Here is a 204,172-nt window from a genome sequence, read left to right on the forward strand (position 1 = left end):
AAGGGCGATTATATAGCTGCAACAAGGTAGATAAGCCCAAACGCCATCATGTCTTTAAGAGAGTTTGCTAAGGAGGCCCTTAAGTTGACGCCGTTGGCTGAACGGATACGTTATTTTGGCTAAAATAACAGAGTATGTCTCTCCATCATGCAACAGCAATTACAGTATATTCCCTCTACTTCATGCCGCCACGGTATCTTAGCGTAGATTCTGTTGACGCATAGCAGAATGGCAATTTATCAGATCGTTTAGCGATAATATAACGGCTTGTAATGCCATCTTGTATCGAAAAGATCTTATTGAAGCAGTACACATGTTAAAAAAAACTTTTCATGAGGAGTGATAGGTGATAAGTTATTAATAATAGATTATTGTTAGTAAGATTATGAGTTTTAATTTACCTAATATAAACAAAGAAGGTTATCTATTTATAATAGTTTCTTTCATAGTAACATGTATAGCATTCTCTATATCTTGGGGGTTTGGTGTTACGTGCTTGTTTCCAACGCTATTATGCACTTATTTCTTTCGTGATCCAGCAAGGGTTGTGCCAGGCAATAAGTATCTTATACTGAGCCCTGCTGATGGTGTGATTTCAAAAATTGAAGAAGTGAGTTACCCTTTATCAGCAGAAAACGAAGAAGAGAAGAAGTTCACACTTGTTAGCATATTCCTAAGTGTTTTGAGTGTGCATGTGAATCGTGTACCGATATCTGGTACAGTAAAGGAAATGCACTATAAAAAAGGCAAATTTGTGTCTGCAATGAGCGATCGGTCTAGCAATCAAAATGAAAAGCAAGTTATTGTGGTTGAATATGAAAAGGGAAAGGAGATTGTTGTAGAGCAAATTGCTGGATTAATTGCACGTCGTATCGTTTGTAATTTAAGAGTATCTCAGAATGTAAAAGCAGGTGAAAGGTTTGGAATTATAAGGTTTGGCAGTAGGGTAAATATTTACGTTCCTGCTGATATAGAAATAAGAGTTTCAGAAGGGCAAACTGTTGTTGGTGGTGAGACAATTATAGCAAATTTGAATAAGGAAAATGCTCAAGAAAAGCTTATTTTTGATGTTATATGAACAATAATGGCAGTAACAGTAGGTCTCTACCTGTTGCTAAATTATTCCCAAATTTTATAACTTTATTGGGTTTATGTGCTGGCCTCACTTCACTTAAATTTACATTTAATGAACAGTGGGAATTTGCGGTGAGTTTTATTATTATTGCGGCAATTATAGATGGAATGGATGGAAGAATAGCCAGGATTCTAAAGTCAACTAGCGATTTTGGAGCGCAGCTTGATTCTTTTGCTGATTTTCTGAATTTTGGTGCAGCACCTGCATTTCTTTTATATTTTTGGAAATTAAAGGAGATTAAAGTTGTAGGGTGGATATTGGTAATGATATATGTAATCTGCATCTCGATAAGGCTTGCGAGATTTAATGTATCGTTGAGTGTAGAACAACTTGACTGGGAAAAATTTTTCTTTTCTGGAGTTCCAGCGCCAATATGTGCTTTGCTTTCTTTATTACCAATAATTGCTACTTTTCATTCTCAAGAAAGTGAGTACTTACTTTTTATGGAACAATTTTTTAACGTAAGAAATACAGCTTGTTACTTTTTGGCTATTTCATTTTTTTCGGTCAGTCATATTCCGACTTTCTCTGCAAAGCACGTTTATATTCCTAGGAGCCTATCCTATATATTTGTGTCACTCTTTGGAGTATTTATCGTATTCTTCGTCAGTAAGCCTTGGATTACTTTACCAGTTTTAAGTGTAGTGTATGTGTTCACTATTCCGATAAGCATCGGTCTTTACACATATTACACGTATAAAACTCGTTAGCTATAAATCGTAATAAAAAGTAGTGAGCAGCATAATTGTGAAAATAAGTGAACTGTTAAATTCATTTCTATACATAAAAATATTTAACATTCCGTTTATAATCATTTGGGTAATTGCAACTGGGGTTTTTTGTACTGTCCAATTCAAATTTTCTAACTTTAGATTATTCAAGCATGGAATACAAACGCTATTCAAGCTAAAATGTAATCACAACGACGGTATAATCACTCATATTCAGGCGTTTGCAACAGTAATTTCAGGGACGGTTGGTCTTGGAACAATATCAGGAGTTGCAATTGCTGTAACAATAGGGGGCCCAGGTGCAATTTTTTGGATGATAATTACCGGAATACTTGGTATGTCGATAAAATTTGCTGAGGTGGTGCTTGCATTCAATTATCGCTCTGAAAACACAACTGGTGGGGCTTTTTATTACATGAAGCACGGGCTTGCAAAGATTGGATTTATAAAAACTGGCAAATCCCTTGCATTCATTTATGCAATTATGTTGCTTGTTGCAATGATTTTGGGTGGCATACCATTTCAGGCGAATCAAATTGCAGCGTTGTCAAACAACCTCTTTGAATATGACGCATCTGTTATTATATTGCTACTTGTTTTGGTTGTAATACTAGGAGGAATAAAACGAATTGCTTTTGTTTCAACAGGTTTAGCGCCAATCATGATAATGTTGTATATAGGCATGTGTGTGTATTTAATCTGTATAAATGGAAGTAATCTGTTGAATGCTTTATCTATGATATTCCAGGATATCTTTAACAAATCAGCTATAGGAGGTGGAGTATTGAGTGGGTTAATAGCCGGAGTAAGAAGATCGGTGTTTGCTAATGAAGCAGGTACTGGAACAGCAGCTATAGCACACTCAGCTGTAAAAGAAAAAGATCCAATTAAAGTTGGGAGTGTTGCAATGATCGTGCCACTTGTAGACACGATATTAGTCTCATTTTTGACTGGTGTTGTGATAATTATTACTGGTATGTACAGTACTGATAGCGTGGGTGATATTACATTGGTTAGCTCAGCGTTTTCAACGACTTTGCCTTTGTTTAGTAAGCTGGTTCTTCCGCTAATAATGTTTTCCTTTGCATTTTCCACAATAATAGCTTATTGTTACTACTGTGAAGTTGCCTTGTTATACTTGTTTGGTAACAAAAAAGTATTAATATTGTTCCAAATTCTTATAGTGGTTTCAGTGTATATCAGTAGTATGTCAAAAAATATAGAACTTATATCTTGCCTAGGTGACAGTTTGTTTATGTGCCTTATGATTCCAAATGCTATTGCGATGTATCTACTGAGAAAGGAAGTTTTGAACACAATGGATTCTTATTGTAATTCTAAGAGGTATTAAACATGATTTATAGATTGCTGTGTGTAGTATTATTTTGCCTATTGTTTAATGATGCGTACGCTACTTCAGGTTTTTACGCAAGCTATGATGCTCTGTTGAAGGGAATAAATAACTTTATGAATGAAGTATTGTTTTTCAAAATTTTCTACGTGCCATTTATAATTCTTCTAGTGGCTTTTGGTTATATATTTCTAACGTTGCGTTTTAAATTTCTTAACATAAGGATGTTTAAACATGCGTTCGCCATTTTATGTGGAAAATATGACACAGATCATCACGATGGCCACATTACACATTTTCAGGCATTTATAACTGCGCTTTCAAGTACGGTAGGCCTTGGAACTGTTGCTGGTGTTGCAATTGCAGTTTCAATGGGAGGGCCAGGAGCGGTGCCTTGGATGATGATTACAGGCTTTTTTGGTATGTCAGCAAAGTTTGCTGAAGTGACTTTAGCATTCAGGCACAGAACAGAGGGTCAAGAGCAGTTATTTAGTGGTCCATTTCAATACATAAGGAATGGACTAGAAGAATTTGGATTTAAGAAACTTGGTATTGTGTTGGCTGCAGTATATGCAGTATTTCTTGTGTTATCAGGTCTTGGTGGTAGTGTAGCATTTCAAACCAACCAAATGGTTTCAATATTGTCTGGTTATTCGAATTGGGTAGATGGTCATCCTTGGTTTCTCTCTTCCATAATTTCTGTGCTGCTTGCTCTAGTAATTATCGGTGGAATTAGAAGGATAGCCAGAGTGTCTTCTGCACTAGTGCCTGTTATGTCACTCATATATGTTTTGAGTTGTATTACGATCATTGTATTTAATGTTCACAACTTTGGCAATGCATTTAAAATATTATTTTCCAATATGATAAACTTTAATGCCGTTGGTGGAGGATTAGTAGGAACGTTTGTTGCCGGAATTCAAAGGGCGATTTTTGCCAGTGAAGCAGGTGTTGGCTCTGCTTCAATTACTCACGCGGTAGCTAAAGATGAGGAACCAGTTAGAACTGGATTAGTTGCGATGATAGAACCATGCTTTGATACAATGTTAATTTGTTGTTTAACAGGAATAACAATAGTAATAACAGGTGCGTACCAGACCGGTGTTGGCGAGGGAATATTGATCACCCACAAAGCATTTGAAACAGTTTCTTCTTGGTTTCCTATACTTTTAACTGTAGCTGCGCCTTTGTTTGCGTTTTCTTCGGTAATAGCATTTGTATATTGTTGTGAAATGGGGTGGCTATATTTATTTGGCGCGAAAAGTGTTGTAGTATATCGCTTAGCAGTAGTAGTAGTTGCATTTTTTTCAGGTTTATCTAAAGATATAGTGGCTATTGCTAATATCGGCGGAACTTTATTCTCTTGTTTAGCCCTCGTCAATATGACAGCGCTTATACTGTTCAGCGGCCAAATTAATGATGAAGTTCAGTGTTACCTAAAAAGGCTGAGAGGTAACAAGATTAATTAGATTTTTTAGTGTACAGCTATATAAATAAATGTAAACTACTGTCATCCCAGTGACACGCAGTGGAGTCTATGTCTGTTTTTTCTGGATTTCAGCGCTACGCACTGGAATGGTGATGAAAGTGAGGATATAATGGGGAAATATATAGTTTTTATATTATTCTACATATTAGGTTCAATACCATTTAGTTTAATTATTACAAGGATAAAAGGAGTAAATTTAAGAGAAGTAGGTTCAGGAAATATTGGTGCTACAAATGTCGCAAGAACAGGAAATAAACTTCTTGCTGCCCTGGCTTTATTGTTGGATTCATTTAAAGGGCTTATTGCAGTTTATATAGCACAACAATTTTTCTATAGTGATGGTTTTTACATATTTGCATCTGCAATTTTAGCAGTTCTAGGGCATATGTTTCCTGTTTGGCTGAAATTCAACGGAGGAAAGGGAGTTGCAACAACTTTAGGAGTTTTAATAGTACTTAATATTCATGTGGCATTAATGTTTATGTTTGTTTGGCTAGCAGTGTTTTTTACCTTTAGATATTCTTCTCTTGCTTCTTTAGCTTCTATTACAGTGGTTGTTGTATCATCTTTTTTTCTTCAAAAAGACTTATTTTCTACACTATTGATTGTGGCAATATTAATTTTTTTCAAGCACTACAAAAATATTGCAAATCTTCTGCAAGGCAAGGAACATAAGTTTTTATAAGCTATGTACTGGCCCTGCTTTTTCTATACTATTAACATTTAGGCTAGATCCTACTTTATCCCTGTCAGTTAATTTATCAGGGTTAATGTATTCAAGATTCTCTATTGTATCTATTACATTCTGTTCACTTCAATTCAAGCTAAATAATCTTCTCATTAAAGGTATCTTGACCTCTTGAATAAAATGAGTAATTATTCGGTTACTGTTGTCATCTGACTTGTCCCAAGCATTGATGATTTCTTGATAATTCTTCTTTTTTTTCAGCTCTTTCTTGATAAACTTTACATGCCTCATCTTCTGCATACGAATTCTATCTTCCATAAGGTATTCTACTCTAATACCAAGGTGTATTCCTTCTAATGACTTTATCGCAGCACTGACAATACCGTTAAAGCAAGTTTCAGGAATAAACCTCCCTTGAGCGTAATCTATGGCATACATTAAAGATCTTGTTAATTCTTGCCTTTTTATTGCAACTGATTCACTATCTCAACTATTACAGGCCTTTAGAACCAAACATAAAATTTGCCTCCCTGTAAGCCCGGAAACATTAACTTGTTTATCATCATTACACCATTCATTAAGAAAGTTAATCAATTCTTTTTTATTATTATTCCTAAACTCTTTTTCTCCTTCTATATACTTGATAGACTCAACTAATTCATCATTATGTATAACGCCCTTAGGTTCTGGTATCTTTTTACCATATTTACCTTTGAGTGTATTAATACTGTCAATAATACTATCATTTGCCATATGAGACATAATATGTTCTTTCGCAGTATTCATTACATTCTTTGAACCAATTAAATTCTCCTATAAACCATTAGAAAGTAATTTTAATGAAACTTAAGTAAGGCTATAGGGTTAAGCTTTGCTGGCCTTGTTTCAGGCTGCAATAGGATTATTCCAACTGCTAGTGGCATCGATGCTAATAGTCAAGCTAATATTAAAGGCTTAGAGAAAAAATAATAAATTGTTAGTCTCGCAATACATGGAACTAAGATTAACTTGATTATGTTACTTTGTCCAAATATTTTCCAATATCCTTTTTTACTTATTTTCTCACACCTTTTATTTTTTTATATCCAAGAAATGTTTTAATTTCAACATCATATAGAATAGATACTAAATTAACTATTATTGAAGTAGTAATGGTTGCTACAGTTAATGCATAATAAAAAGAGGAGTAAAAGAGCGGTTTTAACTTTACTGGAATCGTTACAAGGAATTTGTATTTGAGAGAAACCTATCATAGCTAACCTTCTAATATTATTTTGTATCCTAGTAATAATAAATAGTTTATAAACGTCAATGTTTAAGTACCTTATCATCCGCGCACTGATCGTATTCAATCTCAATCGTGGAATGCGCAATTTCGAACCTATTTAGTAGTATTTTTTTTATCTCATACAAAATGTCAGTGTGTTGTGCATCTTGCTTTACCTTGGCATGCATGGTAATTATAAAATAATTATCAGATAGTGACCATGTATGTATATGGTGTACATCTATAACTTCAGGTAGCTCAGATACAATCTCGTTTTTTATCTCCTCAGCAGAGATACCTTTGGGTGTACCTTCAAGGAGTATATGGCAAGAATTCTTTAGAATTTTATAGCCACTGTTTAGAATTATTACGCTAACAAATACTGACAAAATAGGATCTACTATTAGCCATCCGGTAAGCATGATAATTATGGATGCGAGTATAGCGGCTATAGAGCCTAAAATATCTCCTATAACGTGCAGTACGGCACTTTTTATGTTTATATTGCTTTCACATTTACTGTGTAATATAAAAAAAACTACGACATTAGCAATCAGCCCAAGTGTGGCGATCATTAACATTATTTTCCACTCGACATTAACTGGAAAAATGAACCTTTTTACTGACTCAATTATGATGATTATCGCGATGAGGAATAGAGTTAACCCATTAACAAATGCTGCAATTATCTGCAATCTGTGATATCCGTATGATCTTTGCAGATCAGATTTCTTGGCTGAAAATTTGTGTGCTACCCAACTTAAAACTAAGACAAAAAGGTCAGTAAGCATATGCCCTGCATCTGATAACAGAGCAAGCGAGTATGAAATTATTCCACCTCCTATCTCCATAAACATTGTTATTGCGACTATTATTATGGAATAGATTAAGCGCTTGGACTCTGCCGCTGAATATTTACCGTTGTGCACTGCTGTCATATAAAACCTTTTTATGGGCAAAAATGGGTAACACTGGGCTCGAACCAGTGGCCTCTTGCACGTCAAGCAAGTGCTCTACCAACTGAGCTAGCTACCCATTGTGGCTTTAGTATAGTGCTTCAGCAGAATGAAAGTCAATTTGCTTTTAAATTATTAGACTTCTTGGATAACCATATAACAAACTTTTGGCAGTGCGTTGAGGTTATCCAATAGAAGCGAAAGAACCGCTTGACAAATTCTACCAGCCCCCTTAATAATGAAGCTAATTATTTAGCTTCTCTGTACAGATTAAATGACAAAAAAACTTAGTGTATCTGGCCTGTCGTGTTTAATTTTTTGTATTATGTCCACCTCATGTTTTTATGTATTGTTGTCTACATTATCAGCTAGTACTGTAAATCGCGTTTATTAAGCGTATAAAAACATTAAAAAACGCCAACATTCTAAGATAGGTAATGAGTAACTAGCTAACGAGGTTTCTTTTGCCTTTTTTCTGCTTAGTAAATTTCTTAATATTTATGGCTAAAGTGATTTAAAAGCGCGCAACTTTACAAAAGACGCCAAAAATAATTGCCTTTTAGTTTAGATTTGCAGGAATTCTTGTTCTTCTATCCAATATAGCTCCTAGCTGTATAGAGTTTTAGCTATGCCCTGTGTTTTACATATCAAGTTAACAACTTATACTTCTTTGCTAAGATATAAATTATATCAGTGTGAGAATTTACATTTCTTTCAGAAAGATCGCGTTAAGATTGAAACATGTGTTTAAAAATTAAATATGAAATGGAAGACAAAGTGTCTAATTATATATCAAAACAAAATAGTGGAGCTAGAGTCATAAGAGACGAATTACGAGCAACAGGTAGAGCTAAAGCAAGTGACGGTCAACCTGTTGAAGATGTAAAGATCACAAATGACCATGCTTTTTACAAACTGATTTGCAAAAAGCGAGCTCACGGTGATTTTTCAGTGGGGCAGTTTTATTCACTATACTACGACATCTCTGAAAAGATGATAAAAAAACCTTTTACTATTAAGGAAATGAACGAATTTTGTGAGAAAGATGGTATTCCTTCGTTTACGGTAGATGAGTTACTTACTCTTGTACCAAAAGACGAAACAAAATGTTATGTAAATTACGAAACAAATTCAGTGAGAAACCATGATCATGGATGTATAGCTGGTAAAATTAACATTGAAGCTTCATATACAAAGGCAGATTCGGTCGATCGTCAGAGTTACCAAAATTGTATTGTGGATTCCGATGTATATTATAAGTTCATACATGACAAAGTTAATGTAGGAACTTTAAGAAGCTGGGTTTTTGAAAGTCTTGACGTATCGCAATCAAGTGAAAAGAGTATGAGAGAATATTTGAAGGACAATCCAAGTGTTTACGATCAAGAACTTAAGGACTGGTTAAGAGCTAATCCAGAGGGAAATTTTAAGAAATGGCTTAGCGACCCGTTAAATAAAGGATATACAGATGTGGAATATAATGTGTTATATGAGAAAATCTCTGAAGAACTTGTGCATACTAGTATGAGCATCGACCAAATTAAGGAGATATATAGTAAATATGGTATAACACTTCCAGCAGAAAGTGAATTCGAAGGGCTGAAAAAAGTACAGGAAGAAACAAAATCCAGCAAAATATTATGAACAAAAGACAGGTTTAACGTTCCAAGGTAGAATAAATCTAAAAGTTACTGAGGATAGTGCTGATGATGAGTTTAATCTAAACATTGATTTATTTCAGAACAAAAGCTTTAAATGTTTCACTGATCAAAACAATGATGGTGTTATCAATAATGAAGGTGCCCTAAAATCATTAGAGGACACTGTAAAAACATTCAATGAAGTCTTTGGAATAAAAAAGGATAACAATCCACTTCTGGTACATGGGAGTGTTGTTAACTTTAGGCTGTTCTTGTTTGAAAATAAGAAAAGTTATGAAGATTTTTTAAGTAGTGAATATTCTGGTAAGATACCAGGTAGTGGTGCAGCAGAATCTTCTGACAATAACTATATCAGTAATATGTATTCTCATGATGAAAACGCTAGGAATAATGGCGATTTTACCAATGATGGAAAAGTCGATCATAATGATTATAATTATGTTATCAAACATGAGCTTGTCCATGCGTTAACGTTCTATTTAAATTCTAAGTTGGATCTTGGCAAAGTTTTAATGGAAGGCTTAGCAGAGTACGTAACGTACTTAACAGAAGGAGAAAAACCTGCTGATTTTGCAAAACTTGTTGGCGAGGAATGCAAGGGACCTCCTTTAGAGGAAATAATCAAAGGAACCATCGATCCTTATAAAACAGGGGCAGCAATTATTACATATATCGAAGAAACTTATCCAAATTTTATTGATAATTTGCTTTATGCAGCAACAGAGGATAGGAAAACTCTGAATGGTCGTTTTTATTTCAAGGAGATGATGAAAAAGATCTACCAAAGCGAAACAAATAAAGTCAAAAAAGGAGAAGGGTTTTCTAATCGGGTAAAAACTCACTCAACTGTGGAAGATAGCACTATTGAGTCTAGCAATACTCAATCTGAGCAACAAACAGTAGGTAACGGAGAAGACAAAGTACAGTCTGACAGTTTAAAAGGACAAGTGAGTGAAGATAGAGCTGCTACTGGCTCATTCCATGGTCTGGAAGCACCTAAAAACCAGTAATAAGTGAACAAAATGAAGAGCAGAAGCAGGTAGTATTGAAAGACACAATCTTGAAAATAGAAAAGAGCTGTGATCGAGGTTTAGAAGGAAAGCACAAGGCAAATGTAAACATAGATTATGATGACATAAAAGTCTTGTATGATAGAGCGGAAGGAGCAGAAAAGCAATCTGTGTTGAAGTTTTGGCACAAACTGCATTCATCAGGATATAAGGTTGGTACTTTACCAGAAGGCAAATATTATTTTGAAAAGGGCAAATTTGTAGTTCATGATGGTGATACAAAGAAGCTTATAGTGTTACCTGAAGATAAGGTATCCATTAAGATAATGAAGGTTGGTGATAATTATAGTTTGGCTATATCTAATAATAATGGCAGAGTAATAAGCAGCATTAATAAAATAGATAATACGAATTACGAATTGCTGTCAGATTCAAATCACTTCAACTTAGAAACGTTAGATAACGTTGAATTATTAGATCAACACCATGAATATAATCTTTATCTAGAGAATGGTTTGGTAAAAATGTTTGATTGCGCGAGCGACCACATCTATCACGATCATAACTTGATCTAGCAAACACATAAGGAGTTTCTGTTTTAATGCAGCAGCTCTCATGTGTGTGAGGTTGCTATACTAAACTAAGTATAAGGTGTTGCAAAATTACACACTTTTTTGATATTAGCAAGAAATACAATAATGTAGCACTGCTTTGCGTATTGCCAATCCAAATTTTACCTGCTGTAAAATAACACAATCTGCTACATTGCTGTCAATCTCAATCCCTCTATTTATTGGCCCTGGATGCATAACAATTGCATTTGGTTTTGCGTATGATAACTTTTGTGAGTCAAGCCCATATAAATGAAAATATTCTCTCTCTGAAGGAGCAAAACAACTATTATTCATGCGCTCTTTCTGTAACCTGAGGAGCATAATTACATCGGCATCTTTTATGCCTTCAACTAGTGAATAATGTATTAAATCTACCTCAGGAAAATGTCTACAAATCAGAGTTGGTGGTGCAACCAAACATATTTTTGCTCCAAACATCTTTAGTAATCTTATATTTGATCTTGCAACCCTGCTGTGCAAAATATCTCCACATATCGCAATTTTAAGGTTCTTTATTTGTTTTTTATGACTGGTGATTACAAAATAATCGGCAAGGGCTTGGGTTGGGTGTTCACTGCTCCCATCACCTGCATTAATTAGTGAACAGTTAATATGCTGGCTCAGCATATTAACAATACCACTATTTTTTTGCCTGATTATTATATAGTCAGGATTCATTGCATTTAACGTTCTTATCATATCTTTTAAACCTTCTCCCTTGTTAATAGAAGAAGATTTTATTGGCAGGGTTACAACATTTGCTCCAAGGCTTTTTGCTGCTATTTCAAAAGATGCAAGCGTACGCGTTGAGTCTTCAAAGAATAAATTTATTACTGTCTTGTTTTCTAAGATATGACCATTTGCGGTTTCATTTTTCAGGTATTGACTAGCTAACTTAATTATATTTTCTACATCGTTAATTGTGAGGTCCGAAATGCTTAGCAGCCTCTTTCCATTGCCCATAGTTTTTTTTATTAATGCACAACTGCCATTCAACTTATTCTACTTTCTTATTACCTTTTTTCAATAAACCTGTTGCACAACAATTATTTTGGCTAAACTTATGTAGACATTGTAATAAAATAAAAACGGGTATTGATTGATAATTAGTATTCTGGCTTTATTAAGGTTAATATATAATAGTAAGTAAGGTTGAAAATGGTTGCAAAAACTGAAGAAAAAGATGAGAAAGCTGGTTTAGGAAGTAAAATACTGGATTATGTACCATAGAGGACAGTGTTAACAGTTGCTGCCTTTGCCCTTCCAGTTGTTGGTCTTGTTGCTGGTACAGCTGTTGGAGCTTTGGCATATGGTAGTTATAGGAAGAATAATAACAGCTGAAAATGAAGAAAGCAGCAAAGAAAGTGCTAAATCAGGTCGTTTAGAGAACCTCTTATCTGAAACTAGCACTATTGCGATGAGAATCGGTGTTATTGCAATTGGCTTTTTGCTTGGAGGCCCAATAAGTGGTGTAATTGCTATAGATCTTATGGTTGTTGATGATGTATTAGGTAGTAAGCTTATTCAAGGAGCGGAAAAAGTACTAGATGCAGGTTACGATATGCTAAATTAGGCAAAAGGTAAAACACTAGATGCAGGGAAATGGGCAGTAGATAAGATGAAAGGCTCTGAGAAAGGATTTGAAAAGGAAGGCAAACAAATTACTTGAAAACCCTGCCTACTCTCCTGAGACAGAGCTGAAGGGTGATGAAAAGAAAGTTGGTAGTGCAGAACAGGCAGTTAAGGGTGGTAAAGCCGAGCCTGAGTTGAGAAGAAGGAAAGGAAACTCAGCAAGCCAAGAGCGAGCACTATAAAAGATGACTTGCATTAATATAAGCCTTGTGTCCAGTGCTGCCAAACTGCGGGAATGTTCAATATGACCTTACCCTAGTTTCCAGACAACCTATACACCTTAGCTATATTGATAACTGACAGCTACATTTTTACGCATCTCGTCCAATAGCAAGTTACTTTGCAACATAATCTTTTGTTGGTATATCTGCTGTTTAATTGCTTCTGTATCTGCTGCGTTGCTTTTTATATCACATAACATCATTAACCTTGCCGTGCTATTTTCTCTGAATTCTACTATTTCGTTTACACCTGTTTTGATAAATAAGGCCTGTAAATCAGGATTTAAATCCCGCATTTTTACTTCAAATTCTTTTGCATTTGACAGCTTAAAATTGTCTGCCAATTTATCAAAATTTAAACAGTTGACATTTTGCTTCTTGAGGTTATCTAATAAACTTTCTGAGCTTTTGACCAAAATCTGCTTGAATTTTAAAATACTTTCCAGTAATGCATGATCAAGTTGTACTTTATCTATTACTTTTATAATAGAGTAGCCTTTGCTAAGACTTACTGGGCCTGCTATGTCGTTAGTTTCTAGTCCTTCTAAAACGTTCTTGAGGGTGCCTTTTAGTTGATTTAAATTAACTGTTGCTTTGTGCGCCTTTATTGGAGGTCCTGGGATGAAGTTGTTGTTACTATTGCGTAATTTTTCTACTAAATCTTTAGCTGTACTATAAACACTTTCGTCTTTCTGGCTGGGGATTATAAATTCTTGAAACGTGATAAGATAATCCGGTCTTTCCATTTGCCCTTTTACATCGTTTACTTCCTTGTCACTTATATTGATGGATGGCACAACTCTTGCTTCAATAATTTTGCCCCACAATAGCTGGCATTTTATTTGTTTTTTTAGAAGATTAAGATCTATATTGTGCTTCTCTATGTATTGATCAATTTCATCATCCTTAAGTTTAAAGCTTTGGGTTAAAGATGACAGGACGGCATTATTTAACTCTTCATCACTCAATTTTATATTCAATTTTTGTGCTTCATTGATGATGATAATGTCGTCTATTAGCTGTCTAAGAATTTGAAGCTTTAGTTCCTTGCCACTTTGGGTGCCAAACAACGAATTTATCAAGTTAATGCGTTTTTCAATATCTAAATTTGAAATTGGTTCACCATTTACATCTGCAACGATTTCAATCTTGACTGCAAGCAACTTAATTGGCAATATTATCAATAATAAAATTAGTATTTTACGCATAAGCAAGATTATTTAGTTAATAATCAATTCTATAATAAATATTGAACTGATACTAGTAATAGGTAACCTTCAAAGATTTTTTTGTAGGATGGGTATTTTGTGTTTGCTAACATGACGATATTATATTAATAAAAATTAATAAAATAAATAAAAATTTGAGTACTTTTAAATTAGATATTTTGATCTCTTAAGTGTAATCTTGCTAAGAAATAAACTAGTTTATATATGATAAACACAGATGAAACTATTTTTGCTTTATCAACTGTATTTGGGAAATCAGGAGTTGCAGTAATCAGAATTTCAGGTAATCAAGCACTTAAAGCTTTAAATCATTTTCATGTTAAAAAAGACATTAAACCGAGGTCTACTACTTTAGTTGATCTATATGATGATTCAGGTCAATTGATAGATAATGGAATAATCATTTATTTTCCTGCTCCAAACAGCTTCACTGGTGAAGATGTTATAGAGTTGCAAGTGCATGGAAGTAAGGCGGTTATAAAAATCCTCTTGGAGGAATTATCAAAAATCTTTGTTATGGCTAAGCCTGGGGAATTCTCGCTTAGGGCTTTTCTAAATGGTAAATTTGACTTAACGCGGATAGAGGGGATTGCAGATTTGATTAACGCTGAGACAAAAATGCAAGCTAGACAAGCGATTAAGCAGATGTCGGGAGAGTTGGAGAAGCTGTACAGCAATTGGAGGCAGAGATTAATAACAGTGCAGTCCAAAATCGAGGCTTATATAGACTTTCCAGAGGACGTTGCGACAGAAGGAAATGAGTTGGAAAAAATCAATAGTGAGGTGCAGGCTCTTATGCAATCAATACAAGGGCATTTGAATGATAATAGGCGGGGTGAAAGGTTGCGTGATGGTTTACATATTGTAATAATTGGTGAAACAAATGTTGGTAAATCAACGCTATTTAACTTTTTAGCCAAACGTGATATCGCTATTGTTTCTGAATATGCGGGTACAACAAGGGACATACTTGAGGCTCATATTGACATTGGCGGATACCCGATCATTCTTTCTGATACTGCTGGAATTCGTGAAGGTTCAGGTCCAATAGAATCAGAAGGTATAAGTCGAGCAAGAAAAAGGTCTTGTGAGGCTGATCTAAGAATAGAATTATTTCCCTTTGAACAGCGTTCTACTATCGATAGTAGAATTGTAAGTAGTGATACTATTTACGTGCTAAGCAAAGCTGACGATGTTGTAAATGATCACAATATAAAAATTAATGGCATAGATTTTTTGCCTGTTTCTGTCTTGAAAGGGACAGGCACAGAAAGGCTAATCTCTGTGATTAAAGAAAAAGTAGAGGAAAAGTTTGGCTACGATGGAGACGCTCCTGTAATTACTCGACAAAGACATAGGAATTGTATGCAGAGAGCTATAGAACATTTAAGACATTTTAATATAGACAATCCAATTGAGTTAATATCCGAAGACTTAAGGCTTGCTGCGTCTGAACTTGGTGCGGTGACAGGAGTTATTAATGTTGAAGAAATATTGGCTAATATATTTAGCAGCTTTTGCGTGGGCAAGTAAGATTTTTATAGATTGCTTGAAGTCAAATGTTGTGGTAGAAAAGGGGTGGACGGATGGCCGAGCGGTTTAAGGCACCAGTCTTGAAAACTGACGTACGCGAGAGCGTACCATGGGTTCGAATCCCATTCCGTCCGTATGCTATGCTAATATAACCTAACCCGCCATACTGGCTAGCTTTTAACCTGTTTAGGTATGTGTGCTTAATTTTGTTGCAATAACTTAAAGACCTTCGCGGAATATCTGATCTATTTCATTTATTGGCACATGTTTAACTTTTGCATGTGAACCATTCTGTTGACATGTATAGATTAAATGCCCCCTTAGCTGTTTGGGAAAATTCACAGAAATATTGTACATTTTTGATAAAATCACTCTGAAACGTGGAACCAATCTTAATTTCAATAGCATGAGTGTTACCGCCCCACTCTGCTAGTAAATCTACCTAATGTTCCGTTCAATTAAGCCAAGATATAGATTAGGGGGTAATCCCTGATTGAGACGCCTCTTGAAGATCTCCAAGACGATCAAGTTTTCAAACAGAGCTCCTTTAGGATAGTGTGTTTCTAATTGAATCTCCTTTTCAAGGCCAAGGAGTATACAAGCAAGACCAGTGTCATGAAAGTATAACATTGGGATCTTGATTAGACGCTTGTTGAAACTTTGATGAAATAGCTGAAGAAAAAATATTAGGTAACTGGCTTCCAAAATATTCAGCCACTGCCGTACGGTTGTATGAGAAATGCCACAGTCTTGAGCAAGAGATGATAGGTTAAGAGTCTGAACTACTCAACCTGCACACAATTTAAGGAAGGCTTAGAATCTACCAATATTTTCAATATTTTTAAGTTGTCGAGCATCTCACTCAATGTAGGTTTGAATATAGCTGGGATAGAAGTATAATGGATGTATGTTAAGACTATGTACTCCAGGGTATCCTCCCTTAAAAATAGCTGAATTAATATTTATAGGCATGCCAAGTTCAGATAAACTCAGAGGTAAAGGTGTTATCATACCTATGCGCCCTGCAAGAGGTTGGGAAGTATGATGACTAAGAGCAAAGTTTTGAGATCCTCTTAGTACATATCGACCTTTTACAGGAGACTCATCAACTATTTCTTGAAGATATGATAATAACTTAGGCACATGCTGTACTTCATCAAAAATGGCACCCTGCTGATAGTTAGCTAGAAACGCTCTAGGATCATTTTGTGCCTGAAACGGGTATCAATATTTTTTAAAGACACATACGGCAAGTGCCTAAACAACGTTTTTGCAATGGTTGTTTTACCAGATTGCCTTGGTTCTGTAATACCTACAATAGGATAAAGCTTGGAAAATTTTCTAAGGCTGGAGTTATAGAGCGTAAGTACATAAATTGAATTTTGTAGTTTCGATATGCGAGTGTACTATGAAAGGTTAAAAATGGCAACACTTGCACAACTGCACGAACATTATGATTTTGAAAACAGCGAAACAGAACTAAAATTACTTGACAAGCGTTATCAGCCCCCTTATTATGACACTGGGGGTACTCAGTTATCTTCAATCTGTGCAGGTTAAATGATGAAAGTATAACGTAGTTAGCGTCTTATACTTAATTTTTTGCATTATATGCGCCTCATGTCTTTATGTCTTTATAAATTTTACCTAGACTTCTCAGGTTTTTCCTTATGTAAGCTGAAACGTGCTTATAAAGCGTTTAAGGCAGTATAGAACGCCAATTTAAAGAATTAGAGAGTGAAAATTAGCTACCCAGGGTTTCTTTTGCCTTGTTTACTGTTTGGTAAATTTCTTAATGCATGTAGCTTAGGTTAGTTGCAGTTTAAGAGTTTAAGAAAGGTATTATCACAGTGCCCAGAAACTAGGATATAGCTGATTTCGGCCTCGTGTCTGATATAGGTTCCAGCGTCGCGCACTGGGGTGACATCATAGGAGCACTGGGATAACATCCTCCTGTTAGGCTCAAATCACAATGTTCGTACAGTTGTGGAATACCACTGTGGTATGACATGAGGAAATCTTACTTAAGATTCAGAAATTAGAGTATTGCCTTGAGATTAGTGAGTTAAATGATTATATACAGTTTATATTAATAGAAGGAGGACTGACATGGGTGATATTATTCGTTCAAACAAAAGCGGCAATCGTGAGGATTTCAGCTTGAGAGGGTTACAAAAAGCTGTTGACGACATGTTCAATAATTTTTTTACGGGTTGGGGTCCAGAGTTTGCTAGAAGAGATAATATACTGCCAGCTTGCGACTTCTACGAAGCTGATGAAAATTACTTTCTGTCTATGGAGTTACCAGGTATTTCTAAAGAGGATGTGGATATTAGTATGTCTGGTGATAATTTAATAGTGAAAGGTGAAAAAAAGTACGATAATGATTCGAAAGAGAAACAATACTACTATAGAGAAAGGTATTATGGTTCTTTTTACAGGTCAATCCAATTTCCACCTAACACAGATGTAGATAAAATATCTGCCAAATTTTCAGATGGGGTATTGCATGTAAGCATACCTAAATCTGAAAAACATACTAAAAAAATTGATATAAAGTAGTTAAAGAGATAGCAGGCTTCTAGTTTAAGCCTGCTATAGTGAAATTGATTTTTGTAGGTTGTTATGCTTACAATTTTGTATCCTCTCTGAGGAGAATTTAGTATACCATAAAACTCCTATGTTAGCCTGTTTTGCTCAATTTAGGTATACAGCACCTTTTTGCAGTTTTGAGAAAAGTGAAAGGTGAAAGTTGAATTTTTTGTAATGCTACGGAGCCCAGTATTTTGTACAAATTTTCACGTAATTTGTTAACGAAATCGGCAATTACTGCAATGCCGGCTAAAGTGTTTATACAACAGTGTTGAGTGAGGAAAAATGTATTTTAATCAACATGTTAAAGATAATGTTCCTTCAGTTAAGTAATCTACTATAAATATAAGTGGATTGGTCGGTTTTTTAAGACACGATAGGCACATTACAAAATTTAGCTTGTATGGATGTAATATTGACGATAAAGATACAAAAGAATTCACTAGGCTTACAAGCATTTCCTCGCTTGACTTACATGGAACCAAAATCAGTATTGAGGCTGTAGAAGCTTTAGCTAAACTTACAAATCTTACCTCGCTTGATTTACACTCAAATAAAATCAGTGACAAAGGCATAGAAGCTTTAGCTAAATCTTATTATCTAAAGTTTAAAGCTTACAATAGGGATTGTGAGTACTGTGGAGATAAGTCTGATATTTACAGATTTCTAATAAAATTTTACTCTCAAAATAAATCTGTTGATAATTTAAGTCCAGACAGTATAAAAAAGGCAGTTTTTAATACTGCGCGGTTGGACTCTCGAGGAGAGACAATTGAATATGTGCTGGAAAGATCTGACAAATGCCTTTGCTTAATTAACTCAAAAGACGAGCAAGTACATACGTTATTTCACTTCTACAGTTACAACCCTAGAGTGCAACAGCTTTTGCTTGATCGTGGCTTGATTCCTGAGAAAGAGCTAGAAAGAGACATGTTACAGAATACTTCACAAGACAGGTAAATCTGTACACGCAAGGCCAGCAGTTGAGCAAACAAACTTTATCACTAAAAAACTAGCAGAATCTATAAGATCTAGTAAGAATGAGTTGGATCAGCAGTAACTTCTTATGTAAACAATATACCTAAACTACTTGAACAATATCAAAACAATCAGGTAAAAATGAGGTTACTTAGTCTTACAGAGAATGAAAAAAGAAGTGTAACGGAGGAACACTAAACGGTGGTTCTGTACCAAGCAATAAGGCGTTTATTAAAGTTGTCACTGACGCAGCTAAGCAAGAGTTAGAAGAGAAGTATTTGAGAAGAAATCAAGATGGTCAGCATAATGAGAGATTGCCTACAGAGAGATTACAATATGGTTACACAAGTGGTAGTGGAATGTTTATTACTATACCAGAGTCTGTAGGTTATATAAAACTGCTTATTGATAATTTTTCTATTCCACTGAACGAAAAGAGAGAGTTGCTTGTTACTCTTATAGAACAAAATCCAGAGTTGGTAAGAGGAAAATTGTCTATAATGAGAAAGGAGCTTGGAAATAGCGGAATCTTCGATAGAGTACAACTTAGTAAAACAGAACTACATGTATTATTAAGTGGTATAGATGATGATGGAAAAGTAGATAAGTTGTTTAAAGAAATCAGTAATTTAGATACAGAAAGGATCTGGAGGGAGCAAAAAAATTTGTTCTCCTAAAACAAATATATATAGCAGCGACAACGTATGGTGAAAATAACAATCTTGTATTCCAGGCACATGGAGCCAGATCATTAATAGTATAACTGAAGTTAGTGTAGAAATTATGGAACAGTATGATCGCTACTTAGAAGAAGAACAAAGGCGAGAAGTACAAAAAGATGTTATTACATTAAAGAGAACATTACACCATTTATAGAAAATTTAACTAAGAAATTAATTCAACATATTAGAAATAGTCTAAAGTTCAGAGAAGATTTGGTAGACAATTTTGTGTGGGTGTGCCACCGGATTTAGATAGACCTGAAAAGACTACATTTGAGCAGCAAAGGGTCTTTGTAAAGATCAATCAAGAGTTTAGAGCAAATATCAAGAATTTATTGCCCAATTACTGTAGAAGTATACCAAAAGAAGACGAGTATGAAATTATCATTGAAGGATTACTTAAAATTTAGATAATGAAAGATTTTGCTCCAGAGGAAGATGACCAACCACAAATACTTATACAGTCTAATATAAAAGGTTTAAATCAATCAGTAAAGCAATCTCAAAGTGTTTATGGCAAAATAGGGTATTGGGTTGGTATGGTTATTGGAATAGCCGGAGTTGCTTTAGGAATAACTATTGCAGTTCACCTAGAGATGTTAGCGGTGGGGATAGCGATAGGAGCTTGTTGTCTGGTTGTTACTGCTGCACTCATATATTGTTGTATGAGCCTTCAAAGTCGCTTGCAATTAGCAATATCCAAGAGTTTTCTGGAGAACTACATCCATAACCAGGTTCGTAAAATTCACAAGACCCATTAAAATATTTTTTTACTTTTCACCGTATATTTCTCAACATATTATCTCTAAGTACTAATACAATAATTAACAATTATGGCTTTATTGATAGTTGAGTCACCTGCGAAAGCGAAAACAATAGGTAAATATTTAAATAAAGAGTTCAAAGTAGCAGCATCTTTTGGACATGTAAGAGATCTTCCTGTAAAAAACGGTTCTGTTGATCCAGATAACGGCTTTGCCATAAAATATGAGATTATTGAAAAAGCAGAAAAGTATGTAAAAGAGTTAGCAAGGGAAGCGAGTAAAACATCAGATATATACCTTGCAACAGATCCAGATAGGGAGGGGGAAGCAATAGCTTGGAATGTGATAGAGGCACTAAAGGAAAGGAAAGCAATCAATGATAAAAACAAAATTTACAGAGTAGTCTTTAATGAGATAACGAAAAAAGCAGTGCAAGAAGCAATAAAGAATCCACGTGAAATAAATATGGACTTAGTGCACGCGCAGCAAGCACGCAGAGCTTTGGATTATCTGGTTGGATTTAACTTGTCACCACTACTGTGGACAAAATTGTCAGGAAGTAAATCTGCAGGGCGAGTGCAATCTGTTGCATTAAAGCTTATATGCGAGCGGGAAGATGAAATTAGTAAATTTATAACACAGGAGTATTGGAGCATAAAGGCGGAGATGCAAAACAGCAAAGATGAGGCTTTTTTTGCTATGTTAAGCCACTATGACAATAAGAAGCTAGAAAAATTTGATATTAAGAACGAAGAAGAAGCAAAGGACTTAGTCAGGGAGATTGAATCAAGGCAGTATGCTATAAGCACAGTAGAACGCAAGCAAGTTAAGAGGAATCCGCTTCCTCCATTTATTACTTCAAGTCTTCAGCAAGATGCAGTGAATAAACTGTATTTTAATGTGAGGAATGTTATGCGCATAGCGCAAAACTTGTATGAAGGTATTGATATTGGTGGTGAAACTGTAGGGTTGATAACTTACATGCGTACAGATGGGCTTTATATTGCAGGTGAAGCTCTAAACTCAATTAGAGAGTCGATTAAGTCGTTGTATGGCAATAAATATTTACCAAAGTCTCCTCGTCAATATGTAAAAAAGGTCAAAAATGCTCAGGAAGCGCATGAAGCAATTCGTCCAACTGATATAGATAGAACGCCAGATAGTATTAAGAACTATTTAACGCCAGAACAGTTTAAATTGTATGATTTGATCTGGAAAAGAACCATTGCAAGTCAGATGGAATCAGCGATCCTTGATCGAGTGGTAGTTGAAGTTAGTTCTACTGATCAGAAGGTAATTCTGCTAGCAAATGGATCGAGCATATTTTTTGACGGTTTCTATAAAGTTTATAAAGATAGTGCAGATAGTGGAGATGAAGGCCTGCTGCCTGTAATGAGAGAAGGTGAAGCGTGCAAGCTGATTTCTGTTGATCCAAAACAACATTTTACTCAACCTCCACCACGTTATAGTGAAGCAAGTATCGTAAAAAAAATGGAGGAAATTGGCATAGGACGTCCATCAACTTATGCAACAATTATTTCGGTATTGCAGGACCGTGAGTACGTTACACTGGATAATAAAAGATTTATTCCAAGCAGTCGTGGTAAGATTGTTACCATATTTTTAGAAACTTTTTTTCAGCGTTGTGTGGAGTATGACTTCACAGCACAAATGGAAGAAAAGCTTGATTTAATCTCAAATGGGCGTGCAGATTGGAAAAAGGAGTTAGGCTATTTTTGGGTACCATTTTTTAACCATGTAAACTCTGTCAAGCAAATGACGCATGATGAGATTTTTAGCGGTATTAATGACTTGGTAATTGATTGGTTTTGTTCAGAGGAAGGAAAGAAAGAGATAGGTAAGAAATGTCCTGATTGCTCCGATGGAATATTAAAATTGAACTTTGGGCGAGCAGGGGTGTTTCTTGGATGTTCTAACTATCCCGCATGCAACCATATAAAAGAAATTACGGGTAGTAGCAACAACTCAGAATATCCAAAAAGTTTGGGTATAGAAGATTTAACAGAACAAGAGGTGGTAATCAAGAAAGGTCCTTTTGGGCTTTACCTGCAGTTTAATAATGAGTCAGAAAAGAAAAAAGCGGTTTCTATACCCAAAGATATAAATGTTAATGATATTGATCTTAGCACCGCTATCAAATTGCTTTCCTTGCCAAAAGTAATCGGAGTACATCCCGAAACTGGAAAGGAAATAAAAATAGGCCTTGGACGATTTGGGTACTATATTTTTTATGATGGTAGATACTTTTCTCTTAAGAAGAGTTCCAAGGAGGTATTGGAAACACGGTTGAATGAAGCTGTGCAAATTATTACAAGCAGCCCACGCAAAGAGCTAAAATCTCTTGGGTTTAATGAAAAGGGAAAAGAGGTTTTCATTTGCAATGGTAGATATGGATTCTATATAAAATGCGGTAAAGCAAATGTTGCTTTGGGTAAGAATGCAGATATTGAGAGCATAGATTTGAAAAAAGCTTTAGAATTAATTAAAAATAAAAAGTAAGTACTTAAAAGATATCTGCAGTTTTTTTGTAAATGTAATGTGTTGAGCTTTATAAAATACTTGTCAATCATTAGCGTATATAGAGATAAAATTATGTTAAATAGTGTAGAGCATCATGATTTGTATGAAGTTTTAAGAAGATATTATGAAAATAAGAATAAGTGGGCAGACTATGAGCGTCTAATAGGCAAGCATGCAGACATTAATGCCAAAGACAGTAAAGAAAGAACTGCTTTACATTATGCTGTTTTTTCTAATAAGACTAATATGGTTGAGCTTCTTCTCGAAGCAGGAGCTAAAACTAATATAAAAGATAATGTTGGTAAAGAACCACTTTCTCTTACTAAGAGTAAAGAGATAATTGCTTTATTTGAAAGCCTACCTGCTAGGTGCCTTTCTAGTGTTATGGTCAGCTGTCTTCTAGCTCCCTTTTCTCTTTGTTTGTGTAGGATGATTTAACATGAATTGAGGCCTTGGTGTGCTTCAGTTTACTAGGTGAATGGTATAGGTATGGTATAGGTGAAGAAATTCTACTTTTTTTGAAGTACAACTTAACTTCAACTTGAGGTTTACCAAAGAGAAGATGTAGGAAGTAGAGGTACCCTAGCACGGAAATTTTTTTGTGATTATGAGGATTTACAATCAGAGCAAACTACCTGACCACGTGAAACTGATTTCATCTCATCTGTTGAAACTTGATTTGAGCAGAATATACATTTTATTTTATCACTTGGGGCAAGTGAGTTATCAACAGCAATTCTGTCATCAAAAACAAAACACTCGCCTTCCCAATTACCATTTTTATTATGAGTTCTTTTGAGGTAAGAAAGAATACCACCTTTAAGGTGGTACACGTCGTTAAATCCAAGGCTTTTCATATACGCTGTGGATTTCTCGCATCTGATTCCACCAGTGCAGTACATAGCTACTTTCAGATTTTTGCTCTGAGAAAATGACTCAGCCCACTGAGGAAACTCACGAAAACATTGAGTATGTGGATTGATTGCATTCTTAAACTTGCCTAGCTTCACTTCATACTCATTTCGTGTGTCTATTACTAAAACTTCAGGTTGAGAGATAAAATCATCCCAATGTTCTGGGTCTACATATTGACCTCTAAGGGAAATATCAAGATTGCTTACACCGAGATTTACAATTTCTCTTTTTAACTTCACTTTCATCTTACTAAATGGTTGAAATTCTGCTGTGCTTTCTTTCCACGTGAGGTCTTTCAACCTGCAATCGGAACGTAGAAAATCAAATATTGTATTAACTGCGTTTCTTTTTCCGGATATAGTTGCATTGATACCCTCTTCTGCAAGAAGTATAGTGCCCTTTAACTCAACGTTGTCGCACGCAGCTTTTATTTCGTCTTTCATGTCATAATAGTTAGAGAGCTCTACAAATTGGTAGAAAGTTGCTAAGACAAAGCTCATAATTATTAACTTATCAACTTAAAGCATAATATATAAAACTACAAAGATATTCAATAGATCAGCTGTTAATTACTGGATATCTTCAGCTTTTGCATATAACATTTTTATATTTAATACAGATTCAAGTTAGTGTTTTTAAGAATATTTAAAAATATATTCTTATTTCTAGTAAGTATATTATTTATCTGCCCTATACTATCGTTAATATCGATTCTATTTACAGAATCAGCAAGTTCTGGGTGGGTAATCGGTACACTTTTTCCTGAATACATACTAAATACATTAATTTTGATGATAGGGGTTGGAAGTATATCTTTTATATTTGGGATGATACCAGCTTGGCTAATTACGTTTTTTTCATTTCCTGGGAGTAGGATTTTTGAGGTTGCTTTGTTTTTTCCGATATCAATTCCTGGATATATAGTATCGTTTGTTTACGTCAACGCACTAGAGTTTTCAGGTCCAACACAAAGTTTGTTAAGAGAACTTTTTCACTGGAACAAAGGTGATTATTGGTTTCCTGAGATAAAATCTCTAGGTGGTGGAATATTAGTAATGGGATTCAGTTTATATCCGTATGTTTACATATTAGTCCGCTCAAGTCTAAAGAATGTTGGTAACTCGGTTACTATTGCGTCAACACTTGGGTTTTCCTCATTACAGAGCTTGTTTTCTGTCGTAATACCTTCTATACGCCCATCAATTATAGCTGGGTTATCCTTGGTACTAATGGAAATAATTACAGATTTTGGCACACCACAGTTTCTTGCAATTGACACTTTTACTACAGGGATATATCGCACCTGGTTTTTACTGCGTGATAAATATTTAGCAGTTATTTTAGCAGTTGCAGAATTGGTTTTCATTGCAGCACTAATAACTATTGAAAAGATTCTGCAGAAAAAGGGAATATCCTATTCTGCAATCAATACTAATTCAGACTATCACAACAAGCGGAATATAAGTGGTACTGTGCAATTGATCTTTGCTTATGCCATGTGTATACTGCCAATATTAATAGGTTTTGCTTTGCCAATTGTTCCACTCATATATTGGAGTATAGAGGAGGGGTTTTTTATATACGAAGCAAGATTCTACAACATAGTAGCAAATAGCTTTAGTTTATCATTTATTACCGCACTAATCTCAATTAGCATTGCAATAGTGATTGGGTATACGGCACGTAAAAATAAGATAATCAATAATATAACGCGTCTCATTTCTTTAGGCTATGCAATTCCAAATGCAATTATTGCGATTAGTTTAATAATATTTTTAAGCAAGATATCCTCTTTTGTTACTCAATATATTGTAGAAATTAGCTTGGTAGGAACTATTGGCGCTTTGATTTACTCATATTTATTTCGTTTTTTTGCTATATCTTTCAAGGCAATAGAATCTGGACTTAAAAAAACACCAAGTGAAATTGAGTGGACCGCATATACTATGGGTCATGGACCTATTTCCACGTGTCTAAATGTTCATATTCCTCTAATTAGGAAAAGTATACTGTCAGGATTTTTGCTTGTGTTTATGGATACTATCAAGGAGCTTACTGCAACGCTCATTGTAAGGCCATTTAATTTTGAAACTATATCAACTAGAATATATGAGCTTGTAAGCGATGAGCGCTATAGAGAGGCTGCGCCATTTTCGTTAGTGATAGTTATAATCGGCTTAGTTTCTACAATAGTCTTGTTTAAGCTTGGTGATGAAAATAAAGAGTAAGTTTTTTGTGAAAATTTGGTAGGTCTAATGTGGCTTAATGTTTATATATGGGCTATCCAAAGAGAAAGGCGGTATCATGACCTCAAAAGTTTTTGTGCTTGCTTCGTTTAGAAATTCGTACTTACCTTGCATTATTCCTGACGGTGCATTCAAATATGTCCCGCTTGTGTATCTAAATACCTCTCCAGGTTTTATCACAGGCTGCTTTCCAATAACACCAACACCTGTAATTTCATTTACCTTCCCTTTATAATCTATTATTTGCCAATGGCGGCTTAATAATTGAATAGTTGATGGACTTTTATTTTTTATCTTGACGCTGTACACCCATACATAGCAATTTTCATAAGGGATAGATTGCTCCTCAATATAGACAGGCAAAACTGTAACTTCAACAGAGTTAGTAGTAAGTATGTATTCTAGGGCCATTATCATGGTAAGAAAGCGACATCTAGTTATACACTATTTTCATAGATTCTTCAAGTGTATTGTCGTATTCTAATCAGGAATTATTCATCAAATAATATGAATAGATTAGGTACACTCAGCAAAAGAGTAATAGGGATAATAGGTAGTGGACAATTAGGTAAAATGACCGCTATTGCTGCAATAAAACTTGGACAAAAAGCACATATTTTTGCCAATGCTAAAGATGATCCAGCTTGCTCTGTTGCTGATAGTTTAACAGTAGCAGATTTTTCTGATAGAAAGGCACTTGAATTTTTTGCACGAAGTGTAGATTTGATTACTATTGAATCTGAAAATGTTCCATGTAACGCAATTGACATTGTATCACAGAATGTAGATTTTTATCCGGGTAAAAAAGCATTACATATTTCTCAAAATAGACTTAGAGAGAAAGATTTTATTAGAAATTTGGGCATAAGAACCGCCAGTTACAAAAGTATACGAAATTATAATGAGCTGTTAGAAAGCAGTAAAGCTTTTGGCTATCCGACAAGGCTGAAAACAACAGAAATGGGTTACGATGGAAAAGGACAATATGTAATCGAGAATGATTCTGAAGCGAAGCAATTTGCTTCCTTTAATTGGAATACACAGTATATTCTTGAGGCAGGTGTTGACTTACTAAAAGAGATTTCAATAGTTATTGCAAGGGACAGAAACGGTAAAGTAACTTTTTTTCCCATAGCAGAAAACCACCATGTTGATGGAATACTTGATACTTCAACAGTGCCAGCTAGAATAGATAGCAAATTAACTCAAGAGGTACAACAAACCGCAGAGAAAATAGCAGATGCACTTGATGTAATAGGAATTCTAGCTATTGAATTTTTCGTTACTGAAAGTAATGAGCTGCTAGTTAATGAACTAGCTCCAAGACCTCATAATTCTTGCCACTGGAGCTTGGATGCATGTAATGTTAGTCAATTTGAACAACTGGTTAGGGTAATATGCAGGTTACCTGTGCAAGAGGTGATATTGCGCTTTCCTTGCATGACGAAAAACATAATAGGTAGTGATATATACGATTCTTACAGGTATTTGAGCAACAAAAAAGCTAGTTTAACTTTATATGGGAAAAAAGAGGTAAGGGATAAACGTAAAATGGGACATGTAAATATAGATTTAAGTTATTAAATTATAAGTGCTCCCTCATCAAAATCTCCAGAATCTGCACTATATTGAGTGCTGCACCTTTACGCAGATTGTCAGCCACTATCCACATATTTAATCCATGTTCAATGGTATTATCTTTTCTAATACGCGATACGTATACGGCATCTTCCTGTACAACATCAATTTGAGTTGTATATTCACCGTCTTCGCGCCTATCGTACACTAAAATTCCATTATCTTCGGCTTCACTTAGCACTTTGCGAGCTTGTTCTTCAGTTATACGGTGGTAAAACTCAACATTTACTGCTATGGCATGACCAATGAAAACAGGTACCCTTACGCAAGTTGCAGTAACTTTTATATCCTCTCCTAAAATTTTTTTTGTCTCCTCTTGCATTTTCCATTCCTCTTTTGTAGAGCCATCTTTCATGAATTTTCCTATATGAGGAATGCAATTGAATGCTATTTGCTTAGGGAATATTTTAGGTTTTTTAGTTTCGTTCATAAAGATTTTTTTTGTTTGGTTGTAGAGTTCATCCATTGCTGCTTTTCCTGCACCGGAAGTTGATTGATAAGTTGAAGCAACAATTCTATTTATTTTTGCCTTTTGGTGTAATAAATGTAGTACTAGCAGCATCTGTATTATAGTACAGTTTGGATTGGATATTATGTTGTGGTTTTTGTATTCCGTGATTTTTTCTTTATTAATCTCTGGAATAACTAGTGGCACACCTTCTTTCATCCTAAAATGGGAGCTATTATCTATCACAATGCATCCTGCCTCAGTTGCAATTGGTACGTATTTTTCAGAAACATAAGATCTGGCACAGAAAATAGCTATGCTAATTCCAGCAAAATCATAATCTTCAAGACATGAGACGTTTAATTCTTTATTGCCAAAACTCACCTTTTTCCCCTTTGATTTTTTTGATGCGAGTGTAATAACAAAATCTATTGAAATTTTTTTCTCGTCTTGAAACTCAGCAAGTATGCTCAGCACCTCGCGCCCCACTCTTCCGGTTGCTCCAACAACAGCAATTTTATGTTCCATATAGATAAACCTCTAACTTTAAAGGTATATTATATTTTTACTGATAAAATGTACAATTATTTTAATATTTTTACCTTGAAATTAATTGTAACTTAGTTGTTATTATACAATATAGATTGTATTACATAATAAAGTGAGAGATGAGTAAAGAATATGATGAAACCAAGGTAAAGCCTGCAATATCTGCACCTCACGAGCCTAAGAAAACTGATGGGTTGAAGGTTCAAAATGTTCTCTTGAGAAGAGAGTTTAAGATAAATTTCGATGATGCAAAGTATGCTGTAAAAGTTATTAAAACACAGCCTGCAAAAACAGGACAACGACCTTCGAAGCTAAGGAATTTCTTGAAATCAATACCGGTTATAGGAGGGTTTTTAGTAAGGGTTTTCACACCTAAAAGAGAAGCATATAAAAAGTTGCAATCACAAGCAGGTTACTCTAGTGAAGCGAAAAATAAGGCTCACATAAATAATAAACATACAGAGGAAATAGACAGCAGACTTAAAAAAGTAATGTTGAACAAGTAGACAACAAGAAAAGTCGTGGTCCATAAATATCAATCGTTTAAAGATTATCTCTAATTATAACCTTTGTTGTGCAGAAACCCTGCGGTACCAAAATAAATAGATGGGTATACCACTTGCGGTAAATAGGCTTGCTATTAGCAGGATGTTTATAGGAGTTTCGATTATTACCCAACAACAAAAGATTGTTGCTATAATGCCAATTAAAGGTTTATAATAACTTCTCTCCTTTATAATAACCTTTAGGAAAGCAAGACTGCATGCAAGGTAGATAAATAAAAATGAAACTACAGAAAAGTCGATAATCGATGTAATTTGTTTAGCAAAGTTGTTGCTTGAAGTAAGAATTAGTAAAATTGCAGTTCCAGTCGAGCTGATTATTATTCCCCAAAAGGGGGAGCCATGCTTGTTCCTTTTAGCAAAGAATTGTGGCATAAGTCTATCTTCTGCAAGACCAAAAGCAACCTGTCCGCTAGATAAGACCCAAGCGTTTAGGCTGCCAACACAAAAAATGAATGCAATTATAGAAACAATCAAATGCCAATTACCAGAGAACATAATTTTTATTGCATCAACATATGGCGCCCTTGAACATGCTAAATCATTGCCATGTATTAACCCCATGATTGCAAAATTGTTGATAAAGTATATCACAGCAACACAGATTGTTCCAAGTACCACAGCTCTTGGTATAGTTTTAGCTGGATTGTTGACGGACCCTGCGGGTGCTGTTGCCAATTCAACCCCAACAAAACACCATAAAGTCAGGAGTGTAGAACGGGCAAGAATCTGCGATATTGTAAGACTTGAGATTTCTTCGCTTATGATAAAATTCTTTCCATCGAAAAAGAACAACGCTACTATAGATAGTATAAGCAATACAGAAATTTTTATAACCGTCAATAGAAACTCAACGTGTCCAGCAGTAGCTATTCCTCTTAAATTTATTAATGTAATAATTGTAAATAATAACAGCTCTAAGAGCAAACGTATGTTTTGGATATCGTCATGAAAAAATGGTGTAAGATAGCCAACACCCGCAACTATTAGAGCTGTTGTGCTAACCCATGAGATTACCCAATACGTCCAACCAACAAAAAAAGCTGCTGTATGGCCAAAAGCATGTTTCGCGTAAACGTGAGGACCTCCAGTCTCTGGAAACTTTGCACATAGTGTAGCAAAGACTAAAGCAAGAGACACAGCACCAAATCCTGATATTACCCAACTTATGAGGCTATAAGTGCCGTATGGTGCAAGGCTAATTGGAAGCATAAAAACCCCAGAGCCAATTTGACTACTAATCACTAAAGCAAGAACGGTCAAAAAACCTATCTTATTTGACACAATACCTCTATTCTATTAACATAGGCCAGTAGTATAACTTAATCCCGGAATTTTAATAAATAAAAAGTTATGTTTTTAAGTTAATCTTTTAGGAAGATTGCTTTGTAGAATTGCGGTACCAAAGTAGATAGATAAGTGTGCCGCTTAAAGGGAATAGACTTGATATTAACAATGTACTTATAGGGGTCTCATATGTTATCCAGCAGCAAAAAAGTACGGCTACACTTCCAATTAAGGATTTGTAGTGGTTTTTCTCTTGCATGGTCACCTTAATAAAAGCAAGACTACATACTAAGTAGATAAATAAAAATGAAACTACAGAGGCTTCAATTATTGAAGTTGCTTGCTCAGCAAAATTTGTGTTTGATGTTAGAACAAGTAAAACTAGCACTCCTAAAGTACTGAGTATTATTCCACAAAAAGGAGCATCATACTTATTTTTTTTAGCAAAAAATTGTGGCATTAACTTATCTTTTGCAAGACCTAAGGTAACTTGTCCATCAGCCAAGAACCAAGCGTTTAAATTACTTACGGAAACAATAAAGGCAACAACAGAAGTGATCAAGTGCCAATTACCTGGAAACATAATTTTTACTGCGTCAACATATGGTGCTCTTGAATTGGCTAAGTCGTTACCATTGATTAGCCCCATAATTGAAAAACTATTGATAAAATATATAACAGCAACACAGCTTGTACCAAGCACTATGGCCCTTGATATTGTCTTAGCTGGATTATTAACTGACTCTGCAGGTACTGTTGCTGATTCAACTCCAATAAAACACCATAAAGTCAGGAGTGTAGAACGGGCAAGGGTTTGGGATATTGTTAGGTTTGATACTTCTTTGCTTACAATGAAATTGTTTTTATCAAAGAAAGACAGCGCTACTATAGGTATTGCAAGCAGTGCAATGATTTTAATGATGGTGAATAGAAGTTCAACATATCCGGCAGTGGTTACGCCTCTTAAGTTTATTAGCATAATAGCTAAAATTAATGCTATCTCTAAAAGCAAGCGTATATTTTGCATGTCATTATAGAAGAGTGGAGTTAAATAACCGATACTTGCAATCGTTACAGCTGTTGAACTGACCCATGAACTCACCCAATATGTCCAGCCAACAAAAAAGGCTGCTGTAGAGCCAAAGGCATGTTTCACATAAATGTGAGGACCACCAGTTTCTGGAAATTTTGCGCAGAGTAAGGCAAAAACAAAAGCAAGAGATATAGCACAAAATCCTGATATTACCCAGCTTATAGAACTATACATGCCATATGGTGCAAGACTGATTGGAAGCATAAAAATTCCAGAGCCAATTTCGCTACTAATCACCAAGGCAAAAATAGCCAGAAAACCTATTTTATTTGACACAATAGCTTTTAATTTTTTCTGAATGAATTAACAATATAACTGACTTCCTGGATGAGGTCACTTGATTTTTATGTCATGTGATGCTAGTGTGTACTATTTGAGTGAGGGTGTATATATGGCTAATAATTAGGGGGGCATTTTACTCTGCAAGGTTCCAGCTTTAAATAAGGTGATTTTGTATGAATTTTAAATCAATCGTTTTATGTATACTAGATGGTTGGGGAAATGGAATAGAAGGTAGTAAATACAATGCCATTAGCAATGCTGGCTCACCCTGTTGGCAATATATTAGCTCTAATTATCCAAAGTGCAGTTTATCTGCCTGTGGAACTGATGTTGGATTACCAGATGGTCAGATAGGCAATTCAGAAGTTGGCCATATGAATATTGGCAGTGGTAGAGTAGTGACGCAAAGCCTACAGCGTATTAATCAAGAAATCGGAACAATAGAAAGCAATGCGAATCTACAAAGCTTTATTGGCAATTTAAAAAGCAATAACGGCATATGCCACATAATGGGGTTGGTGTCAGATGGTGGTGTTCATTCACATCAAAAGCACATTTCAACTTTAGCAAGTAAAATATCACAACACGGAATCAAAGTTGTGATACATGCATTTTTAGATGGTAGGGACACACCGCCAAATTCAGGAAAAAAGTGTATTCAAAAATTTGAAGAGAGTATAAAGAATAATGACATAAGAATTGCTACTGTCTCTGGGCGTTATTATGCTATGGACCGTGATAATAGATGGGAGAGGACAATTGAGGCTTATGAAGCTATTGCGTTTGCAAGGGCACCGTGTCACGATAGAGTGATATCATTGATTGATGATAGTTATCAAAACAATATAACTGACGAGTTTATTAGGCCTGCAGTAATAGGTGACTACCAAGGTATAAAACCAGAAGATGGAGTATTATTAGCTAACTTCCGTGCTGATCGAATGATACAGTTGGCAAGTATTTTGCTTGGTAAAACAGAAGATTTGGATGTCGTTTCAGCACGTTATGCTGGAAACTATGGTCAAATTACACAAATGACAGAGGGCTATGAACGAAACCCATTTTCTTCAATTTTAAGCATGATGAAGTATAAGGAAGACCTTAAGATTCCTTGTCTTTTTCCTCCTGAATCTTTCACTGACACTTTAGGATGGATAATAGCAGATAATAAATTACGACAATTACGCATTGCTGAAACTGAGAAATATGCTCATGTGACTTTCTTTTTCAATTGTGGAAAAGAAGAACCCTTCCCTGGTGAAGAAAGAATACTCATTCCTTCACCAAAAGTTAAAACTTATGATTTGCAGCCCAAAATGTCAGCCTTTGAGCTTACAAAAAAGCTTGTAGAAAAAATTCACTCTCAAGAATTTGCACTAATAGTTGTAAATTACGCTAACCTTGATATGGTGGGGCATACAGGCAATATAAGAGCAGCTGAAAAAGCTGTGCTAGCCATAGATAATTGTCTTGCAAGGGTGTTGAATGCTGTTAGAGAGGTGGACAACACCGCGTTGATTGTTACTGCAGACCATGGTAATGTGGAGTGTATGTTTGATGAAGAAAACAATATACCTCACACGGCACACACTCTAAATAAAGTTCCGTTTGTTGTATGCTCTGATTCTTGCAACAACCTAAAGCTGAAAGATGGAAAGTTATCTGATATTGCTCCTACTATTTTACAGTTACTTGGAATTAAAAAACCAGATGCAATGACAGGTAGTTCATTAATTGTGTAATAAATAGGCTTTTTGCATTGCAAGGAAATAGTACATCAAATAGACTTGCTTTAACTTAACCTAGCTTTTAAATTTTCCGCTGTTAACACTAATGATCCATTAAAAAAGCTATCAATGTCACCAATACTATCTATATTTTTTGTACTGATGGATTGATTAGTTCTTTTAACTAGATTAGATAAGACTTTACTAGGCCCAACTTCAATGAGTTCGTTAATACCGCAATTTACCATATGTAAAACCATTTCTCTCCATCTCACTCTGCTTATAATTTGCTTAGCAAGCAAAGTTTTTATAATTTTGGGATCACTTTCCTCTTTAGCTGTAACATTTGATATCAAAGGAACTATAGGACGGGTTATTTTAATACTCTCCAAAAATTCCAAAATTTTTTCATCAGCAGGTTTCATAAGAGATGAATGAAAAGGCCCACTGACCTGTAATTTGATTAATTTCTTTACACTTGAATTTTTGAACAAATCAGGCAACATTTCAAGGGCTTCTGCAGCACCACTCACCACTACCTGTCCACCACCATTATCGTTTGCAATTTCACAAACCCCGTCAATTTGGACTGATTTCAATATATCTTCTACTTCGTTTATTTCTGCTCCAAGCAACGCGACCATTCCGCCTTTACATCTCAATGAAGCTTCATGCATAGCTTCACTGCGAACTTTTAGCAGCTTGACTACAGACTCGAGTGTCAAAGCTCCCGCAGCACATAACGCTGTATATTCGCCAACTGAGTGCCCGCAAACATATCTAACGTTGTGGTCAAAAAAAAGAGATTTGCCAAACACATGCTCCATAACACGTAGCGTTGCAATTGACACTGCCATTATAGCCGTTTGAGCGTTTTCTGTGATTGTTAATTCTTCAATAGGGCCATTGAAAATTAAATGAGATAACTTTCTATTTAGTATATTATCTACTTCATTAAATACTTGTCTTGCAACGGAAAACTCGCTATATAAGCTCCTTCCCATTCCTACAAATTGAGAACCCTGACCAGGGAAAGTAAAAATCATAATAATCATTATTTATTCTTCATCAGGTATACTACTTTATTTATTTTTTGTCAATATTTTAGAATAATGATTGACTTAGTGAATCAAATTTATTAGAGTATTAACTGACTAAAAGTTTATAGGTAGCAATGGCAGAAGTTAATTATCATAAAGTTACTGTAATCATGACAGATGGTCAAGAGTTTGAAACTCGCTCCACTTATGGAAAGGAAGGCGATAAGATAAAACTTGATAGAGACCCTCTTACTCATCCTGCATGGACTGGAAGTTTGACAAGTGGATCAGCAAGCAAAACTAGCAAGGTAGCTAAGTTTAACTATAAATATGGGGATATTTTCTAGTTTTTTGCTTCTTTTTCAGAGTCAAGCATGCATAAATACAAAAATATAGGCTATATCGCTTCTGAGTCACCAAAATCATTGGAAGTATCTAAACTGTTACAGAAACTTAATTTTATCAATATAACGGAAGAAAATAAGTCTGAAATTGATTTACTGATAGTTGTTGGCGGTGATGGTTTTATGCTGCGCACACTGCATAATTACGTTATAGAAAATAAAAACGTGCATGTGTATGGAGTAAATACCGGTAATGTTGGGTTTTTGATGAACAAGTGCTTTAGCTGCGGTGAAGATGTAATTGATCATATAGAGCGTACAATTTCAACACAACTAACTTTGCTAAAAATGGAAGCTGCAGACATAAGTGGCAAAAAATATCACTATATAGCGGTAAACGAAGTGTATGTCTTTAGAAAAGCGAATCAAATAGTGGAGATGAATATTACTATAAATGATAAGCTAAAAGTAGAAAAATTTAGAGGTGATGGAATAATATTGTCTACCCCAACGGGTAGCGCTGCGTATAATTTCTCTGCCGGTGGACCAATTTTGCCTCTAAATTCAAACTTACTTGCACTAACCTCTATCAATAGCTATTACCCAAGGCATTGGAATGGAGCGTTAATCTCAAACGACACGATAGTGCAAATTGACATTAACGAAGTAGAAAATCGTCCAGCACTTGTAGTATCAGATTACAAGGAGTTTCATAACATATCGCAGATAAAAATACAGAAAGACCACGATAATACAATCACTCTGCTTTTCGACAAGGATTGCTCATTAGACGAAAGGATTTTTGATAGGCAGTTCTTATACTAGATTTTTCATATTTATTCTTAAATTAATATTTACTACATCTTAATAACTATAGCGTAATTAATACGGCATGTTAATTAATTTTGGAGAGTAGTATGTCAAGAGGATCAACAACGTCTATACCAACATCTAGAACAATAGTTCCAGAAAAGAACAATAACCGAGGGGATGTAGAAATGGTGTTAGATACTGTAATAGACAAAAGATTTCAAGAGAGAAAGAATGGTTCTATATTAATATTTAATTTTGATCAAACTATTGTCAATAGCCCCATGTGCAATCTCTTTACATCCAAAAGTTATAATGATTATGGTTCTGGCCAAAACAATGAAGTAACTAAAGAAAAGATAGAAGAATTTTTACAAAATTCAGGGATCAAAAATAAAGAAAAGCTAAGGTCTGTATTACAATCTGCACTTTTAAGTGGAACAGAAGTTGTTATTGTATCACCTGCATATCCCAAATCAGTAGAATATATAGTGAAAAATCATTTAGGTTTAACAGAAGAGCAGGCGCAAAGTATAAAAGTATTTGAAGAAGCAACTAAGCGTCAAACTCCACGAATTGAGGGTCCAACAACAGCTGAAAAAATGACTATGCCTCAAGATCCACAAATCGGAAAATATCTATGTGTTTTATATCTTTTAAAAGCACATAAAAAAGACAAAGGTATGTTCCCACAAGAAGTAATGTTAGTTGATAGTAATATGCGGAACGTTAATCCTGTTGTTGACTTTCATAGAAACATAAATGAATTATTAGAAAAGGATATGAAGAGTCTCTTAGAAAATGTAGATCAAGAAATAGCGGAAGTTAATATTAGTGAAGAAGAATTAAAAAATATCACATTTAAGGGAATTAATATATCTAGTGAGCCGGCAACAGAAGCAAACAGAGCAGCAGATGATGGTTATTTAGACGAAGTAGAAAGATGGATTGAAGAATCTACACAGAATCTTCAAGATACTAAGAATGAATCTGGTTTAGAAACGCCTTTAACTCCTCCTCCATCGTATAGGAGCGAAGATGGATCTGAAAAGTCTTTGCTCTCAGATGGTAAAAGAACAAACAGAACCTGGCCAAGAGTAAAATATGCCATGCAACAGAAGGGTTTTATAATTTCTAGTGCAGGTGCTATTATATTGCTCACGTCTGCGACTTTAGTATATTTGCAAGATAAAGAAAAATTTGTTGCGTTTTTTACAAACAGTCTGATCGGTATCACTATACCGGTCATTGCGTTAGCTACGCTGCTTGCAGTTAGTCCAATATTTTGTGCAATGAAACAATTTAGAAATACTAAAGAATGTCAAACTCAAGGAAGAAATGCAGATGAAATTCTAGATAAAATATTGGGATACCAGCCAAAAGACAAAGTGATAAAATCTGTAAGACTGGAATATAGCAACGGCACTCATTCAAATTTTACATTTAATGCTTGGGAATCTAAAAATGACCTTATTAACATTGACGAAAAAGTAATTAGTAGAACTGATAAAATAGAATCAGTGATTAACAATAGGCCACTGTTTACTGTGTTACTAACCGGTGTGGTTGCTGCAAATATAACGCTTCCTTTAGGGTTACTTGCAATAGATGGTGTTAATGGCGTGCAAAAATTTTATCGAAACCCTTTGGCTAGTGACGTAGGATTATCGTTGCTTGTAAGTTCAGGTATGCTTGCATTATTAATCGTATGTCTTGGTACACATTACTATAACAAAACAAATTGTACTAACCTGGTATATTCCAAAAAAAAGATTAACACTGAAAGAATTAATGAAAAATTCATTAAGGAAATAAAACGAGAAAGAACAAACGTTCTTGGGGAGAATCACAGTAAGGATGCTAAACGCAGCAGCTTAACGCTTGAGCAAGTTGTAGTTCAGTCTCACAATTATCTAGATGTTATTTACGGTGTTGGTGGATGAAGTACGCAGTAGAATTTCCTAAGCAATTTCAATGCCCCTTAACTGGGGCAAACTAGAACAAATCGTTTTGACTGTACAAATACACTGATCCAAGTAGCTAATACTTGAATAACACCATCATAAAGTGAACCAGTGTCACTCGTGGTATCTCTCTTGGACTCTTAAACTGCAATTAATCTAAACATCAAGAAATTTACTAAATGAAAAAAAAGGCAAAGAAACCCTGAGTAGCGAGTTTTGACTCTCTAATACTTTAAAATTGGTGCTGTGATAATGTGCTGACGCTTAATTTAAGCGCGATTTGGCTGAATGTAGAAAAAACTTAAAAGACACGCAGCCCTAATAACTTAATGCAACCCGCTAAAAAACGCCTTCAGTTTTTTACTGAATTTTGTCATTGAACCCGCGCGGGTCAAAAACAAACATTGAGAAATACCCTTAGCTCTCTTCTAAAGAGGCTGAGGAAGTTTGTCAAGTAATTTTTGCATTCAGTTTTTAGTTCCGTTTCTATGGGTAAAAAAATCTGAATGCCAGTGAGCTACTTGGATGATATTCTTCTCATAGGCCTAAATCATAATGTTCATACAATTTTCCGTAATAGTTGAAAAATCAGTGGAAAGTTACTGTAAATTCGCGTATTTTGAGGCTATAATGATTAAAAATAAGTGATGTATGGATGACTTTATAAAGGTTAAGGGTGCAAGGGAACATAATCTGCAAAGTGTAGACGTCAATATACCAAAAAATAAGCTGGTTGTTGTAACTGGGCTGAGTGGTTCTGGTAAATCTAGCCTCGCATTTGATACAGTTTATGCGGAAGGCCAACGCCGGTACGTTGAAAGCCTATCAGCCTACGCGCGTCAATTCCTCAACATTCAGGATAAACCTGATGTTGAATCGATTACAGGCCTCTCTCCTGCAATATCCATTAATCAGAAATCGATCTCAAAAAATCCAAGATCAACAGTTGGAACCGTTACTGAAATTTATGACTATCTACGTTTAATATATGCACGAGTAGGAATTCCTTATTCACCTACAACTGGGCTGCCAATAACCAAGCAAACTGTATCTCAAATTGTAGATACTATAATGGCGTTACCTTTAGAAACTAAAATATATATACTTGCTCCTGTTGTGCGCGGCAGAAAGGGGGAACACCTCAAGGAGATATTGGAAATTAAGAAGCAAGGTTACGTAAGACTAAAAATAGACGGTAAAATACATAATATAGATGATCTACCTAAGCTTGATAAAAACAAGAAACACGATATTTTTGTGGTTGTGGACAGAGTATCAATATCAGACGATATTGGAAATCGACTACCAAGTAGTATAGAGTCAGCATTAAGACTTGGTAATGGCTTAATGTATGCGGAAATAATGAACTTGCCTGATAATCACAATTCTGAGTATAAAGATGGTAAAATTTTAACTTTCTCAGAGAGTTTTGCATGTCCTGAGTCCGGCTTCACTCTTGAGGAAATAGAGCCAAGATTGTTTTCCTTTAACAGCCCTTACGGGGCATGTGGTTCATGTAGTGGGCTTGGTAAAAAGCTGGCTGTTGATGTAAAGCTAATAGTGCCAGATGAAACGCTTTCAATATCTGAGGGCGCTTTAAAGCCAGTGGGGTCAATGTTCCATCAAGTGCATAAAAGTTATGGATTTCTAAAAAATGCAATCCTATCGCTAGCTGAAAATTGCAAATTTAACCTCGATGTTCCATGGAAGAACATAGATCAAGAAGCGAAAGATGTAATACTCTTCGGTTCTAGAGAAATGAAATTTCAAGGTTTAGTCAGTATCCTAGAACGCCAGATGGATTATGATGAAACACTTACTGAGCTATATTGCTCTGTTACTCATTGTAAGGAATGTACTGGCTATAGATTGAAGAAAGAAGCGCTTACAGTGAAAATTGACGGAAAACATGTAGGTGAAATATCTAGGCTCAGCATCGATGAATCTCTTAAATGGTTTGAAAATTTGCCAGACAAGCTTACAGAGCAACAAAAGCAAATCTCAGATAGAATATTGAATGAAATAATCAAGAGGCTGACATTTTTAAAGAATGTAGGGTTGAATTATCTGACACTTGACCGTGAGTCTAGTACTCTCTCTGGCGGTGAGAGTCAAAGAATCAGGCTTGCTTCGCAAATTGGCTCAGGTTTAACAGGAGTGTTGTACGTGCTTGACGAACCCTCGATAGGCCTTCATCAATGTGATAATGATAGATTAATTGCCACACTTAAAAATTTGAGGGATATGGGTAATACCTTAATCGTTGTTGAACATGATGAAGATACAATAATGGTTGCTGATTATGTAATTGATATTGGGCCTGGAGCTGGTGTAAATGGAGGAAAAATTGTTACAGCAGGAACACCAGATCAGGTGCAAAGAAATTCAGAGAGCATAACAGGGCAATATTTGAGTGGAAAGAAAGAAATTTCAATTCCAGAAAGAAGAAAACAAGCAACTCGGTTCATAAAGGTAATTAATGCGTGTGGGAATAACTTAAAAAACATAAGCGTTGAATTCCCTATAGGGAACTTTATTTGTGTTACTGGAATATCAGGAGGAGGAAAATCAAGTCTAGTTATAGAAACATTATATAAATACTCGGCACATAGAATGTATCATTCATCTGTAAAGTATGGCCAATGTGATAAAATAGAAGGCCTTGAATACGTAGATAAAATTATAGAAGTTGATCAATTGCCAATTGGTAGAACTCCTGCATCAAATCCAGCAACATACGTTGGTATCTTTACTCACATAAGAAATTGGTTTGCAGGTCTTCCAGAGTCAAAGACACGAGGTTACAACATAGGCCGATTTTCATTTAACACTAAAGGGGGAAGATGTGAAGCGTGCAAAGGTGATGGACATTTAAAGATAGAAATGCATTTTTTACCGGACGTTTATGTGAAGTGTGAGCAGTGTAAAGGTCAACGATATAATCGAGAAACACTAGAGGTTACTTACAAAGGAAAGTCAATTTCTGATGTGCTTGATATGACAATAGATCAAGCTTGCGGCTTTTTTGAAAACCTTCCAATAGTAAAAGAAAAGTTGGTTTCTTTGCAGGAAGTAGGGCTTGGCTATATAAAACTCGGACAGCCTTCAACAACGTTATCTGGAGGTGAAGCACAACGAATAAAGCTGTCTAAGGAACTATCAAAGCGATTTACTGGGAGAACACTATATATTCTCGATGAGCCAACAACTGGGTTGCATTTTGAAGATGTAAACAACCTACTAAAAATACTTCATAAATTAGTTGATTTGGGAAACACTGTTATAGTTATCGAGCACAATTTACACGTTATAAAAACTGCAGATTATATAATAGATATCGGACCAGAAGGTGGAATGAAAGGTGGAGAAGTGATTGCTAAAGGCACTCCAGAAGAAGTTGCAAAAAATCCAGAAAGTGTCACCGGTAAATATCTTAAACCATACCTGTCGAAATTAATTAAAGTATAAGATTGTTATAACAGTCAGAGGTGTACAGGGCAGGCAAAATGGGTGCTAATGTTGAAGAAATGTAAGCTCAACTTTTTTGTTGACTGACTGCAAATTACGGTAAACACTCAGAAGTTAGTGAGTAATGGTTATGAAATATTTTAGATAAGGTAAAACTAAGCGAACAACCTGTAAGTTCGAATAGATTAGGAGCTAATCAGAAAACCAGCTTGCAAAGCTCGAAATTGTTAAACCCTAGTGGGTGCCTAAATAAAAGTCATGGTCAAGAAACTCCTGGCAGTACTTATTCAGAATGGCCAGAAGTCAGTGTTTGAGGAGATGAAAACAAGACAGGAAGAGTATTGAAAAAAATGTAGCTGATGATTTTGAGGGTTGTGACTCGCTGTCAGATGCTGACTCAGTCAATGGCTGGTCAAACGAAGATAACACTAATACCTATTTAAGTGATTCTGGCTCAGAGAGAGACTCGAGCGATAGTTCAAGTTATTCTTTCCTTTTAGAAGAAGACCCACACTTAGCAGAAATACCATTAACTACAGATGAAGAGAAGCTGATTAATGAGTTCTATGGAAAGATGGATAAGGTAGCTGAAGATAACTCTGAAGAAAACCGAAAGCCTTATACGAATTTTAATTTTACTAAGAGTTCTTTAGAGTGTGTGAGGAATTTATTAGAAGAATATTTGCCACAAGGAGTAAGGTGAAATTCATCCTATAATAATAAACTTGCTTTGTCGAATTTAGTACTTGAGGAAATACTAAATATTTTGAATCGTGCTACTGTCATAACATCTTCAGTACGTAGGAATCTCTCATGTGCTGATATTCCATGTAAAAGTGAATTGGATGATCAAAGTAATCAACGCACTATAGTTGATATTGTTCGTAAGTTAATTATAAATGGTGGGAGGGTAAAGATGTATAACGCGAATGACTCTGAAGTTAGATACGAGAGATTATCTATAATAGTATGATGTTATGAGCTAAAGTTTGTTTCAAAGTACAAACAAATCTGTAATAAGCTTAAAGATACAGCATATTAAGGTATAACAAATAAGAGTCAAGTTCAAAAAGACATTAGTGGTAGATATAGACAACTGCTGTTTTTATATGAAATATCCACAAGATAGCACTATTGAGGTTGCAAAAGGTTGTAAGTAATTCAAAAGTAAAAGGACTAGGTTTGAGATATCGCATATTTCATGTTGGGGAGGGTATAGTAAGAGTTGAAAGAGATGAAAATGGAGAAAGAAATTACACAGACGTTTTACAGGGTAGCATTGAAATGTCTTTTGTTACTAAGGTAGGAAAAATTATTATCCGTTTACACCCTAACAGCACGGAAATAAAAGATGGTAAAAAAGAAAACAAGGGAATGGAAGTAGAGATTAATGAAGAGAGTAAAACAAGATTCTCCAAGTTACGAGGTGAAGAGAAAAAAAGTTTAGGAAAAATTTGGTCTCCTCGGAGGGCAAAGTGCTTCGGAAGTCATGGTCAAGAGTCTTAAGAAAGATGACAATGTACCTGCAATGTTCACAAAAACATTAGCCGACCCTTTGACTTCCATGAAGCAAGCTTTTCTAGGTCACCCGCCAGAAACAGATGCAAGGTCTATATAATGCCGGCGTTTATTTTAGCTTATAAACAATATATACCACAAGTAGTATCACACCATAAAATCTTTTAGTTAAGAATATATCCATCCGCCGCCGATAACTTGCTCATCTTTGTATGCTACGCAGGCCTGGCCGGGACTTATGCCAAAGTAATCATCATTTAAAATGACACAAGCTTTGTTTTGTTCTTCAGTTTGATATATCGTTGCTAAACTTCCTGCATGCGACGATCTGAGCTTCACAGTTACCTCCATACCTTCGCTTGGTTGCTCTAACCAATTTAAATCCTTGATCAATACTTTCCTTTGCTTTAGTGCGTTGATCGGGCCTACTGTGACTTCATTATTTTCTATACTCATTTTTATTACATAAAGAGGTTCACTGTGTGAGACACCCAAACCTTTTCTTTGTCCCACTGTGAAATTTACTATACCGTTGTGCTCGCCCAGAACTTTTCCGTTTACATCTACGATTTTGCCTTTTCTTATAGATTGTGGAGCTAGCTTAGCTATTGTTTTGCTATAGCTTTCAGAAACGAAACATATATCCTGACTATCTGGTTTTTCAGAAATTTGCAAACCAAAATGCCTTGCTAATCTTCTCACATCGCATTTATAAAAACTACCAAGTGGAAATCTCAAAAGCTTCAGCTGTTCTTTTGTTGTAGTAAATAGAAAATAACTTTGATCTTTATTCCTATCGATACTTTTGCATAACTTCATATTGCCATTTTCTTCTAGTCTTCTCACGTAATGTCCTGTAACTAGCACATCTGCACTAAGATTTTTTGCAACTTGTAATAGATCGCGAAATTTCACTGTTTGATTACATTTTACGCATGGTATAGGGGTTTCCCCACGCATATAGGTATCTGCAAAATCTTCTATTACTTCCTTTTTGAATATTTCTTCATAATTTAAGATATAATGAGGAAATCCAGTACTTTCAGCTACGCGTTTGGCGTCATAAATATCTTGTCCGGTACAGCATGCACCTTTTCTCGCATTAACATTACCGTCACTACCATATAGCTGAAGAGTCACGCCTATTACTTGGTATCCAAGGTGATGTAGCAGCACTGCAGTAATAGAGCTGTCAACTCCACCAGACATCGCAACCATAGCTTTGGTTTTGTGTGGGACTTTATCTTTTAACAAAGGTTCAATTTTAAATTCTTTTAGCATATAACTTTATAAACAAATGTGATAAATAAGTGAGATTTACCACCCATTTCATCCTATGATGAGGTCCAGTGTAAAAAACCTGGGTTCCACAATGTTAACTACCTGGATAACACGTCTTATGGATGCTGCAACCTTCTCTTGCCATTTCAGTGCTTGACACTGAAATCTAATGTATATTACAAATTCCATCAAAATTATTCGATAGACTACCTTCAAAAGTAATTATTATACTTAATCTTGCTTAAATAAAACATGGCTAAAGTAATCCATGTTTTCGAGCACTTTGCCACTGCCCAAAGCAACACAACAAAGTGGGTCGTCTGCAACACGTACTGGTAATTTTGTTTTTTCACTAATAACTTTACCTAAATTGCGTAATAATCCACCACCACCAGATAAGACTATCCCCTTATCAACTATATCAGAAGAAAGTTCAGGAGGAGTGCTCTCTAGTGCTGTTTTAATAGCAAAAACTATTTGATGTACAGGCTCTATTAAACTTTCTGCAACTTGATATTCTGATAAAAGCATTTCTTTTGGCATACCACTTACCAAGTCCCTACCTTTCACCATAATTCCCTCTTTATTATTTTCACCTGGCAGACTAGCCGAACCTACGCTTTTCTTAATTTTTTCAGCTGTTGTTTCTCCAATTAACAATTTGTGATTTTCACGAATGTATGATCTTATTGCTTCATCCATAATGTAGCCACCCACTCTAGCAGAACGTGAATAAACAATCCCGCCTAAAGAAATAATTGCAACTTCAGTTGTACCGCCCCCTATATCAACAACCATGGAACCTTCAGGTTCGGTAACTGGAAGCCCAGCTCCAATTGCTGCGGCCATTGGTTCTTCAATTAAAAATACTTCGTTTGCACCAGCACTTTCTGCTGCATCTTGTATAGCACGTCTTTCAACTGGGGTGGATCCAGATGGAACACATATGATAATATTAGGTTTATTAACAGTAAGTTTTGTATTTGCACTGCGTATGAAATATTTTAGCATCTCTTCCGCGCTTTTAAAATCAGCAATTACACCGTCTTTTAATGGCCTGATCGCCTCTATTTCTCCAGGTGTTTTCCCGAGCATCATTTTAGCTTTTTTACCAAAAGCATAAGGAACATAGCTTCCTTTTTCCTTTATTCTTGCTACAACTGAAGGCTCATCAAGCACTATTCCCTGATTTTTTTGATAGACTAAAGTGTTTGCAGTGCCAAGGTCTATAGCAATGTCGCTAGCAAATAAAACTTTGAAAGTGAGGAGGTTACAAAACTTTCTGGTTAATTTTTGAAAAAAACTCATACACAATCCAAGAAAACCATTTTATCGAAACAAACCATACTTTTCAGACAAGTAGCTAGTACAGCATTCAACATCTAAGCTTTTGCCTGTTACTTTTTTCAGCAGATCCAAAAAACCACACTGTGCACTGTTTATATTTTCGGATAACCAACCAATAAGTAAACCAAAATCTCCTTTCATGATAGCGCCTAAAAATTCGTAATGATTTTTTTTTATGAAAGAAAAAAGCTGTACAGCAGTAATTAAAGCCATAATTTTAATGGGAAAATAGCCTATAACTCCGCTTGCCCAATATTCGTCTTGAAGATAAGTGCCGAGTTCATTTTTAGCTTTTACCGGAATTTTATAATGCTTCATACCTTCCAGCCATGCATCGTGCAAATCTTTGATTTCTAGCGTACCATTTATTACATCCTGTTCTAACTTAGTTCTCAACATGATATGGGCTAACAGACTAAATTCATCTGCATTCTTTAAAGGGGAGGAAAGATTTATTTTATTGAAAATCAAGTACAAATTTTCAACGCTGCTAACTTTCGCATTAGTCTTACCTTTTACAGTAAACTTCTCTTGTATGTATGGTTGAATAAACTCAATAAATTCTTTGGATGCTCCAATCATCCTCTCCATAAATAATCCTTGGGTTTCATATATAATGGGTTTTGTAATTGAGCTGCTTATAGAATTTTGCGTCAAACATTTTCGATAAATTTCATAGCCACTGTATCGCAAAAGTAAAAATAAACCGCAACAAAAGTCAGACTCGTTATAATCTATAGAGTGGTAGTAAAAAGTACGGTGTAATGTAATACCTATTTTCTGTAAAAATAATGAGCTGAGTTCAATTTGCTTTTGAGTAGCAACCCTCTGTATATTAGTGACTTTGTCTTTCTTCTGTCTTCTAATTATTTTTTCTATATTTTCGCTAAAAAATTTGCCTACCTTAGGAAATATTTCTTTTATACTTTTTTCTGTGATATCAGAGTCATATTCAGCAAGCAGCGAATCGTACATTGAGCATTCTAACTGCTGTGATTTTATAGAAACCACTTCGCGAATGAGTTTGATCAAATCGGCAAAACGTTCTTTTAGTTTTTCTAAGTTATTGGGTTCAGACTGAGATAGCCTCCATAAATTTTGGCACTCAATCTTAGTTTTGGACAAAGATTTTACTAAATCAATGGGAATAACACTGTTGCTTTTATGCATCCTTTCTATTAACTTTAGCTGCCAACCATCAGCTTTCTTTTTGTTGTTACAAGCACCTACTTCTGCTAGTGATTCCTTTATTATGTTATGAGAAATAATTTCAAGCCTAATTTCTTCTAAAAGCCCCATTTGCTCAATTTTATCCTCTACACTTAGTTGGCTTTGACTTAGTACCTTTAGCGTATTTTCAATATTTTTTACCCTATATAATACTTCCTCTAAAAACTTATAAGATTTCATATTTGTTTATTTTTTTAGAAAACATGTATTTAATATTGTAATAGGCTAACAATAAAGTTAAAAGTATATTTACTTAAAACACAATAAAAAATTGTGTATTCTATTCCTTTACTAGATTTTTCTACCAAAAGTCCAGCATCTTATGAGAAAATTGATTGTAAGGCTGTAGAAAAGTGTTTAGTATTTTATTTTTCTTGACTATACTGCTATAGGGAGATTATTAAATACTAAAATTAAAGTTACGCACTATAGTTTAAAATTTATGGAGGTTTAGTAATGTGGAGTAGATTGGTTGTAACGTGCTGTTTTTGTTTACTGCTTGCCGGTATAAGCTCTTGCCCAAAAAAAGGGATAACTACAACAAGTAAAATGAACTCTGTCGTTAAACAGATGAAAGAAAAAAGAGTTTTCTTTGATTATGATAAGTCTAATATCAGTGAAGTAGGTGCAGGTGTGTTGCTGGATGTAGTGGAGGCGTTACAAAATAACCCTGATATGAAGGTCACTATAACTGGTCATACTGACAATCGTGGTTCTTATGAATACAATGTTGCACTAGGTGAGAGAAGGGCAGATGCAGCCAAAAAATTCATAGTTAGTTGTAAACCTTATCTAGAAAATAGAATAAAAACTGCTTCTAGAGGTGAAACTGAGCCTTTAGTTTACGTACAAGATGATTCTAAGAATTCTAAATATGAAAAACAGCATGCTAAAAACCGTAGGGTGGAGTTTTCATTTTCTGAAACAAAGAAATAGTTTCTTACATTAAAGCCCGGGTCCCAGTGATCAAGCACTGGGATGACACAGAGAAAGACCGCTGAGGCCATAAGAGAGGGAGAGATAGCACAGCTGTATCCAGTAAGTCTTACTTATTATATAATTGACTTAAGAAAGTAAATTATGTAAGAAGCATAATGGGGTTAGAGTCATTATTTCAAAATATAATCAAGGGTTTTACTACCTATAGTAATAAAGTTGCAGTTGCAGTGTCAGGTGGTGTAGACAGTATAACTTTATTGCATTTAATGACTAATTGGGCAAAAAAAAGACACCTCTCATTTCCTATCACATTAACAGTAAATCATGGATTGCGTCCAGAGTCTCAGGGAGAAGCTGAATTTGTTGTAAATTATGCAAAAGAACTTGGAGTAAAGGAATCATTCATATTAAACTGGGAGAAGCAAAATGTCAAGGGTAATGTTCAATCACAAGCACGAAAAGCACGGTATAAGCTGCTAACAGAATGGTGCAAAGATAACGATGTTGAGCATCTACTTATTGCTCATCACAAAGACGATCAAGCAGAAACGTTCCTATTAAGGCTTGAACGCGGTAGTGGTATAGATGGGTTATCATCAATGGACTACAGATCCATTTTTAATGGTGTTTATGTATTTAGGCCATTGTTAAATTTGAGTCGTAGTGAAATAGAGAAATATGCAAACTTTCATCAGCTAAAGTGGATTGAAGACAGAAGCAATCAAGATTTGAAATACAGGCGTACGTTATACCGCAACTTGCTTAAAGCAAGTGATAACCAAGAAATTTTAACAGAGCGAATATGTCTTACAGCCCTTCATATGAAAAGAGCTGCGAAAGCGTTGACGCACTACACAAAACTTGCGTTCAATGACTGTGTTAATGTTCATGATTTTGGTTACATTGAAATCAAACTAAGTGAATTTTATAAATTGCCAGAGGAAATAGCCTTGAGGCTTCTTCTTTACTCTATAATGGTGATCAGCAGTAAACACTATAAACCAAGATACAATAGTCTTATTGCAATATTTAATAAAATATTACGAAAAGATGACAATGTTCATTGCACGCTTTCTGAATGTGAGATAAGGAAATATAGAGAAAGTATATTGGTAATCAGAGAACCGTCAAAGATACAAAAGGTACTTGTAAGTTTGCCATTAAACGGCCCTATTGAATGGGATAACAGATTTAGTTGCACAATACTTGGAAATCAGAAGTGTCCAGTAACTGTTGCCCCGCTAAAGAAAGTTCAAAAAATCCCTAGGTTTTTAAAAGATCATGACTGCTGCCCTGAAGTTTTTTATTCTTTACCTGTGGTACTAAAAGATGAAAAGATACTTGCTTATCCTTATATAAGTAATAATGGAAAAAATGTCAATGATAATAAGATTCAATTCATTACTAATAGCATAGTAAAACGAAATTTGGTAAACTTAATTGATATCTAGTTAAAAGTAACAATGAAAAAATTTTTAGAAGGCTTATTGATTTGGTTAGTAATTGTTGTGCTTATTTCGGTTGCTTATATTCAGTTTAGTGGGAATGTAGGTAAAAGTAAAATTACCATACCTTTTTCGGAATTTTTAACTAGATTGGAAGATAATGACATAGAAAATGTTGTCATAAGAAACCAGAGCATTGAAGGCAAATTTAGAGATGGATCAAGCTTTAATTCAAGTGGTATTATATACAGTGACTTAATAAAAAGCTTGCATGACAGAAAAGTGAAATTCTCCTTTTCAATTGGAGACTCTGCAATGAGTATCATTGGTGGATTACTTATTCAATGGATCCCAACATTTATCTTTATCGGTTTATTGCTCTTTCTTTTAAAACAAACACAAGCAGGAGGCAACAGAACCATAAGCTTCGGCAAATCAAAGGCTAGGCTCATGACTAGTGGAAAGAAAGTGACATTCGATGATGTTGCTGGAATTGATGAAGCAAAAGAAGAGTTAGTAGAAATCGTTGATTTTCTTAAGCAAAGGCAAAAATTTCAAGTATTGGGTGGAAAAATACCAAAAGGGTGTCTTTTAATCGGTTCTCCTGGAACTGGTAAAACTCTACTTGCACGTGCAATTGCAGGTGAAGCCAATGTGCCATTCTTTAGCATTTCCGGATCTGATTTTGTTGAAATGTTTGTTGGCGTTGGCGCAAGCCGTGTTCGTGACATGTTTGATCAAGGCAAGAAAAATGCCCCCTGCATAATCTTTATAGACGAGATAGATGCAGTAGGTAGACATCGTGGCATTGGCCTTGGTGGTGGCAATGACGAGAGAGAACAAACATTAAATCAGTTACTAGTTGAAATGGATGGCTTCGAGTCTAATGAAGGTGTAATAATAGTTGCTGCAACCAATCGTCCGGATGTTTTAGATCCAGCACTGCTTAGACCTGGTCGTTTTGACCGGCAGATTACTATTTCTTTACCCGATATAAGTGGGCGTGAAAGGATATTAAATACGCATATAAAGAAAATATCGATAGCGCCAGATGTAAACGTGAAAACAGTTGCAAGAGGAACGCCGGGTTTTTCAGGAGCTGATCTAGCAAATTTGGTGAATGAATCTGCGCTTATTGCCGCAAGAAGAAACAAGAAGATTGTTACTATGGATGATTTTGAATACGCACGCGATAAAGTGATGATGGGTGTGGAAAGAAGGTCCCTAATTATAACAGAAGAGGAAAGAAAGCTCACTGCGTACCATGAAGCTGGTCACGCAATAGTTGCTGTTAACATGCCTGCCTCTGACCCGATACACAAAGCAACTATTATCCCAAGAGGTAGAGCACTAGGTTTAGTCATGAGATTGCCAGAAACAGACAGGGTATCTCATACAAGGGAAAAGATGATAGCAGATATAACTGTGGCCATGGGTGGAAGAGTAGCAGAAGAACTAATTTTTGGCTATGATAAGATCACAAGCGGCGCATCTTCAGATATAAAACAAGCATCTGATTTATCACGTGCTATGGTAACAAAATGGGGAATGAGTGATAAAATAGGGCCAATATATCACAATCGTGAACAAAATGTGCATGGTTCTGATATAATTTCCGAAGACACTCTAAAGCTCATAGATGAAGAAGTAAAGCGAGTTGTATCTTCATGTTATGAAAAGGCAAAAGATATTTTGACCAAGCGTCACAAAGATCTGGAACTGATCGCTGAATATCTGTTGGAGTTTGAGACTTTAACGGGGGATGAGATCAAGGATATACTAAGTGGGAAAAAAATTGTTAGAAACGAAAACGAAAACAAAGAAAAAGTAAGAAAATCTTCTCTCTAATTAGATTTGGCTTTACTAAGCTGCTAGGGTGAAAGTTTTTAGTTGAGCAATGTAGGTCTAACCTGAATTAGAAAAATATAGTTAAGTCTCTGTGTTAGTGATTTTGTCAATAGACTTCTTACATAACAATTTGGCAACGCGTTGGATGAAACAAAGAAATTACTTGACAAATCTCACCAGCCTTGTCACTCCAACAATAAGGGTATTTCTGACTTAAAACTTGTTTCTGATCTGCACAGGTTCAATGATAAAATTCAGTAAAAAACTGAAGATGTTTTTTGGCAGATTACACCAAATTATTGGGGCTGCATATCTTTTAAATTTTTTCACATTTTGCCAAAATAGCGCTTAAACTAAGAGTCAGCGCATTATTACAGCGCCAAATTACAGCATTAGGGAGTCAAAACTCTCTACCTGAGGTTTCTTTGCCTTTTTTCGTTTAGTAAATTTATTAATACTTAGATTAATTGCAGTTTAAGAGTCAAGAGAGATGCCACGAGTGACACTGGTTCACTTTATGATGGCGTCATTCTACCGCTTGACGCTGGAATCTAGCAAAATTGATCGTAAACAAATACACTACACAACATTTTCGATGAAATTACCGAAAAACTGAATTCCAGTGTGCTTTGTTGCATGGCTAGCATTCCAGGTCAAGTACTGGAATGGACCCTTCTTTGGTGGACTTGAATAATAATGTCTGTATAACTGTGCGTCAGCTACTCGGATGCCAGGTGATAACATAAGAAGTATAATGAAGGTTTTTAGTTGAGTAGAGTTGCAGTCACCGAGCTTGGCTTCTCATTAGACTTAACCTGAGTTAGAAAAATATAGTTAAATCCCTGCGCTAGTGATTTTGTTGATAACTTCACTATATACTTGGTTATTGTCTTTAGCTTCAACTTCAGTGATAACATTGCATCTATCAGGCTCTTTTATAGCTATTTCTTGAAATCCCTTTCGAACTTTATTGTAAAAATTAATGTTCATCTCTTCATATTTATTTTTATCCTTTGCTCTGCTTAGCCCAACTTTAACGTCAATATCCAGGATAAACGTGGTATCTGGACGTATAATTTTTACTAACTTGTGTAGGTCTCTTATTAACTCCAAGTCAACTTCAAGCCCATACCCTTGATATGCAATAGTTGAATCGATAAACCGGTCGCAAATCACTGTCTTTCCTTCCTTAAGGGCTGGCAATATTAATTTCTTCACATGCTCGTATCTCATTGAGACAAGTAGCAACAATTCAGAAACGGGATCAACATCGTCCTTAAGCAGTATTCCTCTTGCCTTCTCTGCAAAGTCAGTGCCACCTGGTTCTCGTGTCAATATCATATTATTTTCACCGCGAATTTGCTTAAAATGATTTGCAAGCAATTCAGACTGCGTTGTTTTACCAGAGCCGTCTATTCCTTCGAAGGTTATAAACATAAGTTCTACAATTGTAATGCTAAAAAAGGATATGCAAACAGTATACATAGGAACCATTTGACATTTAAGTAATAAGATTATAAATTATATGTAGTACACAATTCTCTATAAGCTATGGTTGCACTGAATACTCCTAAGGTAGATTTTGACTTTACTGCAAAAGATTTCAATCTTTTAGGAGTAGATAACAAACACTATACACTAAGTGACTGTTGTGGAAAAAACGGCCTGATTGTAATGTTTATATGCAACCACTGTCCTTATGTTCAATCAATTATTAGCAGTCTAGTAAGTGATGTTGATTTGCTAAAAAAAGATTATCAGGTAAGTACTGTTGCAATAATGCCAAATGATGTAAATGAATATCCAGAAGATTCTTTTGAAAATATGATTAATTTTGCCAAGAAAAATAAGTTTACATTTCCATATCTGATTGATAGTAAACAGGAAGTAGCTAAAGAGTATGGTGCTGTTTGCACTCCTGATTTTTTTGGCTTTAACTCTAATTTAAATCTCCGCTATCGTGGACGTTTTAACGATGCAAAAAAAGAAAAAGTTCAAAACTACAAAATAGGAAGTAGTGATTTATTTCAAGCTATGAAATTTATTGCAGAAACCGGTAATTCTCCAGCTGACCAAGAATCGAGTATTGGTTGCTCAATTAAATGGTCTAATCCTACAGGTTAAATATCATGCACGGCAGCTCTCAGCATTTGTTTGATATTATAATTTTACTTTCCGCTGCTGTGTTTATAGTCATAGCATTTTGGCAAATGAATATTAGCCCAGTCCTTGGTTACTTCGTTGCAGGTGCACTGATTGGTTCTCATGGATTTAATCTGATACATTCAGCTGAAGCAATGGATAATTTTGCAGAATTCGGCGTAGTTTTTCTACTATTCATTATAGGCCTTGAATTGACATTTGAACGCCTTATTGCCATGCGTATTCATGTATTTGGGTTTGGCTCTCTTCAAGTTATAGTTACTATGGTAGCAATATGGTGCATTGCTCTTATTTTTGGGGTGAATACGAATATTGCGGCAGTCATTGGAGGTGGGCTTGCATTATCTTCAACAGCAATAGTGTTGCAGGTTCTGCAGGAAAAAGGTTCTCAAGCAAGCCAAGTTGGTAGATTGTCAATAGCAGTATTATTAATGCAAGATTTTGCAGTGGTCCCGTTAATAGTATTAGTGCCCCTACTTACTGGCAATTCTGAGCACAGCTTAATAAGCTCACTGGCAGATTCATTGATGCAAGCAGCTATTGCATTAGTGTTGATATTTATAACTGGTAGGTTGTTACTTAGACCTTTGTTTTCGGTTATTGCTAAAATGGAAAGTAATGAGGTCTTTATATCGACAACACTCTTAATAATATTAGGGGCGGCATTTATTACTGAACAATTTCATTTATCGATGGCATTAGGTGCATTTGTTGCCGGATTATTAGTTGCGGAGACAGAGCATAGACATTCAGTGGAACATGCGGTATTACCATTTAAAGACTTGCTTCTCGGCTTATTTTTCATGACTGTTGGTATGTCTATCGATATTGATCTTTTACTCAATAAGTTACCACTAATCACTTTATTGTCGATTATCCTTATCGTTTTAAAAACATCCATCATATATGTACTGTGTAGGTTTTTTGGGTTTAAAAGTGCACCTGCCATACAAGCTGGGTTATTGCTTGCACAAGGTGGTGAGTTTGCATTTATCCTGTTTCGCTTAGCGGATGAGCTGGATGTACTACCAAGTGAAATTGCTCAGGTGCTTATGATGGTAACCACAGTAACAATGGCTTTCACTCCTCTTTTATCAGGACTTGGAGAGTGGATAGTAAGCTCATTTAGCACTGAGAAAGTAATTCTAGACGATAAAGCAATTGAAACGAGCACACAAGATCTTTATAACCATGTAATAGTTGCCGGATTTGGCAGGGTGGGATACATGGTAACAAAAATGCTCACCGCAGAACATATGAGTTACGTTATTGTTGATATTCAATCAAAAATAGTTAAAGAAGGAAAAAATGATAGTTTTCCTATATATCTTGGAGATGCTACAAGGTATGAAATTTTAAAATCAGTAGGAATAGAGAGAGCACAAGCTCTTGTGGTCTCAATAAAGAATGAAGTTACTATAAGGAAGATTGTTTCTCTAGTTGCAACAAATTTTCCATATGTAAATATTATAATACGCATACCAGATCTAAGCAATGCAGAGGTCTATAAAGATTTAGGGGCTAGTAAAATTATTCCGGAGACATCTGAGATGGGATTGCAATTAGGTGGAGCAGCACTGAGCTTAAGTGGAATTAGTGAAAGTGGAGTTGAGTCTTTAAAGAGTAGGTTTAGGAAAGGCAATTATAGCATGATAAAGGATATTAACAGCAGTATGGATGAATGATTACTTCATCAACTATCCTCTGTGGCCCCAATTTATAACTGGACAAATCTTGATGTTAGCCACTTGAGTGACATTTGTTTTGTCTATAATAAATTATACATATAATTAACCAAATCAAAGAAAGTGCAAACCAAGTTATCGCATACTCCAAGTGTTTCATTGGCTGTATAGTTAATTTATCACTTAAACCTTTCTGCCATAATATACACTTCTCTAGTTCAATACCTAATTCATTGGAGATTTCTTCTGTACTCAGGGTAAACCACATGTTCAAAGCGGTATCATTCTTGATCAACCAGCTTTTGCTTTTATTGCTATCGCAATATAAAACTCCATTAGCAACCACTTTTTCAACTTTTGCTTTTTCTTCTTTTTTTTCTCTAACTATTCCCTTGTTCACCAACATGTAGTGCCCAGTAGTGAGCAGCATAGGAGACAACACATGATAGCCCCGCTGTCCTGCAAAAACGTATAGTTCTATGTCACTTAAAATCCCATCAATCTTGACATGTCTGTAGTTAAATTTCGCAAGATCATCATTGGGTAGTAGATGAACAACCGGAAAGCTCATATTTTTAATAATGTTATTCTTCCAATTCAACCTAAATAATTGCCACAACCCTAATAAAAAAAGAAGCAAGCAAGGTGTAACTAAAATAAATACAGCTTTTTTTAACACTTTATATTTGCATTTTTAGATAATTTTCAGTACCTATAAGCTCAATAAGGCCAATCTGCTCTTCAATCCAATGTAAGTGCTCTTCCTCATTTTTCAATAGTTCTTCTAATAATATTATGCTAACAAAATCCTTTTCTTCTTCAGCAACAGAAATTGCTTCCCTATAGTCTTTTAAACCTTCTTCTTCTAATTTCAAATTATCTCCTAGAATTTTCAGTACTGTATCTTTTGTAAACTTCCCGTTATACTTTGAAATTTCATTTGTATCTTGAAAGTTTGGCACACCTTTAAGCAATAAAATTCTTTCTGCCAACTTACTTGCATGTTCAAGTTCCTCTTTAAGCTCGTTTCTCATCTTTTTTGCAAGTTTATTGATCCCATTGTCTTTGAGAACTGTAGAATGTAAAAAATACTGGCGCACAGAAGTCAACTCACTGGTCAATGATTTATTCAAATGCCTTACTACCTCTTTACTCATAACTTTCCTTTATTTAATCTACTGATACAATCTACATGACAATAAAAATTATATCAATTCATTTGGTAGCTCCTTTCACAACAGTCGTACCAAATAGCATATCATGATATGTCTGTTTCTTTTGAGAGAAGCAAGCAACCAAATACCAGCAAAGGGTGAATAGTATAATAATTACTTTTAATGTATTTAAAGCATTTACTAATGCATCTTGTTCTTGGAAAAGCTCGATGAGGATAATTACTACGCTATTTAATAGAGAAAGAAAAAACTGGGAAATGCTTCTATCAAACGCTAATCTCAAGTCTATTTTAGAACCGTCTAGGCTTATGGTATGTATGTTCATTAACTGCTGACCGGGAGTTGCCTGAGCTGCTGAAGATATAAAATATGTGAAGTAACTACAATTTACGCACATGTATGATAGGTGTAAAATTAATGGAAAATCTTCTAATAACAGTACAATTAGTAAGGTTGGAATTAATAAAATTGCTACATCTATTAAATATGCACAAAAGCGCCTCTTTATACTGGCAATCTCTGTAACAGCGGTCATTACCTATTTTTCAAATACTTTATTATGAAATCTGTAAGTTTATCAAAATGTTGAAAACATAACAAATCTTCGTAGCCGCTTATTGATTGGCCGTATATAATAGGTAAACAATTGGCGTTTTGTGCACACAAAATATCCGTGACACTATCACCAACGAAAAACACATTTTCTCTATTTATAGGCAACGTACTCTCTTCTAATGAAAATAGCAGTGGAATCACAGATGGTTTATCTTCTGCAGTATCACATGAACCAACTACTCTCTCAAAGTAAGAATCTAGCCTAAAATAGGCAACTTCTTTACGTAAATTAGTATTTTTCTTGTTGCTCACTATTGCTAGATAAACATTGTGGCCTTTCAACGTCTGCAACATTTTCTCCACTCCTTGATTTAGAGCAATGTTTTGCAACAATGCATTATCTAAGTATTGTTGGTATATCTGATTCGCTTTTTCCCATTGATCACCAAATAAATTGACCATATAGCTCTTTCTCGATTCATGGGAATTTCTATCAGCAGCTTTATTACTACACCCCATTAAGTCTAAGGTATATTTAATAGCATTAGAAATATTATCTTGAGTGTCAACTAAGGTATTATCCCAATCGAATAATACTGCTAATGGGCTATTTTTCATTTCTATATTGTCGCACATTTTAAGTTAATAAGTAAATAGCATTTTAATGAAAAAAATATAAATAGTATGCTCTTGATGATTGAAAAAAATAGCTTTTATTGTAAGTTGTGTTAACTATCTCTGCATAATTAGCTAATACACTGGTTATATGATATGCTTTAATAGATGACAGGCATGGCTCGGGTTAAAAATACATCTCAAGGAAGTGTTGAAAAAAATTTAAAGATGTTTTTGAACGTTTTCCAGGTGCTTTCCAAAAGGAGCTTCATTAGGGGGAAGGTTAATTATATTGTAAAGGAACAGAGGCTCTTAAGGCTCTAAAAAATAAGAAGTTTGAGAACAAAATGAAAAGCGTTGCTGAACTGAATCAGTAGCTTGAATGTTAAAAAAGACATGTAGCTAAAGAAGCACGTCAAAATTTTGAAAGGCTTGCCCGACAACTAAAAGAGGATGGCTATCCTTTTACGGATAAAGGGCTTAAAAAGTTACGTGATAATAAAGAATTTCAAGAAGTAGTTAACACTCCAAGAAAAACTACAGCAAAAGGTAAAGGCTTTGAACATAAAAAACAAAAAAAGACTTCCGAAATTTCTGTACAAACAGATACACAGCGACCGGTAAATGTGGAGATTCAAACTCCATCAAAACCTAAGTCACAAGCCTTTAGTTTTCCGGCAAGCAAAGATTCCACAAAAGAGAAATCTAATAACAAAAAGCCTGAAAAAGCTAAGGTCCCGTTGAAACAAGCCATTAGTCCCTCAGTGAATAAGAGTTCTATAGAAGAGAAATCTAGTGATAAAAAGCCTCAATCGGATAAAAAGGAAGATGCGGTTCAATTACAAGAAAATAAAAAAGAAGAGGGGCTTTTAAGTCTTCTAAAGCGCTTTGTTAAGAAGATGCTATAAAAACTTTAGGTGAAGATGAAAAAAGTTTAAAAAATGCTCATGACCCGAAAGGAGCTGCTAGAAGGAGTACATCAAGTAATGATGGACAGTTGCAAAGCATTGGTCAAGCTTCTTCCATAAATATAAATGGAAGAGAATTCAATTTAAAACCAGGGAAAGCTTTTAACTACAAAGATAAAGCTCTTAACATTGATATTGCGTACAATAGTCTTGAAACAAAGCAAAATTTGCAGCAGGGTGGAAATTCTCTCAATATTGATAATACAATCAACTTAAATATTAATGATAAGAAACATAATATCTACCCTGGTGAGTTCTTCGATTATAAAGGCCCAGGCTTAGAAATCAGCGTAGTAAATGGTCATCAACAAAGTAGGGATTTTGATAAAGTTTTGAGTCAAGATCAAAACATAAGTAAGGGTTTAAAACAAGTAACAAAACTCCAGAACATTGTGATAACGCCTGTTAATGCTCCTAAAGTGAGTGAAGTAAATGCGGGTCGTGAGAGATAATTTACTTTTGTAGTTTTAAAAAGTGTTTTATTATACAATAATCTTGTGAATTGGGTGTCATAATAACCACAACTGCGTTAATTTTAGTGTGCGTGACCTTGAAAGATTGTTATTTGATACTTAAATCACTAGGGTAGTAGGCTAGTCATGGAGCTTGAAATGCACAACGTACAAGAAACTGAAAATTTAAAATTTGATGCTGAAGTAGGGAAAGTACTGAATATAGTAATTCATTCACTTTATACCAATAAGGATATTTTTCTGCGTGAGTTAATATCAAATGCATCTGATGCATGCAACAAATTACGCTACGAATCTCAACTGAATCCTAATTTGCTAGATTCGAATGATGAATTGAAAATTACTATCAGTTCCAATAAAGATAAGCATAAGTTGTATATAGCTGACAATGGAATCGGAATGAACAGACAGGATTTTATAGATAACCTTGGCACAATTGCCAGCTCTGGTACACAAAAATTTTTGGATGCGATTAAGAATAGTAAAGATTCAAGCCAAACTGTAGATTTGATCGGGAAATTTGGTGTTGGTTTTTACTCGAGTTTCATAGTTGCTTCAGAAGTGATAGTTGAGTCTCGAAAGGCGGGGGAAGAGGAATCTTGGATTTGGAGATCAAAAGGAGATGGAGAATATTCAATCAGCAAATTGGATGATCAGATTCCCCGTGGAACCAAAATTACCTTGTTTATGCGTCCTGAAGAGAATGAGTTTTTAGACAAGTTTCGTATCGAAAGTATTGTTACTACTTATTCGGACCACATAAATTTTCCCGTTGAGTTTATAGATGGAGAAGGAAAAAGTGAAAAGTTAAACAGCAGGGCTGCAATTTGGACTAAGCCGAAAAATGATGTTACTCAAGAAGAGCACAATGATTTTTTCCGCAGTGTTGCACATGTTGGCGGAGAGCCTTGGATGATATTACACAATAAAAATGAAGGTACAATAGAATATACAAACTTGCTTTATATTCCTTCTATAAAACCCTTTGATTTGTTTCATCCGGATAGACGTTGCTCTGTTAAGTTATATGTAAATAAAGTATTTATCACTGAAGATAACGTACAGATCATACCGCAGTATTTACGTTTCCTAAAAGGTATTGTTGATTCACCAGATTTGCCTCTCAACATCAGTAGAGAAACGCTACAGAACAATCGCGTTGTTGAGCAAATTAGAAAATCCCTCACTAAGCGAGTGATATCAGAGCTTGGTAAAAAGGCAAAAGAGAATTTAGAGGAATACACAAAATTTTGGACCAATTTTGGTGCAGTATTAAAAGAGGGCCTTTGTGAAGCTATGCCAACCGATAAAAGAGAAGCACTGCTTTCAATTTGCAGATTCCATAGCACTGGTGATAATAAACTAGTCAGCATTGATGACTATATAAGTAGAATGAAGCCTGAGCAGGAACACATCTATTATCTTACAGGGGATAGCTTGGATTCGGTAAGACGCAGTCCACAACTTGAAGGGTTTGCCAGTAAAGGATTAGAGGTTCTTCTATTTGTTGATTCAGTGGATGATTTTTGGACTAGTGTAGTTCATGAATATAAAGATCAAAAATTTAAGTCCGTAACTCGTGCAGATGTTGATTTGGAAAAATTCTTTTCAGAAAAAAAAGATGAAGAAAATAAATCAGATGACGAAAAGACCGAAGAAAACGTAGATTCTATATTGCAATATTTCACCAAGGTCCTTGACAATTCGGTAAAAAGCGTAAAAATCTCCAAAAAGCTGACTGATAGCCCCGTATGTTTGGCGGTTGATGAAGGGGCTATGGATCTTAGAATGGAGCGTTTTTTACGCGAACAAAAGCAGCTAAATTACCGCACATCGAAGGTACTCGAAATCAACATTAAGCATCCTGTAATAAAAAGCATAATAAAATCCCACACCGAAAGTGGTGAAAACTCAACACTGGAGGACATGATTTACTTATTGTTCTATCAAGCTTGCATAGTTGAAGGTGAAGAGGTGGATGACATAAGCCTGTTTGCTAAAAAATTAAACAATTTGCTTGGCAAAGTTGTTATTTAGTGTTATACTAAATTAAGCTAATTTATAGTGAGCGATAGATATGTTTTTGGGGAAGAAAATTGTTGGTAGTGAAAATTAACATATTGATATTAATACCTCTTATACTGTGAAGAATTAAAAGGTTCTTTCTCTGAGGGAGTAGAACGGGGAAGAAAATCGAAATCTGACGAAAGAGTTCAAGTCCAGGGTATTTCACTCATAGGAAAAAAGGAGTGACACAACTTCTTAAAGTTAAGAATGGGAAATTACGTAATACACGCGCGGGAGCAAACACAAATGCTAGAAGTTAAACATGAACTAAAGGTTGTTCAATCTATCTATCAAAGTTCGAATGGTTATGAAGATTGAGTTATTGTAAACGATGAAAATCAGCTTAATCAAAACTCTAGCACAGCAACTACATTAGAATTTCAGTTAACACAATTTTTGTTCAGTAAGGTAAAGGCAAATGAGCATAATAAGAGATGCATGTTCTGGTAAGCAAACTTGTAAAGACCTACCTAGGATGAGTTTTGTAATCAATGGTCGAACTATAGACAAGAGTTTCGTTAGTCAGCTGTGTGGTGAATATGATCAAAATGATAAACACCAGACTGCAAAACATGTTTTTACAAAAATGTTCGGACATGCTAAGGCAGAAATTCCAAATGACCTTATACTGGAGAATTAACTACTAATATTGTATCAAGCGGGGTGTGAGTTTGCGATGTACGGGCAAATTTAGCCTATACTTGATCAATATAATTTAACACCAACAATTTCGGGAAAAACAATAAATATTAGTTGTAATAGTGCAGATACTGCAAGTGTTGGGTATAGTGGTGTTATAGTTGTAAAAAATCCAGGTCCAGACCAATTCTAACAATATAAATCTGGTAGTAAGTTAGAATTCACACTTAAATTTCAAAATGGTGAAGTAGAGTATGAAAACGGTAAGATAACACTTACCATTCCTGAGCAGTTGAAGGATTACAAAGCCAATAGCAAAAGTTTACTAGATGATATTAAGGAATATTTCACAGATGCTGATAATGCAGTTATTGAGCCTCTCATTGCAAGTATTGGTGAAGGTCCTAAGTCATTTGTCGTAGATCGAGAAAGTTTGAATAGTGATAAAGGGGCATCGTTTGTTACGATTCCTGAAAATTCAGTCTTTAATCTAGGTAAAATGGTAAAATTAGTGAAAGAAGCAGTAGTGCTAAAGATGTTTGTGCCTTGAATACTTACATAGACGTTGTTCAAGCTGGTGTTACTCATGTGTTGCCTGAAGAAGGTTTATCAGTAGTAGAAAAAATATTAGAAATAGTAAGTGACTTTACTAAGGAGCAAGGTAAGGCATGGAGTACTTATCCTACTATGCCTATTGTGTAAAATATTTATGCTTCTGGAAGATATTTTGAAGGTTATACTTCTCAAGTAGATTATTAAAAGGTTATAAGCCTTAGAACACTTTGCACAATACCAAATCTATTTTGTCTAGTAATAAGAATGGAAAAAATAACAACCAACCAAGTAGTCAAAAAACCCAAAATCTAAAAGTACTGGCAGTTAACAGCTGGAAAAAAATGTTGTGGACAATGGAAAAATATTATGGCCAATGGAGAGGCATCAACACAAAAGCCTATTAGCAGTAGTTATGAGAGGGGTAAAATGGGTAATAAAAGCATAAAAGAAAGATTGTCTCGCGCCATATGGGATATTTATTCGAGGAAGTGAAGTGTTTAGTAGAACAAGGTGGTGATGATATAACACAACCCGTTTTAAGTGAAGCCTTAAAGGAAGCTAATAATACAGAAGCTGAAAAGAAAGATATAAGATCTAAGCTCATAGAAATTAGAAAATTTCTTAAAGAGAGGCTCGATAACATTGCTGGTTGCTGCATCATCATTTGATGGCAGTGTAGGAGATATTAGCACTACTACAAGTGATAACGCAACTTCTGCCAATATTGATGATGAGAAGGAACAAGCTTCTGATCAATCGGCAGAGCCTGAAAGTAAAGATGGTCAACAAAATTCACCTTTATCACAGATTTTTGAAAGTAACAGTTCTTTAAGCCTCGTCAATGTACCTACGAAAGGTAAAGTTGATACTGACAGTAGTAATGGTGAATATGTTAAAGTTTCTCTGGTTCTTAGCAACGGCTCTTCAGTTGAGGACATAGATAAAAGTGGGATCGTCCCTACTTCTGAAAGTAGTAGTCTGCAAGATACAAAACCAAAAATTTTAGAACAAACAAGTGATACTCAAACCAACTGCATGCAGCCTGATAATCAAAGTAACATGGATGATTATATTGACGATTATGGTCTATTAAGGTTCTTTTTAAAGAGGGATGACCGAGATTCACATCCAGAAAACACTTTCAGTAGTTAAAAAAGAAGCTGAACAAGGGAATTATACTAATGGCAACAGTAAACAACAGAGTGATTCAAAAAACACAAAAGGCAGTATGTGGTCTGTTATAGCTGCTTCTGCGTTGGCAATAGCTGGAATTGCTCTAACAGTAGATTGCAGTTCACTTGGAAATGTTAGCAGTAGAAATAGCAGTTGGAGATTGTTTGTTTGGTTGCTGCGGCAGTTGTACACTGCTGTACGCCTCAAAGCTCAGTTGAGAACAGCGAAGTCAAAAAAGTTGCATCTAAGAAAGGACTGTGGTTGCGTCTGTGTAATAAATAAATATGGTAGTCTGCCGTTGAATAATTTATTATAGTTATATTAGTTATTAATAGATAAAAGCGTGGTAGACTACGAAGAAATATTCTTAAACAAAATCAAAGATATAAAAAAAGAAGGGCGCTACCGCGAATTTACACGTTTTGCGTTGTTGCCTGGCAAGCTTCCCTATATTATGGACTACGAAAAAAATAGGGAAGTAATTATCTGGTGTAGTAATAATTATCTGGGAATGTCACAAAATAAGAGTGTCATTGCCGCTGTTCAGAATTCATCAATTGGAGCGGGAGGAACGAGAAATATATCCGGTACAACAAAAGAGGTTGTTGAACTCGAGCAATCTTTGGCTTGTTTGCATAACAAGGAAGCTGCTTTAACTTTTGCTTGTGGCTACCTTGCCAACCAGACTACTCTTAGCACTTTATCGTCTGTTATTCCTGATGTAGTAATTTTTTCAGATGAGAAAAACCATTCTTCGATGATAGAAGGTATAAAGTCAGGAAAAAGACCAAAACACATATTTGAGCACAATGACGTTGATCATTTAGAAAAGTTGTTAAAGTCCGTAGACAGAAAAATACCGAAGATCATAGCATTTGAATCCGTATATTCAATGGATGGTAGTATAGCTCCACTTAAGGAAATATGTGACCTGGCAGATCAATATAATGCAATTACCTATCTGGACGAGGTGCATGCAGTTGGCATGTATGGCCCGCGCGGTGGTGGAATTGCAGAAAGAGAAGGCCTGATGGACAGAGTAACCGTTATTCAAGGTACATTATCAAAGGCCTTTGGAGTAATGGGCGGATATATAGCGTCTTCAAAGAGCTTGGTAGACGTAATAAGGAGTTCCGCTCCAGGGTTTATTTTCACCACCGCTATGTCGCCTGTTTTAGCAGCAGCAGCAAAGGCAAGCGTTGAACATCTAAGATCAAGTAATATTGAAAGAGAGCAGCAAAAGCAAGTTGTTAAGAAAGTAAAAAATTCACTGAGAAATGCGGGAATTAACTTCATTCTAACAGAAACTCATATAATTCCAATAATAATTGGCAATCCAGAGCTATCCAAAAGAGCATCAAAATTATTATTTGATGAGCATGGAATATATGTTCAGCATATAAATTACCCGACAGTTCCAAGAGGAACCGAGCGTTTCCGTATTACTCCTACACCTTATCATACCGATGAAATGATACAACATTTAACAGAGTCTCTCGTGAAAGTTTTCGAGAAGTTGTCTATTCCTGTAGCTTGCTTATGTTAGTTTAATATTGCCAGCAATAATCAATCCACTATGTTCTATTAATCTTCCACCGCTTTCTTGCAGAAAAAGTCTACCGAGTAAGGCTTTGTATTTGTTAACTCCAGAGTAAACTATTCCGCTGTACCTTCCTGTAGCAAGGTATGTAAAACCTAAAACTGTTGAGCCGATTGAGCGTGCATTACTGTTGCCAGACAGTAATTTATTTAACAAATTACCACTTACATCTATTAACCCCCCTTCACGACTTTTTACTCGCATTTTTATATAACGAGATCTAAAGTCTTCAAGAAAAGCACCCTTCTTCTCTTCTGCCCAAAAAGTCTCCCTAAGAGCGGGAGCGTCAATTACAGCTGCTACAACCTTATCTTTATGAATGAGACAGACTGATACTGCGAAATAAACCATGCAGCTGGAAAAATTCTCCCTGCTTTCTATAGGCATAATGAACCAGGTATAAGTGTCATCTTTTACTTCTTGATCAGTATCATCTTCAAAAATAAAACCATAGTCTTGTTTGTAGTTGTGCAAGCAATCATATATGGTTTGCTTGGATCTTGAGTAAGTTTTGTTGACAAAGTCTGCTGACTTAACGTTGGAAATTTGCAGTTCATTAAAATCACGCATAAGTTGCTTGGATGCACTGCGTACAGAATCAAGCATCACATTAATTCGTGGTGATGAGATGGACATTCTTCCTTTTACTCTTTTACTCTTTCGTAATAGCTGTCATTAGGAGTATATACTACGATTTTATCTTCTTGTTTTATAAATTGAGGCACGTTAACACGCATTCCGTTTTCCAAAGTTGCAGGCTTATAAGAGGCAGTAGCAGTTTGTCCTTTAATAACAGACTCTGTTTCTTTAACAGTCAACGTGACATAATCAGGTACATGTGCAGAGATTATTTTATCATGATAAAATACCACTTTTACTTTCGTGTTATCTTGTAGATAAATCTTTTTTTCTCCTAATAAGTCTAAGTTTATAGTAACCTGTTCGTAATTGTTTGGATGCATAAGATTCACAATGTTTCCTTCAGTAAAGAGATAAATATATTCCTCTTCATCTAAAATTGCCCTTCTGATTGCTGCATCAGAGCGGAATCTTTCATAGTGCTTTGCTCCGGTTTTGATGTTTTTCATCTCGACTTGTATATATGCTCCACCTTTACCAGGTTGAGTATGCATAATACTTACAACCAAGAACAATCCACCATTATGTTCCAACACTTGACCTGGCCTAATATCATTAGCTCTTTCTGCCATAATTACGTTTTCAGTTCGATCCCACAATTATATGTGGCTTTTGTGTAAATATCAAAGTCTTTGTTACCCAGTAAACTCTGGCATATTAAGCACTATATACTTTTTCTTTATGTTTATATGAGGAAATATTTCTTCAGTAAAAGACAGCATAATATTCTTTTTTGTACTGATAACTGAAATTTCTAATATGTCTCCTGAACCGAAATTATATATAGATTTTACGTGACCATATAACTCGTTATTCTCCAGCCTTACTGCCATGTCTACAAGGTCACTTTGATAGAATTCGTTCTCATCACTTAACTTTGGCAGCTTGCATCTTTCTATATATAATTTCTTTTTTCTTAAAAGCTCTGCTTCATTATGAGAATTTACTCCGCTTATCTTAGCTATTACTAAATTATCACCTATGACGGACACTGAGTCTATTTTATAACTCTCATCACCACTTATTAGCCTACCATACAAAGAGATATTTTCAGATTTTTCAGTGAAAGTTTTGACTTTAACAGCCCCTTTAATTCCGTGAGGAGAAGTAATAATTCCGAGACATACTAAATTGTTGTTCATGTCAATATAGACTACCTAATCAGAAGATTTCTCAGATAAATATTGAGTTAGAATCTCAATTCCTTCATCAATTTCCTTTTCAGTGATAATTAGTGGAGGCAAAATCCTTACAACGTTATCTGATGTTACTCCAACAGTAAGCAAGCCACGATGACTTAGCTCTTCTGCAAATTTTTGGGTTTCTGCTTTCACTTTTATTCCAAGCATTAACCCCTTTCCTCTTACTTCTTCTATCATTGGAAATTTACTTGCCAGGCTTTCTAATTTATTTTTTAAGTACTTACCTCTAATTTCAACATTTTCTAAAAAGCCAGGGCTTAGCAATTCTTTAAGCATAGCATTGCCTACTGAGGTTGCAAGTGGATTGCCACCAAAAGTAGAACCATGCATGCCTACCGCCATGTACTTGGCAGCCTTTTCAGTTGCAAGACAAGCTCCTAGAGGAAAACCTCCTCCTATTCCTTTTGCAAGAGCGCATATATCAGGCTTCACTCCTATATGTTCGTATGCAAATAATTTCCCTGTTCTACCAGCGCCACATTGTACACAATCAAAAAATAGTAATATGTCGTTTTCATCACATAGATTTCTTAGTTCCTTCATAAAGGCTTCATTCATTACTTTAATACCTCCTTGCCCTTGTATTGGTTCTATTAATATAACGCCTATACCACTCGAAATTGCTTTCTTTACGCTCTCAATATTGGGCTCGATGTTATCACACCATTCAATGTATGGATTCAGTAATTCAGAAAATTTCTGTTTATCGTTTGTAGCACAAGTTAAAAAAGTTCTCCCATGAAATGCACCATGGAATGTTAAAATTCTATAACGGTTTTTATTGCCTTTCCCGTTTTGGTAGACCCTAGCAATCTTAAGTCCACACTCTACTGCCTCTGATCCAGAGTTTGTGAAAAATACAGTATCAGCGAAACTATTGTTTATTAATTTTTCTGCAAAGTTGTTAGCAGCAGGTATATTATAGGTATTTGTTATATGCCATAACTTTTCTCCTTGCAGTTTAAGAGCGCTAGTTAATTGCGAATTGGTGTGGCCTAAGTTACTCACAGCTATTCCAGAGTGAAAATCTATGTAGCGCTTACCGTCGATATCATACAAGTAAATACCTTTGCCATAAGAAAAATTTATATTAATAGAAGAATAAACTGGCAAGATAGGAGAGATTGTCATAAAAATATGATATGCTTAATTTTAATTAATAACATAAAAGCCGTTATTTCACAATGAAAAGGACATGTACAAACTAGGTAAATTAATACTTTCTGCACTAAAGAAAAATAAATACTTAAAAGTTATTGCACTATTCCCATCAATTTTTGTGATTTTATTTAGCGTGATATATTGTAATTATTCACTAAGGAATAATTTCCTTTCTTCTTACCGCGACTTAAGTATAGGCTTAAAAAGTGTACTGGAAAATAGCGTAATAAAAAAATACCATTATTTGCTAATAGAAAAGCATCACATTAAATACAAGAATTTCGATTATATAAACCAACTGGTAAAACTGCGTGCTGAATTATTACAATCAGTTAGCGAAGTTAAGAACCTGAGCTTAATACTATATGATCAAAATAGCAGGATAATATTCAGTCGTTTTAACACTCAAGATCATGATTATGAACAGTTACTTACAAGCGATGAAATTGATAAACTACTAAGTAATCAAGAGATATTTTATACTATAGGAAATACACTAATTTCTATTTTCCCTATATTTCATGAAAGCGACATTAAGCCGTCATTCTTTTTGAAGATTATTCAAAACCACAATAACTCTTATGTTATGGTATATAGCCTGTTTTTAACGTTTGTAGGCATATTATTAATAGTTTTAATACTAATAATGCTTTATTTGCACTTTTCTAATACTCAAATGTTAGTCAGACAACATAAAACTAATATTGAATTGCAACAGATGAAAGAGGCATTAGAACAAGAAAATGCAAACAAACTAAAGTTTTTTGCAAGTGTTACACATGAGCTGCGTACACCTCTTAATGCTATTATTGGGTTCGCAGAGTTGATCAAAAATGAAACTTTAGGTTCGATGGATCATTTTCAATACAAGGAGTATGCGGATGATATATATAATGCAGGAACACATTTACTCGCTTTAATTAACGATGTGCTGGACTTTTCAAAAGCTGAATCAAGTAGTCTAACAGTAGAAAAAGTGAAGTTTAACCTAAACAAAATAATAGATTCGTGCTTAAATATGCTGTCACCTAAATTAAAAGAAACCGGAATTAGTTTAAAAAAAGAGATACCTAACAAGCAATTGCTAGTTATCGCAGATCCTAAGAGAATGAAACAAGTGATAATAAATTTATTATCAAATTCGATCAAATTTACCCCCAAAGACGGCTTAATAAGGATGGTGATTAGAGAAAATATAGAAAAAAACTTATTAACTATTGAGTTTCATGACAATGGAATAGGAATAATGCAGCAGGATATATATAAAGTTATGTCTGTCTTTGGCCAAGCAGATTCGGGATATAGAAACGAAGGTACAGGCATTGGATTACCACTTAGCAAAAAATTAGTAGAGTTAATGGGTGGAACTTTTGATATTAAAAGTGAAACGAAACTTGGTACCACGGTAACGTTAAACTTCTTTTATGAAGAACAAACATGTGATAACCTGATTGATTTTTAACTAGAGTTCCTGAAAATTCTAACTACAATATACGTACCATTATAAGCATTATTAAGGGAACGAGGTATGGAATTAGCAGTAGGAAGTAATGCTCTTGATTTTAGCTTACCAACAGATTCTGGTGAAAATTTATCATTGAGTGATTTTTTTGACAAAAAAAAAGTAGTTCTTTATTTTTATCCCAAAGACGACACTCCGGGTTGTACGATAGAGGCAAAAGGTTTTAGAGACAAAATAAGTGATTTTTCTTTCCTTGATACAGTAATAATTGGTGTATCAAGGGATAGTATTAAGTGCCATGCTAACTTCAAAGCAAAATATTCTCTGCCATTTTATTTGGTTTCTGATGAAAATGCTGAAATTTTGGAAAAGTATGGTGTTTTGGTAGAAAGGAGTATGTTTGGCAAAAAGTATATGGGAATAGAACGCACTACTTTTTTAATAGACAAAAAGGGTAAAATAATGAAGATCTGGAAAAATGTAAAAGTTAATGGACATGTTGACGATGTCCTGGAGGAAATAAGAAGAATATAAATTAAAAAAACTATTTAGGTTAATGGTTACCCACTGTTACATAAAAAAGTTAAAATTACATAATTTTCGTAACCACTTAAGTTTTGAATTAGACTCAAGCGACAATTCGGTTGTGATAACTGGCAAAAATGGTATTGGCAAAACTAATATACTTGAAGCAATCTCGTTGCTTGCCAAAAGCAATGGAATGAGAAAAGCAAAAGCTGGTGAAATGCAAAATAGGTTCAGCAATGAAGACTGGGCAGTACACTATGGGTTTTTTAATGGAGCGGATTTCAACTCAATTGGTATTGCAAAGAATTTTAATAAGAAACTGATACAAATTGATGGAAAAACACAATCAAGTTATTCATCTCTTTACAGAATATCCAATGTGATATGGCTAATTCCACAAATGGATTATATTTTTCTTAATTCTTCAAGTGATAGGTTAAAACTTTTAGACCGCATAGTTTCATTGTTTGAAGAAAATTACACTTGCTGTTACATGAAATATAGAAAAGCTAAACACGAGCGAAGCAAACTGCTCAGGGAAGACATTTTGGATGAAAATTGGCTATCTAGCCTTGAAAATGTTATGGCCGTTAATGCAGTCAATATATTACGCATGCGATTATCTGTTTTAAAAACACTGCAAGACACAATCGATAACCACTCCACTGAGTTTTTTCCAAAAGCGAGCTTAAAATTCAGCAGCCAGTTAACTTTAAACGATACTGCAGAGTATTTTCAAAGTCGTCTAAAAGGAAATAGAGAAAAAGACTTATTGACTGGTAGAACAACCTTTTGTGTGAATAACGATAAATTTTTGGTCGTGTGCCAAAGAAGAGATGTGCCAATAAATCTTTGCTCTACTGGAGAACAAAAGTTATTGCTGCTTTCTATTATTTTATCTAGTGTGAAAGCAAGGTGTATTTATCACAATAAGGCACCACTTCTTCTGCTTGACGATATAATGTCTCACCTAGATAAGCATTACAGAAAGGTGTTAATAGAAGAAATATTAAGTATTCAATGTCAAACCTGGACAACTGATGTAGATAGAAATAATTTTAATAATTATATTGATTCTTTCAAATTTATTGAATTGTAGGTGAATACAATTATTTCAAACTAAAGATACAAAAATTCCTTGGCAAGTTTTAACAACCTCCTTATTATAACGGCAAGGGTTCTTGTAACTCTAAAATTTGTTTTTGATCTGCAGATTCAATTATAAAACTCAGTAAAAAACTTAGGGTATTTTTTTGCGGATTACATCAAATTATTGGAACTGCATATCTTGTAAATTTTTTCTACATTCAGCTAAATCGCGCTTAAATTAAGCATCAGCACATTATTACAGCGCTAAGTTACAGTATTAGAGGGTTCAAAAGCTCGTTACCCGTGGTTTCTTTTGCCTTTTTTTCGTTTGGTAAATTTCTTAATATTTATAGCTAAAGCAGTTTAAGAGCTTGTGAATTTTAGAACTAGAACCTATAGAAAAGGGCTAGGCAGTATACGAATTGCTGACAAAATTGGTACGCCAAAGATAAATTCTAAGAGTGAAAGTCATAAATTATTTATTGCTTATGGTCCTTATCATAATCCGCGCTACGCAATCTCTGTGTGCATAGACATGGTAAAGCGCCAAGTCAAGATGCTGCTATGGCTGGTGAGATATTTAATATACACTTGAAAAGTGATCCTGTGAAATGTTATATAACAAATTGTACATAAATTGTTGACAAGTATGATAATTTAACTATTATCGTCAATATTGTATAAGCTAGCGCGGTAAAAATGCATACATCCAATCTTGGGTTTTTAATTGCTGTTCTATAACTACCTAATATTGAGTTTAACTAGCTGGTCACTATCATTCTTATGTTATTGCAGCAGTTTCTGGCTCTGGTGTAATTGCAATAGTTCCTTTAGTAACTTTTGCTGTTTCCACGGTTGTTGTGCTAATTTCAGTAGCATATCTTATAAAACTAGCTGTTTCTAGAGCTGATAATAAGAAAGAAGCAAGGTTCTGGTAAAGAAGAACCTGATCGGTAAGCTAACCCAACAAAAGAGCTAGCAGAAGAACTTAGTCGACTTCTCAGCCAGTCATGTTCTGTGTCTCAAGAATCAACAGAATGATTTGTGCATAATACTAATCTGAAAAATAGGCTAAGTAAGCCTATTCCTACACCGACTCAAGTAGCGCTTGGTGCACAACCAAGCAAGTGTACCACTCCCATTGCTACAAGGTGCTGCGCTACCTCCGCTGCCACTACCTCTACAGCATGCGAAGCGGACCGGTCCGCTTACAGGGATGAAAAATACAAAAGAACGTAAAACTGATGATTCCAGTAAACCTAAGGTTGAAAATAACATAGATGCTTTATTTGCAAATGTAAAGAAAAGCTAATGGAAAATCGCTGAAACAATGAAGTGGAAAAGCTTCTGGTAAAGAGCAGTCAAGCAATAACGGGAGTAAGCAAGGTGGGATTTTAAGGGGCCTGTCCAGGACCTTTAAGGAGAGGAGAAAGGCAATTGGATTTTCAGATAGTGAAGATGAGTGTGATTAATGGGCTTGCTAGCGATGATGATTGGGGTGATAACGAAAATAGATATACAACATCTATAGATCTCCAACTATGGAAAAAGAAGCAGGAGTCTTGGAAGTGGTTATAAATCTGGTGATGATGTAAAATCTAAACCCACACCTCTGCCACATTTTGCACCACAGGCAGAGAAACTGCCGCTATTGTCCAAGCCTGCTGATTTACAAACAAGGGTTAAGGCTCCCTCTGAAGCACAAGTGAATAATGTGGACCAAGTGAAAAATGAGGTGCGAGGCTCATCTCCTTCTTCTGTTAAGGATTGTTGTAAAATATTTGGGGAAAGGGCTGCTAAATATGAAAAGCAATTGGTATTAGTACGTTAATTACAATTAAATTGCTGTAGAACATTGAGTGAAGACACTCTTACCTTCTTTTTTAAAATAGTTTACCTACAGATCTGATTGTATTAAAATTGCTTAATATAATTAGATCTATCAAATGCGCCTGTCTAAATATTATCTGCCAACTTTAAAAGAGACTCCTGCTGGTGCCGAAATCGTTTCCCATAAATATTTGTTACGTGCAGGTTTAATCAAGCAGACAGCGTCTGGCATTTATTCTTGGTTACCGCTTGGTCTTTCAGTGCTTAAAAATATTGAAAACATTATCAGGGATGAAATGAATAAATCTGGTGCAATTGAAGCATTAATGCCTTGTATACAACCAGCAACTCTTTGGCAAGAATCAGGGCGTTACGATGACTATGGCAAAGAGATGCTGCGTATTAAGGATAGGCATGAAAGTGATATGCTTTTCGGGCCGACGCATGAGGAGGTGGTAACTGATTTGATTAGAGATGCGGTCAAAAGTTACAAGAACCTGCCACTTTGTTTATATCAAATTCAGTGGAAGTTTCGTGATGAGGTTAGGCCTCGCTATGGTGTGATGAGAGGTAGGGAATTTTTGATGAAGGATGCGTATAGTTTCGATGTGAGTTACGAAAGTGCAATGGATTCATACAATTTGATGTATAAAACCTACATAAAGATCTTCAAACGCATGGGACTCACTCCAATTGTATTGAGAGCAGACACTGGACCGATTGGAGGAAATTTAAGCCACGAGTTTCACATACTGGCAAACACTGGCGAGAGCACTTTATATTATGACAATAAAATTTTTAAGTTACTAGAAAGTGAAGATATTGAAAGTTTAAAGAATATATACGCAGTTGCAGATGATATGCATGATCTTAAACTTTGTTTTATACCGCAAAAACAGTTAAATATTAGTAAGGGTATTGAAATAGGGCACATTTTTTATTTTGGTGATAAGTACTCAAAGCCAATGAATGTAAAAGTCACCTTACAAGATGGGAAAAATGTCAATATACATATGGGCTCGTATGGCATTGGAGTTTCAAGGCTTGTTGGTGTAATAATAGAAGCTTTTCATGATGATAAAGGAATTATCTGGCCAGAAGCGGTGGCTCCTTTTAGAATTGGTTTAATCAATTTGCAAACGAAAGCGACAGGGGCTGCAGATAGGATATACGAAGCTTTGAAAAGCGATAAAGTATTTTACGATGATACGGAAGAAAATGTAGGAGTGAAGTTTGCTAGAATGGATCTTATAGGTTTACCATGGCAAATAATTGTTGGAAAGAAAGCAGTAAGTGAAAATATAGTTGAAATAAAAAATAGAGCAACTGGGGAAGTAGAGGAAATGCGGATTGAGGAAGCAATAAATCGCTTTAGCACGAAATGATACGCGGTATCGGTATTGACATAGTATATATACCAAGAATATTAAAAATACTACAAAAGTATGGAGAAAAATTCCTCAATAAGATCTACACTAGGCAAGAGATAGAGATAAGCAGGGAATACGAAAGCCAAGAAATGCAAGCGAGATATTTTGCTAAACGCTTTGCAGCAAAAGAGGCTTTTGTTAAAGCGCTAGGCAGTGGATTCAGTTTGGGCATTACAATGAAAGATATAGAAATATACAGCGATGTAAGAGGAAAGCCACATCTTACTGTCAGCAAGGATTTTATTTCCAAAGATTACATGTTACATCTTTCTCTAAGTGACGACGGCGATTACGCTACTGCGTTTGTTATAATTTGCGGCTAGCTTTAAAAGACTCTTTTTTGTATCCTGTTTTCTTGTATAACGAAAGCAATTTGGGTTAACTTTAAACTTGTCATTTTGCCTATTGGAAGATTTATGGCTATGTTTGCCTTTTGCTATTGATTTACTATACTTGTTCAGTAAGATCTCTAACTTAATTAAATGCATAAAATACTAGTAAAGAGTACTAATAGACCTTTGATTGGAAAAATCAGGATTAATGGTTCAAAGAATGCTATTTTGCCAATAATGGCTGCAAGTCTATTGAGCAGTTCTTTAGTAACTTTACATAATGTACCTGACCTTATTGATGTGCATCTAATGTCTGAGTTGCTCGAAAACCTTGGAGCAAGGGTAAACTTTGTACACAATAAAAATTGCAAAGCAAATCATACTTTGGAGATTAATTGCAGCAATATCAACAATCATGCGATATCACATGAAACTGCAAATAAGCTGCGAGCATCTTTTTTAATGCTAGGTCCGATGCTTAGCAGATTCGGCAAAGCGAGAACGGTATTTCCTGGAGGCTGTAACATAGGGAAGCGTCCTGTTGATATGCACATCAGAGCATTAGAAGCAATGGGAGCCAGAATTGAGATGGATGGTTGTAATATAATTGCAACGACAAAGGGAAAGTTGCAAGGAAGAGAAATAACATTTAAAAAAATAAGCGTTGGCGCGACAGAAAACGTGATAATGGCTGCAACACTTGCAGAAGGAATGACAATAATAAACAATGCTGCAACGGAGCCGGAAGTTCTGAGTTTAATAGAGTTCTTAAGAAAAATGGGAGCGGATATTAATATTCATGATAATAAAATAGATCTCTCTGATATCATTTCAGCGCGTGACGCTAAAATCTATAATAAATCCCAATGTCAAAGCACTTGGATGACAGAGAATTTTGCAAGAGGTCTAATAACAATAAAAGGAGTTAAGGCATTGAACGGGTGTGTCCACAAAATAATATCAGATCGCATAGAAGCCGGTACGTATGCACTTGCTGCTGTGGTAACTGGTGGTGAACTGATGTTAGAGGAAATAAATCTATTTGATATAAGATGCATTGCAAATGAATTAGAGGCTATGGGAGCTAGGGTCGAATTACATGACAAAGGCATTATTGTTTCCAGAAGAAATTGCTCTATTAAATCTATCAACGTTGCAACAGATTCATACCCTAACTTCCCCAGTGATATGCAACCACAACTTATGTCTGCAATATGCATTGCTGATGGGATATCAATCATTGAAGAAAACATTTTTGAAAATAGGTTTACACATGCAAGTGAATTGAGAAAGTTAGGCGCTAAGATTAGCATAGAGAAAAATAAAGCTATTATAAGTGGGATAAAAAGCTTGTCTGGGGCTAATCTATATGCTACTGACCTGAGGTCAACAGCAGCTTTGGTACTAGCTTCTTTGGTAGCTAGTGGAGAAACTGAGATAAGCAACTCACATCATTTGTGGAGAGGATATGAAGCAATGCACGAAAAACTCAATTCGTGTGGAGCTGATATCTCCATTTCATCTTGAGGATATGTTATGAATGAGGAACGTTATTCAACTAAACGGATCACAGTAAAAGAAATAGATGAAATTTTATACGAGGAACATAGAGTATTAGATCATGGATTTATTCGAGTAGTCGATTATATGGGTTCTGATGGTGCTATAGTTCAAGCTGCTCGTGTTTCCTATGGAAAGGGAACAAAACAGATAAATCAAGATGAAGCACTTATAAAGTATTTAATGAGACATCACCACACAACTCCATTTGAAATGTGCGAGATTAAGTTTCACGTGAAACTTCCAATTTTTGTTGCAAGGCAATGGATAAGACATAGAACTGCAAATGTGAATGAGCATTCAGCAAGGTATTCAATACTTGACAATGAGTTTTATATACCAAACCTAGAACAGGTTGCAAAACAATCTGATAATAATAAACAAGGTAGTGGTGAAACTTTTGACTTAGACACCTCAAAGGAAATAATAGATTCTTTGATAAATGACTCTAATTTAGTGTATTCTCATTACAACAAATTTATTGAACAGGGTCTCGCGAGAGAAATCGCCCGGGCTAACCTAACACTTAATTACTACACACAATTTTATTGGAAGATAGATCTGCATAACCTTCTTCACTTTTTGAAGCTCAGGGCTGATAAGCATGCCCAGTATGAAATCAGAGCATATGCGAAAGTTATGTTGGATATAATAAAAAAGTGGGTCCCACTGGCTCACAGTGCTTTCATAGAATATTGCTTGGAATCAGCTTGCATTTCAAGAACTGGTCTGGGGGTAATTCGCAAATTAATTAAAGGGGAAAATGTTACTAGAGAAGAAAGTAATATTGGTAAAAGAGAATGGGACGAACTGATGTTTCTACTTGATAGAAAATCTTAAAGATAAAGATATACGCGTCAATTTCTTCTATCAGTTAATTCTCATTTGCCAAATTGAATCTAGTCTTTTACATCACATTAACTCATTACTTTTATAGAACATTTCATTGAAATCATCCAAAGTTCCAAAATCCTGATTTTTAATGAATAGATGATTATTTGTAACATAAGCTTCAGAAAGAATTATCGGCTTTCCATCAAGCTTAGAATTTTGTATATAAATGTTATTGTACAGATCAATCATTTGATCATAATTGTATTTTCCAGCGGTATACTGACTGCTTAAGTTTTGATAAAAATTATCCATGTCTTGATCTTGAGCCTCCAGCACTGCCTTATACTTTCCCATTTCGAGAGGTTCGCCTGTTTTTATTTTCAGGGGATGTTGTGCATTTGCAATGCTGTTAGGATCTTCTACTTTATTATCGAAATTGTTATCCATATTTTCTATCACACTTGTCATAACAGTTTCTTGTTTATCTTTATCAATTATCGCTCTCTTTTGCTTCGATTGTTCTTGCTGTTCACCATGTTGATCCTCATTACTTAAATCAATAGTTGGTTGGTTAACTTTCATGTCCTTGTGTTGTGAATACTCTTCACTGCTTAACTGCACCTTAACCCATTCCTTAAACTCCTGATCACAGCTTTTCAGTTCAGCCAGAAAATCCTCAACTAATTTATTACCTTGAGATCTATCGTGATATCCATAATTAGAAAGGCTCTTTAGTAGATTATCAATCAAATCCGGATGCTTATATTCAAGAAACTTTACTACTTGTTCTGCTTCTGAATAATAATGTTTACCTTGATAATCATCACGTAGTATTTCATCTGGTTTAAGATCTTTATTTATTATTTCAACCAAAGCCTCTTTATCTCCGTGATCATTAATATGTCTGCCACTTTCTAAACCAGCAACATAGTTAGCAATAGCTTCGTGCATTGCTTTTGGTAAAATATAACTTAAACCAAGATTTGCAAAGTGCATTGCATGTCCTATCTCATGCTCCAATGTATGCTGATTTAAATTTCCTTCACTATCTAGGTAGACATAAACGTCAACAGCATTTCCTTTGCTCAAATCAATCATTTTTGTATAACCATTAACGCCATTACCGGCATCTAATCCAATTTTCTTCAAGTACTCCTTAAAATCATTTTGAGTATTAAATATATAAGCGTTAATCTTTATATCGTGGCCAGAGATGTTAAAAGCACTCTTAAAGTTCTGTACAGCATCTTTAATACTTTTTTCTACCATATTCAGCTTGTTACTAGCCAGATCATATTTAATATTTATATTAATTGTATCAAGAGATATAGTTTTATTACGTGAAAGGTTTGACATTACACTATCCATGTAATTTACTATTTCTACCTGTCCTTGCTGTTTAGCGTAAGCAAGAGGTGTACCATCGCACGCTCTTTTAATATAAAGGTCAGCACCATTATCTATTAAACATTTTACCATGTCTAAATTTCCACGTGTAATAGCTAGGTGTATTGGAGTATAGTTATGAGTAAGATTTATGTTTGCGCCGTTTTTAATTAAATAATCTGCTATCTCTATATGACCTTTATTGACTTTCACATTCGCAGCTACGTGAAGAGGGGTATTATTCCATGTATCTAAAACGTCAAGCCTAGCACCATGGTCTATTAAAAATTTTACTGCAGCTAAATTTCCATCTTCTGCAGCTTTGTGAAGAAGGGTTCTACCTATACTATCTTGTTGGTCTAAATTTGCACCTTTGTTTATCAAATATTCTGCTGATTTTATATATCCGCGTGTAATAGCTATACCAAGAGGATTATTATATTTGCCTAAGTTAACGTTAGCATTACCTGTTTCCACTAGAAGTTTTATCATTTTTTCATCATTATTCATAACAGAATAAAAAAGCGGAGTGAGCCCATGTTTATCTTGCACATCCACTCTGGCGCCTTTATCTATTAAAAGCTTTACCTCATCGAAACGCTTACTAAAAACAGCTTTATGTAGAGCAGTATAACCCATAGAGTCTTTAGCATTTAAATCATCATTTGAAAATAGTTTTTGAATTAGCGCTTCCGATGCAGAGCTTTCCTCGAGCTCCACAACCGTTATTTTCTTGCCCTCACTTTTTGCTTGAGTGCTTACTGAATTACTGACTTTTTCTTCTTCGTCGTTTTCTTCACCTGCTCTTTTCCCCCTAAACTTGGCTTCACTTGCTACCACAACTTCTTCGTCTACTTGCTCATCATTAATTGTAAATTTAGTGTCTACCTGGTTGCTATCTTCCTCCAATTCATAAGATACTTTTTCAAGTAGTTGATTATCGCTAAAAAGCTGATTCTTAGTATCGAGGTATTTAGCATAGCTATCGGAATTAAATTCGTTTATTGAATAAAAACCGCTTTCAAGTTCAGGATAGGAGCTTCTATTGAGAACAAAAAATAAATCGTTGTGATCAAGCAGTATATCATAACTGGAGCTATCACAATGCAAGAATTCACTATCTTCATATTCTGCTATATAGTATTTACTTGAATCAAGGATTACCTCCTGCCCATCACGTTGTAAAATTACTGCTGAACGTCCATCACCTATATCATGACCTTTCACCACTTTAAACAAAGTAATTTCACCTTTTTTTATGAGCCCTTCTAATTTTTCATTCTTTTTATCCAGTTCTTTCTCTGCTTGTCTCTTCTCTCTTATCAATTTCTCCCCTTTTTCAGCAGCTTCATTTTGCAACTGTAAAAATATCTCTTGTGTGGTTAAGTTATTTGTGTTGCTTAGGAAATTATCCAAAACGCTTGATGCAATTGGTGACAATTCACCATGATCATCAAATACTTTTTCCTTTGCCTTATCATAATGATGTGGGTTATAAATTACAGCTAAAGGATAAAAGCCATAATCTATAATTGATGTTCCGTCGGATGATAGTTCAATTGAGAATCTATAGTAATTAAGTGGAAGATTGGAAGTTAAAAATCTGCCATCATTACTCTTAACGTATAGCTCACTTCTACCGTAGTACCCACCATATTTATTGTAATAAATGTAAAAATTCTCATGATTAAGATCTAAGTAGTTATCTAGGTTATCAAATTGAATTGTACTGCTAAGTTTTTCACGTAAAAGATTTTTGCTTTCATCTCCAAGCTTTATACGTGCAGAAAAATAATGTCGATCTATAGGTTCACCTTTTTCTATTTTAAAAATCAAAGTAATTGTATCATTAACCATTAGTGTCCTCCATATATTATGTAAATTTATAATATCTATTTCTATGTTTGTTAATTGTAAGGGCTGTACTATAAAAAATGTATTAAACATTAAGATTTTTTCTATATATGTTTTTTTTCTGATTTGTCCGTGTTGTTAAAAGTTACAAGCTTCCGAAAATAATGCTAAGCTTAAGTTGCCATGACAAGAATAGTTGACGTATTATTACCACTTCCAATTGATCAGTTATTTTCATATGCAGTTGAGGAAAATACTGAAATTTCAATTGGAGATTATGTAGTGGTGCCATTTGGCAAAAAACGTTTAATTGGGATAGTTTGGAAATGCAGTAACAAGAGTGATAGAAAACTAAAGTTTATTGAACAAAAGATCAATTTATCGAGCATTAGGCCAAAATTAATCACATTTGCAGAGTGGGTTGCGCAATACAATTTAATACCTATTGGTATGCTTGCAAAAGTGATAATGGGAGGAGTGCTAAAAGTCAATCTCATAGATAAATTGGTTTGTGTTGAGAAAAAACAGGAAACAAGTGAAATAAATTACCAATTAAATCCTGAGCAACAAGTAGCTTTCGATAAAATAGTAAGCAACTTGAATGAATATTCTGTGACTTTGCTTGATGGTGAAACAGGATCCGGTAAGACGGAAGTTTATTTGTCTGTGACTGCAAAGTTAGTTGAAACTGTAAACAATGCACAAACTTTAATCCTCCTGCCTGAAATTGTTTTAACTTCGCAATTAGTAAATCGTATTCGTGGTCAGACATCAAGAAACTTAGTTGAATGGCATTCTGGGCTTACCCAAAAAACTCGCAGGAATAATTGGCTCAATATAGCAAACGGAAATATGCAGATAATTATTGGTGCACGATCAGCACTTTTTTTGCCTTATAGAAACCTGAAATTAATTATTGTTGATGAAGAGCATGATTCATCCTTTAAACAAGAACAGGGAATTATATATAATGCTCGAGATATGGCAATAATCCTGGCCAAAATTGAAAACATTCCAATAATTTTATCGTCAGCAACCCCATTACTTGAAACTGTTTATCATATTAAAAGCGGAAATTACAATCACGTGAAATTAAACAAGCGATTTGGTGGTGCGGAATTGCCACTCATTAAAGTAGTGGATATGAGAAACAACAAGCAATGGATTTCCAATGAACTTTTTAAAGGCATTAAACAAACCGTTGAGAAAAAACAACAGGTTATGCTTTTTTTAAACCGTCGAGGGTATGCACAACTTGTAGTTTGTAAAAAGTGTGGATACAAAATTACCTGCTCAAATTGTGCCGTTTGGCTCGTATATCACAAGAAGAAAAATGCTCTTTTGTGCCATCATTGCTCTTATCAATTAAAACTCTCAGAAAAATGCTCTAATTGCCAAGGTGAACAGTCATTGTCCCTTTATGGCGTGGGAATTGAAAGGTTACTTGAAGAAGCAGTAAAATTAATACCAAACACAAAAACTGCTATTATAAGCAGCGATCAGAAGTCGGTTGATAGAATCATTGACTTAGTGTTGAAAGAAGAGGTGAACATTATAATCGGTACGCAAATAATTGCTAAAGGGCATAATTTCCCCAAATTAACTTTGGTCGGGGTAATAAATGCAGATTTGAGCCTAAAAAATGCTGATCTGAGGGCAGCAGAAAAGACTTATCAGTTATTGCATCAAGTTGCAGGAAGATCTGGAAGGTTCAATGAAAAAGGAATGGTTATAGTGCAGACCGATAACCCTGAAAGTTCAATAATAAAGGCATTGCAGCGTCAAAGAAGGGATTCATTTTATGAAATCGAACTTGAGTCAAGACTCGAAGCCAAAATGCCACCATTTACTAGGTTGATAGCGCTTATAATTTGTGGTAAAAATCAGGTTGCGACACAAAAAGCAGCGAATGAAATAGTGAAAAACATATCATCTCTTCTTTGTGATCCAAATAGCAGACACTGGGATCCAGAACAAAATGTGTGGATTCCAGAGTCATGCACTGGAATGACACTATACAGGAAGGAAATAGAAATTCTTGGTCCATCGCCAGCGGCTATAAATTTCTTAAATAATAAATACAGATATAGGGTATTGCTAAAAATACACAATAAACGTAGTCTATCTGTACAAAAAGAGCTGAAATGTTGGATCAAAAATTGTAACTTAAATTCCAATATAACAGTGACAATAGATGTGGATCCTGTGAGTTTTTTTTAATGGATTTGTTGCAGTATATTAATACAAAATTGGGCTTTTATAAAAACCGTAGGCGCCAGATGGTTTTTAGCTAAAGTCAAGTATCTGGAATTTTAGGCACAGAATCTCTTATATGAAAAAGATTCAGAAAAAATGCAATATAAATGGGGTGGAAATGCATATGCACTTGCATACTACTTGCAAAGATACTCTAATACTTCTACTGTCGTTATAATGAGGTTTTAACTATATGGAAGTAATTTTTTTCGTTAGAGTAAAAAATTTTTCTATAGCTAATCACAGTGAGATTAAGTAAAATTTACCCCTTTCTTTGTAAAGGGTTTGATGTTACCATTTGATGGCCTATTCTAAATTTATTGAATGAATATTAACATAAAAAATTTAGTTCATGCCTTTTCTAAATTGCCAAGTTTAGGGCCATCATCATCACGCAGGTTGGTTATACATTTATTCCAAAATAAAGAGAAAGTTATGCTACCGCTTGCATCTTTAATTAAGGAGCTAGCAGATCTTATAATAGGGTGTGAGCTTTGCGGAAATCTAGATACTAAATCACCTTGTTCAATTTGTACTGATCCAAAGCGGGACACTAAGTTAATATGCGTAGTAGAAGAATTAGGCGATCTATGGGCGTTTGAAAAGGGGAGCATATATTCAGGTATGTACCATGTTTTGGGTGGTAGGTTGTCTGCAATTAATGGTATAGGTCCAAAAGAACTTAACCTTGATACTATCCTGGAAAGAGTGACAAAATCTAAAGTTGAAGAGATAATTATCGCAATTAATCCAACATTAGAGGGCCAAGTTACCGTACAGTATATAATTGAATTGCTGAAGAACTTGGATGTGAAAATATCGCGCCTTGCTTGCGGCATACCAATGGGTGGAGAAATTGATTACCTAGATGAAGGAACACTAAAAGCAGCTCTCGCTTCAAGGCAAGAATATGAGTGAAATATAAAATGGGATATGTGCTTAAGAAAACTTGTATCGTTAATAACATTCAAAAAGAAAGAAGTAGTGCAACCACTTGAAGTGATGGCTTGAGAAAATGACTGCCTAAACCATAAGCAATTTTCAAGCAAATTCAACACTATAATTAAAACAATTAATAAGTCTTTTACAATGATATCTTTTGGAGGATATGATGGGTGGGGTAAGACATTTTTTCTGAAAGAGTAGGTAAAAGAGTTAAAACAGCAAAATGAAATTGCGGCTTATTATAGCGCATTGGACATCAATGCATTGGACCAACCACTTCCTTCTTTTTTAAATTTCTTGTTTGAGGATTTATTTGCGTCATATGAAGTAAAAAGAAGCGTTATACAGCAGTTCAAGAAAATAACATCAGGAGCTATTTTCTTTAAACACACTAGGAAAGCTAATCAGTAAATTTCCACTTGCTATGTTTCCTGTATTGCTTGAAGCCACAAAATAGGCCGATAGGAAAGATATTAATTCTGTACTGAGAGAGTTGAATGTTCTTCAAAGAAGAAAAGAAAATATCAAGGCTTTTAAAGCACAATTAATGAAGGTAGTTAATAGAATCAGAGGAAACTAAAATATCTATATAATGGTGGATGACCTTGATATATGTAGTCCTAAATTTATTGTTGATTTTTTAGAGTCCATAAAATACATGCTTAACATAGATGTACTGGTCTTCATTGTTTCTATCAGTAGAGGTAAGAGTAATGTGCATGAGGCTATTAGCACGATACTTGGACAAAATTTTGATTTAAGATCTTTTACTAGTCTATCTTTACATTTGCTAAAACAACCGGTAGGAAGATTTACGCAAAAACTATTTCAAGATGTCAAATTTCCGAAAAAATCAAAAAGCTTAATTATAGATAGTTTTCTATTCTATGTAAAAAGTTTATCATTGTCATTGAAAACAATAGAATATTGTGTAAAGAAAATAAAGCTGTGTTTTTTAAATTATACAAAAGCAGGATTACTTGCTCTAAATTTGCTTGTATTTTTGGTGGTACTACGATCGATAAACATTGACTTATATGAGAAGCTAGGTTTTTCATATCAAACAGCATTGGAAAAAATTGAAGATGAGTATAAGCCCATAATTTTTAACCATATGAATGGTCAAGAAAAATGGGAAAAGCTTAAAATTTTTTTTGAGGCTACTTTTAGAGAGAAAGGATCAGAGTCAAGTAAGACTGTAAAGCAAGTGAGAAATATCCTGCTTTGAAAACACCCCTGCTTTTGATGCGCAAAAGCAGGGGAAACACTTAGCAACTACGGCTACCTTGCTCAATTTGTTTAATCAGCTCCTTAACTTTCGCTCCATAAACTTCTGATGAAGGTTCTTGTTTATATGAAATATCAGGTCTGATATCTTTTTTATCATTACTATTAGTAATAGAGCACACTGCAGTATCAAACTTTATATGCTTAACACTTGGATCCGATTGAAATCCGTGCTTTCTCTCGATCTTAGGCACACTACATAAGAGTGGGCGAATTTTAAACCTATCTGGACTAACACGCTTTTTATCTTGATAGATCGGATTCCAATTAAGTGGATTGTAAGTTTTTTTGCTAATCTCAAACTTTTGGTTATTTTGCTGCTTGGGAGAAAAATCAAGATTTTTTCTTTCTTCCTTGCTTAGTGTTTTGGGGAATTTTGTGTTTTCTAATTCGTCCCCTGCAGCTGATGATACTTCACTCCTTTGTGGTGCGAGGCATGGAATAGAATCATCAGTTGCTTGTGCTTGGTGCAAATCAGAGCTTTTTTGATGGTTATCCTGCTCAAATGAGTCATCAAATGCATTGACATTTTTGTACATTAGCATGGTTTCCCTCAGTGTCTTAAAAGGGTTTAGCTTTTGTACCTCTTTTTCTTTTTTCATCATGTATTCAGAAAGAGTAGGCTGATGTTCAGTGACATTATCCGGAATAATATAGTACTCTGGATTTGCAAAGGTAGCTTCCTTTTTCTTCTTAACATTAGGCTCTAAAGCAGCAGAACTAGCTTTTTTCTTTAGATTTGATTTGTTGAGGCCGTTACCAACATGGTTTTTTCTTACTGTAGTGTGAATAATGCCTGGAAGTTTTACTTCATACTTAAATTGTTTATTGAGACTCTCATTAGTTTTTGCTTGAGTATCTGTTTCATAAAGTATGCCTTGCAAAGATTTTGATTGCGCAACTGCTATTTTTGCCTTATGAAGTTTTGGAGGCACAGGTGGAGATATCATGCCTTTTGAATTGACTTTTCCTTCATTAGGATTAGAAGCAAGTTTAGGTTTTGTTACGTCCTGTAATCCGTTCTGCGACGATAACTTAGTTTTTGATGTTTTTGGAGGCACAGGTGGAGGTGTCATGCCTTTTAAATTAATTTTCCATTTATTAGGGTTAGGAAAATTTTTTGAATTATTGTGTATTATATTAGTCATATTTTTACCTCTAAAACTATTAACTAATGCGATTATAAACTTAAGGACATTAATTTTATAATAACAATGCTAACAGGCTAAATGTCTATGCAGGCTCAATAAGCATCACAAAAGGATTCTCTATATAATACTTAAAGGCGTTTACAAATCTTGCTCCTAATGCTCCATCAACTGTTCTATGGTCAACAGAGAGGGTTACTGTCATTACTTCTGCTATCTCTATTTTTTCATTTGTAACAACCGGTTGCTTTCTAGATGCACCAACAGCCATTATGCAAGATTGCGGCGGATTGATTATGGCGCTGAAAGCCTTTATACCAAACATACCTAAGTTGGAAATAGTAAACCCTCCTCCTTGAAATTCTTCGGGCCTTAATTTTCCAGATCTTGCTCTGCTTACTAAAGCTTTCACTTCTTTTGAGATAGATAAAATGCCTTTTTTATCAGCACTTTTCACCATAGGAGTGATTAGCCCATCTTCAAGTGCTACAGCGATTGAAATATCTACATTTGCATACCTCAGTATCTTATTATCTACCCACGAAGAATTTATATCAGGAAATTTTTTCATGCTAAAAGCAGCTGCTTTTATGATTAAATCATTGATTGTCACTTTGTTATTTTCGTCTGCTGAGTTAATCTCATTTTTGAGCGATATTAGCTTATCAACTTGGCAATCTACAGTTAAATAAAAATGTGGGACACTCTGTTTAGATTCAATAAGGCGCTGCGCTATTACCCGGCGAATGTTGCTTACTTCAATTATAGTATCTTCACTTGACTTTTCACGATTTTCAATTTGTATATTACCATCTAGAAACTCTAATACGTCAGCTTTAATGATACGACAATATGGACCTGTACCTTTTAATCGCCTTATATCAACACCTTCATTTTGAGCTATTTTCCTAGCTAATGGGCTTATTTTTGTTCTACCTTCTTTATAGCCCTCTGTCACCCAAGTTGCTTGACTACTTGAATCCATACTTTCTTTTTTCCTGGATTCCAACGTCACGCGCTGGAATGACACCGAAGAGTGGCCAGCTGGCTTTTCTTTTAAACTTTTGTGTTCTGATTTTTGATTATCAACAATACCTTTTGTTGCTTCCTTCATTTCCTTTTTAGTTTCATTCTTGATAGAAGATGAAGCATACTTATCAAGTATATTCCTGTCTTCTCCTTCTTTCAGCATTAGAGCTATTGGTTGATTTACAGGCACACCGCTTGTGCCTTCTGTCACTAAAATTTTTGCCAAAACCCCTTCATCCACTGACTCAAACTCCATTATGGCTTTATCAGTCTCTATTTCAGCGATTACGTCGCCCACTTCAACTCTATCTTGCTCTTTTTTACACCACTTCACAATTTTCCCGCCAGTTTTACTCATTGTTGGAGAAAGAGCAGGCATTAATATTTCTATAGGCATCTATTGTAAGTTAAAAATCTATTCAATTTTTAATTTACTCTTTATCTTAATCTTATGTCAATCTAATCGTGAATTACTATGAACAAGTCTATAATAATATTATTGTTTTCATTGTTTAGTCTTAGCTTGTTTGCTAAAGACTTTGTTTCAACAAAATCAAATAAAGTCAACATGAGAACAGGGCCAGGATTTCACTATCCTGTAAAATGGATATACATGTGCAGAAGTCTGCCCCTAAAAGTTATAGAAGAGTTTGAAGATTGGAAAAAGGTCTGTGATATAAATGAAGACTGCGGATGGATAAAAAGTAATCTGCTTAGTGATCAACGCTATGCGATGATGAAAGAAGACGCTTATGGATATCAAAAACGGAGTGTAGATAGTAAGATTACTATGAAAATAGACAAGTTTGTTATGATGAGGATAGAAAAATGCAACAAAGAATGGTGTTTTCTTTCTACCCCAAAACGCAAAGCTTGGGTACAAAGAAAACACTTATATGGAGTTGATTAGTGTTAACCTAATAGACCATCATTGGTAGCCATATTCTCTTTAGAAGTCTGTGCAGCTAAATCAATAGTGCTTCCTCCTTCGGTTTTATGTTCTGGAAAACCTTCTTTCTCTGCAGTGTAATAAAATTGCCCACAAAAACTTTTTAACATCTCTTCAGCAGATGAGTTTAAAATTTGTACAATAGACTTTTCACTTTGCTCCTTTAGCAATTGATCCACCCTAGAAATCAACTCAGAAAACTCACTACCTGATTTTTCAGCTTCGCTTTTTATTTTATTTTCTATACTTACAATATCGCCTTGGTCGATTTCCTCTCTTGTTATACTGAATGAATTTGCAATATCTTGATACTTAACCTTGCAGTTACCACTGCCAGTTATACAAAGAGTAATGGAATCAGATATTTCACTTGCAGCCCATTTTTGTATAGCGTAAGCCAAATAATTATTATGGTATTGAACACTAAATTGTTGTTCTATTAACTCAGAAATTTTATTCTTTAGAGACATAAAACACCCTCCCCTTATATCGGCTATACCTTCTTATTAAAGTGCAGAATTAGACCTCAATAGTAAATACATACGTGATTTACTTTAATTAATTATTAAAGTAAGAAGTAGAATCTGCGATTTTTAGAGCTATGATTTAGAATTCTTTAGCTACAGCCCTAGCAATTCCCTTGTGATCTCATCCTTTATTTTCTGAGTTATGCCGGGATGAAGTTTTTCAATTAAGTCGCTAACACTAGGAGTGCTACCTGGATTTTCTACCAGGGCATCAATTATTTTTTTTACTTCTTCATCGTCAATTTGTACAGACCTAATTATTACATAACCAGGAGAACCTCTACCGTAGGTTTTACTACTTCTATTGATACAGCCACCCGCACCATGTTTATTGCTGCTGCTTGCACTGCTACACTGCACTGCTTCGTACTTGATTTTACCATTTTCTATGTATGCTATTTGATTGTTTTGTATAGATGCTTTACCTGTTACTATTGTTGGCTCCTCTAGCCTTAAATTGTTTACATGGATCTTTGTTTTCCTGTACTCCCGATTACCATATTTCTTATATACACCTCCACCTGCAACTGTAATTAGTGGCCGGCAATTTTGCCTGTGCGAATCACACATTGCTATCCAAGTTGGTCCACCATCTTTATTGGATATACTATGTGTTTGTCTGCCACCTCCCTCTGTAGCTTGAGCTTTAATTATGGGATAATCAGGGTCAATTTTCAATTGAGCTTTAATATAATCTCCTGGCATTCCTGGCCTACTTTTCGTAGAATGAGCTTTGCCTTTTATATGACCTGCTTCACCACCTCCCCATGCTTCTATTTCAATATAACCGTATTTAGACAAATTACCTGTATAATTATTACCACCTGAAAACTTGTAAGGTTTTGATAGGCTTTTGTTTTTTAGCTGCTCCCTTATTATATCTAGCACTCTCTTTTTTATATTCTTTAAGTTAAACATACACAATTTATCAGCATAAAAAACCTCCGTTCTATTTGCTTTAATTGATTGATCTTTTAATTGTATGCAGTTTTGTGCTTCACCTTTTTTGTTTTTTAATTCTTCACCCTTCTCGTTTTTACAAATCACCTCCTCATACCTTAAGTAAAATGGCTTATCATCTTTTTTATTCAAATATTGTGTTGAACGGCTACACTTTCCATTAAAACAAATGCAACCATCTTGGCCTTGATCACATCTTTCTCCATGCTTTGCATCCATCAATTTATATACTACTTTCAGTCCTGTACCAGATTGAAACGCTGCATCTATTTCATCATTTTTATTTACACAATAACTGCATTTTCCCTTCTCCTGCATATTTTTCTCGGGGAAGAAAACATATCCTTGTCTATTGAATATTATTTCATCCAACTTTTCTTGAGGTCTTTGTAAAAGGTCGTCTTCTTTGTTGTCCTTACTTGGAAGATAATAGAATTGATTTGATTCCTTTGAATAGACAGCATCGTATTTAATATACTTTGTCCCCATTGATTTTAGTGGTATTATCTCATTTTCTCTTTTAATAACAAACTCTTTTGGTCTTGGCTTCCAACCAGAAAGACAGAGCATTTTGCTTTTAGAATTTTCTTTATATTTTATTTCTACTTCTGGTCGTCCCAAGCTGTCTAGTTTACATTTGTTCCCCTGAAACTCTTTACATTCTGTTTCAATATCAGGAACATAGCCATATTCTTTCAGAACTTTAAATTGCGAGTCGTTTTTCTTTAATATACCTTCAATAATATTGTCAATATTACTTTTACTGTTATTACCATCAGTTGTTTTTGCTACTATTGCTGGATTTACTACTTTTAAGGATAGAGGGCCAATGTTTGTAAGACGATTGGAATAAACATTAAAAGTACAAAAACCGTCACTATAAGCTCTATCATCTAGTGAATCACAAACGTTTCTACTCATCTTCATTCTTATCTTTAACGTGTTACTCTGTCTTCCCGACATGTTACTTTGTACTATCTCTAATACTTTAGGCTCTGGAGCAGGTGGTGCCGGGAAACAGCGAGCAGGAAATTGTAATCTTCTTTTAGATTTTTCTCTTTCAGTACCATGGTATTCAGTACATAGCTTGTCTTTTTCTCTATATGTTTTGAAATAATATATAGTGCTATTTTGATCTGGAACATAACGCTCATTATTCTTAATATAATTCTGAACATGATGATCATTAGAGTTATCTTTTCCATCTTTTTTGGGAAAGTCTAATTTTTGTCCAACTTTTCCATCTCCTCCTCTTAGATCACCAATTATTACCTTAACCTTAGGATTGAAGTAATCATTGTCTTTATTTGTTATAGGGACAATTCTAACCTGCGGAGGTGACATTGCAAGTTGTTCACAGAACGGAGGTGGGCCAGGTGCAAGTGGCACAGGAGCGCATTTTACTTTTTTTTGGTAACAGGTATCGCAGGTATTTGTCATATCTCCAGGACGGAAAATATTTGCTCCTTCACCTATTCTAGCAAAATATGAGAAAAAATCTCCCATACAGGCTGCTTTTTGGCCACAAGCACATATCTTAGGGGATTTAGCAAATTTTTCTTGCTCTTCTTTAGTTACATTATCTGCCCATTCCCATCCAAGACCTTTTGCAATTCCTTCCTTAATTTTTCCACCATCTAATATTGTATCTCCTTCCCAGTCGATAAAAACTGCTGCAGAAATTCCAGCCCCACTCGCCTGTGTTCCGTATATCTGGCGGCATGATGTTCCATCAGTTAATATATAACAATTATCTCCTTCATAATCACATACTTTAATCCTTGGATTAAAGAAACCATCAGCTCTTTGATCTTTTAATGCAGTTACTTTTATTTCCTTTAATAAATGAGGATCAAATCTTAAATCACCCCACTTGCCAGTAATGAAATTCCAAAAACCTTTTCCTATTGAGCTCCCTACAGCTTCAGCGTCAGTACGAAAATATATATCTTGGCAAGTATCAGAATATACATTACTTGCAATTAGCAAAATTAACACTAGAAAAAAAAATTTAGCTTTAAGCTTTACACTTTTCATAAAACACCGGCAACCACTTATTGACTTCCTCTCCTTTTTCCTTTATTGCTTCATGCATATACTTTATAGTCTTTTTATTAGCTGAGAGTACATATGTTTCTTGCATGTCTTTCAGATCTAGGTTTAAGGTTACTAACCCTTTGTATTGTTTTATTAAGAATAAACCTTCCTGTGTTGGTGTTTGTAGAATTATATTCAGCTCTTCTTTCGATAAAGAAAATGCTTTCATGTATAATCTATTTGCATTGATGTTTGGCATCAAAATTCTTGTATCAACATGTTTATCTAAATATTGAGTAAATTTGCTAGCAAATGCTAGATCTAGGTTTTCAGTACTTAGAATTACTACAACGTTTAATTTTGTCATCCTTCTCATCCAATTATCAAACTCTTCCTCTGTAGGAAAAATGTTACTTATCTCCCATGCTTCATCCAAAACAAGTATTGCGGGCGAGCCATCACATTTTGCTTCAAAAGAGTATAAAAAATAGTAAAGTATCACGGACATACATTCTTTTTGTTTTGTGAGGTTTGCAGTATTGAGAGATATAGTTTTCGTTTCCCAGTCAATGTCCGATTCATTGCCATCCTGAAATAAGTAAGCAAACTCACCGCTACCACACCATTTACTTATCTTACCTCCCAATAGCAAGAGCACCTCAGAAATTTGTGAAATGGAACGCGATTCCTTTGGTATAGCAAATATAGAATCCACAATTTTTTTTATCTTTTCTTCTACGTCCACTAAGCCCGTATCGGCTACCATTCTTTTGAACATCTCAACTAGCATACTACGATTGGAAACACTATCTTCAATGTTTAGTGGGTTAAATTTCAGGCTTTTATCTTTATGTTTTTGGTCAATTATGTAATATTTACCACTTATTGCTTTAGTAAAAATTATTGATTTTCCAGTGTTATCCAATATAATAATCCTAGGGTTAAATTTTCTTGACTCCGACAACAAGAAATTAATCAGTAAAGTTCTACCCGAGTTTGGAGCTCCAAGTATTGTAGTGTGGCCATTGTTTTTCTTTCCATGAAAATTGAAGAAGTAAGGACTTCCTTTTTTTGAAAAAAAGACCGTTACTGCTTCTTTCCACCTTCCTCCTTTTAATGTACCTGACGTGAAATCATGCAGCATAGCAAAACTACAAGCGTGTTTTGCTAATATACTTTTCGGTTGTGTAATAAAAGCAAAGTTGCCCGGAAGTTGTGCCCAAAAATGATCTTCCATATGCAGGTCAGTTCTGAACATCATCAAACCAATTAAAGACATTATGGAGGATAGATTGCTGATATTTTTAGCTAGTCTATTCTTATTGTCTGCAAAGACCGTAAAAATAATTTTTTGTTGACAAAAGTTAATAGCAGCAGCCTTTTCAAGTTCTATTATTTCTTTTATTTCTGAATTTTGAAGTAAGATATTATCCTCACTGATTTGCAGCATATTAATTTGTTTTTTGAATTCTTTTACTGCTTTGTTATTACTAGTGAATATTATTACTTCTGTAATAATAAACTCAGAGTCAAGTTGCAAACACCTGTCTGTATTTTCCAAGGGGATTTCCCGATATTCCTTTATGCAAAAAATAGCACCAAACTTCTGTTGATTTTCAAATATTGTTTGAAATGTATTAAAACCAAAAGCTACCTTTAAATTTTTAACATATTGCGATAGGTCCCTTTCACATATTGGGTAATCTCTATGCGTTAACGTAACAATGTAATGGAGAAATTCCATCATTTCAGAATATATTTTACCCTCACTAAAACTAAGGCCCAGTTTTTTAGCTCCGAAAGGTTCTAAGTCACTTTGAATTAAATCAGTTATCTTTTGTAATTCGTGATGATTTTCTTGTAAGGACGGCTTATGCTTATTCTTTATTCTACTCAGAAAAAACGAATTATTAGTATGCTTGCCAAAATCGCTAAACAGCACTACAATGTATAGCTCGTTTATATATTGTAGTTTGCTATCAGTGAGTTTGTTAAGCCGCGTTAAATGTAGCTTATCAGAAAAGTCTTCAGTTTTATTCCATTTTAGGCTAAGTTTATTGCGCTTCCTAACAGTGTGAATCCAAACGGTAAAATATAAGCTGTTAATATTTTTTGATATGCTTTTTCTAATTTCAGTTCTAAGGTCGCTGTAGTTATCAGCAGAAGAGTAATCTTCTAACTTGATTATTTTTAATAATTCTCCCTGTTTTGTTAGTATGGTTTCCTCATCATAATGGCAAGCATAAGGGATGAAATCTAAATCAATGCTTTCTAGTAATGCTAAGTTGTGCTTTTTTTCAAGCTTAAGATTAACTGCTGGTATTTTTGCCTCCATACAACATCATGTGTGTTCAATAAAGGTAACTCTACAAGTGATACTTAGTTTTTATCTTTTTTTTTGCTGTCGAGTTGCAAATTTGTGTCTTTTGCAAAGTTAAATTTTTCTTTCAAGTAATCCATTGCTTTTTCTGTGCTTCCGAACATCATAACCAGTATACTGAACATTATCATGAAAAAGATTATGCCCCTGAAAGCTATTGCAAATATCACTGCAGCTATACATAATCCTATAATTGTTGAAGGGCTCATATTTTCTATAGTATCTTTGACTGAAAATGAAGAGATAAAATTTTTTACCGTTTCTTGTATATCTTTTAACTCATCACCTACTGAACTTGCTTCGCTAGAGTATGATGCAAAGATAAAAACCAATAGGGCTACAAAAACTAAAATTCTATTCAATTGAATGTGCATCAACTAAATACCTTTTAAACATCCTTTGATTATAACAACTTTTACATCAGTAGACAAGAGCTGAATTCACTTGTTTGCTAGAGGTAATACATATTTAATGTTTACCGCTGTTTGACACCAATAAGAGGGCTCGAATTGGTGGATGACAATTCACTTGAAGGAGGGGTTAAACATAGTGTAACTACTGCTGCTATAGCAAACATTGCAGCCATACCAAACAATACTGCTCCTATCACCCAGAATGATATTACTCTTGCAACAAGATACCCTACTGCTAGACCAGTACAACCTGTTGATAGTGCCTTGCAAAGACCTCTATTATTGGGTTGTTTTTTAGGTGACGTACCTTCACTATTATTTCTGTTCACAGGAGATTTCTGTACGGTTATAGTGGCGTTTTTTCTGTCCCCTTCTTTTTCAGATTTAAGTCCTTCTTCCCCAGGTAACACTGGCTTAAATTCTTCACCATTTAACTTTAGCTCTTCTTCAACTTGACCTGGATCTGCTTGACCAACTAGGTTGCCACTTTTTTGTGCCTGTGGCTCTTCTAATAAAGTCTGTTCTGATTGCACTCGATCTTTGATCCATTTAAAAGGAAGTCTTTGTTGACTTGGCCCTTTTGTTCTTGTTTTGGTTGGGTGTTCTAATCTTGGTTTTTCTTCATTATCTATTTGTGGATCATTATCTCCTTCAATAGAGCTTAATGCTGATTCTAAACTTTCATTAGATGAAATACTTGCTATTGATGTTGCACTGCTGCTTTTACTATTTACTAGTGATTCCAGACTTTTATAACTCAGACCGGGTAAACTGACTACACTATTTGAATAACTACTGAGCTTAGGGGTATTTACATTATCTTGTCTATCTATTTGACCATTTTCATGATTGCTTTGATTTTGAATAGTGCTACTAGAGTAATTTTTATCTCTGCTCTTATTAGTAATCCATAAAATTATTTCTAATATTTTCACTCTTATTGTTTGTAGTTTTTGTGGTTGTTTTATTTTTTTGTTAATGATTGAAGGTACGGCTAGTTCTTCTGATTTTATTATTTCTGTTTTTAAGGCAGAAAGGAAGTTCTCGATATAATAGTTATAATATTTTTGATATTTCTCTTTGCTTTTTGGTGATTTCGCCGATTCGATCTGTTTACTCAACGATTTTTCCAATACACTTAATATATTAGGATCAGCTCCTTCAATGAGCAACTCTATACTCTTTTTGAGAGACCTATCTTGCGTTGGGTTTTCACGTTTATGCTTTTCTTTTATTACCTTTGTGTATATAGTCTTGTACAATGATAAGTTAATATCCTCATAATATTGAGTTTTTTTAAAAGGACTGTGCATAGCGCTTCTCCATACATAACAAAATATATAGATACCTCTATGACGTTAATTTTACATTAAAACTGGGCAATTATACCATATTATAGAGAATTACGGTAACTTGCTAACCATTTGCTTTGCTAATTATTGGGCTTTCTGCTTCCACAGATTTGCTTTCAATATAACTATTTGCCTGTTGCACTAACATATCTATTACTTCTTTTACAGGCTTTTCCTTATCAACCATGCCAACACTTTGACCGGCCATTAAAGATCCTGTTTCGACATCTCCTTCAATCACTGCTCTCCTTAAAGCTCCAGCCCAGAACTTTTCTATCTCAAGCTGTCCATCTTCTTTTGAGATCTGTCCATTTTTGTACTTATCAATAACTTTTCTTTGGTGCTTTATAAAGTCATCACTTGCTTTGTTAGCTATGGCTCTTACTGGAATTACAGGAAAATCAGTACTTATTTGTACAGAAGACACTGCATTACGTGCAGTTGATTTAATAAACACTTCTTTAAAGTTTTTGTGGGCAATTGACTCATTCGTGCATACAAACAATGTGCCTATTTGACAGCCACTTGCTCCCATTTCTAGGTCATTAACTATCATTTCACCTCTTCCTATTCCACCTGCAACAAATACTGGTATTTGCTCATTTTTAAAATAAGGCAAGATCTCTTGTGCGAGAACAGAAGTGCTAACTGGGCCTATATGTCCACCTGCCTCCATTCCTTCTATTATTAGCCCATCTACTCCCATCTTCACCAACCTTTTTCCAAGGCTCAGTGATGGTGCAAAACACATTACTTTGATGCCCACATTCTTGATTTTTTCTATACTAGGCTTTGTGGGTAATCCACCTGCAAGAACTATATGGCTTACTTTCGTTTCAATACACACATCTATCAACTCACTCAAATTTGGGTGCATAGTGATTAGATTTACACCAAATGGCTTGTTAGTTAATTTCTGTGTCTCTATGATCTCTTTTTTCAATAAGTCTGGAGACATGGCACCGCATGCGATTACACCAAATCCACCAGCATTTGAGATTGCCGAAACTAAATTTCTCTCTGAAACCCAGCTCATAGCACCACCCATTATCGCAAACTCACTACCGAGAAAATTCGTCCCTTTTTTCCAGAGGCTACCCAACATACAACCTATATCATGCGTTTAAAAATGTTTTGTTTATCTATGAATGTGTGTTTCAAAGCGCCAAGTATATGTAAAATTATAAAGAATATTGTAAAGTATGCAAATGTCGAATGTAGCCCGTTGGCTGTATTAGCTAGCTCTTTGTTTTTATTGATTAACAAGGGAATATGAAAAAGATACTTGATCTTTATGCCAGAGGCAGAGGACATGACATAACCAGATAATGGCATCATTATCATTAGAAAATATAAACTAAAGTGCGCTGTTTTGCTTATATTGACCTCAAATCGAGAGAAATGTGCTGGAGGTGGTGGAACATAAGTAAAGACGTACAAAAATATATGCACTATGGCTAATCCAAAAACAGTAATCCCGCAAGCCTTATGGATAGCGTATATGCTGAATTTAATTTCATTGCTAGCCGGTAAGCTTTTCATGTAAAACCCAGCACAAAGCATACCGATAATAAAAGCAGCCATTAACCAATGGATAATTCTTAAACCTAAGCTGTATTTATTGTTTTCCATTTTGATTACCCAACTTGATTATCTCAAAGTAGCATTTATATAGTAGAAAAACTATTTTTCAATCAGAATTATCTATATATAACCTTGTTACCTTGATAAATGTTCGTGCAATTGTTACGCGTGACATACAACTGGGTCTAGCTCTCATCAAAAATATTCATTTTAATATAAGACTATTTATTTCAGAAAATATTGTATAAAAAGCTGCTTGTCAATTTTTGACAACCTCCTTATCTTGGGAATAAGTGTGTTTCTAACTCAAAGCTTGTTTTTGACCTGCAGGCTCAATGACAAAATTCAGTAAAAAACTCAAGGTATTTTTTGGCGGGCTACATCAAATTATTGAGGCTGTATGTCTTTTAAATTTTTTCTACATTCAGCTAAATCGTGCTTAAACTGAGCATCAGCAAATTGTTACAGCGCCAATTTAGGGTATTAGAGGGTTAAAGCTCGCTACTTGGGAGTTTTTTTGCCTTTTTTTTAGTAAATTTCATAGTATTTAGATTAGTTTCAGTTTAAGAGTTCAAGAGAGTGTCATTCCAGCTCGTGATGCTTGAATCTAAAAAAAAGAAAATGGATCCCAGTGCCCAGACACTGGGATAACATCATAGAAGCTACTTAGGTGACAGAAAAGGAGTATTGGGATCTAGGAAAGAGCTCTGGGGCGACAAAAGGGAGTGGACTACTGGCTTCTCATATGGTTATGCAAGAAATTTACTGAAATTTCGAAAAATGCAACCTACTTCTGTATTCGAATATATCAAGTAGTAATTCAAAAGATTCACTCTCAGCAATGACACTTTTTGCATTATTGTATGCGAGGTTGAGCAGCTCTCTGTCCTTATATAAATCAGCAAATTTAAACTCCATACATCCTGATTGTTTTATGCCTAAGATATCTCCACTGCCTCTTAGCATCATATCCTTTTCAGCAATGTAAAATCCATCTTGTGACTCACACATGGTCTTTAGTTTTGAGGATGAGCTTTTACTTAGATTATCGTATAATAATACACAGAAAGACGGTTTATTTCCTCGCCCTACTCTGCCTCTTAACTGATGTAATTGCGATAACCCAAATTGCTCTGCATTTTCTATAATCATAATGGTTGCATCTGGTACATCTATACCAACTTCTATAACAGTAGTTGCAACGAGCAGAGAAAATTCCTTCCTTTTAAAGGAAAACATAACTTGGTCTTTCTGATCTTGAGTTAATTTTCCGTGTATTATGCTAACTTTATCAAAAAATGTTTTTTGTAATTCCCGAAAACGCATCTCTGCTGTAGCAATATTGAACTCTTCACCTCCTTCTATGTAAGGGCAAATCCAATATACTTTCTCGCCCCTACTGATAGCACTCTTCAGTTTCTCAATAATATCTGGTATTCTCTTAATGTTCATAGTAACAGTTTTTATTGGCAATCTAGATTTTGGTTTTTCTTTCAAAATTGAACATTCAACGTCACTATACATAGCTTGCTGCAAGGTTCTTGGGATTGGAGTTGCGGTGACAAAAAGTATATCGGTATTTTCTCCCTTTCCCACCAAACAGTTTCTCTGCATCACTCCAAATCGCTGTTGTTCGTCTATAACTGCAAGCCCTAAATTTTTAAATGTAACGTTAGCTTGAAATAGTGCGTGAGTGCCAATCACTATGTTTAAAATACCACTCGTGAGTTCGTTCATGATAATCTTTCTTTCCTTATGCGTAGTTTTACCAGTTAGCAGAGCAACTTTTATATCAGTACATGACAAAGCCTCTTCGATCCAATTATAATGTTGCTCTGCCAAGATAGTAGTTGGTGCCATCAGAGCTGCCTGCATGTTGTTTTCTACCACACTCAGCATTGCAAAAAGTGCAACTACTGTCTTGCCACTACCAACATCACCTTGTAGCAAGCTCACCATGCGGTACTTGGATTTTTGTCTCTCTGAAATTTCATCTATTGCACGAATTTGATCATTTGTTAATTGGAATGACAGCCCATTTAGAACTTGCTCTCTATATTTATTGGATATTGCAAATTCTCTTCCCCTTTTTTTTACATGATTTTTTCTTGCAAGTTTTAGTGCCAACTGATACGCAAACAATTCATCGTAAGCAAGCCTTTTCCTACAAACCTCCGCTTCTGTCAATGAGCTTGGTCTGTGTAATTTTATGATGCTTTCTCTCCAACTTAGCCATTTTTTTTGCTTAATTAACGTGCCATCTATCCACTCCGGCAAATCAGGTAATCCTTTTAAATTAGAGCTTATTATATTTCTAAGGCTCTTATTAGTAATGCCACGACATAATGGATAAATTGGTTCTATGCAAGCTATTTCATCAAATTGGCTAGTGTTAAGCGATACATAATCTGGGTGAGTAATTTGCCAGTGTTTGGCAAACTTTTCGAGCTTTCCACTAATAATTATATTAGCTCCGACTGGAAACGACTTATATAAATACTTAATTGAGTAATTAAAAAAGGCTATAAATATATACTGATTTTCACCTTCGACGATTATTTTATATGGTCTACCTTTAAAAGTGGGACGCTGATGCTCATAAACCTTTGCCATGAAAGTTGTAAATTCTCCAACTTGAGCATCAGACAGTGACTTGCTTCTATCTACATAACTGAGTGGCCTATAAAACAGCAAGTCTATTACTTTGTCTCCACCGCAAAGCTTAGGCACTATTACAGAGTGAAATTTAGATATGCCCTCCAGCTTGCCATTGAGAAAAGTCAGTATATCTGATTGTTCATTGAGATTCATACATATGTAAAACTGCTTATCAATAATAGAGCCTTCTTAAAATTTTGTCACCTTATGGTCAAATTATGCACGATTTATCATCGTAAGGCTTATATTAAACATTTTTATTAACTTATTTATCATCTTTATGTATTATTATACTGCTAGTGGTCAATAGCTAAAGTATTAATAATGAGCAGCTCTACACCAGAAGAAAAGAAAAATCTAGTAGCTACACTTAAAGCTCAAGCAAAAAACTTTAATTTCAGTATGTTAAGAGTTAGTAAAGATAATGCTGAAGCGAATTCTGGGTATCAGGCGTATAAAGACATTGATAGAATGAATTTTGTTATTGACGGCAAGAGCGTGGATAAAATTTTAATTAAAGCACTGATAAACAGAGATAAAAAAGAATTTGACAAAATTTGGGAAGAATATTGCCAAGACTCAAAAATTCCTAAAAAAACTGATCAAGAGGAGGTTAAGAGATTTTACAATTTGGGCAAAGAGCACGCTCATCTATTATTGAAAAAAGGAGATAAAAATTATTACCCATTTGCAAAGCAAGTTTTTATAGAACTGTTTAAGTATGCTAAAGCAAAAGCAGAAGTTCCAAGTGATTTTATCTTAGAGGAGCTAATTACTAATTGTAACCAAGCAGGGTATGAAGCTGCTTCATTGGTACAAGTTCAACTTGCACTAGGACATTTATTTGTAGTAGCCTCTTCCAAAAGAGTAATGAATATTAGTTATATTGGCAAAAACCAAAATAATGTGAGTATTAGATCTGATATGAAACTACCAATATTCCTCCAAAACAGTGAAGGTGAACTTGGTGACGAGGTATGTGATCTATCCAGCTCATTAGAATTCACACTTGAATCTCAAAATGAGAAAGATGGTGTGACATATACAAATGGTACATTGTCACTTGTTGTTCCTCGAAAGTTGAGAGATTACAAAATGGACGGCAGAAGTTTATTTGATCTTATTAAAGAGTATTTTTACAAATTCTGCGAGAAGTTAGGATTTAAGCTTGAAACAAAAATAGAGCATAGTTTTGGTGAGCTGAGAGCAGATAGCTACCTGAAAGGTGTGCAGCTGCCTCTCTATTGTAATGAACATGGAAATACACCTTGAAACTAATAATTAAAATATTTCAAGCGCCGTTAGCTTGTTTACACAGTCAACCACTTCAGAATCCGGAAATTGGTTTTTAAACCAAGTGTACTGACGTTTTGCATAACGTCTTGTATTTGTTTGAGCAATTTGTATTGCTTCATCTAAATTGAGTTCCCCTTGTAAGTACTTTATAATTTCCGGTACTCCATGTGCTTTCATAGCTGGCAAATTCGAGGATAGGTTCATGCTAAGTAGCTTTTTTACTTCATCAATTGCTCTGTTTTCGATCATTGTAACAAAACGTGAATTTATTTTTCGGTATACATCTTCACGTTTGGGCAAAATTGTGTATATCTTGAAATTATTGAACAAGGGGGGCTGTCTATGTTCTTGCCATAAGAAAATTGACTTGCCAGTTTCAACGATGACTTCAAGTGCCCTTGAAAGGCGGTGCGAGTCATTCATGAATATTTTACCTTGAATTTTTGAATCCTTGCTTAGCACCAATTTGTAGAACTCTTCTTTACTTAAATTTTCCCTTAATTCACTTACATTTTTTCTCACTTCCTGATTTATTTGAGGAATTGATGATAAGCCTTTGATTAAACTGCTGATGTAAAGCCCACTTCCTCCAGTGAGGATGGGCATTTGTGAGTTTTCTAGAGCGCTATTGACTTCCTTCTTCAAATCTTCTAGCCACAGACCCACGGAATAATTTTCTTTTGCCGAAACATAACCATATAGTCTGTAAAATTCTTCTTGCCTTGGTGGTTGAGCTGAGATTATGGGAATTTCTTTATATACTTGCTTCGAATCACAATTTATTATACTGATATTCCTATATTTTTCTACCAGTTTACCGCATAATTCTGATTTACCTGAAGCTGTAATTCCTGTAATAATTACTATATTATCTTTCATTTATATTAATTTAATTAACATATGATAGGGTGTAATAAAAATTTGGATCCTACAATCTAAAGTTTGGAGATTTTTATGACAGGAAACAACGATAATAATTCATTCATTAAGCGTTTTGCGAACAGGACTCCTAGTAGCACAGAAGGAGGTTTTTCTAGCAAATATTCATCTCAAAACACAAAAGAACGTGCATTAGGAGAAAAAGGGAAAATCATTGAGTTAGCAAGCAAAAAAATTGAGCCTAAAGAAGCTTTTTCTGAAAGCGGCAGCATAAAAAGTAAAAGCAGGACTGTCAACAAAGGATCTTTTGCTGATGCAGCAAGAAGAAGCAGATCAGATCTCATATATTTAGTTCGTGGTAAAGATCGTGGAAGGTCAGCATGGCATTATGTATTAGTTGATAAGGATAAGAGAGAAATGTTTCTTGCAAAAAGCAGAACTGGCTCTATGGATGTTGCAGATTACGGAGAAATTTTATATTCAGGATGGGGAGAAGATCCGCCACAAGAAATAGTTGATAAAATCAATGAAGAGTTTGGGCTGTAGCAAATCTATTGTGAACTAGACTTCTTGCATAACACAAACTAAGCAGAAAAAGGCAATTTGCTATCTATTAAAATATTACTTTTTGTAACACTGCGTGCCTAAAATTGCTTTAGCTGTAGATACTTAAAAAATTTACTAAATAAAAAAAAGGCAAAAGAACCCGGTTAATATCTATTTTCAGTATCGGCATTTTTAAGTCTTAAACACTGCAATCTAGCTGCTTTTAAACTGCAACTACCCTTAGCTTTAATGCTTAGAAATTTATCAGGTTGAAAAAAAAGACAAAAAAGCCTTTGGTAGCTAGTTGTTCTACTCTTTGTTTTAAAATTTGACGTTGGGTGATGTCTTGAACGCTTTATAAGCGCGGATTGGCTTACGTTAGGTAAAAACTAGAAATTTTATAAAGGCATAAGATGCACATAGTGCAAAAAATTACATACAATACCACAAATACGGTATATTTTTTGTTATTTAATCTGCTCAGACTGAAGATAAATAAATAACTTCAATACCCTTGATAAGGGGACTGGAGGAATTTGTCAAGTAGTTTCTGTTGAATCCAACACGCTACCAAAAACTATGTAAGAAGTCTAATACAATAAGGCACCACTCAGCGTTTTGGTAAATCGAACGTTTCTTCTATAGCTAGCGCAGGTTCAGTCTTCCTATACTAACTGCCGTGGTATCACAGTACAAATTCCTCTAGCAAGTAGCGGAATAACGAATTTGTCGTCTTTCAAATCGTCAGTAAACTTCAGTTACTTTAGCTATAACTACACAGTTGGCAAAAATTCTCTAATGGTCTGAAACAAAATTTCCAATGAACGACTATCAGACATGCTATGCTCTGCTGACTTTGTCAAGTGTACTTCAATATCAGTTGACTTGATTTTTTCAGCTAAATTTAATGAGGTTTGATAAGGAACATCTTTATCGTTAATGCTGTGCAATAAACGCACAGGAGAGTTTATATCTATTGTCTCTTTATTTAAAAGGAGGTTCTGCCTGCCATCTTCTATCAAATTCTTAGTTATTTTGTATGCACAATGCCCTAAAGTAAAATCTATCACACCTTTAGAGTCTAGTTCTTCTTTTTGCTTACCTGATAACTGCTTGAATATTAAATCTTCAGTGAAATCAGGAGCTGATGATAATCCAACGAGTGCTGCAATTCTTTCTGGAAATTGAATAGCAGTGAGCAACATCAGCCATCCTCCCATACTTGACCCTATAATTATTTGTTTGCTGTTAGTTAATTCACTGATTACTTTAGCACAATTTTTTTGCCAATCACTTATTGTGTAATCAATGAAATCACCACTTGAATGCCCGTGGCCAAAGTAATCAAATAGCACAAGTGCTATGTCGTTTTCTTGGCAAAATTTGTAAACAGCAGTCGCTTTAGTTCCATTCATACTGGATGCAAATCCACCGAAAAAAACTATAGAAGCTTTTCTTCCTTGTAGATTGCGATATGCTATATACTTACCACTTTCACCGAATAGTTTACAGTAATCCATATTACTTTGGTAAAGCAACTGGATTATCACTTAATTGACGCAAGTAACTAACTAAATCTGCAACTTCCTGCGGATTAGAAATACCTGCAAATGCCATACGCGTACCTTTTATATAGGCTTTTGGATTTCTTAAAAAGGCAAATAGCTCTTCATATCCCCACTTTCCACCCTTTTCAAGCACCGCTTTCGAGTAATTGAATGAGTTGCCAAGGTGTGCTTTTTTGTTTCCAACTATGTTCCACAAGTTTGGTCCTACTTTATTTGCTCCACCTTTTTCAAAACTATGGCAGGCTATGCATTTCTTTGCTGCAAACTTGCCTTTCTCAAAACTAGCGTTCTGCATGAGCGCTCCAATATCGAGCGCTACTTGTTCGATTTTTTGTTGAGGTTCATTACTACCAACGGCTACTATTGTTTGGTGTTCAATCTTATATTCCTCTGGACTGTAAAGCATATCAACTACATTGCTGACTATCATAATTAGTAGCCCGGAAAATAGAATCGATGCTGCAATCTTATTAAGCTCCATAGTTGATTTTACCAATCAATGTTACTTAAATTATATAGATATTTTTGCAAACAGTAAATAGTTACCTTAAAAAGTAAGTTTAGCTATATAATTATTCTAAAGAGATTGACGAATGCAATTGTAGAACAAGCTTGAAAGTTCTGGTAAGGTAGTTTTATTTACAAGCAATATGCTACTTGGTGTTGAAAAACGCAGTATAACAAATGCGTTGTGGAAGTTACAAGAAGTAGATCAAAGGGAAATCTTAACCCTTACTCAGAGATTTGAGTTACCAGAAATTTTAGCGAGGACACTTGTTATTCGCGGTGTTAATGTAGAGAGTGCGGTCAACTTCTTATATCCACTAATCAGGTCGCTATTACCAGATCCCTTTCATCTTCTTGGTATGGATAAAGCTATTTTACGCATAATACGGGCAATAAACAATGGTGAAAAAATAGCAATATTTGGTGATTATGATGTTGACGGTGCAACATCATCAGCATTGATTAACAGGTACCTAAAAGCGGTTGGTATACACTCTATAATCTATATCCCAGATCGTGTTAATGAAGGATATGGATTAAACGTAGATGCTTTATTACAACTTAAAAAGAATGGAGTTAATCTATGTATTTCCGTTGATTGCGGTACACTTGCATATCAACCGATAGAAGATGCCAAAAACTTTGATCTTGATATTATAGTTGTTGACCATCACCTTGGTACAGAAAAACTACCAAACGCTGTGGCGGTTGTTAACCCAAATCGCATTGATGAGAGCTCCCCTTATAATAATCTTGCAGCAGTTGGTGTGTCATTTTTACTGATTGTTGCTCTTAATAAGAGCCTACGTGAGCAAGGGTTTTTTATTAGCAAAAAAGAACCAGATTTATTTGATTTACTGGATCTTGTTGCTCTTGGAACTGTTTGCGATGTTATGCAGATTACTGGCCTTAATAGAGCATTTGTCTTGCAAGGGTTAAAAGTTATGTCAGCGAGAAAAAATGTTGGCTTGCGCATTTTATTTGATGCTTTGGGAATTCTTGAAAAGCCGAGTGTTTCTCGGCTGGTTTTTAATATTGGGCCATGCATAAATGCTGGAGGAAGAATCGGGGAAGCATCACTTGGTGCAAGGCTGCTTTCTACAGATGACGAAGAGGAGGCGCATTCCATCGCGCTAAAATTAATAAGTTTTAATAATGCAAGGAAGATGATGGAAAATGAGGCTCTTTTGGAGGCTACAATACAAGTGGAAAGTTCTATGCAATCAGGTGCAAGTTTTATAATGGTGAGAGGCGATTGGCACCAGGGGATAATTGGCATAATTGCATCAAGGCTGAAGGAGCAGTTTCACTTGCCAACAATAGTGATATCTTTAAACAATGGAATAGGAAAAGCAAGTTGTAGGTCAATTCCTGGAGTCGACATTGGTGCTGCAGTCCTTTCCGCAAAATTTACAAATCTAATTATTGAAGGCGGCGGCCACAGTATGGCAGCCGGGTTTTCGATTAAGGAAGATAAAATAAATGATCTACATAGCTTTTTTACTAAAAGGTTTACAAACTTCATAAATGACAAAGTTTTAAAAGCTGATGGTATAGTAACTGTTAAGGCAATAAACTTGTCCCTGTGGAATCAACTACAACGCCTGGAGCCATTTGGTGTAGGCAATCCTGAGCCGAGGTTCATCATCCAAGGAGCAAAGATCAAGAAACCTGAAGTTGTAGGGGTTGACCATATAAAATGTTTCATTGCTGATAATGATGTCATGGTCAGAGCTATTGCGTTTCGTTCTGTAAATACTCGTCTTGGTTCTGCTATCATGCAGGGTAATGTTGAAGCTGTTTTAGGTAAAATCTCCGTGAATTACTGGAATGGCAATGAATTTGTACAGTTTTTAATAGAGGATATATTGACCATTAGGTGAATTACCCATCAATCTCACCAAGAACTAAATCTAAGTCTTTTGGCTTTAAGCAATCAAGTAGCTACTTATAATAGACTTCTTGCATAACCATATAAAGAACTTTTGACAGAGTGTTGGGGTTATCCAATAGAAACGAAAAAGTTGCTTGACTAATTTTATTAGTCTCCTTATTTTGATAATAATGGTATTTCTGACTCAAGGCTTGTTTTTGACCTACTCAGGTTCAATAACAAAATTTAGTAGGAAACTTAAGATATTTTTTAGTGGATTACATCAAATTATTGCGGCTGCGTGTCTTTTAAATTTTTTCTACATTTAGTCAAATTGTGCTTAAACTAAGCATCACAGCATTATTACAGCGCTAATTTAAAGTGTTAGAAGGTCAAAGCTCGCTACTTGGGGTTTCTTTTGCCTTTTTTCTCATTTAGTTAATTTCTTAATGTTTGTAGCTAAAGCAATTTAAGAGCACGTGACGTTACAGAAAACGCTAGTATTTAAAGTAATAACTATTTGCCTTTTTCTAAGTTATGCAAGAAGCCCACTTTATATTTGACTAAAGTTTTAACTTTTATTAACATGATATTAATAAAAACTTAATAATAATCCTTAATAATGTATAAATTGACATGTTCGTAATTTCGTATGACAGGAGAAGTAGAAGAGTATTCTCTTAGAATAGGAACACAAAAAATAAAGCTAAGTTTAGGAAAACTTAGGGATTCTTATTGAATGTCGAATTTGCTCTCTGATATCAGAGAAGAAAAGGAAGAATAGGTAAAACTAGATAAAACTGCTCAATTAGAGATAATTGAAGGATTAATTAAAAATTTGGTTGATGTAAAAACAAACCTTGATGCACATAATGAGAATGGACATACCCTTTATATGTTGTAATTTGCAAGGGTAATATCCAAGTTGTAGAACTGCTAATAAAGTACGGTGCAAACGCCAATTATAATTATGAGCGCAATCGCACACCGTTGCATATTGCCATCGGACGTAAATAGTTAGAAATAGCAAAATTGCTGATAAAAAGTGGAGCAAATGTTAATGCAAAAACTAAAAATCACGGCAAAGATGATTTAACACCAATGCACCTTGCAGTTTTTGCAAGTACGCCGGAGTTTATAGAACTATTAGCTATCCATGGTGTGTTGATTAATGAAAGAGAAAGTACTAAGGACATACCCCTATTCTCTTTGTTGCTTTGTATGGTAATAAAAATATAATACAAACCTTAATTGGTAAGAGGCAAAATATTTAAGATACAGATAGTGATGAGCGAACAGCTTTATTTTTAGCTTCTAGACAGTGCACTGAAGCAGAAAATGACAGCAGAATAGAGGTTATCAAGTATTTGATAGACGAATTTAAAGCAGACGCAAAAAAGAAAGACAATAATAACAATACAGTACTTTTTTCTGCTGCCAATAATTGCTCTGGGAAAGTAGTGAAACTCATCATTGAACAATGTATAGAAAGCTTTGGTAGAGATAAGTTAGAAGGCTTTATCAACCACAAAAATAAAGATGGAATGGACGCTTTGGATATTGCGCTCAATAGTCGAAATGAAAAAGCCATTGAAGTATTAAGATCATATTAAGTAGGTATTGAGAGTAAGATAGATGGTGAAAGCCGCCTACTTCATGCAGTAAAAGGAGGTGATATAGAAAAAACGAAGCTTCTTTTAAAACAAGGAGCAAACGTTCATATAAAAAATGAAAAAGGACTTACTCCTTTAGATCTTGCTACGCAGCAAAACAATAAAAGTATTGCTCAGTTTCTAAAAGAGAACAAAGCAAAAACAAGTTTAGAGATAAAAGTACAATTGGCAGTGTTAGTTACGCTAATTGTTATAACCATTGGTCTAGCACTAGTAGTATATTTTATTATGGAAGGGTATTCGAGAAATTGCTGCAAAAAAAATAGGTCACACTTTCAATTAAGTAAAAAGTACAGAGGTGATACCTTCGATGCAAAAAGCATAAGGTTTTTTATAAAACAGCTACAAATACAGTAAATTACAGAGAGGTATAGTAGTTCGCAAATTTCTTATTGTAATATTTTTTATGACATAATATGCCAATATTAAAATGGTGTGTGTAATATGTTAGGCGAAAATAATGATCAACAAAAAAATAGCGTGGATAGAGCACATGCTATGATAGAAAGAACACAAAATGCTTATAACAGTACTGGTAAAATTAAAGAATTTATTGACACAATTTTACTAACAAGTATGACCTTCCCACTTTTTCTTCTTATAGAATTCGTTTTGTATTCACGGTTAGTAGATTATTTTTTTAAACTAGGAGAAAATTAAACAAAATTATCGGCCTGGCTAAAAAATATCGTTAAGGTAATACTAAAAGCTGTTTTAAGCGTATGCATTATTATTTCCTGTGTACTTTTAACATTGCCTGCATTATTCTTATGGCTGCAAACCGGGAACTCATTGGAGAAATATGGCAGCTTTTTAACTTAATGCGAGAAGCTCCAGAGGAAGAAATGCAGCCTTTCATTTACGGTTTAGTTGATGTTCTCCCTTTTATTGCACAAACTACTCACGATCCAAGTGCAGTTTTTAGTATAAATTTAAGTGTTGATAACCTCATAGAGAAATGTAAGGGGGAACTAAGTAAAGGGGCATTCTGTACACAGCTAAATGTAGGCAATACAGCTGACATTGAAGGGTGCATTAAACAGTCAAGTGAATTTAAAGAAGATGAAAAATCTCAAGCACTTGAATGTTAGAAGTTTATCAATAGGGCAATAGGAGATAGTTTTAAAGACAGTTATAGTAAATTAACGCTAAAGCAAGCAGCCATTTTATGTTGGAAGGCTTGCAATGATTAAAATACGGGAACAGAAAACCAAACAGTTCCTTTAAGTGATAAGAATATAAAAAACAGAAAAGATATGTTTATAAGAAGTTTTATAGATGCAGCATCAACTTATGATAACAAAAGTCAAAGGTTGTACTGGTGGAACATATAATAAACTGTTTGAGTCTTTATCTGGTTTGCATCCATTAGTGGTTATCACACTAGATGAAAAGGAAGCCAGTAAAATGATAAAGGAAACAATCACTCAAAGATTTCCCGAAATGGCTAAGGAAAACTTCAACAATTTCTCTAGGAAAGAGCAAGAAAGAGTTTGTAATAAGTTACCGGAGCCATCACCTACAACAATAAAGTATATTGTATCTGTATAACCTAGCTCTTGAGAAAAAGTGTCAGGAATTCAGCAGCAGGTTGGACGGTGATAAGAAGAAAGAAGTATTAGAAGAATATATGAGCAACCTATCCTATGTTGAATTGGGAAACTCAAATGAAATGACTAGATAAACTACATTTCATTGTAGTCATTTATCCTGAAATAAAAAGCAGGGTTTTGTATAATTGTTTCAATTTAGGCATATGTATAGAAATAATACGTGAAAGTGGGTATTATCATTATATAGAATAGATAAGTTGGCGCATTTTATACCTATATACCACGACCAAAGATTCTCCTTTCAATTTAGAAATGTTGCTAATCAGCATATACTAATGTAATATTGGTAAACATTTATAAATAAAGCAATCCATGAAAAGTAACTATAACGCTGAAGCAATAAAAATCTTACGAGGTCTTGACGCTGTAAGAAAACGTCCAGGTATGTACATTGGTGATACTGATGATGGGTCTGGCTTGCACCATATGGTGTATGAAGTTGTTGACAATGCGATAGATGAGTCTTTAGCTGGATATTGTGATAAAATTGAAATTAGCATAAATGAAGATGGCTCAGTATCTGTAGCTGACAATGGCCGTGGTATTCCAACTGATATCCATAAAGAAGAAGGAATATCAGCAGCAGAGGTGATAATGACCCAACTACATGCAGGAGGTAAATTTGACAGCAATACCTATAAGGTTTCCGGTGGATTACATGGTGTTGGAGTCTCAGTTGTGAATGCATTATCAAGTTGGTTAGAACTGACTATTTGGCGCAATAAGAAGGAATACTTTATGCGCTTTGAAGATGGTCAATCCATTGAATCCTTAAAGGTAGTAAATGAAAACACTAACAAGAGAGGAACTAGAGTAACGTTCATGCCATCAACAAAGACTTTTAGTAGAATTGATTTTAGTTACTCGACTCTTGAGAGTCGCATCAGAGAATTAGCATTTTTAAATTCAAATATCAAGATCACTTTGCGTGATTTACGTAACAAACCACATGTAGAGTCTCATTTTAACGATAGCAAACAGTCTGAAGATAATTTTGGCACAGCAAATTTTGTACGGTACTTAGATAAAAATAAGATAAATGTTACCAAAATTGCCAGCATGAGAGGTGAGGTAAAAGATCTTGGCATCAGCTTAGAAATATCAATGGAATGGAATGATTCCTACTACGAGAATATGTTTTGCTTTACAAATAATATAAGACAACGGGATGGTGGTACACACTTGGCAGGATTTAGATCTGCTTTAACAAGGTGTATCAATAACTATGCAACCAACGAAGGGTTTTTAAAAAAAGCAAAAGTGAATTTGATTGGAGAAGATGTCAGAGAAGGTTTGACTTGTGTTTTATCTCTTAATATGCCTGATCCTAAGTTTTCTTCACAAACAAAAGACAAGCTAGTCAGTTCTGAAGCGCGCACAGCTGTAGAGAGTATCGTTTCTGATAAATTAAGTACAATACTTGAAACCGATCCTAAATTGGCAGCAAGCATAGTGGAAAGAGTAATCAGGTCAGCTAAAGGAAGAGAAGCTGCGAGAAAAGCGCGCGAGTTAGTTAAAAGTAAAAATAGCATTGGTATTGCAATTCTACCTGGAAAACTTGCTGATTGTCAGGAGAAGGTTCCTGAGTTATCGGAATTGTTCATAGTAGAGGGTAATTCTGCAGGTGGTTCTGCAAAACAGGGCCGTAACCGAAAGATACAAGCAGTGCTTGCCTTGAAGGGAAAGATTTTGAACGTAGAACGTGCAGGACTGGATCGTATTTTTTCATCTGCAGAGATTGGCTCCTTGGTTACGGCAATCGGTGCTGGAATAGGAAATGGACATTTTGATATTGATAAAACTAGATATCATAAAATCATTATTATGACAGATGCTGATGTTGATGGTTCACACATCAGAACCCTGCTCTTAACATTTTTCTTTCGGTATATGCGTGAGGTAGTTGAAAGAGGATATTTATATATAGCACAACCGCCTCTTTATAAAGTTACAAAGAATGCTAAAGATACATATATTAAAGATGATGAAACTCTTGAAGAGTATATAGTAGACTCAGCAGTAAAAAAACTAACATTAAGTAGTACAGCTGTAGAATCGAGTGATCTACGCCTTATCTTGAGTAAATGTGTCAGCATTTCCAATATTAGCAAAAATTATGACAGAGAAATACCACAAAATCTTTTAGAGTCACTGCTAATTTTAAGTAAAAAGAATGTCCTATTGTCTGCTGATGAAATATTGAAATATTTAAAGTTAATGTATAGCGAATATAACTGGGAAGTAGAAATAAAAGATGAAGAAAGAGAAGTTCATATCTCCAAGCTATTTCAAGGATTAGCAGACAAATATATATTTCCGCTTAGCATGCTTGAAAGCAAAGAAATACGAAATATATTGAGTTCTCTTGATGATATAATCGACCTATTTAATGGTGATTCATTTTTAAAGTCACAAGAAACTGCAATAAAAATAAAATCTCCAAGTGCTCTTGCAAAAATAGTAATGGACTATGGTAAAAAAGGTTTAACTCTACAAAGATTTAAGGGTCTTGGCGAAATGAATGCTGATCAGCTTTGGGAAACTACGCTCAATCCAGAAACTAGGACTTTGCTAAAAGTTGAAATAGAAGATTGTGAGGAAGCAGATAGCATATTTTCTGTACTAATGGGTGATATAGTTGAGCCACGACGTGATTTTATCGATAACAATGCACTCAATGTGCATGATGTTGATATTTAACTTGTGGTTAAATGTTGCAGAATTCAGTACTGTTAACACAACCGTATGAATTTGTATCTTCCTAATACTTAATGTTATAGCGAGGTTTGTTGCATGGTATTGCTTAGCAGGACCGGTTATACTTAACTCACGAAGGGAGAGATAAGGATGCAGTAATGTCATCTGTTCCCTCACTTTTGGTCTTTTTTATTTTGCTATATCTCTACACCTTTGTCTTCACTCTTGTGAACTGAGTTATAGTCTATAATTTTTTCATTGCTCATTAAGCCAGAAATAAATCCTTTTGGTGGATCTCTGGTAGGCTAGGCAGGTTAATGTGTGTGGTAATACTCTGTCTCAAAGTGTCTTGTTTGCTTTTCTCGTTCTTGCTTATATAGCTCAATCTATGAAGGTGAAGTATAAGGTCAGTGCCAACAAAAAGGTCTTACTACCTAAAAAGTATGCTATTTAATATAGTCTAAATTGCTAAATAAATTTATGTGGCATACAGCCTTGTTCTTTATATTGTCAACAATACTGATAAGCTGTGGTCTGCAAAGATCTGCACCTGTGCTACTTAAAGGTGAAGAATTTTACGGAAAAAGAGACCTAGAGTATATGAGGGAATACCATTTAATTAGAGAAGATGTTGATCCTTTAGTGCGAAAAGAAAGTAGAAAAGCCACTATAGGTAAGGTATATAACAACAATATTCAAGATGCAGAAACTAATAAGGTAAATTGTAAATTCATAATGCCAATAAAAGGTACTGTTATTTCAACTACCTCTTCTGATGAAGAATGTAAAGATGGAGTAAAAATCGCTGCTCAAGGCGGAACAAATGTGGTTGCTTCTGCATCTGGTAAAGTTATATACGTAGGTAAGGGGCTTAGATGGTATGGGAATTTGATTATAGTGGAACATAAAGATAATTATATGACTGTATACTCCTATTTAAAGAACATACACGTTGAAATTGGTGATAAAGTAAGGCAAGGTCAAGTAATTGGATCCGCGGGTAAGTCAAGCATACAAGATAAAGACCCGCAGATGTGCTTCACAATACGACATAATGGCCAAGTAGTCGATCCTTTGGTGCATATGAACTGTGATTAAATTTGAATTTATATGAAATATAATTTTAAAAATGTTGAAAAATTCCACCAAGACAAGTGGGATTTTTCTATAAAAAAAGATGGTGAACAAGAAAAATGTTACGTGTTAGAAATGTTTCCATATCCATCTGGCAGGATTCATATGGGGCATCTGCGCAATTATGTAATAGGAGATGTGATAGCACGTTACAAGAGAGCTCGTGGATTTGAGGTTTTGCATCCTATTGGTTGGGACGCGTTTGGATTACCGGCTGAAAATGCAGCAAGAGATAACAATATTAACCCTGCAACGTGGACAAAAAGGAATATAGATAATATGCGTGCGCAGCTGAAATCTATAGGTCTTTCTTATAACTGGGAGCGTGAACTCTCTACATGTGATCCTGAATATTACAAATACGAGCAAAAATTTTTCCTGGATTTTTTTAAGCATGGGCTTGCCTATCGAAAAGAGTCGTGGGTTAACTGGGATCCAGTAGACCAAACAGTGCTTGCAAATGAACAAGTAGTTGATGGAAAAGGATGGCGGTCCGGTGCAGTTGTTGAAAAACGTAAGTTATCGCAATGGTTTTTAAAGATTACTGATTTCACTGAAGATTTACTCAAGTCTTTGCAAGATTTAAAAAATTGGCCAGAAAAAGTCAAAATAATGCAAGAGCGTTGGATAGGAAAATCCGAAGGGGTCACCATAGAGTTTGAAATAGTTGGTCTAAATAAGAAATTAAAGGTTTTTACAACTTATCCCCATACTTTGTTTGGAGCTTCTTTTTGTGCAGTAGCAGCAGAACACCCTATTGTATGTGACCTCAAGAGCAAAGAAACACAGAGCTTTATCAATGGCATAAAGACGAAGGGGGAGAATGATGAAAAAATTGGAATTTATACCGGATTGAAAGTCAAACACCCATTTCTTGGTAAAGAATTGCCGCTTTATGTAGCAAATTTTATATTGATGGAATACGGAGAAGGTGCAATTTTTGGGTGCCCTGCACATGATCAGCGCGATTTTGAGTTTGCGCAGAAGTATGGCTTGCCGATTATTCCTGTGGTTTGCAAAGAAGTCGCACAAACCATAGAGTATTTAAATGAAGCCTACACTGGCGACGGAGTAATGTTTAACTCTGAATTCTTAAACGGGTTAACAGTTAGTGAAGCAAAGGAAGTAATTATTAAAAAGCTTGAAGAAAGAGGAATAGGTAAAAGAACGATAAATTATCGTTTGCACGATTGGGGGGTTTCAAGACAACGTTACTGGGGATGTCCTATACCTATCACATATTGTAAAGATTGTGGTACTGTTCCAGTGCCAGAGAAAGACCTTCCCGTAGTTCTACCAACAGATGTGGAATTTACAAGCGGTGGCAATCCGCTTGATAAACATCCAACTTGGAAATTTGTTGATTGCCCAAAATGCGGAAAGCAAGCAGAGCGTGAAACTGATACATTCGATACCTTTTTTGAGTCTTCATGGTATTTTGCTGCATTTTGTAGTGAGAATAAATCTATCAATAAAGATGCATGTAATCGTTTTATGCCTGTGGATTATTATATAGGTGGAATAGAACATGCAGTCTTGCACCTGCTTTACTCACGATTTTTCTGTCGTGCTTTGACCAAATGTGGCTATTTTGGTATTCAAGAACCTTTCTCTACTTTAGTCACTCAAGGAATGGTCTGCCATGTGACTTACAAAGATGAGAATGGAAAATGGCTGTTTCCTGAAGAAGCAAGAGGATTAATAGAACAAGGTGCTACTGTCCAAATTGGGAAAGTCGAGAAAATGAGCAAATCGAAAAAGAATACAGTTGATCCAGACTTTATCATAGAAAAGTACGGCGCTGATACTGCTCGTTTATTAGTTCTGTCTGACACTCCTCCGGAGAAGGATATGGAGTGGTCTGATGATGGTGTGGAGGGCTGTTTTCGCTATATAAATAAATTGTGGCGTATGGTAATGCAGCTTAAGCCTGTGAATGTGCATTATGATAACGAGGGTGTTACGGGTGAATTTTTAGAGTACAGAAAAAAAATACATAAACTCTTACATGGGCTTACAGATGACTTGGAAAGCTGCAGGTTAAACTGTACAGTGGCAAAATTCCGCGAAATGACGAATTTAATAGCTGAAATAGATGTAAAAAGTGGAAAATCTCTTATTGGTGAAGGTATATGTATACTGATCAGAGTAATCGAACCATTCATACCACATCTGGCTGAAAGCCTATGGCAAGAAATTGGGGGTGAAGGTATGTTATATCTGCAGCCTTGGCCAAGAGCTATCGATTCATTATTAGTTAATGATATGGTGACTGTAGCAGTACAGATCAATGGGAAATTGCGTACAACGGTTGAAGTGGAAATTAATTTATCTCAAGAAAAATTGAAGAAAATAGCAATGGACTCTGTATCCAGTAAGATCGATCAAAGTAAGATTCGCACTATATATGCTGTGCCAAATAAGATAGTAAATATAGTTATATAAAAAATCTGAGTAGCACATCTTTGACTTTGTGGTCATGCTTTTTTTGAGATATAATTATATTCTTTTTAATATAAAGGATATATACTTATGCATTATATATATTTTTTTGTATGAGGAGTTATATGAAAATGGAGAGATTGTGCTCTTTAGATGTGTTGATCACTTCATCTCTAGCAGGCGCAGCTGGTAACGTAGTTGCTGATTTAGGAGATATGGACTATGCAGGTTTAAACTTCGGGTGCTGGATGGGGTGGTGGCTTTATAATAAAACCTAGTACTGTTTTTGGTTATCATCATGACAAAAACTCTAAATTTGAACTTGAGGTTCTCAGTAATATTAGTAACATCGCTAGTGCAGGTAGGGTAATAAGAGCAAGCTTATTGGCAAACTATCGTTTTTATCCTGACCTCGATATCGGTCTTGTTAAACTATATGTAAATGAAGGTTTAGGTGGGTATGTCCAAATACTGCCTTCTTTTGACTTTGGCGGAGGTGATACAGGCGGGGCTATAAGTGAAACTTCAGGTATTCATGGTGCAGATACTTCTGGTTTAGTGGAAAAAATACTAGGTTCTATTTCCTATAAACTGAAGGTAGGTGTTGATTATGAGATTACTCCCAGATAGTTGGTGCAGTTGGTGTTACCATGGGTGGGCAACTGAGTAGCTTTAAACCACCGATAAAAATACCAGATGCAGTTCTAAAAGTAGGAGTGCGTTATAATTTTTAATGTAGGCTAATTTATAAATTATGCATGAATAATTTTTAATGTTTATAGTAGCATTTAGAGATTAAAAACAACAGCCCAAACATAGGAAGAATAAAAGAATTCGTCCAAGGGAAACAATTCAGTAAGTGAGTTTGGCTGTTCACATGTGATCCTCAATTTGTTAGCTGTAATTATCTTCACAATACATAATCTTTATTTCATCACTTCATTAATATATTCTATAAATTATTTTATAGAATATATTATGATTGCAAACATAAATACTGCTGCACTTCAGGGAGTTAACATAGTAAATGCTAATGCACAAATTCACATGGCAAATGGTGTTCCTGCTTTTAATATTGTTGAATTGCCAGATAAAACTGTTGCGGAATCGAAGGAACGCATCAGAGCAGCTTTAAATTCAATTAATTTTACTACTACTTCCTAAAAGAATCACTGTTAATCTTTCCCCTGCGGACTTGCTGAAAGAAGACAGTATTATAATTTGGCTATTATTATGGGACAGCTTGCTGTAATGAATATTATACCAATTGACAAAGTTGAGTCTTATATAATTATAGGTGAGCTTGCCCTTGATAGCAGGATTATATCAGTTTCAGGAGTTTTGCCAGCAGTAATTGATATAAAACGGAAGAACAAAGGAGTTATTTCTCAAAGGTGAAATGGAGTAGAGGTTCCATGGGTAAAAATGTTTCGGTTCTGGCTATAAAAAAATTAACCGATATCATCGGATATTTTAAAGACTAGCAGTAAATTGAGCTGGTAATTTTTAATAAACCAAAGGAGAAAAGATCAGTTCTGGATATAAAGGACATCAAAGGCCAAGTTGTTGTGAAAAGAGCAGCTGAAATTGCAGCAGCAAGTGAACACAATATACTTCTTAATTGGCTTTCCCGGCACTAGAAAGTCGATGTTTGTTAAACGATTTATAGGGCTACTGCTTGATTTAACTGAACAATAGATAATTGATGTAAATATTATTTCCAACATAACACGGGCTGGTAATAAGATATTCAAAGTAACTTGTCCCTTGCGTGAACCTCATCATTCATGCTCTATGCAAGCAATAATAGGATGAGGGAAAAATGCAAACTGGAGACATCACTATGGCTCATAATTGAGTGTTATTCCTTGACAAATTGCCAGAATTTTCAAGACTCGTGCTTGATTCTCTATGCCAACCACTTAAAGATAGAAAAGTTATTATTTTAAGGGCTAAAGCCTACATTACTTACCCAGCACATTTTCAACTAATTGCTGCAATGAACCCCTGCAGGTGTGATTACTTGGGAGAAGCGAGTAGATCATGCAAAAAACCACGATGTGGTACAGATTATATGAACAAAATATCAGGGCCATTGCTCGATAGAATAGATATATGCATTAAGGTGCTAACCGTCAACGTACTTTTTCCTAAAATCCATTCAGAAGGAGAAAGCACTAGCAGTATAAGAGAAAGAGTAATAGCAGCAAGAAAAATTCAAGCTGAGCGTTACAGCGAATTAAGTATTAGTTGTAATTCAGATGTAAGTGGTGAAGCATTGAATAAATTCACTAAGCCAGATTAAGCAGGCTTAGAATTGCTAAAGTATGGCTAAAGGAAAATTACATTTCTAATCAAGGTTACACACACATATTAAGGATTATAAGAACCATTGCAAGTCTTGTAAAAGTGAAGAGATAAAAAGAGCACACATTGTTGAAACACTCAATTACAGAATAAGAGCATATTAATAGATTATTTGCTTGACAGGTGATTTCTCTTTACCGTATTCTACAACCACAATACAATTCAATATTTTTTTCTAAATTTCTATTTAGAAATAGAATTATGGCGGTAAGTTTTTTAAAAAACGATTCATTGATGAAAGCTTGGGGAAGGGGATACAATGACTCTGATGAAGGATTGAGGAACACAACTAAGGGAATTGTTAATGCAAACTGTCAATATGTATGTAACCATCCGTACAAAACAACCGCTGCTTTTATAGCAATTGCAGCAGTAACTTTGCCTACAGCTGCTTATTTTCTAGATCGAGCTTATGCAGTTTTGTTAATAAGACAGCAGAATCAGCTCATGCCGGCATGATAGAGGGAGGTAAGGAGCTATATGCACCTGCGATTACTAGCCCGGTATTTACTGATCTGCTAGCTGCTGCGATAGTGGGAACTATTGTAGCTCTTGCGTATATGAACTATAGTAAAGCAAGCCAAGTTGATAAGGTAAAGCAGAAGGTGCTCGAGGTTTGTGAAAAAGATGATCAAGGTGAGCCTGAAATTAAAACGGATAAAGATCCATCAACGATCTTGGGTAAAATTGCAAAAGTGATTGGGTTGGTGTCAGAACAACAGGCAAAAGCATAGTAAAGCAATTTCAACAGAGTAAAGGGGTAGGCTTCTACCCCTTTTCATTAAGCTTTCTATCTTTTGTATCGATCAAATAATATTATCTAAGAGTCTAGTAATGACCGGTGCTCATTAGTATAAATGTTAAGAATAAGTAAATCTTATTTACTATTTATTTCTATAAAAATGAAAAATATTTGCATATTGCTAAAAAAGCAGTAACTTATTATCAAGTGAATTCGCTAAATTTAAGTAATTTAAATGTCCATTGATCTTAGTCTGCCAGAGCTACCTATATTACACCCAAGGATTACAGTTGTGGGGGTGGGAGGTGCTGGTGGAAATGCTGTGAACAATATGATCCAATCCAATTTGCAAGGAGTGAATTTTGTTGTAGCAAATACCGATGCTCAAGCACTAGAAAAGTCGTTATGTGATAAAAAAATTCAGCTAGGTATTAATTTAACTAAGGGGCTTGGTGCAGGTGCTTTGCCTGATATTGGTAAAGGTGCAGCAGAAGAATCAATTGATGAAATTATGGAGCATATAAAAGATAGTCATATGCTTTTCATCACAGCAGGAATGGGTGGTGGGACTGGGACAGGGGCAGCGCCAGTAGTTGCAAAAGCAGCTAGAGAAGCAAGAGCAGGAGTTAAAGATAAAGGGTCAAAAGAAAAAAAGATATTAACTGTTGGAGTTGTAACCAAACCATTTGGCTTTGAAGGTGTGCGCCGTATGCGCATCGCAGAGCTTGGGCTTGAAGAACTGCAAAAATACGTAGACACTCTTATTGTCATCCCAAACCAAAACTTATTTAGAATTGCCAATGAAAAAACTACATTCTCTGATGCGTTTAAGCTTGCTGATAATGTCCTGCATATTGGTATTAGAGGGGTGACTGACTTAATGGTCATGCCAGGGCTCATTAATCTTGATTTTGCTGATATAGAAACAGTAATGAGCGAAATGGGTAAAGCAATGATTGGTACTGGAGAGGCAGAGGGAGAAGATAGGGCAATTAGTGCTGCAGAAGCTGCAATATCCAATCCATTGCTTGATAACGTGTCAATGAAAGGCGCGCAAGGAATATTGATCAACATCACAGGTGGTGGAGATATGACTCTGTTTGAAGTTGATGCTGCAGCAAATAGAGTGCGTGAAGAAGTAGATGAAAATGCTAATATAATATTTGGTGCTACCTTTGATCAAGCGATGGAAGGAAGAGTTAGAGTTTCTGTTCTTGCAACTGGTATTGATGGTAGCGTTAGCCATGACAATAAATTAGAAACTTCGTCTGCAAATCAAAGCGAGACTTCAGAGGAAGAAAAATTCAAGTGGTCTTACAGCCAAATCCCACTTCCAGAAACAAAACCAGCTGAACAAGTAAATGAAGGGGTTAAATGGAACAGCAATATTTATGATATACCAGCTTATTTAAGAAGAAAAAAATAATGCAATTTTGGCTGCTTAAGTCAGAGCCAGGTGAATATTCATGGCAAGAAATAAGAAAGGACAAGATAGTTAAGTGGGATGGTGTGTGTAACTATCAAGCTCAAAATTATATGAAAGCTATGAAATTAGGTGATTTTGCGTTTTTTTATCATACAGGTAAAGAAAAAGCGGTATTTGGAATAGTTGAGGTCTTTAAAGAATATTATCACGTTAGCGATCACAAATTTGGATTGGTAGATGTGAGGTTTTTCAAACCTTTAAATAATCAAGTGATGTTAAATGATATAAAGCAAAATCCACTTTTAAAAAATATGGCCATACTAAAACAACCACGTTTATCAATTTCTCCAGTCTCAGAGGCCGAATGGAATGAAATAATAAGAATGAGCGATGTGTAACACTTGCCATTTCAATTGGCTAATGATGTCTGTAGTTCTTCTTTTTTGGATTCCAGTAACAAGAACTGAAACGACACTAAACTGTATAACTCATATGAATTGTTGCTTATGTTAGAAGTAAATATTCTTGATGAGAGGTGGTACTGTATTACAGAGGATCCAGAGGCCTTTGTATTAAATATTATAAATGCTTCTCTGAATGAATTAAAAATAGACCACTATAAACTAAGCATCTCAGTGGCTCTGGCTGATGATAATTTGCTACATCAACTTAACTTAAAATTTAGAAAAATGAATAGACCAACTAATGTACTATCATTTCAGTGTGAGCAATTGTCTAATGAATGCGACTTAGGAGACATAGCGATTTCAATAGACACAATACAAAAAGAGTCGATTGAGTACCATGTACCCATTCCAGCTCACGTTGCACATATGTTAGTACATGGATTGCTGCATTTACTTGGTTATGATCACCAAAAAGGAGATGAGGAAATTATAATGAAAAATCTAGAAAGAAAGATTTTAGCTTTGCTTAGCTACAATATGTGCGCAATTTAAAAGGAATTTAACAAAAGTATAGTAGAGGATACCAAAATATGTTATCTACAAAGTAGAAAGGTTTCAGCTATAGACGATACAAGATAAGCGATATGTTTCAGTTTTTTCTGCCAAAGAATTCTAAAATTAATAAAAAGGGCAAAGTTTATCCTGCTCCTGCTAAGGCAAAAAATATTAAAAGATTTCAAATTTACCGTTGGTCTGCTGATGACAAGAAAAGTCCTAGAATAGACATATTTTCCATTGATATGGATAATTGTGGTTCCATGGTGCTCGACGCATTGATAAAAATAAAGGATGAAATAGATTCGACCTTAACTTTCAGACGTTCCTGCAGAGAAGGAATATGTGGATCTTGTGCTATGAATATTGATGGGACTAACACCCTTGCATGTACTAAATCTATACACGATGTGAAAGGTGACGTAAAAATATATCCATTACCTCATATGTATGTAATAAAAGACTTAGTTCCAGACCTGAGTCAATTTTATGAGCAATATAGATCAATTAATCCTTGGTTACAAGCAGATAAGCCTGATCTGCCGGATAAAGAATATTCACAATCTCCTGAAGATAGAAAAAAACTGGATGGTCTTTCTGATTGTATATTATGTGCTTGCTGTTCAACTGGCTGCCCAAACTATTGGTGGAACAGTGATAAATTTTTAGGGCCGGCAATACTGTTACAGGCTTACAGGTGGATCGTTGATAGCCGTGATAATAAAACGAGTGAAAGACTTGGAGCACTAAATGACCCATTTAAGTTATATCGTTGCCATACAATAATGAACTGTACAAAAACCTGTCCTAAAGGGCTTAATCCAGCAAGAGCAATAGTAAAAATAAAGCAGCTCATGGTAGAGAGAGAAGGAGTTTGAGTGTTACCTTTTGCATTCCTCGTAGGAAAAGAGTAAGCCTTCCGAAGCATAGGGTATTGTCAATATTCTGAATACTTTTCCATTTGAGAGATGGATCGTGTCATTATATGGCCCAAGTAGTTTTTTAAATAGTTCATGCCTTTGATTATTAATCGTTTGAAAATCCTTTTCTTCTAAAAGCTTTTTGGATTCGAACAGGTAAAGCATGACTTCGTAATAAGTTGGATTAGATGCTAGAAACTTTGTGTCACATTGAAAGGTTTTTACGAAAGCATTATTATAAAACTTTAGTTTTTGATTCTTACTGTATATCGTAATAGCAATTGGTAACTCCTCAAGTAAGTTTTTCTGTGCAGCTAAATAACTAGCTAACCTAGCACGTAACTCCTCTGCATCACTAACATCTTTTCCATACACTACCGTGCCACCAGAGTTTTGTATTGGGATTTTAATAAAATCAAAAACTTTGCGTTCGTTTTTGTAAGTTATCATATGTTTTCCTGATTTTGCGCTGTAGGGACTACTAGCGGCAGCTAACCTCTGGGAGCTATTTATATATTTATCATAAAACAAGTTACAAAACTTTACCTTTTTATTTTCATTATATTTAAGTATTGGAAATGGCAGAGAATTGAAAGTATTCCTGTAGTTCTCTATTTTTTGTTTAAGCTTATTATTTTCTAACTCAAGTTCGTTAGCTTTTATCTTATAGTCTGAGATGTTTCTTACCCATAACAGCACACCAATCACTTTATTAGAGTCGTCTATTATGCTTCTACCATAGCATGTACAGTAAACTTCACAGTCTTTTGACTTTAAATCCAGAGTAAAAGATTTATTTATCTTTTTTGCCTCAGTAAAATTTTTAATTAAGCTTTCTGATTGCTCAAAAAAATTTACAAACTCATTAAATGAGTAAAAAACAGTATTGAGCAAAATCAGTAAGTTGGGGGAAAATTTTTCTATACGTTTTGTTGCGTCCCAAATATAAAACCCATCGTCCACAGTATCAATTAAATTATTTATTATGATATTTTGATGTTGTAAACTTTTAATTTTATTATCTACTTTCAACTTAAAATAAGAGAGAAAGAATAATATTAAAATTAATAATAAAACTACTTCGTACAAAAAAAACATAACACTTTTAAAACAGATATAAAAATTTGTAACTGCTCAGTAAGGGTATGTATAAAGTCACGCTGAAGAAGTATACAAGTAAAGATTGCCTAATATCTGAAAACCCAATCTTTTATAAAGATTGACGGAAGGTTCCATACAATGTGCTACTACATATTTGCACTTAAGCTGCTGAACTATTTTGACCCTTTCTAAAACCATTTGGGTACCTATTCCACGATTTCTATGAGTTGGTAAAACTCCATCACTATAAAAACCAGCTATGCCGTCTTGAGTATAAAAGCCGCATGTTCCGATGATTTCATTGTTTAGTGTTACAAGAAAGAATCTTAATCCTGAGTTTTTATCATCACAACTTGGTAATCCGCGAAAAAATGTGCTGACAATTCCAACGTTATGATGAAAAATCTTAGAAGTACATAGATCTAACTGTTTTAAGAGATTGCTGCTATTTACAGCATTCAACCTTAAATTTGGAACAGTATCAGCAGGTAAAAAGTAATTTTTCATGTTAAATAAAGCTTTTTTTGGTGTGCTAACGTGTTTTATCCCGCATTTTTCTAAAATATCCTTTGTCTTCGTATACGAATTCATTACCCATGTTGCTTCTATGTTCCTTTTTCTTAGGTAATTTAGAGTGTTTTGCACAGAAAGTTCGGTACATCGATCTTCACAAAACACAAAATTGAATAATGACTCTCTGGTACCATTTATTGTGAATGTGATGTTATCAAATTCATCGTGAACTTCCCACTGAGATAAATTCGCTGTGTAAAGTATGTAATCCTTTAAATTTTGAGTAATCAAGCTTGAATAACAAATTTTCTTATCCTGCATAGACAGATAATGAACAATAAAAGGCCCCTATAAAAACACAGGCTAAAACTGCAGCTATAATATCATCTAGCATAACGCCTAGAGGACCTTTGATATTTTTGTCGATCAGATTTATAGGCCACGTTTTTATTATATCAAAGAACCTAAAAGAAAAAAAGCATAACAGCAGTAAAGGGCAATTCATTTTTTGGCTTAGCAATACCGAAATTAAAAATATTGTCAGTAATTGGCCAACTACTTCATCAATCACTACCTCTTTTGGATCATGTGAGGTCTGGTAATGTTTTATGTAATTACCTATGGACCATAACCCAATCAAGAATAAGAGTAGAATAATTGCTACACCTAAAATTCTATTACTTAATATTACAGGAACAATTGGATAAGAAGCTAAACTGCCTACATTACCCGGCATTTTTTTTACTGTGCCAGACAGCCACCATGTTGATATTAATTTATATAAAAATTTCACAATACACCAAAGTACAAGATTAGTTCATAAAAACAGAAATAGTATCCTCTATGCAGGCACTTTCATACAATAACTTATAGACCGCTTCGCATATAGACATTTTTATTTTTAGCTTTTCTGCTAAATAAAATGCAGATTGAGTAGTACTAAAGCCTTCAATTGCCGACTTACCTTCTAACAAAATTTGCTGAACATTAACACTGTTATTACTACTACCTATTTTAAACCCAAAGGACAGATTTCTCGACTTCAAGGATGTGCATGTCATAACTAGATCACCCAGACATGCCGGTCCAAGTAACGTACCCATATCTATATTACTGTTGTCGATTTTTGCTAGATACAAAACCTTTATTTCATTCATACTCTTTGTTATCAATGCTGCGTGAGCATTACATCCGAGTTTTTTACCCAAAATAATTCCACATGCTATAGCAAAAACATTCTTTAATGCTGCACAAATCTGTATTCCTATAACATCGCTACTATAGTACAATTTAATATTTTCCTGCTGTAGTTCTGATATTAGCTTTGAACCTAGTGTGTCATCTTTACATGCAAGAACCATTGAATATGGTAATTTTTTTGCGACTTCCATGGCAAAACTGGGACCTGAAAAAATAGCAACAGGGTTGTTAGGCAAAATTTCATTTACTACTTCGCTGGGTAGTTTTAATGTAGACTTTTCTATTCCTTTACAGGCTAAAATTATCGCTGCATCTTTTTTCAAATTACAATCATATAATTGCTGACATACCTGCCTCAAAGACTGGGTGGGAACAGCGAGGATCATTGCTGAAGCGTTAATTGTTTCTTCGATAGTAGACTTTATTGACACATTGTCAGAAATGTAACAACCCGGTAATTTGTCACTTTCTTTTGTTCTATTAATTGACTCAAATGTATCTTTATTGCGGGTCCATAGAATTACATCTTGCTTATCACTTAGTGAAGTTGCAATTGCTGTACCCCATGCGCCAGCACCTAAAATTGATATTGTCACACAATGTCCCTAAAAAGTATTACTTCTACTTTAGAATGGTAGGATAAGTAAATTAAAAATATAACATATATATAAGGCAGTTAAATATTTATTAACTTAAGTATTTTTTAGTAGTAACAGCTTTAATTCAACATTTACTAAAAGTAGTGTTATTCTTATGATATATAGTATATCTGTTATGTTTTAGATCTATTTATGTAATTTTGGGATGGTATGTCTACTATTAGTAGTTTTGACCATTTGTTAATAAAAGTTTGATTTGTTACTTTCCTTAGTTATATATATTACTAAAATTATAAATTACTTACGGGGTGTAAAATATGCGTATATTACTAATTGAAGATGATCAAGTAAGTGCAAAAACTGTAGTTAATGCTTTAACTTCTGATGGGCACTTTTGTGATGTTGTGACTTCTGCACAAGACTACAACAATAATATGGTTTCCTCAAATGGGGATCACTATGACCTAGTTATTCTAGATATACACTTGCCCGGTGATATTGATGGATATGATATATTGTTAAGATTGAGAAGTGCAAAGATTAAAGTTCCTGTCTTGATACTTTCATGTATATCTGCTGTTAATCAAAAAGCTAAAGGACTTGGATACGGTGCTGATGATTACTTAACGAAACCATTCCATAAAAGTGAGCTACTCGCTCGAATAAAAGCAATAGTACGTCGTACTAAAGGCCATCCTGAATCGGTGATAAAGATTGGTAACATAAATATCAATTTTGATCATAGAATTGTTGAAGTAAAGGGCAAAACGGTTCACCTTACTAATAAAGAATACTCTATGATAGAGTTGCTAGCGTTACGCAAAGGAACAGTACTAACAAAAGAAATGTTCTTAAACCATCTTTATAATGGCTTGGATGAACCTTCGGATAATAAGATAGTTGATGTCTTTATGTGCAAATTACGTAAGAAACTTGAAAGTGCAAATGACGGAAAAAGCCACATAGAAACCGTTTGGGGCAGGGGATATGTACTGAAAGAGTATATTGATGATGAAGAATATTCTAATGTTAATGTAGGCGAAAGTAGTGGTGGCTATTAAGAGGAACAAGTGAAGGACAATGTATAGCTTATATGTTTTTGAGTATAGCAAAGTCTATATTTATGCGAATGCCTAGGTGAAATATAAGCCGAGTTCTGTTTATGTAGCTATTTATCTAGAGTAAACGTTACCATTTACTGCATGCGATTTACCTGAGTAGGTATGAGGAAAACATAAAGTCTACTCTTATTTAATCTTGCTCCTAGTGTTGGTTACTCAACTACCAATGTTGCCATTGTTATGGTGTGCTCTTACCACACCTTTTCACCCTTACCTAAAAATATTTTAGGCGGTAATTTTCTGTAGCCCTATAACTGGAGTTACCCCCGGCAGGCGTTACCCGTCACTATTTTTCCTTGGAGCCCGGACTTTCCTCTGCTATGTTCAACGCACAGCAGTAGCTACTCACTTCACCTAGAAACTATACTTTAACATGAAAATCATAAAAGTAAAATAATTTCCTTGCTAGTCAATGATCTGCATACCAAACATTAGATTAAAACTATAGGCGATATTCTAGTACATCATTGCTATTCCAAGACAAGTCACTTTAACTCTTAGAATCTGAACTCCTACTGCCTCTGGGTGACGGACTACTCGATCTGCTACCGCTTTACACTAATACGCTGTCTGACATTATTTCAAGACTGCTTGTTCTGCTCTTATTGACAAAAAAGTTCTTCACTGTTATTTAAATGTGATTGATTTTCGTAATCCAGATTAGCTAGCTCTAGCACAGGAGCAGCATCATAAAGGTGATACTTTCTAATATATCTGTATACTATAAACCCTATAATTCCAATAATACCCATTACTACAAGTAAAAATCCCACTATTATTCCTGCGTTAGGCTCCATTATAGCACGTTGAATTGGATATGGAGAAGATATTAGTAAGTTGAGGAAGTGAAATTGTGGTAAACACAGAAGTTGCTGACTTCCTTACTCTAGTACTTAGTATAATAAATACTGTTTGTGTAGTTTTTCTTAAGTTTGTTGTTGGCATATTGGGCAGTGTTACCGTTGTTTCAGCTACTATTGTTGGTTCTGCTGACATAGATGTCGTGCTTATTTGAGTTGTTAACTTCATTGAAGGCTTACTCATTGTAGTACTGCTTGCTGTAGAAGTAGGTGAAACGGTAGCTGTTATAGGTTTTGTAGTGCTTATCTTAGTAGCACCTAAAGTTGCTATTGGCACATTAGTTGACACTGTAGTATCTATGGTCATTTTCGAAGTAACAGTTGTTTCAGCTACTGTTGTTGATTCCACTGTTGTAGGATCCAAAGCGCTTGTTTGAGTTATTGGCTCTGTTGAGTGTTGAGTAGTACTACTCACTGTATAAGTTGGTGAAACAGTGGTTGTTGTAGGTTTTTCAGTACTTGTTCCAGCATCCGTTGTCCACCCGCGGTAGTTTATGGAGTGATAGCTGTTGTTGGCTTTACAGTGCTCGTTTGAGTTATTGGCTTTGTTGGAAGTTGAGTAGTCTTTATAACTTCAGTTTTTGTTGTATCAGTAATTGCAGCAGTCGACATTTTCTTAAAAGTCACAACTGTTTTTGTAACAGCTATAAGAGCCACAGTACTACTAGAAATAATGCCTGGTGTCAATCAATCGTTAAAATATTAATAAAATCACTAATAGCTTTGACACTGTTTGTTGGTACTATCATTACCTTATGAGGTTTTTTAAAGCTTTTATGATTAAAAGTTATGATATTTTCTGTCATTTATTGCAGTTACAATAAAACTGTCTTAATCATTTTCCTTAAAGTATAATTGCTTTGTTGAATCTTCACACTCACAAACAGTAAAGTTTGATTTTGATCAATTCTTAATAAAACTTGTTAAATGTGACATTTGTTTATTAGACGACTGGCCTTCTGCAAGAAAAGCTACTAGATCATTCCCTTTCGTTTGCTTTACATATTGTAGAAAATTTATTTCATCTGAATCAAAAATAAAAGATGATGTTTTATTTACTTGACCATTTCTATTACCAAGGAAAAAGTCATCAGTTCCCTTTCCTACTTTCAAATTCTCAACTACTTCAGCCACATCAAACTTAAAAATATGTGTTTTTCTCACCTCTTGGTTCTCATCAGTAATTCTTTTTCTCACTTGCGTATAAAGCATCGTATTTCCATCTAATACCAATTGTCCAGGTTACCAAACTTGAATAATCTTTTTTCTATAACGCCTTTTTTTCCAAACGAAGTTTTAAAATTTCCACTTTTGTTTGACTTCAAGTACCAAAAAGCTAAGATTTGATCCTTTAAGTTGAGAGCAATTACTATTACATCACCATTACAAACTTTTACTGCTCTTGGTTGAAAGTAACTATTATCTCTGTTTGCAGGGTTGTTATTATTAGCATTTTTTTATAATTTAGTTTTACCTAAATATTCAACTAAAGGAGTATTGATTAACTGTTTAATTCCGTAAGTGTTGAATGTTAGGCCTTTAAAGTATTTTTTTCCTTCTTCGTTAGTTCCTTCTTCTGGAAAGATGACTCCAATTTTATCTACTTCAGTTGAGCTTTCTATTAGTGTAAGAGACTGTTGATCCTTGAATTCATTTGTTATGTTGATGCCCATATCCTGCTCGTATGTTTTTGATTGATACAACGGGCTAATGAGTAATTTCACTTTACTGCTTCTATTACCATCATCTTGATAGCTAAGTCCGTAGGCAACTTCATTTCCCTCAATGAATACTATGTTTGTTGGATTGAAACCTGTTGTTTCTTTAGCTCTTGGTGTATTTGAGTTAACTTCTAACAATTTGTTTAATATAAACATTATTTTATATAAAAATTTCATAAGGTCATTGTAAACACTTCAATATGCTAAAGTCGATAAAAATCTTAATTAAGATTGAAAAATTAATTTTTCTTAGTACTCTGGTATTATGCACTAATGAAACCAGAACCACTTGCAGTTTCTGTAAGCGGTTGTATGGCTTGAGCTAGCTATACTTCTTGACGGAAATTGTCCATTATAATAGGCGTGTTAACAGCGTAAAACTGTATGAGCCTTTTTAGCAGCATTAAAGGACTTTTTGGTTCTAATGAGTTAAATTATGAACCTAGAGATAAACTTGAAGCTAAGGTAAGTAAAACTTCTTAATAAGCATGTTTATAACGTCGAAGGAAGCAATTTGACAGTAGAGGTATTTCATAAGAATCTTGGTAGTGAGGAATTAAAAGATATTGAAAACACTACCAATGGTACTTTAAAGAGGTGCTGCAGATTTTTTAATGTTCAGGTTAACGACTATGCAAATTTCCGTGGTAAGTTGATCTTTACTCTATTTTTATGCTGGAGATTAAAGATTGACTTACCGAAGTTTTGAAAAAAGTACATAACTTTGAGCCACCGGAAACTTGGACTAGGTTGACGGTTAACAACAACCACCCTAAGTACATAGAGTTTTCGGGATTCTCAGCTTCAGATATATTTCTCTTTCTTAATAAAAGAGATGGATGGTTTCTTGATTCACTCTTTTCTGACAATGCTATTGAATAGCACATTTCTCATGAATTTACTCATTGTGTTCAGTTTCTCAAGTTTTACCAACCAGTAATTGAAGGTTTATCACCGAAACTTCAATTGCCAGTTTTTGAGGGAAGTGCGGACTTTATAGTGTGTGAGAAAACATGCGATGGACTTAAAAAAAATTCTATATGTAAATCTCGTTTCAAGCAGGGGATTGACAAGGTTAAGTCTGAAAATTTAAGTTTATACAATATGTATTATGGTTATTATGATCAAACAAATAATAATACTTATAAGACGGGAGTTGTAGTATCAAAATTTTTGAATGATCAGCATACGAAGATGATCGTTAAACAATTTGACTGTACTGGATAAGGAGATTATAAGTGTCACCATGGTTTGCAAGTCGAAATATGGGAAATAAGTAGCAGTGAAGAATTCACATACAGGGTGGATAACCAATACTACTCTAGAGATAATATGATACTATAGAGCGCTATTTCTCGAAAAACCAACAATAGATTTTGCATAGTTTTGGCAGTATGCCTGGGTATCCAGCCATCATTTAGGTGGCGGTAGAAACAAAAAAGTTGCTTGACAAATTTTGACAGCCTTTTGTTCTTATAAGAACAAGGATTTTTGTGACTCTAAAATTTGTTTTTGATCTGCACATTTAATGACAAAATTCAGTAAAAAACTGAAGGTATTTTTTGGCGGATTACGTCAAATTATTGGGGCTGTATGTCTTTTAAATTTTTTCTACATTCAGCCAAATCGCGCTTAAACTGAGCGCTAGCAAATTATTACAGCGCCAATTTAAGGTATTAGAGACCAAAACTCGCTGCTCTGGGTTTCTTTTGCCTTTTATTTAGTAAATTTCTTAATGTTTGTAGCTAGAGCAATTTAAGAGCATGCAGCATTACAAAGAATGTCAATATTTTAAATAATTACTTTTTTTCTAGGTTATGCAAGAAGTCTAATTGCAATTGTTAGCTCTTTAAGTATAATCTGTTGAGATTTACGTAAGCTTTAAGAATGATAGAAAAAGAGGAGCAGTTTAACTTTACATCAGATAATCTCAAGAAAGCAAAAAAGTTTATGGATATGTACCCAAAAGGTAGAGAGGGTAGTGCTGTTATGCCTCTACTATATCTGGTTCAAGAGCAATGTGGATGGGTTTCTGAATCTGCCATGCGCTACGTTGCTGACATGCTGCATATTCCACATATTCGTGTCTATGAAGTGGCAAATTTTTACACCATGTACAATTTAAAACCGGTGGGTAAATATCTGATACAAATTTGTAGAACAACTCCTTGCTGGTTATGCAGTAGCGAAGAAGTTCTGGGTGCCTTTAAAGAGAAACTCAGAATCAATATCGGTGAGACCACTAAGGACGATCTGTTTACTTTAAAAGAGGTTGAATGTCTTGGTGCATGCGTTAATGCTCCAGTTGTGCAGATCAATAACGATTTTTATGAAAATCTTACCCCTGAAAAAGTGGAAAATATCATAGCAGAACTTTCAAGTAAATAGATGGATGAAAAGTTCTCATTTAAGATAACCAAGCAATCTAGCTCTGCAAGAGTTGGCACGATTGAAACTCCCAATGGAAACATAGAAACACCTGCATTTATATTTTGTGCAACAAAAGCTGCAGTTAAGGCTGCAGATATCGAGAGAATCAGTGAGGCAGGTACCCAGATAATACTTTCCAACACCTATCACCTAATGCTCCAACCGGGAGAGGATACTGTTGCAAAACTCGGTGGTCTGCACAAAATGATGGGATGGAATGGGCCAATGTTGACTGACTCTGGTGGATATCAGATATTTAGCTTGGGGCACGGATCAGTTTCGGAAGAGATAAAGGGAATAAGAAAGAAAAAAAAAACTCTAATCAAAATCAATGAAGATGGGGCAATGTTTCGTTCTTATATCAATGGTAAAACTTATTGTCTAACTCCTGAAAAATCTATACAAATTCAACAAAAATTAGGTGCAGATTTAATCTTAGTTTTAGATGAATGCACTCCATTTCATGTAAACAAAGAATACTCAGAAAAATCAATGCTTATGAGCCACAGATGGGCTGAGCGTTCTTTAAGTGAATTTGAAAAAAATAATGATGGCAGGCAAGTGCTGTATGGAATTAGCCAAGGCGGAGTATATCAAGATCTGCGCAGAGAAAGTTGTAGCTTTATCAGTAGTTTGCCATTTTTCGGTCAAGCAATAGGTGGGTCACTTGGTCAGAGTAAAGAGCAGATGTATGATGTAATTTCCTTTACTATGGAGTATTTAAAAAAAGATAGGCCTACTCATTTGCTTGGTATTGGTGGAATTGTGGATATCTTTCACGCAGTAAAACTTGGAATTGACACGTTTGACTGCGTGCATCCAACTCGTTTAGCAAGGCATGGCAGTGCGCTTATTAAAGTAAAAAATAGAGATTCTATTTCTTCGAAATGCAAAGAACATATTAATTTGCGAAATCAACAATTTGGGCTGGACGATAACCCAATTGAAAGTGACTGTTTGTGTTTTACCTGCAGAAAACATTCGAGAGCTTATATACACCATTTATTGAGAGCGAAAGAACTACTAGCCTACACTCTCATTACCATTCATAATGTTTTCTTTATGAATAAGCTAATGGAATCGATAAGGCAAGCAATATTAGATGATAGGCTAGATCAAGAAAAAAATGACTGGGTTGGTGAAATACAGTTAGTTAACTGTGAAGTATAAAAACATAGCGATTTTTTGTGATTTGAGTATAATCCTAGTTTTACCTAAGCAGAAAAATGAATCATTTAATGGACTATATCTTAGCTTTTCTTTCCTTACCATTTTTTGTTACTGAAAATTATTTGTTGATTACTGCACTGATTCCGCTGCTTGGCACAGTAATGATTTTTCTTACTGGCAAATGGCCAAGAGTAAGCAATGGTATCACTGTTGCTTCTTCTATGCTTCTCCTTATATATGTATGCCTATGTACCTCATATTGGGTACTTAATGATACTTCCCACTTTATCCTCATGGATTTTGGCAACAATTTGCATATTAGTTTAAAACTAGAGTCCACTGGGGTAGTATTTAGTTTACTAATATCATTTTTATGGATATTAACCAGCATGTATGCAATATGCTACATGAAAAATAACTATCCCGATCGTAATCACTCAAGCTTCTTGTGTTTTTTTTCGTTATCAATCAGCTGTACAATGTTTATTGCTTTTTCCGGTGATTTGCTTACTACGTTCGTTTTTTATGAACTCTTGACTATCAGTACTTATCCTCTCATCACTTATAATACAACAAATGAATCAATGATAGCTGGACGTTATTATTTTGGTGTGCTGTTTTTTTCCTCCTTAGTGCTGTTTTTACCAGTTCTCGGCCTCTTATATAATGAATTTCGTACTTTAGACTTTGTAAGCGGTGGAATATTAAAATTTGACACCTCATTTGTCACTTTCGCTGCAACGTGTTTTGCCATGCAGATTTATGGGATAGGTAAAGCTGCATTAATGCCAATGCATTTTTGGTTACCAAAAGTAATGGTTGCACCAACGCCTGTTAGTGCATTGTTGCACGCTGTTGCTGTTGTGAAATCCGGAGTTTTCATCATCATAAAAGTTATATTGTACACTTTCGGCATCGATAATCTTCAACGCTTTGCACAACAAAATTGGTTTGCTGGAGGATGGTTGCCATACGTTGCAGGATTCGCCATCATTGCAGCCTCACTCATTGCGCTAAAGCAGAAAGAATTGAAAAAATTGCTTGCCTACTCTACCATCTCTCAATTATCATATATTATACTATTCGCTTCAGTTTTTAGCGATTTTAGTGCAAAAGTTGCAATTTTTCAGTTAGTTTGTCATGCATTTGCAAAAATCACTTTATTTTTTGTTGTAGGCAGCATAATAACGAAAACAGGTGAGAAATATGTAGATAGAGTTCACGGCATAGGACGAAGTATGCCAATTACCATGACAGCATTTACTATAGGTGCATTATCTATGATAGGAGTGCCGCCCGCTCCAACTTTTTGGGGTAAGTTTCTCATTTTTCAAGCTGTTTTTAACTTTGGCAATGTAGCACTTGCTGTATTTATCACTCTGGTGTTAATTGTAAGCACTATACTCAATGCTATGTACTTTTTACCAATAATTTATAATGCGTTTTTCTTAAAATCTTCCCAGAATTTTTTCGTTAAAAAGGCACCTGTTTTTCTGGTTTTACCACCAGTTATCACTGCTATATGTACTTTTGTTATTTTTTTTAGTTACCAAGTAATGTTTTAAAGTATCCATGCCTTCTTACTTTTGAGTTTTCATTTTATTGTAGCTTAATCTAAGCTTAAATTGATTATTGAGACATTCTCTTCATCAAAGTCTATGTCTTCAATTAACATACCATCAGTAATGTTCAAAAGTTCCGGTGGAGAAATGATAGCTCTATTGTTATCAGCTCTCATTCCTACAACTCCAAGCTCTATAGCAAGCGGTACTTTTTTATCACCAACCTTGAATTGCATTGTTTGATTTTTGATCTTATATTCGCCATTATGCCTCATTACACTATATCTAACAGATATTTCGTCACCACACTTCACCTGTTTTCCAGTCTTGTTAATTAAGTCATTAAAAATCATCAGATTATTTACTAAGTCGGGATATTTATCTTTTACTTCGATTAGTTTGATGTAATAAGAGTCAAAATTCATTTTGTTATTATTAGCAATACTGTTTACAGTAACTACACGTTCTCCTCCTTCTTTCATACCAATTATTCCTAAACCCACCTCTTTCCAGCTTTCTTGACCTATTTTCAAGGTAACATCAGAGACTTGACCCGGAAGTGATGTTACTAGCCTATTAGGCATTTTATACATTTGTAACAGGACTTCTTGACCACATAGAGCTTTACTGCCATTGCCTTCTGTGATTTCATAAAAGTTTATCAAATTTTCTTCTCTTTCCTGCTGTGCTATTTCTTTTAAATACTCCGTCAACCCATGCTTTTCAATATAGCGGTCAAGTGCTGATTCAAGTATTGGCTTCACTAAGTAATATGCTAACGTCTGCACTAAACCATTATGAGTAGTATTTATCTCATAAAGCTTATCCTTTTTTTCTGGTTTACCTTTGTTTATATGGATGATGGTAAACACAAAAGCGTAAGTTAAAATGAAAATTATTACCACGGAAACAAGCAATTGTAATACAACTTTTCTAACCATCTTTTCTTACTTGATTTAATAAATCATATAAATAATCAGTATCTCCCGAAAGTTTGCTCAGATTATCCGAAGCTTGTTTAAAGAGGCTGTCTATATAGTTTCCTATTTCACTTTTATCAAGCACAGACATGAAATTGTTTATCTCTTCTTGTTTGTAGTCTTCAACATCATCTTTAGCTTGAAAGATAAGCCCCAAATTTATCCCGTAGTCATATAACACTCTACGTTGCTTATCTGTAGCATCTCCTATTATAGCACCTATTTCACATGAAACTGCAAATAGTTTCGCAGTTTTCATTAAATGAATTTCTTTTATTTTATCAAAATCTGTATCAATATCTAGAGTTTGTCCTCTTACCATTCCCTTAGCTCCCATCGCTTGAGAGAGTACTTTTATGATTTCACAGCGTTTGTTGCTGTTCTCATTTAGCGAGGATAGTACCTCAAAAGCTAGAGTAAGTAGTGCATCTCCAGCAAGCACAGCTGTTGCTTCGTTAAATTTTTTATGGCAACTTAGCTGCCCCCTGCGAGTGTCACTATTGTCCATACACGGCAAATCATCATGAATCAGAGAGTAGGTGTGAACAAATTCAACTGCCGCAGCAATTGGTATTGCTTTCTTAACTTCCACATTAAATACTCGTGATGAAGCTATTACTAGAGATGGACGTATGTACTTTGCAGGAGCAAGAAGCACATATCGCATAGCCGATATAAGTTTGTTTTGGCTATCTTCAGGTAAAAATTTATTTATTTCTGCAATAAGCAGATTTTTTGTTGCTTCATCTAACATTTTTGAGCTTGTTAACTCTCCAGCGTATGATGTTAAAGTTTACCTTAGCTAGAGTAGTAGAAAACTTTATAATAGTTTATCAATAATAAAAGGTATTGCAAATATGAAAATTTTCTATAACATTAAAGAACAGGTTATTTTTTGGTAGAGAATGAATAGCGAATTAGCAAAAAGCACTAGAGAAGACATAGAGGAGAAGGTACAAAAGATTGTGCTGGGGCACATTAGTAAGGATGTGGAGAAATTTAACAACTCTTCAAAGCTTTTAGAGCATGGCGCAGACAGTTTGGATGCAGTTGAGATAATCATGGCAGCAGAAGAAGAGTTTGGGATAGAAATTCCTGATGAAGATGCACAAAAAATGGAAACGGTGGGACAAATAGTTGAGTATATAATAAAAAAAACCAATAATTAGAATTAAATGGGCAGGAGAGTAGTAGTTACTGGTATTGGCCTAATTACTCCACTGGCAGCAGATGTTAAAAATACTTGGCTTAAGTTAATAGATGGTAAATCTGGGATAAAGGAAATTAGTAGATTTGATGTTCATGGCCTTACTTGCAAAATTGCAGGGCAAGTTCCCCTACAGCACGACAACATTGAGCATTTTTTTAACCCACTAGATTATATTCCTGAGAAAGACCTAAAAAGGACAGATCGCTTTATTCACTACGGTATTGCAGCAGCTATTCAGGCAGTAGACGATTCACTAATTTTGGAAAATCAAAATATCAATCGAGAACGCGTTGGTGTGTCTGTTGGCTCTGGTATAGGTGGTCTTCCATCAATTCAGGAAAATGTAATTAACATGCAGGAAAAGGGGCCAAGACGTGTTAGCCCATTTTTTGTTCCTGGAAGTCTAATAAATTTGATATCTGGCCATATCTCTATTAAATACGAATTTACAGGCCCAAACGATTCAGCGGTAACCGCATGTGCAACAGGTGCGCATGCAATAATAAACTCAGCAAGAACTATAAAATTTGGCGAAACAGATGTGATGATTGCAGGTGGATCAGAAAGTGCACTGTGTAGGGTTGGAATTGCAGGTTTTGCGTCTATGAAGGCACTATCAACTAAATTTAACGATAAACCCGAAGAAGCTTCAAGGCCATGGGATGAAGAACGTGATGGATTTGTCATGGGTGAAGGAGCAGGTATATTGGTGCTGGAAGAATATGAGCATGCAAAAAGAAGAGGGGCAAAAATATATGCAGAACTTACTGGATACGGACTAACAGGTGATGCTTACCATATCACAGCACCACATTCAGAAGGAAGAGGTGCATTTAAAGCAATGCAAATTGCCTTAAAGAGTGCGCAGATTAGTCCAGATCAAATTGGGTATATCAATGCACATGGAACTTCAACACCGCTTGGAGATAAAATCGAGGTAATAGCAGTAAAACAGTTATTTGGTGACTATGCTTATAAAATACCAGTGTCTTCAACAAAATCTTCTATAGGACATTTACTTGGCGCTGCAGGGAGCGTTGAAGCAATATTTAGTATTCTTGCATTAAATAATGGAATTACTCCACCAACTTTAAATCTACATAAGACTTCAGAGGGATGTGATTTGAATTTTGTACCATTTAAAGCTCAAGAGCATAAAATCCAATATGTGCTTTCTAATTCGTTTGGTTTCGGTGGTACTAACGCATCGCTCATTTTTGGGCAAGTATGATTGGTTCTACTGCTGATTGTTTATAGCTAAAATGTACAAACATGAAGTGCTTACTTTATAACAAAGGTAATGCCATTTTTTAGATTTTCTATCTTATACCGCTAGAGGTGTACAACGAAGCCAGGTGGAACTAAACTTTGATTTTTAGCAAATCTATTACTACTAAAGGATACAAGAAGCTTTATAAAAACTTAACATAATTTTATCGTAAAAATATCATTTTTAGATCTTGTTTAAAAGCAAGTTTTTAGTATCAAGCAAATCTTTCATAATTAACTGTGAGTTGGGTAAATTGGAAAATAAATTTTATTTACTTTTACAATATCTTAAGATCTAATGTCACTGTGTTAGTCAGCAATATTAAGAAGGATTACAACCTAGGCTAGTATGTTTTTTACCCTTTTTCTCAAAATATTACCTATTTACATTACAACATTTATTGGTTATTTGGCTGGAAAATATCTTAAGATTGACAGAAATACTATACCTCAAATACTCTTTTATATAGCTAATCCAATAGTAATTTTGTATGGAGTATCTCATACAGAGGTCAATTTAAAAGTAATTTCTCTGCCGATTTTGATATGGTTTATAGGTAGCACTATGTCCTTGTCAGTGTATTATCTTTCTTCTTTTTTATTTAAGGACAACACGAGAAACATATTGGCATTTAGCTCGGGCAGCACAAGTATGGGTTATTTTGGCCTGCCGATTGCTATGACTTTATTTGATGAAGATTCAGTGTCTGTATATGTTGTCTGTTATATAGGAATGGCATTGTTTGAAAATAGCTTAGGATTTTATATAGCCGCAAATGGTATCTATACCGCAAAAGAATGCATGTTAAGGTTGTTCAGACTTCCTTTGCCTTATGCAATGGTTCTGGGCTTTTTTTTGAGTATATACAATATACAAATACCCACCTTTTTGACAGATGTTATGATAAATATTAGAAGTACATTTATTACATTAGGAATGATATTACTTGGAGTGAGTATTGCACAAATTACAAATTTTAAAATAGATTGGAAGCTCGCTTTAACAACTATTACAGCAAAATACGTACTCTGGCCATTATTTGTTTTCGGAATTGTCCTTCTAGACAAACATATTACAGGTATATACGATGAGAGTATATATAAAGCACTAATGTTACTAGCTATTATTCCAGTTTCTGGATCCAGTGTAATACTTGCTAATATTTTAAATTATCAACCAGATAGAGCTACTTTGCTACTTCTAATCAGTACTGCAGTAGGACTATTTTACGTTCCACTAATAATATCATTATTTTTCACTAAACTTGTTCCTCTTTGATCAAAAACTTAAGTGATGTAACATTGAACATACTTGCTATTCGTTGAAGGACCTCATGCCGAAAATTAGTTATTTAGTTCAATTATTCTGCCGCAACTTTGCTCTATCACACTTGCTACATTTAATATACCAGCTTCATCATAATAGTTTCCGATTACTTGTAAAGCAAGTGGTAAACCCTCATTGGAAAGTCCAACAGGAATGGAGATAGCAGGCAGACCAGCTAAACTTGCTGGTACAGTGAAGACATCATTGATACACATAATTAGCGGATCTGGTTTTTCATTCAAGCCAAAAGCTTCTGTTGGGGCAGACGGAACAAGTATATAATCTATTTTTTCAAATGCTTTTATGAAGTCATTTCTGATTAATGCCCTAATACACTGTGCTTTTTCGTAATATTCATTGTAGTGACCTGAAGAGAGTGCGTAAGCACCAATTAAGATTCTTCTCTTTACCTCTTTTCCAAAACCCTTTGCTCTTGTTAATGAATACATTTCTTCGAGGGTATCAGCATCAGCCCTAAATCCATAACGCACACCATCATAACGAGCAAGATTAGATGAAGCTTCGGCAGAACAAACTAGATAATAGACAGGTATTGCATATTTAGTGTGTGGCAAGGTGACATCAACAACTTCAGCACCGTTTTCTTTTAAATCAAAAGAGACTTTTTCCCAACGATGGACAATTTCTTCTGAAATCCCATCCATTCTATATTCTTTTGGTATACCAATGAGCTTACCCTTGATATCACCATTTATAAAATTAGAAAATTTAGGCACCGGCCTTTCGCTCGATGTTGAATCTTTGCTATCATAGCCACAGATCGTTTCAAGCATTAATGCTGAGTCAGAAACGGAACGAGTGATGACCCCTGCTTGGTCAAGAGAACTTGCAAATGCAATCATACCAAAACGCGAGCACCTTCCATAAGTTGGTTTTGCTCCCACTACTCCACAATAAGCTGCTGGTTGGCGTACAGATCCACCAGTGTCACTTCCGAGCGCTCCGGCGCATAAAAATCCAGCAACTGATGCTGCAGATCCACCAGATGATCCACCAGGTACAACTTTTTCCCCGTCGCTTTTTCTAGTCCACACATTTTCAACAGGACCAAAATAGCTGTTTGTGTTTGCAGAACCCATGGCAAATTCATCCATGTTAAGTTTACCAAGCATGGCTGCCCCGCTTTTTAAAAGCAAGTCGGATACTGTAGATTCGTAAGTAGGAACGAAATTTTCCAGCATTTTTGAGCATGCTGTTGTTTTTATTCCTTTCGTACAGAATAAATCTTTAACACCAACTGGTATACCCATGAGTGGTGGGATTACATCGTCCTTTTGTTTTGAAAAATATTTGTCTGCTACTTTAGCAGCTTTTATTGCTATTTCTGGAGTTTTTGTTACAAATGCATTTAATTTCTCATTTTCGACTGCGCAGATGTGTGCCTCTACAAGCTCAGCAGCAGAAAAATCTTTCCGTTTAAGACCATCATGCATCTCTGTAATGCTTAGCTTTCTTAACTCATTCATTGATATACAATTTTCAGCAATACATTAATTATAACAACAATAAGCAAAAGATCTATACATTTGTAATTTCAGTTAGAAATATAGCTAAAGATTTACCGAAGTTGTTCTCATGCCAACACATAACCATCGTAAGTGATCTCCACTGGCGGTAGTATCTGAGCATTGGAACGAATCGGACCTAAAATTCATTAGACTTCTTGCATAAAAAAAGAAAAAAGCCAATTATTTTTGGCGTTTTTTATAACGCCGCGTGCTCTTAAATTGCTTTAGTCATAAATGTTAAGAAATTTCTTAAATAAGAAAAAAGGCAAAAGAAGCCCTGTGGTTGGCTAGTTATTTATATTTACTTTTAAATATGGTGTTTTTTTATTCTAAACGTTTAATAATCTCGACTTAGGCTCCTTTTAAGCTGTAGCTAATCTAAATTATAAACGTTAAGAAATTTACTAAGCAGAAAAAAAGGCAAACAAACCCCGTTAGCTAGTTATTCACTATCTATTTTATAATATTAGCGTTTTTTGATGTTTTTATACGTTTAATAAGCGCGACTCACAGCACTAGCTGATAATGAGACAACAATGTAAAAAACATGTGGTGCATGTAGTGCAAAAATTAAACATGTTACGCCAAGTAAGGTAAGTTTTTGTCACTTAATCTGCACAGACTGTAGCTAAGTAAATAGCTTCGATACCCTGATAAGGGGACTGGAGGAATTTATCAAGTAGTTTTTTCGTTTCTATTGGTGGTGGCTGGGGTTGTTATATGCCCGACATACTGCCAAAAACTGGTTTGTTAAGCAAGAAGTCTATTCTATTGCAATACATTTCTTCAAACTTTCTCTATGTTCGCATTAAATTTCAAATTTAACGCACTCAAATATATGATTATTCCCAGCAAAACCATAGGTATAGAAAGCAATTGCCCCATAGTTAAATCAAGCCATAAATAGCCAACTTGGTAGTCTGGTTCACGGAAAAATTCGACTACAAAACGCACTATTCCATACCATATGACTGCAATGCCAGTTAATGCACCATGATATGGTCTTATTCTAGTCAAGAAAAACAGCAAATTTATAACTGCGAAAAGTAGTAGTCCTTCAAAAAATGCTTCATAAAGCTGGCTTGGATGGCGCAGCAAGCTATCACCACTCTCTGGAAATACCATGCCCCATGGCATGGTTGTAACCCTGCCGAATAGCTCTTTGTTTATAAAATTGCCTATGCGGCCTAAAAATAATCCTATGGGGACCCCGCAGGAAATTAGGTCTAATGTGTAAAATATAGGAATATTATGTTTTTTACACGAAATTATTACCGCGAGCAAAACTCCTATAGCGCCGCCATGGAATGACATCCCACCTTCCCAGGTTTTCAATATCTCGATAGGGTTGCTTACATAAGAAGCTGGATCATATATCAACACGTAGCCAAGCCTGCCTCCAAGGATAATGCCTATAATAGTGGCTGTTAACAATGAATCATAAAAACTCTTAGTGAATATTTTTTGGTTATCCAGCTTACATAAATACCAATATGCAAACACTATACCCAAAACATATGCTAAAGAATACCAATATATAGAAACAGGGCCAATGTTGAAAATTACTGGATTCAAAGACATGTTTTGCTAAAAATTATTCTTAGACAATCTATTTTTTTCACGATCCCACTCTCTCTGTTTTATAGTTGCCCTCTTATCGTAAAGTTTTTTTCCTTTTACAATGGCAATTTTAGTTTTTGCTAATCCTTTGTCATTAAAATAAATTGAAAGTGGCACAACAGTTATCCCAGCAGTTTTGATATGACCAATTAATTTATTTACCTCTTTTTTATGCAGAAGTAATTTACGCTCCCTTTTTGGCTTATGATTTTTTAGGTTTGCAGCTTTATATTCTGAAATATGCATGTTGTGTAGCCATATTTCACAATTTTTTTCAATAACGTAAGCATCAGAAATATTTGCTTTTCTTTCCCTCAGTGATTTAACCTCACTGCTTAATAGGACTATACCTGCTTCAAATTCTTCTAAGATGAAATATTCGAACCTTGCTTTTCTATTTTCTGCAACAACTTCCATATTTAAAGTCATTCCTTCGAGCTTTAGTATACTACAGGATTTTTAACTTTTGCAGCAATGTTAAAAAATAGTGTTGTAGAACTCAAAAAAACTTCATGGATTAATGCTCTAATTGATATTTATACGTTGTTAACATAATTAATTTATAAAAGCAACAATGTTGTAATGGAAGAAATGTTATGGGAATGAAAAATACTAAAGATACTAGTGAAAAACATGTACCTTATAAGTCAGTATGTAAAGAGAGTTGGTTTGCAAAGGGAAAAAGAAAAAAGTTTTTCGACATATTGAAGAAAATAAAAAATCCTTTTAATCGACCCAAGAAATATGATTCAGCAAGTGATGATAAGAGTGAGTCAACAGATTAAGAAAGGGTTCTGAAGCTAGTGAAAGAAATAGTAGAAGGGAAAAGTATTGCCAATGCATTAAAAGAATCTAGTGACAACGCAAAGAAGATTTTAACAGCTATGATATCCTCCAATTGTTCAGGAATATATCAGGAGCTTGCACTAATGCACTTTGTCATATATCATAAAAATGATAAGCTGTCGATGATCTTTTAAAAGATGCTAAAGAACAAGGACTTTTAACGGAAGTGATTAGTAATAAAATGACAATAAAACATTCAGATGACTGGTAGAAACTTACATTCCACTTAATTGTGCCAAAAGATGCGAAAATGGTAATGCTCAAGATAAAATTTTGATAGTGGCTAGGGAAGAAAATATTACGTTAGATATCCTTGATGCAAAACCAACCGTAGGACAACAAATCATTCCCACTGTTATAACAGAAGCTGCTACAAATACTGAGCTGCTACAACTAATAACCCAGCTTCGTACGAAAACGATAAAAATGGCCTCGTTAAAATAACTATAGAACATAAAGGCATTTCGACCACTTCTGTAATTAATAATACCGAAGCTACTTATACACAAGTCGGCGTAAAACTGTGTAAAAATTTTAATAAAAAAGTGAAGATCTTGATAATGCCAAGATTAATAACGAAAAAGTGAAAAAGATAGTATAATTGCTTCAACAGAAACTTCTACGCAAGAACTAAGTGCTTTTAACAGTACAGATAAAGGCAATACTCTGCATTCTATTGAAACAAAACGACACTCCTATAGTGCACCTAGAAAAGAACATGCTGTAAACGAAAAGGAAAGGTCATTAACAAAAGTGTTGCAACAAAGACAGGCGATCATGGTTGGTGGTGCTGGTACAGAGTTGTTTGTAAGTAGTGCTGCACTTATGCCTCGAAAATGCATGTCATAGAGGTGATTGGGGGAATTGTTGGATCTGCTTGCATGAGTTTTACGTTATATAACATGATAAAGCCTGGTACAAAACTTAAGGAGGTAGAGGGTATAAAACATTTCTAGGAGTCACCAATTATCACTTCATCAACATGGGTATTACTCTTCTTTTCTATTATCTTCAGGCTTTTCTTGATCAGTTATTTCTTCGCCAATCTCTTTTATTTTTAGTATCAACGACTCTGGTACATACATATCAATTATGTTTTCTACTGTCGCAAACAAAGCCTGATAAGAGTGTGAATTTATTATCCAATTAGGTAGTACGTCTTCTACTTCTATTTTAGACTGTTTTTCTTTTTTGTCATATGCTGTGTAGCAATATAAGTGCACAGCAAAGAATAGTGCATAAGAAAGTAATATTCCTCTAAGCGCTCCGATAAAGATTCCAGTGACTTTATCCATTAATCCTAATCTTATGGATGCTAATATGAACATTAGCCAGTTATTTATTATCATAAATATAAGGTTGAGTATAATAAACACGGAAATTGTAGAAAGTATGTTCTGCGTAACTTTAGAGTCGAAATATTTACTATAATTTATAGTGAAGAAATCATAATGATTAGCTGTTAGAAAAACTGACAAAAACAGAAACATTAGAGCGCATAGTTCTTTTATAAAGCCTCTAGTTACTGAAATTATTATGCATAAAACAATAATAAAGATAATTAGACAATCAAAAAGCATATTGTACATTTATGATTTTCAAGATATAATAGTTACAAATAACAAAATTGTAAAACTAATTGTATTTATACTGCATCAGCTGGTCTAAATAACGAATAATCATGTCAACTTCTAAATTCAAGTTATCGTTCACTTTGTTATATTGAAAAGTTGTATTTTCCCATGTGTAAGGAATGACATTCACTGTAAATTCTTGGTCAGTGACTGAATTTACTGTAAGGGAAACTCCGTCTAGCGTCACAGATCCTTTTCTTGCAACAAATTTAATTAATTCTTTTGGGCACGATAGTTTAATTTCATGAGAACTCAAATTTTGATTGATTGCTAAGATTTGTACTGTCTTATCCACATGACCTTGAACCAAGTGGCCATCGATCCTATAACTCAGTCTCATCGCTTGTTCTAGGTTTATTTTTTTTCCTATACCCCACGCATTCAAGTTAGAAACTCTCATAGTTTCTTGAGACACTTGAACTGTGAATATACCATTGATTATGTTAACAACAGTTAAACACACACCAGAGCAGGCTATTGAATCTCCATCATGTATGGGGGATAAATTTTGTGCCTTGATATGGAAGATTTGATCAGAGTTGGAGTGAGTGGTAATATCAATCACAGTTCCGACATCTGTAATAATCCCTTTAAACATATAGTAAAAATAAATAATTTTACCACGAAAAATCTTTTAAAACAGCTTATTCCCATTTTTAGTAAGTTTAATTGCAAGAAGGAAACTTGTTTTCACCTACCTGTTCAGTAGATTTTAACGAATGTTCAGAGTATATAAAGTGAGCCAAACCCAAAACACATAATGCAATTAATATTGGTAGCCCTATGTTCAATGTTAACCCAATACTTTCACTTCCTTCTGGTGGCACTAACCCCTTTAAAACTGACGCTTTTCCTAACGGTAAATGCCATAGGCAGAGTATTGATATAGAAGCTGCTAACAAAAATAGACAAAAGTAAGTCTCTTTTGAGGAAAATACGTCTTTTAATAATGACTTGAGAGAAGCATTAGTAGCTGGTGGAGCTTTATTTGTCACTGATGAGGGATTTGTGTTTTTATTTTGTAAGGGATTTCTACTTTCATGAGAAATGCTTTCAGGTTGTGGAAAAGATTGTTATGTACGAATACCTGAAACTAATTTAAGTAATTGCTCTTTTTCTCTACATACTTGCCCTTGCAAATATTCTCTTGGAAAAGAAGACTTGACAGCTGGCTGTGGTATTTCCAGTATTTCTAATACTTTTGATATCTCATGTGAGTCTAGTACTTCATGTAATTGCTTGCCTTGAAAATAAACAATACTAAATAAAGAATTGAAAGCATCAAGAAAAGTTTCTGGATCTTGATTTTTATATTCACTCATCACTTCAACAAATATTTTATCAAGTTTCTTTCCTTTATGCTCACCCCGATTATCTATTATAGCTACTCTGACATAATTTTGAACTTGTTTTATGATAAATTGTCTTTCTTCTTCTGATAGTTCCTTGGTCTGCTTTTTTGATTTTTTTCTATTAGCTTTAAAATACTCTGTGTGCAGTCTGGTTGCACCCATTTCTTGATCTTTTTTTGCACATTCTTGATCTGAGGTACTGAATGACAAGTCAAAGGCATTTGTTGAAAAAAGAGCTGTATTTTACTGAAAAAGTTTGGTGGGCGGAAAAAAAACTAGGCCAAGAAGCATTTTTATGCATTGCAGCAACTGCTATTGAAACTTGTTTTCTTTTACTTGCTACATTATAGTCAAACGAACTTGACACAACTTGTTTGTTTTGCGCTTTTTCTTGCTGAACTGCACTTTGTCTTTTTTTGTCTTCACTTTCAGTTCCTTCTACTTGTAGCGTATCTAGACTTTGCTCCTCATTTTCAGTTCTTTCTGCATATTTTAGCTTCTCATTCAAAAGCGACTCAGTTTAGGTGCAAGCTATACAAGTTGATGTTGTTAACTTCTGTTTGTAGCATTATCGTTATTCCTTGAAGGAGGATTTCAATTGGAGCGTTACTTATGGATTCTTCTACAGTTTTATAATTATTAGCTTTACAGTGGTTATTATGTAATTCGCTGCTTTCTTTCGGTACTTTTATGTTAACCATGAAACTTTCTTCTTGAAAAAGGTGGATCTTAAAAAACCAACCAAATGTTTCGCTTGAGGTAATATTGTATCAGAAATATCTTCACCTGTTAATGTCAAAAGTTTTAGCTTAAATGAAAATACTTGTATATCATTTGTAACTCTTTTTGGGCGAATGGTACTGAGTTACACTATTTCATTAGAAAATACTTTACTTATGTCTTTAGACCTCTTTTCTTAGAGAACCTGGGTGAGTTCTCCACTGTATACTTTCTCTTAGCTTTAACGTTACTACTTTGCACAGTTGATAAGGTGAGTTTCTTAATATAAAGTTAAATAAAAGATATAATTAGTTAATAAATTAATGTTAGAGATAGACAGTCTTTCAGATTGTTGATGCTATGTAAGATTTCACTATAATGAAAGTTTAAACTAGCATTTCTAAGATGAGTAAAGAGCTACTAAGGGAAATACCTTCACTTGAGAATAAAGCAGTTTCCGAAATTGAGAGTGCCTCATCTTTGCAAGATTTAGAAAAAGTCAGGTTGTCATACTTGGGAAAAAAGGGGGTAATTAAAGCTTATTTTGACAACTTAAAAAAAATAGAAGATGTAGAAAAAAAGCGTGATTTAGGTGCAGTTGTCAACGTTTTACGTAAGAAGTTAGATCAGCTTATAACGGATAAGGAAAATATACTAAAAGCCGAAGAAGTGAACTTAAAATTGCAAAACGAAGCGGTTGATATCACGTTGCCTGTCAGGCCAGAAAAAATTGGCAAGGTCCATCCATTGAGTAAGGTTATGAATGAAGTAAAGCTCATTTTTGCGCATATGGGTTTCAAAGCGGTTGATGGTCCTGACATTGAAGATGAGTTTCATGTGTTTGATGCACTAAATACTCCAATTCATCATCCTGCACGAGAAGAGCAAGATACCTTCTACTTAAAAAATAAAATAAACGATAAAAGAATGTTGCTACGCACTCATACCTCATCTATACAGATTAGAACTATGGAAAAAGCGAAAACTTTCCCAATTAAAATAGTAGCTGCCGGTAGGGTATACAGAAATGACTTTGATGCAACTCACACTCCTATGTTTCACCAGATAGAGGGATTATATGTCAATGAAAATGTAAATATGGGCCAGTTAAAATTTACTATTCATCACTTCCTTAGTAAGTTTTTTGGAGATAAGGGGTTAAAGGTACGTTTTCGTAATAGTTTTTTCCCTTTTACTGAGCCTTCTGCAGAAGTGGATATAAGTTACAAAAATAGTAGATGGATTGAAGTACTTGGATGCGGTATGGTGCATCCAAACGTCTTTCAAAGTGTTGGCATAGACCATACTAAATACAATGGTTTTGCGTTCGGAATCGGCATAGAAAGGCTTGCTATGCTAAAATACCAAATTAGTGACCTAAGAAGCTTTTATGACAACAAAATCAGCTGGCTTAACCACTATGGTTTCCATTTTTCATCTTTAAGATAAGTGAAAAATAAAGCTTACACATTTATTATACTTGCTGCTGGGCATGGCAAGCGAATGAATTCGGGCTTACCTAAAGTTTTGCACAAAATAGGCAATTTTTCCATGCTTCAGCATGTCATTTACAATGCGAAACAGCTAAATCCTGACAATATAGCTGTTGTAGTTGATTTGCCTTTGATAGAAAGGCTGGAGTGCTTTGAGGATATACAATTAATTACACAGGAATCAACGCTTGGTACAGGAGATGCGGTCAAAACTGCGGTGAGAAACCTGAAAGAGTTGCCAGATACGGACATAGTTGTTGTGCAGTATGGAGATACTCCACTTATAAAAAGCAGCACAATAAATAAAATGGTTAGTTGCTTAGAAGGCAAGGCTTTAGTTTGTCTTGGTTTTCAGACTAGCAATAAGGAATATGGTAGGTTAATTATTGAAGATGGTTCCTTAAGAGAAATCATAGAGGCACAAAATGGTGAAAATAGTGATAAAGAATTTCTTGCTAATGCTGGAATAATGGTTGCTTATGCAAAGAATTTACGCGAATTAGTGGGAAAAATAGAGTGTAATAAGTTAATTCACGAATATTATTTAACTGACATAGTCTCCATTGCAGTGAAGAGTAATTTAAATGTTGGCTACGTTATTACTGAAGAAGAAGAGGCAATTGGTATAAATAATAGAAATGACCTTGCAAAAGCTGAGTTTTACTTTCAAGAAAACAAAAGAAAATTTTTTACCAATATTGGAGTAACGCTTGCTGCTCCAGAAACTGTTTTTTTCTCCCTTGATACACAAATTGGTGTAGATTCAACTATTTATCCATATGTTTTTTTTGGTCCTGGAGTAAAGATAGGATCTGGTGCTAGAGTTGGTCCATTTACCAAATGTGAAGATACAACTATTGGTGATAGTGCAGTTGTGGGAAACTTTGTTGAAGTAAAAGCAAGTTATATAGGTATGGATACTAAAATAAAGCACTTAAGTTATATTGGAAATACTAAAGTAGGGCTGGAAAGTAATATAGGTGCAGGTACTGTTGTTTGCAATTACGACGGAAAGAGGAAACATAAAACAAATATAGGGAGCAATTGTTTTGTTGGCGCCAATAGCTCATTGATTGCGCCGCTTAATGTTCATGATGACTCTGTAATTGCAGCAGGTAGCGTTATAGTGGAAGATGTACCAGAAAGAAGTCTTGCGATAGCAAGAGAAAGACAAGTGATTAAGAAAATAAAGTAGTCCTCTCTACATTAAAGTCACAAAACATTGCGATTTGAAAGCAATTCCAGCCAGGAAGCGGCATCCAAGTAGCTAACTGGCATTAAGATTTTTTTACCCATAGAAACGGAGCTAAAAGCTGAATGAGAAAATTATTTGACAAATTTCGTCAGCCTCATTGTCTTCGCATCAAGGGTATTTCTGACTCAAAACTTGTTTTTAAACTGCAGGTTCAATGACAAAATTCAGTAAAAAGCTCAGGTATTTTTTGGCGGATTACATCAAATTATTGGGGTTGCATGTCTTTTAAATTTTTTCTAAATTCAGCCAAATCGCGCTTAAATTAAGCGTCAGCAAATTATTACAGCGCCAATTTAAAGTATTAGATGGTCAAAATTCGCTACTCGTGGTTTCTTTGCCTTTTTTCTCCATTTAGTAAATTTCATAATATTTATATTAGCTGCAGTTTGAGAGTCCAAGAGAGGTATCACGCGTGACACTGGTTCACTTTCTGATGATGTCATTTCAGTATCAGCTACTTGGATGACGTTGTTTACTATAGCTAAGACGTCATACCGCTGCGGCACTAACGAGTAATGGTATGACGATTTTTTTAATCGTCAGTAAGCCTAAGTCAGTTTAGCTAAATGTAACATCGTACCATGTTACAATATCCATACACTTGACACTGGGACCCAGTGTGATTTAATTAACCAAGTGAACAAATTATGTAGTGAAACTGGATACCAGTTTGCATTAAACCGAAAAGGAAAATATGGATAAAAAAACTAGAATAGAGACAGACAGTTTAGGAGAAGTAAAAGTACCAAACGAACATTATTGGGGGGCACAAACGCAACGTTCTTTGGAAAATTTCAAAATTGGCACGGAAAAAATGCCAGAACCTATGATTGAAGCATTGGCAATAGTGAAACTTGCAGCAGCACGTGTGAATATGAGGCATGGTGATATAGATGAAAAAGTGGGTAATGCGATCTGCACAGCCGCACAGGAGGTAATAGATGGTAAATTCAATGACGAATTTCCGCTCGTTGTGTGGCAAACTGGGTCTGGAACTCAAACTAACATGAACATGAATGAAGTGATCAGTAATCGTGCAATAGAAATTTTGGGCGGCAATTTGGGCAGTAAATCTCCAGTGCACCCAAACGATAATGTGAATTGTGGTCAGTCATCAAATGACACTTTTCCAACAGCAATGCATATAGCAGCAGCAAAATGGATAAATCATTCTCTCATTCCAAATCTTGAAGTGCTATATAATGCCTTGAATGATAAGGTTAGGGAATTTAAAAATATAATAAAAGCAGGACGTACTCATTTGCAAGATGCAACGCCTCTAACACTTGGACAGGAGTTTTCTGGCTATGCAGTTCAGATTAAAAAAGGAATAGAGAGAATAAAATTAACTCTAGGCAATGTGTATGAGCTTGCACAAGGTGGCACTGCAGTCGGTACAGGGTTGAACACTAAACAAGGCTTTGCCGAGAATTTTGCTAAAGAAGTGGTAGAAATCACCAATCTTCCGTTTACCTCAGCGAAAAATAAATTTGAAGCATTAGCAGCAAATGATGCTTTAGTTGAATTGAGTGGTGCACTCAATACAGTAGCAGTTAGTTTGATGAAAATTGCAAACGATATAAGGTTACTTGGTTCTGGCCCGAAGTGCGGAATTGGAGAAATAACATTACCAGAAAATGAGCCCGGCTCTTCAATTATGCCAGGTAAGGTAAACCCAACTCAGTGTGAGGCGTTAACTATGGTGTGCGCTCAAGTTATGGGAAATCATGTTGCTGTGACTATCAGTGGTTCAAATGGTCATTTTGAATTGAATGTGTTTAAGCCAGTAATAATTTACAATGTTTTACAGTCTATAAAACTTTTGGCTGACGCAAGTTTAAATTTTACAGAAAAATGTGTTATCGGTATTAAGGCAAATGAAAAGAGAATAAAAGATCTACTGAATCAGTCATTAATGTTGGTAACTATATTAAATAAGCATATAGGGTATGACAATGCAGCAAAAATAGCGAAACTTGCTTATAAAGAGAATATTACTCTAAAAGAAGCGGCAGTGAAGCTTGAGCTACTTACTGAGAAAGAGTTTGAAGAAATAGTAAAACCAGAAGAAATGGTGAATTTATGAATCTTTAGTTTTATTATTGGTGCTTAAAGCAGCTTCCCTTATCTCTTTTATCCTCTTATCTGCTAGTATTTTCAATTTTTCACCGTATCTGTAATAATTTTGCTTTATAGTACACAGCTCATCCGCTAAGTTATGATCCAATTTAGGGTAATATTCGTAATCACAGTTTTTTTCTATACCCTCAGCGCTTACAGGCGATGTTAAAAGTGGAAATAGAATTAATAGTAAAGTTAGCAGGATCCTTGTACAAATATTGTTTGAGCGGCAGCACGTCCTAGGTGTCATTCCAACGTTATGTGCTGGAATGACAAGAAAGGAGAACTGGGATGATAAGGGATGGTATAAGAAATTTCGTAAGAAGCTTTTCATGTTGAATATTTAATCTCAATTGCGTTATAAATCTATTAATAACAGAAGATATGAGTGTATTTTCGTATCAGAAAACATCCTATCAGCAGAACTGCTAGTGGAATAACCCATAAAATGTAAGTGCTAGATTTTACAGGTGGGATGATTATGATTGAGTTGCCGTAAGAATTTTTTAACTCTGAAATTATTTGTTCATCAGTATATCCATCACCGATTTTTTTACGAATTGCCTTGCGCATATCATATGCAATTTGGGATTCGGATTCAGATAATGACTCGCCAGAACATATTGGGCACTTTATTATTTCAAATAAATTAGTTGCTCGCTTTTCCATACTTTTGTCTCTGAGCTTATCATCCAAAGTAAAAGCTTTTATGCTTGAGTGGAATATTAATATGAAAAGTAAACTAATTACTGTTTTCATTCTTAGTGAGTTGAGTGATTTTATCTAGTTGGCTCATAAAATCAGTAGTAGATAACTTTCCAATAAAACTTGACCCTAAATTATCGTCGTACTTTATTGAAAATTGAATGCAGTCATCAGTTGTTCTTTCTGATAAGGAAGACATTAATTTTTCGAACGCGTCTGAAGCTCTTGAGTGATTTCTCTCACCATTCATAAAAGAGATTAATTCTTTATAATTTGATATTGCTATATTAACCTTATCTTTAAAGGAAGACGTAACTAAATTGTAATTGTTTACTCCACCGTCTGCAGTAAGAGAGAAGTTATTACCCTGAATTAAAAATTTTTCTATGTTGAAATTAACCCTGGAAGCTGAGATATGATTTATAAATTCAAGATCAAATTTTGTGTCGATACTAAGATAACTTTCAGGACTTGCAGTACTCTTATACTTATAAGTATACCAATCAAATCCTAGCTTAGCATTTCCATTCAGCTCTTTATTGAAATGAAATTGAATGTAATTGCTTTTACCATTCACCTCGGTCATAACACTTTGCTGATTTTTTGAATCAGGTAAAACATCACATTTTAATCCATAATCTTCGTAACGAAGTGTATCTACATAGTCTATAATGGTACTATTTCTATTAAATCGCAGCGAAGATGGTGAATCGTTTAGTTTGATGACAAAGTAGTTGTTATTGTTTGTGTGGCATTTTATATTTTCTCTCTCATTACCATAAACAGTAATGCTGATTTCGTTGCTTGGTATGTAGATATATACTGATTTATCAAACAATTTGTTTTTTATCAGTAAAGCCTTAGATGAGATGGTTAATTGCTCATTGGAGAATTTTGGGTTTGTTACGTGGAAAATGAGATTAAAAGGAAACCCGCTAAAGTCATATGAAACATCGAATTTTTCGTCGTTAATGTATAGTATTGCCTCAGCTAAAAGATCTTTTGTCTTACATGCAGAAAAATACCAAAAACCACTATACGCTGCAGGGATAAACAGAAGTAAAGAGGTGATAATATAGATAAAAATCCTACGCATAGCTAATCATTCCCTTGTTTATCCAATGATATATTTCTTGTACCCTTTGGTATTGTTACACATAAGCCATCGATATCTTTTGTGATTTTTATTTGGCATCCAAGCCTTGATGTCTCCGTTAAGCCAAAAGCCAGGTCTAACATATCATTTTCCTCATCAGATATGGGATTATGTGTTTCCACAACGTCATAAAATTTTGGATCAACAATTACATGACATGTAGAACAAGCAAGAGAACCTTCGCATGCGCCTTCAAGCAAATCTGGGTCATGCCTGTGAGCTAAATTAAGCAGAGTTTCTCCCTCTGCAGCTTCATAGCTTTTCTTACTTCCACTAGGTAAAATAAAAGTAACAGATGGCATATTATTTTCCTATTAAAATCTTGTTAATTTCCTTATATCCTACAGGTAATAATTAACACTTGCAAACTCTTTACGTTAAGCCTATTAATAACTTATATAATGTCTTTCTAAAACAAGTGATGCAACTAAACAAGTACAAAAGTCAAAATGTTGCAGTTTTTGGTCTTGGCAAAACTGGCTTGTCCGTTATTAACGCTCTAATAAGCAGTGGTGCAAGAATATATGCGTGGGATGATAATGAAGGGCAAATAGCAAATGCAAAAACAATATGTAAAGAGTGTAATTTTATTCACCCTAAGAAATACAATTGGCATGAGATAGGAACGTTGATTTTAAGCCCTGGAGTACCAATTTCGTATCCAATGCCACATTGGATAGTCAAACTTGCAAGAAGCTTTGACTGCAAAATAAAATCGGATATTGAACTATTCCTTGAAGCTAAAACTGCAAGCCAGAAAGTAATAGGTGTCACTGGGACAAATGGTAAATCAACCACCACATCACTAATAGGGTACATATTAAAATCTGCAGGGAGAAAAGTAGCTATTGGTGGAAATTTAGGTCTTCCTGTTTTGGACCTAAACAGAGATGCAGAAATTTATGTTATCGAATTTTCCTCTTTTCAATTGGAACTAATGAATGAAATTAACGTGGATATTTCAGTATTGCTCAACATTGCACCAGATCACATAGATAGGCACGGAAATATAGAGAATTACATAGCGGTTAAATCAAGATTAGTAGAAGGCAGCAAGGTTGCGGTAATAGGATGTGATAATGAATTTACTGCTGAAATATTTGACAAATTCACTGGAAATAAGATTCCAGTCTTAGCTTCGATATTACCTTTTTTGTCATTCCAGAGCTCCAACACTGGAATCCAACTGGGTCATGTAAGTGATATGAAAATAAACCTAGTATCCAACGCAGAAAACATAGCAGCCGCGTATGCCGTGTGTAAGCTGCTTAAAATAGATAGCAACATTATTATCGATGGAATTAAATCCTTTCCAGGGTTGAAACATAGAAATGAACCACTTGGCAAAATAGAAAATGTCCTTTTTGTCAACGATAGCAAAGCAACCAATGCAAAGTCGAGCGAAAAGGCGATTTTGTCTTATAAAAACATATATTGGATTGTTGGTGGAAAAAGTAAAGAAGGTGGTATAGAGTTACTAAGCAAGCATTTCACAAGAATTAGAAAAGCTTTTCTTATTGGAGAATCAACCGAAGCTTTTGCAAATACTATGGAAAATAAAGTAGATTATATGAAGTGTTGTAATCTAGAAAATGCTCTTAAACTGGCTTTTAGGGAGGCCATAAATAACAAAGAGAAAATAACAATATTACTTTCTCCTGCGTGTGCCTCTTTCGATCAGTGGAAAAGTTTCGAAGAACGTGGTGAAGCTTTTTGTAAGATGTTTGAAAATCTCAGAAATGCATTTACAATCACATGTGCTGTTTAGTATAATGTTCGTGGGACAAGATGAAGTAAAGTTGATAATAGATGAACTAATTAGCGTTATTCCATTTGAAGGAATAAGTGATAAAACCCTATTAAAAGTGTGTACGGACCTTAATCTAGCTAACAGCTTTTGCAAATTTCAGAATGGGATATATAGCGCTTTGGAGTACATAGCAGAGGATTTAAATAGCTCAATGGAAACTGAACTTAGGAATTCTAATTTAGAAGATATGAAAGTGCATGAGCGAGTAAAGTTAGCTGTTCAAATACGCCTCTCAAACTATGCTCAATTGCCAAATTATAGAAAGTTTTTAAAAAATGTTTTATCGTTCTCTGTGTTGCCAAAATATACATATTTTTCTAGTAAACTTTTATACAGAACTGTTAGCGCAATTTGGTATGGCATTCACGATCAATCAACAGATTTTAATTACTATACAAAACGGGTAATATTAGCTGGAGTGTACTTGAGTACACTCCTTTTTTTTATCAATGATTATTCAGAAGGTTTTGCAGATACTCTATTATTTCTTGATAGACGTATTAACAACGTCATGACGTTTAAAAAGCTTAAAACTCATTTAAAAGGAATTATAGGAGATTTCTTGTAAACTTCTTATTATACAAGTTCTTATATTCATGGTTTAAAACCATCTTGGTTTTTTAAATCTTTATGTTAAAATAACTGAATATTCGTTAATTATAAAATGAAAGTTATTTATTATACCAACGACGAGCTAGGCAAAAATGCAAAGCATGTAGTAAACTTTTTTAAAGTAACCTTGGGTGTATCAAGGTTAATACACTTGGTAAAGGTGCACTCAAGAAGTAAGAAAGTATGTTAGTTAAACATTAATTTGACTATCCTTATTTTTCTAGAAATATTAACCCAGGATTCTTTCAAAAAGAATTGAGCAATGAAGAAAGAAAATTACTAGAAGGGTATTATCACTATAGTTATGCTCTGCTATATTATCCGCTGCTTCTACTATGTTGTTATACTTGACGTACCAGAGTCAAAAATCAAAAAAGGTGCTTACAGGGTTAGCTCTTGCATAAGTAGTATTATTAATTTTGGCTGCCATATTTTTCGTTATAGCTTTGTTGTGGATGTCTTTTGACTTTATTAAGGAAAAGTTTGTTGCACATAGAATTAAAAGCTTATTGGAAAATGGAGTCGGCCATGAGTGGGTAAAGCATTACAAAAAAGAACTTATATGTGAAAATCCAATAATAAACGCAGAAGGGTTTGATCAAAAGTCAGAAAAGGGCAAAGACATAGAAGATATTGTAGAGTTCTTTTTAGAGAGAAAGAAGATTGTAGCACTATATAAATTTCTAACAAACGGTGAAAAGTGAGTTCAGGCTGGAATGGCAATGTTAAACAAGTTGCTTAGAGGTGGTATACATCCAAACAATATAATTTTAGATACTAACTCTCTTGAAGGAGGAATTGCAGCAGAAGTTTTAAAAAGATTTGAAGATCAGGAGATTCATTTAACACTAATTTCACAGTAATTCTTATAGTTCACTTAAGGATGCAACTAATAATTTCCCTCACGGGGTAGGAGATTTTTTCACAAGATGGCTTCCTGCAAAGTTCTTGAATTTTTGATTCAGGCGTGGTAAACTGGAATTTAATTCACAAGAGATTATAGAGAATACAAAATGCCCTGTATTAATTGCTGGCAGAAAAGGTGATACTGTGATTCTAAAGGGGTACAGCTTGTTGGTAAACTTGAGATTAATGTACTGACAAAACGTTTAGGGGAAATGTAGTGCTTGCACATGATCCTAAAGTAGATTGTAAGAATAAAAATATTCACTCTGACGATAAGAAGCATTTTTTAGTACATCGTAAGAATAAGGATAATGGTAGTATAACAGAGTACGTAAGTTACGAAAAAGTAAAGAATCAATTTATTGATGAAGCACATAAATATTTGTTAAAACATGGATTTAATGGAAAAGAAAACTACCGTGAAGGTTATGTCTCTAGAAGTTTTACGAAATAGAACTGAGTCCAATCAATGAAAGGTTTATATAAGTTTAAATTGATGGAGAAAGAAAAATTATTTTTGCTATACCGTAAGTGCGTTCCAAGGTTACACTGAAATTTTTATTGCATTCAAAATCTTCGTTTTTTCTAATCTCTAGAATTATTAATGCATCATCACTTAACCAGCCTGAGTGAGCTAATCCGTTTAAAGTTGAGCAAACTAGATTACTATTATAAGGCGGGTCTATAAAAACTATGTCACACTTTGAAATGGGTTGTGGCAACCTATCAGCACTACAACAAATTGGTGTGATATTGCCCGTAATTCCAAAATCTTCTGCTGTTTTTTTAGATAACTGCAAATTGTAATAATCTGAGTCTACTATGAATGCATGTTTAGCGCCACGAGAAAGCGCTTCAAATGAAAAAGAACCACTTCCACAAAATAAATCAAGCACATTTAAGTTATAAACAGGCTTTCTTGAGGAAAGTATATTAAACATTGCCTCTCGGGTAATACTCATGGTTGGCCGTGCGGTTAAATATTTACCTGTGGTTATTTTTCTTCCGCGATATTTCCCTGCAATAATACGTAGCATGCTAAATGCGCTCCAAATCAACTAGTTATTTAATAATATATGGTTAATATCAATATGACTTTAGCAGTTTAACAGGGAGAAGTTACCAGAACTGCTCAAATGAAGAATGCAGACACAAAATTAATCAATCACTTTTTTTGATTTTTCAGGTGTATCGATTGCATGACTAATCTCATCTTGTAAATCATCGTGATCATCTTTATCATCAGAATTTAGCACTTCAACCCTACTTTCTAATTCTAGCTTAATTATAGTATTGATTCTATCTATATCATCAAGGAAACCTTGACATTCTTCATTACTATATTCCTCACCAGAGGCCTTTTTTTCGATAAATAGGTTTTTAAACCCTGCTAGATCAGACTTCTGATCGGTATTTAACACAATATTTCTTTCTATGAAGCTAAGATCTGATAGTAACAGACTAACCTCTAATAGGTCTTCACTTTTAATGTTTGCAAGATTATCAAGATTGTCTAAAACGTAAAACACCTTAAGCTCTTCTTGTGCGATCTCATTGTCTTCTTTTTCAAATTCAAATGATAACCTTCCATCATCTACGAACTTCTCATTAAGAGCTTTATTGAGCTTTGAAAGATTAATATCATCTTGTTTGGCATGATCCAGCAACAGGTCTACTCTTGCTCTACGCGCATTCAAAATATCATCGTAGTCATTTAACTTTATGTTACCGTCTTTACCTTGCTGCAATTTATAATAGCCAAGACCTTTGAAATTTTTTTTACTGGCTTCCATTGCCATTTTCATTCCTATTTTTTTCTCTTGACTCATCCAGTACACCTCTTTTTATTGATTCATTTGACTGATCCTCGCCTTGTTTTGAACCTGGCAAACTGGGTTTTAACAATTCACTTGATTGACCATTACCACCTTCTTCCTTGTGTTTTTCCGGCTTTCTTTTACGCCCGATAGTGTAGTCATGAAGTTTGTCCAAGAATTCTCGCCTATGCGATTTTGCTCTATAGAGTAAGTTATGATTATAGCTATGCTTCCCTATAGAGTCAATGCCATGCTCCCAAGTAAACCTCATAGCATCTTTTATTGTATAGCCTAAATGTGATCCCACATATCCTTTGTAATAATCTAAATATCTACCAATTCTTCTGTGTGTAATATCCTCTTTATCAACTCCTAAAGCCTTATAAATTTTTTCCTCAAGTTTATCGACGTCATTTTTAGGTGATGTTGCAAATTTTGTTGCTTCAATAGTAGCACCTACAAATTTACGTGGCATATCAATAGTGTATTTCAACACACCCCCAACTCGTGGTACTCTGCCCAGTAGATTAGCTGCACCTCCGGCTAATCTATCCGGTAAATGAGTAGCCCAACTGCCTAAAGACTCTAGTTTTCCACCAGCAAAATCTTGCCACTGCTGTTTGAATCCTTCCATTATAGCAACCAAAGGCGATGCTTCATACATTTTAGATATACTGTAAACACTGAATCCACCACCAGCGATACTTGAGCCAATTTGTTGTACAAACTCGCGTAAGGAGAACATCAAAAACGAAAGCAAGAATAATACAAAGATTTCTCCTGCATTGATTAAGTAACCTCTTTGAATGTCTTTCACCCTTTGGTAATCGCTATTTTTTTGGTATTCTTCATTTATCATATAAAAATCCTGTAATTTGCAGCCTGCATTTTGTGTAATTATACCCTGCACTAAAGACCTTATCTCACTTTTTGAGTTTGGTCGAATAATGCCTTTTTTGTGGTCACCTATTATTTTCTCATAATTTTTGCATTTTTCTTCATGTTGTTGAAGCTGACAATAACGCCTTTTTATCTCACCACCTATCTTTTTTTCTATATTGCTGATCAACAATAGGATATCAGCCTTTTCTGACGCATGAGATAAACTGTTTGTTAAACGTACCAGATCCTTTAAATCACAATCTTTATTAACTACTACATCACTTTCTGCTATATAATGGTCTGCTGGATTTTCCTTAGTACCAGGAACTGGGTTAAAGAAAGGATAATCTATATAACGAAAACCTTTTTCAATGTAATCCGGTGGAAGAGGGATATATCCAGCACCACTAGTAAATTTTATTTTACCACTTTCTCTGCTTAGTCTTTCTATACCTTCTATGCTTTTGTCCATGTTCGGTGGGGAAGCTTCTCCGATAGTGTAAGGTACGAAAATTTGCCCTGGAGTCCAACCAAAGTACTGCTCATCAATGATGCAAAATCCGCCAAATACCCATTTTGGAGCACATAATCTTACTTCAAACCACTTATTGTAGCATACAGTGAAGCCTAGCTGTCTATAAAATGTATTCATTATAATTGCAGCCAACAATGATAGCAGGGTAAATATCATGATCGATTGCAAACAGAAACTAATACAAAATTTTATCCAACCTTCAAATAGACTTTTCAGCGGTGAAAATAAAATAGAAATTAGAAACAGTGGCATTATAGCTATAAGAAAAGCTATTCCCACAAAACCTGAAAGGAATATTATGTAGGCATACAAACACAGCAGAAAATATAAGACGATTCCTATTAGGATTGCTGGTATCATAAGAATGCTTGCCCACATCTGGTAATGTAAGAACGCCGCGAATTTTTTCCAAACAGAATAAGCAAAAAACTTATTGAACATGTTTTCTATGAAACTGAATAGTTCATCAGTATTTGAGTTAGGAGCAAAATTAGTAATTATACTTATCAATTGCTCAAGACCTTTGATGAATAAAACAAGAAAATGATCATAGAAAAATTTAAAACTTCCAGGAGATATAAGCACTATTACTAGAGTGATTTTTATCATTCTGATGAGCATATCATGCTTAGTTTCTTTTATTATGCCAAAAAGATAAAGAAGTGATGAAATCACTATAAATAGAACAAGCAAGGAACGAACAAAATTTTGAAAGCTCGTACTCTTTTCAGCTATGTTTTGAAACATAGCTTGTGCAGCTGCAGGATCATCACTGTCAAAGTGCTCTTTGCAGTTTTCATTAATCAATAATGCACATTTTAGATAGTTATAAACATAATCAAAAAATCCGAATTGGTTTGGTTGCTGCACTCCTCCTAGAAATTCAAAGGAATAACCGCCTATATTATTTAAGTAGTATCTATCTAATATTTTTACATATATTTTCCATCCCTTTTCTAGTTTTACAATATTACAATTTCTGTTCTTTAATCTAGTACCATTTCTTTCTAAAGTGAAAAGCCCGCTTTCACCTTCCGCTGTGGAGTTGTAACCTAGATGTACAGTAGGGGATTGAGGATTGCGCATCGACTCCAGACTTTCATTAGGATCTGGTTCCATAATTTTTGCACCATCCTTATCTATAAGGGGCCTTCTAAATAAAAGGTAAGCACCATGACCATTGGTGAACCAACATGGAACACCATGTGATACTGAATTTTCTACATTATCTTCATTAATGCTGTTGCAATTCACACTGCAGCTTGCACTAGAATCACTTGAAAATTTTTGTGTACTAGATTTGTAATCATTACAAACTAGGTGGAAGTCAGGCAAACTATCATCGCCTTGTTTGCCTTCAAATTTGGTTGTATATTTTAGCTGCTCCAGGTCCTGCAAGCTGTAGCTGCCTTTAGATTCCTTCTTGTTATTATTACTCCAAGATGTCCATGCACCACTAACTCGCACTACCAAATTATCTCCATTAGTTTCTAATCCGGTATCCTTCCACTTCACTACCTGGTTAAGGTGAAAACCATTATTAAATTCTCCAGTATCAGGGTCAACAACTTTTCCATCTCCTGGAATAAAAGCATCGTGATCGTCTGGAAAATGAGCGCTTACCGTAATAGGTTCAGGACCAAAATAGTCAGCAGATATACACCTTGGAAAAGGCATATCGTTCTTATCGCAACCTGTTATCAGCGCATAAGCTGCAAGAAGTAGTAACCTAAACCAAAATTTGCCTAAGCGTAACTGCATATCTAAACTTTTTCCAAATACAGAAATAAATTTCTAAAACTTTACTCAAAATATCTTTTTAATTAATTACTCTATGATATCACTTATGCCTAACTCCTCCCTTTTTCTTCTTTATTTCCAGCTTTAGAATCACCTCTTATTGTTTTACCAGAATCCTCTTTAGACTCTCCTTTTCCGTCTGATCGCGCTTTAAGCAATTTATCTTTAACTACTATCTGATCTTTGTCTTTAGATCCCTTTTTTCCCTTTCCGTCTGATTGCTTTGGTGCTTTAGATTGTGTTGAAGGCAGTTTAGCCTCAATTGTTGTTCGACCTTTACTAATTTGTTGCTTGATATTCTGTATCATGCCTTGAGTTTCACTATCAAGACCAGCTGTTGATAGTATAGATTGTGATGCGCTACGGGCAACATTGCTAACACCGCTAGCAATTCCAAAACCAGCACTAAACATTGCTTGTGCCATAGTTTCTGATGCAGAAACAAAAACTTCCATTGCGCTAGCAATAATGAGGTATATAAATGCCTGGATTAGATCTATAGGTAATGCTGCAAAGTGTCCACCAGTTTTCATTCCATCACTTAATGTAACATCAACACTAGTGCCAAGATTGTATCCAAGAGGCAGTATTGATTTCATAAGACAGAGATCATATGACAAGAAATTTATACTAATCAAACATTGATAACATGCAGAGAAATTTGTGAGGTTATATAAAACTGAATACATCAATTGATTTAAAATGGATAAAGATGAGAACAAAATGACTGGCTGCACTGCAACATGAGCTAGCGTTTTTACCCAGTTATCAAACAGGGATTTGGTCTGTTGAAATAGGATAAATACAATAAATAAAGGCGTTAACGACAGTAAAAACGCTACTAGAACAGTAGATATTATATATCTAAGTGTAGCGCTAATAATGCATTTCAAGAACATAAAACTAGCATGAAGTATTATCAAAAAAGCGATAAAACCAAAAGGGCCAGCGAGCATTAATGATAAAAACTTTAACCAAGTTTCTCCTGTCAATAATGCCCCTGCTGTTAAGTCTAAGAATGCAAATTTTTCATCTCCCTCCCTTATATAGCCAGAAAAACTATCGACTAAATAAATGCTACCATCCACGAAAAGTTTGGATAAAGTTGTACCAAAGAGTTCCCAGCTTCTATCACTAAAAGCAAAAGTTATAAATGCTATTTTCAACATTCTTATAACAAAATCAAATTTACTGAGCTGTATTGTTCCAAGCATATAACCAACAACAGTAAATATAACGTATAGAGTAAGCAAAGCTCTTACTCCTTGAAGAAGACCTCTTGCATATCCTTTGTATGAATCTTTAACGCTGTCCGCAATTACTTCTTCTTTTATAAAATTAAATGTCCTGTTTATAATTGATGAAATAAAATTATTAATTTTTCTTTTTACAAATAAGGTTACACTATACTTATTGTTCTCATAATATTTGCCATCTGTGTCTGTAATGTCATCCTTCTTTACGTTACTTACATCGATACCGAAGTATATCTTCTTAGGTTCTCCATCATGAAAGTACTCTCCGTTTATTACATCTAATATGGTGTACTTGTCTTTTTTGTCTCTTACTCCCACTACTTTGAAATCATTAGTTCCTACACCACGCAAATCTTTAGGTGGCTCATTACCTAGATATACATACAGCTTCTCACCATTGATGTATTCACATGATCTAGTTACTTTAACATGGTATCCGCCCCTATTAGCCCAATAGTGACCATAATCTGCGACAGCAAGCATCACACTACTACCAGACATTACATCTTTGTTTACTTCATAATTATGATTTAATCTCAGAGAAAATTTTTCAAAATCATTATAATCTATTTGTGAGCATATATTATTCTCTTTTGCACCTTTATCATTTGGAAGACATTGGGTACCTTTAGCAGTATCTTTCATATCATTACGCTCGCCTTCAGGAACACTTGCATCACCTTGATCGCTTACTTTTGCAACAAGAGCTTCAGCCCAGGAAATATCTTCTACTTCCTTTCCGGTGCTTGATGTAAAATCAATGAGATGCTTGTAATCTCCTTTATTTTTTTCAATCTCTTTAAGCTTATTTTCAACCTCCTTAAGGTAAGAATACATATCACACCTATTTCCTTTATCATACTTGTTATACCTTATAGAAGAGACACAGCTCCAGCTTCCTTGTTTACGCAAACCTGCCTTGTATATACCATTTTCAGTATAGCACACGTTTTGATAGTAACAGTTAAGCTCATAAGAGCTGTATTTCTTTATCTCATCAAGATCGCAATCCTTTCCTTTGCATAGTTGATCCAATCTTATTTTAATAGAGTCATAATCTTTCACATTATTAAAGTCGCAGTTTTTTCCATTGCACAATTTATTCAACCCTATTTTAGCCCGGCGCAAATCTAGTAACGTACCATTTAGCCACGGCTTTTCTGTTTGCTTGTCAATATATTCGACATTAAAATGCACTTTATTATCATATGGGGTGTAGCCGTTACCAACTAGTACTTCACCTTTCTGTACTTCTGTTTTATCCAGAGGTAAAAATTTTATTTTATTCCTCTTTCCATCCTTGCCCTTACAAAAAAATTCTTCTCCTTCTTTCTTGCTAACATTCAGTATTTCACTCACCAGCACTTTTTCATCTCCTTCTTGAGTCTTATAACAATTGTCATCAAAACTAATACCTTTTTCTTTTGGATTGTTGTAATCAATTATCATCTCTCTAGGAACTAAATTGAAGCTCAGCTTATCACCGGGGTTTACTTTAATCCCAGTATCAACATAACGTCTCCTACTATAGAATTCTCTGTTTCCAAAACCTTTACCTTCACATACTTCTTGTTCATCAAGACCAGAATTATTAATTAACTCGCTACTGTAATTTGGTATTGAGCCATCAGCACAAAATACAGCAGGCACAAGTACTTTCCTTGGATTTTTACCCTCTTTAAGAGGGCAAAAATTTATTGACCCACCGAGAGTAAATTTGATTTTTTCACCTTTGCTAATTACTTGTCCAGAATCAACCCAATGAATCTTAACACCTTCGTCAGCTTCACGAACTGGAACATCCACATTAACGCTAGTATTTCTACTCTGCAACCCAGGCTCAACACAATCCATATTACAACCGGTGATTGCTAGATATAGTATCAACAATAGTGATCTTTTACTTATCATTATGAGCCATCTCCTGCAAATGGTTGCTTAGGCAAGGCCCTTTGTGGTATTTGAGGTCTTTGGCTTGGTGCACCTGACTGTTGAGCAGCACCTCTTGCTCGTCTTTGAACACTTTCCTTATCTAATCCTGCTATTCCCATCAAGCTTTGTTGATATTGCTTTCCAGGTTCGCTCATTACATAAACACCAAACAACGAGTCAGATATTGTCGAAGAAGCTTCAACTAAAGCTTTCATAGCGTGGCCCAAGATAACAAAAGACATCATAGCAGCAATATTAGGTGCATACTTGGAAACATACCCATAGAAGATACAAGGTTTAAAGATTTTTAGGTTGATACTAAGTATACACGTAGAGCAGACTTCAAAGTCAAATACTGAATATACTATATAATCCATAGCCTGACTTACTAGCGATATGAAGATTAAAAGAACCACTGGGTGAATTGCAAATCTTGCCAAATTTTTGACCCAACTGTGAAACATTTGCCTAGTGTATGCAAACAGAAGGCAAGTAATAAAGATAGGCGTTAAAGAAAGCAACAACGCGACTATTGCTATGGACGTAATAAAAGAAAATAAGGCGTTAAAAATAGACAATACCACTATTATTAAGCCCCAGGTAACTAGGCAAAAAGATACAATACCTAAAGGGCCAGAAAATATAAGAGATATTATTAATAGTACTGAATGCAGTGATAAGAATCTATTCAATGGCAAATCGAAAAACTCAAAAACATTTGACGTCGTACCTCTGAAATTTGCTATTTCTATCAACTGTTTTGGAGTATTGATAAAAATAGAAAATGCGTTGTTATAAAAAAAGTCCCAGCTATTATCCCGCAACAGCTGGGTAATAATTCCTATCTTTACGCATATAATTAAAAACTCGTATATAGAAGTATGAGTTAAACCAAAAAAGTAATAAAGAGTATACAAGACTATATATAATGTCAGCAGCGATATTATTGTAGATCTGATGGTATTTGCCCTGCTCGATTTTATAAAACTCTCGTAAAGAGACCTTACAGGGCTAGTATCAGAATGGATTGCACTTGGGTCCTTGTAGCTAGAGCCGAAAAACGCAGTTTTTACTTTTTCATCAAAAAAATTATATATCGCACTAAAAGTTTTCGTAGGTGGCTCTTTGGTCGTTAGGCTAATGCTAAACTGACCTTCATTTCCCTTATAATCACAGCCGTGATCTTTTACCCCGTAATATACGGTACCGCTCTTGTCTTTTAATTTTTCTTTTAAGCTTTCCATATATTGAGTATCATGAACTTTGCTAATGTCCACAGATATATCTTCTTGTTTTTCACCAGGCTTATGCTCAGGGAATGTGTCAGAAACACTTATATATAGACTATTTTCTAAGCTAGGGACCCTTGTTACTCTTATGTTGTAACCTCCTTTACCGTTACTATCACCTAACTTGAAAGTTAACTCTGGCATTGGATGGTCATAATATACCTTATGATCACAATTGGTACATATACCGCCTCCTGAAATATGTTCGAAATCCTTATCCTCACCCTTCATACCAACAGTCAGTAGCGGAATATCAGTCTTTATCTGTTTTCCCTTTAAGAGATTACTAATAATTTTAGCATTAACAGACCTGTCGTTAGAACTAATTAAAGCATTGGCAATGGACTGAAATAGCTTATCCTCTATATTGTTATATTCAACATGCACACAATTTTCCATCCTGTTATCAGAAGAAAATTTACATATACGTCCACAGAGTAAATTTAAAATGTGCGTATCTATTTTACTCGCTTTAATATCTGAAAGACTGCTACAGTCTATACTTTCTCCCAGTTTTACAGAGCTAATAATATTCTCAATCTCCTTTTTTTTCTCATCTTGATCTAACTTTGAAAAATTTTGATCCCAGTACTCTTTCCCATTCAACCATTTTGCATCTTTGCTTATTAAATATTTATTAGGACATATTTCACCCTGACATTCATTTTGATTTAAAACATGTGCAAAATATTCTTTCTCTTTATCACTGCACTTTTCATCAATCTTTACATACCTGATTTTTGTCTCATTCTCTTTATTTTTACACACTTTACTTCCAATAACACTAAAGCTTATCAAATCACCTTTTTTAAGCGCAAATGGCAATGTAATAGAATTCCTCCCAGGTTGAACTGTAAAATCCACATGCTGCCCAGGACAAAAACTAACCTTACTAGGCACTATATTAATCCCTGTTACTCTTACCTTATCCGAGATGTGAACACCAGAATCAACCCATTTCTGTTGTGTTGATACTACATCTAACTTTTCGCGTAAGTTTGATAAAGTTTCTGGCTTAATACAGTGATCCCCATAACCAGATAATAAAAAGAGTGTCACTATTAACAAAAACTTACGCATAGCTTACTCAAGCTTTGGCAACTTAAACGTTTAGGCATTTGTTTGCTCATTCTTTTTTTTCAGATCCAGCACTTCCAGTAGGGTTAATAGCTTCACTGGAAGCACCTTTACCTCCGGAGCTTCCATCTGACCTAGTAGAATTCCCAGCCTCCTTAGCACCTCCAGCAGCTTTTCTAGATATAGCTTTACCAATAGCTCCAGCAATAGCTTTAGCCGCAGAAAAGGCTTTTGACATCATTTCCCCAGGTGTAGAGCCTTTACCCAATGCTGACCTGTAATTACCAGAAAGTTCTGCAGCCATTTCAGGAAGAATATGTAAAAAGTGATAAAATAGAAATAATATTAGAGCCAGTTTTAGTAATTCTCCGATGAGAGAGCTATCAAACTCCATGTATGTAAAATCGAATAGGCCGAGTATGCTGCTCTTTTTAAAACTGTAATTTTGCATCATGCATGCAAGAGTGTCTTTATTTTCATCACATTTACCGCTTTGCAATTTAAACCACTGTTTTTTATTGCCCAATATTGTGATCTTTTCCTGTTCAAATTCTAAATTTTTAAAATAGATTTTATCACATGCTATGAACATGAATGACAAAAACGCAAAAAGTATAACCGGGTATAAGCTATAGGTGATCAACTCCTTTAGCCACCCATCAAAGTATCCTTTAGTGTGTTGGAATAGAACCATAGGGATAAACAAAGACGATAAGATGATAACTACACTTAGAGCAACTAGAGATAAAATGAATACATAGCATATCCACAAAATAACCATCATTATCATAGTAGCCATAAATATAACAACAAGAGCTGTTAAAATTTGTCCCCCAGCGAAAATAATGCCTATTATCGAACCTGCAACTAATAAGATAGGAGCAGCACCTAGTAAAATAGCCAATATTCCTACACTTCCAGTACCAATTTTACCACCAATCCCATCTAAAGGAGCACCTAAATAAAATAGAATTCTACAATCAAGCCTATCCCAAGGTGCAAGATAGCTGTAATTTGTTGTACCACTTTTGTAGTTATTTGCTTCATAATTACATATATTTTTACTTTCAGATGATGCCTTCAATACTATTTCTGACAAACCATTTGAAAGTTTTGTTAGTTCCCCATAATAATGAGACATGGTATTGCCAGTTGTGAAGTAAATCACTAAAGCAAATTTAATGATCAACATGTACATTTCTTGTGGACTGTGAACTCCACCAGATATGACTTTTATGGAGAACAATATTAAAGCTAAAACTAAAACAGCAGTTATGGTATTCTTCAGCCTTTTTTGAGCTACAGATATAAAACTCTCACCACCTGGTGCACCTTTACCTGCAACTAAATTATCTAACGATTCCTTAATGCATTGCACTATCATGGAAGTTATGGGAATAGGAGCTAATGATTTACTTCCTGCCTGATTGTAGCAAGCTTCAGAGACATACAAGTTAAAACAGCCAGCATTATCATAACCTACAAAAATTTCTCCCTTCCCTTCCCTTTCCCTTATTAGAGTTTTGTAATCTTTATTTTCATTTTCACTCTTGTTAAGAAGATACTCAAGAGTATCTTCGTCTGTGACAACAACACCATCCTTGCTTTTAAATTTCATCTTAGATCCTTCACACATAGGAGCAAGTGGGTCTGGTGGCAACTCTGTGCATCCCATATCAACCCCTTGCGGCCAAGGGGTCATTTTTATACCAAGTGTACTAACACTGTCTAACTCCACACACAACCTGCCCATTCTTCTTACTGCTTTAAATGTTGATCCATGTATAGTATCGCTCTTTCCAGCTTTGAGAACTTTACATTCTAGATTACCATCAACTTTTGGCGACCACGGCCCATCTACATATCTAGTGTCTTTTTCTCTGACATCAAAGTCTATATTACTTTTAAAAAGGTTGCCAAACGTTAAAGGACTTCGATGACATATCTCTATATATTCACTATACTGCACACCGTTTTTTGGCCAGTAGTAGTTCTTATATTCATTATCAAGAATACTCCAGTTGTTAGAGTCCAAAATCTCTTTTTCTGTTAGTTTTCCATCTTTTTTTGATTTTTCTTGTAATGCAGAAAAATATTTGTCTTCTGTTTGATAATTTTTATCTGTGAGTATACTATAACCTTTGTCTTTTAATTCAAAATTTTTATATTTTCCATCATGATTGCGTGCAACTGGGTGCCTAACAAAGCTGTGTTGACAAACAACAAGTCCTCCTATTGCTTTCCAGACACTAACGATTGCAGCTATCATTCCAACGATAATAAGAGCAGTAAACAAACCAGCAGAAGAGATGATCAAAACAATGCCAGTAAATATTGCACCAGCAGCAATCGCTATTCCAGCAAGTGCTGCAGCTGTTTTAAATGCTCCACAATCAGGGTTAGAGGCACGGCTGAAGCTACCACTAGAGTTAAATCTGCTAACAAATTCTGTCTTATCAGTACCACTTATTTCATCTGCAAATACTGGACATGAAAGTAAAAAATCTATATTTAGTAGGAATATTGCAATCAGTAGCAGTGAAAGTTTAGTCTTAAACATTTTTTACTTTCTGATAAAATATAGGCAGCCATACTTTTGGGTCATTTCCGACCTCTTTCAGTATATCATGTAACAATAGGACACTTTCTGCACGTCCAGATAACACGTTGACTATGTCATCTAAGCCTTTTAAGTCTATTCTAGCCACCACAGCATTAACCCCTTGTTTTACCAAAAAAAACCTAGTACTTGGATCTGTGTGCTTAATTAATATGTACTCACGTTCAGTTAACATAAAAACATCCCGATAGACACTAGTAGCTTTCAGGTTTGGCAAAAAAATTTGTGTTGCTGTTTGCTGTACAAGTGTATCGCTAATAGCGCTTTTACTTGCATCTTCAACACTCTGAGTAGCAAAAATCACAAAAGCGTTTAATTTTCTTAGCACTTTCAGCCAGTCCTTTATCTTAGGTGCAAAAATCGGGTTATCTATTAACGACCACGCCTCATCAAGAACAATAATAGATGGAGTGCCATCAAGAGATATACTAATTCTATGAAACAAATAAATCAAGACTGGCCCAAGAGCAACTGGATCTTTGAGCAAGTTAGCCATTTCAAAGCCAAACACCCTTGCTTTTAAAAAATCTAGCAAATCTTCTTTATTGTCAAATATTGCAGCATGAGAGCCATCACCATGCCACATAGATATTGCTCCGGCTAGCGTATCAGGGCCCGCAAGTCCTAAAAATGGTACAAGGTTCCTTAAAAATCTGTCTTCTTTTCTTAACTTAAAATTTCCTTCAATTGCATCATTAATTCGCGCAATGTCTTCTGAAGTGAATTTATCGTTGTATACCGAGATTAAAGATTTTATCCACTCCATTAAAAATGTTCTATTATCAGGAGTATCATCAAGTTGTAAAGGATTAAAATTTGTTTTAGTTCTCGGTTCTATTAGAGTATAGATACCACCAAGCGCTCTTAAGAAAATCTCCGCACCGCGATCTTTATCAAAAAAGAATATTCTTGGAGAAAATTTCATTGCTTGAGCACACAAGAAATTCATTAAAACAGTTTTACCAGCACCAGTTGGACCAATTATCATAGTATGTCCAACATCTCTTATATGAAAATTGAAGAAAAATGGAGTACCAGACGTTGTGTCAAAAACTGTAACAGCATCTCCCCAATGATTATTGAATTTATTACCAGTAGGATAATTGTGTTGGGATGCAAAGCCAGCCAAATTAAGGCTACTTATTGTACCTTTTCTTACTATATAGTCGAAATTACCAGGAATTTGTGCCCAAAATGCTGGTTCAAGATTAACTCTCTCACGGAGAGGGTAAACACCGCAATTAGAAAGCTCTGATTCTACCAACGATAAAGCATTATCCAATAGTTTAGGGCTTTTCTCTATACATAGGATAGTTAAATGATGTTCGCCAAATGCAATCTTACCACTCATTGCATCGTCAAGTGCATGGGAGATTTCTGCTATTTGAGAAATGGCTTTATCTGCAGATTGTATCATCCGATTTTGCTGTATCTGCATTTTTGCAATCGCCATTTGCCTATTTGTAAATTGGAAAGACTGTGTGATGATGAACTCGTAGGGAAGTTGTAAAAAATAATCAAGCATTCCTGCAGAAGTATTATTTCCATACTCTTTGATACTAACTATTCCAGCGTATTTACTCTCATTATGAGTCACAATCTGTATCATCTTGCGACCAAAAAATAACCTATGTACTGGTAAGTATTTAGATATTTCAGTTTTTAAAGGAAAGAGCGTGTTTGTAATGAAACCACAATTTACAATTCTAGATAGAAATTCCATTATTTCACAGAATAGGCCGTTTGGGGTTTCTTTTGCTCCGAGAATCTTAGGTGAATAATTCCTAAGGCTCGTCAACACACGATTTGTCGTCTCTTCTAAATCTTCATGGGTAGCGCGCATATCGCTTTCCCAAGCATGTTTTGAAGTTACATGCCCGAATTTTTTTAGTAGATATGATAAAAATTCTACTCCTTTTGTTTCCGCCCTACGGATAATTGTAATGTATAGTTCATTAATAAATGATTGCCTTGTTGCGTGTTTTTCTTTCCATTTTAGATTTACATGGTTAGCGAAAAAGTTTGGCAAATTTTGACTTGCAAACTCATCAGAAAAAATATTTTTCCTACGCCTAATAGTATGAAAATACAAACTAAATGCCGGAGATGAAATGCTTCTTAGCATCTGATTTCTAATGTTGTTCTGTATTACTAAGTCTTCATCATCAGCCGTTTCAAATGCAAAGCCACTTAATTTAATAAACTTAACTAACCAATTTTGTTTTGTTATTAAGGTTGTACTGTTCCAATAACAAGAATACGGTATAAACTCTGAAGCGTGAACTTCCCTGCTTAGAATAGCTTTATTCTTTGATTGAATAGCTCTAAATCTTAGCATCACATAATTTTAAGCAACATCATAAGAATTGGCTCCATGATAAAAAAGATTTGAACACTTGGAGCACTTTCCTAATTTTACCATAAATAATTCAATAAACAACGGTTCTTTTGCAGAAGCTATATAACCAAGTCCGTGTATCACGAATAACATCAAGAAAGTTCTAAGATCATTTGAATTAATGAAAATTAGCATGCAAATTAGAACGTTTAATATTGCAAACATATAATTTACACCAAAAAGCATTGCAGGTCTTGTAAGACCTTTGAACAACTGATCCGTTTGTATATTACCTGTAGACATATCCTTAACCTTCCTAATTGATAGCTCTACACTAATACTACATTATTAATTAAAAATCTATTGAAATTAGTGGCACTTTAGTTAAGATAACTAATTTAACCTCAATGATGACAAGCTGGCCATTTCAAGAAGCAGAAAAAATATTACAAGAATTTCCTAATAAAACAGAGATAATATTTGAGACTGGTTATGGACCTTCAGGGTTGATGGCCATTTCAAGAAGCAGAAAAAATATTACAAGAATTTCCTAATAAAACAGAGATAATATTTGAGACTGGTTATGGACCTTCAGGGTTGCCACATATTGGTACTTTTGGGGAAGTTTTTCGTACTACTGTTGTAGCAAATGCATTGAAGAAAATATCTCCTGGTATAAAAACTAAAATCATTGCAGTTTCCGATGATATGGATGGCCTGCGAAAAATACCAGACAATGTGCCAAATCAGGAAATGCTCAGAGAGCATTTAAACAAGCCATTAACTATAATACCCGACCCATTTGGCACTCATGAAAGCTATGGTCACCATATGAATTCACTGTTGTGTAAGTTTCTTGATTTATTTGAGTTTGAATACGAATTTAGAAGTGCTACAGAGTGTTATAAATCTGGTATTTACGATGAAAAGCTTTTACTCTTGCTGAAAAATTACGATAAAGTGATGGATGTAATGCTTCCATCATTCCGGGAGGAAAGACAACAGACCTATAGCCCATTCCTGCCGATATGTTCAAAAACTTCTCAAGTTTTACAAGTATCAGTAATTGAAAGGAATACAGACAAAGGAACAATCACATATAAAGACTCAAATGGAGAAAAAATAGAAGTTCCTGTGACAAAAGGCGGGTGCAAATTACAATGGAAACCGGATTGGGGAATGAGGTGGGCTGCATTTGGAGTTAATTACGAAGCTCATGGAAAAGATCTGACTCCATCTGCTGTGCTTTCAAGCCAAATATGTAAAATTCTTGGAGAAAAGCCACCGCTTTTATTTTGCTACGAGTTTTTCCTTGACAAAGAAGGAAAGAAGATATCAAAATCAAAAGGAAATGGTATTTCAATTGAAGAGTGGCTTACTTATGCACCAATAGAAAGCTTAGCGTTGTACATTTTTCAAAGTCCCAAAAAAGCTAAACGTTTACATTTTGATGTGATACCAAAATCAACCGATAAATATTTGGAGTTTGTTAAGCGTCATAACGAGAGTAAAGAAAAGGATATAAGTAATCCTGCATGGCATATTCACCAAAGTGATGTTCCTAATATCGAAACTTCAGGTATAAATTTCTCATTGCTTTTAAACCTAGCAGCAGCTTGTAACGCTGAAAACAGAGAGGTCCTCTGGGGCTTTATATCCACTTATGCACCGGACGTTACACCAGAAAATAACAAGATGCTCAATAAGCTTTCAGATTTTGCAGTTAGGTATTATCACGACTTCATCAAACCAGCAAAAGCATATAAGGCTCCAAACGAAAAAGAGAAGGAAGCTTTACTAGATTTAAAGAACACCCTGCATTCCCTATCTATCACCGCTACTGCTGAAGAGATTCAATCTCAGGTTTTTTCCATCGGAAAAAAATACAATTACAGTAACTTACGCGATTGGTTTCAGTTACTGTATGAAACGCTACTTGGCCAAAAAACCGGTCCAAGAATGGGATCTTTTGTAAAGCTTTATGGAGTAGATAATACAATTTCTCTAATAGAAAGTGCTATTGAAAAATAGTGCTGGATTATCCATATAAACATTATGTTTTAAAAACAGTGGCCATAGAAAACGTAAAAATTACTTGACAAACCTAACCGGCCCCTTGATCTTGGTAATCAAGGTTGTTTTTGACTCAAAGCTTGTTTTTGACCTGCAGGTTCAATGACAAAATTCAGTAAAAAACTTAGGGTATTTTTTGGTGGATTACATCAAACTATTGAGGCTGCATGTCTTTTAAGTTTTTTCTACATTCAGCCAAATTGCGCTTAAACTAAGCGTCAGCACATTATTACAGCGCCAATTTAAAGTATTAGAGGGTCAAACTCACTACCTGGGGTTTCTTTGCCTTTTTTTAACTTGGTTAAAAATTTAACTAATTTTTGTCACTAGGCTTTTTGCATATTTGAGTAAAAAGTTACTACTCGATGTAATGCCAATATGTGATACTGTAACCCAGGCAAGAGGGAATAGGACCCGGCGTCATGTGCTGGGTGATATATGGAGGGACTGAGATGACATCATAGAAGCACTCGACACTTTTCTAGAAAAGATTGCTCTCAAATCACAACGTTCATGCAATTGTTGTGTGTGCCATTTGGATGGCATAACTATGAAATTACCTTCACACTACAACGTTTGTGAGGCTCAGTGTTAAAATTTACTTTGCCTATTCAGCTAATTTTTATTACAATTACAACTAAATAATTTTAGCTTTGATGAAAGCTGTATATGTATGTCAATCCTGTGGTCATAGCACAGGCAGATGGGTTGGAAGATGTGTAGCATGTAATAATTGGGATACGATTGTTGAAGAAATGGTAGTAAAAACAGAGGCAAGAAGTACATCTGCGCCAATTTCAATAAAGGCATTATCGGGTAATGAAATCATTACCCCGGATCGTCTTCTAACAGGAATAGAGGAATTAGATAGAGTTTTTGGTGGAGGTGTTGTCCAAGGTGCAAGCATTTTAATTGGTGGCGAACCTGGAATTGGCAAATCTACTCTTTTACTTAAAATTGCAGCTAATGTTGGACAACTTTCCTCTCTTGAATGTCTTTATGTGTCTGGCGAGGAGTCTTTAGAGCAAGTGAGTCTTAGAGCAAGGCGTTTAAAAATAAATGAACCGAAAATCAAGCTTCTATCTACAGTATCTTTAGCTAATGTAGTAACAACGATAAGAGAAAATAGAAATATAAAATTCTTAATTATTGACTCCATACAAACGATGTACGATAGCAAAATTACATCAGCACCAGGTACTGTAACTCAGGTTCGCACTTGCGCTCATGCATTGACCATTCTTGCAAAACAATATGGTATCTCCCTCTTAATAGTTAGCCATATAACTAAGGATGGGCAGATAGCAGGACCTAAAACTTTGGAGCATATGGTGGATACGGTGTTATATTTTGAAGGTGAAAATAGCAATCAATACCGCATTTTGCGCGCTATTAAAAATAGATTTGGCCCTGCAAGTGAAATTGGTGTTTTTGAGATGTCTGAAACTGGATTAGTGCCTGTTGATAATCCATCATCTTTATTTCTAGTAGGAAATGCTGATAATAGAGAAATTGTTGGTAGTGCTGTATTTGCAGGGGTTGAAGGTTCAAGACCGATTTTAATGGAAGTCCAAGCGTTGATAGCAGAAACGAACATGGTAACTCCAAGAAGAGCAGTTGTTGGATGGGATATTAACCGATTGGCTATGATCATTGCGGTGCTCAATGCTCGTTGTAAAATGTTTTTGCACAATAAAGAAGTGTATCTAAACATAGCGGGAGGGTTGAAAATACAGGAACCATCAGCTGATCTTGCTGTTGCTGCTTCCCTTTTTTCAAGTATAGTAAATTTACCGCTGCCAGCTTCTTCAATAGTCTGTGGTGAAGTTGCACTTTCTGGAGAAATTAAGAACATCTCATATGCTGACTTGAGGCTTAAAGAAGCAAAAAAATTAGGATTTAAAAAAGCAATTATGCCTAAAAATGGTAATTACTCTTCTCATGATATTGAAGTAATTAAGCTTGGTCACGTAAGAGAATTAAGAGAAATTTTTAATTAGAATTAAACAGCGCTTCAGCAAATTCTTTACTAGTAAATTCCCTCAAGTCCTCTATACTTTCACCGATTCCTATAGCATGTAACTTCACCTTATAAGTTTCTGCAAGTCCAATCACTACCCCGCCCTTAGCTGTGCCATCTAGCTTTGTTACGATTAATCCAGTAACATTGACCGTCTTACTAAATGCCTCTAATTGGCTATAAGCATTCTGGCCAGTAGTTGCATCAAGAACTAAAATAACATCATGAGGGGCAGTGTTATCCAATTTCTTTATCGTTCTATATATTTTTGATAACTCCTCCATAAGGTTCACATTATTTTGTAGCCTGCCTGCTGTATCAATTAGAACGACATCAACGTTGTCTTTTATAGCTTGACTCACAGCTCTATATGCCACACTTGTAGAATTGCTACAGTGCTTTCCAGTAATAATGGAACAACCAGAGCGTTCTGCCCAAATATTTAACTGTTCACTAGCAGCAGCTCTAAATGTGTCACATGCAACAAGCATAACTGATTTTCCCGTCCCCTTATATTTATATGCAAGCTTGCCTATAGTTGTGGTTTTACCGTTACCATTTACTCCGCATACCATTATTATATGTGGTTTTTGGTTTAAAATTAGCGGTTGTACAACAGGGTTCAATATAGCTTCTATTTCATTCATTAACTGCTGTATGATAACGTTATACTCAATTTCCTTGTCAAACTTGATGCTTGCAAGCCTATCGGTAATCAACTTAGAAGTCTTATGACCGATATCCATGCTAATTAGCAACTCTTCCAGCTCATCTAGAAGCGACGGATCTAATTTTTTTTTGCCAGAAAAAATATTCTTTACTCCATCGCTAAAGCGAGAAGAAGTTTTGAACAAGCCTTTATAAAGATTACTAAACAAACTCAAGCAAATACTCCTTTAAAATTACAAGCCTAATGGCAGCATAGAGACGCTGATTGTGAAGAAATACATGTATAACGTGTATTTGTAAAGTTAAACACTCGTATTACTAGTATCTGTAGAGTAAGATGCTAGTAATACGAGTTATTTACTTTAGTTTTTTACCTAAATGTGTTATAATATAATATAGAGTAATGGTTTACTGGTAATTCTATGAGTTATAATGAGAAAATTTTAGATCATTATGAGAATCCAAGGAATGTTGGTTCTCTGGATAAAAATGATCCAAATGTTGGCACTGGCCTGGTTGGCGCACCTTCGTGTGGCGACGTTATGAAATTACAAATAAAGGTCAACGATAAAGGTGTTATTGAAGATGCGAAATTTAAAACTTTTGGTTGTGGCTCTGCTATTGCTTCAAGTTCCTTATTGACAGAAATGATAAAAGGCAAGACCATTAAAGATGTGACAAAGATAAAAAACACCCAGATAGTGGAAGAATTATCTTTGCCCCCGGTAAAGATACATTGTTCAGTGCTTGCTGAAGATGCTATAAAAGCTGCTATTCATGATTATCAAAGTAAACAAGGTAAGGATAATGGTTGAGAAGTTATGAATAGATATCAAGGAGTAGATGCTGTAAAGAAAGATAAAAAATTTATCACTATAACTGCTAATGCAGTGGAAAGGATGAGGTATTTATTGGAACGAAAACAACATACTAACCTTGAGAGATCAGAAGAAGCAATAGGAATAAGAGTGCTAATTAAACAAAAAGGATGTTCTGGTTTAAAATATGATATTGAATACGCATATGATATCCGTCCTTTAGAGTCGGTAATTGAAAAAAGCTGCAGTGATGGTCAAAAGGTTAAGGTGTTGATTGATCCAAAATCTATCATGTTCATACTTGGCTCTGAAATTGATTATGTAGAGGAGAAATTCTCGTCGGGTTTTGTTTTCAAGAATCCTAATGAAAAAGGGAAATGTGGTTGTGGAGAAAGTTTTTATGTCTAGCAACTATTTTACATTGTTTGAAATTGAACCAACTTTCAACATTAGCTTTGATGAGCTAGAGAAAAAGTATATTGAGTTAAGCAAAACTGATATAAATGAAGAGCAGTCCAAAAACATGGAAAATATCAATAAAGCTTATCAGGTATTAAAGTCACCGCTAAAACGTGCTGAGCATTTGCTGGGTCTTTTTGGTGTAAAAAATCAAGAAGATCATCTAAGTTCTGAGGTATTAAATGAATCTATGGAAATAAGAGAGTACTTATTAGACTGCGACGATCTACAATTTGCACGCAGGATGATTGATGAAAAGGTAAAAGATTGCATTGAAAACTTAACTAAAACTTTCGCTACAAAAAATTTTGATGAAGCTGCGATGCAAGTTTTAAGATTGAAATATTTATTTAAGTCATTTGAGGAGGTAAAGAGAAGTGCGACCGATTCAAATTTCTGAACCAAGTAAATCACATTCAGATGAAGTAGTATTTGGTATAGACCTTGGTACCACCAATTCTTTAATTGCCGTGGTCAATCAAGCTGGCAACTTGGAGATATTTAAAGATGAGTGGGGAAGAGAGCTACTACCTTCCGTTATTTCATATGAAAATAACATATTGAAAACTGGCTACGATGTCAGCTCAAATGCAATTTACTCGATAAAACGTTTAATGGGTAAGAGTGTTAAAGATCTGAGTAAAGAAGATATCAATTTTGAAATAGATAACGAAAGTGAAAAAGTTATTAGAGTAAAATGCGCAAAGGAAAAATATCTTACTCCTGTTGAAATTTCTGCTGAGATATTAAAAGCTTTATGTGAGAAAGTAAAAAAGTCCACAGGGATGGAAGTAAGAAAAGCAGTGATTACTGTGCCAGCCTACTTTGACAATTCAGCACGTAATGCGACCAAATATGCAGCAAAATTAGCTGGCATAGAAGCTCTTCGCCTTGTTAATGAGCCAACCGCTGCAGCGCTTTCTTACTCGATTGAAAAGAATAATAATAGTGGAATATATGCAGTTTATGACCTCGGTGGTGGAACATTTGATATTTCGATATTAAAGTTGCACCGGGGAGTGTTTCAAGTCCTTGCGGTTGGTGGTGATACTAAACTTGGTGGAGATGATTTTGACCATCTGCTAAGCTTTATTGTGCTTGATAAATATAGAGAAAAGGTAAGTTTAAACAAAGAGTCAACAATACACCTTAATGTAATTCCAGTGAGTAACGCTGGAATCTCTAATGTGCGTACTGTGAAGGAATATCTGAGTGAAGATACTGTAGGTACTTTTAAATTCAACATTAATGGTGAATTGTTTGAATGCGAAATTACTAGAGCAGAATTCGAACAAGCAATCAATCCCCTAGTTAATAAGACTATCAGTATAGTCACTCGTACTATGAGTGACATAGATCTTAATATTGATGATATAAAAGGAATAATTTTAGTTGGTGGTGCAACTAGGATACCATTAGTTCGCAGTTCACTAGTCAAACTTTTTGGAAATAAAGTACTAAATGATGTAGATCCGGATAAAGCAGTTGCCATTGGGGCAGCTATGCAGGCCCGTGATTTAACTTCGAGCTCAAAGGATAGGAACATTCTCCTGGATGTTCTACCTTTATCGCTTGGCATAGAAACTATGGGGGGGATAGTTGAAAAAATCATACCAAGGAATACGCCACTGCCAGTTTCAGAAACAAAAGAGTTTACAACTTACGTTGATGGACAAACAGCAATGAAAATTCACGTTTGTCAGGGAGAACGTGAAATGATAGAAGATAATAAATCTCTAGCACAGTTTGAACTAAAAGGTATACCGTCACTACCTGCAGGTTCTGCAAGAGTTGAAATAGAATTTACAGTTAGCGTTGATGGGATATTAACTGTTACTGCAAGAGAAAAAACTACTGGAATCGAACAGACAGTTGAAATAAATTCAAGTTTTGGCTTAAGTGAAGCTGATATTCAAGGTATGGTTAACCAGTCAATCAACAACTTTGATGAAGATATGAAGACTCGTTCCCTTGCAGAAGCTAAAATCAACGGAAGTAAACTCGTACATTTAGTTGAAAGCTATAATGACCTTTCGACTAACCAAAAGTTGAAACCTATACTGCAAAACGCAAAAAATGCTTTACAAGGAAATGACTTAGGCAAAATTAATAACGCTATTGCTGAGTTGGAAAATTCCTCTTTAGAGTTGTGTGAATTAACGAATAGGTAAAGTTTTACACAACTTTATGTAATATCCTGTTCAATCTAAGAGCAATAGGTATTCTGAAATTAAATGGCAACCAATCGACCTTCCATAATTTAAACGATAAACCAACTATACTTACACGCCCAATTATATTTTCCATTGGTACAAAACCAATTTCAGGGAATCTACTATCAAAAGAATTGTTTCTGTTGTCTCCCATAACAAAAAATTGATCGTTAGGTACATAATAAACCGGAGTGTTATATGATAGCTTATTAGAAACATTATCTATTAAAATCTCATGTTTCTTACCACCAGGAAGTGTTTCTATATACCTTGGTATGCTGTAGTTCAATTCGTAATCAAAGAAACTTCCAATTTGCTTTCGTTTTACTTTCTGATAGTTTAGGTATAACTCTCCCTCTATCATTTGCACTTTGTCACCTGGTATTCCTATTACTCGCTTAACAAATCTGATGCTGTCGTTTCTTGTAGGTTTGAAAACTATTATGTCACCACGTTTTGGAGGAGTATAAAAGATCCTGCTGCTAAAGATGTTTGGAGAAAATGGAAAGGAGTGCTTACTGTAACCATATGAGTATTTATTGGTAAAAATATAATCTCCTTCAAGTAAGGTGCTTTTCATCGAACCAGAAGGTATATGAAATGGTTCAAATAAAAAACTACGTATTGATAATGCAATCAGCAGTAAAAAAAGCAATGAAGATAAAAATCTTCCTGTTCTTATCACCCAGTTTTGACTTAGCTTCTCCAACTTTTACAACTTTGTTTTTCTTATAAATTTAAGCTTATTATAACAGGTAAACTAAAAAGTGGTAATGTGAAATTTTACTCGTAGACGTTTTTTCTCTTTTAAAAAGGCTAAGACAAGCTCTTAAATAAATTAGGTAAAGTTCTTGCAAATACCAGCTTCCAAAATATCGTCATTTCCTAAATAATTTAGTTGTGCTAGGTTCATTGCGATTATCTTTCCTTTAGGGTTACGCTTTTTATAAAAAGCAAGGAACCCAAGTCGATCACTATCAAGCCCACAAGTGACAACGGAATCAATTTGCTTCAAATGTTCCGGTTTGAAGTTATTTCTTAACCAACTAAAGTTCATTTTACCACTCGTATTTCCTAATGGCTCAATCCCTGAACGTTGATAAAGTAAATCTACATTTTCAGTTAGCAGCTGCCAATTTTTGAGTAAAACTATATTTTTTATTACATAGTGAGCTGAGGTTAGCATGCCATAGAAACAAGCTTTGTAGAAATTGTCTATAATTTTCGAAAACTTCTCTGGTTCTTTGAGAATTTTATGTATAAGTGCAACAACATCTTCTTGTTTTAAGTTGCGATCATAAAAAGCTCGCCAAATTGTTTATTAAGCTCAAATACATCTGATACTACTGGTGCTGATATTTCAGCGCTAGTGTAAAAAACTACATTCTTATTATTGATAAGTTTAGCAATTTGTAATGCTGATAATTTGTTTGGAATTGCATTTTGTACGTATAAAAATTGAGTAAAACAAGAGGTATTGTTTTATCCTTTGCTACTTGGTCTTTTGCTACTAACTACACAACCATATTCATGATTCTTTTGTGCTTCTTTATCATTAAGCAAGACATTTTCTTGCTTTGTTAATTCTTTGATTAAGTTTTCCACTTTTCAAGGATAGTTGAAACCCTGGTTTGCTATTTCCGGAGTTTACACAGAAATATCCAACATCATCTCACATATCTTTGTCCCCTGTTCTCTTTAGGTAAAGAACATGCTACTTTTTTTATCTATTATTCTATTCATAACTTCTATAGGGACTTGTGTGGGGCCTGCAGTAGAATATTCTCTGCGTAGTAAACACTTGTACTAAAAATTAGCAAGATTAAATACTTTTTTGCTTGTAGAAAATAATGAATCATTTATGCTATTTGACAACCTCGACTCTATTATAAACACTAAATAAGTAAGTTAGCCTTTTCAATTAAGGGACTTTTACAAAATTTTGAAAAGTTATTTTACACATAAATCTAGATTGGAGCTTTACTGTGACTCAACTATTTATTGACTTCATGACAATAGTCACTTTAAATTAGTAACTATTGTTGCAGTAAAGTATCAATGTCTTTTTTCTTTTATTTTTATGCAATTCTTGGTATCTTATCTGCTGTCTGTGTGATTAGCGTAAGGAATCCTGTACATGCAGTATTATTTTTAATTTCCACATTTGTTAACTCTACAGTTCTTTTCATCCTCCTTGGAGCTGAGTTCATTGCTATGATGGTGCTGATAGTATACATCGGTGCGGTTACAGTGTTATTTCTCTTTGTAGTTATGATGCTCGATGTTGACTATATAAGGTTACGCCAGGGTTTTACAAAGCATTTAACTCTCAGTGCTATATTATGTGCTGTGTTTTTTCTAATTATTAGCTTTGTAATACGTGGCTCAGCGTTGAATATAAGCAATGTTATAAACTATAATGCCAATAATGTGAAAGCTATCGGTAATTTGCTCTATACTGACTGTATGTATGCTTTTCATCTTTCTGGTATTCTGCTACTTGTTGCAGTTGTTGGTGCAATTGCTCTTACTTTGCAGGATAAGAAAAAGAGAATTAAGAGACAGAATGTATTAAAGCAATTGACGCAATCTTCATCTGTAAAATTAGTTAAGGCTAAATTTGGAAAAGGAGTAGAATGGAAATAGGATTAAATCATTTTTTGATAGTTGCTGCTATTTTGTTCACTATTGGAGTGTGCGGTGTTTTCATTAACCGTAAGAGCATAATCAATATACTGTTATCAATAGAAATATTACTCCTGGCAATCAACATCAATCTAGTTGCTTTTTCTGCTTTTATGAATGATATAGTTGGGCAAATTTTTGTCATGTTTGTTTTAACTGTTGCAGCGGCAGAGTCAGGAGTTGGGCTTGCAATATTGGTTGTATATTATAGAAACCGTGGCAACATAGATGTCGAACGAGCGAACTTAATGAAAGAATGAAGGTATGATGGATATACTGAAATTAATAGTGTTTTTGCCACTATTTGGTTCGTTATTTGCAGCGTTTTTTAGAAAAGATATTTTTAGTCAGTTAATTACAACTGTAGGAATTGGAATATCTGCAATTTTATCTTGGTATGTGTTTCTCACCTTTGCTGAAAACTATCATTTAGTTTTGTTTCCTTTATTTTCATTAAGTGTATTAAAAGTAAATTGGGCAATTAGCATAGATGCTTTCTCATCTTTAATGCTGATTGTTATTACAACTGTTTCGCTGGTAGTTCACCTATATTCTATTGGTTATATGGAGCATGATAAGGGAAGACCGAGGTTTTTTTCTTATTTATCGCTGTTTACGTTTTGCATGATTGTGCTGGTTGTGAGTGACAATTTCGTGCAGCTTTTCTTTGGCTGGGAAGGGGTTGGCTTGTGCTCTTATTTACTCATAGGGTTTTGGTTTCAAAAGTATTCTGCGAACAATGCAGCATTCAAAGCATTTGTTGTAAATAGAGTAGGGGACTTTGCACTATTAATTGGAATTTTTCTTATTTATTATACATTTCATTCTTTGAAATTTACTGAAGTTTTTGACACAGCTGATCTTCTTGGTGCGCAGAACATTAAGGCATTCTGCTGTGAGTTTAAAATAATTCATATAATATGTGTGTTGCTATTTGTCGGCTGTATGGGAAAGTCTGCTCAGCTTGGACTTCATGTTTGGTTGCCAGATGCGATGGAAGGGCCAACTCCTGTGTCTGCACTTATTCACGCGGCAACGATGGTGACGGCAGGAGTGTTTTTAGTAGCAAAATGTTCTCCATTGTTTGAACTATCAAGTGTGACACGAGAATTAATAGTTATTGTTGGTGCACTCACTGCTTTTTTTGCAGCTACTGTTGCGATTACTCAGAATGATATAAAGAAAATAATTGCTTATTCAACCTGCAGTCAACTTGGTTATATGTTCATGGCATGTGGCCTTTCTGCTTACAATGTTGCTATTTTTCATTTAATGACGCACGCTTTTTTTAAAGCTCTACTATTTCTTGGTGCAGGTAATGTAATTCATGCAATGCATCATGAACAAAACATTCAAAGGATGGGGAATTGCTGGAAAAAAATCCCTTACACTTACACTTTTATGTGGGTTGGGTCTCTTGCACTTTCTGGGATATTTCCATTTGCAGGTTTTTATTCAAAGGACTTGATAATTGAGCATGCTTATAGTGCAAGTAGTTTTGCCTTTATAATAAGCTTAGCTGTTGCGTTCTTTACAGCATTTTACTCTTGGAGGTTATTACTTCTTGTGTTTCATAGCCAAAGACAAAGTAAAGTTAATATACACGATGCACAAAAGATTATGCTTATGCCCCTATTGATACTTGCTTTTGGATCGGTGTTTTCTGGAACATGGGGAGCAGATATTTTGAATATAACTAGTAATGAATTTTGGAAATCAAGTTTAGTGGTTGTTGATGAGCATGAAGTTCATAGTTTCTTTATAAAATTACTACCGACCTTGGCAAGCCTAAGTGGGATAGCACTTGCGTTTCTGGTTTACTACTATCAAAAATTTAAGCAAATTGAAAGTAAGCTTTTACTTAAATTTTTGCAGAATAAATGGTACTTTGATAAGATATATGAGTTTGTCATAATTGCACCGATGAAGTTTATTTCTAGGCTTCTATGGAAGTTTGATGTTAAGGCTATTGATTCATTTGGGCCAAATGGTGTTGTAAGGTTGGTTAATGAATGTTCAAAGGGTTCTATAAAGTTACAGACTGGTTATATATTTGATTATGCATTTATTATGTTTGTTACTTTGATAATCGGTGCCTTGTATATTATTGGAATTAAATAAAAAGTGTTGTTACTTAGTATATTCTTGCTTCCACTAATAGGAGCATTGATTTTATCTCTAATCAAGGTTAATCATAAATCTATATACCTAAGGTTCATCTCTCTATTTTGTGCTGTACTTCCACTTCTGCTTAGCATTGTAGCTTGTGTAAAGTTTGATTATAACAGCGCAGACTTTCAGTTTGTCAGCTACCTAATTAAAAATATAGGAATAGGAGTAGATGGTATATCGTTGCTCTTCCTTTTGCTTACAACTTTCTTGTTTGCTATTTGTATACTCTACAATTGCAAAATGAGTTATAAGACTCTTAAACCATATATGGCATTGTTTTTGCTGCTTGAGAGTTTTATAGTCGGGTTCTTTATTTCGCTGGATGCTATAAGCTTTTACGTGTTCTTCGAAGCTGTTTTAGTACCAATGTTCTTTATTATTGGCATCTGGGGAGGAAAACAAAGGATATATGCAGCATTTAAGTTGTTTCTCTATACACTGACTGGTTCACTATTGTTTTTGCTTGGGTTGGTATACATTTATAATGTCTTTGGAACGTTTGATATACAGAAATTAGCCACATTAATGCCAAGACTTGATTTTGGAGTGCAGTCATTACTATGGGTTGCATTTTTTGTTTCTTTTGCGATAAAAGTGCCAATGTTTCCATTTCACACTTGGCTTCCTGATGCACATGTGCAATCACCAACTTCTGGATCTGTGATTTTAGCTGGCTTGCTTATTAAAATGGGAGGGTACGGCTTTTTAAGATTTTCTATTCCAATGCTTCCTCAGGCAAGCTTGTATTTTTCAAATTTTGTTGTTGTGCTCAGCATTATTGCAGTAATATATGCTTCACTAGTTGCTTTTGCTCAAGATAATATAAAGAGGTTAATAGCTTATTCTTCAATAGCACATATGGGGGTCGTTACTGCTGGCCTCTTTTCATTTTGTGAGGAGGGAGTGCTTGGTGCTATATTTCAGATGATTAGTCATGGTCTTATTTCTGCTGCTTTATTTTTATGCGTCGGGATGCTATATACTCGAACTGGAACTTTGGAGATTGCAAAGTACTTTGGCATAGTAAACATGATGCCAAAATTTGGTTTTATGTTCATTTTATTTTCAATGGCTTCAATAGGACTACCAGGAACGTCTGGGTTTATAGGTGAGTTTTTGGCTATGATAGGAATGTTTGAGAGCATAAGATTTTTTACAGGGTTTATCGCACTTGGCACTGTTTTAAGCGCAGTTTATATACTAAATTTATGTAAACAAACAATATGGGGGGTTAGCTATTCTAAATTGTTGAATAATCTTTTGGATAGCATAGAATTTTCTGTCTTAATTCTGCTTGCAGTGTTTGTTATTATGCTTGGGTTTTACCCAACTCTTGCACTCAGTTATTTGAAGCCATGCATAGCAAATTTATTAATCAAATATAATACTCTATGAGTTATATACAGATATTGCCGGAAGCGTTCTTTATTGTTTCATCGTTAGTGTTGCTGTTGCTTGGAATTGTGTTTAATCGACGCGTTGTTAACTTACTGGCACTGGGTTGTACAGTGATCGCCTTGATTATTTTAGTTCTCTCAGCACAAAATAACGAAGCTTTTTTCTTTGATTCATCGTTAAAACTCAACTTATACATCAGGTCGGCACAGGGGTTAATCCTTACAACGGGAATTTTAGTACTTTTGCTGCTAAATTTATCAAAATATGATTACAAATATGAATTTTCAATATTGATTCTTTTTGCGCTGTTTGGCATGGTAACCTTGGTTTCAGCAAATAGTTTAATTTCTTTTTATTTAGCTTTTGAATTGATGAGTATGTCTTTATATGTTCTTGCAAGCTTTAATAAAGATTCAGTATATTCATGTGAAGCAGGGGTGAAATATTTTACGCTTAGTGCATTTTCTTCTTGTATTATGCTGTATGGAATGTCGCTGCTTTATGGGTATACAGGACAAATCAATTTTTCTGAGTTAAGTTCACTCCTGCAAAACCATCGGATAACTTATGGGATAGTTTTTGGATTAGTTTTTATCTTTATTGGTTTGTGTTTCAAGCTTGCTATTGCTCCCTTCCATATGTGGGCTCCAGATGTCTATCAAGGTGTACCCACCATAGTGACTGCGTTTTTTTCTACTGTTCCAAAAGCTGCACTTGTAACATTTTTAATTCGATTGTTTATGCAGAAAGAATTAGTAGATATAGAGAAGTATTCTCAACCTGTTCTTTTATACATTTCAACATTATCTGTACTTATCTCAGCTTTTGGGGCTTTGCACCAAAAAAACTTAAAAAGGCTTCTAGCTTACAGTTCAATTGGTCATGTTGGTTTCATATTTGCTTCACTTTCTACCTTTACACAAATGGGAACGAATAGTTCCTTAATGTATTTGGGGATATATATCATTACAAGCATAGGATTGTTCTCATATTTCATACAAATTGACGATGATCATTGCAATATTGCAAGTTTATCTGGTATAGGGAAAAAACGCCCGGCTTTAGCTTTTCATCTTTCTGTAATATTACTTTCGATGGCAGGAATACCTCCACTTGCAGGTTTTTTCGCTAAACTTTTTGTATTTGAAAGCTTAATCAATTCTGGCTTTATCAATCTATCTTTGATTTTCGTGATAGCGAGTGTTATATCGTGTTACTACTATCTAAATATCATAAAAGCTATGTATTTTGATAAGGCTAGTGGTAATAAAATTGCTTATTCTAAGGGTCTATTCATTATCACTTCAGCGGCTTCATTAATTAATGTTGCTCTTTTTATATACGTAGACGATTTATATTCATTAATTCATTTAGTAACTAAAGGGTTAGTAAAGTGATCCTCCCTGAGACGTTTGAGGGCTTTCATATTCATCATTACCAAAAAGTTTCAAGCACTAATAGAGAAGCGTTGGATTTAATTGATAGCGGAATATCAAATGAAACTGTTATTATTGCCGATAAACAAACAGAGGGTAGGGGGCGTACTGGAAAAAATTGGGTTTCTCCAGAGGGCAATTTCTATGCGAGTTTAGTGATCAGTCTTTTGCAAGTTCCACTGTGTAATACTCAATTGCTGGATTCCAGCATCAGCTACTTAAGTGATAGAGAAAATTTAAGCGAATTAACAGAATTGACTTTTATTACTGCCCTTGCTGTTGGTAACACGTTGCTGTTATTTATAGATGACAATAACGTTCAATATAAATGGCCAAATGATGTCTTTGTTAATGGTAAGAAAATAAGCGGAATATTGCTTGAAAAAAAATCCAATTCAAATTGGTTGATTATAGGAGTTGGAATTAACGTTAATCATGCGCCACTTTCAGAGGCAACGTGCATTGGTGATTATGGAAAATCTATGTCTAATATAGATTTATTAAAAGAATTAATATTAAATTTTAATAAGCTAAGAAAACAATGGATATTTGATGGGTTTCATGCTATAAGAGAAATATGGTTGAAGAGAGCATTCAAGATCAACAAGCAAATCAGTGTAAAGTCAGCTGACAAATTGTACGAAGGGATTTTTATTGATATAGATAAAAGTGGTAGGTTGGTATTACAGCAAAGAGATAATAGCTTAATTTATTTTGATACAGGCGAGCTATTTATTGATAATACATTATGAACACGTATGTAATTTTTGCTTACCTTGTTAGTTTTACATTGATTGCTGGAGAGCTGGTTTTTACCATTTCTTGCTATGTTAAAAGTAAAAAAATTCTAGAAAGGCTTAAAAATAATAATGAAGAAGAAACATAAGCGGTTACTTATAGCTTCGGGAATTTTTTTCTTTTTAAATTGTATAGTTTTTTTTATTCTGACAACACTTAAAGAAAATATCTCGTTTTTCTATACAGTAAGTGAGGCGATAGTTTTGCCAAATAATCAAAAATCAATCCGCATTGGTGGAATGGTTGTTGAAGATAGTGTAGTACGTAATGAAAGTGAAGTGATTTTTAAAATGACAGATTTTAACAAAAGCGTTGTGGTGAAGTATCAGGGAATACTTCCTCCAATGTTTTCAGAAAAAAGTGGTGTTGTTGTGCAAGGTAAAATGTTTGATAGTGGCGTCTTTTTGGCAGACACAATATTTGCAAAACATGATGAGAATTATATGCCTCGAAAGCAAATAGTAAAATAGAGAGTTTTATTACTTTGTATGTATATAGCGAATAAATTTTCTTATATATTCGTTTCTGGTATTTTGTATTTCTTGAACAGTTCCGTGGGAGATGATATTTCCCTCATATAGTACAGCTATTTTATCAGCTATTTTGAATGCACTGTGAATATCATGTGTAATTGTGATAATTGTAAGGTTAAGACTTTTTGACAGCTTTATTATTATTTCGTTCACTATATCTGACATAATTGGATCTAATCCTGAAGTTGGTTCATCCAATATAATGATTTCAGGGTTGTGTGCAATTGCTCTTGCGAGCGCTACCCTTTTCTTCATCCCACCCGATAACTCTATCGGAAACATATCTGCTATGCTTTCCTCCAGTCCAACATTGTTTAGCTTTTTTATTGCTAATAGCTTTGCTTCCTTTTTGCTGATGTTGAAGCGTTTTTTGTAATTAAAAGATATATTTTCCCATACTGTAACGTAGTCAAATAAAGCGGAATTCTGAAACAAAATTCCAAATTTGTTTTTACTTTCACTATTTATTTTAATAGATCCTGAATCCGGTGCCAGCAAACTGATGATTGTTTTTGTTAATACAGATTTGCCACTTCCTGAGCCGCCAAGTATGACTAATGATTCACCTTTCAATATATCAAAACTTAGATTTTTTAGTACTGTTCTGTCATCGAAAGATAAGCTTAAGTTCGATATTGATATTATTGGGCTACGCATGTACCAAAGTAATCATATAGTTTGCTAAAATGATCAGTATGGACGATAAAACAACAGTTGCTGTTGTAGCAGCACCTACTCCTTGTGCCCCTTCTCTACAATAATAACCGTAATAGCAGCTTGAGACAGAAATTATGGCGCCAAAAGCAGTTGCTTTTACTAGCCCAATAATAAAATCGTACATATTAAAGAATTGAGCTGTATATTTTATGTATATATTCGAATTATGGTTAAACTCAAAAACTGCAGTGATATATCCCCCGAATATTCCTATTAGATCTGCACATATTGTGAGCATAGGGAATACTATAACTGATGCTAAAATTCTTGGTGCAATCAAGTATTTAAAAGGGTTGATGTTTAAAGTTGTAAGTGCATCTATTTGTTCTGTGATGCGCATTGTGCCAATTTCTGCTGCAATTGATGATCCAACCTTTCCTACCATTATTAAGCTGATCAAAACTGGCCCTAACTCTTTAATTATAGTGATTATAACAAGTTTGGGTATTATCTGTTCTGGATCAATCAATGAGCCACTCAAATTACTTTGCAAAACTATTACTGCTCCTATAAAGATTCCTGTGAGCCCAACAATTGGCAAAGAAAAAAAGCCTATTTCTATTATTTGCCTTGCTACGTTACCAAAATAATATGGTGGTACGAAGCAGTGATACAGAGATTGAATAAAAAATATAAATGCGCTACCAAGTAGCGACAAGAAGTTGATAAAGCACCTACCGATTATTCTAATACCATTTATATCAAAAGAGCTCACTTTGCATCTGTCTTAGCTAAAAATTAGTTTTACTGATTTTATTGAAGTTTTTGTTAACTTCGTTGCAAAGTATAGCTAAGATTTGTCCTAAGTTCAATATACTTTGATTAAGGTGCTTCAGTTTAAAACTTATAGAGCTTAATTGTATAAGCAAGTCTTACTTATTTTACTATCACTGTTTACTTCTTGTAAAGAACATGTTACTAATAAATTGAATTTTTCAGTAAGATGGGGGAAGTTTTGGCAGTTCCAAAAAGAAAAAAATCAAAATCAAGGCGCAATATGCATCGTTCTCATCATGCGATTGAGCCTAAAAACATTGTAGTATGCACAACAACTGGAGAATTTATGTTGCCTCATAACATAGCAGTTGATGGCAGCTACAAAGGAAAAAGGGTTTTCATCAAACAACAGGCAGAATAACTATCATGGTATGTTACCCACGGTCAGCGATAACATAATCATTGCACTTGACGCTATGGGGGGTGATTTTGCGCCCCTCTCAGTGATTCAAGGTGCTGGTTTTTTTTTGGATAACCTTGTTGATCCAGCGGTTAAAGTTTTTTTTCATATTTATGGAGATCATAAAGAGATATCTCCTTTGCTTTCAAAATATAAGAAGGTGAGTGGTAATTCTGAGTTTACCCACTGCTCTGACAATGTTCTTGCAAGTGATAAACCATCATTTGCGTTGAGGCATCGTAAAGACTCAAGTATGAAAGCGGCCATTGAGGTGGTGAAAAGAGGTAAGGCTTCTGGAGTGGTATCTTCAGGCAACACCGGAGCATTGATGGCAATTTCCAGATTGGTTTTAGGAACATTGCCAAACGTTTATCGCCCTGCTATTGTGTCCGTTTGTCCAACTAAGGCAAAAAGCTTTGCGCTGCTTGACCTTGGTGCAAATGTTGATTGTAATGCCGACTCATTATTTCAATTTGCATTGATGGGGAGTATATTTGCAAGAGTAGCATTAAAAGTTGACAATCCTGAAGTTGCTTTGTTGAATATTGGTACAGAAGAAGTTAAAGGCACTGACTCAGTACGGGGAGCTTTTGAATTACTTAAAAATGCTCCAAGTGTTAATTTCAAAGGATACATAGAAGCAAGTGAATTTTTAGAAGGTAATATAGATGTAATAGTTGCTGATGGCTTTGTTGGTAATGTAATGCTTAAAACAGCTGAGGCTACTGCAAGTACTTTTATAAATCTATTAAAGCAAGAAGTGTTCAATTCATGGGCAGTGAAAATGCTTGTTGGTATATTGTTGAAATCCAAACTAAGTAAGACATTAACACGTTTTAATCCTAAAATTAGAAGTGGAGCTATGTTTTTAGGGCTAAATGGTATCGTTATCAAAAGTCATGGAAATTCTGATGCTGTTTCTTTTGCCCATGCTATAAAATTTGCAGTAAATGCCATTAGTGAAAATTTAAATCAGAGGATAATTAGCGAGGTAAGTCACATTGAATAAGAGTTTCATATTAAGCACTGGATCTTACCTGCCAAAGAAAACGCTGAGTAACGACGAAATTGCATTGAAGGTTGAGACAAGTGACGAGTGGATTAGGCAGAGAACAGGGATAACTCAAAGGCATATAGCAGACGAAGGAGAATTAACTTCAGACCTAGCTGTTAATGCAGCAAAAAATGCTATAGAAAAAGCTAAAATTTTGATGGATGAAATTGATTTAATCATAGTTGCAACAACAACGCCTGATAAAACTTTACCTAGTTGTGCAACAATAGTGCAAAGTAAGTTAAAATGTGTAAATGCATTTGCTTTTGATGTGCAAGCAGCATGTTCTGGTTTTATATATGCGGTTACAGTTGCTGATTCGCTTATAAAATCTAACAATAGAATTAAATATGCGCTGGTTATAGGTGCTGAAATAATGTCTAGAATTGTTGATTGGGAAGATAGATCAACTTGTGTGCTTTTTGGTGATGGTGCTGGTGCAATGGTAATAAAATCTGCAACGCATTTTAATGAAATAACTGAGAACCCCACAAGGGGTATAATATCAACCAACCTATATTCTGATGGTAATGTGGATATATTATGTACAAATGGGGGAATATCCTCAACTGGTGATCCTGGAAAAATATGCATGAATGGAAGAGAAGTGTTCAAGCATGCAGTGGATAAGTTAACAGCCTCAGTAAGGGAAACACTGAAATGCAATGATTTGAAAATTGCTGATATTGATTGGTTAGTTCCTCACCAAGCAAACATTCGTATTATTGAGGCAGTAGTAAAGAAGTTAAATCTCTCTATGAAAAAAGTGATCAATACAGTTGATAAGCATGCAAACACCTCAGCAGCATCAATTCCAATAGCGCTTGATAACGCAACACAGGAATCAAAAATAAAACCAGGAAGTTTTGGTCTATTAATTGCAATAGGTGCAGGTCTAACCTGGGGTTCCGTGTTACTATGCTATTGATAATTCCAGCTATTACTATTTATTATTTTCAATCTTTTCCATCAATTTCTTAACCAAGCTTCTCAGTTTTTTACTGGATTCATCAAGCTCTTGGATCTGCGAGCTATCCTTTTTCATGAGCTTCTTATAGTTACCTTTTATGTAATCAATCATTTCCTTCATTTGAGTGATCATTTTGTCAATATCCATGCTACCTAAACTAGGTATTGTGCCAGACATAGAACTGTCTAACATACCGCCGGCCATAAGCTGCTGAGACATTTGCATAAATGGCTTTAAGGTCTGATTAAGCAGCTCAGGATCCTTGGCTAACTTCTCTATTTGCTCCTTGCAAGTATCAATATACTGCTTCATAAATTCATCTTCTTGCACTTTATCTGTCATAATTATACCTGCCTAAAAATATGTATCTTCTATTATATATTGTTTTAAAATTAAAAACAATACAAAATACCCATCACAACTCAGCAGAACACCTTAAGGAATAAAAAGAGCCGCTTCTTTGTTTATAAAGGGTCGCATAATTTCTTTAACCATTCCTTATCTTTGATATTATTTTCTAAGTTTTTATAGACAAATCGATGGTAGCTATTTGTCCAATTAATTTCGTCTTGGGTAAGCATTTGCACATCTATTAGCCTTCTATCATATGGAATGGAGGTTAGTTGCTTAAAGTTTAAGAAGTCGTTTTCTTGCCTGCTAACATACATCAGATTTTCAATTCTTATTCCATACTTCCCTGGAATGTAATACCCAGGTTCATTGGAAAGTATCATTCCTGGCATAAGTTTTACTTTATTTCCTTTTGATATTGCTTGTGGCCCTTCGTGTACTGATAGATAGCTTCCTACTCCATGCCCTGTACCATGCATGTAATCTATTCCAAATTTCCATAGTTGAGTACGTGCTAATATATCCAATTCTCCACCAGTAGTGCCAAGAGGAAAGGTGACACTTGCTACAGCAATGTGAGCTTTCAATACTATTGTATAGTGGGTTATTTGTTCATTAGTTGGATTGCCAATTGCTACAGTTCTTGTAACATCAGTTGTGCCGTCAAGGTATTGGCCACCAGAATCAATCAAATATAGTCCATCTTCCTGAATTACTTTATTTGTCTTACTACTTGCACGGTAATGAATAATTGCTCCATTTTCATTGAATGCGGAAATTGTTGGAAAACTTGATTGCTTAAACAAAGCCTGCTCTTTTCTATATTCTAAAATCTTTTCTTCGGCTTTGAGTTCAGTAGTTTCATAAAACTCCTTGTTTGAATAATTAGCATTTCCTTTAGTGTCACTCCAGCGTGTGACGCTAGAATCTATATTTTTTTCTTGGATCTCAGTGTCAAGCACTGTGATGACAGCTGTAGCTTGGTCTGGTGTCATCCCAGTATGTGGTACTGGAATTTGCGTCTCAGTTTCAGTAGATTTTTCAACTGATCTATTGGCAAGCCAATATAGAAAACTCGTAACTGCCATTCCATCCCTGATGTGTGCATTGATAGCACCAGCTATTTCAGTTTGATTTTTTACTGCTTTATGAATTAAACAAGGATCCTCTCTTTCAACTAATTGCTTATTTCGTATTATAGCCATAATACTCATTGGAGTTGTACTTGGATCTATAATTATTGAATTTAGCTTGCACAGAGAACTTTCTAGCTCACTAATATCAAAAACATTTACGTGATTGCCCAGATTTGCTTCTATAGTCGAATGTTCTTTATCTTGAATAAACAAATCAACATTACCGCTTTTATATAATATAGCGCGGCCAAATATACATGGAGTATATTTAGCATTTTCATTTCTTAAATTTAATAACCAAGAAATAGAACATGGGTCAGTTAAAAGCACTGCTTCAGCTTTTTTATCCATGCCTTTAGCGACTTTTTCACATTTATTCTTGCTACTTTCGCCAGAATACTCAGTTGCGTGCAAAACTATCGTTTGTTTTTTATGATGACTTTCTTTTTTAATTGAATAGGGTACTGATTTACAAATATCTTCATATTTTCTTATCTCTTTTACAGTAAAATATTGCAAATAATAACCTAGCGAGGTAGTCGATGTTAAGTTTGCTTTTACCCATTCGCGTGGATCCTCTTCTTGTATATTATATACTTGAAAATTGTTCCGATCTAACTGATTGCGAGCTTGTAAGATATAGCGTCCATCTGTAAAAAATGGGCACTTGTTGTTTTTTGTAACAATGAGTAGCCCATTTGTTCCTGTAAAGCCACATAACTTGGTTAACTCATCTGAGTATTCATTTAAATACTCATCTTTAGTGTGCAACATAAACGCATCAACATTTATTGTAAACATAAAAGAACGAAATTCTTCAATTTTTGACATGGAATGCCTTACGCAGAATTAGCAGCTACTTTCATTTTCTTGTTTCTCAAATACATTAATATGCTCATTATTGCTGCGGGAGTGATACCTTGTATTTGCTTTGCAATGCCAATTGTTGTTGGTTTTATCGCCTGCAATTTTTCTATTACCTCACTTGATAGACCTTTGACTTGTGAATAATTGAAATTGGTTGGAATTTTGGTATTAGTTTCCTCTCGCAGAAACTTCATATCTGCTTCTTGTCTTACTAGGTAAGGCTTGTATTTTGCTTCAATTGCAACTGCTTCACGTATTTCATTTTTAACTGTATTATCCATTTTGGTGTCATTCCAGCGCGTGACGCTGGAATCTATATTTAACTCCGGCCATATCTCTTGTAATTTATTCCAGTTAATGTTAGGGTAACTGAGTAAGTCTAATGCCGTTTTTCTTATTCCATCATAAGATATTTTAATACCATAAGAATTAAGTTGTTCTGGGGTAATTGTCAGGCTTTCTAACTTTTCTTCAAGTTGCTTAATAGATTTAAGTTTATTCTGTAAAACAGAGTATCTTTCATGTGACACAAGGGAAATATCATAACCTTTTTGTGTTAATCTCCTATCTGCATTATCTGATCTGATTGCTAGCCTATATTCTGCACGTGAGGTGAATAGTCTGTAAGGCTCGATTACCCCTTTAGTGACTAGATCATCTATCATTACACCGATATATGAATCCGTGCGGTGGAGAACAAAGCTTTCTTTTTTTTGAGATGTAGAGAGTGCTGCGTTAATTCCGGCGATAATTCCTTGCCCTGCTGCTTCTTCATATCCAGTGGTGCCATTAATTTGACCGGCAAAGTATAGACCTTTAACTTTCTTAGTTTCAAGAGTATGAAGTAGCTCTCGTGGATCGATATAGTCATACTCAACTGCGTACCCAGGTCTTAGAATTTCCGCGTTTTCAAGTCCTTTGATACTATTTATCATTTCATGCTGTACTTCAACAGGCAATGAATTCGAAATTCCGTTTGGATATATAGTGTTATCATCGAGTCCTTCTGGTTCTAAGAATATTTGGTGGCTATGTTTTTCTGCAAATTTTTTAACTTTAGCTTCGATGGATGGGCAGTATCTTGGTGCAACAACGTCACTTAGATATGAGGAAGCTGACCTGTGCAGATTTTCTCGAATTATTCTGTGTGTATTTTCATTAGTATGAGTAATGAAGCATGAAACCTGAGGTTGGTTAATTTTTTCCGCGAGATAAGAAAACGGTGTAGGTGGATTATCACCTACTTGCTCTTGTAATATTGACCAATTTATAGTGCTAAAATTGAGCCTTGGCGGGGTTCCAGTGCGCAGCCTACCTAGTTTAAAATCATGTTTCTTCAACGTATTTGCAAGTTCTATTGTAGACTTATCTCCCATTCTTCCTGAAGGGGTTGTTTGTTCTCCTATATGGATCACACCTTGCAGGAAAGTTCCTGTAGTTAAAATGACTCTGCCTGCTAGTATACGTTCTCCTGAGCTTGTTATTACAGCTTTAATGTGCGGTTTTCCATTGCTATTACTCTCTATAAGAAAATCATCAACCGACTCTTCTTTTACTGTCAAATTGTTATAATTTAGAACAATTTCCTGTATTGCTTGCTTGTATAATTTTCGGTCTGCCTGTGCACGTGGCCCCCATACTGCAGCGCCTCTGCTGCTATTTAAAATGACTGAATGTATGCTGGCTTGATCAATTGCTCTTCCCATTATTCCATCAAGAGCATCAACTTCCCTGACTACAACACCCTTTGCAACTCCTCCGACTGCTGGATTGCAGGACATTTCTCCTATAGTTGAAATTTTATGAGTTATAAGTAGTGAGTTTGCGCCAAGGCGAGCTGCAGCTGCAGCTGCTTCACACCCCGCATGACCACCACCCACTACCACTACATCATATTTATGCATGCTTTTTTGAGTAATTCTTACCCTACTAATATTGGGATTATCAGCGGTCGATGTCAAATTTTACGGTAATACAGTACCATTTCTTCCGTTATCTCAGCGTTGCACACTAGAATGACAAAAAACAAAAACCTTACTTTGTTAGCTTAAGCTGGCTTACACTCTTTTCCTTTTGAAGAAAAACGTTCAACTGTAGGAGAGATGATATATTCATTCACTTTTTCAGCTATTGGTTCTATAATATATTCCGCTGCAAGAATCGCTGCAATTAGTGCTACAGCTCCTATTAATGCACCTGTTAAAGTTACTGATCCCATTCCAAGCATTGCACCAGGAAAAATAGCAGTTGCAGCTTTAGCAAGACCAACTCCGATTGCAGCGCCTGCAACACATAAGCAAGCAAGCATAAAAAAATCTCGTTTGGAGCAACTTCCATTTTTTACATCATTAAAAAGCCCACATATAGATAACAAGGCTAAAGGAACAGCAGCAACAATTTCACTTATAACTAAAGGTGATAAAGCTGTAAAACTCAATCCCACACCTGTGAGTGCTCCTATTGCAGCCCCCACTATTGATAGCACACCAAGAAACTCTAGAAATTCCTTATCCATACATCCCCCTTGATTAATTTAATAACTATTTTTTCTACAGAGCTTTTAAACTCTCTCTATTGTCATTATGATTAGATTAATTGAATGAGCAAAGTAATTTTTTTATGAAACGACCTTAGAAAAAGAGCGGGAGAAGGGGTTCGAACCCTCGACCTCAACCTTGGCAAGGTTGTGCTCTACCAACTGAGCTACTACCGCAGTTAAATTAAATCTAAATTTCATTTCTTAAATTATAGTAGTATACAACAATTTGTAAACCCCGTACATATTAAAAATGTAAGCAACTATGTTTATATATTTGTGTACTAAAAACTCACTTTCAATTATTATTAACTTTTTATTATTCCACAAAGCCTTATGAGGATATTTGTATATAAAGACGACCTACCAGCTAGTTCAATACCAGGTAATGTGGGGCCTGTAGCTGTTGATACGGAAGCAATGGGGTTACTTCATGGCAGAGACAGACTCTGCCTTGTGCAGCTTTCTTTCAACGATGGAAACGCTCACTTAATCCAATTCAAGAACGATTATGCAGCTCCAAATTTAAGAAAAATATTGGGGGATAAAGATATAACTAAAATATTTCACTTTGCACGATTCGACATAAGCATAATACGTTATTATTTGGAAACTTGGGCGCTTCCATGCTATTGCACCAAAATAGCTTCGCGTTTGGTTCGTACCTATACTGACAACCACAGTTTAAAAGACTTATGCTTAGAGCTACTTAATATCAAATTAAATAAACTGCAACAATCTTCTGATTGGGGAAATGATGATTTAACAGACAAACAAAGAAGTTACGCTGCGTCTGATGTCTTATATCTCCATAAAATAAAAGAAAGGCTAGATTTAATGCTAGAACGTGAAAACAGAAAAGAACTAGCACAAAAGTGCTTTGAATTTCTTCCTACTCGTATTGAGTTGGATTTAATGGGGTGGGAAAACGTGGATATTTTTAATCATCAGATGTAATAGAAGTTTTTTGCTTATGTGAACACTTTAGGGCAATTTTTCAAGCTCTCTGATAAGAATCTAGTTGATTGATTGCTGATTTATGCGCTATATTTTGCTAATAAAATTAGGTATTTTATGAGTGACGATATTACATTAGTAAATGATCAAAGTTTTAAGTCTGAAGTTGCTGATTACAAAGGGTTTGTGTTGGTAGACTTTTGGGCAGAGTGGTGTGGACCATGTAAAAGCCTAATGCCGCGAATTGAACGGTTAGCTAAAGATAAAAGAGGCAAGATCAAGATCTGCAAGTTCGATATAGATGAAGGAACTGAAGTGCCAGGTAAATACGGAATTCAATCCATACCCACTTTAATTATATTTCAAGATGGTAAGGAGATTGCACGCAAGATTGGTGCGATAAATAGTTTGTCAGATTGGGTTGATAGCGAAATAAGCCAATAGACAAATTTGTTTTTATATGTATTATAAATATTAATGAAGGGGATTGTAGCTCAGTTGGTTAGAGCAGTTCGCTCATAACGAATTGGTCGTAGGTTCGAGTCCTACCAATCCCACAGGTTATATCGGTTTTGGTGTATGTACGATATTTCCATAAGTGTTCCAGTGCCATTTGGCTAATCTTTCAGCAGTTGTCAAGTTTAGGTGACTGCTTCTTAATATATTTAGGGTGAGTTTAAAATAAACAACAAAAACTTTACAGAGCGCAAACAATAAGGTTAACTTATGTAACTATATTCGGTAGGGCTGCAATGAACGATTACCTCTCACTGCTAAATTCAGAACAACAATCGGCTGTAACTAACGTGGATGGGCCAGTTCTGATATTAGCGGGGGCCGGAACGGGAAAAACGAGAACAATTACCTCAAGAATAGCGCATATAATTAGAAATGGCTACGCTAATTCCGATAAGATATTGGCAGTTACATTCACAAACAAAGCTGCAAGTGAAATGGTATCAAGGGTACTTGAACTCACAGGCACAAATATACCATGGCTTGGTACTTTCCATGCGATTGCAGCAAGAATTTTACGCCGCCATGCTGAAATTGTGGGTTTAAACTCTAACTTTACAATCATTGGTGTGGATGACCAATTACAGATAATAAAAAATATTATTAATGAAATAAATCCTGATTACTTATCAGAAAAATGTAAGACCATTATGAATATCATTCAGCAGTGGAAAGAGAAGTGCTTACTGCCATCTGAAGTGAAAAACATTCAATCATTTAGGCCTGTATACGTAACTGCACTCAAAGTCTATTACCAATATCAGGAAAGGTTGAAGTTTCTTAACTCTGTCGACTTTGGTGACTTATTGCTATATAACATACAACTCTTCAATCAAAAGACTGAAATCCTTTCCTACTACCAGAATAATTTTAAGTATATTATGGTGGATGAATATCAAGATACAAATGCAATACAATATCTTTGGCTGAAATATCTTGCAAAAGAGCACTCAAATATTTGCTGTGTGGGAGATGACGACCAATCGATATATAGTTGGCGTGGTGCAGAAGTCGAAAACATTTTAAAATTTTCCGACGATTTTAAAAATGCAAAGACCGTTAAACTAGAGTGTAACTATAGGTCGACATCCCATATACTTGCAACTGCGTCATATGTAATAAATCACAATAAAACTCGCTTAGAAAAAAAATTGTGGACAGTAAACACTGAAGGGGAAAAGGTAAATCTGATAAAATTATGGGACGGTAAAGCTGAAGCAAGGTTTATAAGCGAACAGATATTAAAGCTCAATAAATACAGATTTAGTGACATTGCAGTGTTGGTGAGGGCTACTTTTCAAACTAGAGTTCTGGAAGAGTATTTTATAAAATATTCAATTCCTTACAAGATCGTAAGTGGCGTAAAATTCTATGAACGTCAGGAAGTTCGCGACATAATTGCATACTTAAGACTTATTACAAACAATAACGATGATCTTGCTTTTGAAAGGATCGTGAATCGACCAAAAAGAAGCATAGGGCCCACTACTATGAAAAAGATATATACGATCGCTCAAGATAACAAAACTTCTTTTTTTGAGGCGACAAAAATACTAGTTGATAGTAATCAAGTGATTGAAAGGATTAAGCTCTCACTCAACGATTTTTTGAATAAAATTAAAGCTTGGGAAGAGATAGTAAGTGTAAAACTACTTCATGAGTTTGTTGAAACTATAGCAAATCAATCAGGGTATATTGAAATGCTTGAAAATGAAGGAGCGACAAGCTTAGCACGAATAGAAAATGTCAAAGAGCTCATTTCATCTTTAAAGAATTTCGATAATGCTACAACTTTTTTAGAGCACATAAGTTTAGTGACGGAAGTGGATAATATGAATAATGACGACACCGTATATGTTATGACTCTTCATGCAGCTAAGGGGCTTGAATTTCCATGTGTGTTTCTACCTGGCTGGGAAGAGGGACTATTTCCTCATCAAAGATCTTTTGAGGATAAAAGTGGTAAAGCTTTAGAGGAAGAAAGAAGACTTGCATATGTTGGAATAACCAGAGCAAAAGAAAGGTTGATAATTTCATGTGTAAACAGAAGGGAGATAAATAACCAGTGGCAATCGATGTATACCTCGCGATTTATTAATGAGCTACCAAGAGAAAATGTTGAGGTAGTTAGAAGTAACATTGCCTATTGTTGAAATAGGTAATATTCAACAGATAGCTAATTAAAGTTACTAGTTTACTTAAGAAATTTTTATAATGTTTAATCCACTTACTTTCCTGTCTTCCATATCGCGGTGAGCCTTTATTATTTCATCAAATTTATATTTTTTGTTGATCCTTACAGTCAAAAGTTTTTTCCTTACCATCTCAAAGATTTCCATCGCAGTAAGGGCCAACGTGAATCTGTCATGCTTATAATGATATATTGAAGTTCCTGTAGCAAATAACGAACGTGAGCTAAGTAAAGAAAAACTAACCGGAGCTCTACCTGATATTTGTCCATAAGAAACATATATGCCAAACTTGCCTAACGATTCAAAAGAAAGCTTGCTCGTAGCATAACCTATAGGATCATACACTGCACCCACTCCTTTATTTTGTGTAATCTCCATAATTTTAGAAACACAGTCTTTATCATTGTAATTTACTGCGTACGTACAGCCGTTCTTTAAAGCTATCTTCATTTTTTCATCGGAGCTCACAGAACCTATAACTACACTTTTTTTATTCTTTGCCCATTGGCATATTATTTGTCCTAAACCGCCACTGGCTCCATGTACAAGCACAACAGTGCTAGGCTTTATTTTGTAAGACTGATTCACTAAATAGTGAGCCGTCATACCTTTAAATAGCACTGCAGCTACAGTTTCATCTGGTATTTCATCTGGAATTTTTATCAAATATTTCTGGTGTATGACACGTTTTTCGCAGTATGCTCCAGGTGGTGCTGTGCAGTATCCAACTCTATCTCCAACTTTTAAGCCATCACTTATTTTTTTACCAAGCTTTTCAACAACTCCTACTGCTTCAACTCCAAGGACTGATGGCAAATCTTTAATTTTGCGAAAGCCTTTTCTATGTTCCAAGTCATAACGATTCAAACCAATAGCTGTGTGACGTACTAAAACTTCCTCATCTTTTGGCTCACCTATATTCTTACCTATAAACTCTAATACTTCTGGTCCTCCAGTTCTTTTAATTTGTACAGCTCTAACCATAATGAATATAAGAAAAGACTTCGATTATGTTATCTAATAACCAATATCTTGTAAAATTATTTAGAGATATGCGCTGTTAGACATGCGTTAGTAACGGGTGATTGTTAAGCTATAAATGTAACTAAAGTATGTAAGAAAAAAATTCAAGGGACGTTTCCAACTCTCTACACTCAGCCACAACTGTACGAACATTGTGATTTGAAAGCAATCTTCACCAAGAGGGTGTCATACAAGTAGATACAAGCTTAAAACATTAATGCTTTTTACAAGGTATATAATCCTAACGGTCTTTACCCACCCATCTGGACACAGTATCACTCTTTTGCTTATTATAGTCTTTTGACTTTTTTTAAGATGCAACCCAGGAATTTTATTAAATTGGTGAGTATAAAAGTAGCTGTTTTATGTTAAAATATAACTTTTTTGATGATTATGGAAAGATTGAATGCTAGTGCCAGCTACTTGCATGACACCATTTGTTGTGCGAATTGTCTTGGTAAAACAAATGTTCGTACAGTTGTGTGTCAGCTACTTGGATTATACCCCTTTCGGACTCTTAAAACTGCAACCAACCTAAGCTGTAAGCATTAAGAAATTTACTAAATAAAAAAGAGGCAAAAGAAACTCAAGTTAATACCTATTTTCAGTATTGGCATTATTTAAGTCCTAAACATTGCGATCTAGCTGCTTTTAAACTGCAACTAACCTTAGCTTTAATGCTTAAGAAACTTACCAAGCAGAAAAAAAAGACAAAAAAAACCGTTGTAGCTAGTTATTCTACTCTTTATTTCAAAATTTGACGTTGGGTGATGTCTTGAACGCTTTATAAGCG

At 34.9% G+C, this 204,172-nt stretch carries 197 protein-coding genes, 4 tRNA genes, 1 other RNA gene and 4 pseudogenes; 121 read left to right on the forward strand and 85 right to left on the reverse strand.

From position 1 onward, the window contains the following. Positions 1-385: 385 nt before the first annotated feature. From QUS22_RS03075 to plsY, 5 genes are all read left to right on the forward strand, one after another. The gene (locus tag QUS22_RS03075) at positions 386-1,078 is read left to right on the forward strand and encodes a phosphatidylserine decarboxylase (protein ID WP_289513534.1); all 693 of its coding nucleotides are present in this window, start codon (positions 386-388) and stop codon (positions 1,076-1,078) included. Beyond that, entirely contained in the window at positions 1,075-1,845 is a 771-nt protein-coding gene (locus QUS22_RS03080; RefSeq protein ID WP_289513535.1) for a CDP-alcohol phosphatidyltransferase family protein, read from the forward strand. Before QUS22_RS03075 ends, QUS22_RS03080 begins: the two co-directional genes overlap by 4 nt. 31 nt (positions 1,846-1,876) lie before the next feature. Further along, complete coding sequence (locus tag QUS22_RS03085; RefSeq protein ID WP_289513721.1) at positions 1,877-3,217, forward strand: alanine/glycine:cation symporter family protein; 1,341 nt, start codon at positions 1,877-1,879, stop codon at positions 3,215-3,217. A gap of 2 nt (positions 3,218-3,219) precedes the next feature. Beyond that, positions 3,220-4,686 (forward strand): alanine/glycine:cation symporter family protein, encoded by a 1,467-nt coding sequence (locus QUS22_RS03090; protein WP_289513536.1) that lies wholly within the window; start codon positions 3,220-3,222, stop codon positions 4,684-4,686. A 129-nt stretch (positions 4,687-4,815) separates the two neighbouring features. Beyond that, positions 4,816-5,391 (forward strand): glycerol-3-phosphate 1-O-acyltransferase PlsY, encoded by a 576-nt coding sequence (gene plsY, locus QUS22_RS03095; RefSeq protein ID WP_289513537.1) that lies wholly within the window; start codon positions 4,816-4,818, stop codon positions 5,389-5,391. Between the two features lie 129 nt (positions 5,392-5,520). Here plsY and QUS22_RS03100 read toward each other — a convergent pair whose 3' ends face one another. The 4 genes from QUS22_RS03100 to QUS22_RS03115 form a co-directional block, all read right to left on the reverse strand. Then, a complete protein-coding gene (locus QUS22_RS03100; RefSeq protein ID WP_289513538.1) occupies positions 5,521-5,832 on the reverse strand; it encodes a hypothetical protein in 312 nt (103 codons plus the stop codon). 48 nt (positions 5,833-5,880) lie between these two features. Next, positions 5,881-6,147: a hypothetical protein gene (locus QUS22_RS03105; RefSeq protein ID WP_289513539.1), complete on the reverse strand. Its 267-nt coding sequence runs from the start codon at positions 6,145-6,147 to the stop codon at positions 5,881-5,883. Between the two features lie 555 nt (positions 6,148-6,702). Continuing rightward, entirely contained in the window at positions 6,703-7,599 is an 897-nt protein-coding gene (locus QUS22_RS03110) for a cation diffusion facilitator family transporter (RefSeq protein ID WP_289513540.1), read from the reverse strand. A gap of 24 nt (positions 7,600-7,623) precedes the next feature. Continuing rightward, a tRNA-Val gene (locus tag QUS22_RS03115) sits at positions 7,624-7,696 on the reverse strand. Between the two features lie 662 nt (positions 7,697-8,358). On the opposite strand from QUS22_RS03115, the gene QUS22_RS03120 reads away from it, so the two are divergent. The 3 genes from QUS22_RS03120 to QUS22_RS03130 all read left to right on the forward strand — a co-directional run bounded on the left by QUS22_RS03120 (position 8,359) and on the right by QUS22_RS03130 (position 10,863). Next, positions 8,359-9,261, forward strand: a complete 903-nt coding sequence (locus QUS22_RS03120) for a hypothetical protein (RefSeq protein WP_289513541.1) — start codon at positions 8,359-8,361, stop codon at positions 9,259-9,261. 268 nt (positions 9,262-9,529) lie between these two features. Beyond that, complete coding sequence (locus tag QUS22_RS03125) at positions 9,530-10,288, forward strand: hypothetical protein (RefSeq protein WP_289513542.1); 759 nt, start codon at positions 9,530-9,532, stop codon at positions 10,286-10,288. Positions 10,289-10,323: 35 nt separating this feature from the next. Next, on the forward strand, positions 10,324-10,863 hold the full coding sequence (locus QUS22_RS03130) for a hypothetical protein (protein ID WP_289513543.1): 540 nt from the start codon (positions 10,324-10,326) through the stop codon (positions 10,861-10,863). A 105-nt stretch (positions 10,864-10,968) separates the two neighbouring features. On the opposite strand, the gene QUS22_RS03135 is transcribed toward QUS22_RS03130, so the two are convergent. Then, positions 10,969-11,865, reverse strand: coding sequence for an aspartate carbamoyltransferase catalytic subunit (locus tag QUS22_RS03135; protein WP_289513544.1), 897 nt, complete (start codon positions 11,863-11,865; stop codon positions 10,969-10,971). Between the two features lie 346 nt (positions 11,866-12,211). On the opposite strand from QUS22_RS03135, the gene QUS22_RS03140 reads away from it, so the two are divergent. Both QUS22_RS03140 and QUS22_RS03145 read left to right on the forward strand, forming a co-directional pair. After that, entirely contained in the window at positions 12,212-12,475 is a 264-nt protein-coding gene (locus QUS22_RS03140; protein WP_289513545.1) for a hypothetical protein, read from the forward strand. Positions 12,476-12,542: 67 nt separating this feature from the next. Then, the gene (locus QUS22_RS03145) at positions 12,543-12,716 is read left to right on the forward strand and encodes a hypothetical protein (protein WP_289513546.1); all 174 of its coding nucleotides are present in this window, start codon (positions 12,543-12,545) and stop codon (positions 12,714-12,716) included. A gap of 98 nt (positions 12,717-12,814) precedes the next feature. Here QUS22_RS03145 and QUS22_RS03150 read toward each other — a convergent pair whose 3' ends face one another. Further along, on the reverse strand, positions 12,815-13,963 hold the full coding sequence (locus tag QUS22_RS03150) for a SurA N-terminal domain-containing protein (protein WP_289513547.1): 1,149 nt from the start codon (positions 13,961-13,963) through the stop codon (positions 12,815-12,817). A 225-nt stretch (positions 13,964-14,188) separates the two neighbouring features. Here QUS22_RS03150 and mnmE point away from each other — a divergent pair, with 225 nt between their 5' ends. Together mnmE and QUS22_RS03160 are read left to right on the forward strand one after the other, a co-directional pair. Continuing rightward, a complete protein-coding gene (gene mnmE / locus QUS22_RS03155) occupies positions 14,189-15,517 on the forward strand; it encodes a tRNA uridine-5-carboxymethylaminomethyl(34) synthesis GTPase MnmE (RefSeq protein WP_289513548.1) in 1,329 nt (442 codons plus the stop codon). A gap of 47 nt (positions 15,518-15,564) precedes the next feature. After that, positions 15,565-15,651 (forward strand) — tRNA-Ser (locus QUS22_RS03160). 304 nt (positions 15,652-15,955) lie between these two features. On the opposite strand, the gene QUS22_RS03165 is transcribed toward QUS22_RS03160, so the two are convergent. Together QUS22_RS03165 and QUS22_RS03170 are read right to left on the reverse strand one after the other, a co-directional pair. After that, positions 15,956-16,258, reverse strand: a complete 303-nt coding sequence (locus QUS22_RS03165) for a DUF4143 domain-containing protein (RefSeq protein WP_289513722.1) — start codon at positions 16,256-16,258, stop codon at positions 15,956-15,958. Between the two features lie 117 nt (positions 16,259-16,375). Next, positions 16,376-16,660, reverse strand: coding sequence for an AAA family ATPase (locus QUS22_RS03170; RefSeq protein WP_289513549.1), 285 nt, complete (start codon positions 16,658-16,660; stop codon positions 16,376-16,378). A gap of 279 nt (positions 16,661-16,939) precedes the next feature. Here QUS22_RS03170 and QUS22_RS03175 point away from each other — a divergent pair, with 279 nt between their 5' ends. The 8 genes from QUS22_RS03175 to QUS22_RS03210 all read left to right on the forward strand — a co-directional run bounded on the left by QUS22_RS03175 (position 16,940) and on the right by QUS22_RS03210 (position 23,552). Then, positions 16,940-17,077, forward strand: a complete 138-nt coding sequence (locus tag QUS22_RS03175) for a hypothetical protein (RefSeq protein WP_289513550.1) — start codon at positions 16,940-16,942, stop codon at positions 17,075-17,077. Positions 17,078-17,626: 549 nt separating this feature from the next. Then, entirely contained in the window at positions 17,627-18,079 is a 453-nt protein-coding gene (locus QUS22_RS03180; RefSeq protein ID WP_289513551.1) for an Hsp20/alpha crystallin family protein, read from the forward strand. 384 nt (positions 18,080-18,463) lie between these two features. Continuing rightward, entirely contained in the window at positions 18,464-19,069 is a 606-nt protein-coding gene (locus QUS22_RS03185; protein ID WP_289513552.1) for a hypothetical protein, read from the forward strand. A 296-nt stretch (positions 19,070-19,365) separates the two neighbouring features. Then, positions 19,366-19,764, forward strand: coding sequence for a hypothetical protein (locus QUS22_RS03190; protein ID WP_289513553.1), 399 nt, complete (start codon positions 19,366-19,368; stop codon positions 19,762-19,764). Between the two features lie 275 nt (positions 19,765-20,039). Then, positions 20,040-20,219 (forward strand): hypothetical protein, encoded by a 180-nt coding sequence (locus QUS22_RS03195; protein WP_289513554.1) that lies wholly within the window; start codon positions 20,040-20,042, stop codon positions 20,217-20,219. 3 nt (positions 20,220-20,222) lie between these two features. Continuing rightward, positions 20,223-20,570: a TomO hydrophobic C-terminal domain-containing protein gene (locus QUS22_RS03200; protein WP_289513555.1), complete on the forward strand. Its 348-nt coding sequence runs from the start codon at positions 20,223-20,225 to the stop codon at positions 20,568-20,570. A 72-nt stretch (positions 20,571-20,642) separates the two neighbouring features. Beyond that, positions 20,643-23,093, forward strand: a complete 2,451-nt coding sequence (gene topA / locus QUS22_RS03205; RefSeq protein ID WP_289513556.1) for a type I DNA topoisomerase — start codon at positions 20,643-20,645, stop codon at positions 23,091-23,093. A gap of 93 nt (positions 23,094-23,186) precedes the next feature. Beyond that, positions 23,187-23,552, forward strand: a complete 366-nt coding sequence (locus QUS22_RS03210) for an ankyrin repeat domain-containing protein (RefSeq protein WP_289513557.1) — start codon at positions 23,187-23,189, stop codon at positions 23,550-23,552. Positions 23,553-23,719: 167 nt separating this feature from the next. Here QUS22_RS03210 and trhO read toward each other — a convergent pair whose 3' ends face one another. Continuing rightward, positions 23,720-24,529 (reverse strand): oxygen-dependent tRNA uridine(34) hydroxylase TrhO, encoded by an 810-nt coding sequence (gene trhO / locus QUS22_RS03215; protein ID WP_289513558.1) that lies wholly within the window; start codon positions 24,527-24,529, stop codon positions 23,720-23,722. Between the two features lie 129 nt (positions 24,530-24,658). Here trhO and QUS22_RS03220 point away from each other — a divergent pair, with 129 nt between their 5' ends. Continuing rightward, on the forward strand, positions 24,659-26,257 hold the full coding sequence (locus QUS22_RS03220; protein ID WP_289513559.1) for an ABC transporter permease: 1,599 nt from the start codon (positions 24,659-24,661) through the stop codon (positions 26,255-26,257). A gap of 24 nt (positions 26,258-26,281) precedes the next feature. Here QUS22_RS03220 and apaG read toward each other — a convergent pair whose 3' ends face one another. Then, positions 26,282-26,686: a Co2+/Mg2+ efflux protein ApaG gene (gene apaG, locus QUS22_RS03225; RefSeq protein ID WP_289513561.1), complete on the reverse strand. Its 405-nt coding sequence runs from the start codon at positions 26,684-26,686 to the stop codon at positions 26,282-26,284. 96 nt (positions 26,687-26,782) lie between these two features. Between apaG and QUS22_RS03230 the strand changes: the two genes are divergently transcribed. Beyond that, positions 26,783-27,859, forward strand: a complete 1,077-nt coding sequence (locus QUS22_RS03230; protein WP_289513562.1) for a 5-(carboxyamino)imidazole ribonucleotide synthase — start codon at positions 26,783-26,785, stop codon at positions 27,857-27,859. A 1-nt stretch (position 27,860) separates the two neighbouring features. Here the strand turns inward: QUS22_RS03230 and QUS22_RS03235 are convergent, their stop codons facing one another. Next, on the reverse strand, positions 27,861-28,889 hold the full coding sequence (locus QUS22_RS03235; RefSeq protein WP_289513563.1) for an aspartate-semialdehyde dehydrogenase: 1,029 nt from the start codon (positions 28,887-28,889) through the stop codon (positions 27,861-27,863). A gap of 140 nt (positions 28,890-29,029) precedes the next feature. On the opposite strand from QUS22_RS03235, the gene QUS22_RS03240 reads away from it, so the two are divergent. Next, positions 29,030-29,416 (forward strand): hypothetical protein, encoded by a 387-nt coding sequence (locus QUS22_RS03240; protein WP_289513564.1) that lies wholly within the window; start codon positions 29,030-29,032, stop codon positions 29,414-29,416. Positions 29,417-29,470: 54 nt separating this feature from the next. Here QUS22_RS03240 and QUS22_RS03245 read toward each other — a convergent pair whose 3' ends face one another. Next, positions 29,471-30,757: an APC family permease gene (locus QUS22_RS03245; RefSeq protein ID WP_289513565.1), complete on the reverse strand. Its 1,287-nt coding sequence runs from the start codon at positions 30,755-30,757 to the stop codon at positions 29,471-29,473. Between the two features lie 88 nt (positions 30,758-30,845). After that, positions 30,846-32,129, reverse strand: coding sequence for an APC family permease (locus QUS22_RS03250; RefSeq protein ID WP_289513566.1), 1,284 nt, complete (start codon positions 32,127-32,129; stop codon positions 30,846-30,848). Between the two features lie 179 nt (positions 32,130-32,308). On the opposite strand from QUS22_RS03250, the gene gpmI reads away from it, so the two are divergent. After that, positions 32,309-33,877: a 2,3-bisphosphoglycerate-independent phosphoglycerate mutase gene (gene gpmI, locus QUS22_RS03255; protein ID WP_289513567.1), complete on the forward strand. Its 1,569-nt coding sequence runs from the start codon at positions 32,309-32,311 to the stop codon at positions 33,875-33,877. A 50-nt stretch (positions 33,878-33,927) separates the two neighbouring features. On the opposite strand, the gene fabD is transcribed toward gpmI, so the two are convergent. Continuing rightward, positions 33,928-34,908 (reverse strand): ACP S-malonyltransferase, encoded by a 981-nt coding sequence (gene fabD / locus QUS22_RS03260; protein ID WP_289513568.1) that lies wholly within the window; start codon positions 34,906-34,908, stop codon positions 33,928-33,930. 128 nt (positions 34,909-35,036) lie between these two features. On the opposite strand from fabD, the gene rpmE reads away from it, so the two are divergent. From rpmE to QUS22_RS03295, 7 genes are all read left to right on the forward strand, one after another. Continuing rightward, entirely contained in the window at positions 35,037-35,249 is a 213-nt protein-coding gene (gene rpmE / locus QUS22_RS03265; RefSeq protein WP_289513569.1) for a 50S ribosomal protein L31, read from the forward strand. Positions 35,250-35,276: 27 nt separating this feature from the next. Beyond that, positions 35,277-36,071, forward strand: a complete 795-nt coding sequence (locus QUS22_RS03270; protein WP_289513570.1) for an NAD kinase — start codon at positions 35,277-35,279, stop codon at positions 36,069-36,071. A gap of 92 nt (positions 36,072-36,163) precedes the next feature. Then, positions 36,164-37,999 (forward strand): hypothetical protein, encoded by a 1,836-nt coding sequence (locus QUS22_RS03275; RefSeq protein ID WP_289513571.1) that lies wholly within the window; start codon positions 36,164-36,166, stop codon positions 37,997-37,999. 672 nt (positions 38,000-38,671) lie between these two features. Continuing rightward, the gene (gene uvrA / locus QUS22_RS03280) at positions 38,672-41,488 is read left to right on the forward strand and encodes an excinuclease ABC subunit UvrA (RefSeq protein WP_289513572.1); all 2,817 of its coding nucleotides are present in this window, start codon (positions 38,672-38,674) and stop codon (positions 41,486-41,488) included. Between the two features lie 574 nt (positions 41,489-42,062). Further along, entirely contained in the window at positions 42,063-42,191 is a 129-nt protein-coding gene (locus QUS22_RS03285) for a hypothetical protein (protein ID WP_289513573.1), read from the forward strand. Positions 42,192-42,218: 27 nt separating this feature from the next. Continuing rightward, on the forward strand, positions 42,219-42,461 hold the full coding sequence (locus QUS22_RS03290) for a hypothetical protein (protein WP_289513574.1): 243 nt from the start codon (positions 42,219-42,221) through the stop codon (positions 42,459-42,461). A 209-nt stretch (positions 42,462-42,670) separates the two neighbouring features. Beyond that, complete coding sequence (locus tag QUS22_RS03295; protein WP_289513575.1) at positions 42,671-42,994, forward strand: hypothetical protein; 324 nt, start codon at positions 42,671-42,673, stop codon at positions 42,992-42,994. Positions 42,995-43,174: 180 nt separating this feature from the next. On the opposite strand, the gene mnmA is transcribed toward QUS22_RS03295, so the two are convergent. The 3 genes from mnmA to QUS22_RS03310 form a co-directional block, all read right to left on the reverse strand. After that, on the reverse strand, positions 43,175-44,287 hold the full coding sequence (gene mnmA / locus QUS22_RS03300; RefSeq protein ID WP_289513576.1) for a tRNA 2-thiouridine(34) synthase MnmA: 1,113 nt from the start codon (positions 44,285-44,287) through the stop codon (positions 43,175-43,177). 231 nt (positions 44,288-44,518) lie between these two features. Then, positions 44,519-45,595 (reverse strand): rod shape-determining protein, encoded by a 1,077-nt coding sequence (locus QUS22_RS03305; protein WP_289513577.1) that lies wholly within the window; start codon positions 45,593-45,595, stop codon positions 44,519-44,521. Between the two features lie 21 nt (positions 45,596-45,616). Beyond that, positions 45,617-47,044 carry a gluzincin family metallopeptidase gene (locus tag QUS22_RS03310; protein ID WP_289513578.1) on the reverse strand — a complete coding sequence of 476 codons (1,428 nt, stop codon included), beginning with the start codon at positions 47,042-47,044 and terminating at the stop codon, positions 45,617-45,619. Positions 47,045-47,320: 276 nt separating this feature from the next. On the opposite strand from QUS22_RS03310, the gene QUS22_RS03315 reads away from it, so the two are divergent. The 3 genes from QUS22_RS03315 (at position 47,321) to ftsH (ending at position 51,096) form a co-directional block, all read left to right on the forward strand. After that, positions 47,321-47,800: an OmpA family protein gene (locus QUS22_RS03315; protein ID WP_353477729.1), complete on the forward strand. Its 480-nt coding sequence runs from the start codon at positions 47,321-47,323 to the stop codon at positions 47,798-47,800. Between the two features lie 158 nt (positions 47,801-47,958). Continuing rightward, the gene (gene tilS / locus QUS22_RS03320; protein WP_289513580.1) at positions 47,959-49,254 is read left to right on the forward strand and encodes a tRNA lysidine(34) synthetase TilS; all 1,296 of its coding nucleotides are present in this window, start codon (positions 47,959-47,961) and stop codon (positions 49,252-49,254) included. Positions 49,255-49,266: 12 nt separating this feature from the next. Continuing rightward, positions 49,267-51,096 carry an ATP-dependent zinc metalloprotease FtsH gene (ftsH, locus tag QUS22_RS03325; RefSeq protein WP_289513581.1) on the forward strand — a complete coding sequence of 610 codons (1,830 nt, stop codon included), beginning with the start codon at positions 49,267-49,269 and terminating at the stop codon, positions 51,094-51,096. 834 nt (positions 51,097-51,930) lie between these two features. Here ftsH and tmk read toward each other — a convergent pair. Then, on the reverse strand, positions 51,931-52,533 hold the full coding sequence (gene tmk / locus QUS22_RS03330) for a dTMP kinase (RefSeq protein WP_289513582.1): 603 nt from the start codon (positions 52,531-52,533) through the stop codon (positions 51,931-51,933). A gap of 114 nt (positions 52,534-52,647) precedes the next feature. On the opposite strand from tmk, the gene QUS22_RS03335 reads away from it, so the two are divergent. After that, entirely contained in the window at positions 52,648-53,220 is a 573-nt protein-coding gene (locus QUS22_RS03335) for a thioredoxin family protein (protein WP_289513583.1), read from the forward strand. 5 nt (positions 53,221-53,225) lie between these two features. Then, positions 53,226-54,944, forward strand: a complete 1,719-nt coding sequence (locus QUS22_RS03340; protein WP_289513584.1) for a monovalent cation:proton antiporter-2 (CPA2) family protein — start codon at positions 53,226-53,228, stop codon at positions 54,942-54,944. Between the two features lie 55 nt (positions 54,945-54,999). Here the strand turns inward: QUS22_RS03340 and QUS22_RS03345 are convergent, their stop codons facing one another. The 4 genes from QUS22_RS03345 to QUS22_RS03360 are packed head-to-tail and all read right to left on the reverse strand — an operon-like array spanning position 55,000 to position 57,292. Then, entirely contained in the window at positions 55,000-55,623 is a 624-nt protein-coding gene (locus QUS22_RS03345; RefSeq protein WP_289513585.1) for an SURF1 family protein, read from the reverse strand. A gap of 1 nt (position 55,624) precedes the next feature. Next, complete coding sequence (gene bfr / locus QUS22_RS03350) at positions 55,625-56,101, reverse strand: bacterioferritin (protein ID WP_289513586.1); 477 nt, start codon at positions 56,099-56,101, stop codon at positions 55,625-55,627. Between the two features lie 58 nt (positions 56,102-56,159). Next, the gene (locus tag QUS22_RS03355) at positions 56,160-56,654 is read right to left on the reverse strand and encodes an RDD family protein (protein WP_289513587.1); all 495 of its coding nucleotides are present in this window, start codon (positions 56,652-56,654) and stop codon (positions 56,160-56,162) included. Next, complete coding sequence (locus QUS22_RS03360; protein ID WP_289513588.1) at positions 56,654-57,292, reverse strand: HAD family hydrolase; 639 nt, start codon at positions 57,290-57,292, stop codon at positions 56,654-56,656. Before QUS22_RS03360 ends, QUS22_RS03355 begins: the two co-directional genes overlap by 1 nt. Before the next feature lie 623 nt (positions 57,293-57,915). Between QUS22_RS03360 and QUS22_RS03365 the strand changes: the two genes are divergently transcribed. From QUS22_RS03365 to hemA, 10 genes are all read left to right on the forward strand, one after another. Next, on the forward strand, positions 57,916-58,197 hold the full coding sequence (locus tag QUS22_RS03365; protein WP_289513589.1) for a hypothetical protein: 282 nt from the start codon (positions 57,916-57,918) through the stop codon (positions 58,195-58,197). An 89-nt stretch (positions 58,198-58,286) separates the two neighbouring features. Then, complete coding sequence (locus tag QUS22_RS03370) at positions 58,287-58,709, forward strand: hypothetical protein (protein ID WP_289513590.1); 423 nt, start codon at positions 58,287-58,289, stop codon at positions 58,707-58,709. A gap of 159 nt (positions 58,710-58,868) precedes the next feature. Then, positions 58,869-60,767: a molecular chaperone HtpG gene (htpG, locus tag QUS22_RS03375; protein ID WP_289513591.1), complete on the forward strand. Its 1,899-nt coding sequence runs from the start codon at positions 58,869-58,871 to the stop codon at positions 60,765-60,767. A 448-nt stretch (positions 60,768-61,215) separates the two neighbouring features. Further along, positions 61,216-61,437 (forward strand): hypothetical protein, encoded by a 222-nt coding sequence (locus QUS22_RS03380; RefSeq protein ID WP_289513592.1) that lies wholly within the window; start codon positions 61,216-61,218, stop codon positions 61,435-61,437. A gap of 291 nt (positions 61,438-61,728) precedes the next feature. After that, complete coding sequence (locus QUS22_RS03385; RefSeq protein WP_289513593.1) at positions 61,729-61,986, forward strand: hypothetical protein; 258 nt, start codon at positions 61,729-61,731, stop codon at positions 61,984-61,986. Next, positions 61,983-62,138: a hypothetical protein gene (locus tag QUS22_RS03390; protein ID WP_289513594.1), complete on the forward strand. Its 156-nt coding sequence runs from the start codon at positions 61,983-61,985 to the stop codon at positions 62,136-62,138. Before QUS22_RS03385 ends, QUS22_RS03390 begins: the two co-directional genes overlap by 4 nt. Before the next feature lie 320 nt (positions 62,139-62,458). Further along, positions 62,459-62,659: a hypothetical protein gene (locus QUS22_RS03395; RefSeq protein ID WP_289513595.1), complete on the forward strand. Its 201-nt coding sequence runs from the start codon at positions 62,459-62,461 to the stop codon at positions 62,657-62,659. Continuing rightward, on the forward strand, positions 62,634-63,143 hold the full coding sequence (locus QUS22_RS03400) for a hypothetical protein (protein ID WP_289513596.1): 510 nt from the start codon (positions 62,634-62,636) through the stop codon (positions 63,141-63,143). Before QUS22_RS03395 ends, QUS22_RS03400 begins: the two co-directional genes overlap by 26 nt. A gap of 76 nt (positions 63,144-63,219) precedes the next feature. Then, positions 63,220-63,480: a hypothetical protein gene (locus QUS22_RS03405; protein WP_289513597.1), complete on the forward strand. Its 261-nt coding sequence runs from the start codon at positions 63,220-63,222 to the stop codon at positions 63,478-63,480. Between the two features lie 27 nt (positions 63,481-63,507). Continuing rightward, on the forward strand, positions 63,508-64,710 hold the full coding sequence (hemA, locus tag QUS22_RS03410) for a 5-aminolevulinate synthase (RefSeq protein ID WP_289513598.1): 1,203 nt from the start codon (positions 63,508-63,510) through the stop codon (positions 64,708-64,710). Here hemA and QUS22_RS03415 read toward each other — a convergent pair. From QUS22_RS03415 to QUS22_RS03430, 4 genes are all read right to left on the reverse strand, one after another. Continuing rightward, entirely contained in the window at positions 64,702-65,400 is a 699-nt protein-coding gene (locus QUS22_RS03415; protein WP_289513599.1) for an inositol monophosphatase family protein, read from the reverse strand. The genes hemA and QUS22_RS03415 overlap by 9 nt on opposite strands. An 8-nt stretch (positions 65,401-65,408) precedes the next feature. Further along, complete coding sequence (efp, locus tag QUS22_RS03420; protein WP_289513600.1) at positions 65,409-65,975, reverse strand: elongation factor P; 567 nt, start codon at positions 65,973-65,975, stop codon at positions 65,409-65,411. 63 nt (positions 65,976-66,038) lie between these two features. Next, positions 66,039-66,545 (reverse strand): ribosome maturation factor RimM, encoded by a 507-nt coding sequence (gene rimM, locus QUS22_RS03425; RefSeq protein ID WP_289513601.1) that lies wholly within the window; start codon positions 66,543-66,545, stop codon positions 66,039-66,041. A gap of 15 nt (positions 66,546-66,560) precedes the next feature. Then, a complete protein-coding gene (locus QUS22_RS03430; RefSeq protein WP_289513602.1) occupies positions 66,561-67,736 on the reverse strand; it encodes an aspartate aminotransferase family protein in 1,176 nt (391 codons plus the stop codon). Between the two features lie 64 nt (positions 67,737-67,800). Between QUS22_RS03430 and QUS22_RS03435 the strand changes: the two genes are divergently transcribed. The 10 genes from QUS22_RS03435 to thyX all read left to right on the forward strand — a co-directional run bounded on the left by QUS22_RS03435 (position 67,801) and on the right by thyX (position 76,837). Beyond that, positions 67,801-69,228: a sensor histidine kinase gene (locus tag QUS22_RS03435; protein ID WP_289513603.1), complete on the forward strand. Its 1,428-nt coding sequence runs from the start codon at positions 67,801-67,803 to the stop codon at positions 69,226-69,228. A 66-nt stretch (positions 69,229-69,294) separates the two neighbouring features. Beyond that, on the forward strand, positions 69,295-69,762 hold the full coding sequence (gene bcp / locus QUS22_RS03440; RefSeq protein WP_289513604.1) for a thioredoxin-dependent thiol peroxidase: 468 nt from the start codon (positions 69,295-69,297) through the stop codon (positions 69,760-69,762). A 22-nt stretch (positions 69,763-69,784) separates the two neighbouring features. After that, the gene (gene recF / locus QUS22_RS03445; protein WP_289513605.1) at positions 69,785-70,855 is read left to right on the forward strand and encodes a DNA replication/repair protein RecF; all 1,071 of its coding nucleotides are present in this window, start codon (positions 69,785-69,787) and stop codon (positions 70,853-70,855) included. 1,101 nt (positions 70,856-71,956) lie between these two features. Then, positions 71,957-72,157, forward strand: coding sequence for a hypothetical protein (locus QUS22_RS03450; protein ID WP_289513606.1), 201 nt, complete (start codon positions 71,957-71,959; stop codon positions 72,155-72,157). A 125-nt stretch (positions 72,158-72,282) separates the two neighbouring features. Further along, positions 72,283-72,423 (forward strand): hypothetical protein, encoded by a 141-nt coding sequence (locus QUS22_RS03455; protein ID WP_289513607.1) that lies wholly within the window; start codon positions 72,283-72,285, stop codon positions 72,421-72,423. Positions 72,424-72,496: 73 nt separating this feature from the next. Then, positions 72,497-72,676 (forward strand): hypothetical protein, encoded by a 180-nt coding sequence (locus QUS22_RS03460; RefSeq protein WP_289513608.1) that lies wholly within the window; start codon positions 72,497-72,499, stop codon positions 72,674-72,676. A 115-nt stretch (positions 72,677-72,791) separates the two neighbouring features. Beyond that, positions 72,792-74,060, forward strand: coding sequence for a proline--tRNA ligase (gene proS / locus QUS22_RS03465; protein ID WP_289513609.1), 1,269 nt, complete (start codon positions 72,792-72,794; stop codon positions 74,058-74,060). Next, complete coding sequence (locus tag QUS22_RS03470) at positions 74,057-74,428, forward strand: holo-[acyl-carrier-protein] synthase (RefSeq protein WP_289513610.1); 372 nt, start codon at positions 74,057-74,059, stop codon at positions 74,426-74,428. Before proS ends, QUS22_RS03470 begins: the two co-directional genes overlap by 4 nt. Before the next feature lie 246 nt (positions 74,429-74,674). Further along, positions 74,675-75,964, forward strand: a complete 1,290-nt coding sequence (locus QUS22_RS03475; RefSeq protein WP_410543820.1) for a UDP-N-acetylglucosamine 1-carboxyvinyltransferase — start codon at positions 74,675-74,677, stop codon at positions 75,962-75,964. Between the two features lie 9 nt (positions 75,965-75,973). Beyond that, entirely contained in the window at positions 75,974-76,837 is an 864-nt protein-coding gene (gene thyX / locus QUS22_RS03480; RefSeq protein WP_289513612.1) for an FAD-dependent thymidylate synthase, read from the forward strand. 72 nt (positions 76,838-76,909) lie between these two features. Here thyX and QUS22_RS03485 read toward each other — a convergent pair whose 3' ends face one another. Continuing rightward, on the reverse strand, positions 76,910-80,074 hold the full coding sequence (locus tag QUS22_RS03485; protein WP_289513613.1) for an ankyrin repeat domain-containing protein: 3,165 nt from the start codon (positions 80,072-80,074) through the stop codon (positions 76,910-76,912). A gap of 180 nt (positions 80,075-80,254) precedes the next feature. On the opposite strand from QUS22_RS03485, the gene priA reads away from it, so the two are divergent. The 3 genes and pseudogenes from priA to QUS22_RS05515 all read left to right on the forward strand — a co-directional run bounded on the left by priA (position 80,255) and on the right by QUS22_RS05515 (position 84,500). Then, the gene (gene priA, locus QUS22_RS03490; RefSeq protein ID WP_289513614.1) at positions 80,255-82,291 is read left to right on the forward strand and encodes a replication restart helicase PriA; all 2,037 of its coding nucleotides are present in this window, start codon (positions 80,255-80,257) and stop codon (positions 82,289-82,291) included. A 366-nt stretch (positions 82,292-82,657) separates the two neighbouring features. Beyond that, complete coding sequence (gene recR / locus QUS22_RS03495; RefSeq protein WP_289513723.1) at positions 82,658-83,245, forward strand: recombination mediator RecR; 588 nt, start codon at positions 82,658-82,660, stop codon at positions 83,243-83,245. A gap of 15 nt (positions 83,246-83,260) precedes the next feature. Beyond that, positions 83,261-84,500 (forward strand): annotated as a pseudogene (locus QUS22_RS05515) (P-loop NTPase fold protein). Positions 84,501-84,540: 40 nt separating this feature from the next. On the opposite strand, the gene QUS22_RS03505 reads toward QUS22_RS05515, so the two are convergent. Continuing rightward, on the reverse strand, positions 84,541-85,707 hold the full coding sequence (locus tag QUS22_RS03505; RefSeq protein ID WP_289513616.1) for a hypothetical protein: 1,167 nt from the start codon (positions 85,705-85,707) through the stop codon (positions 84,541-84,543). Positions 85,708-85,792: 85 nt separating this feature from the next. After that, entirely contained in the window at positions 85,793-87,133 is a 1,341-nt protein-coding gene (locus QUS22_RS03510; RefSeq protein WP_289513617.1) for a pyruvate dehydrogenase complex dihydrolipoamide acetyltransferase, read from the reverse strand. Between the two features lie 78 nt (positions 87,134-87,211). On the opposite strand from QUS22_RS03510, the gene QUS22_RS03515 reads away from it, so the two are divergent. Next, on the forward strand, positions 87,212-87,646 hold the full coding sequence (locus QUS22_RS03515; RefSeq protein WP_289513618.1) for an SH3 domain-containing protein: 435 nt from the start codon (positions 87,212-87,214) through the stop codon (positions 87,644-87,646). Positions 87,647-87,648: 2 nt separating this feature from the next. On the opposite strand, the gene QUS22_RS03520 is transcribed toward QUS22_RS03515, so the two are convergent. From QUS22_RS03520 to QUS22_RS03555, 8 genes are all read right to left on the reverse strand, one after another. Further along, positions 87,649-88,155, reverse strand: a complete 507-nt coding sequence (locus tag QUS22_RS03520; RefSeq protein WP_289513619.1) for a WBM0748 family T4SS-associated protein — start codon at positions 88,153-88,155, stop codon at positions 87,649-87,651. Between the two features lie 150 nt (positions 88,156-88,305). Next, positions 88,306-91,209 (reverse strand): hypothetical protein, encoded by a 2,904-nt coding sequence (locus QUS22_RS03525; RefSeq protein ID WP_289513620.1) that lies wholly within the window; start codon positions 91,207-91,209, stop codon positions 88,306-88,308. Beyond that, positions 91,190-93,544, reverse strand: a complete 2,355-nt coding sequence (locus QUS22_RS03530; protein ID WP_289513621.1) for a VirB4 family type IV secretion/conjugal transfer ATPase — start codon at positions 93,542-93,544, stop codon at positions 91,190-91,192. The genes QUS22_RS03525 and QUS22_RS03530 overlap by 20 nt, the downstream gene beginning before the upstream one ends. A gap of 44 nt (positions 93,545-93,588) precedes the next feature. After that, entirely contained in the window at positions 93,589-93,963 is a 375-nt protein-coding gene (locus QUS22_RS03535; protein ID WP_289513724.1) for a hypothetical protein, read from the reverse strand. Positions 93,964-94,064: 101 nt separating this feature from the next. Then, complete coding sequence (locus tag QUS22_RS03540) at positions 94,065-95,315, reverse strand: hypothetical protein (RefSeq protein WP_289513622.1); 1,251 nt, start codon at positions 95,313-95,315, stop codon at positions 94,065-94,067. 103 nt (positions 95,316-95,418) lie between these two features. Then, a complete protein-coding gene (locus QUS22_RS03545; RefSeq protein WP_289513623.1) occupies positions 95,419-96,459 on the reverse strand; it encodes an NAD(P)H-dependent flavin oxidoreductase in 1,041 nt (346 codons plus the stop codon). A 5-nt stretch (positions 96,460-96,464) separates the two neighbouring features. Next, complete coding sequence (locus tag QUS22_RS03550) at positions 96,465-96,986, reverse strand: cytochrome b (RefSeq protein ID WP_289513624.1); 522 nt, start codon at positions 96,984-96,986, stop codon at positions 96,465-96,467. Positions 96,987-97,700: 714 nt separating this feature from the next. Further along, positions 97,701-99,749 carry an ATP-dependent DNA helicase RecG gene (locus tag QUS22_RS03555; RefSeq protein ID WP_289513625.1) on the reverse strand — a complete coding sequence of 683 codons (2,049 nt, stop codon included), beginning with the start codon at positions 99,747-99,749 and terminating at the stop codon, positions 97,701-97,703. A gap of 171 nt (positions 99,750-99,920) precedes the next feature. Between QUS22_RS03555 and QUS22_RS03560 the strand changes: the two genes are divergently transcribed. After that, positions 99,921-100,868 (forward strand): hypothetical protein, encoded by a 948-nt coding sequence (locus QUS22_RS03560; protein WP_289513626.1) that lies wholly within the window; start codon positions 99,921-99,923, stop codon positions 100,866-100,868. A 9-nt stretch (positions 100,869-100,877) separates the two neighbouring features. Here QUS22_RS03560 and miaA read toward each other — a convergent pair whose 3' ends face one another. Then, the gene (miaA, locus tag QUS22_RS03565; RefSeq protein ID WP_289513627.1) at positions 100,878-101,771 is read right to left on the reverse strand and encodes a tRNA (adenosine(37)-N6)-dimethylallyltransferase MiaA; all 894 of its coding nucleotides are present in this window, start codon (positions 101,769-101,771) and stop codon (positions 100,878-100,880) included. Positions 101,772-101,846: 75 nt separating this feature from the next. Here miaA and QUS22_RS03570 point away from each other — a divergent pair, with 75 nt between their 5' ends. Further along, entirely contained in the window at positions 101,847-102,317 is a 471-nt protein-coding gene (locus tag QUS22_RS03570) for a hypothetical protein (RefSeq protein WP_289513628.1), read from the forward strand. Between the two features lie 773 nt (positions 102,318-103,090). Here QUS22_RS03570 and QUS22_RS03575 read toward each other — a convergent pair. Both QUS22_RS03575 and QUS22_RS03580 read right to left on the reverse strand, forming a co-directional pair. Beyond that, a complete protein-coding gene (locus QUS22_RS03575; RefSeq protein ID WP_289513629.1) occupies positions 103,091-103,837 on the reverse strand; it encodes an alpha/beta hydrolase in 747 nt (248 codons plus the stop codon). A 1-nt stretch (position 103,838) separates the two neighbouring features. Next, positions 103,839-104,366, reverse strand: a complete 528-nt coding sequence (locus QUS22_RS03580; protein ID WP_289513630.1) for a c-type cytochrome — start codon at positions 104,364-104,366, stop codon at positions 103,839-103,841. A 169-nt stretch (positions 104,367-104,535) separates the two neighbouring features. On the opposite strand from QUS22_RS03580, the gene recJ reads away from it, so the two are divergent. The 21 genes and pseudogenes from recJ to QUS22_RS03680 all read left to right on the forward strand — a co-directional run bounded on the left by recJ (position 104,536) and on the right by QUS22_RS03680 (position 122,199). Next, positions 104,536-106,275 carry a single-stranded-DNA-specific exonuclease RecJ gene (gene recJ, locus QUS22_RS03585; RefSeq protein ID WP_289513631.1) on the forward strand — a complete coding sequence of 580 codons (1,740 nt, stop codon included), beginning with the start codon at positions 104,536-104,538 and terminating at the stop codon, positions 106,273-106,275. Positions 106,276-107,204: 929 nt separating this feature from the next. Further along, positions 107,205-107,282, forward strand: a complete 78-nt coding sequence (locus tag QUS22_RS03590) for a hypothetical protein (protein ID WP_353477732.1) — start codon at positions 107,205-107,207, stop codon at positions 107,280-107,282. A gap of 15 nt (positions 107,283-107,297) precedes the next feature. Beyond that, on the forward strand, positions 107,298-107,504 hold the full coding sequence (locus tag QUS22_RS03595) for a hypothetical protein (protein WP_289513632.1): 207 nt from the start codon (positions 107,298-107,300) through the stop codon (positions 107,502-107,504). A 128-nt stretch (positions 107,505-107,632) separates the two neighbouring features. Continuing rightward, complete coding sequence (locus QUS22_RS03600) at positions 107,633-107,878, forward strand: ankyrin repeat domain-containing protein (RefSeq protein ID WP_289513633.1); 246 nt, start codon at positions 107,633-107,635, stop codon at positions 107,876-107,878. 63 nt (positions 107,879-107,941) lie between these two features. Further along, complete coding sequence (locus QUS22_RS05520; protein ID WP_353477733.1) at positions 107,942-108,295, forward strand: ankyrin repeat domain-containing protein; 354 nt, start codon at positions 107,942-107,944, stop codon at positions 108,293-108,295. Between the two features lie 87 nt (positions 108,296-108,382). Next, positions 108,383-108,598: a hypothetical protein gene (locus QUS22_RS03605; RefSeq protein WP_289513634.1), complete on the forward strand. Its 216-nt coding sequence runs from the start codon at positions 108,383-108,385 to the stop codon at positions 108,596-108,598. A gap of 62 nt (positions 108,599-108,660) precedes the next feature. Then, entirely contained in the window at positions 108,661-109,029 is a 369-nt protein-coding gene (locus QUS22_RS03610) for a hypothetical protein (protein WP_289513635.1), read from the forward strand. A gap of 187 nt (positions 109,030-109,216) precedes the next feature. Next, positions 109,217-109,489 carry a hypothetical protein gene (locus tag QUS22_RS03615; protein WP_289513636.1) on the forward strand — a complete coding sequence of 91 codons (273 nt, stop codon included), beginning with the start codon at positions 109,217-109,219 and terminating at the stop codon, positions 109,487-109,489. A gap of 374 nt (positions 109,490-109,863) precedes the next feature. Next, the gene (gyrB, locus tag QUS22_RS03620; RefSeq protein WP_289513637.1) at positions 109,864-112,251 is read left to right on the forward strand and encodes a DNA topoisomerase (ATP-hydrolyzing) subunit B; all 2,388 of its coding nucleotides are present in this window, start codon (positions 109,864-109,866) and stop codon (positions 112,249-112,251) included. 477 nt (positions 112,252-112,728) lie between these two features. Continuing rightward, positions 112,729-113,346 (forward strand): murein hydrolase activator EnvC family protein, encoded by a 618-nt coding sequence (locus QUS22_RS03625; protein WP_289513638.1) that lies wholly within the window; start codon positions 112,729-112,731, stop codon positions 113,344-113,346. Positions 113,347-113,358: 12 nt separating this feature from the next. Further along, positions 113,359-115,827, forward strand: a complete 2,469-nt coding sequence (leuS, locus tag QUS22_RS03630) for a leucine--tRNA ligase (RefSeq protein WP_289513639.1) — start codon at positions 113,359-113,361, stop codon at positions 115,825-115,827. A 122-nt stretch (positions 115,828-115,949) separates the two neighbouring features. Continuing rightward, positions 115,950-116,558 (forward strand): annotated as a pseudogene (locus QUS22_RS05630) (hypothetical protein). A gap of 313 nt (positions 116,559-116,871) precedes the next feature. Next, positions 116,872-117,222 (forward strand): annotated as a pseudogene (locus QUS22_RS03640) (magnesium chelatase domain-containing protein). Positions 117,223-117,392: 170 nt separating this feature from the next. Then, on the forward strand, positions 117,393-117,464 hold the full coding sequence (locus tag QUS22_RS03645) for a hypothetical protein (RefSeq protein ID WP_289513726.1): 72 nt from the start codon (positions 117,393-117,395) through the stop codon (positions 117,462-117,464). 257 nt (positions 117,465-117,721) lie between these two features. Then, positions 117,722-118,129 carry an ATP-binding protein gene (locus tag QUS22_RS03650; RefSeq protein WP_289513640.1) on the forward strand — a complete coding sequence of 136 codons (408 nt, stop codon included), beginning with the start codon at positions 117,722-117,724 and terminating at the stop codon, positions 118,127-118,129. A 263-nt stretch (positions 118,130-118,392) separates the two neighbouring features. After that, positions 118,393-118,650 (forward strand): hypothetical protein, encoded by a 258-nt coding sequence (locus QUS22_RS03655; RefSeq protein ID WP_289513641.1) that lies wholly within the window; start codon positions 118,393-118,395, stop codon positions 118,648-118,650. Continuing rightward, the gene (locus QUS22_RS03660; protein WP_289513642.1) at positions 118,647-118,925 is read left to right on the forward strand and encodes a hypothetical protein; all 279 of its coding nucleotides are present in this window, start codon (positions 118,647-118,649) and stop codon (positions 118,923-118,925) included. The genes QUS22_RS03655 and QUS22_RS03660 overlap by 4 nt, the downstream gene beginning before the upstream one ends. Before the next feature lie 243 nt (positions 118,926-119,168). Next, positions 119,169-120,359, forward strand: coding sequence for a cell division protein FtsZ (gene ftsZ, locus QUS22_RS03665; protein WP_289513643.1), 1,191 nt, complete (start codon positions 119,169-119,171; stop codon positions 120,357-120,359). Beyond that, on the forward strand, positions 120,359-120,757 hold the full coding sequence (locus QUS22_RS03670) for an EVE domain-containing protein (RefSeq protein ID WP_289513644.1): 399 nt from the start codon (positions 120,359-120,361) through the stop codon (positions 120,755-120,757). The genes ftsZ and QUS22_RS03670 overlap by 1 nt, the downstream gene beginning before the upstream one ends. A 108-nt stretch (positions 120,758-120,865) precedes the next feature. Continuing rightward, on the forward strand, positions 120,866-121,318 hold the full coding sequence (gene ybeY / locus QUS22_RS03675) for an rRNA maturation RNase YbeY (protein ID WP_289513645.1): 453 nt from the start codon (positions 120,866-120,868) through the stop codon (positions 121,316-121,318). Between the two features lie 92 nt (positions 121,319-121,410). Continuing rightward, entirely contained in the window at positions 121,411-122,199 is a 789-nt protein-coding gene (locus QUS22_RS03680; protein ID WP_289513646.1) for a succinate dehydrogenase iron-sulfur subunit, read from the forward strand. Positions 122,200-122,202: 3 nt separating this feature from the next. On the opposite strand, the gene QUS22_RS03685 is transcribed toward QUS22_RS03680, so the two are convergent. The 4 genes from QUS22_RS03685 to QUS22_RS03700 are packed head-to-tail and all read right to left on the reverse strand — an operon-like array spanning position 122,203 to position 125,651. Then, positions 122,203-123,339, reverse strand: a complete 1,137-nt coding sequence (locus QUS22_RS03685) for a hypothetical protein (protein ID WP_289513647.1) — start codon at positions 123,337-123,339, stop codon at positions 122,203-122,205. A gap of 57 nt (positions 123,340-123,396) precedes the next feature. After that, positions 123,397-124,176: a GNAT family N-acetyltransferase gene (locus QUS22_RS03690; RefSeq protein WP_289513648.1), complete on the reverse strand. Its 780-nt coding sequence runs from the start codon at positions 124,174-124,176 to the stop codon at positions 123,397-123,399. After that, entirely contained in the window at positions 124,166-124,648 is a 483-nt protein-coding gene (locus QUS22_RS03695) for a phosphatidylglycerophosphatase A family protein (RefSeq protein WP_289513649.1), read from the reverse strand. Before QUS22_RS03695 ends, QUS22_RS03690 begins: the two co-directional genes overlap by 11 nt. A 19-nt stretch (positions 124,649-124,667) precedes the next feature. Continuing rightward, complete coding sequence (locus tag QUS22_RS03700; protein WP_289513650.1) at positions 124,668-125,651, reverse strand: NAD(P)H-dependent glycerol-3-phosphate dehydrogenase; 984 nt, start codon at positions 125,649-125,651, stop codon at positions 124,668-124,670. Between the two features lie 320 nt (positions 125,652-125,971). Here QUS22_RS03700 and QUS22_RS03705 point away from each other — a divergent pair, with 320 nt between their 5' ends. After that, the gene (locus QUS22_RS03705; RefSeq protein ID WP_289513651.1) at positions 125,972-126,715 is read left to right on the forward strand and encodes a response regulator transcription factor; all 744 of its coding nucleotides are present in this window, start codon (positions 125,972-125,974) and stop codon (positions 126,713-126,715) included. Between the two features lie 68 nt (positions 126,716-126,783). Here the strand turns inward: QUS22_RS03705 and rnpB are convergent. From rnpB to QUS22_RS03740, 7 genes are all read right to left on the reverse strand, one after another. Next, positions 126,784-127,133: RNase P RNA component class A (rnpB, locus tag QUS22_RS03710), an RNA gene on the reverse strand. Between the two features lie 244 nt (positions 127,134-127,377). Further along, positions 127,378-127,572 (reverse strand): hypothetical protein, encoded by a 195-nt coding sequence (locus QUS22_RS03715; RefSeq protein WP_289513652.1) that lies wholly within the window; start codon positions 127,570-127,572, stop codon positions 127,378-127,380. After that, complete coding sequence (locus QUS22_RS03720; protein ID WP_289513653.1) at positions 127,562-128,050, reverse strand: hypothetical protein; 489 nt, start codon at positions 128,048-128,050, stop codon at positions 127,562-127,564. Before QUS22_RS03720 ends, QUS22_RS03715 begins: the two co-directional genes overlap by 11 nt. 77 nt (positions 128,051-128,127) lie before the next feature. Then, positions 128,128-128,262 carry a hypothetical protein gene (locus QUS22_RS03725; RefSeq protein ID WP_289513654.1) on the reverse strand — a complete coding sequence of 45 codons (135 nt, stop codon included), beginning with the start codon at positions 128,260-128,262 and terminating at the stop codon, positions 128,128-128,130. 276 nt (positions 128,263-128,538) lie between these two features. Then, entirely contained in the window at positions 128,539-128,847 is a 309-nt protein-coding gene (locus tag QUS22_RS03730) for a hypothetical protein (protein WP_289513655.1), read from the reverse strand. A gap of 245 nt (positions 128,848-129,092) precedes the next feature. Then, positions 129,093-129,533 carry a hypothetical protein gene (locus tag QUS22_RS03735; RefSeq protein ID WP_289513656.1) on the reverse strand — a complete coding sequence of 147 codons (441 nt, stop codon included), beginning with the start codon at positions 129,531-129,533 and terminating at the stop codon, positions 129,093-129,095. Positions 129,534-130,015: 482 nt separating this feature from the next. Further along, positions 130,016-130,243: a hypothetical protein gene (locus tag QUS22_RS03740; protein ID WP_289513657.1), complete on the reverse strand. Its 228-nt coding sequence runs from the start codon at positions 130,241-130,243 to the stop codon at positions 130,016-130,018. A 79-nt stretch (positions 130,244-130,322) separates the two neighbouring features. Here QUS22_RS03740 and QUS22_RS03745 point away from each other — a divergent pair, with 79 nt between their 5' ends. The 4 genes from QUS22_RS03745 (at position 130,323) to QUS22_RS03760 (ending at position 134,521) form a co-directional block, all read left to right on the forward strand. Then, entirely contained in the window at positions 130,323-130,583 is a 261-nt protein-coding gene (locus QUS22_RS03745; protein WP_289513658.1) for a hypothetical protein, read from the forward strand. A 660-nt stretch (positions 130,584-131,243) separates the two neighbouring features. Then, positions 131,244-131,744, forward strand: coding sequence for an NADH-quinone oxidoreductase subunit NuoE (gene nuoE / locus QUS22_RS03750; protein ID WP_289513659.1), 501 nt, complete (start codon positions 131,244-131,246; stop codon positions 131,742-131,744). Continuing rightward, a complete protein-coding gene (tgt, locus tag QUS22_RS03755; protein WP_289513660.1) occupies positions 131,745-132,956 on the forward strand; it encodes a tRNA guanosine(34) transglycosylase Tgt in 1,212 nt (403 codons plus the stop codon). A gap of 68 nt (positions 132,957-133,024) precedes the next feature. Beyond that, positions 133,025-134,521, forward strand: coding sequence for a proton-conducting transporter transmembrane domain-containing protein (locus QUS22_RS03760; RefSeq protein ID WP_289513661.1), 1,497 nt, complete (start codon positions 133,025-133,027; stop codon positions 134,519-134,521). 44 nt (positions 134,522-134,565) lie between these two features. Here QUS22_RS03760 and QUS22_RS03765 read toward each other — a convergent pair whose 3' ends face one another. Continuing rightward, positions 134,566-135,459, reverse strand: coding sequence for an FKBP-type peptidyl-prolyl cis-trans isomerase (locus QUS22_RS03765; protein ID WP_289513662.1), 894 nt, complete (start codon positions 135,457-135,459; stop codon positions 134,566-134,568). Continuing rightward, positions 135,452-136,252, reverse strand: coding sequence for a polyprenyl synthetase family protein (locus QUS22_RS03770; protein WP_289513663.1), 801 nt, complete (start codon positions 136,250-136,252; stop codon positions 135,452-135,454). Before QUS22_RS03770 ends, QUS22_RS03765 begins: the two co-directional genes overlap by 8 nt. Positions 136,253-136,403: 151 nt before the next feature. On the opposite strand from QUS22_RS03770, the gene acpP reads away from it, so the two are divergent. The 3 genes from acpP (at position 136,404) to QUS22_RS03785 (ending at position 139,256) form a co-directional block, all read left to right on the forward strand. Then, on the forward strand, positions 136,404-136,667 hold the full coding sequence (gene acpP / locus QUS22_RS03775) for an acyl carrier protein (protein ID WP_289513664.1): 264 nt from the start codon (positions 136,404-136,406) through the stop codon (positions 136,665-136,667). Positions 136,668-136,673: 6 nt separating this feature from the next. Continuing rightward, positions 136,674-137,939, forward strand: coding sequence for a beta-ketoacyl-ACP synthase II (gene fabF / locus QUS22_RS03780; RefSeq protein ID WP_289513665.1), 1,266 nt, complete (start codon positions 136,674-136,676; stop codon positions 137,937-137,939). Between the two features lie 387 nt (positions 137,940-138,326). Continuing rightward, positions 138,327-139,256: an AEC family transporter gene (locus QUS22_RS03785; protein ID WP_289513666.1), complete on the forward strand. Its 930-nt coding sequence runs from the start codon at positions 138,327-138,329 to the stop codon at positions 139,254-139,256. A gap of 65 nt (positions 139,257-139,321) precedes the next feature. On the opposite strand, the gene gatA is transcribed toward QUS22_RS03785, so the two are convergent. The 3 genes from gatA to smpB form a co-directional block, all read right to left on the reverse strand. After that, the gene (gene gatA / locus QUS22_RS03790) at positions 139,322-140,791 is read right to left on the reverse strand and encodes an Asp-tRNA(Asn)/Glu-tRNA(Gln) amidotransferase subunit GatA (protein ID WP_289513667.1); all 1,470 of its coding nucleotides are present in this window, start codon (positions 140,789-140,791) and stop codon (positions 139,322-139,324) included. 828 nt (positions 140,792-141,619) lie between these two features. Further along, positions 141,620-142,414: a prolipoprotein diacylglyceryl transferase gene (gene lgt, locus QUS22_RS03795; protein ID WP_289513668.1), complete on the reverse strand. Its 795-nt coding sequence runs from the start codon at positions 142,412-142,414 to the stop codon at positions 141,620-141,622. A gap of 6 nt (positions 142,415-142,420) precedes the next feature. Then, a complete protein-coding gene (gene smpB / locus QUS22_RS03800; protein WP_289513727.1) occupies positions 142,421-142,870 on the reverse strand; it encodes an SsrA-binding protein SmpB in 450 nt (149 codons plus the stop codon). A gap of 185 nt (positions 142,871-143,055) precedes the next feature. Here smpB and QUS22_RS03805 point away from each other — a divergent pair, with 185 nt between their 5' ends. Next, the gene (locus tag QUS22_RS03805; protein ID WP_289513669.1) at positions 143,056-143,238 is read left to right on the forward strand and encodes a hypothetical protein; all 183 of its coding nucleotides are present in this window, start codon (positions 143,056-143,058) and stop codon (positions 143,236-143,238) included. 18 nt (positions 143,239-143,256) lie between these two features. Then, positions 143,257-143,433: a hypothetical protein gene (locus tag QUS22_RS03810; protein ID WP_289513670.1), complete on the forward strand. Its 177-nt coding sequence runs from the start codon at positions 143,257-143,259 to the stop codon at positions 143,431-143,433. A gap of 855 nt (positions 143,434-144,288) precedes the next feature. Here the strand turns inward: QUS22_RS03810 and QUS22_RS03815 are convergent. The 6 genes from QUS22_RS03815 to QUS22_RS03840 all read right to left on the reverse strand — a co-directional run bounded on the left by QUS22_RS03815 (position 144,289) and on the right by QUS22_RS03840 (position 146,986). Then, positions 144,289-144,879 (reverse strand): CvpA family protein, encoded by a 591-nt coding sequence (locus QUS22_RS03815; protein ID WP_289513671.1) that lies wholly within the window; start codon positions 144,877-144,879, stop codon positions 144,289-144,291. A gap of 55 nt (positions 144,880-144,934) precedes the next feature. After that, a complete protein-coding gene (locus QUS22_RS03820) occupies positions 144,935-145,531 on the reverse strand; it encodes a riboflavin synthase (protein ID WP_289513672.1) in 597 nt (198 codons plus the stop codon). 67 nt (positions 145,532-145,598) lie between these two features. Further along, a complete protein-coding gene (locus QUS22_RS03825) occupies positions 145,599-145,928 on the reverse strand; it encodes a hypothetical protein (RefSeq protein WP_289513673.1) in 330 nt (109 codons plus the stop codon). A 78-nt stretch (positions 145,929-146,006) separates the two neighbouring features. Next, positions 146,007-146,495 (reverse strand): hypothetical protein, encoded by a 489-nt coding sequence (locus QUS22_RS03830; protein WP_289513674.1) that lies wholly within the window; start codon positions 146,493-146,495, stop codon positions 146,007-146,009. Position 146,496: 1 nt separating this feature from the next. Further along, a complete protein-coding gene (locus QUS22_RS03835) occupies positions 146,497-146,793 on the reverse strand; it encodes a hypothetical protein (protein ID WP_289513675.1) in 297 nt (98 codons plus the stop codon). Between the two features lie 7 nt (positions 146,794-146,800). Further along, positions 146,801-146,986: a hypothetical protein gene (locus QUS22_RS03840; RefSeq protein ID WP_289513676.1), complete on the reverse strand. Its 186-nt coding sequence runs from the start codon at positions 146,984-146,986 to the stop codon at positions 146,801-146,803. A 424-nt stretch (positions 146,987-147,410) separates the two neighbouring features. Between QUS22_RS03840 and pheS the strand changes: the two genes are divergently transcribed. The 3 genes from pheS (at position 147,411) to fumC (ending at position 151,839) form a co-directional block, all read left to right on the forward strand. After that, positions 147,411-148,454: a phenylalanine--tRNA ligase subunit alpha gene (gene pheS, locus QUS22_RS03845; RefSeq protein WP_289513677.1), complete on the forward strand. Its 1,044-nt coding sequence runs from the start codon at positions 147,411-147,413 to the stop codon at positions 148,452-148,454. Beyond that, complete coding sequence (locus tag QUS22_RS03850; protein ID WP_289513678.1) at positions 148,455-149,693, forward strand: NTP transferase domain-containing protein; 1,239 nt, start codon at positions 148,455-148,457, stop codon at positions 149,691-149,693. It abuts the gene before it with no gap. A gap of 754 nt (positions 149,694-150,447) precedes the next feature. Further along, positions 150,448-151,839, forward strand: coding sequence for a class II fumarate hydratase (fumC, locus tag QUS22_RS03855; protein WP_289513679.1), 1,392 nt, complete (start codon positions 150,448-150,450; stop codon positions 151,837-151,839). Here fumC and QUS22_RS03860 read toward each other — a convergent pair. Genes QUS22_RS03860 through QUS22_RS03875 form a run of 4 tightly spaced genes read right to left on the reverse strand, consistent with a single transcriptional unit; the run spans position 151,834 to position 154,037 of the window. Further along, positions 151,834-152,208 carry a hypothetical protein gene (locus QUS22_RS03860; RefSeq protein WP_289513680.1) on the reverse strand — a complete coding sequence of 125 codons (375 nt, stop codon included), beginning with the start codon at positions 152,206-152,208 and terminating at the stop codon, positions 151,834-151,836. The two genes, fumC and QUS22_RS03860, sit on opposite strands and share 6 nt — an antisense overlap. A 35-nt stretch (positions 152,209-152,243) precedes the next feature. After that, the gene (locus QUS22_RS03865; RefSeq protein ID WP_289513681.1) at positions 152,244-152,633 is read right to left on the reverse strand and encodes a cytochrome c-type biogenesis protein; all 390 of its coding nucleotides are present in this window, start codon (positions 152,631-152,633) and stop codon (positions 152,244-152,246) included. Beyond that, a complete protein-coding gene (locus tag QUS22_RS03870; protein WP_289513682.1) occupies positions 152,617-153,675 on the reverse strand; it encodes a hypothetical protein in 1,059 nt (352 codons plus the stop codon). The genes QUS22_RS03865 and QUS22_RS03870 overlap by 17 nt, the downstream gene beginning before the upstream one ends. A gap of 2 nt (positions 153,676-153,677) precedes the next feature. Beyond that, complete coding sequence (locus QUS22_RS03875; RefSeq protein ID WP_289513683.1) at positions 153,678-154,037, reverse strand: ferredoxin family 2Fe-2S iron-sulfur cluster binding protein; 360 nt, start codon at positions 154,035-154,037, stop codon at positions 153,678-153,680. A gap of 119 nt (positions 154,038-154,156) precedes the next feature. On the opposite strand from QUS22_RS03875, the gene murD reads away from it, so the two are divergent. From murD to QUS22_RS05655, 3 genes and pseudogenes are all read left to right on the forward strand, one after another. Next, complete coding sequence (gene murD, locus QUS22_RS03880) at positions 154,157-155,503, forward strand: UDP-N-acetylmuramoyl-L-alanine--D-glutamate ligase (RefSeq protein ID WP_289513684.1); 1,347 nt, start codon at positions 154,157-154,159, stop codon at positions 155,501-155,503. Continuing rightward, entirely contained in the window at positions 155,475-156,113 is a 639-nt protein-coding gene (locus tag QUS22_RS03885; protein ID WP_289513685.1) for a COQ9 family protein, read from the forward strand. Before murD ends, QUS22_RS03885 begins: the two co-directional genes overlap by 29 nt. Before the next feature lie 96 nt (positions 156,114-156,209). Further along, positions 156,210-157,549, forward strand: a pseudogene (locus QUS22_RS05655) (alpha/beta hydrolase family protein). 2 nt (positions 157,550-157,551) lie between these two features. Here the strand turns inward: QUS22_RS05655 and rsmD are convergent. From rsmD to QUS22_RS03940, 8 genes are all read right to left on the reverse strand, one after another. After that, entirely contained in the window at positions 157,552-158,100 is a 549-nt protein-coding gene (gene rsmD / locus QUS22_RS03905) for a 16S rRNA (guanine(966)-N(2))-methyltransferase RsmD (RefSeq protein ID WP_289513689.1), read from the reverse strand. Positions 158,101-158,220: 120 nt separating this feature from the next. Further along, positions 158,221-158,892, reverse strand: a complete 672-nt coding sequence (locus QUS22_RS03910; RefSeq protein WP_289513690.1) for a WD_0853 family protein — start codon at positions 158,890-158,892, stop codon at positions 158,221-158,223. Beyond that, the gene (locus QUS22_RS03915) at positions 158,843-162,058 is read right to left on the reverse strand and encodes a TrbL/VirB6 family protein (protein ID WP_289513691.1); all 3,216 of its coding nucleotides are present in this window, start codon (positions 162,056-162,058) and stop codon (positions 158,843-158,845) included. Before QUS22_RS03915 ends, QUS22_RS03910 begins: the two co-directional genes overlap by 50 nt. An 89-nt stretch (positions 162,059-162,147) precedes the next feature. Further along, complete coding sequence (locus QUS22_RS03920) at positions 162,148-165,264, reverse strand: TrbL/VirB6 family protein (protein ID WP_289513692.1); 3,117 nt, start codon at positions 165,262-165,264, stop codon at positions 162,148-162,150. Further along, positions 165,264-167,654: a TrbL/VirB6 family protein gene (locus QUS22_RS03925; protein WP_289513693.1), complete on the reverse strand. Its 2,391-nt coding sequence runs from the start codon at positions 167,652-167,654 to the stop codon at positions 165,264-165,266. Before QUS22_RS03925 ends, QUS22_RS03920 begins: the two co-directional genes overlap by 1 nt. Before the next feature lie 46 nt (positions 167,655-167,700). After that, the gene (locus tag QUS22_RS03930) at positions 167,701-170,211 is read right to left on the reverse strand and encodes a TrbL/VirB6 family protein (RefSeq protein WP_289513694.1); all 2,511 of its coding nucleotides are present in this window, start codon (positions 170,209-170,211) and stop codon (positions 167,701-167,703) included. Beyond that, positions 170,204-172,609: a VirB4 family type IV secretion/conjugal transfer ATPase gene (locus tag QUS22_RS03935; protein WP_289513695.1), complete on the reverse strand. Its 2,406-nt coding sequence runs from the start codon at positions 172,607-172,609 to the stop codon at positions 170,204-170,206. The genes QUS22_RS03930 and QUS22_RS03935 overlap by 8 nt, the downstream gene beginning before the upstream one ends. Positions 172,610-172,618: 9 nt before the next feature. Next, entirely contained in the window at positions 172,619-172,912 is a 294-nt protein-coding gene (locus QUS22_RS03940; protein ID WP_289513696.1) for a VirB3 family type IV secretion system protein, read from the reverse strand. A 104-nt stretch (positions 172,913-173,016) separates the two neighbouring features. On the opposite strand from QUS22_RS03940, the gene QUS22_RS03945 reads away from it, so the two are divergent. From QUS22_RS03945 to radA, 3 genes are all read left to right on the forward strand, one after another. Next, positions 173,017-173,163 (forward strand): hypothetical protein, encoded by a 147-nt coding sequence (locus QUS22_RS03945; RefSeq protein ID WP_289513697.1) that lies wholly within the window; start codon positions 173,017-173,019, stop codon positions 173,161-173,163. After that, positions 173,144-174,640, forward strand: coding sequence for a lysine--tRNA ligase (locus QUS22_RS03950; RefSeq protein ID WP_289513728.1), 1,497 nt, complete (start codon positions 173,144-173,146; stop codon positions 174,638-174,640). The genes QUS22_RS03945 and QUS22_RS03950 overlap by 20 nt, the downstream gene beginning before the upstream one ends. 698 nt (positions 174,641-175,338) lie before the next feature. Continuing rightward, positions 175,339-176,682, forward strand: coding sequence for a DNA repair protein RadA (radA, locus tag QUS22_RS03955; RefSeq protein WP_289513698.1), 1,344 nt, complete (start codon positions 175,339-175,341; stop codon positions 176,680-176,682). Here the strand turns inward: radA and ftsY are convergent. Beyond that, positions 176,675-177,586: a signal recognition particle-docking protein FtsY gene (gene ftsY, locus QUS22_RS03960; protein WP_289513699.1), complete on the reverse strand. Its 912-nt coding sequence runs from the start codon at positions 177,584-177,586 to the stop codon at positions 176,675-176,677. The two genes, radA and ftsY, sit on opposite strands and share 8 nt — an antisense overlap. A gap of 207 nt (positions 177,587-177,793) precedes the next feature. On the opposite strand from ftsY, the gene iscU reads away from it, so the two are divergent. Genes iscU through hscA form a run of 4 tightly spaced genes read left to right on the forward strand, consistent with a single transcriptional unit; the run spans position 177,794 to position 180,819 of the window. Continuing rightward, a complete protein-coding gene (gene iscU / locus QUS22_RS03965) occupies positions 177,794-178,186 on the forward strand; it encodes a Fe-S cluster assembly scaffold IscU (RefSeq protein WP_289513700.1) in 393 nt (130 codons plus the stop codon). Between the two features lie 6 nt (positions 178,187-178,192). Beyond that, entirely contained in the window at positions 178,193-178,597 is a 405-nt protein-coding gene (locus QUS22_RS03970) for a HesB/IscA family protein (RefSeq protein WP_289513701.1), read from the forward strand. After that, positions 178,590-179,048, forward strand: coding sequence for an iron-sulfur cluster co-chaperone HscB C-terminal domain-containing protein (locus QUS22_RS03975; RefSeq protein ID WP_353477734.1), 459 nt, complete (start codon positions 178,590-178,592; stop codon positions 179,046-179,048). The genes QUS22_RS03970 and QUS22_RS03975 overlap by 8 nt, the downstream gene beginning before the upstream one ends. After that, positions 179,026-180,819 (forward strand): Fe-S protein assembly chaperone HscA, encoded by a 1,794-nt coding sequence (hscA, locus tag QUS22_RS03980; RefSeq protein ID WP_289513703.1) that lies wholly within the window; start codon positions 179,026-179,028, stop codon positions 180,817-180,819. The genes QUS22_RS03975 and hscA overlap by 23 nt, the downstream gene beginning before the upstream one ends. Before the next feature lie 4 nt (positions 180,820-180,823). On the opposite strand, the gene lepB is transcribed toward hscA, so the two are convergent. Together lepB and QUS22_RS03990 are read right to left on the reverse strand one after the other, a co-directional pair. Further along, complete coding sequence (lepB, locus tag QUS22_RS03985) at positions 180,824-181,570, reverse strand: signal peptidase I (RefSeq protein WP_289513704.1); 747 nt, start codon at positions 181,568-181,570, stop codon at positions 180,824-180,826. A gap of 129 nt (positions 181,571-181,699) precedes the next feature. Further along, entirely contained in the window at positions 181,700-182,176 is a 477-nt protein-coding gene (locus tag QUS22_RS03990) for a Sir2 family NAD-dependent protein deacetylase (protein ID WP_289513729.1), read from the reverse strand. Between the two features lie 743 nt (positions 182,177-182,919). Between QUS22_RS03990 and QUS22_RS03995 the strand changes: the two genes are divergently transcribed. The 8 genes from QUS22_RS03995 to ccmE are packed head-to-tail and all read left to right on the forward strand — an operon-like array spanning position 182,920 to position 189,820. Next, positions 182,920-183,507 carry an NADH-quinone oxidoreductase subunit J gene (locus tag QUS22_RS03995; RefSeq protein WP_289513705.1) on the forward strand — a complete coding sequence of 196 codons (588 nt, stop codon included), beginning with the start codon at positions 182,920-182,922 and terminating at the stop codon, positions 183,505-183,507. Continuing rightward, entirely contained in the window at positions 183,498-183,806 is a 309-nt protein-coding gene (gene nuoK / locus QUS22_RS04000; protein WP_289513706.1) for an NADH-quinone oxidoreductase subunit NuoK, read from the forward strand. The genes QUS22_RS03995 and nuoK overlap by 10 nt, the downstream gene beginning before the upstream one ends. Positions 183,807-183,810: 4 nt before the next feature. After that, the gene (gene nuoL / locus QUS22_RS04005) at positions 183,811-185,667 is read left to right on the forward strand and encodes an NADH-quinone oxidoreductase subunit L (protein ID WP_289513707.1); all 1,857 of its coding nucleotides are present in this window, start codon (positions 183,811-183,813) and stop codon (positions 185,665-185,667) included. A 3-nt stretch (positions 185,668-185,670) separates the two neighbouring features. Then, positions 185,671-187,113 (forward strand): complex I subunit 4 family protein, encoded by a 1,443-nt coding sequence (locus tag QUS22_RS04010; protein ID WP_289513708.1) that lies wholly within the window; start codon positions 185,671-185,673, stop codon positions 187,111-187,113. Further along, positions 187,110-188,513, forward strand: a complete 1,404-nt coding sequence (locus QUS22_RS04015; protein WP_289513709.1) for an NADH-quinone oxidoreductase subunit N — start codon at positions 187,110-187,112, stop codon at positions 188,511-188,513. Before QUS22_RS04010 ends, QUS22_RS04015 begins: the two co-directional genes overlap by 4 nt. After that, positions 188,513-189,304 carry a biotin--[acetyl-CoA-carboxylase] ligase gene (locus QUS22_RS04020; RefSeq protein ID WP_289513730.1) on the forward strand — a complete coding sequence of 264 codons (792 nt, stop codon included), beginning with the start codon at positions 188,513-188,515 and terminating at the stop codon, positions 189,302-189,304. Before QUS22_RS04015 ends, QUS22_RS04020 begins: the two co-directional genes overlap by 1 nt. Next, positions 189,301-189,438, forward strand: a complete 138-nt coding sequence (locus QUS22_RS05660; RefSeq protein ID WP_458783159.1) for a CcmD-like small membrane protein — start codon at positions 189,301-189,303, stop codon at positions 189,436-189,438. The genes QUS22_RS04020 and QUS22_RS05660 overlap by 4 nt, the downstream gene beginning before the upstream one ends. Next, entirely contained in the window at positions 189,422-189,820 is a 399-nt protein-coding gene (gene ccmE, locus QUS22_RS04025; RefSeq protein ID WP_289513710.1) for a cytochrome c maturation protein CcmE, read from the forward strand. Before QUS22_RS05660 ends, ccmE begins: the two co-directional genes overlap by 17 nt. 9 nt (positions 189,821-189,829) lie before the next feature. On the opposite strand, the gene QUS22_RS04030 is transcribed toward ccmE, so the two are convergent. Then, positions 189,830-190,540 (reverse strand): ABC transporter ATP-binding protein, encoded by a 711-nt coding sequence (locus QUS22_RS04030; protein ID WP_289513711.1) that lies wholly within the window; start codon positions 190,538-190,540, stop codon positions 189,830-189,832. After that, a complete protein-coding gene (locus QUS22_RS04035) occupies positions 190,533-191,315 on the reverse strand; it encodes an MlaE family ABC transporter permease (protein WP_289513712.1) in 783 nt (260 codons plus the stop codon). The genes QUS22_RS04030 and QUS22_RS04035 overlap by 8 nt, the downstream gene beginning before the upstream one ends. Before the next feature lie 240 nt (positions 191,316-191,555). Between QUS22_RS04035 and rpmF the strand changes: the two genes are divergently transcribed. From rpmF to QUS22_RS04050, 3 genes are read left to right on the forward strand one after another with little or no spacing between them, the layout of a single operon-like run. After that, positions 191,556-191,738 carry a 50S ribosomal protein L32 gene (gene rpmF, locus QUS22_RS04040; RefSeq protein WP_174133065.1) on the forward strand — a complete coding sequence of 61 codons (183 nt, stop codon included), beginning with the start codon at positions 191,556-191,558 and terminating at the stop codon, positions 191,736-191,738. 10 nt (positions 191,739-191,748) lie between these two features. Next, positions 191,749-192,786, forward strand: coding sequence for a phosphate acyltransferase PlsX (gene plsX, locus QUS22_RS04045; RefSeq protein WP_289513731.1), 1,038 nt, complete (start codon positions 191,749-191,751; stop codon positions 192,784-192,786). Further along, a complete protein-coding gene (locus QUS22_RS04050; RefSeq protein WP_289513713.1) occupies positions 192,779-193,759 on the forward strand; it encodes a beta-ketoacyl-ACP synthase III in 981 nt (326 codons plus the stop codon). Before plsX ends, QUS22_RS04050 begins: the two co-directional genes overlap by 8 nt. A gap of 15 nt (positions 193,760-193,774) precedes the next feature. Here the strand turns inward: QUS22_RS04050 and QUS22_RS04055 are convergent, their stop codons facing one another. From QUS22_RS04055 to QUS22_RS04075, 5 genes are all read right to left on the reverse strand, one after another. Beyond that, a complete protein-coding gene (locus QUS22_RS04055; protein WP_289513714.1) occupies positions 193,775-194,143 on the reverse strand; it encodes a hypothetical protein in 369 nt (122 codons plus the stop codon). Between the two features lie 122 nt (positions 194,144-194,265). After that, a complete protein-coding gene (locus tag QUS22_RS04060) occupies positions 194,266-196,119 on the reverse strand; it encodes an aminopeptidase P family protein (protein ID WP_289513715.1) in 1,854 nt (617 codons plus the stop codon). 8 nt (positions 196,120-196,127) lie between these two features. Next, positions 196,128-198,059, reverse strand: a complete 1,932-nt coding sequence (mnmG, locus tag QUS22_RS04065) for a tRNA uridine-5-carboxymethylaminomethyl(34) synthesis enzyme MnmG (RefSeq protein ID WP_289513732.1) — start codon at positions 198,057-198,059, stop codon at positions 196,128-196,130. A gap of 143 nt (positions 198,060-198,202) precedes the next feature. After that, entirely contained in the window at positions 198,203-198,670 is a 468-nt protein-coding gene (locus tag QUS22_RS04070) for a hypothetical protein (protein ID WP_289513716.1), read from the reverse strand. 125 nt (positions 198,671-198,795) lie between these two features. Then, a tRNA-Gly gene (locus QUS22_RS04075) sits at positions 198,796-198,868 on the reverse strand. A 159-nt stretch (positions 198,869-199,027) separates the two neighbouring features. Between QUS22_RS04075 and QUS22_RS04080 the strand changes: the two genes are divergently transcribed. The 4 genes from QUS22_RS04080 (at position 199,028) to QUS22_RS04095 (ending at position 202,317) form a co-directional block, all read left to right on the forward strand. Then, positions 199,028-199,648 carry a ribonuclease D gene (locus QUS22_RS04080; protein ID WP_289513717.1) on the forward strand — a complete coding sequence of 207 codons (621 nt, stop codon included), beginning with the start codon at positions 199,028-199,030 and terminating at the stop codon, positions 199,646-199,648. 117 nt (positions 199,649-199,765) lie between these two features. After that, positions 199,766-200,092, forward strand: a complete 327-nt coding sequence (trxA, locus tag QUS22_RS04085; RefSeq protein ID WP_289513718.1) for a thioredoxin — start codon at positions 199,766-199,768, stop codon at positions 200,090-200,092. Positions 200,093-200,131: 39 nt separating this feature from the next. Next, a tRNA-Ile gene (locus QUS22_RS04090) sits at positions 200,132-200,205 on the forward strand. Between the two features lie 195 nt (positions 200,206-200,400). Further along, positions 200,401-202,317 carry an ATP-dependent helicase gene (locus QUS22_RS04095; RefSeq protein WP_289513719.1) on the forward strand — a complete coding sequence of 639 codons (1,917 nt, stop codon included), beginning with the start codon at positions 200,401-200,403 and terminating at the stop codon, positions 202,315-202,317. Positions 202,318-202,362: 45 nt separating this feature from the next. On the opposite strand, the gene QUS22_RS04100 is transcribed toward QUS22_RS04095, so the two are convergent. Continuing rightward, positions 202,363-203,340: a quinone oxidoreductase family protein gene (locus tag QUS22_RS04100; RefSeq protein ID WP_289513720.1), complete on the reverse strand. Its 978-nt coding sequence runs from the start codon at positions 203,338-203,340 to the stop codon at positions 202,363-202,365. Positions 203,341-204,172 lie beyond the last annotated feature (832 nt).

The organism is Wolbachia pipientis (assembly GCF_030373985.1).
Classification (GTDB): domain Bacteria; phylum Pseudomonadota; class Alphaproteobacteria; order Rickettsiales; family Anaplasmataceae; genus Wolbachia; species Wolbachia pipientis_D.

Bases quoted from the DNA above. Each gene is read 5' to 3' on its own strand.
- QUS22_RS03785 (WP_289513666.1), top strand. From the start codon at position 138,327: ATGTTTTTTACCCTTTTTCTCAAAATATTACCTATTTACATTACAACA.
- ftsH (WP_289513581.1), top strand. From the start codon at position 49,267: ATGAAAAAATTTTTAGAAGGCTTATTGATTTGGTTAGTAATTGTTGTG.
- QUS22_RS03090 (WP_289513536.1), top strand. From the start codon at position 3,220: ATGATTTATAGATTGCTGTGTGTAGTATTATTTTGCCTATTGTTTAAT.
- QUS22_RS03610 (WP_289513635.1), top strand. From the start codon at position 108,661: ATGCATTATTATTTCCTGTGTACTTTTAACATTGCCTGCATTATTCTT.
- QUS22_RS03670 (WP_289513644.1), top strand. From the start codon at position 120,359: ATGCAATTTTGGCTGCTTAAGTCAGAGCCAGGTGAATATTCATGGCAA.
- QUS22_RS03140 (WP_289513545.1), top strand. From the start codon at position 12,212: ATGGTAGTTATAGGAAGAATAATAACAGCTGAAAATGAAGAAAGCAGC.
- QUS22_RS03945 (WP_289513697.1), top strand. From the start codon at position 173,017: ATGATGACAAGCTGGCCATTTCAAGAAGCAGAAAAAATATTACAAGAA.
- QUS22_RS05660 (WP_458783159.1), top strand. From the start codon at position 189,301: ATGAACACGTATGTAATTTTTGCTTACCTTGTTAGTTTTACATTGATT.
- QUS22_RS03200 (WP_289513555.1), top strand. From the start codon at position 20,223: ATGAAAGATTTTGCTCCAGAGGAAGATGACCAACCACAAATACTTATA.
- QUS22_RS03815 (WP_289513671.1), bottom strand. From the start codon at position 144,879: ATGCTTTTTGATTGTCTAATTATCTTTATTATTGTTTTATGCATAATA.
- QUS22_RS03885 (WP_289513685.1), top strand. From the start codon at position 155,475: ATGCATTTACAATCACATGTGCTGTTTAGTATAATGTTCGTGGGACAA.
- htpG (WP_289513591.1), top strand. From the start codon at position 58,869: ATGCACAACGTACAAGAAACTGAAAATTTAAAATTTGATGCTGAAGTA.
- QUS22_RS03930 (WP_289513694.1), bottom strand. From the start codon at position 170,211: ATGTTTAAGACTAAACTTTCACTGCTACTGATTGCAATATTCCTACTA.
- QUS22_RS03240 (WP_289513564.1), top strand. From the start codon at position 29,030: ATGAGTAAAGAATATGATGAAACCAAGGTAAAGCCTGCAATATCTGCA.
- bfr (WP_289513586.1), bottom strand. From the start codon at position 56,101: ATGAGTAAAGAGGTAGTAAGGCATTTGAATAAATCATTGACCAGTGAG.
- QUS22_RS03470 (WP_289513610.1), top strand. From the start codon at position 74,057: ATGATACGCGGTATCGGTATTGACATAGTATATATACCAAGAATATTA.
- uvrA (WP_289513572.1), top strand. From the start codon at position 38,672: ATGGATGACTTTATAAAGGTTAAGGGTGCAAGGGAACATAATCTGCAA.
- bcp (WP_289513604.1), top strand. From the start codon at position 69,295: ATGGAATTAGCAGTAGGAAGTAATGCTCTTGATTTTAGCTTACCAACA.
- QUS22_RS03380 (WP_289513592.1), top strand. From the start codon at position 61,216: ATGAGCATAATAAGAGATGCATGTTCTGGTAAGCAAACTTGTAAAGAC.
- QUS22_RS03690 (WP_289513648.1), bottom strand. From the start codon at position 124,176: ATGCAGGATAAGAAAATTTGTTATTCAAGCTTGATTACTCAAAATTTA.
- QUS22_RS03575 (WP_289513629.1), bottom strand. From the start codon at position 103,837: ATGGATTACTGTAAACTATTCGGTGAAAGTGGTAAGTATATAGCATAT.
- topA (WP_289513556.1), top strand. From the start codon at position 20,643: ATGGCTTTATTGATAGTTGAGTCACCTGCGAAAGCGAAAACAATAGGT.
- QUS22_RS03415 (WP_289513599.1), bottom strand. From the start codon at position 65,400: ATGTCCATCTCATCACCACGAATTAATGTGATGCTTGATTCTGTACGC.
- QUS22_RS03100 (WP_289513538.1), bottom strand. From the start codon at position 5,832: ATGTATGCCATAGATTACGCTCAAGGGAGGTTTATTCCTGAAACTTGC.
- QUS22_RS03770 (WP_289513663.1), bottom strand. From the start codon at position 136,252: ATGTTAGATGAAGCAACAAAAAATCTGCTTATTGCAGAAATAAATAAA.
- QUS22_RS03270 (WP_289513570.1), top strand. From the start codon at position 35,277: ATGCATAAATACAAAAATATAGGCTATATCGCTTCTGAGTCACCAAAA.
- QUS22_RS03235 (WP_289513563.1), bottom strand. From the start codon at position 28,889: ATGGAACATAAAATTGCTGTTGTTGGAGCAACCGGAAGAGTGGGGCGC.
- tilS (WP_289513580.1), top strand. From the start codon at position 47,959: ATGGGGTTAGAGTCATTATTTCAAAATATAATCAAGGGTTTTACTACC.
- QUS22_RS03080 (WP_289513535.1), top strand. From the start codon at position 1,075: ATGAACAATAATGGCAGTAACAGTAGGTCTCTACCTGTTGCTAAATTA.
- QUS22_RS03510 (WP_289513617.1), bottom strand. From the start codon at position 87,133: ATGCCTATAGAAATATTAATGCCTGCTCTTTCTCCAACAATGAGTAAA.
- QUS22_RS03735 (WP_289513656.1), bottom strand. From the start codon at position 129,533: ATGAAATTTTTATATAAAATAATGTTTATATTAAACAAATTGTTAGAA.
- QUS22_RS03995 (WP_289513705.1), top strand. From the start codon at position 182,920: ATGTCTTTTTTCTTTTATTTTTATGCAATTCTTGGTATCTTATCTGCT.
- QUS22_RS03765 (WP_289513662.1), bottom strand. From the start codon at position 135,459: ATGGTTAGAAAAGTTGTATTACAATTGCTTGTTTCCGTGGTAATAATT.
- pheS (WP_289513677.1), top strand. From the start codon at position 147,411: ATGAGTAAAGAGCTACTAAGGGAAATACCTTCACTTGAGAATAAAGCA.
- QUS22_RS03405 (WP_289513597.1), top strand. From the start codon at position 63,220: ATGTGGTCTGTTATAGCTGCTTCTGCGTTGGCAATAGCTGGAATTGCT.
- QUS22_RS04080 (WP_289513717.1), top strand. From the start codon at position 199,028: ATGAGGATATTTGTATATAAAGACGACCTACCAGCTAGTTCAATACCA.
- QUS22_RS03135 (WP_289513544.1), bottom strand. From the start codon at position 11,865: ATGGGCAATGGAAAGAGGCTGCTAAGCATTTCGGACCTCACAATTAAC.
- QUS22_RS03180 (WP_289513551.1), top strand. From the start codon at position 17,627: ATGGGTGATATTATTCGTTCAAACAAAAGCGGCAATCGTGAGGATTTC.
- tgt (WP_289513660.1), top strand. From the start codon at position 131,745: ATGGATGAAAAGTTCTCATTTAAGATAACCAAGCAATCTAGCTCTGCA.
- QUS22_RS03935 (WP_289513695.1), bottom strand. From the start codon at position 172,609: ATGCTAAGATTTAGAGCTATTCAATCAAAGAATAAAGCTATTCTAAGC.
- QUS22_RS04060 (WP_289513715.1), bottom strand. From the start codon at position 196,119: ATGTCAAAAATTGAAGAATTTCGTTCTTTTATGTTTACAATAAATGTT.
- nuoK (WP_289513706.1), top strand. From the start codon at position 183,498: ATGGAAATAGGATTAAATCATTTTTTGATAGTTGCTGCTATTTTGTTC.
- QUS22_RS03540 (WP_289513622.1), bottom strand. From the start codon at position 95,315: ATGCACAGTCCTTTTAAAAAAACTCAATATTATGAGGATATTAACTTA.
- QUS22_RS04015 (WP_289513709.1), top strand. From the start codon at position 187,110: ATGAGTTATATACAGATATTGCCGGAAGCGTTCTTTATTGTTTCATCG.
- tmk (WP_289513582.1), bottom strand. From the start codon at position 52,533: ATGTTTATAACCTTCGAAGGAATAGACGGCTCTGGTAAAACAACGCAG.
- QUS22_RS03515 (WP_289513618.1), top strand. From the start codon at position 87,212: ATGAACAAGTCTATAATAATATTATTGTTTTCATTGTTTAGTCTTAGC.
- acpP (WP_289513664.1), top strand. From the start codon at position 136,404: ATGAATAGCGAATTAGCAAAAAGCACTAGAGAAGACATAGAGGAGAAG.
- QUS22_RS03560 (WP_289513626.1), top strand. From the start codon at position 99,921: ATGAGCAGCTCTACACCAGAAGAAAAGAAAAATCTAGTAGCTACACTT.
- rimM (WP_289513601.1), bottom strand. From the start codon at position 66,545: ATGAACAACAATTTAGTATGTCTCGGAATTATTACTTCTCCTCACGGA.
- gyrB (WP_289513637.1), top strand. From the start codon at position 109,864: ATGAAAAGTAACTATAACGCTGAAGCAATAAAAATCTTACGAGGTCTT.
- mnmA (WP_289513576.1), bottom strand. From the start codon at position 44,287: ATGCTAAAAGAATTTAAAATTGAACCTTTGTTAAAAGATAAAGTCCCA.
- QUS22_RS03150 (WP_289513547.1), bottom strand. From the start codon at position 13,963: ATGCGTAAAATACTAATTTTATTATTGATAATATTGCCAATTAAGTTG.
- QUS22_RS03535 (WP_289513724.1), bottom strand. From the start codon at position 93,963: ATGCACATTCAATTGAATAGAATTTTAGTTTTTGTAGCCCTATTGGTT.
- QUS22_RS03230 (WP_289513562.1), top strand. From the start codon at position 26,783: ATGAATAGATTAGGTACACTCAGCAAAAGAGTAATAGGGATAATAGGT.
- QUS22_RS03305 (WP_289513577.1), bottom strand. From the start codon at position 45,595: ATGAGTTTTTTTCAAAAATTAACCAGAAAGTTTTGTAACCTCCTCACT.
- QUS22_RS03925 (WP_289513693.1), bottom strand. From the start codon at position 167,654: ATGCGTAAGTTTTTGTTAATAGTGACACTCTTTTTATTATCTGGTTAT.
- ybeY (WP_289513645.1), top strand. From the start codon at position 120,866: ATGTTAGAAGTAAATATTCTTGATGAGAGGTGGTACTGTATTACAGAG.
- QUS22_RS03105 (WP_289513539.1), bottom strand. From the start codon at position 6,147: ATGGCAAATGATAGTATTATTGACAGTATTAATACACTCAAAGGTAAA.
- QUS22_RS03760 (WP_289513661.1), top strand. From the start codon at position 133,025: ATGGACTATATCTTAGCTTTTCTTTCCTTACCATTTTTTGTTACTGAA.
- QUS22_RS03975 (WP_353477734.1), top strand. From the start codon at position 178,590: ATGTCTAGCAACTATTTTACATTGTTTGAAATTGAACCAACTTTCAAC.
- plsY (WP_289513537.1), top strand. From the start codon at position 4,816: ATGGGGAAATATATAGTTTTTATATTATTCTACATATTAGGTTCAATA.
- QUS22_RS03335 (WP_289513583.1), top strand. From the start codon at position 52,648: ATGGTTGCACTGAATACTCCTAAGGTAGATTTTGACTTTACTGCAAAA.
- QUS22_RS03315 (WP_353477729.1), top strand. From the start codon at position 47,321: ATGTGGAGTAGATTGGTTGTAACGTGCTGTTTTTGTTTACTGCTTGCC.
- QUS22_RS03505 (WP_289513616.1), bottom strand. From the start codon at position 85,707: ATGACTAATATAATACACAATAATTCAAAAAATTTTCCTAACCCTAAT.
- QUS22_RS03940 (WP_289513696.1), bottom strand. From the start codon at position 172,912: ATGTCTACAGGTAATATACAAACGGATCAGTTGTTCAAAGGTCTTACA.
- QUS22_RS03660 (WP_289513642.1), top strand. From the start codon at position 118,647: ATGATAGAGGGAGGTAAGGAGCTATATGCACCTGCGATTACTAGCCCG.
- QUS22_RS03865 (WP_289513681.1), bottom strand. From the start codon at position 152,633: ATGAAAACAGTAATTAGTTTACTTTTCATATTAATATTCCACTCAAGC.
- QUS22_RS03705 (WP_289513651.1), top strand. From the start codon at position 125,972: ATGCGTATATTACTAATTGAAGATGATCAAGTAAGTGCAAAAACTGTA.
- QUS22_RS03730 (WP_289513655.1), bottom strand. From the start codon at position 128,847: ATGCTTTATACGCAAGTGAGAAAAAGAATTACTGATGAGAACCAAGAG.
- QUS22_RS03580 (WP_289513630.1), bottom strand. From the start codon at position 104,366: ATGGAGCTTAATAAGATTGCAGCATCGATTCTATTTTCCGGGCTACTA.
- QUS22_RS03605 (WP_289513634.1), top strand. From the start codon at position 108,383: ATGTTAGGCGAAAATAATGATCAACAAAAAAATAGCGTGGATAGAGCA.
- lgt (WP_289513668.1), bottom strand. From the start codon at position 142,414: ATGTCTTTGAATCCAGTAATTTTCAACATTGGCCCTGTTTCTATATAT.
- QUS22_RS03915 (WP_289513691.1), bottom strand. From the start codon at position 162,058: ATGCAGTTACGCTTAGGCAAATTTTGGTTTAGGTTACTACTTCTTGCA.
- QUS22_RS03625 (WP_289513638.1), top strand. From the start codon at position 112,729: ATGTGGCATACAGCCTTGTTCTTTATATTGTCAACAATACTGATAAGC.
- QUS22_RS04030 (WP_289513711.1), bottom strand. From the start codon at position 190,540: ATGCGTAGCCCAATAATATCAATATCGAACTTAAGCTTATCTTTCGAT.
- QUS22_RS03075 (WP_289513534.1), top strand. From the start codon at position 386: ATGAGTTTTAATTTACCTAATATAAACAAAGAAGGTTATCTATTTATA.
- QUS22_RS03545 (WP_289513623.1), bottom strand. From the start codon at position 96,459: ATGTTGGGTAGCCTCTGGAAAAAAGGGACGAATTTTCTCGGTAGTGAG.
- QUS22_RS03910 (WP_289513690.1), bottom strand. From the start codon at position 158,892: ATGAGTCAAGAGAAAAAAATAGGAATGAAAATGGCAATGGAAGCCAGT.
- miaA (WP_289513627.1), bottom strand. From the start codon at position 101,771: ATGAAAGATAATATAGTAATTATTACAGGAATTACAGCTTCAGGTAAA.
- QUS22_RS03430 (WP_289513602.1), bottom strand. From the start codon at position 67,736: ATGACAATCTCTCCTATCTTGCCAGTTTATTCTTCTATTAATATAAAT.
- recJ (WP_289513631.1), top strand. From the start codon at position 104,536: ATGCTACTTGGTGTTGAAAAACGCAGTATAACAAATGCGTTGTGGAAG.
- QUS22_RS03970 (WP_289513701.1), top strand. From the start codon at position 178,193: ATGAATAGATATCAAGGAGTAGATGCTGTAAAGAAAGATAAAAAATTT.
- QUS22_RS03485 (WP_289513613.1), bottom strand. From the start codon at position 80,074: ATGGTTAATGATACAATTACTTTGATTTTTAAAATAGAAAAAGGTGAA.
- gatA (WP_289513667.1), bottom strand. From the start codon at position 140,791: ATGAATGAGTTAAGAAAGCTAAGCATTACAGAGATGCATGATGGTCTT.
- QUS22_RS03475 (WP_410543820.1), top strand. From the start codon at position 74,675: ATGGCTGCAAGTCTATTGAGCAGTTCTTTAGTAACTTTACATAATGTA.
- QUS22_RS03740 (WP_289513657.1), bottom strand. From the start codon at position 130,243: ATGTGCTATTCAATAGCATTGTCAGAAAAGAGTGAATCAAGAAACCAT.
- efp (WP_289513600.1), bottom strand. From the start codon at position 65,975: ATGGCAGAAAGAGCTAATGATATTAGGCCAGGTCAAGTGTTGGAACAT.
- QUS22_RS03860 (WP_289513680.1), bottom strand. From the start codon at position 152,208: ATGAAAAGCTTCTTACGAAATTTCTTATACCATCCCTTATCATCCCAG.
- QUS22_RS03340 (WP_289513584.1), top strand. From the start codon at position 53,226: ATGCACGGCAGCTCTCAGCATTTGTTTGATATTATAATTTTACTTTCC.
- QUS22_RS03310 (WP_289513578.1), bottom strand. From the start codon at position 47,044: ATGAAATCTTATAAGTTTTTAGAGGAAGTATTATATAGGGTAAAAAAT.
- iscU (WP_289513700.1), top strand. From the start codon at position 177,794: ATGAGTTATAATGAGAAAATTTTAGATCATTATGAGAATCCAAGGAAT.
- QUS22_RS03275 (WP_289513571.1), top strand. From the start codon at position 36,164: ATGTCAAGAGGATCAACAACGTCTATACCAACATCTAGAACAATAGTT.
- rsmD (WP_289513689.1), bottom strand. From the start codon at position 158,100: ATGCTACGTATTATTGCAGGGAAATATCGCGGAAGAAAAATAACCACA.
- QUS22_RS03875 (WP_289513683.1), bottom strand. From the start codon at position 154,037: ATGCCATCTGTTACTTTTATTTTACCTAGTGGAAGTAAGAAAAGCTAT.
- smpB (WP_289513727.1), bottom strand. From the start codon at position 142,870: ATGGAAGTTGTTGCAGAAAATAGAAAAGCAAGGTTCGAATATTTCATC.
- mnmG (WP_289513732.1), bottom strand. From the start codon at position 198,059: ATGCATAAATATGATGTAGTGGTAGTGGGTGGTGGTCATGCGGGGTGT.
- gpmI (WP_289513567.1), top strand. From the start codon at position 32,309: ATGAATTTTAAATCAATCGTTTTATGTATACTAGATGGTTGGGGAAAT.
- apaG (WP_289513561.1), bottom strand. From the start codon at position 26,686: ATGGCCCTAGAATACATACTTACTACTAACTCTGTTGAAGTTACAGTT.
- QUS22_RS03175 (WP_289513550.1), top strand. From the start codon at position 16,940: ATGGCAACACTTGCACAACTGCACGAACATTATGATTTTGAAAACAGC.
- QUS22_RS04100 (WP_289513720.1), bottom strand. From the start codon at position 203,340: ATGGTTAGAGCTGTACAAATTAAAAGAACTGGAGGACCAGAAGTATTA.
- QUS22_RS04070 (WP_289513716.1), bottom strand. From the start codon at position 198,670: ATGGATAAGGAATTTCTAGAGTTTCTTGGTGTGCTATCAATAGTGGGG.
- QUS22_RS03550 (WP_289513624.1), bottom strand. From the start codon at position 96,986: ATGGAAAACAATAAATACAGCTTAGGTTTAAGAATTATCCATTGGTTA.
- QUS22_RS03360 (WP_289513588.1), bottom strand. From the start codon at position 57,292: ATGAAAAATAGCCCATTAGCAGTATTATTCGATTGGGATAATACCTTA.
- ccmE (WP_289513710.1), top strand. From the start codon at position 189,422: ATGAAGAAGAAACATAAGCGGTTACTTATAGCTTCGGGAATTTTTTTC.
- QUS22_RS03820 (WP_289513672.1), bottom strand. From the start codon at position 145,531: ATGTTTAAAGGGATTATTACAGATGTCGGAACTGTGATTGATATTACC.
- QUS22_RS03285 (WP_289513573.1), top strand. From the start codon at position 42,063: ATGGATAAGGTAGCTGAAGATAACTCTGAAGAAAACCGAAAGCCTTAT.
- ftsZ (WP_289513643.1), top strand. From the start codon at position 119,169: ATGTCCATTGATCTTAGTCTGCCAGAGCTACCTATATTACACCCAAGG.
- fumC (WP_289513679.1), top strand. From the start codon at position 150,448: ATGGATAAAAAAACTAGAATAGAGACAGACAGTTTAGGAGAAGTAAAA.
- fabD (WP_289513568.1), bottom strand. From the start codon at position 34,908: ATGATTTTTACTTTCCCTGGTCAGGGTTCTCAATTTGTAGGAATGGGA.
- QUS22_RS03805 (WP_289513669.1), top strand. From the start codon at position 143,056: ATGAAAAATACTAAAGATACTAGTGAAAAACATGTACCTTATAAGTCA.
- rpmE (WP_289513569.1), top strand. From the start codon at position 35,037: ATGGCAGAAGTTAATTATCATAAAGTTACTGTAATCATGACAGATGGT.
- QUS22_RS03840 (WP_289513676.1), bottom strand. From the start codon at position 146,986: ATGGTTAACATAAAAGTACCGAAAGAAAGCAGCGAATTACATAATAAC.
- QUS22_RS03530 (WP_289513621.1), bottom strand. From the start codon at position 93,544: ATGGAGGCAAAAATACCAGCAGTTAATCTTAAGCTTGAAAAAAAGCAC.
- plsX (WP_289513731.1), top strand. From the start codon at position 191,749: ATGTTACCCACGGTCAGCGATAACATAATCATTGCACTTGACGCTATG.
- QUS22_RS03615 (WP_289513636.1), top strand. From the start codon at position 109,217: ATGCAGCATCAACTTATGATAACAAAAGTCAAAGGTTGTACTGGTGGA.
- QUS22_RS03680 (WP_289513646.1), top strand. From the start codon at position 121,411: ATGTTTCAGTTTTTTCTGCCAAAGAATTCTAAAATTAATAAAAAGGGC.
- QUS22_RS03435 (WP_289513603.1), top strand. From the start codon at position 67,801: ATGTACAAACTAGGTAAATTAATACTTTCTGCACTAAAGAAAAATAAA.
- proS (WP_289513609.1), top strand. From the start codon at position 72,792: ATGCGCCTGTCTAAATATTATCTGCCAACTTTAAAAGAGACTCCTGCT.
- murD (WP_289513684.1), top strand. From the start codon at position 154,157: ATGCAACTAAACAAGTACAAAAGTCAAAATGTTGCAGTTTTTGGTCTT.
- mnmE (WP_289513548.1), top strand. From the start codon at position 14,189: ATGATAAACACAGATGAAACTATTTTTGCTTTATCAACTGTATTTGGG.
- QUS22_RS03685 (WP_289513647.1), bottom strand. From the start codon at position 123,339: ATGTTTTTTTTGTACGAAGTAGTTTTATTATTAATTTTAATATTATTC.
- recF (WP_289513605.1), top strand. From the start codon at position 69,785: ATGGTTACCCACTGTTACATAAAAAAGTTAAAATTACATAATTTTCGT.
- QUS22_RS03570 (WP_289513628.1), top strand. From the start codon at position 101,847: ATGACAGGAAACAACGATAATAATTCATTCATTAAGCGTTTTGCGAAC.
- QUS22_RS03355 (WP_289513587.1), bottom strand. From the start codon at position 56,654: ATGACCGCTGTTACAGAGATTGCCAGTATAAAGAGGCGCTTTTGTGCA.
- QUS22_RS04055 (WP_289513714.1), bottom strand. From the start codon at position 194,143: ATGACAGATAAAGTGCAAGAAGATGAATTTATGAAGCAGTATATTGAT.
- leuS (WP_289513639.1), top strand. From the start codon at position 113,359: ATGAAATATAATTTTAAAAATGTTGAAAAATTCCACCAAGACAAGTGG.
- trhO (WP_289513558.1), bottom strand. From the start codon at position 24,529: ATGAGCTTTGTCTTAGCAACTTTCTACCAATTTGTAGAGCTCTCTAAC.
- QUS22_RS04095 (WP_289513719.1), top strand. From the start codon at position 200,401: ATGAACGATTACCTCTCACTGCTAAATTCAGAACAACAATCGGCTGTA.
- QUS22_RS03210 (WP_289513557.1), top strand. From the start codon at position 23,187: ATGTTAAATAGTGTAGAGCATCATGATTTGTATGAAGTTTTAAGAAGA.
- QUS22_RS03715 (WP_289513652.1), bottom strand. From the start codon at position 127,572: ATGGAGCCTAACGCAGGAATAATAGTGGGATTTTTACTTGTAGTAATG.
- QUS22_RS03655 (WP_289513641.1), top strand. From the start codon at position 118,393: ATGGCGGTAAGTTTTTTAAAAAACGATTCATTGATGAAAGCTTGGGGA.
- QUS22_RS03555 (WP_289513625.1), bottom strand. From the start codon at position 99,749: ATGAATCTCAATGAACAATCAGATATACTGACTTTTCTCAATGGCAAG.
- priA (WP_289513614.1), top strand. From the start codon at position 80,255: ATGACAAGAATAGTTGACGTATTATTACCACTTCCAATTGATCAGTTA.
- nuoE (WP_289513659.1), top strand. From the start codon at position 131,244: ATGATAGAAAAAGAGGAGCAGTTTAACTTTACATCAGATAATCTCAAG.
- trxA (WP_289513718.1), top strand. From the start codon at position 199,766: ATGAGTGACGATATTACATTAGTAAATGATCAAAGTTTTAAGTCTGAA.
- QUS22_RS03870 (WP_289513682.1), bottom strand. From the start codon at position 153,675: ATGCGTAGGATTTTTATCTATATTATCACCTCTTTACTTCTGTTTATC.
- QUS22_RS03920 (WP_289513692.1), bottom strand. From the start codon at position 165,264: ATGATAAGTAAAAGATCACTATTGTTGATACTATATCTAGCAATCACC.
- QUS22_RS03110 (WP_289513540.1), bottom strand. From the start codon at position 7,599: ATGACAGCAGTGCACAACGGTAAATATTCAGCGGCAGAGTCCAAGCGC.
- thyX (WP_289513612.1), top strand. From the start codon at position 75,974: ATGAATGAGGAACGTTATTCAACTAAACGGATCACAGTAAAAGAAATA.
- radA (WP_289513698.1), top strand. From the start codon at position 175,339: ATGAAAGCTGTATATGTATGTCAATCCTGTGGTCATAGCACAGGCAGA.
- nuoL (WP_289513707.1), top strand. From the start codon at position 183,811: ATGATGGATATACTGAAATTAATAGTGTTTTTGCCACTATTTGGTTCG.
- QUS22_RS03120 (WP_289513541.1), top strand. From the start codon at position 8,359: ATGTGTTTAAAAATTAAATATGAAATGGAAGACAAAGTGTCTAATTAT.
- QUS22_RS03520 (WP_289513619.1), bottom strand. From the start codon at position 88,155: ATGTCTCTAAAGAATAAAATTTCTGAGTTAATAGAACAACAATTTAGT.
- fabF (WP_289513665.1), top strand. From the start codon at position 136,674: ATGGGCAGGAGAGTAGTAGTTACTGGTATTGGCCTAATTACTCCACTG.
- QUS22_RS03395 (WP_289513595.1), top strand. From the start codon at position 62,459: ATGGGATATTTATTCGAGGAAGTGAAGTGTTTAGTAGAACAAGGTGGT.
- QUS22_RS03525 (WP_289513620.1), bottom strand. From the start codon at position 91,209: ATGAAAAGTGTAAAGCTTAAAGCTAAATTTTTTTTTCTAGTGTTAATT.